This window comes from Janthinobacterium amylolyticum (assembly GCF_051380655.1).
In the GTDB taxonomy this organism is placed as follows: Bacteria; Pseudomonadota; Gammaproteobacteria; order Burkholderiales; family Burkholderiaceae_D; genus Janthinobacterium.
The window spans coordinates 228478-458650 of record NZ_JBNYXL010000003.1 but is presented as its reverse complement, the minus strand read 5'-3'; the positions used below and the strand labels follow the sequence as shown (position 1 = coordinate 458650).

The 230173-nt window shown below is 62.4% G+C and carries 203 protein-coding genes, 2 tRNA genes and 2 pseudogenes (1 of these 207 cut by a window edge); 121 read left to right on the top strand and 86 right to left on the bottom strand.

Going from position 1 to position 230173, the window contains the following annotated elements; genetic code table 11:
• The 3 genes from ACQ4WR_RS08600 to ACQ4WR_RS08590 all read right to left on the bottom strand — a co-directional run.
• Positions 1-2177, bottom strand: partial view of a TonB-dependent receptor gene (locus ACQ4WR_RS08600; protein ID WP_436486626.1) — the 5' portion only. 493 nt of this gene lie to the left of the window's left edge; only the first 2177 of its 2670 coding nucleotides appear in the window; the start codon lies at positions 2175-2177; its stop codon lies off the left edge, out of view.
• A 337-nt stretch (positions 2178-2514) separates the two neighbouring features.
• Complete coding sequence (locus tag ACQ4WR_RS08595) at positions 2515-5313, bottom strand: TonB-dependent receptor (protein WP_436486624.1); 2799 nt, start codon at positions 5311-5313, stop codon at positions 2515-2517.
• Positions 5314-5440: 127 nt separating this feature from the next.
• Positions 5441-5623 (bottom strand): hypothetical protein, encoded by a 183-nt coding sequence (locus ACQ4WR_RS08590; RefSeq protein ID WP_146012374.1) that lies wholly within the window; start codon positions 5621-5623, stop codon positions 5441-5443.
• A gap of 292 nt (positions 5624-5915) precedes the next feature.
• On the opposite strand from ACQ4WR_RS08590, the gene ACQ4WR_RS08585 reads away from it, so the two are divergent.
• The 21 genes from ACQ4WR_RS08585 (at position 5916) to ACQ4WR_RS08485 (ending at position 31977) form a co-directional block, all read left to right on the top strand.
• A complete protein-coding gene (locus ACQ4WR_RS08585) occupies positions 5916-7754 on the top strand; it encodes an ABC transporter substrate-binding protein (RefSeq protein ID WP_436486622.1) in 1839 nt (612 codons plus the stop codon).
• A 28-nt stretch (positions 7755-7782) separates the two neighbouring features.
• Positions 7783-8721, top strand: a complete 939-nt coding sequence (locus ACQ4WR_RS08580; protein WP_034760169.1) for an ABC transporter permease — start codon at positions 7783-7785, stop codon at positions 8719-8721.
• Between the two features lie 9 nt (positions 8722-8730).
• Positions 8731-9840, top strand: a complete 1110-nt coding sequence (locus tag ACQ4WR_RS08575) for an ABC transporter permease (RefSeq protein ID WP_102294435.1) — start codon at positions 8731-8733, stop codon at positions 9838-9840.
• A 9-nt stretch (positions 9841-9849) separates the two neighbouring features.
• Positions 9850-11541 (top strand): ABC transporter ATP-binding protein, encoded by a 1692-nt coding sequence (locus ACQ4WR_RS08570; RefSeq protein WP_102294434.1) that lies wholly within the window; start codon positions 9850-9852, stop codon positions 11539-11541.
• A gap of 27 nt (positions 11542-11568) precedes the next feature.
• Entirely contained in the window at positions 11569-12531 is a 963-nt protein-coding gene (locus ACQ4WR_RS08565; protein WP_436486619.1) for a VTT domain-containing protein, read from the top strand.
• Positions 12532-12913: 382 nt separating this feature from the next.
• Complete coding sequence (locus tag ACQ4WR_RS08560; protein WP_436486617.1) at positions 12914-13933, top strand: glucokinase; 1020 nt, start codon at positions 12914-12916, stop codon at positions 13931-13933.
• A gap of 407 nt (positions 13934-14340) precedes the next feature.
• Entirely contained in the window at positions 14341-15129 is a 789-nt protein-coding gene (gene scpB, locus ACQ4WR_RS08555) for an SMC-Scp complex subunit ScpB (protein WP_102294431.1), read from the top strand.
• Complete coding sequence (rluB, locus tag ACQ4WR_RS08550) at positions 15122-17233, top strand: 23S rRNA pseudouridine(2605) synthase RluB (RefSeq protein WP_436486614.1); 2112 nt, start codon at positions 15122-15124, stop codon at positions 17231-17233. Before scpB ends, rluB begins: the two co-directional genes overlap by 8 nt.
• A 344-nt stretch (positions 17234-17577) precedes the next feature.
• Positions 17578-18066 carry a ribosome maturation factor RimP gene (gene rimP, locus ACQ4WR_RS08545; RefSeq protein WP_035828693.1) on the top strand — a complete coding sequence of 163 codons (489 nt, stop codon included), beginning with the start codon at positions 17578-17580 and terminating at the stop codon, positions 18064-18066.
• Positions 18063-19628: a transcription termination factor NusA gene (gene nusA, locus ACQ4WR_RS08540; protein ID WP_092798205.1), complete on the top strand. Its 1566-nt coding sequence runs from the start codon at positions 18063-18065 to the stop codon at positions 19626-19628. Before rimP ends, nusA begins: the two co-directional genes overlap by 4 nt.
• Positions 19629-19674: 46 nt before the next feature.
• Positions 19675-22533 carry a translation initiation factor IF-2 gene (infB, locus tag ACQ4WR_RS08535; protein WP_102292515.1) on the top strand — a complete coding sequence of 953 codons (2859 nt, stop codon included), beginning with the start codon at positions 19675-19677 and terminating at the stop codon, positions 22531-22533.
• Positions 22534-22649: 116 nt separating this feature from the next.
• Positions 22650-23072 (top strand): 30S ribosome-binding factor RbfA, encoded by a 423-nt coding sequence (gene rbfA / locus ACQ4WR_RS08530; RefSeq protein WP_102292516.1) that lies wholly within the window; start codon positions 22650-22652, stop codon positions 23070-23072.
• Between the two features lie 2 nt (positions 23073-23074).
• Entirely contained in the window at positions 23075-24010 is a 936-nt protein-coding gene (gene truB, locus ACQ4WR_RS08525) for a tRNA pseudouridine(55) synthase TruB (protein WP_436486611.1), read from the top strand.
• Between the two features lie 271 nt (positions 24011-24281).
• Complete coding sequence (gene typA / locus ACQ4WR_RS08520; protein WP_102292518.1) at positions 24282-26114, top strand: translational GTPase TypA; 1833 nt, start codon at positions 24282-24284, stop codon at positions 26112-26114.
• A gap of 119 nt (positions 26115-26233) precedes the next feature.
• Positions 26234-27229 carry a tRNA dihydrouridine(20/20a) synthase DusA gene (gene dusA, locus ACQ4WR_RS08515; protein WP_436486609.1) on the top strand — a complete coding sequence of 332 codons (996 nt, stop codon included), beginning with the start codon at positions 26234-26236 and terminating at the stop codon, positions 27227-27229.
• A complete protein-coding gene (locus tag ACQ4WR_RS08510) occupies positions 27229-27693 on the top strand; it encodes a hypothetical protein (protein WP_436486607.1) in 465 nt (154 codons plus the stop codon). Before dusA ends, ACQ4WR_RS08510 begins: the two co-directional genes overlap by 1 nt.
• Positions 27694-28210: 517 nt before the next feature.
• On the top strand, positions 28211-29977 hold the full coding sequence (locus tag ACQ4WR_RS08505; protein ID WP_436486605.1) for a methyl-accepting chemotaxis protein: 1767 nt from the start codon (positions 28211-28213) through the stop codon (positions 29975-29977).
• On the top strand, positions 29974-30324 hold the full coding sequence (locus ACQ4WR_RS08500; protein ID WP_258002761.1) for an energy transducer TonB: 351 nt from the start codon (positions 29974-29976) through the stop codon (positions 30322-30324). The genes ACQ4WR_RS08505 and ACQ4WR_RS08500 overlap by 4 nt, the downstream gene beginning before the upstream one ends.
• A 51-nt stretch (positions 30325-30375) precedes the next feature.
• Positions 30376-30702 carry an energy transducer TonB gene (locus tag ACQ4WR_RS08495; protein WP_102292571.1) on the top strand — a complete coding sequence of 109 codons (327 nt, stop codon included), beginning with the start codon at positions 30376-30378 and terminating at the stop codon, positions 30700-30702.
• A 166-nt stretch (positions 30703-30868) separates the two neighbouring features.
• A complete protein-coding gene (locus ACQ4WR_RS08490) occupies positions 30869-31441 on the top strand; it encodes a hypothetical protein (RefSeq protein ID WP_102292522.1) in 573 nt (190 codons plus the stop codon).
• Positions 31442-31593: 152 nt separating this feature from the next.
• Positions 31594-31977 (top strand): hypothetical protein, encoded by a 384-nt coding sequence (locus tag ACQ4WR_RS08485; RefSeq protein ID WP_102292523.1) that lies wholly within the window; start codon positions 31594-31596, stop codon positions 31975-31977.
• Positions 31978-32325: 348 nt separating this feature from the next.
• On the opposite strand, the gene ACQ4WR_RS08480 is transcribed toward ACQ4WR_RS08485, so the two are convergent.
• Complete coding sequence (locus tag ACQ4WR_RS08480) at positions 32326-32772, bottom strand: hypothetical protein (protein ID WP_102292524.1); 447 nt, start codon at positions 32770-32772, stop codon at positions 32326-32328.
• Between the two features lie 255 nt (positions 32773-33027).
• Complete coding sequence (locus ACQ4WR_RS08475; protein WP_436486602.1) at positions 33028-33687, bottom strand: FxDxF family PEP-CTERM protein; 660 nt, start codon at positions 33685-33687, stop codon at positions 33028-33030.
• A 45-nt stretch (positions 33688-33732) separates the two neighbouring features.
• On the opposite strand from ACQ4WR_RS08475, the gene ACQ4WR_RS08470 reads away from it, so the two are divergent.
• Entirely contained in the window at positions 33733-33909 is a 177-nt protein-coding gene (locus ACQ4WR_RS08470) for a hypothetical protein (RefSeq protein ID WP_180979249.1), read from the top strand.
• A 109-nt stretch (positions 33910-34018) separates the two neighbouring features.
• Here ACQ4WR_RS08470 and ACQ4WR_RS08465 read toward each other — a convergent pair whose 3' ends face one another.
• Complete coding sequence (locus tag ACQ4WR_RS08465) at positions 34019-36139, bottom strand: TonB-dependent receptor family protein (protein ID WP_436486600.1); 2121 nt, start codon at positions 36137-36139, stop codon at positions 34019-34021.
• Positions 36140-36425: 286 nt separating this feature from the next.
• On the opposite strand from ACQ4WR_RS08465, the gene ACQ4WR_RS08460 reads away from it, so the two are divergent.
• Positions 36426-36872, top strand: a complete 447-nt coding sequence (locus ACQ4WR_RS08460) for a response regulator (RefSeq protein ID WP_102292526.1) — start codon at positions 36426-36428, stop codon at positions 36870-36872.
• Here the strand turns inward: ACQ4WR_RS08460 and ACQ4WR_RS08455 are convergent, their stop codons facing one another.
• The 6 genes from ACQ4WR_RS08455 to ACQ4WR_RS08430 form a co-directional block, all read right to left on the bottom strand.
• On the bottom strand, positions 36873-37112 hold the full coding sequence (locus tag ACQ4WR_RS08455; protein ID WP_102292527.1) for a hypothetical protein: 240 nt from the start codon (positions 37110-37112) through the stop codon (positions 36873-36875).
• Positions 37113-37162: 50 nt separating this feature from the next.
• Positions 37163-38521, bottom strand: coding sequence for a family 43 glycosylhydrolase (locus ACQ4WR_RS08450; RefSeq protein ID WP_436486597.1), 1359 nt, complete (start codon positions 38519-38521; stop codon positions 37163-37165).
• A 182-nt stretch (positions 38522-38703) separates the two neighbouring features.
• Positions 38704-38779, bottom strand: a tRNA-His gene (locus ACQ4WR_RS08445).
• A gap of 142 nt (positions 38780-38921) precedes the next feature.
• Positions 38922-39770, bottom strand: a complete 849-nt coding sequence (gene murI / locus ACQ4WR_RS08440) for a glutamate racemase (protein ID WP_436486595.1) — start codon at positions 39768-39770, stop codon at positions 38922-38924.
• A gap of 66 nt (positions 39771-39836) precedes the next feature.
• Positions 39837-41378, bottom strand: a complete 1542-nt coding sequence (locus ACQ4WR_RS08435) for a fumarate hydratase (protein ID WP_092798220.1) — start codon at positions 41376-41378, stop codon at positions 39837-39839.
• An 81-nt stretch (positions 41379-41459) separates the two neighbouring features.
• The gene (locus tag ACQ4WR_RS08430; protein ID WP_436486593.1) at positions 41460-42077 is read right to left on the bottom strand and encodes a YqhA family protein; all 618 of its coding nucleotides are present in this window, start codon (positions 42075-42077) and stop codon (positions 41460-41462) included.
• 309 nt (positions 42078-42386) lie between these two features.
• Here ACQ4WR_RS08430 and acs point away from each other — a divergent pair, with 309 nt between their 5' ends.
• From acs to ACQ4WR_RS08410, 4 genes are all read left to right on the top strand, one after another.
• Positions 42387-44393, top strand: coding sequence for an acetate--CoA ligase (acs, locus tag ACQ4WR_RS08425; RefSeq protein ID WP_436486591.1), 2007 nt, complete (start codon positions 42387-42389; stop codon positions 44391-44393).
• Positions 44394-44598: 205 nt separating this feature from the next.
• Positions 44599-44689, top strand: a tRNA-Ser gene (locus tag ACQ4WR_RS08420).
• Between the two features lie 221 nt (positions 44690-44910).
• Positions 44911-46200, top strand: a complete 1290-nt coding sequence (locus tag ACQ4WR_RS08415; RefSeq protein ID WP_436486589.1) for a tyrosine-type recombinase/integrase — start codon at positions 44911-44913, stop codon at positions 46198-46200.
• A gap of 10 nt (positions 46201-46210) precedes the next feature.
• Positions 46211-46834, top strand: a complete 624-nt coding sequence (locus tag ACQ4WR_RS08410) for a DUF4102 domain-containing protein (RefSeq protein ID WP_436486587.1) — start codon at positions 46211-46213, stop codon at positions 46832-46834.
• A 38-nt stretch (positions 46835-46872) separates the two neighbouring features.
• Here ACQ4WR_RS08410 and ACQ4WR_RS08405 read toward each other — a convergent pair whose 3' ends face one another.
• Both ACQ4WR_RS08405 and ACQ4WR_RS08400 read right to left on the bottom strand, forming a co-directional pair.
• Positions 46873-47139, bottom strand: a complete 267-nt coding sequence (locus ACQ4WR_RS08405; protein ID WP_436486585.1) for a helix-turn-helix transcriptional regulator — start codon at positions 47137-47139, stop codon at positions 46873-46875.
• A 7-nt stretch (positions 47140-47146) separates the two neighbouring features.
• Complete coding sequence (locus tag ACQ4WR_RS08400; RefSeq protein WP_436486583.1) at positions 47147-47518, bottom strand: hypothetical protein; 372 nt, start codon at positions 47516-47518, stop codon at positions 47147-47149.
• A gap of 891 nt (positions 47519-48409) precedes the next feature.
• On the opposite strand from ACQ4WR_RS08400, the gene ACQ4WR_RS08395 reads away from it, so the two are divergent.
• The 4 genes from ACQ4WR_RS08395 to ACQ4WR_RS08380 all read left to right on the top strand — a co-directional run bounded on the left by ACQ4WR_RS08395 (position 48410) and on the right by ACQ4WR_RS08380 (position 52728).
• The gene (locus tag ACQ4WR_RS08395; protein ID WP_436486581.1) at positions 48410-49588 is read left to right on the top strand and encodes a hypothetical protein; all 1179 of its coding nucleotides are present in this window, start codon (positions 48410-48412) and stop codon (positions 49586-49588) included.
• A complete protein-coding gene (locus ACQ4WR_RS08390; protein WP_436486579.1) occupies positions 49578-51344 on the top strand; it encodes an ATP-binding protein in 1767 nt (588 codons plus the stop codon). The genes ACQ4WR_RS08395 and ACQ4WR_RS08390 overlap by 11 nt, the downstream gene beginning before the upstream one ends.
• A gap of 524 nt (positions 51345-51868) precedes the next feature.
• Positions 51869-52255 carry a BPSL0067 family protein gene (locus ACQ4WR_RS08385; RefSeq protein WP_436486577.1) on the top strand — a complete coding sequence of 129 codons (387 nt, stop codon included), beginning with the start codon at positions 51869-51871 and terminating at the stop codon, positions 52253-52255.
• 8 nt (positions 52256-52263) lie between these two features.
• Positions 52264-52728, top strand: a complete 465-nt coding sequence (locus ACQ4WR_RS08380) for an STY0301 family protein (RefSeq protein ID WP_436486575.1) — start codon at positions 52264-52266, stop codon at positions 52726-52728.
• 257 nt (positions 52729-52985) lie between these two features.
• Here ACQ4WR_RS08380 and ACQ4WR_RS08375 read toward each other — a convergent pair whose 3' ends face one another.
• From ACQ4WR_RS08375 to ACQ4WR_RS08350, 6 genes and pseudogenes are all read right to left on the bottom strand, one after another.
• Positions 52986-55403: a TonB-dependent siderophore receptor gene (locus ACQ4WR_RS08375; RefSeq protein WP_436486573.1), complete on the bottom strand. Its 2418-nt coding sequence runs from the start codon at positions 55401-55403 to the stop codon at positions 52986-52988.
• Between the two features lie 119 nt (positions 55404-55522).
• The gene (locus tag ACQ4WR_RS08370) at positions 55523-56500 is read right to left on the bottom strand and encodes a FecR family protein (RefSeq protein ID WP_436486571.1); all 978 of its coding nucleotides are present in this window, start codon (positions 56498-56500) and stop codon (positions 55523-55525) included.
• A gap of 12 nt (positions 56501-56512) precedes the next feature.
• Positions 56513-57013, bottom strand: coding sequence for an RNA polymerase sigma factor (locus ACQ4WR_RS08365; protein ID WP_258002762.1), 501 nt, complete (start codon positions 57011-57013; stop codon positions 56513-56515).
• A gap of 389 nt (positions 57014-57402) precedes the next feature.
• Positions 57403-59451 (bottom strand): M13 family metallopeptidase, encoded by a 2049-nt coding sequence (locus tag ACQ4WR_RS08360; protein ID WP_102292549.1) that lies wholly within the window; start codon positions 59449-59451, stop codon positions 57403-57405.
• A 199-nt stretch (positions 59452-59650) separates the two neighbouring features.
• Positions 59651-59770 (bottom strand): annotated as a pseudogene (locus ACQ4WR_RS08355) (LysE family translocator); the annotation flags it as partial.
• Positions 59771-60235: 465 nt separating this feature from the next.
• A complete protein-coding gene (locus ACQ4WR_RS08350) occupies positions 60236-61816 on the bottom strand; it encodes an isocitrate lyase (RefSeq protein WP_436486568.1) in 1581 nt (526 codons plus the stop codon).
• Positions 61817-62203: 387 nt separating this feature from the next.
• On the opposite strand from ACQ4WR_RS08350, the gene ACQ4WR_RS08345 reads away from it, so the two are divergent.
• Positions 62204-62617, top strand: coding sequence for an SMI1/KNR4 family protein (locus tag ACQ4WR_RS08345; RefSeq protein ID WP_436486567.1), 414 nt, complete (start codon positions 62204-62206; stop codon positions 62615-62617).
• Between the two features lie 57 nt (positions 62618-62674).
• Here the strand turns inward: ACQ4WR_RS08345 and ACQ4WR_RS08340 are convergent, their stop codons facing one another.
• A complete protein-coding gene (locus ACQ4WR_RS08340) occupies positions 62675-63979 on the bottom strand; it encodes an MFS transporter (protein ID WP_436486565.1) in 1305 nt (434 codons plus the stop codon).
• A 170-nt stretch (positions 63980-64149) separates the two neighbouring features.
• On the opposite strand from ACQ4WR_RS08340, the gene ACQ4WR_RS08335 reads away from it, so the two are divergent.
• A complete protein-coding gene (locus ACQ4WR_RS08335) occupies positions 64150-64866 on the top strand; it encodes an SDR family NAD(P)-dependent oxidoreductase (protein ID WP_436486563.1) in 717 nt (238 codons plus the stop codon).
• Positions 64867-64869: 3 nt separating this feature from the next.
• Here ACQ4WR_RS08335 and ACQ4WR_RS08330 read toward each other — a convergent pair whose 3' ends face one another.
• Together ACQ4WR_RS08330 and ACQ4WR_RS08325 are read right to left on the bottom strand one after the other, a co-directional pair.
• Positions 64870-65388 carry a hypothetical protein gene (locus ACQ4WR_RS08330; protein WP_436486561.1) on the bottom strand — a complete coding sequence of 173 codons (519 nt, stop codon included), beginning with the start codon at positions 65386-65388 and terminating at the stop codon, positions 64870-64872.
• A 42-nt stretch (positions 65389-65430) separates the two neighbouring features.
• Positions 65431-65952, bottom strand: coding sequence for a DUF1993 domain-containing protein (locus ACQ4WR_RS08325; protein WP_436486559.1), 522 nt, complete (start codon positions 65950-65952; stop codon positions 65431-65433).
• Positions 65953-66139: 187 nt separating this feature from the next.
• On the opposite strand from ACQ4WR_RS08325, the gene ACQ4WR_RS08320 reads away from it, so the two are divergent.
• The 8 genes from ACQ4WR_RS08320 to ACQ4WR_RS08285 all read left to right on the top strand — a co-directional run bounded on the left by ACQ4WR_RS08320 (position 66140) and on the right by ACQ4WR_RS08285 (position 74699).
• Positions 66140-66691, top strand: a complete 552-nt coding sequence (locus ACQ4WR_RS08320; protein ID WP_436486557.1) for a hypothetical protein — start codon at positions 66140-66142, stop codon at positions 66689-66691.
• Between the two features lie 114 nt (positions 66692-66805).
• Positions 66806-67234, top strand: a complete 429-nt coding sequence (locus ACQ4WR_RS08315; RefSeq protein WP_436486556.1) for a hypothetical protein — start codon at positions 66806-66808, stop codon at positions 67232-67234.
• 74 nt (positions 67235-67308) lie between these two features.
• Positions 67309-68274 carry a bifunctional helix-turn-helix transcriptional regulator/GNAT family N-acetyltransferase gene (locus ACQ4WR_RS08310; RefSeq protein ID WP_436486554.1) on the top strand — a complete coding sequence of 322 codons (966 nt, stop codon included), beginning with the start codon at positions 67309-67311 and terminating at the stop codon, positions 68272-68274.
• 86 nt (positions 68275-68360) lie between these two features.
• Positions 68361-69008, top strand: coding sequence for a TetR/AcrR family transcriptional regulator (locus ACQ4WR_RS08305; protein WP_436486552.1), 648 nt, complete (start codon positions 68361-68363; stop codon positions 69006-69008).
• Between the two features lie 107 nt (positions 69009-69115).
• Positions 69116-69910, top strand: a complete 795-nt coding sequence (locus tag ACQ4WR_RS08300) for an alpha/beta fold hydrolase (RefSeq protein WP_436486550.1) — start codon at positions 69116-69118, stop codon at positions 69908-69910.
• Positions 69911-70057: 147 nt separating this feature from the next.
• Entirely contained in the window at positions 70058-72271 is a 2214-nt protein-coding gene (locus ACQ4WR_RS08295; RefSeq protein ID WP_436486548.1) for a TonB-dependent receptor, read from the top strand.
• 125 nt (positions 72272-72396) lie between these two features.
• Entirely contained in the window at positions 72397-73392 is a 996-nt protein-coding gene (locus ACQ4WR_RS08290) for an extracellular catalytic domain type 1 short-chain-length polyhydroxyalkanoate depolymerase (protein WP_436486546.1), read from the top strand.
• A 92-nt stretch (positions 73393-73484) separates the two neighbouring features.
• Positions 73485-74699 (top strand): esterase-like activity of phytase family protein, encoded by a 1215-nt coding sequence (locus ACQ4WR_RS08285; protein WP_436486544.1) that lies wholly within the window; start codon positions 73485-73487, stop codon positions 74697-74699.
• A gap of 3 nt (positions 74700-74702) precedes the next feature.
• Here ACQ4WR_RS08285 and ACQ4WR_RS08280 read toward each other — a convergent pair whose 3' ends face one another.
• Positions 74703-75677, bottom strand: coding sequence for a nucleoside hydrolase (locus ACQ4WR_RS08280; protein WP_436486542.1), 975 nt, complete (start codon positions 75675-75677; stop codon positions 74703-74705).
• 97 nt (positions 75678-75774) lie between these two features.
• Here ACQ4WR_RS08280 and ACQ4WR_RS08275 point away from each other — a divergent pair, with 97 nt between their 5' ends.
• The 7 genes from ACQ4WR_RS08275 (at position 75775) to ACQ4WR_RS08245 (ending at position 85037) form a co-directional block, all read left to right on the top strand.
• Complete coding sequence (locus tag ACQ4WR_RS08275; RefSeq protein ID WP_436486540.1) at positions 75775-76641, top strand: hypothetical protein; 867 nt, start codon at positions 75775-75777, stop codon at positions 76639-76641.
• Between the two features lie 76 nt (positions 76642-76717).
• Positions 76718-79504, top strand: a complete 2787-nt coding sequence (locus ACQ4WR_RS08270; protein ID WP_436486538.1) for a type VI secretion system Vgr family protein — start codon at positions 76718-76720, stop codon at positions 79502-79504.
• An 18-nt stretch (positions 79505-79522) separates the two neighbouring features.
• Positions 79523-81799, top strand: a complete 2277-nt coding sequence (locus ACQ4WR_RS08265; protein ID WP_436486536.1) for a T6SS effector phospholipase Tle3 domain-containing protein — start codon at positions 79523-79525, stop codon at positions 81797-81799.
• A gap of 84 nt (positions 81800-81883) precedes the next feature.
• A complete protein-coding gene (locus ACQ4WR_RS08260) occupies positions 81884-83515 on the top strand; it encodes a type VI lipase adapter Tla3 domain-containing protein (protein ID WP_436486534.1) in 1632 nt (543 codons plus the stop codon).
• 13 nt (positions 83516-83528) lie between these two features.
• The gene (locus tag ACQ4WR_RS08255) at positions 83529-83795 is read left to right on the top strand and encodes a PAAR domain-containing protein (protein WP_436486532.1); all 267 of its coding nucleotides are present in this window, start codon (positions 83529-83531) and stop codon (positions 83793-83795) included.
• Between the two features lie 84 nt (positions 83796-83879).
• Positions 83880-84554 (top strand): hypothetical protein, encoded by a 675-nt coding sequence (locus ACQ4WR_RS08250; protein ID WP_436486530.1) that lies wholly within the window; start codon positions 83880-83882, stop codon positions 84552-84554.
• A gap of 42 nt (positions 84555-84596) precedes the next feature.
• A complete protein-coding gene (locus ACQ4WR_RS08245) occupies positions 84597-85037 on the top strand; it encodes a DUF695 domain-containing protein (protein ID WP_102292565.1) in 441 nt (146 codons plus the stop codon).
• Here the strand turns inward: ACQ4WR_RS08245 and bla are convergent, their stop codons facing one another.
• Both bla and ACQ4WR_RS08235 read right to left on the bottom strand, forming a co-directional pair.
• Positions 85038-85928: a class A beta-lactamase gene (bla, locus tag ACQ4WR_RS08240; protein WP_436486528.1), complete on the bottom strand. Its 891-nt coding sequence runs from the start codon at positions 85926-85928 to the stop codon at positions 85038-85040.
• A complete protein-coding gene (locus tag ACQ4WR_RS08235; protein WP_436486526.1) occupies positions 85921-88596 on the bottom strand; it encodes a hybrid sensor histidine kinase/response regulator in 2676 nt (891 codons plus the stop codon). Before ACQ4WR_RS08235 ends, bla begins: the two co-directional genes overlap by 8 nt.
• A gap of 534 nt (positions 88597-89130) precedes the next feature.
• Here ACQ4WR_RS08235 and ACQ4WR_RS08230 point away from each other — a divergent pair.
• Complete coding sequence (locus ACQ4WR_RS08230) at positions 89131-91362, top strand: TonB-dependent receptor (protein ID WP_436486524.1); 2232 nt, start codon at positions 89131-89133, stop codon at positions 91360-91362.
• A gap of 76 nt (positions 91363-91438) precedes the next feature.
• Here the strand turns inward: ACQ4WR_RS08230 and gluQRS are convergent, their stop codons facing one another.
• The 6 genes and pseudogenes from gluQRS to ACQ4WR_RS08200 all read right to left on the bottom strand — a co-directional run bounded on the left by gluQRS (position 91439) and on the right by ACQ4WR_RS08200 (position 98038).
• Positions 91439-92368, bottom strand: coding sequence for a tRNA glutamyl-Q(34) synthetase GluQRS (gluQRS, locus tag ACQ4WR_RS08225; protein WP_436486522.1), 930 nt, complete (start codon positions 92366-92368; stop codon positions 91439-91441).
• 375 nt (positions 92369-92743) lie between these two features.
• Positions 92744-93775 (bottom strand): RHS domain-containing protein, encoded by a 1032-nt coding sequence (locus ACQ4WR_RS08220; RefSeq protein ID WP_495542683.1) that lies wholly within the window; start codon positions 93773-93775, stop codon positions 92744-92746.
• Positions 93776-93921: 146 nt separating this feature from the next.
• A pseudogene (locus tag ACQ4WR_RS28270) lies at positions 93922-94152 on the bottom strand (contractile injection system protein, VgrG/Pvc8 family); the annotation flags it as partial.
• Positions 94153-94280: 128 nt separating this feature from the next.
• Positions 94281-95321 carry a type VI secretion system baseplate subunit TssG gene (gene tssG / locus ACQ4WR_RS08210; protein ID WP_436486516.1) on the bottom strand — a complete coding sequence of 347 codons (1041 nt, stop codon included), beginning with the start codon at positions 95319-95321 and terminating at the stop codon, positions 94281-94283.
• Positions 95285-97147 carry a type VI secretion system baseplate subunit TssF gene (gene tssF / locus ACQ4WR_RS08205; protein WP_436486514.1) on the bottom strand — a complete coding sequence of 621 codons (1863 nt, stop codon included), beginning with the start codon at positions 97145-97147 and terminating at the stop codon, positions 95285-95287. Before tssF ends, tssG begins: the two co-directional genes overlap by 37 nt.
• Positions 97148-97225: 78 nt before the next feature.
• Entirely contained in the window at positions 97226-98038 is an 813-nt protein-coding gene (locus ACQ4WR_RS08200; RefSeq protein ID WP_436486793.1) for an outer envelope protein, read from the bottom strand.
• 437 nt (positions 98039-98475) lie between these two features.
• Between ACQ4WR_RS08200 and ACQ4WR_RS08195 the strand changes: the two genes are divergently transcribed.
• The 6 genes from ACQ4WR_RS08195 (at position 98476) to ACQ4WR_RS08170 (ending at position 105942) form a co-directional block, all read left to right on the top strand.
• On the top strand, positions 98476-99990 hold the full coding sequence (locus ACQ4WR_RS08195; protein WP_436486791.1) for an ABC transporter ATP-binding protein: 1515 nt from the start codon (positions 98476-98478) through the stop codon (positions 99988-99990).
• A 108-nt stretch (positions 99991-100098) separates the two neighbouring features.
• Positions 100099-101175, top strand: coding sequence for an ABC transporter permease (locus ACQ4WR_RS08190; RefSeq protein WP_436486512.1), 1077 nt, complete (start codon positions 100099-100101; stop codon positions 101173-101175).
• Between the two features lie 4 nt (positions 101176-101179).
• On the top strand, positions 101180-102097 hold the full coding sequence (locus ACQ4WR_RS08185) for an ABC transporter permease (protein ID WP_436486789.1): 918 nt from the start codon (positions 101180-101182) through the stop codon (positions 102095-102097).
• A gap of 21 nt (positions 102098-102118) precedes the next feature.
• Positions 102119-103204, top strand: coding sequence for a BMP family ABC transporter substrate-binding protein (locus ACQ4WR_RS08180; RefSeq protein ID WP_436486510.1), 1086 nt, complete (start codon positions 102119-102121; stop codon positions 103202-103204).
• A gap of 120 nt (positions 103205-103324) precedes the next feature.
• Positions 103325-104161, top strand: a complete 837-nt coding sequence (locus ACQ4WR_RS08175) for an HDOD domain-containing protein (protein WP_102297741.1) — start codon at positions 103325-103327, stop codon at positions 104159-104161.
• A gap of 137 nt (positions 104162-104298) precedes the next feature.
• The gene (locus ACQ4WR_RS08170; protein WP_436486508.1) at positions 104299-105942 is read left to right on the top strand and encodes a M28 family peptidase; all 1644 of its coding nucleotides are present in this window, start codon (positions 104299-104301) and stop codon (positions 105940-105942) included.
• A 284-nt stretch (positions 105943-106226) separates the two neighbouring features.
• Here the strand turns inward: ACQ4WR_RS08170 and ACQ4WR_RS08165 are convergent, their stop codons facing one another.
• Both ACQ4WR_RS08165 and ACQ4WR_RS08160 read right to left on the bottom strand, forming a co-directional pair.
• Entirely contained in the window at positions 106227-107441 is a 1215-nt protein-coding gene (locus ACQ4WR_RS08165; protein ID WP_102297737.1) for an MFS transporter, read from the bottom strand.
• Between the two features lie 198 nt (positions 107442-107639).
• Positions 107640-108638 carry an LLM class flavin-dependent oxidoreductase gene (locus ACQ4WR_RS08160; RefSeq protein ID WP_436486505.1) on the bottom strand — a complete coding sequence of 333 codons (999 nt, stop codon included), beginning with the start codon at positions 108636-108638 and terminating at the stop codon, positions 107640-107642.
• A gap of 207 nt (positions 108639-108845) precedes the next feature.
• On the opposite strand from ACQ4WR_RS08160, the gene ACQ4WR_RS08155 reads away from it, so the two are divergent.
• The 7 genes from ACQ4WR_RS08155 to ACQ4WR_RS08125 all read left to right on the top strand — a co-directional run bounded on the left by ACQ4WR_RS08155 (position 108846) and on the right by ACQ4WR_RS08125 (position 119567).
• Positions 108846-110348 carry a dipeptidase gene (locus ACQ4WR_RS08155; protein WP_436486503.1) on the top strand — a complete coding sequence of 501 codons (1503 nt, stop codon included), beginning with the start codon at positions 108846-108848 and terminating at the stop codon, positions 110346-110348.
• Between the two features lie 64 nt (positions 110349-110412).
• A complete protein-coding gene (galT, locus tag ACQ4WR_RS08150; RefSeq protein WP_258003131.1) occupies positions 110413-111546 on the top strand; it encodes a galactose-1-phosphate uridylyltransferase in 1134 nt (377 codons plus the stop codon).
• The gene (locus ACQ4WR_RS08145) at positions 111543-112343 is read left to right on the top strand and encodes a hypothetical protein (protein ID WP_436486501.1); all 801 of its coding nucleotides are present in this window, start codon (positions 111543-111545) and stop codon (positions 112341-112343) included. Before galT ends, ACQ4WR_RS08145 begins: the two co-directional genes overlap by 4 nt.
• Complete coding sequence (locus ACQ4WR_RS08140) at positions 112321-112620, top strand: hypothetical protein (RefSeq protein WP_436486499.1); 300 nt, start codon at positions 112321-112323, stop codon at positions 112618-112620. The genes ACQ4WR_RS08145 and ACQ4WR_RS08140 overlap by 23 nt, the downstream gene beginning before the upstream one ends.
• Positions 112617-113684 (top strand): galactokinase, encoded by a 1068-nt coding sequence (gene galK / locus ACQ4WR_RS08135; RefSeq protein ID WP_436486497.1) that lies wholly within the window; start codon positions 112617-112619, stop codon positions 113682-113684. Before ACQ4WR_RS08140 ends, galK begins: the two co-directional genes overlap by 4 nt.
• A gap of 186 nt (positions 113685-113870) precedes the next feature.
• Positions 113871-115610 (top strand): glycoside hydrolase family 2 protein, encoded by a 1740-nt coding sequence (locus ACQ4WR_RS08130; protein ID WP_436486787.1) that lies wholly within the window; start codon positions 113871-113873, stop codon positions 115608-115610.
• Positions 115611-115730: 120 nt separating this feature from the next.
• On the top strand, positions 115731-119567 hold the full coding sequence (locus ACQ4WR_RS08125; RefSeq protein WP_436486495.1) for an NAD(P)-binding protein: 3837 nt from the start codon (positions 115731-115733) through the stop codon (positions 119565-119567).
• 1063 nt (positions 119568-120630) lie between these two features.
• On the opposite strand, the gene ACQ4WR_RS08120 is transcribed toward ACQ4WR_RS08125, so the two are convergent.
• A complete protein-coding gene (locus ACQ4WR_RS08120) occupies positions 120631-121224 on the bottom strand; it encodes a hypothetical protein (protein WP_436486493.1) in 594 nt (197 codons plus the stop codon).
• 237 nt (positions 121225-121461) lie between these two features.
• Here ACQ4WR_RS08120 and ACQ4WR_RS08115 point away from each other — a divergent pair, with 237 nt between their 5' ends.
• Positions 121462-121761 carry a hypothetical protein gene (locus tag ACQ4WR_RS08115; RefSeq protein WP_146012408.1) on the top strand — a complete coding sequence of 100 codons (300 nt, stop codon included), beginning with the start codon at positions 121462-121464 and terminating at the stop codon, positions 121759-121761.
• On the opposite strand, the gene ACQ4WR_RS08110 is transcribed toward ACQ4WR_RS08115, so the two are convergent.
• The 5 genes from ACQ4WR_RS08110 to ACQ4WR_RS08090 form a co-directional block, all read right to left on the bottom strand.
• Positions 121762-122175, bottom strand: a complete 414-nt coding sequence (locus ACQ4WR_RS08110; RefSeq protein ID WP_258003017.1) for a VanZ family protein — start codon at positions 122173-122175, stop codon at positions 121762-121764.
• Positions 122176-122718: 543 nt separating this feature from the next.
• Positions 122719-123483, bottom strand: a complete 765-nt coding sequence (locus tag ACQ4WR_RS08105; RefSeq protein WP_102295370.1) for an SDR family NAD(P)-dependent oxidoreductase — start codon at positions 123481-123483, stop codon at positions 122719-122721.
• 84 nt (positions 123484-123567) lie between these two features.
• Positions 123568-124089: a TPM domain-containing protein gene (locus ACQ4WR_RS08100; protein ID WP_102295372.1), complete on the bottom strand. Its 522-nt coding sequence runs from the start codon at positions 124087-124089 to the stop codon at positions 123568-123570.
• A complete protein-coding gene (locus ACQ4WR_RS08095) occupies positions 124089-124922 on the bottom strand; it encodes a TPM domain-containing protein (RefSeq protein ID WP_102295374.1) in 834 nt (277 codons plus the stop codon). The genes ACQ4WR_RS08100 and ACQ4WR_RS08095 overlap by 1 nt, the downstream gene beginning before the upstream one ends.
• A 1-nt stretch (position 124923) precedes the next feature.
• Positions 124924-125538, bottom strand: coding sequence for a LemA family protein (locus ACQ4WR_RS08090; protein ID WP_102295375.1), 615 nt, complete (start codon positions 125536-125538; stop codon positions 124924-124926).
• 178 nt (positions 125539-125716) lie between these two features.
• Between ACQ4WR_RS08090 and pyrF the strand changes: the two genes are divergently transcribed.
• Positions 125717-126541 (top strand): orotidine-5'-phosphate decarboxylase, encoded by an 825-nt coding sequence (gene pyrF / locus ACQ4WR_RS08085; RefSeq protein WP_102295377.1) that lies wholly within the window; start codon positions 125717-125719, stop codon positions 126539-126541.
• A 222-nt stretch (positions 126542-126763) separates the two neighbouring features.
• Here the strand turns inward: pyrF and sbcB are convergent, their stop codons facing one another.
• A complete protein-coding gene (sbcB, locus tag ACQ4WR_RS08080) occupies positions 126764-128212 on the bottom strand; it encodes an exodeoxyribonuclease I (RefSeq protein ID WP_436486490.1) in 1449 nt (482 codons plus the stop codon).
• A 157-nt stretch (positions 128213-128369) separates the two neighbouring features.
• Here sbcB and ACQ4WR_RS08075 point away from each other — a divergent pair, with 157 nt between their 5' ends.
• Complete coding sequence (locus ACQ4WR_RS08075; protein ID WP_436486488.1) at positions 128370-129002, top strand: DUF5610 domain-containing protein; 633 nt, start codon at positions 128370-128372, stop codon at positions 129000-129002.
• Between the two features lie 88 nt (positions 129003-129090).
• Here ACQ4WR_RS08075 and ACQ4WR_RS08070 read toward each other — a convergent pair whose 3' ends face one another.
• From ACQ4WR_RS08070 to ACQ4WR_RS08050, 5 genes are all read right to left on the bottom strand, one after another.
• A complete protein-coding gene (locus ACQ4WR_RS08070) occupies positions 129091-130056 on the bottom strand; it encodes a GGDEF domain-containing protein (protein WP_436486785.1) in 966 nt (321 codons plus the stop codon).
• A 269-nt stretch (positions 130057-130325) separates the two neighbouring features.
• Positions 130326-130703 carry an HPF/RaiA family ribosome-associated protein gene (locus tag ACQ4WR_RS08065; RefSeq protein ID WP_102295380.1) on the bottom strand — a complete coding sequence of 126 codons (378 nt, stop codon included), beginning with the start codon at positions 130701-130703 and terminating at the stop codon, positions 130326-130328.
• Positions 130704-130886: 183 nt separating this feature from the next.
• Positions 130887-131552 (bottom strand): DUF1345 domain-containing protein, encoded by a 666-nt coding sequence (locus ACQ4WR_RS08060; protein ID WP_436486486.1) that lies wholly within the window; start codon positions 131550-131552, stop codon positions 130887-130889.
• A gap of 38 nt (positions 131553-131590) precedes the next feature.
• On the bottom strand, positions 131591-132862 hold the full coding sequence (locus ACQ4WR_RS08055) for an MFS transporter (protein WP_436486484.1): 1272 nt from the start codon (positions 132860-132862) through the stop codon (positions 131591-131593).
• 85 nt (positions 132863-132947) lie between these two features.
• Positions 132948-133973 (bottom strand): CDP-6-deoxy-delta-3,4-glucoseen reductase, encoded by a 1026-nt coding sequence (locus ACQ4WR_RS08050; RefSeq protein WP_436486482.1) that lies wholly within the window; start codon positions 133971-133973, stop codon positions 132948-132950.
• A 12-nt stretch (positions 133974-133985) separates the two neighbouring features.
• On the opposite strand from ACQ4WR_RS08050, the gene ACQ4WR_RS08045 reads away from it, so the two are divergent.
• The 4 genes from ACQ4WR_RS08045 (at position 133986) to ACQ4WR_RS08030 (ending at position 136204) form a co-directional block, all read left to right on the top strand.
• Entirely contained in the window at positions 133986-134903 is a 918-nt protein-coding gene (locus tag ACQ4WR_RS08045; RefSeq protein WP_436486480.1) for a sugar nucleotide-binding protein, read from the top strand.
• An 83-nt stretch (positions 134904-134986) separates the two neighbouring features.
• Positions 134987-135247: a hypothetical protein gene (locus tag ACQ4WR_RS08040; RefSeq protein ID WP_436486479.1), complete on the top strand. Its 261-nt coding sequence runs from the start codon at positions 134987-134989 to the stop codon at positions 135245-135247.
• Between the two features lie 217 nt (positions 135248-135464).
• Positions 135465-135722, top strand: coding sequence for a hypothetical protein (locus tag ACQ4WR_RS08035; protein ID WP_436486478.1), 258 nt, complete (start codon positions 135465-135467; stop codon positions 135720-135722).
• A gap of 242 nt (positions 135723-135964) precedes the next feature.
• Positions 135965-136204, top strand: a complete 240-nt coding sequence (locus ACQ4WR_RS08030) for a hypothetical protein (protein WP_029496207.1) — start codon at positions 135965-135967, stop codon at positions 136202-136204.
• A gap of 86 nt (positions 136205-136290) precedes the next feature.
• Here the strand turns inward: ACQ4WR_RS08030 and ACQ4WR_RS08025 are convergent, their stop codons facing one another.
• From ACQ4WR_RS08025 to ACQ4WR_RS08015, 3 genes are all read right to left on the bottom strand, one after another.
• Positions 136291-137061 (bottom strand): glycine-rich domain-containing protein, encoded by a 771-nt coding sequence (locus ACQ4WR_RS08025; RefSeq protein ID WP_436486477.1) that lies wholly within the window; start codon positions 137059-137061, stop codon positions 136291-136293.
• A 184-nt stretch (positions 137062-137245) separates the two neighbouring features.
• Complete coding sequence (locus ACQ4WR_RS08020) at positions 137246-139093, bottom strand: sensor histidine kinase (RefSeq protein WP_436486476.1); 1848 nt, start codon at positions 139091-139093, stop codon at positions 137246-137248.
• Positions 139094-139319: 226 nt separating this feature from the next.
• On the bottom strand, positions 139320-141086 hold the full coding sequence (locus ACQ4WR_RS08015; protein ID WP_436486474.1) for a glutamine--tRNA ligase/YqeY domain fusion protein: 1767 nt from the start codon (positions 141084-141086) through the stop codon (positions 139320-139322).
• A gap of 161 nt (positions 141087-141247) precedes the next feature.
• Here ACQ4WR_RS08015 and ACQ4WR_RS08010 point away from each other — a divergent pair, with 161 nt between their 5' ends.
• The 4 genes from ACQ4WR_RS08010 to ACQ4WR_RS07995 all read left to right on the top strand — a co-directional run bounded on the left by ACQ4WR_RS08010 (position 141248) and on the right by ACQ4WR_RS07995 (position 143833).
• Entirely contained in the window at positions 141248-141541 is a 294-nt protein-coding gene (locus tag ACQ4WR_RS08010; protein WP_010395442.1) for a DnaJ domain-containing protein, read from the top strand.
• Between the two features lie 97 nt (positions 141542-141638).
• Positions 141639-142151, top strand: coding sequence for a hypothetical protein (locus ACQ4WR_RS08005; protein ID WP_436486471.1), 513 nt, complete (start codon positions 141639-141641; stop codon positions 142149-142151).
• The gene (locus tag ACQ4WR_RS08000) at positions 142141-142941 is read left to right on the top strand and encodes a hypothetical protein (RefSeq protein WP_102294833.1); all 801 of its coding nucleotides are present in this window, start codon (positions 142141-142143) and stop codon (positions 142939-142941) included. The genes ACQ4WR_RS08005 and ACQ4WR_RS08000 overlap by 11 nt, the downstream gene beginning before the upstream one ends.
• A 19-nt stretch (positions 142942-142960) precedes the next feature.
• Positions 142961-143833, top strand: a complete 873-nt coding sequence (locus ACQ4WR_RS07995) for a hypothetical protein (protein ID WP_102294836.1) — start codon at positions 142961-142963, stop codon at positions 143831-143833.
• A gap of 404 nt (positions 143834-144237) precedes the next feature.
• On the opposite strand, the gene ACQ4WR_RS07990 is transcribed toward ACQ4WR_RS07995, so the two are convergent.
• Positions 144238-145140 (bottom strand): LysR family transcriptional regulator, encoded by a 903-nt coding sequence (locus ACQ4WR_RS07990; RefSeq protein WP_436486469.1) that lies wholly within the window; start codon positions 145138-145140, stop codon positions 144238-144240.
• 108 nt (positions 145141-145248) lie between these two features.
• On the opposite strand from ACQ4WR_RS07990, the gene ACQ4WR_RS07985 reads away from it, so the two are divergent.
• Positions 145249-146517: an MFS transporter gene (locus ACQ4WR_RS07985; protein WP_436486467.1), complete on the top strand. Its 1269-nt coding sequence runs from the start codon at positions 145249-145251 to the stop codon at positions 146515-146517.
• A gap of 5 nt (positions 146518-146522) precedes the next feature.
• On the opposite strand, the gene ACQ4WR_RS07980 is transcribed toward ACQ4WR_RS07985, so the two are convergent.
• Positions 146523-147191 (bottom strand): hypothetical protein, encoded by a 669-nt coding sequence (locus tag ACQ4WR_RS07980; RefSeq protein WP_436486465.1) that lies wholly within the window; start codon positions 147189-147191, stop codon positions 146523-146525.
• A gap of 168 nt (positions 147192-147359) precedes the next feature.
• On the opposite strand from ACQ4WR_RS07980, the gene ACQ4WR_RS07975 reads away from it, so the two are divergent.
• Complete coding sequence (locus ACQ4WR_RS07975) at positions 147360-147686, top strand: hypothetical protein (RefSeq protein WP_102294872.1); 327 nt, start codon at positions 147360-147362, stop codon at positions 147684-147686.
• A 166-nt stretch (positions 147687-147852) separates the two neighbouring features.
• On the opposite strand, the gene ACQ4WR_RS07970 is transcribed toward ACQ4WR_RS07975, so the two are convergent.
• On the bottom strand, positions 147853-148746 hold the full coding sequence (locus ACQ4WR_RS07970) for a LytR/AlgR family response regulator transcription factor (RefSeq protein ID WP_436486463.1): 894 nt from the start codon (positions 148744-148746) through the stop codon (positions 147853-147855).
• A complete protein-coding gene (locus ACQ4WR_RS07965; RefSeq protein ID WP_436486461.1) occupies positions 148739-149908 on the bottom strand; it encodes a sensor histidine kinase in 1170 nt (389 codons plus the stop codon). Before ACQ4WR_RS07965 ends, ACQ4WR_RS07970 begins: the two co-directional genes overlap by 8 nt.
• A 200-nt stretch (positions 149909-150108) precedes the next feature.
• On the opposite strand from ACQ4WR_RS07965, the gene ugpQ reads away from it, so the two are divergent.
• Positions 150109-150852, top strand: coding sequence for a glycerophosphodiester phosphodiesterase (gene ugpQ / locus ACQ4WR_RS07960; RefSeq protein WP_436486459.1), 744 nt, complete (start codon positions 150109-150111; stop codon positions 150850-150852).
• Between the two features lie 510 nt (positions 150853-151362).
• Here ugpQ and ACQ4WR_RS07955 read toward each other — a convergent pair.
• On the bottom strand, positions 151363-153432 hold the full coding sequence (locus tag ACQ4WR_RS07955) for a TonB-dependent receptor domain-containing protein (protein ID WP_436486457.1): 2070 nt from the start codon (positions 153430-153432) through the stop codon (positions 151363-151365).
• A 157-nt stretch (positions 153433-153589) separates the two neighbouring features.
• Here ACQ4WR_RS07955 and ACQ4WR_RS07950 point away from each other — a divergent pair, with 157 nt between their 5' ends.
• The 6 genes from ACQ4WR_RS07950 to ACQ4WR_RS07925 all read left to right on the top strand — a co-directional run bounded on the left by ACQ4WR_RS07950 (position 153590) and on the right by ACQ4WR_RS07925 (position 161164).
• Positions 153590-154042, top strand: a complete 453-nt coding sequence (locus ACQ4WR_RS07950; RefSeq protein WP_102294849.1) for a Fur family transcriptional regulator — start codon at positions 153590-153592, stop codon at positions 154040-154042.
• 121 nt (positions 154043-154163) lie between these two features.
• Positions 154164-156776, top strand: coding sequence for an alanine--tRNA ligase (gene alaS, locus ACQ4WR_RS07945; protein ID WP_436486455.1), 2613 nt, complete (start codon positions 154164-154166; stop codon positions 156774-156776).
• A gap of 207 nt (positions 156777-156983) precedes the next feature.
• Positions 156984-157241, top strand: a complete 258-nt coding sequence (locus tag ACQ4WR_RS07940; protein ID WP_225317265.1) for a sulfurtransferase TusA family protein — start codon at positions 156984-156986, stop codon at positions 157239-157241.
• A gap of 243 nt (positions 157242-157484) precedes the next feature.
• Positions 157485-158234, top strand: coding sequence for an electron transfer flavoprotein subunit beta/FixA family protein (locus ACQ4WR_RS07935; protein WP_034759884.1), 750 nt, complete (start codon positions 157485-157487; stop codon positions 158232-158234).
• A 115-nt stretch (positions 158235-158349) separates the two neighbouring features.
• A complete protein-coding gene (locus ACQ4WR_RS07930; protein ID WP_086145064.1) occupies positions 158350-159282 on the top strand; it encodes an electron transfer flavoprotein subunit alpha/FixB family protein in 933 nt (310 codons plus the stop codon).
• Positions 159283-159373: 91 nt separating this feature from the next.
• Positions 159374-161164, top strand: coding sequence for an acyl-CoA dehydrogenase (locus ACQ4WR_RS07925; protein ID WP_436486453.1), 1791 nt, complete (start codon positions 159374-159376; stop codon positions 161162-161164).
• Between the two features lie 198 nt (positions 161165-161362).
• Here the strand turns inward: ACQ4WR_RS07925 and ACQ4WR_RS07920 are convergent, their stop codons facing one another.
• Both ACQ4WR_RS07920 and ACQ4WR_RS07915 read right to left on the bottom strand, forming a co-directional pair.
• Positions 161363-161989: a glycine zipper 2TM domain-containing protein gene (locus ACQ4WR_RS07920; RefSeq protein ID WP_102294854.1), complete on the bottom strand. Its 627-nt coding sequence runs from the start codon at positions 161987-161989 to the stop codon at positions 161363-161365.
• Between the two features lie 136 nt (positions 161990-162125).
• The gene (locus ACQ4WR_RS07915) at positions 162126-162560 is read right to left on the bottom strand and encodes an NINE protein (RefSeq protein WP_102294856.1); all 435 of its coding nucleotides are present in this window, start codon (positions 162558-162560) and stop codon (positions 162126-162128) included.
• A gap of 277 nt (positions 162561-162837) precedes the next feature.
• Here ACQ4WR_RS07915 and rpsP point away from each other — a divergent pair, with 277 nt between their 5' ends.
• The 10 genes from rpsP (at position 162838) to ACQ4WR_RS07865 (ending at position 170508) form a co-directional block, all read left to right on the top strand.
• Positions 162838-163089 (top strand): 30S ribosomal protein S16, encoded by a 252-nt coding sequence (gene rpsP, locus ACQ4WR_RS07910; protein WP_010395524.1) that lies wholly within the window; start codon positions 162838-162840, stop codon positions 163087-163089.
• A gap of 13 nt (positions 163090-163102) precedes the next feature.
• Complete coding sequence (gene rimM, locus ACQ4WR_RS07905; protein WP_102294858.1) at positions 163103-163660, top strand: ribosome maturation factor RimM; 558 nt, start codon at positions 163103-163105, stop codon at positions 163658-163660.
• A 50-nt stretch (positions 163661-163710) separates the two neighbouring features.
• Positions 163711-164457, top strand: a complete 747-nt coding sequence (gene trmD, locus ACQ4WR_RS07900; protein ID WP_436486450.1) for a tRNA (guanosine(37)-N1)-methyltransferase TrmD — start codon at positions 163711-163713, stop codon at positions 164455-164457.
• 134 nt (positions 164458-164591) lie between these two features.
• Positions 164592-164975: a 50S ribosomal protein L19 gene (rplS, locus tag ACQ4WR_RS07895; RefSeq protein WP_035825414.1), complete on the top strand. Its 384-nt coding sequence runs from the start codon at positions 164592-164594 to the stop codon at positions 164973-164975.
• Between the two features lie 198 nt (positions 164976-165173).
• Positions 165174-165833, top strand: coding sequence for a CoA pyrophosphatase (locus ACQ4WR_RS07890; RefSeq protein ID WP_102294861.1), 660 nt, complete (start codon positions 165174-165176; stop codon positions 165831-165833).
• 97 nt (positions 165834-165930) lie between these two features.
• Positions 165931-166890: a CobD/CbiB family protein gene (locus tag ACQ4WR_RS07885; RefSeq protein WP_102294863.1), complete on the top strand. Its 960-nt coding sequence runs from the start codon at positions 165931-165933 to the stop codon at positions 166888-166890.
• Positions 166891-167140: 250 nt separating this feature from the next.
• A complete protein-coding gene (locus tag ACQ4WR_RS07880) occupies positions 167141-167470 on the top strand; it encodes a DUF3579 domain-containing protein (protein WP_071324990.1) in 330 nt (109 codons plus the stop codon).
• 82 nt (positions 167471-167552) lie between these two features.
• Positions 167553-168002 (top strand): CBS domain-containing protein, encoded by a 450-nt coding sequence (locus ACQ4WR_RS07875; RefSeq protein ID WP_436486446.1) that lies wholly within the window; start codon positions 167553-167555, stop codon positions 168000-168002.
• Positions 168003-168217: 215 nt separating this feature from the next.
• The gene (locus ACQ4WR_RS07870; protein WP_102294866.1) at positions 168218-169036 is read left to right on the top strand and encodes an AraC family transcriptional regulator; all 819 of its coding nucleotides are present in this window, start codon (positions 168218-168220) and stop codon (positions 169034-169036) included.
• A complete protein-coding gene (locus ACQ4WR_RS07865) occupies positions 169033-170508 on the top strand; it encodes a nitrilase-related carbon-nitrogen hydrolase (RefSeq protein ID WP_436486442.1) in 1476 nt (491 codons plus the stop codon). Before ACQ4WR_RS07870 ends, ACQ4WR_RS07865 begins: the two co-directional genes overlap by 4 nt.
• A 183-nt stretch (positions 170509-170691) precedes the next feature.
• Here ACQ4WR_RS07865 and ACQ4WR_RS07860 read toward each other — a convergent pair whose 3' ends face one another.
• Entirely contained in the window at positions 170692-171432 is a 741-nt protein-coding gene (locus ACQ4WR_RS07860) for a GntR family transcriptional regulator (RefSeq protein ID WP_102295267.1), read from the bottom strand.
• Between the two features lie 388 nt (positions 171433-171820).
• On the opposite strand from ACQ4WR_RS07860, the gene ACQ4WR_RS07855 reads away from it, so the two are divergent.
• The 3 genes from ACQ4WR_RS07855 (at position 171821) to ACQ4WR_RS07845 (ending at position 178628) form a co-directional block, all read left to right on the top strand.
• Complete coding sequence (locus tag ACQ4WR_RS07855) at positions 171821-174481, top strand: TonB-dependent receptor (protein ID WP_102295269.1); 2661 nt, start codon at positions 171821-171823, stop codon at positions 174479-174481.
• 202 nt (positions 174482-174683) lie between these two features.
• On the top strand, positions 174684-177395 hold the full coding sequence (locus ACQ4WR_RS07850; RefSeq protein ID WP_436486440.1) for a TonB-dependent receptor: 2712 nt from the start codon (positions 174684-174686) through the stop codon (positions 177393-177395).
• A 111-nt stretch (positions 177396-177506) separates the two neighbouring features.
• Positions 177507-178628, top strand: a complete 1122-nt coding sequence (locus tag ACQ4WR_RS07845; protein WP_436486439.1) for an acyltransferase family protein — start codon at positions 177507-177509, stop codon at positions 178626-178628.
• On the opposite strand, the gene ACQ4WR_RS07840 is transcribed toward ACQ4WR_RS07845, so the two are convergent.
• The 12 genes from ACQ4WR_RS07840 to ACQ4WR_RS07785 all read right to left on the bottom strand — a co-directional run bounded on the left by ACQ4WR_RS07840 (position 178625) and on the right by ACQ4WR_RS07785 (position 191922).
• On the bottom strand, positions 178625-179833 hold the full coding sequence (locus ACQ4WR_RS07840; protein WP_436486437.1) for a DUF5009 domain-containing protein: 1209 nt from the start codon (positions 179831-179833) through the stop codon (positions 178625-178627). The two genes, ACQ4WR_RS07845 and ACQ4WR_RS07840, sit on opposite strands and share 4 nt — an antisense overlap.
• A gap of 79 nt (positions 179834-179912) precedes the next feature.
• Complete coding sequence (locus ACQ4WR_RS07835; protein WP_102295274.1) at positions 179913-181232, bottom strand: tetratricopeptide repeat protein; 1320 nt, start codon at positions 181230-181232, stop codon at positions 179913-179915.
• Between the two features lie 160 nt (positions 181233-181392).
• Positions 181393-182538 carry an ABC transporter ATP-binding protein gene (locus ACQ4WR_RS07830; RefSeq protein ID WP_436486435.1) on the bottom strand — a complete coding sequence of 382 codons (1146 nt, stop codon included), beginning with the start codon at positions 182536-182538 and terminating at the stop codon, positions 181393-181395.
• Between the two features lie 14 nt (positions 182539-182552).
• Positions 182553-183902 carry an MFS transporter gene (locus ACQ4WR_RS07825; protein ID WP_102295278.1) on the bottom strand — a complete coding sequence of 450 codons (1350 nt, stop codon included), beginning with the start codon at positions 183900-183902 and terminating at the stop codon, positions 182553-182555.
• A 70-nt stretch (positions 183903-183972) separates the two neighbouring features.
• Positions 183973-185070, bottom strand: coding sequence for a glycoside hydrolase family 3 N-terminal domain-containing protein (locus ACQ4WR_RS07820; protein ID WP_436486433.1), 1098 nt, complete (start codon positions 185068-185070; stop codon positions 183973-183975).
• On the bottom strand, positions 185067-185915 hold the full coding sequence (locus ACQ4WR_RS07815; RefSeq protein ID WP_102296305.1) for a carbohydrate ABC transporter permease: 849 nt from the start codon (positions 185913-185915) through the stop codon (positions 185067-185069). The genes ACQ4WR_RS07820 and ACQ4WR_RS07815 overlap by 4 nt, the downstream gene beginning before the upstream one ends.
• Before the next feature lie 13 nt (positions 185916-185928).
• Entirely contained in the window at positions 185929-186798 is an 870-nt protein-coding gene (locus ACQ4WR_RS07810) for a carbohydrate ABC transporter permease (RefSeq protein WP_102296292.1), read from the bottom strand.
• Between the two features lie 7 nt (positions 186799-186805).
• The gene (locus ACQ4WR_RS07805; RefSeq protein ID WP_102296294.1) at positions 186806-188065 is read right to left on the bottom strand and encodes an ABC transporter substrate-binding protein; all 1260 of its coding nucleotides are present in this window, start codon (positions 188063-188065) and stop codon (positions 186806-186808) included.
• A 135-nt stretch (positions 188066-188200) separates the two neighbouring features.
• On the bottom strand, positions 188201-189214 hold the full coding sequence (locus ACQ4WR_RS07800; RefSeq protein ID WP_102296295.1) for an SIS domain-containing protein: 1014 nt from the start codon (positions 189212-189214) through the stop codon (positions 188201-188203).
• Positions 189204-190316 carry an N-acetylglucosamine-6-phosphate deacetylase gene (gene nagA / locus ACQ4WR_RS07795; RefSeq protein WP_102296297.1) on the bottom strand — a complete coding sequence of 371 codons (1113 nt, stop codon included), beginning with the start codon at positions 190314-190316 and terminating at the stop codon, positions 189204-189206. The genes ACQ4WR_RS07800 and nagA overlap by 11 nt, the downstream gene beginning before the upstream one ends.
• The gene (locus ACQ4WR_RS07790) at positions 190313-191047 is read right to left on the bottom strand and encodes a GntR family transcriptional regulator (protein ID WP_070282815.1); all 735 of its coding nucleotides are present in this window, start codon (positions 191045-191047) and stop codon (positions 190313-190315) included. The genes nagA and ACQ4WR_RS07790 overlap by 4 nt, the downstream gene beginning before the upstream one ends.
• Positions 191041-191922 (bottom strand): glucosamine kinase nucleotide-binding domain-containing protein, encoded by an 882-nt coding sequence (locus ACQ4WR_RS07785; protein WP_436486429.1) that lies wholly within the window; start codon positions 191920-191922, stop codon positions 191041-191043. Before ACQ4WR_RS07785 ends, ACQ4WR_RS07790 begins: the two co-directional genes overlap by 7 nt.
• 352 nt (positions 191923-192274) lie before the next feature.
• Here ACQ4WR_RS07785 and ACQ4WR_RS07780 point away from each other — a divergent pair, with 352 nt between their 5' ends.
• Positions 192275-192559 (top strand): hypothetical protein, encoded by a 285-nt coding sequence (locus tag ACQ4WR_RS07780; protein ID WP_180979476.1) that lies wholly within the window; start codon positions 192275-192277, stop codon positions 192557-192559.
• Between the two features lie 48 nt (positions 192560-192607).
• Here ACQ4WR_RS07780 and ACQ4WR_RS07775 read toward each other — a convergent pair whose 3' ends face one another.
• The gene (locus ACQ4WR_RS07775) at positions 192608-192892 is read right to left on the bottom strand and encodes a hypothetical protein (RefSeq protein WP_436486427.1); all 285 of its coding nucleotides are present in this window, start codon (positions 192890-192892) and stop codon (positions 192608-192610) included.
• Between the two features lie 406 nt (positions 192893-193298).
• Between ACQ4WR_RS07775 and ACQ4WR_RS07770 the strand changes: the two genes are divergently transcribed.
• The 8 genes from ACQ4WR_RS07770 to bufB all read left to right on the top strand — a co-directional run bounded on the left by ACQ4WR_RS07770 (position 193299) and on the right by bufB (position 201110).
• Complete coding sequence (locus tag ACQ4WR_RS07770) at positions 193299-193838, top strand: hypothetical protein (RefSeq protein ID WP_436486426.1); 540 nt, start codon at positions 193299-193301, stop codon at positions 193836-193838.
• A gap of 70 nt (positions 193839-193908) precedes the next feature.
• On the top strand, positions 193909-195552 hold the full coding sequence (locus ACQ4WR_RS07765; RefSeq protein ID WP_436486425.1) for an AAA family ATPase: 1644 nt from the start codon (positions 193909-193911) through the stop codon (positions 195550-195552).
• 1 nt (position 195553) lies between these two features.
• Positions 195554-196285 (top strand): general secretion pathway protein GspB, encoded by a 732-nt coding sequence (locus tag ACQ4WR_RS07760; protein ID WP_436486423.1) that lies wholly within the window; start codon positions 195554-195556, stop codon positions 196283-196285.
• A gap of 120 nt (positions 196286-196405) precedes the next feature.
• Positions 196406-197845, top strand: a complete 1440-nt coding sequence (locus ACQ4WR_RS07755; protein ID WP_436486421.1) for a phospholipase C — start codon at positions 196406-196408, stop codon at positions 197843-197845.
• A gap of 198 nt (positions 197846-198043) precedes the next feature.
• Positions 198044-198568: a molybdopterin-guanine dinucleotide biosynthesis protein B gene (mobB, locus tag ACQ4WR_RS07750; RefSeq protein WP_436486419.1), complete on the top strand. Its 525-nt coding sequence runs from the start codon at positions 198044-198046 to the stop codon at positions 198566-198568.
• A gap of 58 nt (positions 198569-198626) precedes the next feature.
• Positions 198627-198827 carry a YjfB family protein gene (locus ACQ4WR_RS07745; RefSeq protein ID WP_102299288.1) on the top strand — a complete coding sequence of 67 codons (201 nt, stop codon included), beginning with the start codon at positions 198627-198629 and terminating at the stop codon, positions 198825-198827.
• A 286-nt stretch (positions 198828-199113) separates the two neighbouring features.
• A complete protein-coding gene (locus ACQ4WR_RS07740; RefSeq protein ID WP_102299286.1) occupies positions 199114-199419 on the top strand; it encodes a BufA1 family periplasmic bufferin-type metallophore in 306 nt (101 codons plus the stop codon).
• A gap of 20 nt (positions 199420-199439) precedes the next feature.
• The gene (gene bufB, locus ACQ4WR_RS07735) at positions 199440-201110 is read left to right on the top strand and encodes an MNIO family bufferin maturase (RefSeq protein WP_436486416.1); all 1671 of its coding nucleotides are present in this window, start codon (positions 199440-199442) and stop codon (positions 201108-201110) included.
• Here bufB and ACQ4WR_RS07730 read toward each other — a convergent pair.
• The 3 genes from ACQ4WR_RS07730 to fumC form a co-directional block, all read right to left on the bottom strand.
• Entirely contained in the window at positions 201107-201391 is a 285-nt protein-coding gene (locus tag ACQ4WR_RS07730; RefSeq protein WP_102299285.1) for a hypothetical protein, read from the bottom strand. The two genes, bufB and ACQ4WR_RS07730, sit on opposite strands and share 4 nt — an antisense overlap.
• Before the next feature lie 120 nt (positions 201392-201511).
• Positions 201512-201733: an RNA-binding S4 domain-containing protein gene (locus tag ACQ4WR_RS07725; protein WP_102299283.1), complete on the bottom strand. Its 222-nt coding sequence runs from the start codon at positions 201731-201733 to the stop codon at positions 201512-201514.
• 96 nt (positions 201734-201829) lie between these two features.
• Positions 201830-203224 (bottom strand): class II fumarate hydratase, encoded by a 1395-nt coding sequence (fumC, locus tag ACQ4WR_RS07720; protein ID WP_102299282.1) that lies wholly within the window; start codon positions 203222-203224, stop codon positions 201830-201832.
• Between the two features lie 168 nt (positions 203225-203392).
• Here fumC and ACQ4WR_RS07715 point away from each other — a divergent pair, with 168 nt between their 5' ends.
• Positions 203393-204568, top strand: a complete 1176-nt coding sequence (locus tag ACQ4WR_RS07715; RefSeq protein WP_436486413.1) for a type IV pilus assembly protein FimV — start codon at positions 203393-203395, stop codon at positions 204566-204568.
• A gap of 457 nt (positions 204569-205025) precedes the next feature.
• On the opposite strand, the gene ACQ4WR_RS07710 is transcribed toward ACQ4WR_RS07715, so the two are convergent.
• Entirely contained in the window at positions 205026-205295 is a 270-nt protein-coding gene (locus ACQ4WR_RS07710; protein WP_495542682.1) for a flagellar protein FliT, read from the bottom strand.
• Positions 205296-205517: 222 nt separating this feature from the next.
• Positions 205518-206345 (bottom strand): HDOD domain-containing protein, encoded by an 828-nt coding sequence (locus ACQ4WR_RS07705; RefSeq protein WP_102298420.1) that lies wholly within the window; start codon positions 206343-206345, stop codon positions 205518-205520.
• A gap of 154 nt (positions 206346-206499) precedes the next feature.
• Between ACQ4WR_RS07705 and ACQ4WR_RS07700 the strand changes: the two genes are divergently transcribed.
• From ACQ4WR_RS07700 to ACQ4WR_RS07690, 3 genes are all read left to right on the top strand, one after another.
• Positions 206500-208569 carry a M13 family metallopeptidase gene (locus ACQ4WR_RS07700; RefSeq protein WP_436486411.1) on the top strand — a complete coding sequence of 690 codons (2070 nt, stop codon included), beginning with the start codon at positions 206500-206502 and terminating at the stop codon, positions 208567-208569.
• 80 nt (positions 208570-208649) lie between these two features.
• Positions 208650-209300 carry a class I SAM-dependent methyltransferase gene (locus ACQ4WR_RS07695; protein ID WP_102298424.1) on the top strand — a complete coding sequence of 217 codons (651 nt, stop codon included), beginning with the start codon at positions 208650-208652 and terminating at the stop codon, positions 209298-209300.
• A gap of 174 nt (positions 209301-209474) precedes the next feature.
• Positions 209475-209660, top strand: a complete 186-nt coding sequence (locus ACQ4WR_RS07690; RefSeq protein WP_034759763.1) for a CsbD family protein — start codon at positions 209475-209477, stop codon at positions 209658-209660.
• A gap of 69 nt (positions 209661-209729) precedes the next feature.
• Here the strand turns inward: ACQ4WR_RS07690 and ACQ4WR_RS07685 are convergent, their stop codons facing one another.
• The 3 genes from ACQ4WR_RS07685 to ACQ4WR_RS07675 all read right to left on the bottom strand — a co-directional run bounded on the left by ACQ4WR_RS07685 (position 209730) and on the right by ACQ4WR_RS07675 (position 214397).
• Positions 209730-211937 carry a S9 family peptidase gene (locus ACQ4WR_RS07685; RefSeq protein ID WP_436486409.1) on the bottom strand — a complete coding sequence of 736 codons (2208 nt, stop codon included), beginning with the start codon at positions 211935-211937 and terminating at the stop codon, positions 209730-209732.
• A gap of 199 nt (positions 211938-212136) precedes the next feature.
• Positions 212137-212976: a PhzF family phenazine biosynthesis protein gene (locus ACQ4WR_RS07680; protein ID WP_436486407.1), complete on the bottom strand. Its 840-nt coding sequence runs from the start codon at positions 212974-212976 to the stop codon at positions 212137-212139.
• A 17-nt stretch (positions 212977-212993) separates the two neighbouring features.
• Positions 212994-214397 carry an MATE family efflux transporter gene (locus tag ACQ4WR_RS07675; protein ID WP_436486406.1) on the bottom strand — a complete coding sequence of 468 codons (1404 nt, stop codon included), beginning with the start codon at positions 214395-214397 and terminating at the stop codon, positions 212994-212996.
• 310 nt (positions 214398-214707) lie between these two features.
• Between ACQ4WR_RS07675 and ACQ4WR_RS07670 the strand changes: the two genes are divergently transcribed.
• The 6 genes from ACQ4WR_RS07670 to ACQ4WR_RS07645 all read left to right on the top strand — a co-directional run bounded on the left by ACQ4WR_RS07670 (position 214708) and on the right by ACQ4WR_RS07645 (position 219593).
• Complete coding sequence (locus tag ACQ4WR_RS07670; protein WP_436486404.1) at positions 214708-215274, top strand: beta/gamma crystallin-related protein; 567 nt, start codon at positions 214708-214710, stop codon at positions 215272-215274.
• Between the two features lie 177 nt (positions 215275-215451).
• The gene (locus ACQ4WR_RS07665; protein ID WP_436486402.1) at positions 215452-216405 is read left to right on the top strand and encodes a beta/gamma crystallin family protein; all 954 of its coding nucleotides are present in this window, start codon (positions 215452-215454) and stop codon (positions 216403-216405) included.
• A 50-nt stretch (positions 216406-216455) separates the two neighbouring features.
• Positions 216456-217427: a beta/gamma crystallin family protein gene (locus ACQ4WR_RS07660; protein WP_436486400.1), complete on the top strand. Its 972-nt coding sequence runs from the start codon at positions 216456-216458 to the stop codon at positions 217425-217427.
• 155 nt (positions 217428-217582) lie between these two features.
• Positions 217583-218260 carry a beta/gamma crystallin family protein gene (locus tag ACQ4WR_RS07655; RefSeq protein ID WP_102292864.1) on the top strand — a complete coding sequence of 226 codons (678 nt, stop codon included), beginning with the start codon at positions 217583-217585 and terminating at the stop codon, positions 218258-218260.
• 97 nt (positions 218261-218357) lie between these two features.
• A complete protein-coding gene (locus ACQ4WR_RS07650) occupies positions 218358-219278 on the top strand; it encodes a DnaJ C-terminal domain-containing protein (RefSeq protein ID WP_436486398.1) in 921 nt (306 codons plus the stop codon).
• A 3-nt stretch (positions 219279-219281) separates the two neighbouring features.
• Positions 219282-219593: a MerR family transcriptional regulator gene (locus ACQ4WR_RS07645; RefSeq protein WP_102292866.1), complete on the top strand. Its 312-nt coding sequence runs from the start codon at positions 219282-219284 to the stop codon at positions 219591-219593.
• Between the two features lie 3 nt (positions 219594-219596).
• Here ACQ4WR_RS07645 and ACQ4WR_RS07640 read toward each other — a convergent pair whose 3' ends face one another.
• Positions 219597-219824 (bottom strand): hypothetical protein, encoded by a 228-nt coding sequence (locus tag ACQ4WR_RS07640; protein ID WP_102292867.1) that lies wholly within the window; start codon positions 219822-219824, stop codon positions 219597-219599.
• A gap of 174 nt (positions 219825-219998) precedes the next feature.
• Complete coding sequence (locus ACQ4WR_RS07635; RefSeq protein WP_436486395.1) at positions 219999-220913, bottom strand: LysR family transcriptional regulator; 915 nt, start codon at positions 220911-220913, stop codon at positions 219999-220001.
• Positions 220914-221047: 134 nt separating this feature from the next.
• Here ACQ4WR_RS07635 and ACQ4WR_RS07630 point away from each other — a divergent pair, with 134 nt between their 5' ends.
• Positions 221048-221653, top strand: a complete 606-nt coding sequence (locus ACQ4WR_RS07630) for an FMN-dependent NADH-azoreductase (protein WP_436486393.1) — start codon at positions 221048-221050, stop codon at positions 221651-221653.
• 217 nt (positions 221654-221870) lie between these two features.
• Here the strand turns inward: ACQ4WR_RS07630 and ACQ4WR_RS07625 are convergent, their stop codons facing one another.
• Both ACQ4WR_RS07625 and ACQ4WR_RS07620 read right to left on the bottom strand, forming a co-directional pair.
• Positions 221871-222419: a DUF6714 family protein gene (locus ACQ4WR_RS07625; protein ID WP_436486392.1), complete on the bottom strand. Its 549-nt coding sequence runs from the start codon at positions 222417-222419 to the stop codon at positions 221871-221873.
• Between the two features lie 7 nt (positions 222420-222426).
• Positions 222427-222726, bottom strand: a complete 300-nt coding sequence (locus ACQ4WR_RS07620; RefSeq protein WP_436486390.1) for a YciI family protein — start codon at positions 222724-222726, stop codon at positions 222427-222429.
• A 151-nt stretch (positions 222727-222877) separates the two neighbouring features.
• On the opposite strand from ACQ4WR_RS07620, the gene ACQ4WR_RS07615 reads away from it, so the two are divergent.
• On the top strand, positions 222878-223132 hold the full coding sequence (locus tag ACQ4WR_RS07615; protein ID WP_102292871.1) for a hypothetical protein: 255 nt from the start codon (positions 222878-222880) through the stop codon (positions 223130-223132).
• Here ACQ4WR_RS07615 and ACQ4WR_RS07610 read toward each other — a convergent pair.
• The gene (locus ACQ4WR_RS07610; RefSeq protein ID WP_436486388.1) at positions 223114-223362 is read right to left on the bottom strand and encodes a TIGR02450 family Trp-rich protein; all 249 of its coding nucleotides are present in this window, start codon (positions 223360-223362) and stop codon (positions 223114-223116) included. The genes ACQ4WR_RS07615 and ACQ4WR_RS07610 overlap by 19 nt on opposite strands.
• Before the next feature lie 72 nt (positions 223363-223434).
• Between ACQ4WR_RS07610 and ACQ4WR_RS07605 the strand changes: the two genes are divergently transcribed.
• Positions 223435-224298 (top strand): cysteine hydrolase family protein, encoded by an 864-nt coding sequence (locus ACQ4WR_RS07605; protein ID WP_436486387.1) that lies wholly within the window; start codon positions 223435-223437, stop codon positions 224296-224298.
• Positions 224299-224377: 79 nt separating this feature from the next.
• The gene (gene pncB / locus ACQ4WR_RS07600; RefSeq protein ID WP_436486385.1) at positions 224378-225580 is read left to right on the top strand and encodes a nicotinate phosphoribosyltransferase; all 1203 of its coding nucleotides are present in this window, start codon (positions 224378-224380) and stop codon (positions 225578-225580) included.
• 369 nt (positions 225581-225949) lie between these two features.
• Here pncB and ACQ4WR_RS07595 read toward each other — a convergent pair whose 3' ends face one another.
• The 3 genes from ACQ4WR_RS07595 to ACQ4WR_RS07585 all read right to left on the bottom strand — a co-directional run bounded on the left by ACQ4WR_RS07595 (position 225950) and on the right by ACQ4WR_RS07585 (position 227354).
• On the bottom strand, positions 225950-226249 hold the full coding sequence (locus ACQ4WR_RS07595; protein WP_436486384.1) for an antibiotic biosynthesis monooxygenase family protein: 300 nt from the start codon (positions 226247-226249) through the stop codon (positions 225950-225952).
• 84 nt (positions 226250-226333) lie between these two features.
• A complete protein-coding gene (locus ACQ4WR_RS07590; RefSeq protein ID WP_436486382.1) occupies positions 226334-226807 on the bottom strand; it encodes a host attachment protein in 474 nt (157 codons plus the stop codon).
• 103 nt (positions 226808-226910) lie between these two features.
• Entirely contained in the window at positions 226911-227354 is a 444-nt protein-coding gene (locus tag ACQ4WR_RS07585) for a hypothetical protein (RefSeq protein WP_436486380.1), read from the bottom strand.
• Between the two features lie 195 nt (positions 227355-227549).
• On the opposite strand from ACQ4WR_RS07585, the gene ACQ4WR_RS07580 reads away from it, so the two are divergent.
• From ACQ4WR_RS07580 to ACQ4WR_RS07570, 3 genes are all read left to right on the top strand, one after another.
• Positions 227550-228131 (top strand): DJ-1/PfpI family protein, encoded by a 582-nt coding sequence (locus tag ACQ4WR_RS07580; protein ID WP_436486378.1) that lies wholly within the window; start codon positions 227550-227552, stop codon positions 228129-228131.
• A 65-nt stretch (positions 228132-228196) separates the two neighbouring features.
• The gene (locus ACQ4WR_RS07575) at positions 228197-229426 is read left to right on the top strand and encodes a GAF domain-containing sensor histidine kinase (protein WP_102292878.1); all 1230 of its coding nucleotides are present in this window, start codon (positions 228197-228199) and stop codon (positions 229424-229426) included.
• Between the two features lie 3 nt (positions 229427-229429).
• Positions 229430-230113: a response regulator gene (locus tag ACQ4WR_RS07570; protein ID WP_180979277.1), complete on the top strand. Its 684-nt coding sequence runs from the start codon at positions 229430-229432 to the stop codon at positions 230111-230113.
• Positions 230114-230173 lie beyond the last annotated feature (60 nt).

Genomic DNA, 230173 nt, shown 5'->3' with positions numbered 1-230173 from the left:
TCGCCGAGATTGTCGTTCAGGTCGAGAATCGCGTACGGCGAACCATCGGGATTGCGCAGGAACAAGTCCTTGTATTTCTCGTAGTTGCCGTAGATCGATTGTTCTGGCAGCGAGGAAATCTTGTCCTTCAGGTGGATGTTCCAGTAATCGATGGCGACCGTGAGTTCCTTGACCGGTTCGAGCACGACGCCAAAGGCGAACGTTTTGGATTTTTCCGGCTTCAGCTTCTCGTTGCCGCCTTGCAGCTTGAATTGCTGCAAGTCGCAGTCGCGCAGCGGATTGGCGCCGGGCTGGGGCACGCCGCCAGGGCACAGGATCGGGTCGTCATACGAATCGTTGGTATCGTTCTTCGATGGCGGCGCGTTCTTCTCGAACAAGGTCGGCGCGCGGAAACCCGTACTGGCCGAGCCGCGCAGCACCACCGCGCTGCTGGCCTGGTAGCGCAGGGCCAGCTTCGGATTGGTGGTGCTGCCCACATCGCTGTAGTGGTCGAAGCGGGCCGCCAGCTGCACTTCCAGGTCCTTGACCACCGGCAAGTTGACTTCGCCGAAGACGGCCTGGATCGTGCGCGCACCGTCCTTCGACAGCGAGCCCGACAGGCCGGAACTGGTGGCCTGGCTGGCGATCTCGCGGTTCACGTTGAATTGCGCCTTTTCACGCCGCAATTCGCCACCGATCGCCACCGCCAGCGGGCCGCCGGCCAGTTGCATCAGCTCGCGGCTGCCCTTGATGTCGAAGCCGGTGGTGGTGACCTTGGCGCTTTGCACTTCGCCGCGCAGGGCCGTGCTGTCCAGGTAGGCCTTGCCTGCCGCATCCTGCATGCCGAAGGGGTTCAGGATGCCATTGAGCACGCCTGCGGCGAACGACGCATCCTGCACATAGCCGCCCGTGAATTTTTCCGCCGATTTGCTGATCGCGTGGCTCAGGCCCGTCTTGTAATCCCAGCCCGCCAGTTCGCCTTCGACGGCTACCACCAGGCGGTCCGCCTTGCCGTCCGAATCGATCTGCCGCTGGCCCGCTTCCACGGGGCGCCAGTTGACGCTCAGCGGCTGGCCGGACAGGCCAGGCTGGGCCGGTACGCCGCCCGCATTGCCCGGATAATATTTGCTGGTGTTGGGCAATATCAAGCCCGTTTGCGGCGGTGGCGCCGTGCGTGCCTTGACCTTGTTTTCCGAATGCAGATATTCCACGGTGGCCAGGTGGCCGCCGCCCAGCTTGAAGGCGCCCTTGCCGAAGAAGGCCACTTGCTCCTGTTCCGGCAAGTTGTCGATCTGACGCGTGTAATCCTGGCGGCAAGTGCCATTCGCGGCGGCGACCGACAGCGGCGGGCTGCAGCCCGTGGCCGCATACGGATTGCCGGCCAGGCCGTCGCCACCGTTGGCGGCCGCATCAAAGTAATTGCCGGGGAAGGTCGTGCCGCTGGTCAGCGACAGGCCGCGCGAGGGAATGATGCCGGTCTTGGAGAAGTCGCGGTCCTGCGAGGTCAGCACCTTTTGCTTGTGGTAGTCGACGACGCCGAAAATATTGTAGCCGTCGGTGTCGAGCTTGCCGAAGCCCGTCGACAAATTGATACGGTGTTCGCCGCCGCCCTTGTGTTCGGGCGAGACGACTTCGGCCGTGATGTTGGTGACATTGACCGAGCGCTTGGTGATGAAGTTGATGACGCCACCGATGGCGTCCGTGCCGTAGATGGCCGAGGCGCCGTCGCGCAACACTTCGACACGTTCCAGGGCGGCAATCGGGATGATGTTCAGGTCGACGCTGGCGCCGTCATACGGATGGTTGGCGATGCGCCGGCCATTGAGCAGCACCAGCGTCTTGTCGCCGCCCAGGCCGCGCAAGTCGGCGCTGGCCTGGCCGCCCGTGGGCAGGCCGCTGGTGTTGCCGCCCACGGCATTGCCGCTGCCCATGCTGGACGAATTCGAGGGAATCTTGCTGAGGACTTCCTGCGCCGTGGTCAGGCCCTGCTTGGCGAAATCCTCGGCCTTGAAGATGGAAAGGGGCGTGGCGGTTTCCGAGACGAGGCGCTTGATGGAAGAACCGGTGACTTCAACGCGTTGCATGCCAGCGGTGTCGCCGCTGTCTTGTGCCAGTGCGGGCTGGCCGAGAAAACCGGCGGCAAGCCCGCTAGCGCAGATCAAACGGATGGAGCGGGACAGGCGTATTTCTCTAATCATGTTCGAGACTCCTGATAAAGCGGTTGGCTAAACGGGCAAGAACGGCCGCGCTGGTTGGCGCACCGAGAGCATTGAAAAGTATTTATATCTTTTCAAGCGATCCACTGTAATGAGCTGCAAAAGTGCTTGTCAACATGGCAAACAGCTTTGTGTGCCTAAACAACGCAGTGCCTCATCGGTACTGATTTAAAACAAAGAAGACGCATTTTGTGCTGCATTTTTAACAAAATTGGTATTGCCCCTGCGCGCAATCAAAAACGCCCGCTGCGGGGCAGCGGGCGTTGGCATGGATGGCATGACGATAGTGACTGCGCCGTGCCGGAGGCTCAGGCTGTCGTTAGAAAAACTTGTAGCTGGCACCCAGTTTGAAGTAGCGGCCGATGGCGCCGCTGGCATCCATCGGGTTGTAGCTCATGCCGCCATAGGTCAGCGGGTCGAGCGGGGCGATCTTGTCGGTCACGTTGTTGATCGAGGCAAACAATTGCAATTGCTTGCTGTAATTCCAGCGTGTCGACATGTCGAGCGTGGTGAACGAGGCCAGCTTGCAACCGTTTGGCGCCGGCGTGCCATTGGCCAGCTTGGAAGCGCACGGGTCGCCTTCAAACTTGATATTTTTCATGTCCGCACGGTAGTTCAGCACGCCGCTGAGATTCCAGTTGCCCAGGTCCCATGAGCCGGTGACATTGACCTTGTCCTTCGGCGTGCCGGCGCAGTTGGAGGTGTCGCAATTGCCATGCGTGCCGGCAAACTGGTAGCGCACTGTGGCGGACTCGGCGCGTACCCACGAAGCGATATGCGTCCACGTCAGGCCGAAGGTGGCGCGGCCATAGTCGCCCAGGCGCACGCGCTGCTTGACGTCCAGGTCGATCCCTTTGATCTCCGTGAAGCTGGAGTTGCGGTAGGGAGCCTTGGTGATCAGCAAGGTGCCCGTGTTCGGCGTGACGACGCCATTGATGGTCAGATTGTTGTCGGCGCGGATGGCCGTCGGCAGGGCCGCCGCTTCGTTGTAGGGCAGGGGATTGATTTCGTTTTCACGCCGGATCTTCCAGCCGTCCAGCGACAGGCTGGTATCGTTGAACGGATCCCACACCAGGCCCAGGGTGTAGCCCTTGGATTTTTCAGGCTTGAGGTTGGGGTCGCCGATCTTGACGGCCGCCACTTGCAGTTCGCAGTCGCTGGCATTGGCACCCGGTAATTGCTTGCCGCCGGGGCAGCGCACGGGATCGCTCACGGTCGAGGTGCCGGTTGACTGCGAGTTGGCATTGCTTTCGGCCGGCCCCGGCGCGCGGAAGCCTTCCGAGTACGTGCCGCGCAAGGCGAAGGTTTTCAGCGGCGTCCACTTGGCGCCCAGCTTCGGCGTGGTTGACGAGAAGCGGTCGTATTTGTCGTAGCGCAAGGCCGCGGACAATTCCACCGTCTTGATCACGGGCGCCAGCACCTCCAGGAACACGGCAGACACTTTGCTGTCGCCCTTGGCCGCCACATAGCTGGTGTTGATGGCACCGTTTTCCGTGCCCGACAGCGATGGATTGTCGAGCTTGTCGCGGCGGTGTTCCGCCCCCACGGCCAGGCCCATGGCGCCGCCCGGCAGTTGCATCAGTTCGCGCGAGGCCTTGAAGTCGATGATGTCGAGCTTGGTGGTTGAATCGGAGGTGGCGTTCGTCACCATGGCGGCGTACAGCGAGGCGGGATTCTTGCCCGCCTGGGCGCCGATGTAGTACGGGAAGTAGGGGCTGTTCGGATTGCCCAGCGCATCCTTGACGACAGCCATGTTGAGCATGCTGCTGTAATCGAGGTGCAGCTTCGATTCCGAATGCGTGTAGCCGGCATCGTAATCCCAGCCCATGGCGTTGCCCTTGACGCCCAGCACGATGCGGTTGAACTCATTGTTGGCCTTGCGCGTGCTGGCGCCCGCATCGAAGGCCTGGTAGCGCACGCGCACCGGCACGCCATACGGATTTTGCGGATGATTGGCGGCCAGCACGATGGTGCTGCCCGCACCGGAACCGTAGTTGATGACGCCGGTCGGATTGCCGGCATTCGGCGGGAAGGCGATGGTCGGCGTGATCGATGGCGGGATCACGGTAAATGCCGTGTCGCGCTTCGAGTAGCCAGCTTCCGCATACACTTGCGTATCGGCATTGACTTGCCAGGTGCCGCGCGTATACAGGTTGATCGATTCGATCTTTGGCTGCATCGAACGGAACTGGTCGTGATGCCACACGCAGCCGCCCTTTGGATCTTGTGGCGAAGAAACAGACAAGGCCGCGCAGCCGGGCAGGGCGACATAATTGTTGGTGACGGGGTCGCGGATCAGGCCCACTGGCGACGCGTTCGCATCGTTGGTGCCGTTGATGTAGCCGCCGGCGAACTGGGTGTTGATCGCATAGCCGTACGGCCGCAGGTCGCCCTTGCCTATCCATTTGCGGCCGGCGCGGTCCTTGTTCATCAGCATGTCCGATTTGGCGTATTCGGCATTGACGACAATGTTGTATTTGTCCGTATCCAGGTTGCCCTTGCCAAAGGTCAGCGAGGCGCGGTGCTGCTTGGCATCGCTGTCGCCGGAGATGCCTGTATCGCCTTTCAGGGTCAGGCCTTCGAAGTCCTTGCGCAAAATGATGTTGACCACGCCGGCGATGGCATCCGCGCCGTAGGTGGACGATGCGCCATCCTTGAGAATCTCGATGCGCTCGACGATCTGCATCGGCACGGTGGACAGGTCGGTGAAGCTTTTCTGGCCGTCGTCGGCGCGCGCGAATGGCGCCATGCGGCGGCCGTTGAGCAGGACCAGGGTCGAGGTGGCGCCCAGGCCGCGTAGCGAGATGGCCGTGGAGCCGGCGGCAAAACCGTTGCCAAAGCCCGTCGGCAGCGAACCGGCGCCGTCGGCGGTCAGGGTTTGCAGGTATTCGGCGACGCTGGCCTTGCCCGATTTCATCAAGTCGTCACGCGTAATCACTTGTACCGGCGATGCCGTTTCGGCCGTGGCCCGCTTGATGCTTGAGCCTGTAATTTCCACACGTTGCACATTGCTGTCTTGCGCCATTGCCGGCGCAGCCATCATGCCAAGGCTGACCGCTGCCACGCTGCCCGAAAAGATCAGGCGTATGGAGCGGGATATCACTGTTTCCATCATCATTCTCAGAACTCCGAAAGTAAGCTCGGCCGGCCGTGGTACGGCATAGCCGCGCTGGGTGATAAAGATTGCTGCGTCGGCAATCGCTGGGATAAAGCGGCATTCTTTTGCAGTGCCGCCATTGATATGATCATTTGCCGAGAAACCTTGTCAACGAGGACACAAACACTTTCATCAATAAAGCAACAGTGTTTTTTAAAAATTTAATCTGTTTTAATGTTTGCAAATATTCCAATGTTGCAGTGCGATGCGTGCTTTGCGTACGGCCATGGAAACGCTTGCCATTCGCGGCAGTAGCGGTTTCTGCCAGCACGCTTTCCCGGGGTATCCGCTAACGCATGTTGCACTGCGGGATTTTTTCGCCGCGCAGCTGGCGCTGGTGCCAGCGTGCCACGGGCGTGCTCAGCTTTTCGCCCGGCGGACAAAATATGCGTTATCGTTACGCCTTTTTCCAGCGCACCAAGGCAGCGGCGCCGCTGGTGGCAAACAAGGCATAGATCTTGCGAGGATGGACTGGTTTTGGCGGTGGCTTCCTGTATCCCAGGGGGTAACCTGTACAAGCGCACCAATACGGTGCGACAGATAATCGAGATGAAGGGTATTACATGAAGTCACCATGGATGCGGCGCGTGGCGCTGCTCGCCTGCTTGGCCACCCTGCCGCTGGCGGCCATTGCCGATGCCGCCCCTGCCTCCGCAGCGGCGCCGGTCAAAACCTTGCGCTATATCCTGCCGGCCGCCGAGACGGGGTTTGATCCGGCCACCGCGCGCGACCTGTATTCGAACCACATCACGCAGGCCATCTTCGATACCCTGTACACCTACGACTACCTGGCGCGCCCCGTCAAGGTGGTGCCCGGCGCGGCGGCCGCCATGCCGGAAGTGTCCGCCGACGGCAAGACCTATACCATCCGCCTGAAGAAAGGCATCCTGTTCACGCCGGACGCCGCGTTCGGCGGCAAGCGCCGCGAACTGACCATGGCCGATTACGTGTATTCGTGGAAACGCCTGTTCGATCCGCGCCTGGCCTCGCCGCACAGCTGGCTGTTCGAAGGCAAAGTGGTGGGCCTGGACGACCTGGCGAAGGAAGCGGCCAAGTCGAACAAGTTTGACTACAACAAGAAAGTCGCCGGCCTGGAAATCCTCGACCCCTACACCCTGCGCGTGACCCTGACCAAGACGGATTTCAATTTCCCCATGATCCTGGCCTACGTGCCGACAGCGGCGCTGGCGCGCGAAGTGGTGGACAAGTATGGCGACGTGAAGGGCGAAGTGGGTTCCAACCCCGTCGGCACCGGCTACTACACCCTCGGTGAATGGACGCGCGGCAACCGCATCGTCCTGAACCGCAATACGCAGCACTTGCCCGAGACGTGGAACTTCATGGCCGGCGATGATCCGGACGACCAGCGCATCGTGCGCCAGATGCAGGGCAAGCGCATTCCCGCCATCGACCGCATTGAAATTTCCGTGATGATCGAAGACCAGTCGCGCTGGCTGTCGTTCCAGAGCGGCGGCACGGACGTGTTCTGGCTCGACGGCCCGCTGGCGCCGAAAGCGCTGCTCAACGGCAAGCTGCGGCCCGAGCTGGCGGAGAAGGGCGTGCAACTGTCGCGCCTGCTAGATCCCGAGATCAGCTATTACTACTGGAACATGGAAGATCCGACCCTGGGCGGCTTCAGCAAGGAAAAGATCGCGCTGCGCCGCGCCATTGCCATGGCGCACAATATCGATGAAGAAATCCGCATCATCTGGAATGGCCAGGCCAAGCGCCTTGATTATCCGATTCCGCCGGGCGTGGTCGGCTACGACCCGCACTACAAATCCTTGCTGCAATACGATCCTGTGCTGGCCAACAAATTGCTGGACAAGTTCGGCTACAAGAAGGGCGCCGATGGCTGGCGCACTTTGCCCGATGGCAAGCCGCTGCTGATCCGCTACGCCTCGCGCAATGAAGCCAATGGCGTGCTGCAGGCGGAAATGTGGCGCAAGACCTACAACTCGCTGGGCATCCGCATGGAAAACGACCGCATGATCTTTTCCGATATTTTGAAAACGGAAAAGCAGTGCAAGATGCAGACGCGCACGGCGCCATGGCTGGCCGACTATCCGGACGGAGACAACTTCATGCAGCTGTTCTACGGCCCGAACACGCACCAGAACAACAATGGCTGCTACCAGGACCCGGAATACGACAAGTGGTACGCGGCCAGCCAGCACATGCCTGCCAGCCCCGAGCGTGACGAGCTGTACCACAAGATGGCGCGCCGCCTGGAAGTCAACGCGGGCGCCCTGATCGGCTACGCGCGCTACCGCAACATGCTGGCGCAAAAGACGGTGCAAGGCTACAAGAAGCACCCGATTCTGTTCCAGGAATGGGCGTACATGGATATCGACAGCACAGGCGCGCCAGTGGCGCCTGTTGCCGACCCGGCTAAAAAATAAGCGCAGCTTATAAAGACAAGGAATCATTATGTTCGCTTATATCCTGCGCCGTCTGTGGCAGATGCTGCCGACCATGCTGGGCGTCGTCCTGCTGGTCTTCATCCTGTTTAACTGGGTGGGCGGCGACCCCGCCTACATTTTGGCAGGCAAGATGTCGAGTGCCGAAAGCATCGCCAACATCCGCCGCCAGCTCGGCGTCGACCAGCCGTACTACGTGCAGTTGTGGATCTTCATCAAGCAGATCGTCACGTTCGACTTCGGCCAGAGCTGGGCGACGGGGGAATCCGTGTCGCACATCATCACCTCGCGCCTGGGGCCGTCGATGATGGTCCTGATCCCGTTGACCGTGCTGGAAACCTTTTTTGGCGTGGCGCTGGCGCTGGCCATCGCCTTCGTGCGCGGTTCGCTGACGGACCGCGCCGTCATGATCGCCTGTACCGTGGGCATGTCGATTTCCATCCTCGTCTACATCATCGTCTTCCAGTACGGTTTTGCCTACAAGCTTGGCCTGTTCCCCGTGCAGGGCTGGGGCGACAGTTTCTGGGAAAACCTGTTGCGCTATTCGACCCTGCCGATCCTGATCGGCCTGGCCGTGTCCATCGCGCCCACCCTGCGCCTGTTCCGCACCTTCGTGCTGGACGAGGCGAACCAGGATTACGTGCGCACGGCGCGGGCCAAGGGCCTCAAGGAAGGCCGCATCATGTGGGTGCACGTGCTGCGCAATGCCGCCATTCCCATCATTACCTATGTGATGTCGAACCTGCCGGCGCTGCTGATCGGGGCCTTTTTGCTGGAGCGTTTCTTCGGCATCCCCGGCATCGGGCGTGAAGTGATCCTGGCCGTCGAGCGCAGCGACTTTCCCGTGATCAAGGCGATCACCGTGTACGTTGCCGCCGCCACCATGCTCTTCAACCTGCTCACCGACCTGCTGTACCAGGCGGTCGATCCTCGCGTACAACTGAAGTAGAAAGAGACGATGTCGAAACCTCATACATCGCCCGGCCTGTGGGCCCTGGCGTGGCGCCGTTTGCGCGGCGACAAGATTGCAATGGTATCGCTGGCCGTGGTCGGCGCGTTTTTCCTGCTGGTGCTGGCGTCGGCCAGCGGCCTGGTGGCGTCGAACTGGGAAGATGAAGTGGCCGTCAGCTATGCGCCGCCCACTTTCCTTGGCGCCGACAAGGACGCGCCAGTCGACGGCGCCATTCCCCTGGCCGACGAGCGCAGCGCGCCGACACCCGTCAACGTGCTCGATCCGCTGGCCGACGACATCGCCGAACTGCGCGCGCAGATGGGCAGCAACCCATCGGCTGGCGTCGAGATGTACGGCGTGGCGGACCCGCTGGCCGACGACTTGACGGCCTTGCGCGCCGGCATGGGCAAGGCGAAAAAGCTCGTTACCCACAAGGCGGCGACGTTGCCGTTCGGCGCCGACAAATGGGGCCACGATATCTTGCAGAAAACCATCAAGGGCGGCGAAACGTCGATCGTCGTGGGCCTGGTGGCAGCCTTGCTGGCCGTCGTGCTGGGCACCTTGTTTGGCGCCGTGTCCGGCTACTTTGGCGGCATCGTCGATGATTTCTTCAACTGGTTCTACAGCATCTTCACCTCGATTCCATCCATCCTGATGATCTTGACGGTGGCGGCCGTGCTGCAGCAGAAGGGCGTGCTGACCATCGTGCTGATCCTGGGCTTGACGGGCTGGACGGGGCCGTACCGTTTGATCCGCGCCGAATACATCAAGCACAAGGCGCGCGAATACGTGATGGCGGCCGACGCCATCGGCGCCTCGCACTGGCGCAAGATGTTCTCGCACATTTTCCCCAATGTGAGCCATGTGGCGCTGGTGCAGATGTCGATCCTGGTGGTGGGCTTCATCAAGGCCGAAGTGATTTTGAGCTTCCTTGGCTTTGGCGTGCCGGTGGGTACCGTCTCGTGGGGCAGCATGCTCAACGAGGCACAAAATGAACTGATCCTGGGCAAATGGTGGCAGCTGACCGCCGCCGCCACGGCGATGGCCGTGCTGGTGACGGCGTTCTCGCTGTTTACCGATGCCTTGCGCGATGCGCTCGACCCCAAAGTGAAATAGGAGTTGCTCATGGACCAGAATAACCTGTTGGAAGTGCGCGACCTGCGCGTCACTTTCCGCCTGGACAAGAAGACCACGTTCGAAGCCGTCAAGGGCATCTCGTTCAACGTGCCGCGCAACAGCACCGTGGCCCTGGTGGGCGAATCGGGCAGCGGCAAGTCCGTCAGCTCGCTGGCCGTGATGGGCCTGCTGCCGCCGGACAGCACCATCATCGATCCGCAATCGCGCATCCATTTTGGCGGGCGCGACCTGCTGCAGCTGTCGATCGGCGAGCGCCGCAATATGTGCGGCAAGGATATCTCGATGATCTTCCAGGAGCCGATGTCGTCCTTGAATCCCGTGTTTACCGTCGGTTTCCAGATCGCCGAAGTGTTGCGCCAGCACATGGGCATGAATGGCAAGCAGGCGCGCGCCCGCACCCTGGAATTGCTCGACGAAGTGGGCATCCCCGACCCGGCCACGAAGATCGACGCTTACCCGAGCCAGATGTCGGGCGGCCAGCAGCAGCGCGTGATGATCGCCATGGCCATTGCCTGCGAACCGAAACTGCTGATCGCCGATGAACCGACGACGGCGCTCGACGTGACGATCCAGAAGCAGATCATGGACCTGATCGCCGCGCTGCAAAAGAAGCACCAGATGTCCGTGCTGTTCATTACCCACGACCTGGGCCTGGTGGGTGAAATCGCCGACCAGGTGATCGTCATGCGCCACGGCGAAGTGCGCGAAACGGGCGAGGTGCGCCAGGTATTCGAAGCGCCGCAAGACAGTTATACGAAAGCCCTGCTGCATTGCCGCCCTTCGCTGGACGAGCGCCCGTGGCGCCTGCCCGTGATTGCCGACTATATGGAGGGCAAGGCCGGTCCCGGCGTTGAGGTGAAGCAGCGCACGCGCGGCTATACCCCGGGCGACGAACCCGTGCTGGTGGTGAATAATCTCAGTAAAAGTTTTTACACGCGTGAAGGACTGTTCGGCAAGCGCGAGTTCCAGGCCGTCAAGGATGTGTCCTTCACCTTGCCGCGCGGGAAAACCCTGGGCGTGGTGGGCGAGTCCGGCTCCGGCAAGACGACGGTGGGATTGACCCTGCTGCGCCTGCACCAGGCCACGGGCGGCACGGCCATGTTCCACGGCAAGGATCTGATCTCCATGCCGAACAAGGAATACCTGCCGTATAAGCGCCGCATCCAGATCATTTTCCAGAATCCGTATGCCTCGCTGAACCCCCGTTTCACGGTGGGACAGATCCTGCTGGAGCCGATGCGTATCCACAGTATCGGCGCGAATGACAAGGAACGCATCGCCAAGGCCTACTGGTTGCTGGACAAGGTGGGCTTGCCGGAGCAGGCCTTTCACCGTTATCCGCACGAGTTCTCGGGCGGCCAACGCCAGCGCATTGCGATTGCCCGCTGCCTGACCATGCAGCCGGAAATTCTCGTCTGCGACGAATCCGTGTCGGCGCTGGACGTGTCGGTGCAGGCACAGGTGCTGAACTTGCTGCAGGACTTGCAGGATGAGTTCGGCCTGTCCTACATCTTCATCTCGCACGATCTGTCGGTGGTGAAATATATCGCCGACCAGGTGATGGTCATGCACAAGGGGCAGGTGGTGGAGCTGGCCGATTCGGATGAGCTGTACCGCAATCCCGTGCATCCGTACACGCGCACCCTGCTCAGCGCCATACCGAAGGGCGTGCAAATCTAAACAGGCTTTTACGGTAAGATAGCGGCCATGCCCAACCTCATTTATCTGCTCGAACATTACGGTGTCCTGATTGTCTTTGGCATCGTGCTGGTGGAGCAGCTCGGCCTGCCGATTCCCGCCTTTCCCATCCTCGTGGTGGCGGGCGCGCTGGCCGTCGATGGCGACATGAATGGGGCTCTGGTGCTGGCCGCCGCCCTGGGCGCCTGCCTGATCAGCGATTTCACGTGGTTCCGCGCGGGCCGGCATTTCGGCAAGCGCATCCTGCGTCTGCTGTGCCGCATCTCGCTGTCGCCCGATTACTGCGTCAGCCAGACGGAAGATAAATTCAAGCGCTGGGGCCCGAAAGCCCTGATTGTCTCGAAGTTCGTGCCGGGTTTCAATACCGTGGCCGCGCCCATGTCCGGTGCGCTGGGCACGCCGCCGGGCCTGTTCTTCCTGTACGCGGGCCTGGGCGCGCTGCTGTGGAGCGGCACGGGCATTGTCGTTGGCGTGATTTTCCATGCCAGCGTGCAGCAGGTGCTCGACTTGCTCAGCACCATGGGCAGCACGGCCTTGCTGATGCTCGCCACCTTGCTAGGCTTGTTCCTGCTGTACAAATTCCTCGAACGCCGGCGTTTCCGCCAGGCCTTGCAAATCGAGCGCATCGGCATCGATGAATTGCTCGAACTCATAGCGCAGGGCGAGGAGCCGCTGATGGTCGACGCGCGCAGCGCCACGGCGCAGGCGCTGGAGCCGGCCGTGCCCGGCGCCTTGTTCTTCAATGGCAAGGAACCCGTGCCGGCCATGATCGCCATGGACAAGGACCGCCACATCATCGTGTATTGCAGCTGCCCCAATGACGTGACGGCCGCGCAGGTGGCCAAGCTGCTGCACCAGCACGGCTTCCACCGGGCCAAGCCCCTGCATGGCGGCCTGGACGCATGGAACGCCGCCTACCGCTCGGACCAGCCGGCGCCTGCCAGCCTGCTGGGCGAAGGTTTGCCTTCCTGATCCGCCTGATTGCTGGCCGATAGCTGTTGCTTGGTAGCACGCAAGTCGGTAGTAATAATACGAAAACACCGTTGCAGCGCCGCCAGGACGGCAGTGTCATACCTGCGCCGTTCCATACAAAGCGGCTTTGCGCAAACTCCGGCATACTGTGCTTTCAAGGCGATTCCTGCTGCTATGCAACATGCTTTTCGTGTGTCTGCCGAGTGCGAGCACTTACTATAAATCATTGTTTTCAAGTAATTTTTGTGCTGCCTGTTGCATTTGGAGTGGAACTACCAATAAAGGCTTATTTTGATGTACTTAAACTACAAACTTTGCTTGCCCGGGGCGCATACATCCTTTAAGCTTGGCGTCCCATGCGTCCCACTTCATACTTAAAATCATGAGCGCTTCGTCTTCTCCCGTACTGCCGACTTCCGCCTTCGCCGATGGGCCGCGCCTGCTGGCCGACGTGGGCGGCACCAATGCCCGTTTCGCCCTGGAAGTGGCCGCCGGCCACATCGTTCTGGTGGAAGTGCTGCCCTGTGCCGACTACCCGAGCCTGTCCGCCGCCCTGCAAGCCTATCTGGCCTTGCCGCATGTGGCTGCCGCAGGCGGGCAAGCCGTGCGCCATGCCGTGATCGCCATCGCCAACCCGGTCGACGGCGATTTCCTCAGCATGACCAACCACCACTGGTCGTTCTCGATCCGCGCCATGCGCGAAGAGTGCGGGTTCACGACCCTGGACGTGGTCAATGATTTCACGGCCCTGGCGCGCGCCTTGCCGCTGCTGTCGAGCGAGCAAAAACACCAGGTGGGCGCGGGCACGGCCCGTCCGAACACGGCCATCGGCCTGATCGGCGCCGGCACGGGACTGGGCGTGTCGGGCCTGATTCCTTCGCACGGCGGCTGGATCGCGCTGCAAAGCGAAGGCGGCCATGTTAGCTTTGCGCCGTTCAATGAAACGGAAGTGAGCATCCTGCAATTTGCCTGGCGCGAATTCGAGCACGTCTCGGCCGAGCGTCTGATTTCCGGCGACGGCCTGGAACTGATCTACCGCGCCCTGGCCGATCGCGCCGGCGTGCCGGCCGAAGACCTGCCGGCGGCGGAAATCACGCGCCGCGCGCTGGCCGGCGAATCGCAGCTGTGCGACGACGTCATCGAAGCGTTCTGCTGCATGCTGGGCACGGTGGCGGGCAATGTGGCCGTCACCCTGGGCGCGCTGGGTGGCATCTATATCGGCGGCGGCATCGTGCCACGCCTGGGTGCGCGTTTCGACCGTTCCGGTTTCCGCGCCCGTTTCGAGCGCAAGGGCCGCTTCGCCAATTACGTGTCGCAAGTGCCGACCTTCGTGATCACGGCGCAATATCCTGCCTTCCTCGGCGCATCGGCGATTCTCTCGGAGAAACTCTCCTCCCAGTGAGACGGGCGCTTGCCACGGGCATTGCCAATTTGTAACGCCTGAGCCGGGTAAACCATGTGTTTTGCCCGGTTTTGCGCTTTTCCGCTTTTTATCAGGTACAATTGGCAGCGTTGGATGAAACGACGACTGTCGCTTACTTGCCGGGCTGAATGATCGCCACAAGGAAAGCAGCAGCTCCGGAACTCGTTTCATTGCTGGTTATTTAAGGCCAGCGCCATGGATCGCAGAACTTTCACTGCATCCGCACTACTCCCGCTTTGCGCGCATCGGCCAAGGCGTCGGAAACAGCCTCAACTTGTAACCCAGCACGGCGTCGTCATCGATGTCTGCCATCTGTTACGTTGAAATGAACGTTTTGATTTCTTTCTCCGCATACGAATTGCAACACACATCCGCACAGAATTGCTATGAATACAATTGAGGCTAAAAAAGTCCTCGAAACCGCGTTGCTGTGCGCTCGTGAATCGCTGTCGATCCACAGCCTGAAAAAGCTGTTCGTCGATGCGGACGAGAATGGCCGCGTGCGCGGTGTCGGCGTTGGCGCCGATACGATCAAGCAGTTGCTGGAAGAGTTGCGGCAGGAGTGGGAAGGGCGTGGCATCGAGATCGTCAGCCTCGCCTCGGGCTGGCGCTTTCAAAGCCGCCCGGAAATGAAGATGTATCTGGACCGTTTGACGCCCGAGCGGCCGCCCAAGTATTCGCGGGCGACCCTGGAAACCCTGGCCATCATCGCCTACCGCCAGCCGGTGACGCGCGGCGACATCGAAGAGATTCGCGGCGTTGCCGTCAATTCGCAGACGATCAAGATGCTGGAAGACCGTGGCTGGGTCGATGCCATCGGCTACCGTGACGTGGTGGGCCGGCCGGCCTTGCTGGCCACCACCAAGCAATTTTTGGATGACCTGGGTTTGCATTCGCTGTCCCAGCTGCCGCCTTTGCAGCAAATCAGCGAGATGCAGGGCAACGGGCTTGAAGCCCTGGAAGCGGCCCTGCAAGAGAATTTTGACAAGGCAAGCAATGAGCTTGCCCCCCAGCTTGGTGCAGGTAGCAATACGGCTGTGACAGATGTGACAGCAAGCCTTGATGCCGGCCCCGATGCTTCGCCCACGGACGAAGCCTACACTCACGACCCTGCGCCAGAACTAACGGTTGACGCTGCGCCAGGTCAGCACAGCCAAGAAACGAAGAATGAATAATCCGAACACACCCGAGACAGTTACCGCCAGCGACGAAGCCATCGTTGCCAAGCCCAAGCGCCGCACCAAGGCTCAAATCGAAGCCGATGCCGCAGCCGCCGCAACCACCGCCGGCGACGCCGTTGTCGCCAAGCCGAAGCGCCGTACGAAAGCCGACGTGGCCGCCGCTGCGCCAGCCGCCGTTGCTGCCGTCGATACCGCCGCCGCGGCAGAAGCTGTCCCGGCCGTCAAGAAAACCCGCGCCAAGCCGGCCCTGAAGGCCGTGGCCGAAGCGGCGGAAGCCGCCGCCGAGGCAGTCGCTGAAGTTGTCAGCGCACCGGCACCGCGTCCACCGCGCGCGCGCGCCGCCGCCAAGGCTGCCGCCGCCGAAGCGGAAGCCGCGCCGGAAGCGGCCGCTGAAAAGCCGGCCGAAGCACGCCCGACGCGCGGTCCGCGCCAGATGCGCGGCGTGCAAGCTGAACGCGCGCTGCGCCAGCCGCCGCGCGCTGAAGCGCCGCAGGCCGCCGAAGTCGTACCGGTCGCAGAGCAGGCCGCCGCGCCTGTCGCCGACGTGTTCGATGCCGAAGGCAACCTCGTTTCCGGCCCGCGCCTGCCGCGCGGTCCGCGCAACGACGTGCCGGGTGCCGGCAAGAATGCGGGCAAGAGCCGCAAAAAGGGCAAGGGCCGCCAGGCTGCGCCAGGCAAGGTCAGCGACGCTGATGCTGTCTTCTCGTTCGTCACCTCCGACGCTTTCGACAGCGAAGAAGGCGGCACGGGCCGCGTGCAAAAAGCCGCCGTGCGCCGCGACCTGACCTCCGAGGACGATGCGCCGAAGCTGCACAAGGTGCTGGCCGAAGCCGGTCTCGGTTCGCGCCGCGACATGGAAGATCTGATCATTTCGGGCCGCGTGTCCGTGAATGGCGAGCCGGCCCACATCGGCCAGCGCATCTTGCCGAGCGACCATGTGCGCATCAACGGCAAGTTGATCCAGCGCCGCGTCAGCAAGAAGCCGCCGCGCGTATTGGTCTACCACAAGCCGGCCGGCGAAATCGTCAGCCACAACGACCCGGACGGCCGTCCATCCGTATTCGACCGCCTGCCGACCATGAAGGCGGGCAAATGGCTGGCCGTTGGCCGCCTTGACTTCAACACCGAAGGCTTGCTGCTGTTTACCACCTCCGGTGACCTGGCCAACCGCCTGATGCACCCGCGCTACGGCATCGACCGCGAGTACGCCGTGCGTACCCTGGGCGAGCTGGAAGAGGGCATGCGCCAGAAGCTGCTGGCCGGCGTCGAGCTGGAAGACGGCCTGGCGCAGTTCTCGAAGATCGCCGATGGCGGCGGCGAAGGCATCAACAAGTGGTACCGCGTGGTGATCGGCGAAGGCCGTAACCGCGAAGTGCGCCGCATGTTCGAAGCCATCGGCCTGACCGTTTCGCGCCTGATCCGTACCCGCTACGGCGCCATGACCCTGCCGAGCGGCCTGAAACGCGGCCGCTGGGAAGAGATGGATGAAAACACCGTGCGCGATCTGCTGACCGCCTACGGCATCGAAAAGAAAATGCCGCCTTCGGGCGATCCACGTGCCGCCGGCGCCGCCAAGGGCCGCGAAGCACGCAAGGTCGAACGCAAGGACCGCGATGACGAGCCGAATGGCAACCGCATCGATGTGAGCAACCGCAACGCCGATCCATTCCCGGTCGCGCCGCGCCGTGGCCAGCCGCAAGGCCAGTTTGCCCGTCCGCAAGGCCAGGGCCGCCCAGGCGGCGCCGGTCGTCCTGGCGAAGCGCGTGGTCCGGGCCGTGGCCAGCCGCAAGGTCCGTTCCAGGGCGGTCAGCCCCGTTCGTCGGCATCGTTCGAAGGTGCGCCGCAAGGCCAGGGCCGTCCGCCGCGCGCGGCAGGCCAGGGCCAGGGTCGTCCGGCCGGTGGTGGCGAAGGCCGCGCACCGCAGCGCGGTCCGCGCCAGCCAGATCCGTTGCAAACGGCATTTGGTTTCGCCAATACCGGTCCGCGCCGTAATGCGGGCGGTGGTGCCGGCGGCCAGGCGCGTTCCGGTGGCCAGCCGCGTGGCGGCATGGATCGTGGCGGCATGGATGGCATGCCGCGCCGCCGCAGCAAAGGTTAATTCGGGAGAGTTTCTTCTCGCGCGCCCGCCGATCTGCCGCGGGTGCGCGCTCTTGTAACTGTTGTAAGCCGGGCCGCTCCTCGTGTGCGGCATTGCGGCGAAGTTAATAAGAGGTTATAATCTGCAGCCTAATAAAAGTTCTCCGCAGGGTTGTTTGGTGGGGAGTGCTTTCATCTGGTTGGGGAAATACAAGAAGATGGGCAGATGCCCATTTTTTTTTTGTTGAACCGTTTGTAATGGCTCCGCAAGGGGCCATATATGACTTGAATGCGTGTTTTTTGCATGCCGCCGGTGCTGTTTCAGTGCCGCGATGCTGAAAGCGGGCCTTATTTCTGGAGAATTTCTTGCAGCAGTTGGGATTAATTGAAAAGACAGTCACTGGTCTGGGCTATGAGCTCGTTGATGTCGAACGTGCCGAGCGCGGACTGCTGCGCGTCTTTATTGATTTCAGCGCCGCCGATGCCGCTGAAAAAGGTCCGATCACGGTCGAAGACTGTGCCACGGTCAGTCACCAGTTATCGCATGTGTTGACGGTAGAGAACGTTCCTTACGAACGTCTCGAGATTTCTTCCCCGGGTCTGGATCGTCCGGTGCGCAAGCTGGAAGACTTTGTCCGTTTCGCAGGCCAGGAAATCATCGTCAAGCTGATGGTGGCGATGCCGGGTACGAACAACCGGAAATCGTTCCAGGGGATTCTGCAAGAACCCGTGGGCGATAAATTGTCGTTGGAATTTGAAGGTAAGGATGGTCCGGCGATGTTGGAGTTTACGCTCGCCGACGTGGATAAGGCACGCTTGGTGCCGCAGGTGGTTTTTAAGGGACGCAAAGCATGAGCCGCGAAGTTTTATTATTGGTTGACGCGCTGGCGCGCGAAAAAAACGTCGATAAAGATGTCGTCTTCGGCGCCCTCGAATTCGCGTTGGCGCAAGCCACGAAGAAACGGTATGAGGGTGAGGTAGACATCCGCGTTTCGATCGACCGCGAAACGGGCGAATTTGAATCGTTCCGCCGCTGGCACGTGGTGCCCGATGAAGCAGGTCTGCAACTGCCGGATCAGGAGATCCTGCATTTCGAGGCCAAAGAACAGATTCCCGATATCGAAGTCGATGACCACATCGAAGAGCCGATTGAATCCGTCGAATTCGGCCGCCGCTTTGCGCAAGACACCAAACAGGTTGTCCTGCAGCGCGTGCGTGACGCCGAGCGTGAACAGATCCTGGTGGACTTCCTGGAACGCGGCGATTCGCTCGTCACCGGCACCATCAAGCGCATGGAACGCGGCGACGCCATCGTCGAGTCGGGCAAGATCGAAGCACGTCTGCCACGCGACCAGATGATCCCGAAAGAGAATCTGCGTATCGGCGACCGTGTGCGTGCCTACATCTTGCGCATCGACCGCAACATGCGCGGCCCGCAAGTGATTCTGTCGCGCACCGCGCCGGAATTCATCATGAAGCTGTTCGAGCTGGAAGTGCCGGAAATCGAGCAAGGCATGCTGGAAATCAAATCCGCAGCCCGCGATGCCGGCGTGCGCGCCAAGATCGCCGTCTATACGGCCGACAAGCGCATCGACCCGATCGGTACTTGCGTCGGCATGCGCGGTTCGCGCGTGCAGGCTGTGACCGGCGAGCTGGGCGGCGAACGTGTCGACATCGTGCTGTGGTCGGAAGATCCGGCGCAGTTCGTCATCGGCGCCCTGGCGCCGGCGAACGTGTCGTCGATCATGGTCGACGAAGAGAAGCACGCCATGGATGTCGTGGTCGATGAAGAAAACCTGGCAATCGCGATCGGCCGCTCCGGCCAGAACGTGCGCCTGGCTTCGGAACTGACCGGCTGGAAGATCAACATCATGACGGCTGAAGAATCGGCTGACAAAGCTGCCCAGGAAACGGCTGCCGTGCGCATCCTGTTCATGGAAAAGCTCGATGTCGACCAGGAAGTGGCTGATATTCTGGTGGAAGAAGGTTTCGCCAGTCTGGAAGAAATCGCTTACGTGCCAATTTCCGAAATGCTGGAAATCGAATCGTTTGACGAAGATACCGTCAATGAACTCCGTACCCGTGCGCGTGATGCGCTCGTGACCGAAGCGATCGCTTCGGAAGAGGGTCTGGAAGGCATGGACGAGGCGTTGGTGAATCTGGAAGGCATGGACCGCATCACCGCCGGCAAGCTGGGTCTGGCTGGTATCAAGACCGTAGAAGCATTTGCAGCACTGGCATACGACGAATTTGGCGCAATCCTGGCCTTGTCTGCGGACCGTGCGCGTGAACTGATTACAAGTGAATTTAAAGATGTGACCGACGATGAGATGAAGTTGGTTGACTCGAAATATGACGATCGTGCCAAGGCGTTGCAAGCCAAGGCATGGAGTCTGGCCGAATCCGCAAAGGCTTAATTTGAGTATCTTTATCATCTCCGCGACACATAGAAAAGAGGACTGAATGGCGAGTAACAACGTAGCCCAATTTGCCACCGAACTGAAGATGCCTGCAGATTTGCTGCTGACGCAGCTGCGTTCTGCCGGCGTCGAGAAAAGTTCGACGTCAGATCCATTGTCGAAAGATGATAAGGACAAGCTTTTGGATCATCTGCGCCGCACACACGGCGCAGCGGCTGACACAGAAAAGAAAAAAATCACCGTGACCCGCAAGGAAACGACTGAAATCAAGCAAGCTGACGCCACCGGCAAGTCGCGCACCATCCAGGTGGAAGTGCGCAAGAAACGCACCTTCGTCCAGCGTGACGAAGCTGCGCCGGTCGCAGCTGAACCGGCCGCGCCTGCCGCGCCGGTGATCGATCCCGCCGAAGTGGCGCGCCGTGAAGAAGATGCCCGTAAACAGGCAGAACTGATCGCCCGTCAGGAAGCCGATCTGCGCGAAAAGCAAGAACGTCTGGCCAAACTCGACGCGGAAAAAGAAGCCCAGGCGAAAGCCACGCAACAGGCTGAACTGGCCGCGAAGAAAGAAGCTGAAGCGGAAGCGAAGAAAGCCGCCGCCAAGGCTGCCGCCGCGCCTGCCGCCAGCGCCGCCGCGCCTGTCGTTGACGACGCCGCCGCGGAAGCGAAAAAAGCTGCCGCCGCTGAAGAAGCGAAGAAAAAAGCCGCCGCCGCTGCTGTTGCCGCCAAGGAAGCCGCTGACAAAGCGGAAGCCACCGAGCGCGCACGCAAGGCTGTTGCCGATGAAGTGGCCCAGATCAAGGCCATGATGAACGCGCCACGCCGCGCCATCAAGGCCCCTGAGCCAGTACCGGTTGCCGTCAAGCCGAAGGCGCCGGAAGGCACCCTGCACAAGCCTGCTGACAAGAAACCAGGCGACAAGCCGGGTGACAAGAAGCCTGCTGTTGCAGATAAGAAATCCATCAAGTCGGCGAATGTGTCGTCCACCTGGTCCGATGACGCGAAAAAACGCGGCACCACCGGTGGTCCAAAGCCACGCGGCAATAGCGGCCCAGGCGGCCGTGACAGCTGGCGCGGTGGCGCGAAGGGCCGTCGCCCGACGCACCATGACGACCGTGAATCGAACTTCCAGGCGCCGACGGAAGCCGTCGTCAAGGACGTGCACGTACCTGAAACGATCACCGTGGCCGAACTGGCGCACAAGATGTCCGTCAAGGCATCCGAAGTCATCAAGCATTTGATGAAATTGGGCCAGATGTGCACGATCAACCAGGTGCTGGACCAGGAAACCGCCATGATTCTGGTGGAAGAAATGGGCCACAAGGCGTTCGCCGCCGAACTGGACGATCCGGAAGCGCTGCTGGCCGACGTGGGCGAACACGCGCACTTCGAAACCAAGCCACGCGCACCGGTGGTGACCGTCATGGGTCACGTCGACCATGGTAAAACCTCGTTGCTCGATTACATCCGCCGCGCCAAAGTGGCGTCGGGCGAAGCGGGCGGCATTACGCAGCATATCGGCGCATACCACGTCGATACGCCACGCGGCATGATCACCTTCCTCGACACCCCGGGCCACGAGGCGTTTACCGCCATGCGTGCCCGTGGCGCCAAGGCAACCGACATCGTCATTCTGGTGGTTGCCGCCGACGATGGCGTGATGCCGCAAACGAAAGAAGCGATTGCCCATGCGAAAGCAGCTGGCGTACCGCTGGTGGTGGCGATCAACAAGGTCGACAAACCAGGCGGCAACGTTGACCGCGTGACGCAGGAACTGGTCGCCGAACAAGTCGTGCCGGAAGAATACGGTGGCGAATCGCCATTCGTGCCGGTATCGGCTAAAACGGGCCAGGGTATCGACGATCTGCTGGAACAAGTGCTGTTGCAAGCCGAAGTATTGGAACTGACGGCGCCGGTGGAAGCACCTGCGCGCGGCCTGGTGGTCGAGGCGCGTCTGGACAAGGGCCGTGGTCCTGTCGCGACGATCCTGGTGCAGTCCGGTACCTTGCGCCGCGGCGACGTGATCTTGGCGGGCTCTTCGTATGGCCGCGTGCGCGCCATGCTGGACGAGAACGGCAAAGCCATCGCTGAAGCGGGTCCTTCGATCCCGGTCGAAATCCAGGGTCTGACGGAAGTGCCGGTTGCCGGTGAAGAAGTCGTCGTCATGGCTGACGAGCGCAAGGCGCGTGAAATCGGTCTGTTCCGTCAAGGTAAGTTCCGTGACGTGAAACTGGCGAAGCAGCAAGCCGCGAAGCTGGAAAACATGTTCGACCAGATGGCCGAAGGCGAAGTGAAAAACTTGCCATTGATCATCAAGACCGACGTGCAAGGTTCGCAAGAAGCGCTGGTGGGTTCCTTGCAGAAACTCTCGACTTCCGAAGTGCGCGTACAAGTGGTTCACGCTGCCGTCGGTGGTATCACGGAATCGGACGTCAACCTGGCAGTCGCCTCGAAAGCGGTCATCATCGGCTTTAACGCCCGTGCTGATGCCCAGGCACGCAAGCTGGCCGAGTCGAATGGCGTGGACATTCGCTACTACAACATCATTTACGATGCGATCGACGAGATCAAATCGGCGTTGTCGGGCATGTTGGCACCAGAGAAACGCGAAACCGTCATCGGCCAGGTCGAGATCCGCCAGGTTATCCTGGTCTCGAAAGTGGGCGCGATTGCCGGTTGCCTGGTCACCGATGGCGTGGTCAAGCGTGCTTCCTCCGTCCGCCTGTTGCGCAACAACATCGTGGTGTGGAGCGGCGAGATCGACTCCCTGAAACGCTTCAAGGACGATGCGAAAGAAGTTCGCGCCGGTCTGGAGTGCGGCCTGTCGCTGAAGAACTACAACGACATTCAGGTTGGCGACACCCTGGAAGTGTTCGAAGTTCAGGAAATCGCTCGTACCCTGTAATCACAGAAGTAATGGCGCGGACATATCGTTGTCCGCGCAAACACGTGGGGCGCATTGGTCAACGGGCAACCGTTTGACCCATGCGCCCTGCGGCACTTAGGACAGCACTTACTATCATGGCTAAACATAGCAAAACCATGCCAGCGCGCGGCTTGCGCGTGGCGGACCAGATCCAGCGCGATCTGGCTGAAATCATCGCCTACGAATTGAAAGACCCGCGCGTCGGCACGATGATCACCATCACCGAAGTACAGATTACCCCCGACTACGCGCACGCCAAGGTGTTTTTCACGATGTTGAAAGACAGCAAGGAAGCCATCAAGAACACCACCGAAGGCCTGATGGCCGCCGCCGGCTTCATCCGTGGCCTGCTGGGCAAGCGCCTGCACATCCACACCCTGCCGATGCTGCATTTCGTGCATGACAGCTCGACCTCGCGCGGCATGGAAATGTCGCTCCTGATCGACAAGGCCAACGCCACGCGCGCGGCCGATGCCGAGCCGGACGAAAAGCCTGCAGACAAAGCGGACGAGCAATAACAGTGGCCGGTCCGAAGAAACCGCCCGGCATCAAGCGGGTGCGCGACCTGGTGGACGGCGTTCTGCTGCTGGACAAGCCCGTGGGCTGGTCCAGCAACGATGCGCTGATCAAGGCCAAGCGCGTGCTGAACGCCAAGAAAGCGGGCCACACGGGCACCCTGGACCCGTTCGCCACGGGCTTGCTGCCGCTGTGCTTTGGCGAGGCCACCAAATTTTCCCAGGATTTGCTGGAAGCGGACAAAACCTACGAAACCCTGGTACATCTGGGGCAGACGACGGATACGGGCGATACCGAGGGCGAAGTGCTGGAAACGCGCGACGTCAACGTCACGCAAGAGCAGATCGACGCCGTGCTGGCGCGGTTCCGCGGGCCGATCCTGCAGACGCCGCCCATGTACTCGGCCTTGAAAAGAGACGGCAAGCCCTTATATGAGTATGCAAGGGCGGGCATCACCCTGGAGCGCGAAGCGCGCCCGGTGACCATCCACAAGCTGGAGTTCTTGAGCTACGAAGCCCCGTTCCTGAAATTGTCCGTGATGTGCAGCAAGGGCACGTATATCCGCGTGCTGGGCGAAGACATCGGCCACGCCCTCGGCTGTGGCGCGCACCTGAACGCCTTGCGCCGCACGCAAGTGGGCAGCCTGACGCTGGATGGCGTCGTCACCCTCGATGAGCTGACGGCGCATGCCGAACCGTTGAGCTTGCTCGCCCCCGTCGATGCCTTGCTGTCGAGTTTCCCTGCCGTGCAGCTGACGGAAGAATTGGCCAAGCGTTTCCTGCATGGCCAGCGCATCGCGCTGGGCAAGGAAGACGTCGCCGTGCCAGCCGAGCCGGGCAGGGTGCGCGTGTATCACGACGCCAAGCTGCTGGGCACGGGCCAGTTGCAGGAATACAGCATCCTGGCGCCGGAAAGGCTGATTGCCACGGCACATCAATAAGCCCGCAGCGAATACCGGGGTCGGACCCTCAGGGTCCGTCCCCAGCTTTGGCCAGGGTTGCCATAAGTCATCTTAATGTCATCACTCAGCGATACTCTTCAAACAGTGTCGCTTTTTTAAACAATCCGTCCCCGACTGCGGGAGCCGCCAGCATTTTTAGATAGCGTTGCAACGCAACATGCTATACTACGCGGTTCCGGAAATAGATTAGCATTCGGGTATCTCGTACATCTTGTACGCACACCGCAGTTTCTCAGTAACTACTACGACCATGTCAAATACAAAACGCGCAATTCGTAATATCGCCATTATCGCCCACGTTGACCACGGCAAAACCACGCTGGTGGATCAGCTGCTGCGCCAGTCCGGCACCTTCCGTGAAAACCAAGCGGTCGACACCCGAGTCATGGACTCGAACGACCTGGAAAAGGAGCGCGGCATTACGATTTTGTCGAAGAACTGCGCTGTTGAGTACGAAGGCACCCACATCAACATCGTCGACACCCCAGGCCACGCCGACTTCGGCGGCGAAGTGGAACGTGTTCTGTCGATGGTTGACTCCGTCCTGCTGCTGATCGATGCACAGGAAGGCCCGATGCCGCAAACCCGTTTCGTCACGCGCAAAGCGCTGGCACTGGGTCTGAAGCCTATCGTCATCGTCAACAAGATCGACCGTCCAGGCGCGCGCCCGGACTGGGCCATCAACCAGACGTTCGAACTGTTCGACAAGCTGGGCGCTACCGACGAGCAACTGGACTTCCCTATCGTTTACGCTTCGGGCCTGAACGGCTATGCCGGCCTGACCGAAGACGTGCGCGGCGGCGACATGAAGCCGATGTTTGACGCCATCCTGGAACACGTTCCAGTGCGCGACGACAATCCGGAAGGCCCGCTGCAAATGCAAATCACCTCGCTCGACTACTCGTCGTACGTGGGCAAGATCGGCATTGGCCGCGTCAACCGCGGTACCGTCAAAGTCGGTCAGGACGTGCTGGTCATCAATGGCCCAGGCGCTACCCCAACCAAGGCCCGCATCAACCAGGTGCTGAACTTCAAGGGCCTGGAGCGCGTGCTGGTGGACGAAGCCGTCGCCGGCGACATCTGCCTGATCAACGGTATCGATGAAATCGGCATCGGTTCGACCCTGTGCGCACTGGACACGCCTGAAGCGCTGCCGATGCTGACCGTCGACGAGCCTACCCTGACCATGAACTTCATGGTCAACAACTCGCCACTGGCTGGCCGCGAAGGCAAGTTCGTGACCTCGCGTCAACTGCGCGACCGTCTGGAAAAAGAATTGAAAGCCAACGTTGCTCTGCGCGTGGCACCAACCGACGACGACACGATCTTTGAAGTATCGGGCCGCGGCGAGCTGCACCTGACGATTCTGATCGAAAACATGCGCCGCGAAGGCTTCGAGCTGGCCGTATCGCGTCCACGCGTGGTGTTCAAGATGGTCGATGGCGTGCGCCACGAGCCGTTTGAAAACCTGTCGGTTGACGTTGAAGAAGCCAACCAGGGCGGCGTCATGGAAGAACTGGGCCGTCGTCGCGGCGACCTGCAAAACATGGAATCGGATGGCAAGGGCCGCGTGCGTCTCGAGTACCTGATCCCGGCGCGTGGCCTGATCGGCTTCCAGGGCGAATTCATGACCCTGACCCGTGGTACCGGCCTGATGAGCCACGTATTCCACGAATACGCACCAGTCGACAACACCCGTGGCGAAATGGCTGGCCGTCGTAACGGCGTGCTGATTTCGCAAGATGACGGCGCCGCTGTTGCTTACGCTATCTGGAAACTGCAAGATCGCGGCCGCATGTTCGTGTCGCACAACGATCCAGTGTACGAAGGCATGGTCATCGGTATCCACTCGCGCGACAACGACCTGGTCGTCAACCCGATCAAGGGCAAGCAGCTGACCAACGTGCGTTCGTCGGGTACCGACGAAGCGGTGCGCCTGGTACCACCTATCCAGATGTCCCTGGAATACGCGGTCGAGTTCATCGAGGACGACGAACTGGTGGAAATCACGCCAAAATCGATCCGTCTGCGCAAGCGTTTCCTGAAAGAGCACGAGCGTAAAAAAGCGTCGCGTGATTCTTAATATGTTGTAGCGCATGGCCTGCGGGCCATGTTGCCTCCGGCCCGCTGCGCCGCGTCACCGTCACTGGTGGGGCGCGCAGCGGGTTTGTCATTTGCAGCCCCTGTTTTTTTGTAGACACCATGACTTCCTCTTCCTTGCCTTCCCGCCGCCTCTCCGTCGCTCCCATGATGGACTGGACCGACCGCCATTGCCGCAAGTTCCACCGCGAGATCACGCGCCACACCTGGCTCTATACCGAGATGGTCACGACGGGCGCGCTGGTGTACGGCGACGTGGAGCGCCATTTGCGCTTCAACGAGGAAGAGCACCCGGTCGCCCTGCAACTGGGCGGCAGCGATCCGAAGGACCTGGCCACCAGCGCCAGGCTGGGCCAGCAGTGGGGCTATGACGAAGTCAACCTGAACTGCGGCTGCCCGTCCGAGCGCGTGCAGAAGGGCGCATTCGGCGCCTGCCTGATGGCTGAGCCGCAGCTGGTGGCCGACTGCGTGAAAGCCATGCGCGACGTGGTCGACATCGATGTCACGGTAAAACACCGCATCGGCATCGATGACAGCGAGTCGTATGACTTCGTGCGCGATTTCGTCGGCACCGTGGCCGACGCCGGCTGCAAGACCTTTATCGTGCATGCGCGCAATGCCATCCTGAAAGGCCTGAGCCCGAAGGAAAACCGCGAAGTGCCGCCGCTGAAATACGATTACGCGTATCGGTTGAAGCGCGACTTTCCCCAGTTCGAGTTCATCATCAATGGCGGCATCAAGACGCTCGATGAAATCGACCTGCATCTGCAGCACCTCGATGGCGTGATGCTGGGCCGCGAGGCTTACCACAATCCGTATATGATGGCGCAGTTCGACCAGCGCTACTACGGCGACGACGCGCCGGTCAAAACGCGTGAACAGGTGCTCGAAGCGATGATTCCCTACATCAGCGCACAGCTGGAAAAAGAAGCGGGCAGATTAAAACTGAACAGCGTCACGCGCCACATGCTGGGCCTGATGCAAAACCTGCCCGGCGCGCGCGGCTTCCGCCAGACCTTGTCCGATTCCAAGAAGCTGGCCTCGGGCGACCCCCGTTTGCTGCTGGAAGCGGCGGCGCGCCTGTCGCTGCCGGTCTGATGCGCGGCGACGTGCACGCCCATGCGCAGCAGCTGCATGGCTACCTGCAAGCCGTCACGGCACTGAAGGATGATGGCAGCCTGTTTCTGTGCGAGTATCTGGGGCCCGTCGCGCCGCAGGCCGCGCTCGACACGCTGTGCCGCGCGCTGACGCTGGCACCGGACGGCATGCGTTTGGAGCCGGTCGAGAACGTGGCATGCAGCGGCGCCTTGTGCACGCCGCGCCAGTGGCTGCTCGAGCGCCTGCTGCCGATGAGCGAGGCGGACCGCGCGCCGCTCGACGCGCGTTTATATGACGGTTTCGAGGCTGAACTGGCCGAACTGTTCGGTAGCGAGCCGCGCTGGTATCAACTGGTATCATCGGGTCAGGGCAGCCTGGCCAGCCGATTGGGTGCCATCTGGAGCATCTTTGTCTTCGGCGCAGACGACCACGCCTATGTGCTGCGTTGCAGCTGGGACCGCTAATCCAACTTGTCTATACTGGTGCCCTTGCGCACTGGTATTGTCGCACTTCCCCTTCCTCTGAGCACCTCTCCCAAAACGATGTCATATGGCTATGCCATGTGTTGTAAATGCGCTGTTTCGGCGCACGCCTGCACTGCCATGGGGCATTTCTAGAAGGCAAGAAACGGCTTTGTTGCCATTTCCCCGAAGAAAGTTAATATGCAATTTATTCAGGCACTTATTGCTTGCTTTGAGGCAAAATTTACACCTATAATTGATTATAGACAAATATTTCTCATATGAATGTTTGATGTTGATCTAGCCATCAATGGTGTGAAAACTTCAGCGTGTGGAACAAATTTGCATTCGCAGTCACGGATGTTTTCGGGGCTGCGTAGACCAGGAAGTACCTCGGGCTGCGTGCGGCCGGATACCACCAGCTGACCAGTCAGCAGCGGCGGATACCGGCGTCACGCAGCCTTCGTCTTGTCGTGCCGGGCAAAATTCTTATCAATAGTTTCATTTACGAAGAGCCGAAATGAATTTAGCAAAAATGAAGGTTGGTACCCGCCTGGGCCTGGGATTCGCCCTGGTGCTGGTTCTGCTGGTGGCCGTGACCGTCCTCGGCATCGCGCGCATGGCGCAAATCCAGGAACGTCTCGATCATGTGATCAACGTCAACAACGTCGTCACCCGCCTGGTGATCGATATGCGTGGCAACGTCAGCGACCGCATCACCTCGCTGCGCATCCTGACCCTGATGACGGACGCGAGCGATATGGAGCCGGAAATGGCACGTATCAAGACGCAGACGGCCACTTACCAGGACACGCAGAAAAAGCTCGAAGAGAAATTCGCCATCGAGTCGACGCCTGAAGAAAAGGCCTTGCTGGCCTCGATCAAGGAATACGAAGCCGCCGCCATGCCGGCCATCGCCAAGGCATCCGCCCTGTGGATGGCCAACGATGCGGAAGGCGCCACGCGCGTGATGATCAAGGAAATCCGCCCGGTACAGAAAAAATGGATGGAAGCACTGGAGCAGCTGGCCACGCTGGAAGACAAGCTGAACGAGCAGATGCAGTCGGATGCCCGCAAGGCCTTCGACAGCGCGCGCCTGTTCATGATCATCCTCGGCGCACTGGCCGTGGCGATGGGCGTGGCGGCGGCACTGGTGATCACCCGTGGCTTGCTGAAGCAGCTGGGCGGCGAGCCTGACTACACGGCATCGATCGCCGGCAGCATCGCCAATGGCGATCTGTCGATCGGCATCCACACGCAGCCTTCGGACAATTCCAGCCTGCTGGCGGAAATGAAGGAAATGCGCAACAGCCTGGTGGGCATCGTCGGCCAGGTGCGCGTCGGTACGGAAACCATCGGCACGGCGTCGCGTGAAATTGCCGACGGCAATATCGACCTGTCGTCGCGTACGGAAATGCAGGCCAGCGCGCTGGAAAAAACCGCGTCGGCCATGGAAGAACTGACCTCGACCGTGAAACAGAATGCGGACAATGCGCGGGAAGCCAACAAGCTGGCCGCCACCGCGTCGGACGTGGCCCTGAAGGGCGGCTCCGTGGTCTCGCAAGTGGTCGATACCATGAGCTCGATCAACGAGTCGGCGAAGAAGATTGTCGACATCATCGGCGTGATCGATGGCATCGCTTTCCAGACCAACATCCTGGCGCTGAACGCGGCCGTGGAAGCGGCACGCGCCGGCGAACAGGGCCGCGGCTTTGCCGTGGTGGCGTCGGAAGTGCGCAACCTGGCGCAGCGCTCGGCTGGCGCCGCGAAAGAAATCAAGATCCTCATCGACGATTCGGCCGAGAAGACGGAACGCGGCACGCGCCTGGTCGGCCAGGCCGGCGTGACGATGGGCGAAGTGGTCGACAGCGTACGCCGCGTGACCGACATCATGAGCGAGATCGCCAGTGCGAGTCAGGAACAAAGCGCCGGCATCGAGCAAGTCAATCTGTCGATCATCGAGATGGATGGCATGACGCAGCAAAATGCGGCGCTGGTGGAGCAAGCGGCCGCCGCGGCGCAAAGCCTGCAGGACCAGGCGGCCGAACTGGCCCACGTGGTCAGCATCTTCAAGCTGGTTGAAGGCGAAGAAAAACCGGCGGCGTATGTCCCGGCGCCTGTGGCCGCCGCACCTGTCGCCGTGCGCAAGCCGGCCGCGGCATTGCGCCCGGTGAAGTCGCTGACGCGCAAGACCGAAGCGGCCGCGCCTGCCGCTCCGGCAGCCCCGGCGCCACGCAAGGCGGCAGCTGCCAGCAGCACCAGCAATGACGAGTGGGAAGAGTTTTGAGCGTCCGGCATTGCTGTCGCCAGGCCATCGTAGCCGCCGCACTGCTGGGCTGCGCGAGCGGCGCCGTGCTGGCGGCGGAGGTGCCGGCCGTATTTGACGTCGAACAATGCAAGGCTGACTATCCGGAGCGTTCCCGCCTGAACCAGGAAGAGGGCGACATTCGCTTGTCCGTGCTGGTGACGGCGGAAGGCAAGGTAGTCGATGTCAAAATCGAAAAAAGTACCGGCTTTCGCGATCTGGACAAGGCGGCCGTGATTGCGGCGGCCCGCTGCCAGGTGGTAGCGGGAAGCAAAGATGGCAGCGCAGTGGAAAGCTGGACCACGGTCCACTATTCCTGGAAATTGTAATTACCGTATCTGATAATCATGGGGAAGCACATGTTTGAGAATAAGCGTTTTATGAGTGTTGCAGCAGCCTTGCTGGTGTCCGTTTCGTCCGCTGCCTTTGCGGCGGAAGTGCCGGCGTCGTTCGATTCCAAGAACTGCAAGGCCGACTATCCTAAAGCCTCGCTGATGAACGAAGAGCAGGGCACCGTGTCGATGTCCTTCCTGGTCAATGCGGACGGCAGTGTTGCCGATTCGAAAGTCGAGAAGAGCAGCGGCTTCAAGAATCTGGACAAGGCCGCCATCAAGGCGCTGTCCGCATGCAAGTTCAAGCCGGGCACCAAGGATGGCGCTGCCGCGCAAACCTGGACCAAGGTCGATTACGCCTGGAAGCTGGACTGATCCAGGTACCGTCGGGAGCGTGACTCCCGGCATGCTTGACCCGCGACGGGCAGCGCTTGCAAGGGCGCTGCCCGTCTTCTTATGTGCGCCAGTCAACGGCGCCACCGCTCCCGATTCTGTTACCCTCGGGGCATACCACTGCGGATTCCGCCAGAAGAGGTTTATTATGCAACGCATCCTGATACTGTCCACGTTCGCCGCCAGCACCCTGCTGTTGTCCGCCTGTGCTGGCCTGGGTACGCCGGCAGGCTTGCAGCCGGGACAGACCGTCGCCGTCGTCAATAGCCTGAGCTGGGACAATCCCCTCAGCGGCAAGCGCGATGGCGTGCGCACCAGCTGGCCCATCAAGGATGGCAAGGTCGCTGCGGAATATTTTCCGCTGGCGCAACTGAAGCAATGCGAAGCCGGCGGCAATGCCTGCGCCTGGGGCGTGATGCGGGCCAAGCGCAGCGCGCCCACGCTGGCGTATGCCGAAGGCGGCGTTGACGTGGCGCTGAGCGTGTCCATGGAGGTGGCGCGGCGCCAGGATGCGCGCCAGGGCGAGACCCAGACGGCCATGGCCATCCCGCAGGATGTGGCGGCCCTGAGCGGCAAGCGGCAGGTGCAGCCCAGCTGGAAATTAAAGTACGGCAAGGTCGAGCAGGTGGAGCTCGATTACGGCGTGCGTTACCAGATGTGCGTGCAGCGTTACGATGCGGCCGGCAAGGCCATCGATACTTGCGACATTCCCTTTATTTGAGGCAATGTGCTGGGCAGGCCGCATGTGGCGGCCGTGCGACATGTCATGTTGCGGCGTGCGTAGGGGTGTAACAATCGGTAAAAGCACAGCAAAGTGCCGCATTATTTCTTATAGTACTTAATTAAGTAGTGGTACATATCAGGAGAATTGCGATGAAAACCCTGTTGGCAGTAATTTCACTGGCCGCCCTCGGTGGCTGCGCCGTGGCCCCGCCCGGCCCCGCGTATTACGGCACGCGTGCGCCACAGGCCGCCTACAACCCATATGAATGGCACACGGTGTCGTCCGAACCCGTGCAGTCGTCGCGCGTGGTGAGCCAGCCGCGCGTGGAATACACGAATGAACCCGTGTACGTGCAGCAGCAGCCTGTCTACATACAGCAGCCCGTGTATGTGCCGGCGCCCGTGTACGCGCCGCAACCGTATTATTACAATCCGCCCGTGTCGATCGGGCTGGACTTCGTGTTTGGCTTTGGCCGCTATGGTGGACACCGCGGCGGCTGGGGCGGGCATGGCCGTTATCACGGCCGCCGCTGATTGACGGTTGATCGGATTCGGATGCATGCGGGACAAAGCCAGGCAAGCGGCGCTTGCCTGGCTTTGTCATGTGCATTAGTGGAAATACACGGATGTCTGGTGCAGCACGTCCGCCGAGCACAGGATGTACACCGCCGCCGCTGCCAGACCTATTTGCAAGGCGCCAAAGCTGATCGGAATGAGGCGGGACATGTCGTACTCCTGAGTAGGTGATGTGGTAGACCCGTTGGATGCGGTGGGTATGCTGTCATCATAGGATGAGTTAATGCCCAGGGGCATCAGATGACTGTCCGCTATCGTGTAGGACAACACCTTGTCACGGGCGCCCAAGCCCCATGCCTGGCTCTTCTAGCGGTTCTTCCAGCGCAGCACCGGTTCTTCCGGCGCCGTGTCTGGCACGTTCGAGATCGCCAGCCAGTGCGTCAGCCGTTCCGGATGCTTGAGGTTGATGCCCATGCCGTCGATGATGCCCACCTGTTCCAGCATGCGCGCATCGATCTTCGCCTTCGACACCGTCGGCGCGCCCATCACCATGCGGTCATAGGCCTTGCGCGCCTTGTGCTCCCACTTGTGCAGATTGCTTTCATCGAAGCGGTTGGCTTCGAAATACACGGTCAGGGTGCCATCCAGATTGCCGAAGCCGACAATGCCGGCGCCCTTGCGGATGGTGGTGCTGTTGATGTCGAATGCCGCGGTAGGCACGAAAATGCCCGCGCGGCCATCGACGTCGGGACGGCCGACAGGGGTGTCCTTGCCGTAGGAACTGGTTTCGGTAATGGTTTTTTCTTCAGACATAGTACGTGCTTGGTGGCGCTGCCAGGGGCGCAAGCGTGCCCGGGGTCGCCGGCCATCCTGTTCAAAAAATGCGTGCTGATGATCAAGGCGGGGTAGCGGCCTTGGCGGAGCGATGCTTGGCATTGCTTGATACCCTGCTATTGTAGTCCCAATTTAATTCTTTTGGGCAACATTTATTGGGTCTGCACTATCTCTTCAGGCGTAAAAAAGCCGCCCGGCTTTGCAGCGGGGCGGCCTGGCTGGCATGCGGCTGGATCAGGCGGCAGGCTTGCGGCGTGCCATGAAGCCCAGCAAGCCCAGGCCCAGCAGCATCATGGCGTAGGTTTCCGGTTCCGGCACGGCGGCCATCACCGATACATTGTCCAGGTAAGAGCCGTAGGTGGGTGCGGAGACTGGGCCGATCGACTCGAAGCGCAGCACGGTGGACGCGCCCAGCGCCGTCAGGTTCTGGCTGTAGGTCTGCCAGGTGCCGCCCGTGTTGCCGACCAGTGCAGTCGGTGTCAGCAGGGTCGAACCCCAGTAGACATTCATCAGGCTGCTGGCGCCGCCCGGGGTATCGGGACGGCCCGAGTAGGCGAACGACAGCGCGTAGGTGCCGCCGGCCGTGGTGGCGATCGTCTGGTAGGTGGACGACAGGCTTTCCGTGTTCAATTCCAGGTACTGCATGCCATCGGCGGCGGCAGGGTTGAAGCCGCTCAGGCCGCCTTGCGTGGCACCCTTCTGGATTTCAAAGGCCGTGTTGCCGCTGACGGACGAGGTCCATCCCGTGACTGCGCTCAGCTGCGCGTAAGGCGAGGAGATGGCATTGCTTTCAAAACTGCCGTTGACCACCAGTTCGGTCGCGGCGTTGGCGGCGCCGGCGGTGACCAGGGTGGCCAGTGCGGCAATCTTCAGCAAGGTGGCAGGCGTATTCATGTGAGCTCTCGTTTTAGTTGATTAAAAGATCATTTAATTTCTTAAATGACATTTAAAGAATATCACCAAAAATCACCAAAAGAACACGCGCTCGCTGAAAATATTTGTAATTGTGAAATCATTTATGGCTGTGGTGCAATTGATTTCCATGGTGAACTAATTGCAATTCCGCTCCAGAGCGAACGCGGCCTTGAGCGTGCTTGCAGTAGAGAATTTTTGTGACATCGTGGGCGAAAAAAAACCTGCACCATTACAACAATGGCGCAGGTTTTTGCCTGCCGCAAGCGTGCGCGTCCGCCTATCGATGCGATAGACGGTGCGACGTTTCAGTTCAGAACGCCAGGCGGCCTTGCAGGTACACCATGCGCGGCGCGCCCACCATCTTGCCCAGGTTGCCGTCCGACGTGCGCGTGAAATAGCGCTTGTCCGTCAGGTTGTTGACGCCGGCCACCAGCTCCAGGCCGTTCTGGCCCGGCACTTTCCATTTCGCCTGCGTGTTCCAGGTACGGTAGCCGGGAATGACGCCCAGGTTGCCTGCCGCATTTTCCGCCACGGTATTGGCTTCGTCGGCAAACTGGCGGCTCTGGTGGCTGCTCGACAAATCGAAGCCCCACGCGCCCAGTTGGTAGTGCGCGCCGATGGTGTCCGTATTGCGCGAATAGAAGGGGACGTCGTTGCCGGCGTTCACGCCATCCTGCAAGGTTGCCTTGGTGTAGCTGTAGGTGGCGTAGGCGTTCAGGCCGGCCAGCGGGCCGGACTTGTCGAAGTGGTAGTCGACGGCCGATTCCAGGCCCCGGTGATGCGTGGCGCCCACGTTGTAAAAGACGGCGTTTTCGCCGCTGCCGACGGACTGGATCTGGTTGTCGAACTTGATGTTGAACAGGGTTGCCTCGGCCGACAATTGGCCGCTCTTCCAGCGCGCGCCCAGTTCGGCCGTTTTCGCCAGTTCCGGCTGCAGCGGATTCTTGCTTGATTGCGAGTTCAGCTGCGTGTTTTGCACGGCGCCAAACGAGCTGTTGTAGTTGCTGAACAGGGTCACATTGTTGTTGAGCAAGTAGGCCACGTTCAGCGACGGCAGGGCCTTGTTGTTGAGCAGTTCGATTTTCTGGTCGACCGGCAAGTGGTTGAAGCGTTCCGTCTTGATGTGCTCGTAGCGCACGCCCGGCGTGATGCGCCAAGCATCGATGGCGATCTTGTCGTCGATATACACGGCTTGCGCATCGGTCGAGTTATCGGCGAAGCGCGTCGGCGCCTGCTGCACGCCTGTGGCGATGACGACGTTGTAGATGGTTTCATCGGCGCGCTCGGCCAGGTAGCGGTAGCCGACGGTGACGTCCTGCGAGACCTTGCCCGTGATGAAACGTTGCGTATAGCGCGGTTCGATGGCCGTGGTTTCATAGTTGCGCGGCTGGTGGCCCAGGCCCGTGCGGCCGTTATTGATCAGGGTGCTTTCGCGCGAGCTCTTGTTGTAGTAGCCGCGCACTTCGAATTCCTGCGTGCTGGAAATGGCATTCAGGTAGCCGATGTCGAAGGCCTTGCGTTCGCCGCTCCAGTAGTCGGTCGGGCGCGTGTTCTGGAACGGGTCCTGCTTGTATTGCGCCGCGGTCAGGCCGCCCGGCGTACGCGACGTCACGTCGTAGTAGGACAGCTTGCCGTACACCTCGGCGGTAGGGCTCAGGTCGTAGCGGAATTTCAGGGCGAAGTCGTTGACCTTTTCATCGCTGCCCACGCGCCAGTCGCTGCCGCGGATGCCCGAGTACAGCACGGCCAGGCCCAGGCCATTGTCGAGCTGGGTGCCGGCAAAGACACTGGCCTGCGTGTTGTGGCCCACTTCGCTGTACGAGTTGTAGCGCACCGTGGCGTCGCCCGTGACGCCGGGCGTGGTGGGCACGCGGCGCGTCTTGAAGTTGATGATGCCGCCCACGTTTTGCGGGCCGAAGCGCACGGCGCCGCCGCCGCGCACCACGTCGACCGTCTCGACATTGGCCAGGCTGACGGGCGCGAACGACAGTTGCGGCTGGCCATAGGGCGCCACCGCCATCGGGATACCGTCGAGCAAGATCGTGCTGCGCGGCGAATAGCGTCCGGCCAGGCCGCGCACGCCGATATTGAGCGATACGGCGCTGCCGGCGCTGCCCGAATTGTCGCTGATCTGCACGCCGGGAATGCGGCGCATCACGTCGCTGAGGCTGGCCGCGCCCGAGTTCTCGATCTCATCCTTTTGCACCACCGTGCGGGCGCCTGCGAAGTTCTTCGTGCTGGCGGCCATGCTGGTGCCCAGCAAGTTGCCGCTGACCTTGATCGATTCAAGGATGGGGCCGGCCTCATTGGCTGTGCTGGCGGTATTGGCGTCCTGCGCCTGGGCTGCCAGGGGTGCGCCCAGGCAGGCCAGGGCGATGGCCAGCGCGCACGGGCGCAGCGAGAAAGGAAGTGGGGAAAAAGTGGCAGCCATGCATGAATCTCCGTAATGACGATGGTTGCGCGGGCAGTCAGGCGGCGCGACAGCATCGTGGCGTAGGCATCCGGCGCAAGGGGATAAGAATGATAATGATTCTCATTTTATCCGTCAATTGCGCAAACTGCGTAGGCCCGGCTTTACCTGCTGGAGCGGGGAGAAGTGTTGCTGGCGCGGTACAGTGGCGTTTGCATTGCCGTTTGGCTACAGTGCTCGGGTGCGGCGGCATTCTGCGCGCTTCTTGTATACTGCCGCTTTTGCAGCCGCCAGACGTGAACGTACAATGAGCCAGATAACTGAACCGATACCAGGCAGTTCCAGCGTGGAACGCCGCCAGGGCGAGCAGCCTGCCGCCGCCGCGCGCAAGCTCAATTTGCTGGTGGTCGATGACAACCAGGAAGTGGGCGAATCGCTGGCCATGCTGCTCGAAGCGCTGGGCCACCACGTGGTGGTGGTGCGCAACTGGCAGATGGCCGTCGAGCAAGTCAAGCTGTGCGTGCCCGACGCCGTCTACCTCGACATCGAGATGCCCGGCATCAGCGGCATCGAGATCGGCCGCCGCCTGCACAACAATCCTGACACGGCAAATGCCGCGCTGATTGCCGTTACCGGCCACAGCTTGCCCATGTATATGGATGACGCGCTGGCCGTGGGCTTCCGCCACTTCCTCGTCAAGCCCGTGCGCATGGAAGACCTGGCGACGACGGTGCAGTCCGTGCTGGCGGGCTGATCAGCCTGCCGCCTGGCCGTCCCGTATTGCCGCTTCGGCCCGCGCCGTCAGGGCGTCGAGTTCCTCCTGCGTCGGCTGCAGGCTGCCGTCCACCATGCGCGCGAGCAGCGCCGCCAGCTCTGCCTGCACGGCCCGCACGCTGGCCGGCAGCGCGGCGGGAGCCGTCTCAAGCAGTACCTCCAGCCGCACGCTGGCATGGACGAAGCGTCCCATGGTGCTAAAGTAGGCAGTATCGTGCATAGTGTCTTTCAGTTAATTTCTTCCAGTATGCACGCCTTTTATCGCCACCGCTACGGCCGGCTCAAGGACCATTGCTGGTTGTTCGCATTGGTCAGGTTCCACTGGATGATCTGCGCGTTTTCCGCCGTGCTCAAATTTAATACGTCCAGGGTCAGGTTGCTGTAGCGGTTGCTGATCGTCTGGTAGCCGGAGGCGGGACTGGCGAAGCGCCATTGCTGGCCCAGTCCGCCCCAGTAGCTCCATTGCGCGATGTTCGTGCCGGCCGTGGTCGAGTTGTTGTAGTCGTCCAGTCCCAGCAGGCTGTTTGCGTTGATCAGGCTGTAATACCCGTCGCCATGTCCCACCACATACCATTGCTGGTGTTTGGCCCCCGTATACGTTTGCTGCTGCACCAGCGCGCCATTGACCGTGCTGGCGCCCGCCACTGCCATGGCCTTGCCGCTCAGCCGCGAGCGCAGTACGGTCAGTCCGTCGGAAATGCCGCCGCAGCTGGCCACCGTGAAATTGCGCGTCAGGCTGGGCCAGCCGCCGCCGTAGCTCATTTTCAATATGTCGAGCTTGGCCGCGCCATTGTCGTTGACGTCGTAGTAGTGGATGGACGTGTAGTTGCAGCCATCCTGCTTGAGCACGCCGATATGCCCCGGCCCCTTGTACTTGCCATCGAGATTGGGCAGCACCGTGCGCGTGCCGCTGTACGGCCCCGTCACGCTGCTGGCGCGCTGCACTTCCACGTAATAGGTGCTGGCGGCGCCCTGGCAGCATTTACCGCGGTTGACGAACAGATAGTAATACTCGCCATCGCGCGTGATGTAGGGCGCTTCGATATCCTTGCCGCCGCCCCCGAGAATGGTGGTGACGTTGCCCGTGGTCTTGCCCGTGGCCTGGTTGATTTCCGTCACGCCGATGCCGCCGAAGAACGAGCCATACGACATGTATACCTTGCCGTCGTAATCGCGGAACAGGGCAGGGTCGATGGCATTGATTTCCGCGCCGCCGCCATACGATTGCACGACGATGCCCAGGTCCGTCCAGCTGGGGTTTTTCAGCGAGGCCGAGCGGGCCACGCCGATGGCCGACACGGAAGTGCCGAAGGTCGATACCGAGTAATACAGATAATAGTAGCCGTTCATGTGGATCACGTCCGGCGCCCAGTACGAGCCGCCGAAGTTGGGAATTTTATTCGCGATCCAGGCCGGCGGCGTGCTGAAGACGGGCGCCGGGCCGGCCGACCAGTTCAGCATGTCGGTCGAGCTGGAATACCAGATGCCGTTGCCGGTGGTGAAGTTGAAATACGTATCGCCGTCGCGCGTCAGGGTGCCGGGGTCGTGCGCGTTCGGTACGCCCGTCAGGTTGACCGCCTGCGCGTGGGCGCAGAACATCAGGCAGAGTGCTGCCAGCAATTGTTTCATCGTTGTCTCCATGCTGTTTTTATGATGCGGTCGATGCCGCACCCCAGAGTAGGGCGATGGTCAAATTTGCACTAATGAATTTTTTGCAGGAAGCGATACCGGGGCCGGTATCGGAGAGGGATAAAAAACGGACGCCGGAATAGAAAAAGCCCGGTTCGAAAACCGGGCTCTTCATTATTCTGTGGGGTGGCTGATGGGGCTCGAACCCACGACAACAGGAATCACAATCCTGGACTCTACCAACTGAGCTACAGCCACCACTGTCTTACTTACCTGTTTAGCTGTTTTGCTGAACAGGTGCCGAATTATACAAAGAACTCGGCAAAGTGGCAAATCTAAATGCAGTCTTTTTTAAAGAATCGAAAGATTGCATGAAAACGGTCGCTTTGGCTTGCACCGCTCACACGGCGACGTGGGCGACGGGCGGCTGCAAGTCCAGCAAACCGGCGAAAGCTGTCGCCAGCGATTCGACGCTTGCCGTTGTGTAGCCCTGCAGCCGGGGCGCATCGCTGCTGCTGCTACGGCGCAAGCCGGCCGCGTCGAGCAGCCGGGCCAGCTGGCGCGCCACGGCCTCGCCCGTGTCGACCAGGGTGATGGTTTCCTGCGTGTGCGCGCGCACCGTGCGCTCGATGGCGTCCTGCACGAACGGGTAGTGAGTGCAGCCCAGCACCAGGGTATCGACGCCTTGTGCCAGCACGGGCGCGATGTAGCGTTCCAGCATGGCGCTGGTGGCGTCCAGCGGGTCGTTGCCCAGCGCGCATTGCTCAATGCGGTCGGCCAGGCCGATGCACGGCTGCAAGACGAAGGTGGCGCCCGTCGCGTTGCTCACCTGTTCGCGCAGGGCCAGCAGCTTGTCGCCGCGCAAGGTGCGCTCGGTGGCCAGCACCCCGATCTTGCCGTTGCGGCTGATGGCGGCCGCTGGTTTGAGGCCCGGCTCGACGCCGACGATGGGCAACTCCGGGTAGCGCGCGCGCAAGGCCTTGATGGCGGAGATGGTGGCCGTGTTGCAGGCCACCACCAGCGCCTTGGCGCCTTGCTCTAATAAATACGCGGCGATCGCCAGCGAGCGGTCGATCACTTGCTGTTCCGTCTTGTCTCCATACGGCGCGTAGGCCGAATCGGCAAAGTAAATCAGGTCTTCCTGCGGCAGCTGCGCACGGATATGGCGCAGCACCGACAGGCCGCCCACGCCGGAGTCGAAGACGCCGATGGGCGCGTCAGGGTGAGCATTGCTTGCAATAGAAGTCATGGGGAACCGGAGTAGATAAAAAAACGCCGCGCTAGGTTGCCGCGCGGCGTTAATGGTAGAGCTTGTTTAAGCAACCGTCACGGGAATCTTGCTGACGCTATTGAGTTGCTCGATCTTCGCCTGCCATTCTTTCGGGCCCGTGTTGTGCACCGACGTGCCCTTCGAGTCCACGGCCACCGTCACCGGCATGTCGACCACGTCGAATTCGTAGATGGCTTCCATGCCCATGTCGGCAAAGCCCAGCACTTTCGCGCCCTTGATGGCTTTCGACACCAGGTAGGCGGAACCGCCCACGGCCATCAGGTAGGCCGACTGGTGCTTCTGGATCGACTCGATGGCGACCGGGCCGCGCTCGGCCTTGCCGATCATGGCGATCAGGCCGGTTTTTTCCAGCATCATGTCGGTGAACTTGTCCATGCGCGTGGCCGTCGTCGGGCCGGCCGGGCCCACCACTTCGTCGCGCACCGGATCGACCGGGCCGACGTAGTAGATCACGCGGTTTTTAAAGTCCACCGGCAATTCCTCGCCCTTGGCCAGCATGTCCTGGATGCGCTTGTGTGCGGCATCGCGGCCCGTCAGCATCTTGCCGTTCAACAGCAAGGTCTGGCCCGGCGTCCAAGAAGCGACTTCTTCTTTCGTCAGGGTATTCAGGTCGACGCGCTTGGACTTTTCCGTGTCCGGCGCCCAGCTTACGTTTGGCCAGGTCGACAGTGGTGGCGGCGTCATGTAGGCAGGGCCGGAGCCGTCCAGCACGAAGTGGCCGTGGCGCGTGGCGGCGCAGTTCGGGATCATGGCGACCGGCTTCGACGCGGCGTGCGTCGGGTGCATCATGATCTTGACGTCCAGCACGGTGGTCAGGCCGCCCAGGCCTTGCGCGCCGATGCCCAGCGAGTTGATCTTGTCGCACAGTTCGATGCGCAGCTCTTCCAGCTTGTTCTGCGGGCCGCGCTGTTTCAGCTCGTACATGTCGATGTCTTCCATCAACACTTCTTTTGCCATCAGCATGGCTTTTTCGGCCGTGCCGCCGATGCCGATGCCCAGCATGCCAGGCGGGCACCAGCCGGCGCCCATGGTAGGCACCGTTTTCATGACCCAGTCGACCAGCGAGTCGGACGGGTTCATCATGATCATCTTCGACTTGTTTTCCGAACCGCCGCCCTTGGCAGCGACCTTCACGTCGACGGTATTGCCTTCGACCAGTTCCATGTGCACCACGGCTGGCGTGTTGTCCTTGGTGTTCTTGCGGTCGAAGTGCGGGTCGGCCACGATGGAAGCGCGCAGCTTGTTGTCGTCGAAGTTGTACGCGCGGCGCACGCCTTCGTTGACGGCGTCGGTGACGGTGCCGGAGAAGCCTTCGAAACGCACGCCCATGCCGATTTTCAGGAAGACGTTGACGATACCCGTATCCTGGCAAATCGGACGCTTGCCTTCCGCGCACATGCGCGAGTTGGTCAGGATTTGCGCGATCGCATCTTTCGCCGCCGGGCTTTGCTCCGCCTCATAGGCGCGCGCCAGGTGCTCGATGTAATCAGCAGGGTGGTAGTAGCTAATGTACTGCAACGCTGCGGCGACGGATTCGATCAGGTCTTCTTGCTTTATGACAGTCATGGTGTTCTCGCGGTAGATAAGAAGGGTAAGATTCTTTGCTGAAAGCCCATGGCCGCCGCTGGCAGTCATGGGCTTCTTTCTTTAATGTGGTGCTCTGGCTTGGTTCTGGGTCACCGTCATGATGCGGTCCGTGTAGGCAATCGCCATCGCCGACAGGATGAAGACCATGTGGATCACCGTTTGCGCGATGATCACTTCGATCTTGTACGAGTTGGCGTTGATGAAGGTCTTAAGCAAATGGATGGACGAGATACCGATGATGGCCATCGCCAATTTCGTCTTCAGCACGGAAGCATTGACATGCGACAGCCATTCCGGCTGGTCTGGGTGGTCATCGAGGTGCATGCGCGAAACGAAGGTTTCGTAGCCGCCAATAATGACCATGATCAGCAGGTTCGAAATCATCACCACGTCGATCAGGCCTAATACCACCAGCATGATGGTCGCTTCGTTCAGCTTGGTCGGCAGGGCGCTGCCCGGCACGGCAACGGCCGTCAGCACGTGCTGCAACGCCGCGTCATTGCCGAACACGGCGCCGATCAGGTCGGACAATTCCACCCAGAAATGGAAGACATACACGCATTGTGCGAGGATCAGGCCCAGGTACAGCGGCAACTGCAGCCAGCGCGACATGAAGATGAAGGCGGACAGTGGGCGCAGCTTGGTATGTTTGGTGGATGGTGGTAGGTGGTCGATCATGTGGGGGTTTCCTGGGGGAGTAAATACCAATTTTTGGCATGCCCGACATTTTACACTTGCTGTTGATTACTGCGCATGGCCTTGCTCCTGATTATTAGCTTTGATGAAACACGAAGTGGTATTGAAGCTTCGGCGTAGCGTGCATTTCCCCAGCGAAAATACTGTACGGCGTCCCCTTGACTCCTATTGCAGAAGGCGCTTATGGTTAGCCTTGATAGGGGTAAAACGCGGCATAAACGCGACATGTAAGGCGTCCGTAAGACACGGAGCCTATCGTGTTAGCAAACAATTACTACACTGGAGACAAGCATGAGCGCTACAGAAAACCAAGGGCAGGGCACGCAGCAGCAAGGACCGGAAGAGTCGCGCGTGTTTGAACCATCGGCGGCGTTTGCCGCCCAAGCCACCATTTCCGGCATGGCCGCCTACCACGCCATGGTGAAAGAGGCGGAAACCGACTACGAAGGCTTCTGGGCCCGTCTGGCGCGTGAAAACCTGAGCTGGAAAAAGCCTTTCACCCGCACCCTGAACGAAGACAACGCGCCGTTCTACAAATGGTTCGAGGACGGCCAGCTGAACGTGTCGTACAACTGCCTCGATCGCAACATCGAAAACGGCCTGGGCGACAAGACCGCCATCATCTTCGAAGCGGACGACGGCACCGTCACCAAGGCAAGCTATAAAGAGCTGCACGAAAAAGTCTGCAAGTTCGCCAACGGCCTGAAAGCCAAGGGCATTGCCAAGGGCGACCGCGTGATCATCTATATGTCGATGTCCGTCGAAGGCGTTGCCGCAATGCAAGCCTGCGCACGCATCGGCGCCACCCACTCCGTCGTCTTCGGCGGCTTCTCGGCGAAATCCCTGCAGGAACGCATCATCGATGCGGGCGCAGTGGCAGTCATCACCGGCGACGAGCAATTGCGCGGCGGCAAAAAGCTGCCATTGAAAGCCATCGTCGACGAAGCGCTGGCGCTGGGCGGCTGCGACTGCGTGAAAAACGTCATCGTGTACAAGCGCACGGGCAGCGACCTGCCGATGGTGGCCGGCCGCGACACCTGGCTGCACGACCTGGTCGAAGGCCAGAGCGCGCAATGCGAGCCGGAATGGGTCGATGCCGAGCATCCACTGTTCATTCTGTATACGTCCGGCTCGACCGGCACGCCAAAAGGCGTGCAGCATTCGAGCGGCGGCTACCTGCTGTGGGCCGCGCTGACGATGAAGTGGAGCTTCGACATCAAGCCGGACGATGTCTTCTGGTGCACGGCCGACATCGGCTGGGTGACGGGCCACAGCTACATCGCGTATGGCCCGATGGCCGTGGGCGCCACGCAAGTGGTGTTCGAAGGCATCCCGACCTACCCGAACGCGGGCCGCTTCTGGGAAACCATCAAGAAGCACAACGTCAGCATTTTCTACACGGCGCCAACGGCCATCCGTTCGCTGATCAAGGCCGCCGACGTGGACCCGAAAGTCCACCCAAGCAACTACGACCTGTCCAGCTTGCGCCTGCTGGGTTCCGTCGGCGAGCCGATCAATCCTGAAGCGTGGATGTGGTACTACAAGAACATCGGCGGCGAGAAGTGCCCGATCGTCGACACCTTCTGGCAAACGGAAACGGGCGGCCACATGATCACCCCATTGCCGGGCGCGACGCCGATGGTGCCAGGTTCCTGCACCCTGCCATTGCCGGGCATCATGGCTGCCATCGTCGATGAAGCAGGCCAGGACGTGCCGAACGGCCAGGGCGGTATCCTGGTGGTGAAGCGCCCGTGGCCATCGATGATCCGCACGATCTGGAACAACCCGGAGCGCTTCAAGTCCAGCTACTTCCCGGAAGAGCTGGGCGGCAAGATGTACCTGGCAGGCGACGGTGCCATCCGTAACAAGGACACCGGCTACTTCACCATCACGGGCCGCATCGATGACGTCTTGAACGTATCGGGCCACCGCATGGGCACGATGGAAATCGAATCGGCGCTGGTCGCCAACCCGCTGGTGGCCGAAGCGGCCGTGGTGGGCCGTCCGGACGACACGACAGGCGAATCGATCTGCGCCTTTGTGGTGCTGAAGCAAGCGCGTCCGACGGGCGAGGAAGCCAAGAAGCTGGCCCTGGAGCTGCGCAACTGGGTCGGCAAGGAAATCGGCCCGATCGCGAAACCGAAGGAAATCCGTTTCGGCGACAACCTGCCGAAAACCCGCTCCGGCAAAATCATGCGCCGCCTGCTGCGCGTGCTGGCCAAGGGCGAGACGATCACGCAGGATGTGTCGACGCTGGAAAATCCGGCGATTCTGGAGCAACTCAAAGAAGCGTCCTGATGTTGCTTGGGTAGCCAAAGCCCAAACCAACATCCGGGGTCGGACCCTGAGGGTCTGACCCCAGCCATTACCGGGTTACTGTAAAGAAGCAGGACTTTTACCCCACGGTAAATAACTTTGGCAGTCCGTAGAATCTTTGCTATAATCTGCGGCTTCGCGACAAGCGAGAAATAGTACGCAATGTAAGCAAGACACATTGCCTGCAGGAGAGGTGGATGAGTGGTTGAAGTCGCACGCCTGGAAAGCGTGTATAGGTTCATAGCCTATCGGGGGTTCGAATCCCCCTCTCTCCGCCAAGGATACAAATTGGCCAGTTCAAGGAAGTCCAAGAACGTCCACAAAAAACCGTTTTAGCCCGTGCTAAAGCGGTTTTTTTGTATTCTGGCGTCCAGTGCTGTCCAGCTGCAGCCAGCAAAAATCGGAGCTAGATACAGATCAGCTTACCCCAAGTCTGGCAACCAAGCCCTCATTCGCCGGTCTAAAGTGATTTCTGACGCATATGCTGAGGAGACCAGCCATGGCCAAGATTATCCCTCCCCTGACCGAGTTCCAGGTCAAAAATGCCAAGCCCAGGCAAAAGTCATACAAGCTGTTCGATGGCGGCGGCCTGTACGTTGAAGTGATGCCCAGCGGCTCGCGGATCTGGCGCATGAAATTCCGTCAATCGAACGGCAAGGAAAATACGCTGACATTCGGGCCTTATCCGGAAATTTCGATCATGGTGGCGCGTGAAAAGCGCACGGAGGCGCGCCGCTTGCAGCTGCAGGGAATCGACCCCGGCAAGTACCGAGACGACGCCAGGCGGCTCGCCGCCGAAAAAGCATCCAATACCTTCGAGAAAATCTCCCGCGAGTGGTACTCAAACAAGGTGCCGACATGGAGCGAGCGCACTGCACGGAACATGCTGCAGCGCCTGGAAGCCGATATTTTTCCAAGCATCGGCGACCGGCCGATCACGGAAATCCGGCACCGCGAACTGATTGCTACGCTGCGCAAGATCGAGGCGCGCGGCGCGACCGAGATTGCGCATCGCCTGAAAGCCGTCTGCTCGCAGATATTCAGCTACGCCATCCAGTGCGGCCTGGCTGACCGCAACCTGGTGGTGGACATGAAGGACGTCCTGAAGACCAAGCGCGCCTCGCACTATGCCGCCATCGATGCCGATGAATTGCCCGCCTTCCTGGACGCGCTGGCGCGCAACGAGGCGCGCATGTTCGAGCCGACGCGCATCGCGCTGCGCCTGATGCTGCTGATCTTCGTGCGCACCAGCGAACTGATAGAGACGCCATGGAGCGAAGTCGATTTGGAGAACGGCGAGTGGATCATTCCCTGGCAGCGCATGAAGCGCGGCAAGCTGACCGTCAACCCCGACACGACCAATCACCACGTCTGCCTTTCGCGCCAGGCGCTGGCCTTGCTGCGCCAGCTGCACACCATCACCGGCCGCGGCATGTACCTGTTTCCCAACCAGCGCGACCACGACAAGCCGCTGAGCAACAACACGCTGCTGGTGGCGCTGGCCCGCATGGGCTACAAAGGCCGCATGACCGGCCACGGCTTCCGGGCGCTGGCCATGAGCACCATCAAGGAGCGCCTGGGCTACCGCCATGAAGTGGTGGACCGCCAGCTGGCGCACGCGCCCAAGGACAAGGTGGCCAGCGCCTACGACCGCGCCCAGTTCCTGGCGGAGCGCCGCAAGATGATGCAGGAGTGGGCCGACTACCTGGAAGCCGTCGAGCGCGGCGATACGCCGAAGCCAGGCCATCATGGATCGCTGGAACTGGTGTGGCCAGCGCCGCGTCGTTAAGGAGACAGCCATGCCAAGACGAATTGAACCTCTGACAGAGCAACAGCTGATACAGGCCGAGCCTGGGGACAAACCATTCAGGTTATTCGACGGCTACGGCCTGTATGTTGAAGTCATGCCGACTGGCTCGAAGGTCTGGCGCATGAAATTTCGCCAGAAGGACGGCAAGGAAAATGCCCTGACATTCGGCCACTATCCGGAAGTCTCGTCGGCGCTTGCTCGATGCCGCCGCGCAGTCGCCCGCCAGATGCTGCATGACGGGCTGGATCCGCGCACAGAGTTCGACGCGGCCCATATGCGTCCACCGAAGCCCGTCAGGCGGCATTGCCTGCTTCCAGTTGCCATGGATGATAGAAAGGTAGAGCGCTGCGTAAGCCAGGTTGGCAGGCAAGCGCTGGAGCGGTTGCACGGCCTTGTATTCCCGGCGCTGAGCCGCGTCGTGGCCGACGAAGGCGTGAGAAGCGACGTGCAGATCATACTGGAGAAAATCCAGAAGGAGCGCAGCGTAGAGGTGATTGATTTGCTGTACGACTACTGCGCCGACATCATCTTTGGCTGCCTTGGATTGGGCATTGATGAAGATTATTTGATCGAGGCCATGAGGGATGCCAGGGTGGCACAGCGGCGGAGGTGAACGTCTCTATGCCGCAGGTATCCCGGTATCTCCCGGCTTCATTCGGCTCTGGTCCCTTTGTTGCCGATTGGCCTGGTGCTTGATGAAGTGTCGATTATTGAGCATACCGTGTTTGCAGGTCTGCTGGCCTCGATACACGCTTGCATCCAACGTAGCACCTCGCTCCTGAGCCATGCAGAGGAGCGTCCCTGCAGCTTGACGGGGGCAGGGAAGGTGCCTTCCTTGATGCTCGCATAAACGCTGCTGCGCGACTTGCCGCAGGTTGCCAGCACCTCGCCCAAGCGGATGAAGCGCTCTTCGTCCATGCGAGGTTCAACGCGGCGCTCTTTCAGGTATTCGGCTGTCGCTGCTTTCATGGCGTCCCCCTTCGTGAATCAAAAATGCCAGCGGCAGCACCGGGGCGAATGGCATCTGCCGCAGGCCTTCCCCTGCCACCGATTCGTCTTTAGCGGAAACGCGCTCGCAATCATTATTCCGAAAACACGCGTCCAGTATCGAATGCGGTAATGGCTGGCGCAACAAGAATCGGCCTGCCATGCCACTTGGATCAAGCCTGCCGCGCACTTTGTGTGAGATCAAGGCTGGACACAGGAGCGGGTTCGTGGAAGCTTTAGCAGCTAAAAATTGGGCAATCAACAGCGCATTCTTCATGCGATAGATGCGTTGCCATCGACTGGATTTCATTGGCCCCTTTGCTGTACAGCCGCCACATGCGCATGCGACTGCTTGCATCCCGCGTCATCAATACTTTCCAGCAATCGTTTCGATCCGCCCCAAGGGGGAAGTTTTTCTGTCCGTGCAGAATGGCGCAGCCATTGGAGGAGACGCGCGCTATTGCCGTGTAGTACTCGTAAAGCAGACTATGAAAATTTGTTGCTGACATTGATCAAGGGCAGCACAGATGTATGTCAAATGTTCCCACTTGGACGCTGCCTATTGCCGCTGATCAACCGTGCTACTTTCGGCATACATTCCTGCTAAATCTGCTCTCGTACCTGCAAAAAAATGGTTCGACCGAGGTATTACCCGGTGATTAAAGGGTTTCAGTCGCTGCACAGGGCGGAACTACCGTGCTAATTTCGGCATACATTCCTGCTAAATTTGCTTTCGTACCTGTAAAAAAATGGTTTGGTCGAAGTTGTGTCCGACGATTTTTGTGGCTTAGTCGCTGCGCGAAGCGGGGCAGGATAGGTGAAGTTAGCTAACCTTCGGTTAGCTAACTTCACACCTGCTTATTCGCACTTCGTGCTCAACGTAACACCCCAAATTAGACTTTCGAATGAGCATGCATCTACTGCACCTTTGGGTGAGTCCGTATCCGAATGGCAGACCTGATCCTTGCTCCCTCCAAATTCCTGATCAAGCAGTGTGGGAATTTAAAAATCTCATCGTCACTAACAATAATCTGGAAATTAGTTACGGAATGCTGCTACTCTCTACCGTGACAATTTGTGTATTTTTCAGATTTTCAAGATGTTATCCTCACAGTCAACAGTAGCTCTCTAATATTGATCTCAGCAACGATGAAATTATTTCGCTGGGAGGGATTCGTTAAATTTTTTAGAAAATAGAAAAATGGGCCGCTCAGCAGATTACACAATCCAAGGTTTTTTATATCAGTTTAATCAAACGCTTTCTGAATTATTGAAAGCTGCAGATGATGCTGTGATCACTATAGAAGGAATAGTGGAAGACATCGAGGTGGCAACATTCGCTGGAACGAAAGCGATACAATGTAAATACCACGAAACTCAAGATAAATATACGCCAAGTATTCTATATAATCCATTGCTTCAAATGATGAAGCATTTCAAATCCAATCCGACTGCAAAAATTAGCTATTACTTATTTGCACATTTTCCAAATGAAAAAGCAATTACGGTATCTTTAGATGATCTAAATAATGCGATTAAGTCAAAAAATAAGGATTTGAAAGACCTGGTGTTGGAAGTTGCTGGCGTTAATGTTGATGACTTCCTAAAGGTTTTTTCAATTTATGTTACCCCAAAGTATGACGACTTAATGGTGGAAAATGGGAAACTACTAGAAGCGCTCGGCTTTAGTAAGGTAGAGGTCGAGACGATGTTTTACCCTAATGCGATTCAAATTATCGCTGATTTGAGTATAAAACACGATGTAAAGCTTAGGAAAATAACAAAAATTCAGTTTTTAGAGGCGCTACGCCAAATTAGATCTACAGCCGTATCACAGTGGACACTTGCGCTGAATACTAGAAAAGTAGTACTTGAGACACGTCGTAAACAACTTAAAGAAAATCTCAATGAAAATGTCCGTTTGCGACATCTTGTAATATTTCCTAAGTTTATTGATAAATTTGAAGATCAAATTGTTCTTTTTATTAAGTCATTTACTGATAAATACCATTTTAAAGTATCACATACACATACTCCCCTTTTTGCGATAGATGTTAATGTAAATCTTTTCGATGAAATTGCGGAACGGCTTGTTGGGAAAGATGTAATGCCAAATCATGGCCGACCGGTTAAGACTTTTTCAGAGGCAAATTTTTTTCGCGAGCCGTTGGTCCAAAAGGATAAAAAAGAATTTGTTTTGCGACTTATTCGCTGGGAGGAATATAAAAACATTGCTATTAATACGAAGCCAGATGATCTTTTCGTAATCGGTGATGGCGAGGAAATTATGTTGAACGTAAGGGATGTAAATTTGGAATTTCTCGGAGCTGAGAAATTTAATGAAATAAAATACATGATGGGGATAATCAATGCCTATTAAGATTGGATCTGTGCTTTCCTGTGCTCCTGAGGCTATTGTTGTTATGGTCGATGGCCTTGAGATTTTCGAAAAAAACAAAGAAGGTTTGCAAGTTGGCCGTTTCTTAAAAATCGCTCAAGGCAATCTTGACTTCACGATTGCTACTATTCGAAATATTAAAGGAACTAACAACCTTGGCCTAGATGGAAGGCCAATTTGGAGTTTCCAGATCGAATGCCAGGCCATTGGGACATTGGTTGAGGACAAGACGTTTGATCGAGGCAGTTTACTTTTACCTGTACCGACTGAGCATGCATTTATCGCAGAGGCGGATACTCTCGATAAAATATTTTCTGCAGATGGGGAGCACGATTTCCCGCTAGGCAAACTCTCTATGAATAAGACGATTGATCTTATGATAGATGGAAATCGATTTTTTAGTAAACATATTGCTGTTGTCGGTTCAACTGGTTCTGGTAAGTCATGTACGGTTGCTAGCGTATTGCAAAGTGTTGTAGGTATTTCTCAGAATAAGAATAAAAACAAAAATGCGAGAAATAATTCGCATGTTTTGATATTCGATATACATGATGAATACACTGCTGCTTTTACACTTTTAAAGGAAGAGTCTTTTACTCTAAGTCGTCTGGATATTGATTCTTTACAGTTGCCATACTGGTTAATGAATTCAGAAGAGTTGGAAAGTATGTTTATCGAGAGTAATGAGGCAAACTCTCATAATCAAGTTAGTCAATTCAAACATGCTGTTGTTCTTAATAAAGAAAAACACAATCCAAAGATTACTGAAGTCACCTACGATACGCCAGCATATTTTTCGATTGATGAAGTTTATAGATATATTGAAAACTTGAATCGAGAAGTCATCGGGCGATTAGTTGGGGAAGATAAACCTAAGCTGGCTGATGGGCGATTAGTAACAGATCGAAAAATATACTTTGATAAGATTCATGACTTTGTTCCGAACTCAACTGCGAAGGAGAGTAAAGCAACCAGCGGGCCGTTTAATGGTGAATTCAACAGGTTCGTTTCTCGACTTGAGGCAAAGTTAGCCGACAAACGTCTGAGATTCCTTTTGAATGCGAAGAAGCCGGACGGGCAACCTCATGTTACCGAGGACTTTGAAGCATTGATGAAACAGTTCATCGGCTACCTTGATTTGGCGAACGTCACTATTGTAGACTTGAGTGGTGTACCTTTTGAAGTTTTGAGTATTACTGTCAGTTTGATATCGCGTCTTGTCTTTGATTTTTGTTTTCATTATTCTAAGTTGCAACATGCGCAGGGAAAGCTAAATGATATCCCTGTTATGTTGGTTTGTGAGGAAGCGCACAACTATGTTCCACGGAATGACCATGCTGCATATCGAGCATCTCGAAAATCTATCGAACGAATCGCGAAGGAAGGACGTAAATATGGCCTAAGTCTGATGGTTGTAAGTCAGCGTCCCTCAGAAGTGTCGGAGACGATCTTTGCTCAGTGCAGCAATTTCATGTCCTTGCGTCTGACAAACGATGCGGATCAAAGTTATGTGCGACGGTTATTTCCAGACAATGCTAATGCTATAACGGAAATTCTACCTAACTTGGCTCCGGGAGAGTGTGTGGTTGTCGGTGATGCAGTTTTGCTGCCTGCAGTCATCAAGATGCCTCTACCTGTTCCAGAACCCCACTCGCAAAGCGTTAAGGTTCATAAGGAGTGGAGAGAACCGTGGCGCGATGTTGTGTTTGCACAAGTCATTGAGCGCTGGCGCAAGTAGATTCAGAGCGAAATTAATGGCGCAGTAAATTAGCTACCTCGCGTATTCGATTGATCTCCTAGTTCTCCATGGATATTTTGTGGCCGAGAATTTTGTCGTTCAATGAATACTTAGGGGAATTTTCGGGGAATGGGCCTCTATCGGTTGGATCGCAACGGGAGCTCCATGCCTTTTCTAAGTATTGGTGAAAATGGCGATATCGAAAAATACTATCCATAGACAAGCACACTCAGTGAAGTTTTGCAGATTATTCATTGGCTCTTCTTGATAGCTGCATGGGTATAATTCGGCTAAAAGTAAAGACTGCCGAATATTGAATAAGTGATTGATTTTTGGGGTATGGTTGAGGGTAAATCCGAGATCGAATTCTGTCGAAAACAAAGGTTGGCGCGGCTTGCTGCGGAAGATAAAAATCCCCCTCTCGCGTGCATTTCCTATTATTTCTTTGAACCCTTGTCCCCCCTCAACTCCTCCTAGTTTCCCCCATGTATCGTAAGCCTCTCCCACAAAGCAAGGAGAGCCCCATGCCCTACACCTACCCCAAAGTCTCCGACCTGGAAAAAACCTCCATGGTCGGCAACCACCAATGCGTGGCTCTGGTCCGTCACTACGCGAGCGCCCCAGCCACATTATCCTGGAAGCAGGGAGCGGCAGTGATGGGTAATAGCTTGCTGCGCAAAGGCACCGCCATCGCCACATTTATCAGTGGTAAGTATGCGAATCAGCAACATGGCAATCATGCGGCGTTGTACATGGGACAGACGCCAAGCGGCATCCTTGTCATGGACCAGTGGAAGGGCAAGCGCCCGGGCACCGTCAGTTCGCGTACTTTGCGCGCCAAAGGCCAGCACAAGAATGGACTGTTTATCGATCCCAGCAACAACGCCGACGCATTTTTCGTTATCGAATAGGAGCGGCTATGCCATATCAATTGCAGACGTGCAGCGCAATGCTTCTCAGGCTGATGATAACGGGGGCTGCCTGCTGCATATGCCCGGTGCTCGCGCTGGCGGCCATGCCCGCCACCCATGCTTGCCCCGTAAGCGTGCCGGCAACATCGATCAGCCTGAACGCCGTGCCAACTGGCTGGACGCCGTATATCGACAGCCCCCTCTACCTGAGCGCCGCGGCACCTATCGATGGCGCACCGGAGCGCAGGGGCCAGCTGGTGCCCAGCGGCGAACACAAGAGGAAGGGCCAAACGACGCTCAGTTACCGGCTGGAAGGCAGTTATCCCGATGGCAAGTGGCTGCAATGCAGCTATGGTGCGGATGGCGAGGTGACGCTGGCGAGGAGAATGGATGACAGTGTCAGCCAGTGCGAGTTCAGTTATAAAAAGGGCAGCAAAGCCGGGCAGAACGATATCCATATCGCTTGCCGCTAAACGCATGTGCAATGTCTTGCAGGCATGCCGGTGACACATAAAAAATGCCGTCTAGCCGGGGCCGAAAGGCATTGCGCCTTTTGCTGATCGTGGTTCTGTTCAGAGTGTGGAATTCAGATACGTGAAGCGCGCGGCCACGGACGCTGTCATGTCGCGATAGCGCTTGGCCTTGACCAGACCAAGCCTTCCTGCGCCAAGAAAAAAAAGCAAAAATCGCCAAATAAGCGAGCCGCTAACCAAGCAGCCCGCCCCCCCAATCAAAACCGGTACTTGAGCGTCGCCGTCACCGTGCGCTCGGCGCCCAGGTAGCATTCGCCGTGGTAGCAGATGGTGTTGTACTGTTTGTTGAGCAGGTTGCTGGCGTTGAGCCTGAGCAGCCAGCGCCCTGTCTCGTATTTCAGCATGCCGGTGAAGATCGTATAGCCGCCTGCGCGCGAGGTGTTGGCCTCGTCGTTCTGACGCGGGCCGACGTAGTTGATGCCGCCGCCGATGCCGAAGCCCTTGGCCAGCGTCTGGTCCAGCCAGAGCGAGGCCATCTGCTGCGGTTCCGTGGCGGGCACTTTGCCGGCTTCGGTGCGGTCGGCGCTTTCCAGTACCCTCAGGTTCATCTTGGTCAGCGACGCCACCAGGTTCAGGTCGCGCGTCAGTTCTGCCTTGGCTTCCAGCTCGATGCCGCGCGAGCGCTGCTTGCCGATCTGGCGGGTATCGCCGCTGATGTTGTCATAAGTGACGACGTTGGTCTTGCGCAGGTCAAACAGGGCGGCGCCAAAGAAGAGGCGCGAATTCTCGGGCTGGTATTTGATGCCGGTCTCTACCTGCTTGCCGCGGCTGGGTTTCAGCGGATCGTTGTTGTAGTCCATGCCATTGTTGGGCAGGAAGGATTGCGTGTAGCCGGCGTAGGCCGCCCAGCCATCGGCGAACAGATAGTTCAGCCCGGCGCGGCCGCTGAAGATGCTGTCGCTCTGGACGGTGTGGCTGGCGTCGAGCCGGTCATCGGTGACGCTGCGCGCGTAATCCTGGCGGCCGCCCACGGTCACTACCCAGCGCTCGTACAGCTTGATCTGGTCTTGCGCATACAAGCCGGTCTGTTCAGCCGTCTGGGTGTAGTTCGCCCATGGCTTGGTCGGCGCGGGGATGGGCAGGTTGTAGACCGGGTTGAGCAGGTCAAGATCCCGCGTCGGGCCGATGAAGCGGTTCGCATCGCCCTTGGAGCGGTTCCAGTCGATACCAAACAGCAGGGTCTGGCTGACGTTGCCGCTGTGCAGTTTGCCCAGCAGCTGCGTATCGAGCCCCGTGTGCTGGTGCTTGTCGTCCCAGGTGCGCGCGATGCGTGTATAGGTGCGTTCGTCCGCTTGCAGTGCGTCCACCCAGATCACGCGGCGCTTGACGCGGTTATCCGTGTGGCGGAAGTGTTGGCGGACGCTCCAGTCGTCGCTGAACGCATGCTCGAAGCGGTAGCCGAGGGAATTCTGGTCCTGCCTGATGCGGCTGAATGCGGGGTCGCCCATCTTCACCCGCGTCAGGCTTTTGTCGGCGGCGATCGCGTAGTAGGGATCTTCGCCCGATTCATTGCGCAGCAACTCGGCCAGCACCGTCAGCGAAGTTGCCGAGTTTGGCGACCAGCGCAGCGAGGGCGCCAGCGCGTAGCGCTTGCGGTTGATGCGCTGGCCCGTCGGGTAGCGGTCCTGGTCGTCGCTGTCGAGCGCCACGCCAGTCAGGCGATAGCTGAAGTCACTGTCCGGGGCGAACTTGTCGCCCAGGTCGATGCCGATCTGCTTGCGCTGGAAGCTGCCGTACTGCAGCTCCACTTCGCGCACGGGATCGCCGCCTGGCAGCTTGCTGACACGGTTGATGATGCCGCCCGCATCGGCCTGGCCAAACATCACCGAGGCCGGTCCGCGCAGCACTTCCACGCGCTCTAGCAGGTAGGGTTCGGTCATGCGGTAGACGATGCCGAAGGGCGTTTGCGCCAGGCCGTCGCGGAAATTGCCGCTGTTGCCGCTGAAGCCGCGCAGGGAAATATATTCCCAGCCGCGGTTGTCCGGACCATAGGTATTGACGGAAATGCCGGGCGTCTGGGCCACGATGGCCATTACGTCCTGTGCGCCGCGCGCCTCGATTTCCGTACGCCCGATCACCGAGACCGATTGCGGGATTTCGCGCATGGGCGTGCCGGTCTTGGTGGCCGTGTCGGCGCGGCGGGCAACATAGCCGAAGACGGGGTCGCTGGCCGTGTCTTGCTCGGCCTGGACGGTGATGCCGGGCAGCGTCTGCGCCGCGGCGTGGCCGGCGGGCACGACCACCATGGCCGAGCCGTTCCTGGCCGCCGCCAGGCCGCTGCCCGCCAGAGCCGTGTCGAGCGCCTGTTGCAAAGTCATCGTACCCTGGATGGCGGGCGCGTTTTTTCCTTCCACCAATGCGGCGTTGACGGAGATCGCCGTGCCTGCCTGCTGTGCCAGCGCATTGATGGCCTGGCCCAACGACCCGGCCGGGATGGCGTATGGCCTTTCCACCGCCACCGAGGCGGCCGGCAAGGCGCCTTGGGCATGGGCGAACATGGGATGGCCGAAGAGGGCGCATGCCGCCAGCAGCGCTGCCGACAGGGCGCACTGGCGCTGCGCCGCAGTGCCGGCGTGGCGTTTGATGGAGGTGACGCGGAGGTGCTGCACAGGCATGGTATGTCCTTTAGGTAAGTTGTCTTGCTGAAGACGCAGAACTCCCCGCATACCGGACAATTATTTTTCCATGCGCAGCAAAGCATTGGCGGCGCAGGATTGCAGCCAGGGGGGCTTGCTTACCGGGGCTGGATGATGGCTTGCCCGTTTTCCTGCCGCGCCAGCCTGACCGGCAGGATGGTTGGCAGCACCCGCAGGAAAACGTCGGGCTCGGCGAGACGGAAGCTGCCCGTCAGCCGCAGGTTGGCAAGCGAGCTGTCCGTGCCCAGCAGCAACGGTTGCGCCAGGTAGTCGTTCCAGCGCAGCACGGCTTCGCCGAGCGGCGTGCCGTTAAATACCATCCAGCCATCTTTCCAGGCGCCGATGCTGGCAAGCGCCACGTTGTGCACATCGCCCGCGCCATCGGCGCCGGTGCGTACCGCCTGGCCAGCGCGCAGGCTGGCGTCCGGTATGCGTTCGGGCAACTGGCTGTTTTCGCCGCTGCCCTGGCCGCTCCACACCGCCACATGGCCTTCCGCGACTTCGACGTACATGGCGCTGTCGCGCACGGCTACCGTGAAGGTGGTACCCAGCACCGCCAGCTTGCCCCATGGGGTGTGCACGCTGAACGGCCGCGCGGCATCGCGGCGGACGCGCAGGTGAATTTCACCGGTCTGCAGCGTGACCTCGCGCCGGTCGCGGTAATACGCGACAGCGGCACGGGTGCGTGCGGCCAGATGCAGTTCGCTGCCGTCGCCCATGCGCTGCAGCAGTAACTGCGACTTGCCGGTGTTCAGTGCGGCCAGTTCCACCGGCTGCAACCAGTGCCAGCGCGCGGCAGCCCCGCTCAGGGAGGCCATCCCCAGCAGGCCCAGCGCCGCGACGACCTTGCGGCGTTGCATGCTTGCCGGTAGCGGGCGCGCGATATGCTCCTGCAACCCGTCAGGACTGGAGGCATGCCAGGCGTTCAGCGCCAGGCGATAGATGGCATCGTTGTCGCCGCTGTGTGCACGCCAGCTGTTCAGTTCCTGCTCGGCCGCCTGCGCCACCGCCGCACCACCGCCGTGGCAGCGGGCGATCAGCAGGAGGGCGTGCTCAAAGGACTGGCGTGGAGACATGGCGCTGAAGAATCAATGCTGTGCGTCAGCGAACAGGCGGCGCAAATCGATGCAGTCGATGACGCCGCGCACGATGTGTTTTTCGATGGCAGCTTCCGTGCATGCCATCTGCCGGGCCGCTTCCGCATGCGTCAAGCCATACAGGCGCACCAGGATGAAGGCCTCGCGGCGCTTGCGCGGCATCGCTTCCAGGCGCGACAACAGGCGCCCGAGCTGCTGGCGCGCGCACGCTTCGCGTTCCAGCGAAGGGGCGGCATCGGCGGCGATCAGGGTCAGGGTTTCCAGCATGCGCGACTCGGCCAGCTTGCGCCGGGCGCCGTCGGTGACGATGTTCTTGCCGATGTGATACAGCAGCGCGCGTGGATTATGCGGTGCCGTGCGGGCTTCCATGGCGATCAGCCGCGCATAGCACTCCTGGACGATGTCGGTCGCCGTGTGGCGGTCCGCCACGGAGCGGGTGAAGTAGCCAAGCAATTCGTTGTAGTAATGCAGGGTCACGCGTGCTGCTCCCATGGCGGCTGCCATGCCCGGCGATGCTGTCCCTCGCGGCGCGCACGACTGGCTGGATGGCGTGTGCGCAGAGAGGGGCGCTGGGCAGGATGCTACTATAAATAAGAATCATTCCTATTTGATTATACTGGACTTGATTACTTTTGGTAATGAACTTGATGATGCTCATCGCCTTGCCTTGCCTTGCCTTGCCTTGCCTTGCCTTGCCTTGCCATGCCGGCCCGGCAGGCGAGGCGCCGGAAAGCCTGCGCGTAAATGCATGGCGCATAAAAAATGCCGTTCAGTCTGGACTGAACGGCATGGTACCTTGCGGTGGCTGTGCAGCTTGGGCTGCGGATCAGGTCCGGATGGCGGACGCTATGACCGCGCCCGGCGCATCAACCCGCGCACCCTTACCACATGATCACGCGCTGCTCCGGCGCCAGATACATCGGATCGCCCGGCTTGATGTCAAACGCCTCATAGAAGCCAGGCTGGTTCTTCACGGTACCTTTCGCGCGGAACTCGCCGGGCGAATGCGGATCGCTCTTGATTTGCGCAATGGCCGCTTCCGGGCGCAGCTTGGCGCGCCATTTCTGCGCGAAGCCGATGTACAGGCGCTGTTCGCCCGTCAGGCCGTCGAGCACGGGCGATGGCTTGCCGTGCAGCGAACGCTGATACGCCTTGTAGGTGATCGACAGGCCGGAGTTGTCGCCGATGTTTTCACCCAGGGTCAGTTCGCCATTGATGTGGTAGCCGGGCACGGGGCTGTAGGCGCCGTATTGCTTGACCAATCCGGCGGCCAGGGCCTTGAAGGCGGCACGGTCTTGCGCCGTCCACCAGTTGCGCAAACGGCCCTTGGCGTCGTACTGGCTGCCCGAATCGTCGAAGGCGTGGCTGATTTCATGGCCGAAGGTGATGCCCAGCAAGCCGTAGTTGACGGCGTCTTCCGCCTTCACGTTGAAGAACGGCGGCTGCAGGATGGCGGCCGGAATGGTGATCGCGTTAAGCGCCGGGCTGTAGCTGGCGTTGACGGTTTGCGGCGTCATCGACCATTCGTCGCGGTCGACCGGTTTGCCCAGCTTGGCCAAGTTTTGCTGGCGGCTCCATTCGCGCGACGCGCGCACGTTGGCGACCAGGTCATGCGGCTGGGTTTTCATGCTGCTGTAGTCGCGCCATTTGTCCGGGTAGGCGATCTTCGGCTTCAGGGCGGCCAGCTTGAGCTGGGCTTCCTTCTTGGTTTCCGGGCCCATCCAGTCCAGCTGCTCGATGCCATCCTTGAACGAGGCGACGAAGTTGTCGAACATGGCCATCACGCGCGGCCTGGTTTCTGGCGGCAAATACATTTCCACGTAGCGCTTGCCGACGGCATCGGCCAGCGCGCTGTCTGTAAAGCGCAGGGCCAGCTGCCACTGCGGTTCGCTTTGCGGCACGCCGCGCAGCACCGTGCCTTCGAAGGCGAAGCGTTCCTTGACGGTGGCGCTGTCCAGGTAGGAGGCATAGCTTTCGATGACGCGCCAGTTCAGGTAGCTCTTCCACGATTCCAGCGGCACGGCGGCCACGGTGTCGGAGAAGCCGGTGAGGAAGCTGGGCTGGCGTACCACGGCCGAGCTTTCCTTTTTCGCCATGCCGGCGGCGGCGAAATAGGCTTTCCAGTCAAACGCCGGCGCCATGGCGGCGAACTGGTCGAAAGCGACGCGGTTGTACGATTTGACGGGGTCGCGCATCTGCACGCGCGTCCATTGCACGCCTGCCAGGCGCGTCTCGATGTCGAGGATCTGCGCCGCGTGGTCGGCGGCCTGCTTGTCGCCGCTCATGGCCAGCATGGTCTCGATATGTTTCAGGTACTTGGCGCGCACGGCTTGCAGCTTGGCGTCGTCCTGCTTCAGGTAATAGTCGCGGTCAGGCAAGCCCAGGCCGGACTGGCTGATGTTGATCGTGTATTGCTCGGGGTCTTGCGCATCGGGCGCGATATAAGCGGAAAACGGCGTGGCGATGCCATTGCCTTGCAGGTAGGCGAACAGGGCCGGCAAGTCCTTCTTGTCCTTCAGCGCGGCGATGCGGGCCAGGTCCGCTTTGACGGGCTTGAAGCCGGCCGCGTTGCGCGCCTTCTCGTCCATGAAGCTGGTGTACAGGTCGGCGATCTTGTGCGCATCGCTGCCGGGCTTGCCGGGATTTTTCAGGGTCGCGTCGATCAGGCCGCGCAGCTGGCCCTGGGCGATTTCGCGCAATTCGATGTAAGTGCCCCAGACGGATTTGTCGGCCGGGATTTCCGTGTTGCGCGTCCAGACGCCGTTGACGTAGCCGTAGAAATCATCCTTCGGGCTGACGGCCGGGTCCAGGGTTTTCAAGTCGATGCCGGAGACGGGCGCGGCAGGACTGGCGGCTTGCTGGGCGTACAGCGAAGGGGAGGAGAGGGCGAACAAGGCGCAGCAGGCGGCGCTGATCAGGGAACGGTGCACGAAGATTCCTTTAATTTTAATCTGACTTCATGGTGGAAAGCATGCTGTGTCCAGGCATGTGGCGAAAGATTATACTCGCAGGAATTGCACGTGACGGTGCTGCAATGCAACATGCCATGGGCGTGCCCGCCATCCGGTAGCACGGCAGGGAATGCTGCCTTTTGCCTTCCCACGCCATCTTCGCGGCCATGCCCGATGGCACGCTGCCATGGCCGGGCGTGATGAATTGCGGCAGCAGTAACAAGTACATGACGGCGCTCCCGGGATTGGCAAGGCTTGTGGTCAAGCCCATCAGAAACAGCTTGCGCGGGCCGTCGGCGAGAGGGCCGGGGTCAGTTTGACCCTGGCACCCCAAAGCAAAAAAGCCCGTGATTCCACGAGCTCCTTTGTGATTTTCATACTGAAGCGGCCAACTTCCGCCACGGCAAGCCGCGAAGCTACCCTAATCAGCCAAAACCGCCGAAACAATCGAGCGGCGAAGCACAGTCTTCCCGGCATCGATGCCACGCTGTGAAAACGCCGGCGGCAAGGGGCGGCAATGCAGCGGTGAAGTAACACGGTCGAGCTGGATGCACGACAGTATTCATTCATTTTTACGAAGTTAATGACAGGAATGCCAGCACGACCGGATAGAACAATATCGATATCGATTGCCCTTAGCATCGGCGCTATCGATTCGCGAATGCTTATGAAGCATGAACGTCCCTAAGCAAGCTGGATTGCCGTTCGGTTAACGAAAAAAGCCCGCCGAAGCGGGCTTTTCATTCTGAGACAGGGCTGAAAATCAGAACTGGTTCATGGTGTTGTCTTTACCGGCCGCTTTCAGCGCCGCTTCGCCGCTGAAGTAATCCTTGTGGTCGTCGCCGATGTCCGAGCCGGACATGTTTTGATGTTTCACGCAGGCGATGCCCTGGCGGATTTCCTTGCGCTGCACGCCGGCCACGTAGCCCAGCATGCCCTGGTCGCCGAAGTATTCCTTGGCCAGGTTGTCCGTCGACAAGGCTGCCGTGTGGTAGGTCGGCAGGGTGATCAGGTGGTGGAAGATGCCGGCTTCGCGGGCCGAGTCGGCCTGGAAGGTGCGGATCTTCTCGTCGGCGGCCAGCGCCAGTTCCGTCTGGTCGTATTCCACGCTCATCAGCTGGGCGCGTTCGTAAGCGGACACGTCTTTGCCTGCCGCTTTCATCGCATCGTAGACCTGCTGGCGGAAGTTCAGGGTCCAGTTGAACGACGGGCTGTTGTTGTACACCAGCTTGGCGTTCGGGATGACCTTGCGGATTTCGCTGACCATGCCGCCGATTTGCGCGATATGCGGTTTTTCCGTTTCGATCCACAGCAGGTCGGCGCCGTTTTGCAAGGAGGTGATGCAGTCGAGCACGCAACGATCTTCGCCGGAACCGGCGCGGAACTGGAACAGGTTGCTTGGCAGGCGTTTAGGACGCAGCAGCTTGCCTTCGCGCTTGATGATGACGTCGCCATTGCCCAACGCGTCGGCCGACACTTCTTCGCAGTCGAGGAAGGAATTGTACTGGTCGCCCAGGTCGCCTGGTTCATTGGTGACGGCGATCTGCTTGGTCAGGCCGGCGCCCAGCGAGTCGGTACGGGCGACGATGATGCCGTCGTCCACGCCCAGTTCCAGGAAGGCGTAGCGGATGGCGCGGATCTTGGCCAGGAAGTCTTCATGTGGCACCGTGACTTTGCCGTCCTGGTGGCCGCACTGTTTTTCGTCGGACACCTGGTTCTCGATCTGGATGCAGCAGGCGCCCGCTTCGATGAACTGTTTGGCCAGCAGATAGGTTGCTTCGGCATTGCCGAAACCGGCGTCGATGTCGGCGATGATGGGCACGACGTGGGTCACGTGGCCGTCGATCTTGGCCTGGATGGCTTGCTTGTCAGCACCTTGGGCAGCGTCCAGCTGGCGGAACAGGCCGCCCAGTTCGCGGGCATCGGCCTGGCGCAGGAAGGTGTACAGCTCGCGGATCAAGCTGGTGACGGCGGTTTTTTCATGCATGGACTGGTCTGGCAGCGGACCGAACTCGGATCGCAGGGCGGCCACCATCCAGCCCGACAGGTAGAGGTAGCGGCGGTCGGTGCTGTTGAAGTGCTTCTTGATCGAGATCATCTTCTGTTGACCGATGAAACCATGCCAGCAGCCCAGCGACTGGGTGTATTTGGATGGGTCGGCATCGTAGGCGGCCATGTCGTTGCGCATGATCTTCGCCGTGTAGCGGGCGATGTCGAGGCCGGTCTTGAATTTGTTCTGAGCGCGCATGCGGGCGGCGGACTCGGGATTGATGGCGTTCCAGGCGCTGCCTTGTTGCTCTTTCAAACCAGCAACAGCCTTGATGTCGTCTTGATATTGGGACATGTGAATCTCCTAAAAAGAAAAGCAATGTTTGAGAAAATCGCCGAGTGCGCCACAACGTCTTGTCGAAGCAAACTGCATGACTAAATAGTAGGCCGATTCAGGTATCTGTTCAAGTCTTATATAAGACATATAACTTAAATTAAGTCTTTGTTTTTAAACATGTTAATTATTATTTTTCATGATATGAAATGAATTTTCAAAAAGTGAGAACGCTGAGGCAGGCGGTTCAAGCGCTGAATTCCGCGATGTGAAACGCCTTTTCAGAATTTGGTGCAGCGCGACAAATCGGGGCGAAAAAAAAGCCACCCGAAGGTGGCGTAGCGGTACATTTGTTTTAATATCATGATCCGCTTGTGAAAGGTAACGTCAGCGATGCAGATTAACGGTATGGATTTACCCGTCGAGTATATTGCTTTTGCGGCAAGATATCGGTACGCGGCAGGATTCTGCAATTTGAGGTTGAAGGAGGAGCTCGATTCTTTCGGTCGCGTTCTGCAGACGGAATTGGCGCACATCTATACGGATGTCGTCGAATTGACTGCCCGGACAGCGCAGCTTGGGGCGTATTTCGTCTGCGATGGCTGCTATGGAGAGCCTGGAAGTGGCAGTGCCGGCCCGGGAGCCATGCCGGACATCGTTGATTTTACAGGAATCATTTGTTTCGGCATGGCCGGTGACGGGAGTCCATTCTGTCTCGATTTCAGGGGTGCCCGGGGGGCACCATCCGTCATCTTGTGGGACGATGATTACTGGCGAAAGATTTCAAACTCCTTTGACGACTTCCTGTTGCTATTTTCCTGATAGCTTGCCGGGGTAATTGTTGCAGCGCACGAGGCAAGCCCCGCGCGCTGCGTGTATTTAGCGTCCTACTGTCTGCCGTTGATCCTTGATAAACAGCGCCGTCAGCATGCCGACCATGCACACGCCGATTACGTAATAGGCAGGGCCCAGCACGTTGTTCTTCAGCATCAGGGTCACGACCACGGGCGTCAGGCCGCCGAAAATCGCGTACGACAAGTTGTAGGAAAACGACAGCCCGGAAAAGCGCACCTGCGCCGGGAACGCTTGCACCAGCACGTAGGGCACGGCGCCGACGACACCGACGAACAGGCCCGTCATGGCGTACAGGGGCAGCAGCAGGTCGGGGCGGCTGCCGACGGTGGTGTAGAAGATGTAGGTGGAAATGGCCAGCAGCACGGAACCGGTGAAAATCACGCGCTTGCCGCCCAGGCGGTCGGCCAGCATGCCGGCGATGATGCAGCCGAAGGCCAGGCACAGTGTTGCCACGGTATTGGCCACCAGGGTGGTGCGGGGCGCGATGTGGTGGATTTTTTGCAGCAGGGCAGGGGTCATCAAAATCACGACGACGATGCCGGCCGACAGCATCCACGTCAGCAGCATCGAGACAACAACGGCGCCGCGGTGGCTGCGCAGCACGGATTTCAGCGGCATTTCCGTCGCCAGGGCCTTGCGCTGCTGCATTTCCGCAAACACCGGGGTTTCATGCAGCCAGCGGCGCAGATACATGGCGCCAAAGCCGAAGATGCCGCCCAGCAGGAACGGGTAGCGCCAGGCGCCGTCGGCGATTTCCGCCGGCGTGTAGACCGTGTTCAGGCCCGTCGCCACCAGCGAACCGAGCAGAATTCCCACCGTCAGGCCCGCCGTCAGCACGCCGCAGGCAAAGCCCGTGAAACGGCTGGGCACGTGTTCGGAGACAAACACCCAGGCGCCCGGCACCTCGCCGCCCACGGCCGCGCCCTGGAAGATGCGCATCAACAGCAGCAGCAGGGGAGCGGCCAGGCCGATGGTGGCATACGTGGGCAGCAGGCCGATCAGCAGGGTGGGCACGGCCATCATCAGGATGGAAAGAGTAAACATGCGCTTGCGGCCCAGCAAGTCGCCGAAGTGGGCCATGACGATGCCGCCCAGCGGGCGCACCACGTAGCCGGCGGCGAAGATGCCGAAGGTTTGCAGCAAACGCAGCCATTCCGGCATTTCCGGCGGGAAGAACAACTGGCCTATGGCGTTGGCGAAGAAGACGAAGATGATGAAGTCGTAGAACTCCAGCGCGCCACCGAGGGCGGCCAGCGACAGGGTCTTGTAGTCTTGTTGGGTGAGGGGACGGCTTGCGGCGTTCGTTGCGGCGGTATTGGAATTAGGCATGTGTCTCGTTCTTGTATGTTATCGGAGATTGCCAGACCTAGCATACGCATTTCCGCCGAATCCGTAAACGCCGCGGCGGGGCATCCGTGCGGTGGTTTCCTCAGCTACATTTAATAAAACGCAACTATCATCGCCCTTCCGTTTCAGCACAATACAGAAGGGAATACCGCATGAAGATCATGATCGTGGGTGCCAGCCGTGGCCTGGGCCGGGCGCTGACCGATGGCCTGTTGCATGACGGGCATGCCGTGATCGGCGTTTCGCGCCAGCGGCCTGCCGACCTGGACATTGCCGACGGCACGCAGCTGCAGTGGATCGCGGCGGACATGGCCGACCCTGCAGAGGCCGTCGCCCGCATCGCCCGCGCAGCGCCCGATGACCTCGATGCCGTCATCTATAACCTCGGTGTGTGGGAAGAGAAAGCCTTCAGCGACGACTACGCTTTTCTGGACGATAGCGACGAGGCCATCGTCGACATGGTCAATATCAACATCACGGCGACGATCTTGCTGCTCAAGCGCCTGGTGCCCAGGCTGCTCAACAGTCGCAAGCCGCAGCTGATACTCACGGGGTCCACTTCGGGCCTGCGCCAGAGCGGGCGCCCGGAAGTGACCTTCAGCGCGTCGAAATTCGCCCTGAATGGCATTGCCGATGCCTTGCGTGAAAGTTTCCGCGCGCAGGACCTGGCCGTGACGGCGCTGCAGCTGGGCTATCTGAATACCTATGATGGCTTGTCGGTGCCGCTGGCGCAGGCGGCCGAACGGGGCGAAGGCGAGCTGATTCCCGTGCACGATGTCGTTGCCGTCGTGCGCATGCTGCTGAGCTTGTCGAACGTGTGCTTCGTGCGCGAGCTGGTGATGCCGGCGATCCGCGACGAACGCTTTTAAGCGCTACACGCCATCCCGATAAAGTTCGCTCCGGCCCAGGCGCTCTTCCAGCCAGTCGTCCACTTCCGAGGAGTCCATCTGCAGCAGCATCGCGCCCAGCCGCAAATTGCCCCTGCCCATGGCCAGCACGGCAAAGATGGCATCGAGCATGACAGGGTCAGGCTGGCCTTGCAGGTCGCGCGCCGCGATGGCAGGCAATTGCGCCCATGCATCGCGATAGCTGTCGGCCAGCCAGTCCGGCAGCGGCGGATTATGTTTACGGTGGCGCTCCAGCTCGATCAAGGCGATGAGCGCGTAGAAATCTTCCTCGCGTGCGGGCGCGCTGCCAAGGATGTGGACGAGCTGGGGCACGGCCGCATACGAGGCGACACCCACGTCGCCCTGGTGGTGCAAGTCTTCCCACAGTTCATGCCACACGTCTTCTCCCGCCTGCATGGCCTTGAGCGCTGCGCTGGCGTCATGCGCGATGCGGTAGCCGCCTTCCAGGGTGGGCCAGATGGGGTCGTCGAGTGATAACAGCATGGTGCTTTCCAGTGTGATTGAGAGGGGCGTCCACCCGCGCCGTCAGGCCTGGCGCGCGTAGGCAAACATGTGCTGTACGTATTCTGCCTTGCCGAGCGGCACGCCGTTGTGGCGCAGGATGTTGTACGCCGTCACCAGGTGAAAATAGAACTGCGGCGTGGCCCAGTTCACGGCGTACTCGTGGCCCGTCATGTCGAAGGTCAGGCCATCGGCCAGCGTGACCGGCACGGGCTGCTGCGCGCTGGCGTCGATCACGGCGCGGTCGGCGGCGGCCAGCACTGCCAGCGTCTGCGCGATCAGCGCCCTGGCGGCAGCCATGTCCGTGGGCGTGGCGAGCCTGGGCAGCGCTTGCCCGCTCAGCCGGCAGACGGCTTCCTGCGCCTGCGTGCAGATGAATTCCACCTGCCTGGCCAGGGTGTGCATGTCCGGCGCCAGCCGCGCGTCGAGCAGGTTTTGCGCATCGAAGCCCAGTGCCTGAGCATGCTCTTCGCCCTTGTTTAACAGCGTGTTCAGGGAGCGCAGCATTTGTGCGAAGCAGGGGATGGTGATGGCGTAGACCGACATGGATAGTCCTCGATTGAGCGGAGATGCAGGGGGCTGGCGCCAGGTGGGGCCTGGGCGGGCCAGATATTAGCATATTGAAATTTGTAATGATTTGCTAAAGGACTGCCGTTCCCGCTACCATGGCAGCCTCGGATGGCCGTCCTCGCTGGCTGCCCGGGTTTGCATATTTTCTCTCGATAGGAATGCCATGAAATCACTCGTTACCAGCGCCGTCTTCGCTTCTTTGCTGGGCTTGCTGCCGGCCGCTGCGCAAGCGCAAGCACAAGATGCACGCGATCAATTCTTCGCGACCCTGAAAAGCCTGTGCGGCCAGCAATTTGACGGCGTGCTGGTCTACCCCAAGGATCCCCAGCATGATTTCGCGGGCAAACGCCTGCATGCGGACTTTGCCGCCTGCAGCGAGCGGCAAATCAAGGTGCCGTTCCAGGTGGGCGAGGACAAGTCGCGCACCTGGATCATCAGCCGCACGCCGACTGGCCTGGCCTTGCAGCACGACCATCGCCACGCGGACGGCACGCCCGACGCCGTGACCATGTACGGCGGCATGGCCAGTACAACAGGCTCGGCCTTGTCGCAATCGTTCCTGGCCGACGACTACACGGCAAAACTGGTCAAGGGCGCGGCCACGAATGTGTGGACCATCAGCGTCAGCGCCGACGGCACGACCCTCACGTACCACCTGGAGCGCGACGCCCAGCCGCGCGCCACGGTGGTGTTCAAGCGCAGCGGCGCCGGTTAAGTTCCGTTCGGTCCCGTTGCCGGGTGCTTGCCGGAGGAGCTGCCGGGTCGTGTTTCAGCGTGCCCATCGGACATGCTACAGTCCGCCTTCGCCGCCTTCCCTGGATCAATATCGATGTCAACCTGGACTTCCCCGCCGCAGCTCGTCGCCCTTGCCGCCTTTTATGAAAGGGCGCAAGCGCAGCCGGACGCCATCAGCGATGCGGCCTTCCTGGCGGCTGTGAAAAGCGCCCATTGGCCCACCAATTGCTGGAGCTACGTGGAAGCGTCGTTCGCCATCATCGCGCCCGCCTGCCTGCTGCGGCCGCACCTGACACGCGAGCTGATCGTATTCCCCATCGATGCGATGATCGCGGGCGGCCTGGACGATGCAGGGCGAGTCGTCGCCATCGGCCTGGCTTGCGCCACGCGGGGCGATGCGTATGTGGAGCCCAGTGTCGAGGGCAAGCGCTGGCTGACGCAGGTGTGGCCAGGGCTGGGTGAGGTGGCCGATGCCGTGTTTCAAGCCAGGCTGCAAGCGGCGCTGGCGGACGATGAAGACTAGGCAAGCCTGCGCTTGACGTGGCAAGCCGGTTTACGTTACGGTATACGTAACTACTTACATATATCTTGGCTGACATGTCTTCCACCCTGCAAACCTATGGCTCCCTGATGCTGGCCAGCCGCCTGCGTCGTCTTTCCGATCAACTGTACGCGGGTGTCGATGCCAGCTACCTGGCGGCCGGCGTCGAGTTGACGTCGCGCTGTTTCCCCTTGTTGCTGCTGCTGCGCGACAATGGCCCCACGGCGATCACGGCGCTGGCCGCGCAGATCGGGCAGACGCACCCGGTGGTGGTGCAGCTGGGGCGCAAGCTGCTCGATGCCGGCGTGGTGGTGGAAATGCCGGACGCCAAGGATGAGCGGCGGCGTCTGCTGGCGCTGTCCGACGCCGGGCTGGCCTTGCTGCGCGACATGACACCGCTGTGGGACGATGTGCGCGCCGCCGTCGATGCCGTGTTCGAACAGGGCACGCCGCAATTCATGGCCCTGCTGGAGCGGGCCGAGGCGCGGCTGCACACGCAGGGTTTTGGCGAGACGATCGCCGCCTGCCGGCGCCAGCGCGAACGGGCGGCCGTCGACATCATCGATTACGAGGCCAGGTATGCGGCGGATTTCAAGCGCCTGAACATTGAATGGCTGGAACGCTATTTTTATGTCGAAGCGCTTGATGACAAGGTGCTGTCCGATCCGCAAAGCTCGATTCTCGACGCTGGCGGGCAGATTTTCCTCGCCCGCCTCGACGGCCGCATCGTCGGCACCTGCGCCTTGATCCGCGCGGGCGGCGATGCGTTTGAATTGTCGAAGATGGCTGTCACGCCCGCATGCCAGGGCCTGGGTATTGCACGGCGCCTGATCGAGCGCGCCTTCGACGCCTTCGAGGCCAGCGGTGCAACATTGCTGTTCCTGGAGTCGAACAGCAAGCTGCAGCCGGCCATCGCCCTGTATGAAAGCAGCGGTTTTGTCCATGTGGCGCGGCCTGCGGGCGAGGCGCATTACCAGCGCGCCGACGTCTACATGGAATGGCAGGGCAGGTCGCGCGGCTGAACGCACCCCATCGGCCGTCTCTCGCGTTACAATACGCGCACCCATAACGGAACCCTGGTTCCACTATTGAGAGACGCCGACGCCGCATGCCTTCCTTCCCGATGCCCTTCCCGCAAATGATCGTTCCCCCGGAGCCTACCCAGGCGCGCAGCAAGCAGGCATTCGAGCGCCTGCTGCAGGTGGGCGAGCAGTTACTGGCGGAAAACCGTTTCGATGAAATCGGCGTGGCCGACCTGGCCAAACTGGCGGAAACCTCGGTGGGCACGTTTTACCGCCTGCTGGGCGACAAGGACACCCTGAGCCGCTTGCTGCTGCAGCGCTTTTTCTCCGACATGGTGGAAAAAGTCGAGGCACTGACGGAACTGCGCCAGTGGGAAGGGCGCAGCCTGGAAGAATTCATTCGCGCCATGGTGGCCATGTTCGTGGCCGTGAATGGCGGGCGCAGCGGCGTGTTGCGCGCGCTCATCACGCGCGCTTCGCAGGATGCGCAATTCCGCGACCGGGTGCACCAGATCAACCACCTGATCTCGCAGCGCACGGTGGCCGTGCTGGCCAGCAAGTCGTCCAGCATCCGCCACCCGAACCCCACGCAGGCGATGATGGTGGTGCCGCCCGTGCTGCTGGGCATCCTGAACCAGCACACCCTGACGGGTTCGCTATCCTTTTTGTCGGGCGCGGCGCTCGAGGATGAACTGGTGCGTGTTGCTTTAAATTACCTAACCTCAGATATTTAGCGATTTAACTTGAAATCGGAATTCGGATTCCGTATTATGTTTTCCAACAGCAGGAAAACATATTCCTGCACCTGAACACAAAGCATGTTCAACAGCAAGGAGACAGAATGCGGCGTCACACGACATCCGATGTTCCATTGCATTACCTCGACCTCGGCACGGGGCACGGCGAGCCGGTATTTCTGCTGCACGGCCTCGGTTCCTGCGCCGAAGACTGGCGCCCGCAAATCGTCGCACTGGGCAGTGCGCACCGCCTGCTCGTGCCCGACATGCGCGGCCACGGCCGCAGTCCCGCTCCCCCCGGCGACTGGCAGATCGGCGACTTCGCCAACGACCTCTTCAACTTGATGGACCAGCTCGACATAGCGCGCGCGCATATTGTCGGCTTTTCCCTGGGCGGCATGGTGGGCCTGGAAATGGCCAACCGCGCGCCGGGCCGCGTGGTGAGCTTGTGCCTGATCAATTCGCAACCGTTCCAGGGCAGCAAGCCTGCCGCGCTGTTGTTTGCCTACTGGCTGCGTCGCACGGTGATCGCCACCTTCGGCCTGAAAGCCATGGGCAAGATCATCGGCAGGAAACTGTTTCCCGATGCGTCCCAGCAGGCACTGGTCGAGCGCTTCGCCACGCAGATGGCGGGCATGGACAAGCGTGCCTATCTGGCTGCGCTCGATGCCATCTTTCACTGGGATATCGATCCGCATTTTCAGGCCCTGGTCATGCCCGTCCTCATCATGGCGGCCGACCAGGATTACACGCCCGTCGAGAGCAAGCGGGGCTTTGCCGCACAGTTTCAGCATTGCGAATTCGCGGTCATTGCGAATTCGCGCCACGCCACGCCCCTGGACCAGGCGCAGCGTGTGAACACCTTGTTGCAGTCCTTCCTTACCATCAATTCAAAATAAACAGGCCACTCGCCGCACGGGCCGAGGACCGGACTTCGTCATCGCAGGGCAGGTGCTCGCTCCACGCGCGCGGGTACCTCCACGTCTTGTGATCCTCGCATCCGGCCATCTTTCCTGGCGGTGGGCAAGCCTGACATTGGAGACGCTATGAAACTTGCTTTGACATTATTGCCCGCCGCACTCGCCGTCGCCGGTGCCTTTTCCACCCATGCGCTGGCGCAAGAGGTGGTCGCCCCCGCCCCCGCTGCCGGCCTGAGCGCTAGTGAGGCCAGCGACGCGAAAGAACGCATGGAAACCGTGACGGTCTCCGCCCGCCGCCGCGAAGAACGCCTGCAGGACGTGCCGCTGGCCGTCACGGCATTTTCCGCCAAGGCGCTGGAACGGGCGAATATCCAGAACCTGGCCGACTTGCAGGAACGCGTGCCGAACCTCACCGTGTACGCCTCGCGCGGAACGAACACCACCCTGACCGCCTTTATCCGCGGCGTGGGGCAGGCCGACCCCGTCTGGGGCGTGGACCCGGGCGTGGGCATTTATTTCGACGACGTCTACATGGCCAGGCCGCAAGGCGCGCTGCTCGACGTGTTCGACGTGCAGCGCATCGAAGTGCTGCGCGGCCCGCAGGGCACCTTGTATGGCAAGAACACCATCGGCGGCGCCATCAAGTACATTTCGCGTCCGCTGGCAAAGGAAAACGGCGGCTCGGCGGAAGTGGGTCTGGGCAACTATAACCAGCGCAACTTCAAGGCCGCCTTCAATGTGGCAAATGAAAACGGCACCTGGCGCGCGCGCCTGGCTGCCGCCAAGCTGGACCGTGACGGTTTCGGCCGCAACACTTATAACGGCGAGCAGGTCAGCGACCAGGACAGCACGGCCGCGCGCCTGTCCGTCGGCTACTTCCCGCAAGACATCCCGCTTACCGTCGTGCTGAGCCTGGACGCCACGGACGACAAATCGGGCGTGCGCGGTTTCCAGCGCATGGGCGTGAGCGCCTTCGATCCGCTCAAGCGTCCGCCGAGCACGGATGCGTATGATATCCAGAGCGGCATGCCGGGCAATAACTTCACGCATAACCGGGGCGGCTCGCTGGTGGCCAACTACACCGTCTCGAACGACTGGTCGGTGAAAGTCATCGGTGCCAAGCGGCGCAGCACGTCCGAGCAAACCATCGACTTCGACGGCTTGCCGCAGCCCATCGCCGACGTCTTTGGCGACTCGCGCGACGAACAGAAAAGCCTGGAATTGCAAGCGTCGTACAGCGGCGACTATGGCGCCGGCGTGATCGGCCTGTACCGTTTCGAAGGCACGGCCGGCGGCGGCATCTACAACAATTTTCTGGGGCGCCAGTTCCAGGCCGCCGTCAGCACGGTGGAAACGGACAGCACGGCCCTGTACACGGACTGGACCTGGCCGATAGGCAAGGTGTGGAGCATCAACGCGGGCTTGCGCCACACGCGCGAGGAAAAGCGCGCCATCGTGCTCAACCGCGCCTTTGCCGATCCTGGTTTTACGCGCCCGATCCAGACGGCGGCCGACTTCGACAAGTCGCTTTCCGTCAGCAATACCTCGCCGAAATTGTCCGTGCGCTACGAAGCGTCGAAGACGACGAATTTCTACAGCAACCTGTCGCGCGGCTTCAAGTCGGGTGGCTACAACGTGCGCGCCAACAACCTGGTGGTGCCGGACTCGGCGCGGCCGTACAAGGATGAAAAACTCGACGCGCTGGAAGTGGGCATGAAATACGCGGCGCCGGACGATACCTTTGACGCCAACGTGGCCCTGTTCTACAACCGCTACAAGGACATTCAATTGTCCGTCTTCACCAGCTACGTGCAGCCGGGCGGCTTGCCCGGCTTCTATGGCGACTTCACGAATGCGGGCAAGGCCACCGTCAAAGGGGCCGAGTTCGAGTTTTCATGGCGGCCCAACCGCCAGTGGGAGGTCAACGGTTTCCTCGCCTTGCTCAATGCCAGCTACGACGAGTTCATGAGCGGCGGCAAGAATATCGCGGACACGCAAAAGTTCAGCAATACGCCGCGCCGGCAAGTGGGCCTGAACCTGACGCGCACGGACCGCGATGTCTTCGGCGGTGCGCTGCGCAGCATGGTCGGCTATGGCTACCGCAGCAAGGTCTATCCGACCACGGACTTGAGCGAAACGCTGGCGCAGGGCGGCTACAGCATGTGGACGGCTGGCGTCGTGTGGGAAGCGCCGAAGAACTGGACCCTGAGCCTGCATGGCAGCAACCTGGGCAATAAACGCTACCGCACGGATGGCTACAACATCCCCGCGCTCTTCATCCTCGACGGTTTCTATGGCCCGCCGCGCCAGATCATCGCCAAGGCAAGCTACAAGTTTTAAGGTTCTGCGCTGGCGCGGCGGGCCCCCTGGGTGCCGCTTCGCCGGTCGGGAGTACCGGCCTGGCTAACGTCCGGGCCGGTTGGTGGTCGCTGTTTTCGTCGTCAATAACAATCATGGAGACTGGCATGGCACATCTGCATCAACAACTGCGTCATTTAGTTACTGCCTGCATTGCCGCCTGCGGCTTGCTGGCCGCGCTGCCGGCGTCCGCCGGACAGTGGGACTTCGGCCTGTACACGAGCCTGTGGGGATCGCGCGAGTACCAGGTCTGGCTGCCTAGCAATTACAATCCCAACACGCCGCTGCCCGTGGTGCTGATGCTGCATGGCTGCGGTTCCGAGCCGAACAGCATGGCGGCCGTCAGCCGCTACAACGCCTTGGCCGACAGCGAGAACTTCATCGTCGTCTATCCGCGCCAGAACGCCACGGCCAACCCCATGCGCTGCTGGAATTTCATGCTGCCCTTGAACCAGGAGCGGGGCACGGGGGAGCCGGCCGTGCTGATGGGCATCTTGAACAAGGTCAAGAACAAATACGCGGTGCAGGACAGCCGCGTGTATGTGACTGGCATCTCGGCCGGCGGCGCCATGGCGTCCATCATGGCCGCCTGTTACTCGGATGTGTTCGCCGCCGTGATGGTGCATTCGGGCGGCATGTACAAGGGCGCCACGGGCCTGGTCACGGCCGCCGATTCGCTGTTCAACGGCAGCTCGTTCGATCCGAAAGTGCGCGGCAAGGATGCCTGGCGCTGCTCCGGTTCGCCACGCCGCTTGATGCCGACGATGGTTTTCCACGGCACCTCCGACATCGTCGTCAACCCCGTCAATGGCGAGCAAACCATCGAGCAATTCCTGCAGACCAGCGACTACGGCGACGATGGCCTGGACAATGACAGCGTGCGCTACCGTGCCGACAGCATCGTGCGCCAGACGGTGCCGTATGGCCGCAGTTACTCCATCGACACGTATCTGCACAATGGCGCCGTCATCGCGCAGAAATACACAGTCGAGGGCATGAACCACGCGTGGAGCGGCGGCCCGCCGGGCTGGCCTTTCAGCGATGAACTGGGTCCGGATGCCACCGTGATCAGCTGGAATTTCTTCAAGAATTACCAGCGGTAAAACGCAGCGGGCAGGGAGGGTGCTTGACCGGCCCCTTCCTGCGCCGCAGAATGTCGACGCATCGCGCGGCGACATGGTGTCCCGGCGCAGCATTGCGCATCACTGACGAGGAAACCATGGCCGCCACCTTGCGCCGTATCATTGCCCCGCTGGCCATCGCCAGCCTGCTGGCCGCCTGCGCCCAGGCACCCGTGCGCGGCTTGCCCGCCACTTCTTCCGCCGTGGCGGAAAGCAGCCTGCGCCTGCGCCTGATCGGCGAGCAGCGCATCGACTGGAAACACGATTACCAGGGCACGGCAGTGGGCGGCTTGTCCGGCATCGATTACGATGCAAAAAATGCGCGCTGGATCATGACCAGCGACGACCGTTCGGCCATCAACCCGGCGCGCTTCTATACGGCAAAGCTGCGCTATGACGCACAGCACGTCTCGCCAGTCGAACTCACGGGCGTGCATTTCTACCAGCAAGCGGACGGCAGCACCTATCCCGATATCAGGGCATGGCGGACGAAGGGCGGCGAAGTGCCCGACATCGAAAGCATCCGCCTCGATCCGCGCGATGGCAGCGTCTGGTACACGAGCGAAGGCGACCGCAAGCTGGGTGCGCAACCGTTCATCCGCCATGCGCGCGCCGATGGCAGCCTGATCGCCACCTTGCCGCTGCCGGCCATGTTTGCCATGCCGTCGCCGGGTGCTGCGGCGCAGGCAACGCCATCGGGCGTGCGCGACAACCTGGGCTTTGAAGGCTTGAGTTTCGCGGCCGATGGGCAGTCGCTGTGGGCGGCCATCGAGGCGCCGCTGCTGCAGGATGGGCCGGTGGCCGATTTCATTTCCGGCGCGCACAACCGCATCACGCGCTTTGGCCGCGATGGCCGGGTGCTGGCGCAATATGTGTATCCGCTGGACAAGGTGGCGTCCATCGCCGGCCCCACGCGCTTTGCCGAAAACGGCATCTCGGAAATCCTCGCCATCGACGAGCACCGCCTGCTGGTGATCGAGCGGGCCGGCGTGCAGGATGCGCAGGGTGTATTCCACGAATTCGTGCGCGTGTATGAAATGGATGTGCGCGGCGCAACGGACGTCAAGGCGATGCCGGCGCTGGCCGGTGCCAGTTATACGGCGGCCAGCAAGCGCCTGGTGCTGGACATGAATGCATTGAACTTGCCGCGCCTGGACAATATCGAAGGCATCAGCTGGGGGCCAACCCTGGCGAATGGCCACGCCAGCCTGGTGATGGTGTCGGACGACAATTTCCACGACAAGATCCAGGTGACGCAGTTCCTCGTCTTTGAAGTTTTGCCGCGTTGATGTTCAGCGTGCCAGCAGGCGCTGCATGAAGAGGTTGAAGAAGCGCGGCTGGTCCGACGCCAGGCACACCTGGGCGTTGGCCTGGCCCGCCACTTCGCGCGTATAACCATCGTCCGTGACGGCGATGCGCAGCGGTGTCGTGGGGCAGCTGGCCGGGTCGATCAGCCACGTGACGGGCACCACGTCGAACAGCGACGGCATGTTGCTGGACCAGGGCTGATAGGTGTCGATCCACTGGTGGTAGAGCAGGGTGACGGCATCCGTCAGCGGCGAACCGTGGCCGAAGATGGCGTTGCGCTCGACTTCGTCGAGGCGTATCTGCGTCGAGTCGAGCGGCATCATGACGATGGGAACGCCGGAGCCGAACAGCGCCTGCGCACCCCTGACCTCGGACGCGATGTTGTATTCCTTGTCGGCCGGGCGCACGGGCACATACTGCGACTTGCGGTAGCCGGCACGCACGGAGCCGCCCATCATGACCACTTGCTTTACCTGCTTGAAAGTAGCGGCGTCGCGCGCGATGGCCGCGCCGATATTCGTCAGCGGTCCCAATGCGAGGATCGTGATCTGGCCAGGCTGGCGCTTGATCTCGCGCAACAGAAAATCGATGGCGTCCTGCGGCGGCTGCGTGGGTGCGGCTCCCCGCTGCGCATAGCGGGCCTGTGTAAACGGCGTGGGGTTGGGCGTGGCAATGCCTTGCGCGACGGGAATGTGGGCGTGGCCCGTTTCGCGCAGCAGGCGTTCGAGCAGGCGGCCGCGCAAGGCCGTGTCGCCCCAGTCGGTGGTGATGCCGACGATCTCGATGTCGGGGCTTTGCAGCAGCAGGGCCAGGGCGAAGGCGTCGTCGATGTCGTCGCCGATATCCATGTCGACAATGACCTTGTGGGCAGGCGCGGCGGCGAAACTGGCGGGCAGGGCGGCAAGCAGCAGGATGGACGAGAGCGCGGCGCGGCGCAGCAGGGAACGGCAGAGTGACATGGCAGGCCTGTAGGGAAAAAGAAGGGCGCGGCGATTTTAGCAGGCGCACGCATTGCATCAGTACAATGCTGCCACTGCCCTCTTGATGAAAGCCGCCATGTTGTCTTGCCGCCGTTTGCCCTTTGTCCTGTCCGCCTTGTTGCTGGGAGGCTGCGCCCATGTCGGCATGGACAGTCCATCGGCCGCTGGCACGCAGGCGTTCGAGCGTGCTGCGCAGCAAGACAGCATGCGCAGCGAGTGCGACTGGCGCGTGCGCTACGCGCCGGTGGCCCCCGCGGACGCCAGCGTGGCGCAATTGCAGGCGGTCGCCACGGCCCGCCTGGCGGCCCTGCAGCTGGCACCGGCCTGGAGCCTGGACATGTCCGGCAGCGAGGCGCAAACATTTACGGATTCGTCCGAAGACCGGGCCGGCTTGCAATTGTTGCTCAGCATCGTCTTGCCGGCCATGGAGCGCTATCCGGCCGGGGTCTTCGCGCGGACGGGCTTGCGTCATGTGGTGCTGGTCAAGAACCTGAGCGTGGAAGGCCAGCGCCGCCTGGCCATGCCGGCGCCGGAAATCGACAGCGTCGTGTATGCCGACAACCTGCTAGCCGCCATGTGTCCGTCCGGCATGGAACTGCGCGTGCACCACGAGTATTACCACTTCATCGAATACCGGCTGTTCAACGACTTCTACTACCGCGACCCCGCCTGGCTGGCCCTGAACCCGCCCGCCGCCGTCTACGGCCAGGGCGGCGCCACGGCCTACGGCAAAGGCTTCCAGAACCTGGGCCACCCGCAACCTGGCCTCGTCAGCCTGTACGCGGCCTACGGCCCCGAGGAAGACAAGGCGGAAGTGTTCGGCTGGATGATGACCCCCGCCTACGCCCCGCGCCTGCAGCAATGGACCGCATTCGACCCCGCCTTGCTGGCCAAGCGGCAAGCGTTGATGGAAGTATTGGCTACCTTGGCGGGTTCTTACTAAATATCAAGTATTTCCTTGTCGTCTCATGGCATTGTCGTTTCTCCAGCCCGATTGTGCAGCATGACCGGAGAAAGCCATGGAAGGCGATGAGTCGATATCTGGTGCCCAGCGGCCATTGCGCCTGCGCTTGGGAGCATCCCGCAGGATACCGCCAGGCGTGCTGATACCGCAGCGTATCGCTGGTAGCGAGGCCATCTGTGGCGGCATCGAGTATCGCCTGCTGTGCGTCTCCACGCATGCTGATTTGCGATTGAACAGCTTGATCGCCCTGCCTGCCGCAATCGATATCATGACGGACCAAGGCCATGTGCGCAGTGTCTGCGGCATCGTCACACAGGCGAGCGCTGGCGACAGCGACGGTGCGCTGGCCAGCTACCAGCTGGTGTTGACGGATGCATTTTCCATCCTGGAAAAACGCATCAATACGCGCATTTTTCGGCGCCAGTCGGATATCGATATCGTCAAGCTCATGCTTGATGAATGGATACGTAGCAATACTGTGCTGGCACATGCATTTCAGTATGCGTTTGCCGATTTCTTCGAAGCGCAAACGTATCCTCAGCGTGAGTTTGTGATGCAGTACAACGAATCGGACGCGGCTTTTATTCGACGTCTGCTCAAGCGCAGCGGCGTGGCCTGGTTTTTTCGAGCCGATGGAGAGCAGCAGGCAGATCCGCACGCCGAACCTGCACATACGCTGGTAATGTTCAATCACAGCGATGCCTTGCGAAAAAACAAGGCTGACACAGTGCGCTATCACGCGGACCGCGCGACCGAAGAACGCGATACGCTGACGTCGTGGAATGAGTTGCGCAAGTTACAGGCCGGTAAAGTTACACGCCATAGCTGGAACGAGGAGCAGTCACGCGGGCGGCCATTCATGAGTGCCGATGCAGCGGGCCAGAGCCGGCAGGGTCTGGAAGCGAGTCTCGATGATTACCTCGTGCTGCCGCCGAGGGCGTGCAAGGATCACGACGCGTTGTGTCAATTGGGCATGCTGGCCATGCAGCATCACGATTACGAGAGTAACTGTTTTCATGCCGCCGGCAGCGTACGCGATTTGTGTCCAGGCGAATATTTCACTCTTGCCGAGCATCCTGATATCGACGCCCTGCCACTGGTCGAGCGGGACTTTGTCGTTACTGCTTTGCAAGTCGTGGCGCAAAATAATTTACCCAAGGAACTTGCCGTCAGGGTGGCACGCTTGTTCGTGCGCAACCGGTGGCTGGCCGAGGGCGATGTAATGCTGCAGCGTGAACTGGCGACGGCAGTCGATGATGCTTCCTTGCGCATGCATATCGAATTGAGCGCCGTGCGGCGTGGCGTGCCCATCGTACCTGCCTTTGATCTCCGTACTGATTTGCCGGCGATTGCCATGCAGAGCGCGATAGTGGTAGGGCCTGCCAATGAAGAGGTGCATTGCGACGCCATGGGGCGGGTGAAGGTGCGCTTTCCCGCCACGCGCGTGCAGGATCATCAGCATGCCGGTGGTACGGGTGCGTCGGATACGGACGCCGACTCTGCCTGGGTGCGTGTTGCTTCCAGTTGGGCGGGAAATGGTCCCGGCAGTGCGCAGCAGTGCGGCTATCTGGGGCTGCCGCGCGTGGGCAGTGAAGTCTTGTTGGCCTTCCTGGGGGGCGACCCGGACAGGCCCATCATCGTTGGCCAGCTGTACAACCAGAGCGCGCAGCCTATCGCCTTGAGCACGGCGGGAGACTTGCCAGGCAACCGCTATCTATCCGGTATCAAGAGCCGCGAAATCAAGGGCACACGCGCCAATCAGTTGCGCTTCGACGATGTGCACGGGCAAATCAATGCCCAGCTTTCCAGCGATCATGGGGCTACGCAGCTGAACCTGGGCTGGCTGACGCAGGACCGGCGCAATGGCCAGGGCATGGCGCGCGGCGAGGGTGCCGAGTTACGCACCGACGAACAGTTGGCCATGCGTGCAGGCAAGGGGATGCTGATTTCGGCGTGGAAGCGTCTGGATGGCGATGGTGGCCAAATGGCGCGCGAGGAATATTTGGGCTTGATGGAAAATTGCCTGGAATTGTTCCGCTCTCTGGGGGCGTATGCGGCCAGCCATCAGGCGCTGGAGAGTGCGGACGAGGCACAGCAGGCGTTGCAGAAAAGCTTGAAAAGCTGGGAGGGCGCCAGCAATACCGAACCGCGCGCCGAGCCAGGCGGCGCTGCGGCGATTGCCGTTACGGCACCTGCCGGCATCAGTTTTGCCAGTTCAAAAGCCATTGTCAGCTACGCCGCCAGCAACATCGATACGGTGGCGCAGCAGCATTTGCAGGCGGTGGCAGGCCAGCGCTACAGCGTGAATGCTGGCAAGGGGATCTCGCTGTTCTCCCATGCGGACGGCATCCGTGCCATCGCGCACCACGGCAAGTTTCTGCTGCAGAGCCAGCATGATGATACGGAAATCAATGCGGGGAAAAGCCTGAAGCTCACGGCCAGCGAAGGCAAGCTGACTGGCATGGCCGACGAGATTGTGCTCATCTCCAAGCACGGCGCCTTCATCCGCATCGCCGATGGCATCACCTTCGGCAGCAAGTCGCCGCTGAACTTCAATGCGCCCAACTTTGTGTTCAATGATCCGCAAAGCATGGAGGTGCAATTGCCTAGCTTTGCCGAAGGCAAGGCTGACCAGCAATTCATCTTTCAGTACGAAGGCAGCGAGGGCTCTATCGATGGCATACCGCAGGAACCGCAACTGGCGCCACAAGCCCATTTTGCCGTGAAACTGGGTGATGGCTCCTCGGCCGAAGGGCGCAGCGACGACGGCGGCAAGTCGGATCTGCTGGAGCGCGCGGCAATGCTCCTGGCCGCCATTGAAGTATCCAATAACAAGGATTGAAGACGCCGGGAGAGTGCGATGGGCAGCTATCCGAAAATACCGTACGTCGTGGGAGAGGATCTGGCGCTTCTGCATTGCGAACGCAGCGTGTGCAAGAAGGTGAAAATACGCCGCAATTTGCCGGGCAATATCATCGTCATCCATGGCGTCAATGATGTGGGCGTCAGCTACAAGGCGGTGGAGCACGGCTTGTGCGAGGGATTGACGCAAAGGCTGGGGCGCGGCTTTACGCCCGCCGCGTACCGCATGCCCGTGGCGGCGGACCGGGACAAGCTGGAAGACGATCCCGACGCCGTGTTCTTCAAGCGCACGGTCACCACGGAGACGAATAGCCCCGTGATTCCGTTTTACTGGGGCTACCGTGAAGTGGCCGAGAAATGCCGTACTGTCAACGGCCAGTTCGTCGACCGCCATGGCAACCGCCTGGACAAGGATTTGTCCAAGGAAGGCGGGCCGTTTGGCAATGCCACCAGCAATTTGCCCGACATGTGGCGTCCGGGTATCTATGCCCCAGTCGACCCGATGGGTGACGCCTTGCGGCCATTGAGGACGGCGCCCGGGCGCATGTACATGGTGCTGGCAGCCCAGCGCCTGGCCGCGCTCATTTCCATGATCCGCGATTACGATGCGGATGATACCGTCAGCATCGTCGCGCACAGCCAGGGCTGTTTGCTGTCGCTGCTGGCGCAAGCAATGCTGATGGAAAAGGGCCTGGCGCCAGCCGATAATCTGATCCTTACGCATCCGCCTTACAGTCTGGTCGACAGCCTTCCATTATTGATGCGAGGGGCGGCATGGTTCGATGGCGGCGAAGATGCGGCGATGAAGCCCTACTACCATTTGCTCGGCGGCGCACAAACGCTGGGCGCGCGCCTGAAGACCTTGGTGAATATCGTGGCCGGGGTGGCCAAGGGTAGCGGGAAGGCATGTACGCCGCCGTTTGCCGACCTGAAAAAAGATGAGCATCGCGGCATGGTCGGTAGCAAATGGCAGAGCGCCGAGGACCGCGATAACCGCCGCAAGATTTATCTGTATTTTTGTCCCGAAGACATGACCGTGGCGCTGGATAATATCCAGGGCATAGGCTGGGATGGCGTGCCGGATCATGTATCGGGAAGTGAGCTGGTGGAAGAGGAGGAAACCTCCAGTGTTGACGGGTATAGCGTTTCTACCGGGCACACGACTATGGTGGAGCGCCAGCAGGTACGCAATGCGCTGACAGAACTGGGCGGCAGGTTTTATCAGCGGGTATTCAGCAACAAGACCAGGCTGGATACGGCCACTGGAAAGACCACGGTGTCATTGGTAGGCAAGCCGCCACCTTTTGATTTTCCACTAAGACTCACGACAGAAAGCGAACAGTCGCATGTGGAGGTTTCCTTGCGCAGTCATCGTGCGCAACACAAGGCGGTGGCGTGGCCTGTCAATACCAAGTTGAGCAAAACGGAACAGCGCAACGGCATACGCACCATCACTGGCGAAGCATTGAAGCAGCCCGTGGCCGCCGACTTGCGCGGTACGTCGCAGATTGATCCTGCGAATATTCCGGCAACGTCCATGATGAGAAATCGTACGGTGGCAGATCAGGGTCCCGTGGAGGAGGTGGATCAATGCGATGCGCCAGTGGCGCTTACCAGCGGCAATGGTCTGAACACAACTGTCGAGGATCGTCCAGATCCGGCCGGCTATCGACGCTTCCCGGAGCGTGATGAAGCAATACGCGGTGCCGAGTTGGCCGCGATGAGCAATGCTTATAACAAGGACAAGATGCTAGATGGCAAGGGGGCGCTCGATCAACGCAAGATCGTTGCCGCGACGCGCTACAAGGAAGGCAATGTATTGGCGACCGTTCAGGAAAGCCCGAATGAGGCGCGCTTGCGCTGGCAGCGGGAAGTCAGTGCAAAGTCCTTCCATAGTTCCATTATCGGTAGCGCGAAGAATCATAGCCAAGTAACGGCATATGACGTGGCGATTGGCAGTGGCAAGGCTAGTTCTGATCCGTTGTTCTATGCGTATTTATGTGCGGTGGCGGACTGGCGGGTGAAGATAGCGTACGAAAGCGGTAAACGACGGCCAGGAATCCTTTTATGGCCGGAGTTTCTTGCGAGTTTTCGTATGTATTTTGATGCGGAGAGCAATTGGAGAAAAAACGTCATTAAAGGAAACGTATCTTATTACAACTCGGGTGTTTTACCTGTTGACCTACCGTTGCTGACAGGACCATTGTGGAAAATCGTTATGTCAGAGACCAAAAACGGTAAGAAGACTTCTGACATCAAGAAGTCGAAAAATTGAATGACTTGGGATCTTACAGTTTGCACTTCGCTCCGTGATTAACTTAGGCACGACACCATTCAATAGTTAGAACAGGAGGTCATCATGACCGTCGTACGTTGGATTGCTATTCCATTACTTGTACTGTTTCTTGTCCTATTCGTCAGGTGGCTCAGTGTCTCGGTACAAGCAAATGAACGAGAGCCAGCATTGAAAGAAAAAGTTTTGCAGCCCCAAAAAGTGAGCATGGATAGTAGCGCATCACGAAATGAATATGTTTTGGAAGTAATAGGTTTTGGGGTTACTTTTGATAAGTATCGACAAGCCAAGCTATGGAATGCTTTACAAAAAGGAAGTGCGTTCACATCTATCCGCGAACCAGACAAGCGTAAGTACGCTTGGAGCGCATTGGATAAGAATGGGGTCAGCGGAGGGCGTGCATACGATTCGATGGAAAACGGAATTAACCTTACCCCACTTTATTGGGGCGTGCCGTCATTTTATGGTGGTCCACCTATTCGCGATTCTCAGCAGCAGCTTGAAGCAGGAGTTCCGGTAGCTGGAGTGATTGCCGGCGCTGGGACTTCTGGAATGGCATGGCATTTGTTTTCAATAGCTCCCTGGAGCCTGGCTGAACGGCCAGATAGGTTATTGCTCGATATTTTCGACTTTTTTGATAAACATCAGGACGTGCCCTATGTGATTGTAATGTCCGACGATAGTGCGGGCACCAGAGATGGTATTCGCGCGAAAGGGGATGTCAAGATGTTGAAGGATGGATATTACATCCCCGACATGCCAGATGCCACCGTGGCATTTGTACTGGCTCGGCGCGAGCGCGTTGATTTTCTGCGATCTGCGATATGGGACGACCCTGAGAATAATTTTGTCCAGGAGCAATTTAGAGCGATGTATTATCAGTTGATGCAATCTCTGGCGAAGCCAGATAAGGAATTAGGGACGGACTTTCCTTCCGTGCCTCGTCAACCCACCGTCGCCGAATGGCTCACCGCCGCCGCCGCTTTCGCCCAGCGGCCCGATATCCGTGGCGTGGGATTGCAGTCCTTCGGCCAGCTCAATCCCTGGGAAAATCACCCCCCGCGTGACTGGAAGCCGACGCCGTGGTTTCCCATTCCGTGGAACCGGGAACAGATGGAAACCTTTGACCGCTTGCCCTCGTTCGGCTTCGTACACCGGCCTGTCTTTGTCAAATTTACGGATGAAGAAGGCAAGCCGGTGACGCGGCGCGATGCGCGTCAGAAGATTTTTGATACAGGCTGGCAGCAGGCACTGCAGACCTTGCCGGAAGCGGAGCGCGGTAAAGGTCCAGTGCGCGTCGTGGCAGGAACGGGAAATCAGCCGGAACAGTTGCTGATGCTCGAAGGCATGCTGCACGAGTATGCGGCGCAGGGCGGGCCGGAAATTGACAGTAGCAAAACTGCACAGTTCATCAACACCGATCATCGCCTGGGTAACACGGGCGCCGCGACTTTCTTCATGCAAATGGCCATCGGCGTGATGGGCAGTTACCATGACGGCGGCGCCAGCGCGGCGATCAACCTGCGCGACAGCAACGAGGCGAGCATTATCTTCATCACGCCGCCATCGGACGAGAAGCGCCGGCAGCAAGATGCCAACGGCGATATCTTCCGCAGCCGCGTGACGCCTGCCGTCGATCCTGCAAATTATGCAGCGCCGTCGGTGGAAGCCATCATGGAAAGCCAGGCGGGAAAATAATTCGGGAGGCAGCATGCGCAAAGTCATCCGTTTGGGCGATGCCACTTCGCATGGCGGCAAGGTACTATCCTGTGCCGCCACGCATTTCACGGTCGATGGCATTGCCGTCGCCTGTGTCGGCGACCTGTGCAGCTGTCCCATCAAGGGGCACCAGGGCTGCAAGATCAGCAGCGGGTCGTCCCGACACACCATCAATGGTGTCGCCGTCGCCTTTGAGGGCGACACCACCTCCTGCGGTGCCAAACTGATTGCTGGTGGCGTCCATTTCCGCACCAGCTGACACCGCATCCTCCTCGTCTTTCCTGGGAACTATATAATCGGCGCTTGGGCGATGTCCGCCCTGCAATCCCACTGAAGGAATGACATGCCAGGAACCATGCCAGGATATTTTTTGCGCCCCTTGGCGCTGTGTGTCGTGTCGGCCGTGTGCCTCTCTGCCGGTGCTGCCGGGCAGGTGGCGGTGGATGCGCAGCAGCGCGCTTCCCTGCTGGCCTTTTATGCACAGCAATACCCGGGCGAGCCGGCCGTGCGCACCGTGTTCGAGAGCGTGCCCGTGGTGGGTGGCCGTGGCAGCGAAGTGGTGGGTAGCGTGGAAGCGCCGCCGTATCGTGGCCATGGCGCGCTGTGCCGCACGCAGCGCACCAAGTTCGTGCTGCAAGGCGCCGGCAAGCAGGCGCGCTGGCAGGAAGCGGGCATGGAATATTTCGCCTGGCTGGACCGGGGCACCTGCCGTCCCGTGGCCGAGCCTGTCCGCATGCTGCAACGCGTACCCGATACGGAACTGGAAGGCGTCTTGCTGTACCAGAAATCGCTGCTGGAGCGGGCGCGGTTATTGATGGCGGGCAATACGGCATGCGCGCCGCTGCGCGCGTTGAAATTCTCGCTGGCGGCCGTCGATGTGGGGGCTGCCGCGCCGCGCGCCGAGGAGCGCTATGCGCTGGTCTTCAAGAGCGACCGCGACAGCTACGCGCGCATCTGGCTGCGCAAGAGCGGCGCCCAATATGACGCGTGGAATGTGACTTGCCCGCCGGTGCTGTAAACTGTTCGCCCTTTGCCTGATCCTTTTTTGACTGCCGCAACCATGAACCAGAATTCCACTTCCGCCCGCAGCTGGGGCACCATCGTCACGCACAGCGACGAGATGGCCATCATCTACCGCTACGTCGACACCTTCCATGACGACTGGGACCTGTCGTCGCAGCCGGACCGTATCATCATTGCCTGGCGCTACGAGGACGAGACGGGCATGCCCGCGCCGAACGAGCGCGAGCACATGGAAGAACTGGAAGCGGCGCTGGCGCCCGTGGTGGAAGAGGATGGTTTTGCCACCCTGGCCCTGGTGTCCACCGGTGAAAACTTGCGCGAGTGGATTTATTACACGCAGTCGGGCGAGGAATTCTTCAATCGCCTGAACACGGCGCTGGCGCCGCGTCCGAAATTCCCGATTGAAATCCGCAGCGCGGCCGACCCTGCCTGGTCGACTTATGCCGGTTTCATGGCGGCACTGCCGCCAACGGCCTGATCAAGCCAGCGCGGCGGCCACGATGCGCGTGGCGGCCGAGATGATGTCCTGGTTCGTCGGCGCGTTTTTCTGCTCGCGCGTGTAGTACACGGCGATCACCAGCGGCGCGCCGCTGGCCGGGTAGGCGACGCCGATATCGTTGACGCTGCCATAGGCGCCCGAGCCCGTTTTGTCGGCCACGGCCCAGCCGGCGGGCAAGCCGCCACGGATGCGTTTGTCACCCGTCGTGTTGCCGCGCATCCAGCTGTCAAGCAGCTGGCGCTGCGGCGCCGGCAAACTCGTTCCCAACAATAATTGCTGCAAGCTGTGCGCCATCGACGCGGGGCTGGCCGTGTCGCGCACTTCGCCCGGAATGGCGCTGTTCAATTCCGTTTCCCAGCGTTCCAGCTGGAATACCGTATTGCCGATGCTGCGCGCATACGCCGTCACGGCTTGCGGGCCGCCCAATATGACCATCAGGAAGTTTGCCGCACTGTTGTCGCTGTACTGCAAGGTGGCGGCGCACAGGTCGGCGACGCTCATGCCGTCGTCCAGATGCTTTTCCGTGATGGGCGAATACGTCACCAGTTCTTTTTTCTCGTAGCGCACGTGCTGATCCAGCAAGCCCGGCTGGCTGGCGCTGCGGGCCAGCACGGCGGCGGCCAGCATGGCCTTGAAGGTGCTGCACAGGGGAAAGCGTTCGTCGGCGCGGTGGCTGACACGGGCGCTGTTGTCCGTGCGCCAGGCAGCAACGCCAAGGCGCCCGCCTGCGGCCTGTTCCAGTGCCGCCAGTTGCGCCTCGGCAGTGCCAGCGGCGGCAGGCGCGGCAAACAGCAGCGGGGAGGGCAGCAGCAAGGCGGCGCCGGTGGCCAGCAGGGTGCGTCGGCGCGGGGAATGGGTGAAATTAGTCATGTTCGTGGCTCGTATTGGAGTGGGAAAGGCTGGCCAGCAAGTCGCCGATGGCGAGCAGGTTGGCCGGCTTGGTCAGGTGGTGGTCGAAACCGGCCGCGCTCGACTGGCTGCGGTCATTTTCCGCGCCCCAGCCCGTCAATGCGACGAGCACGACCTTGCTGCCGGCATCCGTCTGGCGCAGGGTGCGGGCCACGTCGTAGCCGTTCATGCCGGGCAGGCCGATATCGAGGAAGATGACGTCGGGCAAAAAATGCGGCGCCACGGCCAGTGCCTGCGCGCCATCGTGGGCCACTTGCGTGGCGTGGCCCATCATGTCGAGCACGGCTGCCAGGGTATCGGCCGCATCGACGTTGTCATCGACTACCAGTACGCGGAAATGGCGCGCGGCAACGGCGCTGGCAACGGGCACCGCCCCGGCTGGTGCCGCTGGCACCGTTACCAGCAGTGGCAGGCGCACGCTAAATGTGCTGCCCAGGCCGGCGCCGGGGCTGGCCGCCGTGGCGCTGCCGCCATGCAGTTCGGCCAGGCGCCGCACCAGCGACAGGCCGATGCCCAGGCCGCCTTGCGCGCGGCCCATGTTCTGCCCCACCTGGGTGAACATGTCGAAGACCGTCGCGATCGAATCGGCTGGAATGCCCACGCCGCTGTCCTGCACCGAGATCAGCACGTCGTTGCCGTCGCGCACGGCGCGCAAGGTGATGAGGCCGCCCGCAGGCGTGTACTTGGCCGCGTTGTTGAGCAGATTGCCCAGCACTTGCGCCAGGCGCGTGGGATCGGCATTCAGCGGCAGCGGGTGGTCATCGAGTAGCACTTGCAACTGGTGGCGGCTGGCCTCGATCAGCGGCATGCTTGTTTCCACGGCCCCGGCAATGATGGCCTTCAAATCCGTGCGTTCCAGCTTGAGTTCGATCTGGCCCCGCGTGATGCGGGCCACGTCCAGCAAATCATTGACCAGGTGCACCATCTGATTGACTTGCCGCTCCATCACGTCGCGCACGCGCGCCACGGTGGCGGGCTTGTCGGCGGCCAGGCGCATGATTTGCAGGCCGTTGCGGATGGGTGCGAGCGGGTTGCGCAGCTCATGTGCCAGGGTGGCCAGGAACTCCGTCTTGCGCCGGTCCATCTCGGACAGGTTGTCGGCCAGCTGGCGCAGCTGCTGCTCTGAACGCTTGCGTTCGCTGATATCGCTGAACAGCACTTGCAGCTTGCGGCTGCCGGGGCCGCCCAGGCGCGCGGCAAACACTTCGAACCAGCGCTCCATGGCCACGGCTTCGTTTTCATAGCGCACGGGGTCGCCGCTTTTGACGACCTGGTCGTACAGGTCGAACCAGTGCTGGTCATGGTTCGGCACGAGGCTGCGGATGGTCTTGCCGATGGCGTTTTCCAGTCCCGATTGCTTGACGAAGGCGGGGTTGCCTTCCAGGTAGCGGAAGTCGACGGGATTGCCTTGCTCGTCGTAGAGCATTTCGATCACGCAGAAGGCTTGATCCATCAAGTCGATCAGGCTGCTGTAGCGCTCCTCGCTGCTGCGCAGCGCGTCTTCCACCTGTTTCTGGCGCGTCACGTCGAGTATGACGCCCGGCAAGTGCAAGGGCGTGCCGTCGGCGCCATACTCCACGCGGCCGCGCGCGATGACGGAGCGGTACTGGCCATCACTGGCGCAGACGCGGTAGCTGGCCTCGAACGGCAGGCGTTCGTCCAGCGCCTGGCGGATGTGTTCGTGCACCAGGGCGCGGTCGTCCGGGTGGATGATTTCCATGTAGCGCGCCAGCGGCGCCGGTGCCGCCTCGCTGGTATCGACGGGAAACAGCCGCGCCATATTGCTGTCGACCGTGACCCTGTCGGCGGCGATGTCCCAGTTCCATGTCGCCACTTCGCCGGCGGCCAGGGTCAGGCGCAGGGTTTCTTCGTTGTGCTTGCTGGTGGTCAGATCGAGCGAAATGCCGGACAGGCCGACGACATTGCCTGCGCCATCGCTGGCGCAGGTGCCGCGCATGTGCGCCCAGTGCAGCGAGCCATCGGGCCAGCGTACGCGGATTTCGATCTCGAAATCGCTGGCGCTGGCGATCGCCGCATGCACGACGGCCTGCCAGCGCTGCAGGTCGCCGTCGAACATGGCGTTTGTCAGCTGCGCATAATTGATGTTGCCAGCTGGCGGGAAACCGATATTCGCCTTGAACGCATCGGAGCCGCTCATGCTGCCACTGCCCAGGTCGATTTCCCAGGTGCCCATGCGGCCACCCTGCATGGCCAGGCGCAGGCGCTGCTCCGTCTGGCGCTGCTGCGTCACATCGCTGTGTGAACCCAGCCATTCAAGAATACTGCCGTCGGGCGCCAGCACCGGCAGCATGCGCACGATCATGTTGCGATACGCGCCGCTGACGTGACGCAGCCGGTATTCCGCTTCGAACACGGTGGTCAGGTGCGACGGCACGACATAGGGCAAATTGCGATCGTCCGGATGCAGCGCATTGATCCAGCCGCGTCCCATCAGTTCCTCTTCGCTCTGGCCGGTGAATGCGCGCCAGGAAGGCTGGTCGGTGTCGAACTGGCCGAAGGTTTTCGTGCGCCAGACAATGTCGCAATGCGCACCCAGCAGCATGTGCGCCGCCTGGGAGGTACTTGGGGAAGAAGGTTCGTCGTGGCTGTGCTGGCTTGGTTCTGGCATGGGTCGCGTACGTAGTGGTGCAATGTGGTGCAGTGGGCTGGCGCCGCACCGGGATGGAGCGGCGGGCGGCACGCAGGTACGCCGATATTACAGGCAATTGCCGGCGCGGGGCCGTCCTCCAGGCGGACGCAAGCGTAATTTTCGTGCCTATCGGCAATAGCGGCGCCAGCGTCCGGAACGTGCCAAAACAGCGCGGTGGGTACCCTAGTGTGGCTGAATAACCACTAGTCAGCCGTTTATGTTGATGAATAAATATTTTACAGAACAATATTCTTGCAGCGCATCAGCCGCGTGAAATAAAGTGGCGCCTTACTGAAAAGTTGGTGTTCATCAGACATCCCAGAGATGCGGCCGGAACCACTGTTGACGTACGAGACAGTCAGGGCAGAGCCAGTGACGCCGAGAGCGGGGGGACATCCGCTCGCGCTGTTGCACCGTGATGGTGCAAACGATCGTCCAGCGCCGTACATTCCGGAGACAAGTTGCAAGAAAGACAGATTTCGCAATTCTTTTTTTAAACTTCTGGGAAACCACATGATCAAGATGTCCAAGATGCACAAGCGTTTGTGCGCCAAAAGCGCAGCGATGCTGGCACTGTCCGCTGCCTTGCCGATCGGCTCGGCTTACGCCGATGAAGCCGCTGCTGACACGGCCCCTGCCGCCAGCCAGCTGGAAACCGTGACCGTCACGGCACAGCGCCGCAAGGAAAATATCCGCGACGTGCCCGTCTCCGTTTCGCTGCTGCGCGACGAGAAGCTCGACGTGCTGGTATCGGGCGGTCAAGACATCCGCGTGCTGGCCGGCAAAGTGCCGAGCCTGAATGTGGAATCGTCGAACGGCCGCACCTTCCCCCGCTTCTACATCCGCGGCTACGGCAATACCGACTTCAACATCTTCGCATCGCAACCGGTTTCCCTGATTTACGACGACGTCGTCCAGGAAAATCCTATCCTCAAGGGTTATCCGATCTTCGACGTGGCCGGCGTGGAAGTGCTGCGCGGCCCGCAAGGCACCTTGTTCGGCCGTAATACGCCTGCCGGCGTGGTCAAGTTCGAATCCGTCAAGCCGAGCCTGGACAAGATCGAAGGCTATTACAGCGGTTCGGTCGCCACGCACAACACCATCAATGCCGAAGGCGCCGTCAACGTGCCGCTGAGCAAGGAATGGGCGATGCGCGTCTCGACCCTGCGCCAGCACCGGGACGACTATGTCGACAACACGTTTACGGGCCAGAAAAATGCGCTGGACGGCTACAACGAACACGCCGAGCGCGTGCAGCTGCTGTACGCGCCGAACACCACGTTCAACGCCCTGTTCAACGTGCATCAGCGCAGCACCACGGGCAGCGCGCGCGTCTTCTACGCCAACATGATCAAGCAAGGCACGAACGATATCGTCGACGGTTTCGACCCGAACAAGTCGTTCACCAATGCACCGAACTTCCAGCAATTGCGCACCAACGGCGCCAGCGCCCGTCTGAGCTGGGACCTGGACGGCGTCAAGCTGTATTCGATCACCGGTTTCGAGCGCGTGGGCAGCTATGTGTCGCACGGCGACATCGACGGCGGCGCGCCGACGGGCCCAGGCTTCATTCCTTTCCAGGTTGAAACGGCCGGCGGCATCACGAGCGTGAAGCAATACTCGCAAGAATTCCGCGCCGAATCGAAAAACGCCGGCCCGGTCAACTGGCAGGCAGGCGTGTACTATTTCAACGAAGATGCCAACGGTTTCTCCGACACCTTTGACACCAGCACGCATGTGCTGGCCTCGCACCTGGCCAGCCGCCAGAAGAACACGGCCTGGGCCACGTTCGGTTCCGTCAACTACGCCGTGAACGACGACTTCATGCTGCGCGCCGGTTTGCGCTACACCAAGGACAAGAAGGATTTCGATACGGTTGCGGCGAACAACGTCGTGCAGATCAATCCGACCAGCGCCGATGTCAGCAAGGCCAAGGTCAACTGGGACTTGAGCGGTACCTATAAGTACAACAAGGACGTGAACTTCTACGGCCGTATCGCCACCGGTTTCCGCGCGCCAAGTATCGCCCCGGCCAGCACCAGCGTGCCGGTCACCGTGGCTGATGCGGAAACCATCACCTCGTACGAAGCCGGCATCAAGGCCGACCTGTTCAACCGCCGCGCGCGCGTCGCCTTCAGCGTGTATGACTACCAGGTGAAGAACCAGCAGCTGACGGTAGTGGGCGGCACGTCGAACGTCACGCGCCTGATCAATGCAGCCAAGACGAATGGCCGCGGCGCGGAACTGGAACTGGAAGGTTTCGTCACGCCTAGCCTTAAAATGTCCCTGGGCGGCAGCTACAACTTCACGGAAATCAAGGACCCGAGCCTGTCGATCGCCACCTGCAATCCATTGCGTTGCAGCGTGACCGATCCGAAAAACGCGGCTGGCAACGCCATCATCGATGGCAACCCGCTGCCGCAAGCACCGAAGTGGACGGTAACGGCCACGGGCCGCTACTCGATCCCGATGGAAAACGGCGAATTCTTCGTCTTCACGGACTGGGCTTACCGCAGCAAGGTCAACTTCTTCCTGTATGAAGCGACCGAGTTCGCCGGCAAGGCCATGCTGGAAGGTGGCTTGCGCGTCGGTTACACCTGGGATGCCGGCAAGTATGAAGTGGCAGCTTTCGGCCGCAACATCACCGACACCAAACGTATCACGGGCGCCATCGACTTCAACAACCGCACGGGCTTCATCAACGAGCCGCGCCAGTTTGGCGTGCAGTTCAAAGGCAACTTCTAATTGCCTGATACCAGGCGCCAGCCATGTGCTGGCGCCTGCATTGCTACCCGCCGACGGTTCGCCGCGGCGGGTTTTTTTATGCTTGTTCGGGAAGCCGCGCCAGCCGCTGTGCCCAGGCGGGAATCGCCTGCCGCCAGAAATCCTCGACCGATGCCGCATGCACCGCTATGTCCAGAAACCGGGCGGCCGGCAGCAGGGCTGAGCGCAGCAGGTCGGCGGCGTTGCCGGCTGTATCGAAGGCGAGGGCGCCCGTCTGCTTGGACAGCTTTTCGCCGCTGTCGTTCGTGACAACCGGTACATGTAAAAAGCCCGGATGCGGCAGGTGCAAGACGTCTTGCAGATACAATTGGCGCGGCGTGGAGTCGAGCAAATCGGCGCCGCGCACCACCTGCGTGATGCCCTGCGCGCCATCGTCGACCACCACGGCCAGCTGATACGCCCAGTAGCCATCGCCACGCAGCACGATGAAGTCACCCACTTCGCTGGCCAGGTCCTGCCGCTGCGGCCCATGCCAGCGGTCGGTAAAACCGTACACGGCGTCCGCCCCTTGCGGCACGCGCAAGCGCAAGGCCCGTGCCGCCTTGCCCGGCGCCAAGCCATGGCGGCAAGTGCCCGGATACACGGCCGCGCCATGTTTCGCCGCCCCCGCCTGCAGGACAGAATCCTGAATCTCCTTGCGCGAGCAGCCGCAGGCATACACCAGCCCCTCGTCCTGCAGTTGCTTCAGCGCCGCCTCGTACAGCGGCAGCCGCCGGCTCTGCCACGTCACCTCGCCGTCCCAGTGCATGCCGCAGCGCTGCAAGCTGGCCAGGATGCCCATATCGGCACCCTCGACATTGCGGTCATAGTCCAGATCCTCGATGCGCAGCAGCCAGGTGCCGTGATGCACCTTGGCATCAAGATAGCTGGCCATGGCGGCAACGAGCGAGCCCATGTGCAGCGGGCCGGAGGGGGAGGGGGCGAAGCGGCCGGTGTAGGGGGCGGTGGGGAAGTTCGGAGACGGCATACTGTGAGTGTCGGCGGTGGTGACAGGTGCTTACGGTTTATTGCTCAAGGTTAGGAGCTTTGGCGACAGCGGCAAGTATCGTGCAGGGCGATCGGCAAGTCAAATCCTGAACTGTTCCTTTTGTTGTATTATTTATAATAAAATGTGCAGTATTATCTTTCGCATATAAAATTTCTTCTTTGTAAGAATGGGGGCATTCAGCTCTCTAAAATTTTATTTATGAAATCGTTTGCTAGAGTTTTTTTCGATAATGAAATTTCTCCATTGACGAGAAGTAATCCATCGATAGAATAAAAAGTATAGCTTGGAATTTAAAATTTTCATGATGTTATGCGAAATTTTAATTTGGCATATCGTATAAATTATTGCAGTGATTCAGCACGGTTCGTAGAGGAAAATATTGTTCCCCATCGGATCTTCAACGTTTAGAAAACTTGCATAGGGAGCCTCTACGTAATTGACGAAAAAAGCAGTTTTTTCCAGTCGTTCCTTGATCGAGTCAATTTTTTTCGTTGGTAAAGTGAATAAATTGATCGTGCCACCTTTGCAACCAACGCGATGTGCTTGCGCTTTGTAGCGTCCGCTCCAGACGACGTTCCCCTGCGCATCCGTCATTTCGCGCGGCGTGCCCAAGTGGTCGCAGTGGTAGTGGGCGATGCGGTCTTGCGCGGCGGTGCTGTCGGCTGCTGCTTGAAGACGCTGCCATGCCGATGCGTGCTGTGCCTGGATTTCTGCTTGTTCCTGCGCAATGACGACCTGCAGTTCTGTGTCCTGCCGCGTGGCGGGCAAGTCCCATTGCATGACGCGTGGCAAATACACTGCGCCAGCTTGCTGCCAGCCATCCGAACTGATCCTGGCCAGCGGCACGAAGCTGTCCGGTTCATAGAGATATGTGACCGTTTCACCTGTTCCAAGTTCCTGGGCCAGCGCATAGCCGTCCCATACAAAGAAGGTGGTGCTGCTTGCCACATGAGCGGGCTGGTCCCTGGTGATGTCCTGCCGATTGCTCCAGCGTGTTTCCTCGACGCGCTTGGCGATGCGGCGGCTGAAGGCGTCGTAGAAGTAGCGGGCGCGCTGGCGCGATTGGCGTTCCGTCCGGCAGGCCAGACTGAGGCGGTTTTCGGCGTCGTAGCGCAGTTCCAGATCGCTCCAGCTTGATTCCCTGCCCGTTGGATGAAAGCGCTTGCTGGTGGTGTTGCCTAGCCCATCGTAGGTATAGTCGATATCGCCATATCGTTGCATGACGTTGCCGTTGGCGGGAACGGCGTCGAGCAGATTGCCTGCCGGGTCGAAGGCGAAATGCTCGGCCAGGCCTGGCTGAATGGCGGACAGCAGTTGCCCGACCGGGTCATACGCGTAGCGCAGATTGCCCAGCGGGCCGGCTGCGGTGGTGCCCGTTTGGAAGATGGTATGGAGGTTGTCCTGCGCATCGTAGTCGAATCGGCGTTCGCGCAGCCCTGGCTGCTGTAGCGGAAATGCTTGCTGCCACCCCTGGCGTCGATCAGTTCGGCGAGCTGGCCGCGTTGGTCGTCGCGGTAGCGCAACTCGAACATATAGCCATTGAAGTAGCGCAAGGTGCCGTCTTCGCGCACCAGTTCGACGGTGACCATCTTGCCCATCACCTTGTCGAGTGCGATGGCCGCATCGTCGGACAGCACCTCCACCACGCAGGAGAAATCGCGCGACAGGCTTTCGCTGGCGTCGAGGCTGTTAGCGAGGAACTGGATGTGGGCGGGGCCGTCGCCGTGAGGAAAGTGCAGCCGCAGCAGGCGGTCGCACTGCATGTCGCCCACCAGCGTCGCCAATGCTGCCGTCGTATCCGGGAACAGACTCATCGCTTATCGCTTCATGGTAGGGATCGTTGGCCGACTGTAGCAATAGCGAACACAAGCGTTTTGCGCGGACGCAAGGATCAGGCATTGAGTGAGGGCATCAAATGCATGTCGTAATGCATGTCGTCGCGATGGCGCGGTGGAGCGCCAGCGCCGAGGAAGCTGTTGCAGCCCAACCCTCGCTGGTCGCCGGCCGCCAGCGCCAGGCCCTGCACGTTGCTGGCACGCAGCACCAGCACGATGTCGTAGTGCAGCAATGGGTGGCCGAACAGCATCAGCATCTGCCGCAGCTTGACGCTGGCAGGCGCGCGCGGCAGGAAGCTGGCGTGCTGCTGCGCCGTGAGCGGGCCAAGGCGCAACTGTACGGCCAGGTCGGGGCGGTGGCAGCGCTCGCCCATGACGGCGCGCTGGCCGAGTATCGCATTCATGCCACCGAGTGCCGTCTGCTCGCGCAGTGCCAGTGGACTCATGGCGCCTGTGGCTTCGCGCACCTGAAACGGCACGCCGAAGTGATCGCCGAGAATGCGCGCCATGACGATAGAGGAGACGTTGCGTGCCTGCAGCAAACCGCTGTACAGGCCAATGGCTTCGTCGTTGGCGCCGGGACGGCAAGCCGCCAGGGCCAGCAGGCTGGGCAGGAATGCGTGGCGCAAGGGAGCATGTTCGATCCGGTACTTGCGCCACGCCTGGTAGAACTGGGCCACGGCGCGGCTGGAAAACAGGTTGAGAAAGGCGAGCGCGCTGCTGTCTCGGGTGCTGTACTGGTGGGCCGCGATGCGCTCCGAATAGTGGCTGGGCAAGACGCCATGGCTACCCAGGAAACCCATGAAGGTGGGTGTCAGGTGCAGCCGCGGCACTTTTCCCGACAGCAGCGCGGGCAGTAAGGCATCGGCATCGCTGATGCCGCCCGTCGCCAGCGCTTCGATCTGGCTGGCTGGAAAACGCAGCGAGACGCTGTTATCGAAGCGCATGATGCGCGCCAGCGCATCGTTTTCATCGATGCCGTGTTCGGCCAGCCAGGCCAGCAGCAGGCACAGCGCCTGGCAGCATTCGAAGCGCTGCGGCGCATCGAGCAGTTGCTGGATTACGCTGGCGTGGTGTCGGCGCTGCGCTCTGGGCATCGTATGAGTTCCTCGCCGCTGCGCCGGGAGGCAAGCGTCAGCTGGGTAAAGCAGTTGAGCTGGCTGTTCAGTGCGAAATAGCGCTGCAGCACCTGGGCAAACAGATACGTGCTGTTGCCGACGAACGCCTGCTCGTCGATCCCCAGGCGGATGGCGATGCCGGGCATCAGGGTGGGGAATGGAATGGTGGCCATCCAGGCGCGGGTACTGCCGTGCTCAAGCGTGACGATGCCCTGGATCAGGCGTTGCGTGGCCGGCGAGCGGGGCAGGTCATACAGGCTCAGCATCTTCTGGAATTCACCCAGCCCCGCTTGCGTCAGGCCCGAGTAATTGAGCGACAGGTGCGAAATCAAGCGCCAGTGCGCGCCGCTGTCCGCGTCGAAACGGTAGCTGGGCGAGGGCTTGCGCAGGAAGCGCACGGGAATGCCGTCGGGCACATCCTCGGCCAGTAAGTCGCCGCCGGGCAAGCCGTATTGCAGTTGCGTGGGCAGGTCGCGGTTGCTGCACAGCAGCTGTGTCGAAACCGTGGCGCGCGCCGCGCTGCCGGGCGAAAACTGCGGATCAATCAGACTGAGCCGCATCTCATGGCCGGGACTGATGGCCGCCACGGCCTCGTCGCGGCGTGCCAGCCAGTATTGCCCCTGCTCCTGGCCACGCTTCTGGCCATATCTGGCCTGGGCCTCGTGCAGCGCGGTATATAGCGGTGAGAAGCTGCTCTGGCGCTCGCCGGCCTCGTCCTTGCGCACCAGGGTAACGGTCTCGATGCTGTGGACGTCGTAGGCGAACGCATGCGTAGTGTCGGCCACCAGCGCATAGTCGGGCTCCGTGTGCGTGAGGCGGATCGGCACGCCGGATTTGCCGAACAGGTTGACGACGGGCGTACAGCCAAGCAACAGATTGTCGCGGCTGACGGCGGACAATAGCCGCGCTTCATGGCTGTCGCTGCGCAAGCCGCTGAGGGGCAAGTGCAGGGTGAACTGGCGGCACTGTTGCGGCAGCAAGGCGGCCAGCCTGGACCAGGCGATATCGATAAAGTGGAATTTGTCGGGAAACGCAAAATACTCGGTAAGCAGGCGCAGCGCCGGGTGTGAACGGGCCGAAAATGGAATCAGCGCCTCCTCCTCCGCATAGCCGGCGGGCGCAAGTGGCTGGCCATCGACGGCTTGCCAGGGGCCATGTTCATCCAGCGCCACGTACGCGCCTGCGCCGCGCAGGAACAGCGCGTCGAGCAGGGCCGCGCGCACCGACGCTTCGCCATCGGCAAACAGGCGCAGGCTGGAAAAGCCGGCCTGCTCCAGGTGGTAATTGTCGCTGCCGCTGGCAAAGCTGATGCTCAGCAAGGCGCTGCAGCCGTCCGGCAGGCGCAGGCCGGGCGGAGCGTCGATGAGCGGAGAGAAATGCAGGCGGGAAATGGTCAGCGGCGCCAGGCTCACGTCATACGTGCTGGTGAATTTACAGGCCACGCCTTGCACCGGCTGCGAGCGCAGCACCGTGCCGCGCGCGATGCGGTACAGCTGGCCCCCGCCTGGCGCTTCATCGGCGGCGATGCGCACGATCGAACACGAGGGGAATGGCCGCAGATAGTGAGGGTACAGGGTTTCCAGCAGCGCATCGGTGAACTGCGGATAGTCATCGTCGAGGCGCTTGGCGACTCGCGCCGTGAGCAGGGCGACGGACTGGATCAGGCGCTCGATGTGCGGATCTTCACACGTCTCGCCGGCAATCAGCAGGCGCCCGGCCGCTTTCGGATAGCGGCTGGAGAACTCGCGCGTGTACTGGCGGAACAGGCCCAGTTCGCGCTCGTAATAGGGTAGTAGTTGTTCCACGATCGCGCTCTCCGCCAGCTGGAAAGCTTCATGCTGGCATCAGGCGTGACCGTGGGTGTTGATACTTAGCAATGAATACTAGAAATGGTATTCGGCACGTATCATCGGCGTCTTCGCCGTTTGCCCCACGTTGCCCGTGGTGGCGGCCGAGTTGCCGAACTTGTTCTTCCAGTACTGGTATTCCAGGCCTACGCGGAAGGTGTTTTTCGGGCTGCCCAGGGCCGCGCCCACGTCGAACATGACTTGCATGTCGATATTGGTTTCCACTGCCGTGTCACGTCCCACTTCATCCTTGCCCTTGGAGTCGATGAGGTTGAAAAAACCCTCGAACGAGAACAGCGGCGACAGGGGGATGGCCCAGGCACCCGTCAGCATGGCGTGCGTCTTGTACGTGTAGCGGCCCGTCACTTGCGAGATGGGCGGGAAGGCGCCGCTGGGGGCGTTGCTTTCACGCAGCAACAGCAGGCTGGTGTTGAAGAAGCCGGGCACGTCCCACATCAGGGTGGGGCCGGCCACCAGCATGCGCTTGCGCGAGTTGTAGCCGACGTCGTTCTTGGTGTTGACGTCGAAACCCAGGGTGACGCCGACGCCGCGCACGGGGCCGAACTTGATGTCGCTGCCGCGCACCTTGCCGATGTCGATGGTGTTGCGGTACACCAGGTAGGCCTCCTGTGCACCGGAAGTCTTGCCCAGCGCGCCGGGGTCCTTGCTGTCGGACATCAGGAAATCGAGGTTGACGAAATTGCTGCCGTATTTGTAGCCGCTGGCGTGCGTGATGGCGAAGATGTTTTTCTTGATGTCGTCCGGATTGAACGGTTCGCGATAGTCATTGCCGGCGCGCCAGCTCAGCGCGGTGTCGCTCCATTCGGCAGCCTGCGCGGTCGTACCCACGCCGAGAGCGGTGGTGAGGCAGAGCAACAGACAAGGTAGGTTTTTTGGCACTTTCGGCTCCTGGTGGCGGTGTTGGGAAACGGGAAATAAGGATGGCAGGGGGCGCCCGCACGATGCGCTGCGATAGGGCCAGTTGCGCGCCGTTCAATCCATGATGCGAGAAGCGCCGCGTTGGGCGATATGTCTTATCTGCATACTTACTATCAGTTCTTGCATATAATCATCGCACCTTCCCGCCCTTGCGGGGCAAGGCGGCCGCTGTAAAGCTGATAATTTTTTCAAAATTGTATACAGGTGTTGTTTTTTTGCGGAAATAGAAATGCACGCCGCCACGCCGTGTCCCCAAGCGCTGCGGATGCCGATACGATAGAGACAACAGCTTGATTTTTTCCACCGGCGACGATGCCGGCTATCCCGCAGCGAGGCATGAAAAAACCATGACGGCACGCCTGGAATTACTCGATATCAGCAAGCGTTATCCGGCCGTGGTGGCCAATGACGGCATCCACCTGAACGTGGCGCCCGGACAGATCCATGCCGTGCTGGGCGAGAACGGCGCCGGTAAATCGACCTTGATGAAAATCATCTATGGCGCCGTGCAACCGGATGGCGGCCGCATCCTGTGGAATGGCCGCGAGGTGCAAATCGCCAACCCTGCGGCTGCGCGCGCGCTCGGCATCGCCATGGTGTTCCAGCACTTTTCCCTGTTCGATACCTTGACCGTGACGGAAAACATCGCGCTTGGTCTGCCTGCAGGCACCAACATGGCGGAGCTGGCGCAGCGCATCGAAGACACGGCGCGCCAGTACGGCCTGGACCTGGAACCGCAGCGCCATGTGCACACACTTTCCGTGGGCGAATGCCAGCGCGTGGAAATCGTGCGCGCCTTGCTGGCCAGGCCGCAACTCTTGATACTCGATGAACCGACGTCCGTGCTGACACCGGGCGCCGTGGAAAAACTGTTTACAACGTTGCGTCAGCTGGCGGCCGAAGGCTGCAGCATCCTCTACATCAGCCACAAGCTCGACGAGATCCGCGCCCTGTGCCATACGTGCACGGTGGTGCGCGCTGGCAAGAACGCAGGCGTGTGCGACCCTGCGCAAGAGTCGGCGGCCAGCCTGTCGCGCATGATGATCGGCGCCGAGCCGCCGGCCGTCACGCGCGTGGCGCGCACGCCGGGCGCGGCCATGCTCAGCGTCAAGGGCCTCGATCTGCCGAAGAGCCACCCGTTCGCCACGCAGTTGACGGACATTCATTTCGACGTGCGCGCGGGAGAAATCGTCGGCATCGCCGGTGTTTCCGGCAATGGCCAGCAGGAATTGCTGGCCGCCCTGTCGGGCGAGGATACGCGCGCGCCCGCCGCCAGCATCGTGCTGAACGGCACGCCAGTGGGGCGTTTGCCGCCGGGCCGCCGGCGCGCGCTGGGCTTCGGTTTCGTGCCGGAGGAAAGGCTGGGACGCGGCGCCGTGCCCGACATGGCGCTGGCCGACAACGTTTTATTGAGCTTGCAGACTCCCGCCACCATCCGCCACGGCTTCGTGCGGCACAAGGTGATCGCGCAGCGGGCGGCCGCCATCATCGCCCGTTTCCAGGTCAAGGCGGGCGGGCCGCAGGCGCTGGCGCGCAGCCTGTCGGGGGGCAACTTGCAGAAATACATAGTCGGGCGCGAAGTCATGCGCGAACCCACCGTGCTGGTGGTGGCGCAGCCGACCTGGGGCGTGGACGTGGGCGCCGCCGCGCAGATCCGCGCCGAATTGCTGGCCTTGCGCGACGCCGGTTGCGCACTGCTGGTGGTGTCGGAAGAGCTCGATGAATTGTTCGATCTCAGCGACCGTTTGCTGGTGATGGCGAAGGGGAAAATCTCGCCGTCCCTGGACGTGGGCGAGGCCAGCGTGGCGCAGGTGGGTCAATGGATGAGCGGGCTGTGGCCGCAGGAGGTTGCCCATGGCTAAGTTCGTCTTGCGGCTGGAAAAGCGTCAGGTGTACCCGAAGGGGACGGCCCATGGATAAGTTCGTTTTGCGGCTGGAAAAGCGTCAGGTGTACCCGAAGGGGACGGCCCATGGCTAAGTTCGCCTTGCGCCTGGAAGCCCGTCCGTCCCCGTCGCGCCTGATGTCGTGGCTGTCGCCCCTGCTGGCCGTGCTGCTCACGGTGCTGTGCGGCGCGCTATTGTTCATGGCGCTGGGCCACGATCCGCTGGCGGGACTGGCCGTCTTTTTCGTCGAACCCTTGCGCGATGCGCACGGCTGGTCCGAGCTGGGCCTCAAGGTGGCACCGCTGCTCTTGATCGCCGTGGGCCTGGCCATCTGCTTTCGCGCCAACATCTACAACATCGGCGCGGAAGGGCAGCTGACCCTGGGCGCCATCTGCGGCGGCGCGGCGGCCCTGTACCTCGACGACGGCGTGGGTAGCGCGGCCATCATCGGCGTGTCCTTGCTGGCCGGCATGGCGGGCGGCATGCTGTGGGCGGGACTGGTGGCCTGGCTGCGCGACCGCTACAACGCCAGCGAAATCCTCGTTTCGCTGATGCTCGTCTACATCGCGCAATTGCTGCTCAGCTATCTGGTGTACGGCGTGCTGCGCGATCCGGAAGGGTTCAATTTTCCCCAGTCGAAACTGCTGTCGGACGGCTTGCTGCTGCCGATGGTCATCAGCGATACGCGCTTGCACGTGGGCATCGTCTTCGCCGTGCTGGCCTCGCTGGGCGGCTGGCTGTATTTATCCCGCAGCATTGCCGGCTTCCGCCTGCGTGTGGGCGGCATGGCGCCGGCCGCCGCCCGCTATGCGGGGTTTTCCTCGCGCAAGACCTTGTGGTCGTCCTTGCTGATTTGCGGCGCCCTGTCGGGCCTGGCGGGCGCATGCGAAGTGCTGGGACCGATGGGGCAGCTGACGCCCACCGTCTCGCCTGGCTATGGCTTTGCCGCCATCATCGTTGCCTTTGTCGGACGGCTGCATCCGGTGGGCGTGATTTTTTCCAGCTTCGTCATGGCCCTGTTTTATATCGGCGGCGAACTGGCGCAATCGCGCCTGGGCTTGCCCAGTGCCATCACCGGCGTGTTCCAGGGCATCTTGCTGTTCGCCTTGCTCGCCTGCGACGTGCTGATCCAATACAAACTGCGCTGGAGAAAACATGGATAACCTGCTGCTGACCATCGCGCCCCTGCTCGCCGCCAGCATCAATGCGGGCACGCCGTTGATGCTCGCTGCCCTCGGTTTATTGGTAAATGAAAAGGCGGGCGTGGTCAACCTGGGCGCGGAAGGCATGATGCTGGTCTCGGCCATCACGGGCTTTGCCGTGGCCGTCAATACGGGCAGTGCTACCCTGGGCTTTCTGGCGGGCGCCGGTGCCAGCATGCTGCTGTCCGGCTTCTTTGCCTGGCTGACCGTGTGGCTGGGCACGAACCAGTATGCGACGGGCCTGGCCCTGTCGCTGTTCGGCGCCGGTGCCTCGACGTATATCGGTTTGAAGTACGTGGGCAACAGCTTGCAGAACGGCCGCTTCGGCATTCCCTTGCTGGAAGACATACCCGTGCTGGGGCCGGCCCTGTTCCGCCAGCATCCGATGGTGTACCTGTCCTTGCTGCTGTGCGCGGCCATCGCCTGGTTTTTATACCGCACGCGGGCGGGACTGGTGCTGCGCGCCGTGGGCGAATCGCCCGCGTCCGCCCATGCGCTCGGCTACCCCGTGCGCCGCATCCGCCTGGCGGCCGTGCTGTTCGGCGGCGCCTGCTGCGGCCTGGCCGGCGCGTTTTTATCGCTGGTGTACACGCCGCTGTGGGTCGAGGGCATGGTGGCCGGGCGCGGCTGGATCGCGCTGGCGCTGACCACCTTTGCCACCTGGCGCCCGGCGCGCGTGGTGGGCGGCGCCTACCTGTTTGGCGGCATCACGATTTTGACGTTCCACGCGCAGGCGCTGGGCGTGCCGATCGCCTCGCAGCTGCTGTCGATGCTGCCGTATCTGGCGGCCATCGTCGTGCTCGTGCTTATTTCCAGCAATGCCAATTACATCAAGCTCAACATGCCCGCCTCGCTGGGGAAAAATTTCAATCCCGGAAGTTAATCACTCACCACAAGGAAAACCATGAGCAAGAAACTGTTGTGTGCAGCCGTCTGCAGTGCCGCATTGATGTCCGCCATGCCCGCCATGGCTGCCGCGCCCGCCGCCGCGCCGCTGAATGTCGGTTTCGTGTATATCAGCCCCATCGGTGACGCGGGCTGGACCACGCAGCACGATATCGCCCGCAAGGAAATGGAAAAGGCGCTGGGCAGCAAGATCACGACCAAATATGTGGAAAACGTGCCGGAAAGCGCGGATGCGGAACGGGTGATCCGCGACCTGGCGCAAACGGGCAGCAAGCTGGTCATCACGACGTCGTTCGGCTACATGAACCCTACCTTGAAAGTGGCAAAGCAATTTCCGAATGTGAAGTTCATCCATTTGACGGGCTATAAAACGGCGCCCAACGTGGCCAACACGAATGCGCGTTTCTACGAAGGCCGCTACCTGGCCGGCGTGCTGGCGGCCAAGATGAGCAAGACGCATGTGGCCGGCTATGTGGCGGCGTTTCCCATCCCGGAAGTGTTGCAGGGCGTGAACGCTTTTACGCGCGGCATGCGCAGTGTCGACCCCAAGGCGGAAGTCAAGGTGGTGTGGGTCAACAGCTGGTTCGACCCGGGCAAGGAGCGCGACGCGGCCATCACCCTGATCGGCCAGGGCGCCGACGTGGTCACCCATCACACGGACTCGACCGCCGTGGTGCAGGCGGCCGAAGAGAAGGGCAAGTATGCGATCGCCTACCATTCCGACATGAAAAAGTATGGACCGAAGGCGCAGCTGGCCGCCGTCACCCACCACTGGGGCGACTATTACACGAAGCAGGCGCAAGCCGTGCTGGACGGTACTTGGAAAAGCAGCAGCACCTGGGGCGGCATCAAGGATGGCATGGTCAAGCTGGAAGGCATCAATGCCGCCGTGCCGGCCGACGTGAAACAGTTTGTATTGGCACGCGAGAAAGACTTGGTAGCTGGCAAGCTCAATCCCTTCAGCGCACCGATCAAGGATAACGACGGCAAGGTGCGCCTGGACAAAGGCGTGCTGGACGATGCGGCGCTGACGAAGATGGATTATTTTGTCGAAGGGGTGGTCGGGAAAGTTTCCGGAAAGTAATAGGTTTGAGTATAAACTTGCTGTAATATTGCCGGAAACGGGAGCAGGGCCGGGAACCATGCGCATTCCCGGCCCGTCCACACAGCAGAGCCTGCATAGGCCCGTACCGGAGATTGAGCCATGGACAGACTGGAAGTATTCAAGATTATCGCGCTGCAAGCGAGCAAGGGGGAACTGACGTTCCCCGCCAACGTCAAGGCCACCTTGAAGCTGCAGGAAGCGCTGGACGACCCCGATTGCCATATCGAGGCGGCCGCGCGCATGGTCATGGCCGAGCCGCTGTTGTCGGCGCGCGTCGTGGCGCTGGCCAACTCGGCTGCCTACAACCGTTCCGGCAATGAAATCGCCAATGTACGCGCGGCCGTCTCGCGCCTGGGCTTTGCCACCCTGAAATCGATGGTGGCCTCCGTCATCGTGCGCCAGCTGGGCAGCCAGATTACCGATCCGCAATTGCGCGCCAAGGCGGCCAAGCTGTGGGAGCATACGGCCCACGTGGCAGCGCTGAGCCAGGTCATCGCCAAGAAGGTCACGCACGTGGATGTGGAAACGGCCATGTTTGCCGCCATCGTGCATGAAGTGGGCGGCTTTTATCTGCTGTCGCGCGCCGAGGAATATCCGGGTTTGCTGGACGACAATACCGAAGACTGGATCGAATACGGCGAAAAGCTGATCGGCCGCGGCGTGCTGCGCCAGCTGGAAGTGCCGGACCTGGTGCTGCAGGCCGTGGAAGGCATGTGGCATGGCGGCAGCCCCTTCCCGCCGCGCACCCTGGGCGCGACCCTGGTGCTGGCGAACGACCTGGCGCCCGTCGGCTCGCCCCTGCACCCGCCGGAAAGCGCCGCGCGGCGCCAGGCGGCGGCAATGATCGACTTCGGCATCGGCGGCAGCACCCTGCACACCATACTCGAGGAATCGGCCGAGGAAATCGAATCCCTGGCGGCCGCGCTGCTGGTCTGAAGCTTTTTCCTGACGCATCCCCGCCCTTGCCGCGGGGATTTTTTTCGTCCGCATTTTGATCCATCTTTCCCCATGGCATACAATCGCCGGCGCGGCTATCCGCCGCACTGTCTTCCTCCTCTTATCAAAAGGATCTTATGCAGAAGCTGTTCTCTTCCCTGGCCGTCACGGCGCTCGCTTCCAGCCTGGCGCTGGCGTTTTCCGCGCACGCCGCCGCGCCTGCCGCCAATGGCTTGCCGCAGGTACAGGAGGCGCCCCTGCGCGCGCACCTGGCTTTCCTGTCGAACGATTTGCTGGAAGGCCGGGGCACGGGCCAGCGCGGCGCCGACCTGACGGTGGCCTATCTGGAAACGCAGGCGCAGATGGCCGGCCTGAAGCCTGTGCGCGGCAATAGCTTCCGCCAGAGCGTGCAGATCGCCGGCGTGAAATCCTTGCCTGCCGAGAGCAGCCTGCAGGCGCTGGCGGACGGCAAGGCCGTGCCGCTGGCGTTCGGCCCGGACTGGGTCTGGGCCACGGGCGACTCCGTTGCCGCGCATACCTTTGATGCGCCGCTCGTCTTCGTCGGCTACGGCATCACGGCGCCGGAAGAGGGCTGGAACGATTTCAAGGGAACCGATGTCAAAGGCAAGATCGTCGTGATGATGGTCAACGATCCGCAGCCGACCGCCCTTGATCCGAACCGCTTTGCCGGCAAGGCGCTGACGTATTACGGCCGCTGGACGTACAAATTCGAGGAAGCCAAGCGCCAGGGCGCCGCTGGCGCGCTGCTGATCCACACGAAGCCATCGGCCTCGTATGACTGGAGCGTGGTGCAGAACAGCTGGAGCGGCAGCGAGCGCTTCCAGCTGGCGGACCGCACTGCCGGCACGCCACTGCAGGGCTGGATCGCGGAAGACGCGGCGCGGCGCCTGTTTGCGGCCGGCGGGCAAGACCTGGATGCCTTGCGCGCGCAGGCGGAAAGCAAGGATTTCAAGGCTGTCGCATTGAACGCCAAATTGTCGGGCGAAATGAAGTCCACGGTGCGCAAGGTGGAGCAGTTCAATATCGCCGGCATGGTGCCGGGCACGGATCCGGCACTGAAAGAGGAAGCCGTCATCTACAGCGGCCACTGGGACCACCTGGGCAAGCAAGGTGACAAGGGCGATACGATCTATAACGGCGCCGTCGACAATGCCTCGGGCACGGCAGGCCTGCTGGCCATGGCGCAGGAAGCCGTCAAGCGACCAGCCAAGCGCACGCAGATATTCCTGTGGGTGGCGGCCGAGGAACAAGGCTTGCTGGGCAGCGCCGCGTATGCGGCCGATCCCTTGTGGCCGCTGAACAAGACGGCGGCCGCGTTGAACCTGGACAGCCTGAACTTTGTCGGCGCCACGCGCGACATCGGCGCGCAGGGCAGCGAGCGCACGGAGCTGGGCGCCATCGCCGCCACGGTGGCCAAAGCCATGGGCATGCATATCGCGGCCGCCCGTCCGGATCTGGCCGGCGGCTATTTCCGCAGCGACCATTTCAGCTTCGCCAAGGCTGGCGTGCCCGCGTTTTCCATCAATGGCGGACGCGAGTACATCAAGGACGTGGAAGCGTCGAAAGCCAAGGCGGCCGCGTATGGCCCGCGCTACCATCAGGTGACCGACGAGTACGACGCCAGCTGGGATTTGTCGGGCATGACGCAGCAGGCGCAGTTCACCCTGAACCTGGGACAAGCCGTGGCGAACGGCGCGAGGATGCCGGCCTGGAAGGCGGGCGACGCGTTTGGCAAGGCGCGCGAGCAAGCGGCAAAGTAAGGCGAGGTTCGTGGCGCGGCAGTGTCGGCTTACGCGCTGGCGCGCTAACCCGACCTACGTGATTTATTCCACCAGCAGCAGGCGTCGGTCGGATTAGCACGAAGAGCGTAATCTGACAACGCCATGGTCTATGCCAACAATGTTGTCGGCTTACGCGCTGGCGCGCTAAGCCGACCTACGTGATTTGTTCCGCCAGCAGCAGGGGTAGGTCGGATTAGCGCGGCAAAGCCGTGCGTAATCCGACAATACTGTTAGTGCCACAGTATTGGCAATGCTGCGTCGGCTCAGGCGGCCCGCTCGAGCCGCCGCTGCGTATGCCGGTACTTGCTCCACACCAGCAGCATCAAGAGCGGCATGGCGCCGCCGACCATGCACAGGGCCGGCCAGCCGCCGGCCGCATAGCTGGCGCTGGCCAGTGCCGAACCTGCCGAAGCGCCGATAAAGCCGCCCGCGATAAAGACTGTCGTCACGCGCGCCCGCGCATGCGGCGCCAGTTTATAGATGATGGACTGGTGCGTCACTTGCAGTCCCATCACGCCCATGTCCAGCAGCACGATCCCGATCAACAGCAGCACCAGCGAATGCGCGCCAAAGCCGATCAGGGCCCAGCCCGCGATCGACGCCACGGCCAGCAGCCAGGTGGCCTGGCGTGCGTAGCCGCGGTCGGCCATGCGGCCCGCCGTGTTGGCGGCAAACGCGCCCGTCGCACCGGCCAGTCCGAACAGGCCGATCTGCATTTCCGAATAGTGGTAGGGCGCGCCGCTGAGCAGGAAAGTCAGGCCCGTCCAGAAGACGCTGAAGGTGCCCAGGCCCAGGCCCGAGAACAGGGCGCGCTGGCGCAGCAGCGGTTCCTGGCGGATGATCTCGGCCAGGGAGGCCATCAGCTTGGCGTATTGTAGCTTGCCGCGTGGCGCCTCGTTCGGCAGGATGCGCCGCAGCATGACGAGCAGGGCCGCGACAACGATGGCGGCCAGCACATACACGCTGCGCCAGCCGCCGCTGATCTGCGACACCGTGCCGGAGACGGTGCGCGCCAGCAAGATGCCCAGCAATAAACCCGTCATGACGGTGCCCACCATGCGGCCCCGGCTGTGATCGGGCGCATACGAGGCCACCATGGCCGTGACGACCATCAGGGCGCTCGACGTGATGCCCATCAAGACACTGGCGATGGCAAAGACAATAATGTTCTGGCTGGTGGCGGCCAGCAGCAGGGCGCCGATCTTGGCGATCAGCATCCACGTCAGCAGTTGGCGGCGGTTCAGCACGTCGCTCAGCGGTACCAGGAAGACGATGCCCAGCACATAGCCGATCTGCGTGGCGGTGACCAGGTAGCCCGCTTGCGGCACGCTGACGCCAAACGCGGCGGCCAGCATGGAGGTGAGTGGCTGCACATAATAGAGGCTGGCGACGAGCACGCCAGCGGACAGGGCGAACAGCAGGATGCGGGTCGAGGTCAGCAGGGTGCCGGCATCGACGGTAATTGGTGCGGATTTCATGCGAGACAACTTTCCTGGAATGACGCTTTTGGATGAGCATGATAGCGGGGCTGCGCATTTCTTGCCGGGCGCGGCCGATTTTGCGGGGTGTCGATAGACAAGACAGCAGGCAAAACCGCAGGCAAAAAAATCCCGGCGATCGTTGCCGACGGCCGGGAAAAGGGTATATGGGGGATATACCGAGGGAGGAAAGCTCAGTTACTGTTGTCGCGCCAGCTCCGCATGCACCTGCGCCGTGATTTCATACGAGCGCAGGCGGTGGTGGTGCTCAAAAATCTGCGAGGTGATCATCAGTTCGTCGGCGCCCGTCTCGGCAATAAAGGCGGCCATTTTTGCCTTGACGGTGTCCGGCGCGCCGATGGCGGTGCACGACAGCACGGAATCGAGCATGGCGCGTTCCTGCGGTCCCAGCTGCTCCAGGTAGCCTGGCACGGGCGGTTGCAGACGCGACGGGCGGCCCGTGCGCAGGTTGACGAACGCTTGCTGCATCGAGGTGGCGCGCAGGTGCGCTTCGGCATCCGTGTCGGCGGCGAATACATTGAAGCCCAGCATCACGTAGGGCTTGGCCAGCTGCTTCGATGGCTTGAAGTGTTCGCGGTAATACGCGACAGCTTGCAGCATCATCTGCGGCGCGAAGTGCGAAGCGAACGCATACGGCAAGCCCAGGTGGGCAGCCAGCTGCGCGCCGAACAGGCTCGATCCGAGGATCCACACGGGTACTTTCGCGCCCTTGCCGGGCACGGCCAGCACGCGCTGGCGCGGCTCGTCGGACATGTAGTCGATCAGTTCGAGCACGTCTTGTGGGAACTGCTCGGCGTCGGATTGCAGGTCGCGGCGCAGCGCGCGCGCCGTGGTCTGGTCGGAGCCGGGCGCGCGGCCCAGGCCCAGGTCGATACGGCCCGGATGCAGCGCTTCCAGGGTGCCGAACTGTTCCGCGATGACCAGCGGCGAGTGGTTCGGCAGCATGACGCCGCCCGCGCCCACGCGGATGCTGGTCGTGCCGGCCGCCACGTGGGCGATCACCACCGCCGTGGCGGCGCTGGCGATGCCGGGCATGCCATGGTGTTCGGCCAGCCAGTAGCGGTTGTAGCCCCAGCGTTCGCCGTGCTGTGCCAGGTCGAGGGTGTTCTTGAACGACTGGCTGGCGTCGCTGCCTTCGGCGATGGGGGCCAGGTCGAGTATGGAAAATGGAATCATGATAGCGATATCGGGACGTGGTGGAAAATCACAATGGACGATTTGTCTATCCCCTGATGGCAGCAGGGTCAGCCATGGCAGGGAAGACAGCTGGACACATGATAATGCGAATCGGGATTTTGCGTACTGATCGGTAAAAAACTCGCGTTGATTGGAAAGCAGGCTGTGGAATGCTAGAGTGGCTTCCCCAACTTTATGTCACCTGCCATGTTCAAGAAACCCATCCTGCTGACTGTGCTGAGTCTGCTGTTGCCATCCGCCCATGCCGCGCCGGTCAGCCTGCAGGCACAGGAAACGGCCCGCTACGCGCTGGCCACCTATCCCGAGCCGCTGATCGCCAGCCTGGCAAAAATGGTCAGCTACAACACGGTGGCCGACCCGGCCGTGCCATTTGCCGACAATCCCCAGCACACGGGCTTCAAGCGCTACCTGGCACAAGAGGCGCAGCGCCTGGGCTTTGATTTTCAGGATCATGGCCATGTGGTGATCATCGGCATGGGCAGCGGCAGCGAGCGCGTGGGCGTCATCACGCACGGCGACGTGCAGCCCGTCAATCCCGCCAAGTGGGCCCGCTCGCCATTCGAACTGGACCGCACCAGCGAGCCGGGCAAACTGCTGGGACGCGGCACGGAAGACGACAAGGGTCCCATCGCCACGGCCCTGTACGCGATGAAGGCCATCCAGGACCAGCGCGTGCCGCTGAGCAAGCGCATCGAGCTGTATGTCTACATGGCCGAGGAATCGGACTGGGAACCATTGAAGCAATTCCTCAAGACGCATACCCCGCCGCAAGTAAACATCACCATCGATGCGGAATATCCGGTGGTGACGGCCGAGAAGGGCTACGGCTCCATCAAGCTGGCCCTGCCGCCGCGCACGGCCATGCCGGCAGGGAACGGCCCTGTGCTGGCGAGCCTGACGGGCGGCTTCTTCGCCAGCCAGATCCCGGAAGACGCCACGGCCGTCATCACCCACGCGCCAGCCGCGCTGGAAACGGCCATCCGCGCCCGCGCGCAAGGTCAGCAGGGCATGCGCTACAGCTATGCGCGCGAAGGCGACACCTTGACGGTGACGGCGCTGGGCGTGTCGGCGCACTCGTCGAAACCGGAAGACGGCGTCAACGCCATCAGCATGCTGGCCGACGCGCTGGCCGTGCAGCCGTGGCAGGGCACGCAGGCGGCCGACATGCTGTCGTTCCTGAATGAACTGGTGGGTAGCGGCATTTACGGTGAACGCTTCGGCCAGATCGCCTACCGCGACGGCTTCATGGGGCCGATGACGGTGGCGCCCACCGTGCTCAGGCAGAACGGCGGCGCGCTGGAGCTGAACATCAACCTGCGCCGTCCACAGGGCAAGACGGCGGCCCTGCTGCGGCAGCAAGTGACGGCCGCCTTTGACGGCTGGAAGGGGCGCCGCCAGGTGCCGGCCACCTTGCAGGCGCAGATCGGCGAACCGTGGCTGCAGACGGCGGCGCCGCAGATTCCCACCCTGCTGTCCGTCTTCGCGCATTACACGGGCGTCGCCCATCCGCAGCCGGTGGCCATCGGCGGCGGCACCAATTCGCGCCTGTTCCCGAACGCCGTCAGCTTCGGCCCGGCCATGCCGCACGCGGTCTACACGGGGCATTCCGAGCATGAGTTCATCACGGAAAAACAGTTGCTGCTGAACTTGCAGATGTACACGGCCGTATTGATCGAATTGGCCAAATAGGCTGGAACTTTGCCGGTGGCGGGCTGTCTTAGAGTCTTGGTGTCTCTTGAGATGGTGAAACGCGATGAATCGCCCGCAACCGTATTGCCAGCCACTGTATTGCCAGGAACTCGTCAAGCCGGACGGGCGGCGCATGACCCTGTACAGCCGCCATGCCTTCGCGGCGCCAGCGGCGGCGCCCAGTCCGTTTCCCCAGCCGCAGGAAGCTAATCCGCATTTGCGCTGGCATCCCTTGCGCGGCGAATGGGTGGCGTATGCGGCCTACCGACAGGGCCGCACCTTCTTGCCGCCGCCCCAGTACAACCCGCTGGCGCCCACGCGCGATCCGGCGCACCCTACCGAATTGCCAGCAGGCGACTACGATGTCGCCGTCTTCGACAACCGTTTCCCCAGCCTGGCGCTGGACGCCCATGATCCGCCCGCCGTGACGGTGGCCACGGCGCCCGCCGCCGGCCACTGTGAAGTGGTGGTGTTTGCCCAGGATGCCAGCGCCTCGCTGGCAACCTTGCAGGTCAGCCATATCGCCTTGCTGCTGCAAGTGTGGGCGGCCCGCACGCAGGCGCTGGCCAGCCGGCCCGGTATCGCCTACGTGCTGCCGTTCGAGAACCGTGGCGCCGAGGTGGGCGTGACCCTGCATCATCCGCATGGCCAGATCTATGCCTATCCCTTCATCCCGCCCGTGCCGGCGCGCATGCTGGCGCAGGAGCAGGCGTATTTCGCCCGTCATGGACAGGCATTGCTGGTGGACATGGCGCGCCAGGAGGCGGACGCCGGCGAACGTCTGCTGTACCTTGGACCGCATGCCGTGGCGTTCGTTCCCGCCTGCGCCCGCTATCCCTATGAAGTGTGGCTGATGCCGCGGCGGCAGGCGGACAGTTTTGCCGCGCTCTCGGCGGAGCAGCGCGGCGACCTGGCGCGGGCCCTGAAAACGGTGCTGCTGAAATACGATGGCCTGTGGCAGCGCGAGATGCCCTACCTGATGGCCTGGTACCAGGCACCGACCGACGGCCGCGCGCATCCGCACACGCAGCTGCACGCACAGTTTTATCCGCCGTACCGCACGCGCGAACGGCTCAAATACCTGGCCGGCACGGAGCTGGCCGCTGGCATGTACGCCATGGATGCCTTGCCGGAAGAATCAGCGCGGCAGTTGCAGGACGTGCGCGTGGCATGGGAAATGGCAGGGGATATCGCATGAACTGGAATATTGAACTGGAAATTGCTCATAAAGTAGCGCAGATGCGCGGCTGGCTGGAACGGGAACGGGCCGGCGCGCTGCGCCTGCGTGGCGTGGACTGGTTTGCCTGGGCCACGGCGGGCGCGTCGGGCAGCCCCAGCCAGGCGGCCGAGTTTGGCTGTGCTGAAGTGCTGGTCACGCGCGACGCCGCCTACATCCTCACCGACGAGGCCGAGGCGCAGCGTCTGCGCCATGAAGAAGTGCGCGGCAGCTGGACCTGGCAAGTGTCGCCCTGGATGCAGCCCCGGCTGGCCGAGCTGCGCGAACATTTCGTGCAGCATGCGGCGGGCGGCTGGCCCGTGCTAAGCGACCGGCCGGGCCTGCATGAACGCAGCCTGCCCGCCGTCCTGCGCGAAGAGCGCCTGCCCCTGCTGGCCGCGGAACAGGCACGCTACCGTGAAGTGGGCCGTTTGGCGGCCGCTGCCGCCAGCGAGGCGCTGCGCGCCGCCCGGCCCGAGTGGAGTGAACAGGACCTGGCAGGCGCCTGCGCGCGCGCCTTGTGGGCCCGCGGCTTGCAGAGCGTGTATGTGCTGGCGGCGCGCGCCGCCCGCCCTGTTGCCGCTGGGCGAGCGCGCCTTGCTGGCCCTGTGCGCACGGCGCTATGGCCTGTGCGCCAGCCTCAGCCGTCAACGCCGCTTCGCCACGGCGCGGGCCGGTGTCAGCGATGCCGACGCCGCCATCCTGGCGCTGGAAGCGGTGGCGCTCGACGCCTGCGAGGTGGGCCATGCGCTGAGCATGGTGTATCACGCGCTCGATAGCGCCTATGCGTATGCGGGCCAGCCCGACACGGTGCGCGACCACCGCCAGGGCGGCATCGCCGGCTACCAGTCACCCGAAGTGGCGGCCGGCGCCCACACGGAAATCGCCCTGAAGGAGGGCATGGCGCTGGCCTTCCACCCCAGCCTGCCTGGCAGCATGGTGGAAGATACTTTCCTGCTCAGTGGCGGACACCTGCACAACCTCACCTGCGACCCGGACTGGCCGGCCACGTCCGTGCAGGGGCGGCTGCGCCCGCTCACCCTGGAGCTGCAATGATGACCCCCGAAGCGTATTTCGGCACCGGCCCCGTGGTGATGGCATCGGCGCCCGGGCGCGTCAACCTGCTGGGCGAGCATACGGACTACAACGATGGCTACATGCTGCCCTGCGCCACGCCGCAGCGCACGCAGGTGATGCTGGCGCTGGCCGACGACGGGCATCACGCGTTTTATTCCGCCAGCCTCGACGAGCAGGTGCGCTTCGAGGCGGACCAGGCCGCGCCACCGGGCTTCGGTCGCTACCTGGAAGGCTGCATCCGCCTGGTCGAGGAGCAGGGTGCGGACGTGCCGGCCGTGCGCGCTTACGTGTGCTCGGACCTGCCCCTGGGGGCGGGCCTGTCGAGCAGCGCGGCGCTGGAAATCGCCACCCTGCGTGCGCTGCGCCTGCTGCTGCATCTGCCGCTGGACGACGTGGCGCTGGCGCTGATGGGACAGCAGGCGGAAATCCGCTATGCGCAGGTCAACTGCGGCGTGATGGACCAGATGGCCGCCAGCCTGGCCGACGAGCAGCATATGCTGCTGCTCGATGCGCGCACCTTGCAGCATGCATTGCTCGACTTGCCGAATGACAGCGAAGTGCTGGTGATCGACAGCGGCGTGGCGCGCACCCTGGCCGGCAGCAAGTACAACGAGCGGCGCGCCGAGTGCGAACAGGCGGCGCGCCTGCTGGGCGTGGCCTCGCTGCGCGACGTGCTCGAACCTTCCGTGGTGGAAGGCTTGCCGGAACCGTACCGCCGCCGCGCGCGCCATGTGGTCAGCGAAAACCTGCGCGTGCTGCAGGCATGCGCGCAGCATGGGCCGGCGCTGTTCGGCCAGCTGATGGCACAGTCGCACGCCAGCCTGCGCGACGATTACGAGGTATCGATTCCCGCCCTCGATGCGCTGGTGGCGCTGCTGTCGGCCCACAGCGCCGTGTATGGCGCGCGCCTGACGGGTGCCGGTTTTGGCGGCGCCTGCGTGGCCTTGTGCCGCAAGCACTGCGCCGCCAAGGCAGGACAGGACGTGGTCCCCCGTTTCAATGCCAGTGGACACAAGGCGCGCATGGTGGTTCCGTTAGCGTGACGTTGTCTTGATGCTGATCATGGCTTGGCATAAGCGCGTTTTTCTCCGGAACCGTCAAGGCATGGTCAGTCTCCAACAGCCATGCTCAATGACATTCTCTCTCCCTCCGTCGCTCCCGCCAGCGGTGCGAACCAGGCGGAAAACAGCCTGGCCGCACCCGGCGAATTCGCTTATCCGCGGCCGCAGATGGTGCGCGAAAACTGGCAATCGCTGAATGGCACGTGGCGCTTTACCTTCGACAACGAGCGGCGCTACCGCGTGCCCGATGGCGGCATCGGCTGGACGCACGACATCACCGTGCCGTATCCGCCCGAATCGCAGGCCAGCGGCGTGGGCGACCGCGGCTTTCACCGGGTCTGCTGGTACCAGCGCGAATTCCAGCTGCAACCGGGCGGGCCATGCGTGCTGCTGCATTTCGGCGCCGTCGACTACCACGCCAAGGTGTGGCTCAACGGACACGTGGTGGCCAGCCACGAAGGCGGCCACACGCCCTTTGTCGCCAGCATCGGCCACGCGCTGCTGCCGGACGGGCCGCAGGTGCTGACGGTGCGCGTCGAGGACGATCCGCACGACCTGGCCAAGCCGCGCGGCAAGCAGGACTGGCAGCTGCACCCGCATTCCATCTGGTATCCGCGCACTACGGGCATCTGGCAAAGCGTGTGGATCGAGCGCGTGGCGGCCACCTACATCGGCAAGCTGCGCTGGACGCCCGTGTTCGAGGGCTACGAGATCGGCTGCGAAGTCTTTGCCATGGGCGACCTGCAGGAGGACCTTACCGTGGCCGTGCGCATCTGGCATGGCAACAACCTGCTGGCGGACGACCAGTACAAGCTGATCGAGAACGAAGCGAGCCGCAAGATCGCGCTGTCCGATCCCGGCATCGACGATTCGCGCAATGAACTGCTGTGGAGCCCAGAGCGGCCCATCCTGCTCGATGCCGAAGTGACCTTGTGGCACAACGGCGAGCTGCTCGATACGGTCAAGTCGTACACGGCGCTGCGCTCGGTGGCGATCAACCGCGACCGTTTCATGCTCAATGGCCGGCCATATCCGCTGCGCCTGGTGCTCGACCAGGGCTACTGGCCCGATACCCTGCTGGCGGCGCCTTCCGACGACGCCTTGCGGCACGATGTGGAACTGGCCAAGGCCCTGGGGTTCAACGGCGTGCGCAAGCACCAGAAAATCGAAGACCCGCGCTACCTGTACTGGGCCGACCGCCTGGGCCTGCTGGTATGGGAAGAAATGCCATCCACTTACCGGTTTTCCAGCAAGGCCATCACGCGCATGGTGCGTGAATGGACGGACGTGATCGAACGCGACTACAGCCATCCCTGCATCCTCGTCTGGGTGCCGTTCAATGAATCGTGGGGTGTGCCCAACCTGACGGCCATCCAGGCGCACCGCAATGCCGTCGAGGCGCTGTACCACCTGACGCGCACGCTCGACCCGACGCGGCCCGTGATCGGCAACGACGGCTGGGAGGCGTCGGCCACCGACATCCTTGGCATCCACGACTACGACTGCGATCCTGAGCGGCTGCAGGCGCGCTATGCGATCAGCGACTCGGCCCGCACGACCCTGTTCGACCAGCGCCGCCCGGGCGGTCGCATCCTCACGCTCGACGGCTTTCCGCACCGTGGCCAGCCCATCGTCCTGACGGAGTTTGGCGGCATCGCCTTTGACCGTGGGCAGAGCGAACCGGCGGACACCTGGGGCTATGCGCGGGTCGGCAACGAGGCCGCCTTCCTCGATATTTACCGGCGCCTGATGGCGGTCGTGAATACGGCGCAGATGTTCAGCGGCTTTTGCTATACCCAGTTCGCCGACACCTTCCAGGAGGCAAACGGCTTGCTGACGGCGGACCGAACGCCGAAGGCCGCGCTGGAATTGCTCAGCGCGGCCACCCGTAACGTAGCGCTCAGTTGAGGCCAGCCAAAGTCAACTGGGTTACATCGGACCACGCCTTACGGTGCTTGCACGCTGGAAGCGGCGCGCAGGCCCGGCATGGCCAGCTCCACCTGAATCACTCACGATCAAGAGGCAAGCATGGCGGATTTCGATGGCGCGGCCGCGCCATTCCTCTCGTACTGGCAGGCCGGCTACGAAGGCGCCGACCACGTCACGCATGGCGGCCAGGCGCTGGACATGAACCGTGCCACGGGGCACCTGGACAGGGTGCGCGAAGACTATCTGCTGCTGCGCCAGTTCGGCATCCGCAGCGTGCGTGAAAGCATCGGCTGGCGCCTGGCCGAACGCGATGGCCATTTCGACTTTTCCTGCATCGAGGAGCGCGCCGCCGTGGCACAGGAGCTGGGACTGCAGGTCAACTGGACGTTTTGCCACTATGGCTGGCCAGCCGAGCTCGATCTTTTTTCACCTGAATTCGTGCCGCGCTTTGCGCGCTATTGCCGGGCGGCGGCGCAGTTTCTGGCGCCCTACGCGGGGGCCGCGCCCGTGTATTCACCCATCAATGAAATTTCGTTTACCAGCTGGGGACTGTCGGTGCACATGTTCCAGTGCCTGAACATGTACCGGCCGGACGCGGGCTACGAAGGCAAGCGCCAGCTGGTGCGCGCCAGCATCGCCGGCAGCGATGCCATCCGCGCCGTCAGTCCGCAGGCGCGCCTGCTGCAGTGCGACCCGCTGATCCATGTCATCGCGCCGGCGGGGCGCACGGACTGGACCGCGCAGGCGGCCGCCTGGCGTGCCTCGCAGTTCGAGGCTTGGGACATGCTGTGCGGCAGGCAGGCGCCGGAACTGGGCGGCGCGCCGCGCTACCTGGACCTGGTCGGCCTGAACTATTACCACAGCAACCAGTGGGAATGCGGCAGCAACCTGCGCCTGTGGTGGCACCTGGGCGAGCCGCGCCGCATGCCGCTGCACCAGCTGCTGCTCGAAGTGCAGGCGCGCTACCGGCGGCCCTTGCTGCTGGCGGAAACCAGCCATGTGGGCAGCGGGCGCGGCGCCTGGATACGCGAGATGGCGGCCGAGGCGGCGCTGGCCGTGCAGCATGGCGCGTCGCTGCGCGGTATCTGCATCTACCCCGTCATCGACCGGCCCGACTGGGATGATCCCGGCCACTGGCACCGCAGCGGCCTTTGGGATGTCAGCCTGGAAGGCGAGGGCAAGGAGCGGCTGCGGCGCATCCTGTCGCCGCCGTATGCGATGGCGCTGCGCCAGGCGCAGTCGCTGACGGAGCACCTTTGTTCAACGCTTGCCCCATCGGGGCGGAAAGGAACTGGTATGCGCACCATCATCGTCTTTTCCCATTTGCGCTGGAATTTCGTCTATCAGCGTCCCCAGCAACTGCTGTCGCGCCTGGCGCAGTTCTACCATGTGGTCTTTGTCGAGGAGCCCGTCTGGCACGATGGGCCGGGCCGGCTGGATCTGTCCACGCCGGCGCCGAATGTCACCGTATGCCAGCCGCGTACGCCCGTGCAGGCAGCCGGCTTTCATGATGACCAGCTGGCGGCGCTGCAGCCCTTGCTGAGCGAGATCACGCCGGTGGACGACCCCATCGTCTGGTTCTACACGCCGATGGCGCTGCCTTTGCTGCCGGCGCTGCACGCGGGCCTGGTGGTGTACGACTGCATGGACGAACTGGCCGCATTCATGAACGCGCCCAGGCAGCTGCTGCAGCGCGAAACGGCCTTGCTGGCACGGGCCGACCTGGTGTTTGCGGGCGGCCCCAGCCTGTTCGAGGCCAAGCGTGCGCGCCATGCCAACGCCCACTGCTTCGCCAGCAGCGTCGACACCGTGCACTTCGAGCAGGCGCTGGACCGCCACAACGGCCATCCGGCGCAAGCGGAGATCGGCCGGCCCAGGCTGGGCTACTACGGCGTGATCGACGAGCGCTTCGATCCATCGCTGGTGGCCGCGCTGGCCGACGCCCATCCCGAATGGCAAATCGTGCTGGTCGGCCCCATCCTGAAAATCGAGCCGGCCAGCCTGCCGCAGCGGCAGAACATCCATTACCTGGGCCAGCAGCCATACCAGGCCCTGCCGCACTTCCTGGCCGGCTGGGACGTGTGCCTGCTGCCGTTCGCGCGCAACGAGGCCACGCGCTTCATCAGCCCGACCAAGGTACTCGAATACATGGCGGCGCAGCTGCCCATCGTCAGCACCTCGATCGCCGATGTGGCCGTGCCGTACGGCGATATCGTGGCCATCGCCGATACGCCCGGGGAATTTGTCGCCGCCTGCGAGGCGGCACTGGCGGCAAGCCCGGAGCAGCGCGCCGCCATGGCCGCCAGCATGCACGCGGTCGTCTCGGCCACTTCCTGGGATGCGACGGTGGAGAAAATGCATGCGCTGCTGGAAGCGACGCCACCGGCGCAGGGCACGCGCCAGCCGCTGCCTGCCCATGCCGTGCCCGCGGCTGCCGGCGCCAGCATCAATCCGCTGCGCGCCCCAGGTTCGCCGCAGGCCGTGGCTTGCGCCATTATCGGTGCCGGGCCGACCGGCCTGAGCGCCGCCTATCACCTGGGCGCCGATTCCTTGCTGCTCGATAAAAATGCCAGCGTGGGCGGCTGGTGCCGCTCCATCCGCGACCACGGCTTCACGTTCGACCACGCGGGCCACATCATGTTTTCCAATGACAGCTACGTGCTCGACATGTACCGCATCTTGCTGGGCACGAACCTGCACTGGCAAAACCGCGAAGCATGGGTGTACAGCAAGCAGGTGTATACCCGCTACCCGTTCCAGGGGGCGCTGTATGGCTTGCCGCCCGCCGTCATCAAGGAGTGCATCGTCGGCGCCATCGAGGCGCGCCATGGCAAGGCCGTGGCCGCGAACGGCAGTGATGCCGTGCCGCCCGTGGCCGCCTGCGTCGCGCCAGACTGCTGCGCCGATGGCGGTGCCGGCCTGGAGCATGCGCTCGAAGGCGCGGCAGCTGCGGCCGCAGCAAAAGCTGCCGCCGCGCCGCCAAATTTCGAGCAGTTCATCCACCAGGTGTGGGGTGCGGGCATAGCCCGGCATTTTGCCATTCCCTACAACAAGAAACTCTGGACCGTGCCATTGAGCGAGATGGAAACCTCGTGGCTGGGCGGAAGAGTGCCCTTGCCAAACCTGGAGGAAATCATCGAGGGCGCGCTGGAACCTGTCGCCAAGCCCATGGGGCCGAATGCACGCTTCGGCTACCCCTTGCGCGGCGGCTTCCAGGCCTTGATGTCGGGTTTCCTGCCGCACCTGAAAGGCCAGCTGGAACTCAATGCCGAGGTGGCGCAAGTCTTGCCGCGGCAGCATCTCATTGCGCTGGCGGACGGCCGCCGCTTCCGCTACCAGCATCTGCTGAGCACCATGCCCTTGCCGGAACTGGTGCGCCTGATCGGTGACCAGGCGCCGCCGACAGTGCAAGCGGCGGCGCGCGCCTTGCGCCACGTCTCCGTACGCTGTGTCAACCTGGGCGTGGCGCGCGAGCGGATCAGCGACAAGCACTGGATTTACTATCCCGAAGAAACGATTTTCCATCGTATCTTTTTGCAGGGAAATGCGAGCCCCCATTGCAATGCGCCGGGCGGTTTCGGGCTGACCTGTGAAATCACATATTCGCCCTGGAAACCGTTGCCGCTCGATGGGCAAGCCCTGATCGACCGCTGCGTGCGCGACTGCATCGCCGTGGGCCTGTTGCGTGAAGACGATCAGTTGCTGGCTGCCAATCAGGTGGACATGCCATGCGCCTATGTCGTCTACGACCATGCACGTGCCGCCAACGTGGCGCTGGTCAAGCAGTGGCTGGCGGAGCAGGACATCGTGCTGGCAGGCCGCTACAGCGAATGGGAATACTACAATTCCGACCACGCCTTCCTTGCCGGCAAAAAAGCGGCGGAAGCCATCACGCAGTTGTCGGGGCTGCAGCGCAAGATCGCCAGCGTGGAGTAGCGAACGTGGCGCAGGTGATATTAAGCCTGCGACCATGCCGCACTGGACCATGCCCTCTCGCTGCCCTCTTGTTGCACTCCTGTTGCGCTGTCGCTGGCGCGGCAAGAGGGCCGCAGTGAGCGCAGACGCGGGCCGGAGCGCAGACGGCGCGGCAGGCGACATCGTGGCCAGCAGCGTGGGTCTGTAGCGTGAGTCAGCAGTCCAGGCCAGCAGTCCAAGTCAGCAACACAAGCCAGCAACACAAGCCAGCAACACAAGCCAGCAGCCCAAGTCAGCTGCCCAAGTCAGCAGCCCGAGCCAGCTTCGTAAGGCTTCGTAAGTCAGCCTCGTTAGTCAGCCTCGTGGGCCCGCTTCGCAAGGCGGCTGAAAAGACGCGCCAGGATGAAAGGATCGAGCAGCACGATGGGCGAGAAACAGGATTGACAGGATTGCCTGGTGTCAAAGAAAGGAAGATGCCGGCGCACATGCACAGGCAGCCCACCGGACGGCAGCAACCGACAGCAACGTGGCCGGGCAGGAGAGGGGGGGGGAGGGGGGCAGCTGAGGGGACACAGAGGGTGCACAGCGGGGGAACCAGGGCGCAGGCCGCAAGGCATGCCGCAAAGACACAGCTTGCAGCGGCACAGGCGGCAGAGGGGGGAACCAGGAGGTGGGCCGCAAAGCATGCAGCAGGGGCATAGAAATAGGCAGCAGAGGAACGGACAGCAGCAGAACGGACAGCAGAGGAACGGCAGAAGCGGAGCTGGCAGCAGAGGAACGGGCAGCAGCGGAGCCCACAGCAGAGGAACGGGCAGCAGCGGAGTCCGCAGCAGAGGAACGGCCAGATGCGGAGCCGGCAATACAAGGAGCCGGCAATACAATGAGCCGGCAATACAACGACAGGCACAAGGTAGCAGCGGGGGATAGGCGCGGCATGCCGCGCCGCCTCTCCTTACCCTCCGCCGCGTCCGCGCCCGCATCCCTGCTCCTGACCCTCTCGATGCGGGGCGCTTGAAATGCGTCTGGTCTTTATTGCGCGACAGCTGCGCCGCGCAGTGCCCGGCTGCTCCCTTGACGCTTGCGCTCAATAGCGCTGCAACAAGCCGTTGACCACTTTGACGCGGTCGCCGATCTGGTACGTGGGCTGGGAATTTTGCATGATGGCGCGCGTCGTGCCATCGTCCAGGCGCAGGGTGACGCGGTACATCATGCTGCCCGAGGTGCTGCCCGCCGTGCCCGAGCTGCCGGCCTGTGTTTCGCCACTGCCCTGGTCCATGCCGCGCGGCACGGTATCGATGGACTGCACGGTGGCCGATGCAATCGATACGCCCGACTGGCTGCCATCCATGCTCATGGCATTGTTGGCCGTGGCGGTGCGCGCGTCGGCGCTGCCGCTCGTGTCGCCGCTGTTTGTGCTGTTGCTCATGGTGCTGCTGGTCGTGGTGGCGGTGCTGCCGGTGCGGTCCATGCTGCCGGTGCTACCCATTCTATTCGTGCCGGCGGTGCTGCCCGAGCTGCCGCTGTTGCTGGTCGCGCTGCCGCTCTGGCCGGTGCCTGCCGTATTGCTGTAGCTTTCGCCACTGCGCGAGGCGGTGGTGCCGTTCGGGTTGGTTGAGTTGCAAGCACCCAATAACATGCACAGCAAGCCTGCCAGGATCGTGGTTCCTTTTGCTTTCATCTTGTTCTCCTCTGAATGTGACGATAGGTGGAGGTCCGCAGGCATGCCGGACGTGGCCGTGATTACTGCTAGTAAGAGGGTGGTAATGGAGGGATGTTCGCGGCTTGTTATTTCCCATTGAGCTACATCAAGCGTATAAATTGTCGAGCTTGGTATAAAAGACACTCTTGCATAAAACGTTTTGAGCCCCGGCGCTTCCGTGCCGTTGTTTCCTTGCTGTTTATCCCAGGAGAAAAAATGTCTTCAGTTTCCGCAAGCGCCCGTCTGATCGACGAATTGGTCAGCGCCGTGTATGGCGCCCCCGAGGCGGCGCACGATGCGCGTGCCCGGCATGGCCTGAAACATGCGTTGCATGCGCTGGCCAGGCTTTCCCGTTCAGAACAATTGCTGGAGATGAAACGCGATGCGGCACGCGCTGCGGGCGTGGACAGTCGCCGCGAGATGCGTGCGGTGTTGCGGCGCATCGCCGCGCATGCCGCCGCAGGACAAGGACAGCTGAGCCTTGAGCTGAGCGGCGGTGACGGCGCTGGCCAGTGATCAGGACGGCATGAACTTGAGGGTGGCGGCAACCATCTTCGGCCACAGGAAGGTCAGCAGCAGTGACACGACCATCGCCGCCGCGATATCGACAAGCCAGTCGTGCACGGAGCCATGGCGGTACGAGAGAAAACTCTGGATGAATTCGTCCAGCGCGCCCATGGCGACCACCATCAGTACGGACAGCAGCGCGCGGCGCGCCACGCCGCCGCTGATGCCGCTGAACAGCATCAGGGCCAGCACGCCATAGCCGAACGAGTGCAGCACGCCGCCCGACGCATATTGCCCGACGTCGGCGCGGATGCCCGGAATATCGCCAATCAGGATCACCAGCAGGTACAGCACCAGTGCCGTGCGGAAGCGCAGGCGTTCGTAACGGTCGGCAAAACACAGGGCAAGCAGCGTGGCGGGCATGGTACGTGAGCGGGATGGGAAAGGCGATAACAATACCATGGGCGTGGCAGCGGCCTGTGTTATTGCGCAAGAGGCTGGCTCATAGGCAAAAAAAAGGCCCGCGGGGGCGCGGGCCAAAAACCCAAATGAAATGGGTCAAGAGTTGAGCGTTGCGGGCCATGGCGTGCGCCTTGCCGGCGCGCGCCACAGTCATGAAAGGGGAGTGGTGTGCCATGGCGGCACACCTGTCTGTAGTCAGGCATATCGGTTACCTGTACAGCAGATGAAGCAAGTATAGGGGGCGAACATGACGGGTTCATGACACACCGCAATATTTTTTTCGTGGTGCGGACAATGCGGGGAAAAATCACCCGGCATGGCAAGAATGGCCATGTTTCAGCTGTGACAGCAAAAAAAAAGCCCGCTGGTGAAAGCGGGCTTAAAACTATTTTCTTGGAGGAGAATAGTGGAGACAGGTGCATTATGCTGCGTCGCACGATATGTGTCTAATGGTCTTTTCAGATATCCATTATCGTTTTTTTATATAACTGCCTTCTTCTGCCTCTATTCCTGCACGGCCACCGTGTAGTTCAGCGCCATGCGTCCGCCATCGACATAGATGGTCTGGCCCGTCATGTAGGTGGCGTCGTCGCTGGCCAGGAAGGCGGCGATACCGGCCACTTCTTCCGGCTCGCCGCAGCGGCCCAGCGGTGTGCGCGACAGGATGGTATGGCGCGCTTGCGGACTCGACAAGACCGCCTGCTTGGCCAGTTCCGTCAGGATGGTGCCCGGACCGATGCCGTTCACGCGCACGCCGTGCGGCGCCAGGTTCAGGGCCATGACCTTGGTCAGCTGGTTGATGGCGCCTTTCGACACCACATACGGCACCTGGTTCGGGATGGCCAGCTCCGCATTGACGCTGGACATGTTGATGATGCAGCCGCTGTTGCGCTTGACCATGTCGCGCGCCACGGCCTGGCCGCACAGGAACATCGATTTCAGGTTGATGCGCATGACGCGGTCGAAATCGTCTTCGCAGACGTCGAGGAAATCGGCCGCGTGCGTGACGCCCGCGTTGTTGACGAGGATATCGACGTGGCCGAACTGCGCCAGGGTTTCCTTCAGCATGGCATCGACGTCCGCTTTCTGGCTGACGTCGGCGCAAAAGAAGCGCGCCTGCGGGCCCAGCGCGGCGGCCGCCTGCGCGCCTTCTTCCTTGATGTCGACCAGCATCACCTGCGCGCCTTCGGCGATCAGGCGGCTGGCGCAGGCCAGGCCGATGCCTTGCGTGGCGCCAGTGACGATGGCGGTTTTGTTGATCAGTTTCATGTGTTCTCCTCGGCGGTAATAGGGGCCGCGCTGCCCACCCACCAGCCTGCGCGGCAATGGCAGATTTTAATCCCTGGGCGGACTTCAGAGGAGGATAGGTTCATTCGGCAACTGGTTGCCGCGCGTGCCATCGGCGGGGAAGTGGCTTTGCAGCAAGGTATTGAGCTGCGCCAGCGCTTCCAGGGTGCTGTCATGGTAATTGCCTTCCTTGAACCCCTTGGTCATGGTACGGCAGACGGCTTGCCATTGCTCCGGCGTCACGCGCCGGCCCACGTGGCGGTCGGCCACGATATCGACCTGGTGTTCGGCCAGGTTGATGTAGATGAGCACGCCAACATTGTCTTCCGTATCCCACACGCCGTACTGGGCAAACAGTTCGCGCGCCCGCTCGCGGTTGCTCACGCCCTGGTACGCCATGCCCGGCGTCAGTGCCGCTTCGACGATCAGGCGCACTTCCGCCTGGTGCATCTTTTCACCGTCGGCAATGGTTGCCTCGATGGCTTTCAGGGTGCGTTCCGGAAAGGCCTGGCGCGCCGTCGCCGGCGTGCCGCGCAAATGTTTCAAGGCCCGTCCGCAGCGTTGTCCGAATGTCAGTTGTTTCGTCATTACCAATCTCCCGAGGCGCCGCCGCCGTCAAAACCGCCGCCGCCGCCACCGAAACCACCGCCGCCACCGCCGCCAAAACCACCTCCACCACCGAAGCCGCCACCGCCGCCCCGGTTGTTCAGCGCCTGGCTGAGAATGCTGCCCAGCACCACGCCCGTGGCGCCGCTGGACCAGTTGCTGCCGCGCTGCAGCCGCGTCGGTCCGCCACGCGAACGGAACAGGGTCAGCACGACGAGAAAGCCGAAGAACAGCAGCGGCAGCCAGAAGGTCATGCCGCCTGCTTGCACGCTGGCTGGCACTTGCTGCTGGGCAGGGGCGGGGAATTGCTCCTGGTTCAGGAGGGTGGCGATCGCCCCCACGCCAGCGACCAGGCCGCCATAGAAATCATTCTGCTTGAAATGCGGGGCGATCACGTCTTGCAGGATGCGTTTCGATTGCGCATCCGTCAGCACGCCCTGCACGCCACGGCCCGCCTCGATGCGCAGGCGGCGCAGGGCAGGCGGGTTGTCTTTTGCTACCATCAGCAGCACGCCGTCATCGACGCCCTTGCGGCCCAGCTTCCAGGCATCCGTCACGCGGATGCTGTACTGCTCGATGGCTTCCGGTTCCGTGCTCTTGACCAGCAGCACGGCGATCTGGCTGCCCGTCTTGGCTTCGTAGTCGGCCAGCACGCCTTCCAGCGCCGCCTTTTGCTTGGCGTCCAGCATGCCGGCATCGTCCGTCACGCGCGCCGCCAGCGGCGGCACGGGCTGCAAGCCCTGTGCGCCTGCCGGCGGCATCGTCCACAGCAGCAGCGCCGTCGCCAGCGCCGCCAGATAAGACCAGGCTTTCATCTTATTTGCCAAAGTCGACGGTTGGTGCGGTCGAGATGGCTTTTTCATTTTCCACCGTGAACGATGGCTTGACCTTGTAGCCGAAAATCATGGCCGTCAGGTTGTTCGGGAAGCTGCGCGCATGCACGTTGTAGTCCTGCACGGCGGCAATGTAACGCTGGCGCGCCACGGTGATGCGGTTTTCCGTGCCTTCCAGCTGCGACTGCAGGTCGCGGAAACTGGTGTCGGCTTTCAGGTCAGGGTATTTCTCGGACACCACCATCAGGCGCGACAGGGCCGACGACAGCTGCCCCTGCACTTGCTGGAATTTCTCGAAGGCGGCCGGGTCGTTCAGCACTTCGGGCGTGATCTGGAAACTGGTGGCGGCGGCGCGCGCCTTGGTCACCGCTTCCAGGGTTTCGCGTTCATGCGTGGCATAGCCCTTGACGGTATTGACCAGGTTGGGGATCAGGTCGGCACGGCGCTGGTACTGGTTGACCACTTCGCCCCAGGCGGCCTTGGTTGCCTCGTCCTTGCTCTGGAAGTCGTTGTAGCCGCAGCCAGTGAGGATGCCGGCCAGGACAGTAACGCTCAGCGCCAGGCGCAGCCATTTGGTGAATTGATTGGTGATTTGCATGATGGGTTCCGTGCAGAGTAAGGGAGGTGAGGCAAATATACCTGAAACGGCCCGCAATGTCGGTTTAATAAGCGCACGCGGCCGCCCCTGGCGCGGTGCCGGCTGCCGGGGCACGCCGTGGCAACCCGGCGCCGCGTTACAATACGGGGTTTGCAACTGAATATAGAGAAGGTGTGCCGTGAATTTCATCAATAAATTATCCGCCGCATGGACGGCCAATAATTCCCTGCTGTGCGTGGGACTGGACCCGGACCTGGCGAAACTGCCGGCCGAACTGCGCGACTTGCCTGATGGAATCACCACCTTTTGCACGCGCATCATCGATGCCACGGCCGACCTGGCCTGCGCCTTCAAGCCGCAGATCGCCTATTTTGCCGCGCTGGGCGCGGAAAAGCAGCTGGAAGACATCTGCCGCTACGTGCGCGAGAACTACCCGCACATCCCGCTGATCCTCGACGCCAAGCGCGGCGACATCGGCGCCACTGCCACGCAGTACGCGCGCGAAGCGTTCGAGCGCTACGGCGCCGACGCCGTCACCGTGAACCCCTACATGGGCGAGGATTCGCTCGATCCCTACCTGGCGTGGACGGATCGCGGCGTGATCATCCTGTGCCGCACGTCGAACCCGGGCGGCTCGGACCTGCAATTCCTGAATACGGACGGCGAGCCGTTGTACCAGCGCGTGGCGCGCCTGGTGGCCGAGAAATGGAACAAGAATGGCCAGTGCGCGCTCGTCGTCGGCGCCACCTTCCCTGAGGAACTGGCGCAAGTGCGCGCCATCGTCGGCGACATGCCGCTGCTGGTGCCCGGCATCGGCGCCCAGGGCGGCGACATTGCCGCCACCGTCGGCGCGGGCCAGACGGCGAACGGCATGGGCATGATGATCAGCTCTTCGCGCGCCATCATCTACGCCACGCCGCAGGACGGCGAAGACTGGGCCGACGCGGCGCGCCGCGTGGCGATTGAAACGCGCGATGCCATCAATCAGCATCGTTCTGTATAAACATCACCCATAAAAAATGTAGGTCGGGTTAGGCCAGCGGCCGTAACCCGACAACACCGGTAACGTCAACAATGTTGTCGGATTACGCGGGGCTTTGCCCCGCTAATCCGACCTACGGCTGCAAATTGAGCGCGCGATGCGATCAAAGTGCACCGCGCGGGCTGAAAAATTACATTCAGCAGGCCGCCTATACCGACGCGCAGCAGGTTTGGTCAGGTGCGACTAATCGCGCATGGGCGCCACCATCTCCGCGTAATCGTACAGCTCTCCCAGAATCTCCTCCCCCCGCTCATCCACCGATTCCGACAATGTGTCGATTTCCGTAAACAGCATTTCGATGGTGCGGGCGCCGCCGTCGCCGTCGAACAGGCGGGCGGCGCGGTGCTGTTCCCAGCGCAGGCTTTCCGCTTCGCTCAGGGTGTGCGGGAAATTGCGGGCGCGGTAGCGGAACAGCAGCTCCTGCAGGCGTTCGTCGGCAAACGAGGGGCGGGCCGTGGCCAGCTTGGCCGGCGTTTCGCGGCGCAGGGATTCGAGCAGGCGGCGGTCGTCGTTGCTGACGAAACCATTGTACAAATCCTCATCGACGTCCAGCGCGACATTCGCGCCAGGGCGCTGGAACACGTCGGCCCAGATGGCGTCCATGTTCGGCGCCGTGGCGGCGAATTGCGCGTTGGCCTTCGCCGCGTCCACGTCGATGCCCCATTGCGCGGCCATGGCCGGCGACAGGGTTTTCAGATTGCCGACCAGCATGGGCGACTTGTTCAGGTGCACGCTTTTCACGGGCAGGCGCGTCATGCCTTCGGGCATGGCTTCCTTGCGGGTAAACAGGCGCGTGCGGATGGTGTCGGCATCGAGCTGGAACAGTTCGCGCGGGTCGTAGGCGCAATCCCAGACGAGGATCTCGTTCTTGTTGCTCGGGTGCGTGGCCAGCGGCCAGACGACGCCCAGGCAGCCCCGTTCGGCGGGGAACATGCCGGAGACGTGCAGGAATGGCTGGCGCTCGCCGGCGGCCAGGTGCATGCCCATTTCGCTGGCGACCCTGTCCTTCTTGTGCAGGGCCAGGCAAAACTCGAACAGCTTCGGCTGCTTTTCCTTGATCAGGCGCGCCAGGGCGATGGTGGCGCGCACGTCGGACAGCGCATCGTGCGCCGCTTCGTGCACCAGGCCGTTGGCCTTGCTCAGGTGTTCCAGCCTGAAGCTGGTCTGGCCGTCGTCGCGCTTCGGCCATTGAATGCCTTCCGGGCGCAGGGCGTGCGTCATGCGCACCACGTCGAGGATATCCCAGCGGCCGCAATGGTTCTTCCATTCGCGCGCATATGGGTCGATCAGGTTGCGCCAGAACAGGAAACGCGTGACTTCATCGTCGAAACGGATGGTGTTGTAGCCCACGCCGATGGTGCCCGGTTCCGAAAAGGCCGCTTCGATGGTGGCGGCGAACTGGTGCTCGGGCACGCCCAGCTGCAGACACTGCTGCGGCGTGATGCCGGTGATCAGGCACGATTGCGGATCAGGCAGGAAATCATTGGCAGGCTGGCAATACAGCATGATCGGCTCGCCGATCTCGTTGAGGTCCGCATCCGTGCGGATGGCGGCGAACTGGGCCGGGCGGTCGCGGCGCGGCTGGGCGCCAAAGGTTTCGTAGTCGTGCCAAAGGAAAGTCTGGGTAGTCATTGATGGTCGTTGCTTGCTTAATTGTGATCTTGGTTGGGCCGGCTGCTGCAAAGCCGCCGCTTCAGTTTTCTGAAAACCTGCCGATACTACACGAGAGGAGCGTCACCGTTGCGGTATTCGCATGGTGGCATACATTGCCCGTTCAAGGAGGCCTATCATGTCAATTCCCATCGCCGCAGGCGGCAATTCCGCCGCTTCCCTGAGTTCCGTCAGTAATAATGCTGCCGGCAAGGAAGAGAAAGTCCAGCAAAAGGACGCCAGCAACACTGAAATGAGCGTGAACGACCGTACCAAGCTGCAATTGAACGCCTCCATCATGCAGGCGTCGCTGAATGTGTCGATCGGTTCGGAAAACGAACCGCTGGCGCTGCTGTACAAGACCGCCATCACGAATATCAACGAGGCGCTGAAAGGCCAGTACGGTGACGATGCGATCGAGAACGCCGCGTCGCAGGACAACAGCGCCGAAGCGACGGCGAACCGCATCGTGTCGCTGTCGACGGGATTTTTCGACGCCTTCAAGAAACAGAATCCGGACCTGGACGACGATGCCGCGCTGAGCAAGTTCATGGATACCATCAGTGGCGGCATGGAAAAAGGCTTCAAGGAAGCGCGCGACATCCTGGACGGCTTGAAAGTGCTGGGCGGCGACATCGCCAGCAATATCGACAAGACCTACGCGCTGGTGCAGAAGGGCTATGCGGATTTCGTTGCCGCGCACAGCAGCAAGAAGGATGAGGCTGCCACACCAGGCGCTCCTGCCAAGCCGGCCGACAGCAAGGCGGCCTGATCATCATTGCATCTTGCGCCGGAGAAAATATGCAGGGCGAAGCGCGCTGCTGACGATCAGGCAGCGCAACGACGCCATGGGCTTGGTTTCAGGTGCTGATCCGGTTGCGCCCGCCTGCCTTGGCGCGATACAGCGCCGCATCGGCCGCCGCGATCAAGCCATGGTCGTCCTGCCCGGGCGCCAGGCTGGCCACGCCGAACGAGCCCGTGATGTGTGGCAGCGCGCTGCGCATGTCGGCGAAGATGACGGCTTGCTGCATGCGCTCGCACAGCCGTTCTGCGACCATCAGGGCCACGTGTTCGTTGGTATCGGGCAAGATCACCATCATTTCCTCGCCACCGTAACGCACGGCAAAATCCGTCGGCCGCAGGGCCGCGCCCAGCACTTGCGCGGCGATGCGCAGGGCCTGGTCGCCCGCCTGGTGGCCGTGCGTATCGTTGAAGCGCTTGAAATGGTCGAGGTCGATCATCAGCAGCGACAGGGGCGCGCCGCTGCCATGCGCCGTGACGATCATGTTTGGCAGCAAGTCCGTCAGCCAGGCGCGGTTGTACAAGCCCGTCAGGCTGTCGACCATCGATAGCTGGCGGTAGAATTCGCCCAGTTTCTGGCGCCGGCGCAACAGGGCGTTGGCGGCGCGGATGCGGAAGGACAGCAAGCGCAGCAGGTTGCGCGCCAGGCCGTTCGACTGGTCGATCAGTTCCCAGACGATGGCCGCATCGACGACCAGCAAATCAGTTTCTTCCAGTGCGGAAATAGCGGCCAGGTTGCTGGCCTCGTCGAGCACCGATTGTTCGCCCACGCTTTCGCCGGGCAAGACCTTGCTGACAGTGCCGTCGTCCATGCCCGTATGGGTGTCGGCGGCCACGGCCAGGGCGCCGCGCAGGACGATGTACAGGCTGGCGCCGCGCGTGTCGGTGAGGGCTTCGCCCGCTTCCAGGCGCATGACGGGGCAGGGCGCCAGCATGGCGGCCGTCCGGCTATCCGCGCCATCGCGAAATAGCTGTAAATCGCCGATGTTGCAGCCTGAAGCGCCAAAGTTGCCGATCTGTTCCACAGTCATACTTTCATAAAGCCCGTGCCGCGCGTGCAGCGCGCCGGTCTCTTCATGATAGCCTAAAGCTGACTCTGCCGTAACGGCAAAACCTTGCTTCTAGTAACTTTCTGTGAAAAATACGACAATTATTTCATTGTCGCGTCAAGCATTGTCAATGCTGGTGGTGTTGTTACGGATATCGGCGCGCAGGACAGGCGCAGAGGCAGGCCAGATGTGCAAAGGCAGCCTTGAACGGCTGCCTCGTCTCTGGCAAATAGTGCAGATGGGAATTACTCGGCGGTTTCTTCCGCTTCGGCTGCATCGATCACGGCATTCTTGCCGGTGGCGTGGCGCTTGCTGTCTTGCAGGCGGCCCAGGGCGCTATCGATGGCGCGTTTCAGCTTGTCGGTGGCGCCGGCAACGGCTTGGTGCACGGTAGCGTTCTGCTCGGTGACGGCAATCGGCTGGTAGCCGGCGACACGGGCTTCCATGACGCAGCGGATATCGTCTGCGCCGCCTTTCGGGCCATTCGTATCGCTGAGGTGGACTTCGATGCGGGTCAGGTTGTCGCGGAAGCGGCTCAGTGCGCTTTCAAGTACGGATTGCACATGTTCGTTCAGTCCAGCGGTGTTGGCGATGGTGCTGTCGGTATGAATATTGATTTGCATATGCTTACTCCTGTCAATTCAAAAAAAACCCATCTCAGGCGTGCTGCGGCCTGGTTGCTGCCTTATGCACATTGCCTCGTGCATGTGACTTATCTTACTCCTCTTTCCAGTATTTCAAGAGGGTGCGCACGATTAAGATGAGCTTAACCCTACACCCAGGTCAAGTTTCCTCATTGAAACTTTTCAGCCATTGATCAGGCCCGCCGCGATATTGATCGACAGTCCCAGCACGACCAGGTTGAAGAAAAAGCTCAGCACGGATTGCCCCAGCACGATTTGCCGCATCAGCCGCGTCTGCACGGAAACGTCCGACGTTTGCACGGCCACGGCGATGGTGAAGGCGAAGTACAGGAAATCCCAGTAGTCGGGATTTTGTTCGTCGTCGGGAAATTTCAGGGGGCGCCTGGCCGGGTCGGCCAGGTAATACAGGTGGGCGTAATGAAAGCAGAACAGGGTGCCGACGAGAAACCAGGAGCCGACCAGGGTGAAGATCGTCAGCGCGTAGTGCAGGGCCCGCTCATCGTCGGCCATGCCCTTCATGGACGACAGTTGCGAGACGATGGCCAGCAAGCTCATCACCGACGCCACGGACAGGGCCAGCAAGACCATCGCCGCCCGTTCATCTTGCCGCGTGGCCATGGTTTTGACCGTGTGATGGTTGGCGCGCATCATCATCCAGGCCATCGTCGCCAGGTAAAACCAGACGGCCACGTTCCAGGCCGTCAGCAGCCGCGTCATCAGCAGCCATTCGGAGGGCAGCAGCAGGCCGGCCGCCACGCCGATGGCCGTGGCCAGGCTCAGGTGGGGGCGGCTGCGAATGAAGCTGTGAAACGGAAGGGGAATTTTCATGGCGCCAGGTCGTCAGTATCGATAGCGCATCTTAGCGCCTAAGCGCCTGCCGTGGCGGCTGTCCTGGCCGCTGCTTCCTTCTCGTGGTGGGGGAAACGGTCCATGCGCGACAGCACGGGGAACAGCACGGCCCACGCGCCAGTCACGGCCAGGGTGGCGGCGCCGCCGAAGAGCACGGCGCGCACCAGGCCGAACCAGCCCGCCGTGATGCCCGATTCAAATTCGCCCAGCTCGTTCGAGGCGCCGATGAAGACGGCGTTGACGGCGCTGACCCGGCCGCGGATGTCGTCCGGCGTCTCGAATTGCACCAGCAAATGGCGGATATACACGCTGACCATGTCGCCGGCGCCCATCAGGAACAGCGCCGCCAGGGCCAGCGGGAAATAGCTGGTGCTGCCCAGCACCAGGGTGCCAAGGCCGAACACGGCCACGCCGCCGAACATCCAGGCACCAACCTTGCGTGTGATGGGGAAGATGGCCAGCAGGATCGAGCACAGGGCCGCCCCGGCGCCCGGCGCCGTGCGCAACAGGCCCAGGCCGCTGGGGCCGACATGCAGCACGTCGTGCGCCAGCGCCGGCAGCAGGGCCGTGGCGCCGCCGAACAGCACGGCGAACAGGTCCAGCGAGATGGCGCCCAGCACGATGGGCCTGGACCAGACGAAACGCAAGCCTTCGAGCAGGCTGTGCCAGCTGACGGGTTCTCGCCTGACCACTTGCGGCGCCGGCGTGGTGGCGCACATCAGCAGCACCGACAGCACCAGCAGCGCCGACGAGACCAGGTACACCATCTTGGGGCCGAAGTAATACAGCAAGCCGCCCAGGGTCGGCCCCACGATGATGGCCACGTGCGAGCTGGACGAACTGAGTGCCACCGCGCGGCTGAATTGCTGCGTCGGCACCATGTTGACCAGCACGGCCTGCGTGGCCGGCATCATGAGGGCGCGCGCGCTGCCGAACAGCACCAGCACGGCAAACACGGGCCAGACGATGGACAGGCCGTTCAAGGTGAAGGCCAGCAGGGCCAGCGCGCAAGCGAGCTGCGCCGCCAGGCAGCAGGCGATGATGTTGCGGCGGTTGTAGCGGTCGGCCACGTGGCCGGCCGGCAGGATCAGCAGGAGGAAGGGCGCGAACTGGGCCAGGCCGATCAGGCCCAGATCGAACAGGCTGCCCGTCAGCTGATACACCTGCACGCCGATGGCCACGCTTTGCATCTGCACGGCCACCGTGCCCAGCACGCGGGCGGACAGGTAACAGGCGAAGTTGCGTTGGCGCAGGATACTGAAGCCGTTGCCGGCGGAAGCGAGAGACATGATATTTCCAGGAAACAGCGGAGTGGCAGGGGCAAACGCGGCGGCGGGCGCCGCCCCGGCAGCCCCGCCGTCTGGACGGTGCTGCTTACTTGGCCAGGTCGGCTTCGGTGGTGAAGGCGTCGGCGTAGAACTCGTCGTCAGGCAAGCCGCATTGCTGCACGAAATCGCGGTGGGCCGAGTCGACCATCACGGGCGCGCCGCACGCATATACCTGGTGGCCGGACAGGTCGGGCAAGTCGGCGATGACAGCCTGGTGCACGAAACCCGTGCGGCCGCTCCAGGCGTCTTCCGGCAGGGCTTCCGAGACGACAGGCACGTAGGTGAACTGCGGCAAGTCGGCGGCCCACTGGCGGCACAGCGCGTCCATGTACAGGTCATGCGGACGGCGCCCGCCCCAGTACAGCGTGATCGGACGCGTGGATTGTGCGCTGATCATCTGCTCGACAATGGCTTTCAGCGGGGCAAAGCCCGTGCCCGAGGCCAGCAGCACGACGGGCTTGTCGCTGTCTTCGCGCAGGAAGAAGGTGCCCATCGGGCCTTCGAAGCGCAGGATGTCGCGCTCTTTCATGGTGCCAAACACCTGGTCGGTGAAAAGGCCGCCGGGAAGGTGGCGGATATGCAGGCTCACGGGGCCGCCGTCGGCGGGCGCGCTGGCCATGCTGTAGCTGCGGCGCTTATTGTCGCGCAGCATGATTTCGATATACTGTCCGGCGCGGTACTGCAGGCGCTCGCTGGCTGGCAGCTGCAAGGTCAGCACGATGACGTCGGGGGCGACTTTTTCCATCGTCGTCACGCGCGAGGGCATTTTCTTGATCGGGTAGTCGCTGCTGCCAGCCACTTCGCGCGCTTCGATGACGAGGTCGGCATCCGTGGTGGCGCAGCAGAACAGCGAGTAGCCGGCCGCTTCTTCTTCCGGCGTCAGGGCGCGTTGCTGGTGCGCCTTGTGCTGGACGGTGCCGGCAACAACCTTGCCCTTGCAGGAGCCGCAGGCGCCATTTTTGCAGCCATATGGCAAGCCCACGCCGGCGCGGATCGCCGCCGCCAGCACGGTTTCGTCCGCTTCGCAGCTGAATTGGTGGCCGCTGGGCTGAACAGTAACTTGAAAAGTCATACAATCCTTGAGATGAAAAATATGTTAATGCACTCTTTGCGCCAGCCTGTAGGCCTGCCGCGCCTGCTGATTCTCGGTTGCGGCGACGTCGGCATGCGTTTGCTGCCCTTGCTGCGCGGGCGCTTTCGCGTCTTTGCCGTCACCAGTCAGCCAGCGCGCTGCGCAGAGCTGCGGGCGGCCGGTGCCGTGCCCATCGTGGCCAACCTGGACGACCGCGCCAGCCTGAAGCGGCTGGCCGGCCTGGCACCGAGCATCGTGCACCTGGCGCCGCCCATGTCGTCCGGCTTGCTGGACCGGCGCACGCGCAATCTGGCCGCCATTTTACCCGAGCATGCCCGCCTGGTGTATGTCAGCACCAGCGGCGTGTATGGCGATTGCGGCGGCGCCAGCGTGGCGGAAACGCGGCCCGTGGCGCCCGCCAATGCGCGCGCCAGGCGGCGCGTGGATGCGGAGCAGGTGCTGCGGGCCTGGGGCGCGCGCCGCGCCAGCCGCGCAGCCATCCTGCGCGTGCCCGGCATTTATGCGGATGACCGCCTGCCGCTGAAACGCTTGCGCGAAGGCACGCCGGCGCTGGCCGCCGCGGACGATGTGTATACCAACCATATCCATGCCGAGGACCTGGCGCGCATCATCGAGCGTGCCCTGTGGCGTGGCAAGCCTGGGCGCGTGTACCACGCCAGCGATGACAGCGAACTCAGGATGGCCGAGTATTTCGACGCCGTGGCCGATACCTTCGGCTTGCCGCGCCCGCCGCGCCTGCCGCGTGCCGCGCTACAGCAAGTGGTCACGCCGATGCTGCTGTCGTTCATGTCCGAGTCGCGCCGCCTGGACAATGCGCGCCTGAAGCGCGAGCTGGGCGTGCGCCTGCGTTACCCGCGCGTGGCCGATGCCTTGCAAATGCTGGCAGCCAGCGGCGCCCGCATCGGGTAAAATGGCCGGTTATCTCCGCACTTTTTACGGCGCGGCGCGGCGCGCGCCGTTCCTGCCGGGCACCACTATTAAAGGAATACAGCATGACCACCCTGACTTACGAAGAATACCTGGACGAGGTCACGACCGTCCTGACGGAACTGTATGACCTGGACGACGAAGCGGCCATCAAGCTGGTCGTGGCTGCTCAGGACGCGGAATTTTTCGTGCCGCACGATGCGCATGAAGCCATGCGGACCGTCGAGCAAGCCAAGAAGGACGCCGTGACCCTGTTCGAGCGCAAGCAGAACCGCCAGCAGACCCAGGAAAAGCAGCAGCAGCGCGTGCGCCAGCAAAAGAAGTAAGGCAGTCAGGCAGCGAAGCAGTAAGGTAATACAAGCCGCGCCCGCAGGGCCGGCAGGGTGGGTCGCCGCGGTGCAACGCCGCGGCGCCGCACTTGATCTGGCGCAAACGCGCGGTGGCGGCGTGGCGATATGGTGAGCAAGGTCGTCACGCATTTCGCCTATTTTTGGCGGGCTGGGCAGTTAGCGTGACGATGTGTCCGGTCCGCAGGAGCGTCCGATGCGTCCCATCAGCCATCCCAGCAAGGAACAGGTGCGCGCGTACATGCGTCGCCGCGAACATGCCGTGCTGCCACCGCCGCCGCCCGAAGAAATCCGCCGTCAACTGTGCTGGAGCCGCAACGAGCCGCCAGTGGCCAGTGTCGCGGCGCAAAGCTGGCACCAAAGCTGGCGCCTGTCAGCGGAAATAGCCCGCCTGGGTGCCTTGATGACGATAGCTTGGCTCATGCACAGCGGTGTTGCTCATCGTAAAAATTGATGACTTGCAGCAAATTTTTCCATTTTGAGTTATCCTCTAGCACATTCCAAGTGCGTCAATTCTCTTCAATTATCACAATTTTGCTTTAAGTTACGCAAAAATCAACAATAGCGTGTATTATATTGTTTGCGGGATAGAAACCGCATAAGTGATGGCGCTTTTTAGTGTGTTTACCCTGAATTATTGCAAAAGCGACATTCGGTCTCTTCGAGCATTAATACAACAAGTACGGATTTTCAATCATGTCTCTCAAACAAATTACCTCTTTGCCTACCTACAACCCGAATCGCGTCCTCGATGCGATCATCGACAAGCTGCAGCTGAAAAATGATGCCGCCCTGTCGCGCGCACTGGAAGTGGCACCTCCCGTCATCAGCAAGATTCGTCACAATACCTTGCCGATCGGCGCCACGATCCTGATTCGCATGCACGAAATCAGCGATTTCAGCATCCGCGAACTGCGCGAGTTGATGGCTGCCTAAGAGCGCCTGACAGACGGCAAACTGAGAGGTGCCGTCTTGCATATCAGGCTTGCCGCGTGCGGCAGCCATACCTGTTTCCCGTTTTTCTATTGTGTGTCCGGGCCCAGCGCCGGACGATCGAAATAGAAACGCCCCATTTCCAGGCCAGTCGAGGACGACTTGACCACCGCCGCGGCCAAGCTGCCGGGCGCGCTGGAAAATGCGGTATTGGCAGCAACGGTAGCGCGGCCCGAATAGGCCGTTGCCTGCACGGCAGCACTGGAAAACGCGGTTTGTACGGCCCGGCCCGAGTACGCGGTCGCCTGTACCGCGGCACTGGAGAACGCCGTTTGCACGGCTCTGCCCGAATACGCTGTCGCCTGCACCGCCGCACTGGAAAACGCCGTTTGCACGGCACGACCCGAATACGCTGTTTGCACGGCCCGTCCCGAATACGCCGCCTGGACGGCGCGTCCCGAATACGCCGTTTCTGCGCGGATATAATCTTCCCCGAATGTCTGTTCGTAGAGCTCTTTCATGCGCTCGCCCACGCGCACGTGCGCCGCTTCGTCATCTTCGCCGCGCAGGCCGATGTAGGGGAAGTGGTGCAGGAAGTAGCCGAACACCTGCTCGCAATCGGCCGCGTATTTCAGGGTGTCGAGAATGTGATAGTGCCAGAAGGTATCGACATCCATCAGCGGCGCCGTCTCTTCCTGGGGAAACTGCTTCATCAGGATGAGGAAGCGGCGATACTCGAACTCCACCGCATTGGCCTTTTCCAGGCTCCATCCCTCGCCGGATTCCCGGTGCATCAGCTTGACCTTGATCGCGTCCAAATTCAAATCGGCAATAGCCTTGAAACTGTCGTTCGTATCCATGAGTGTCCTTGTGAGTAAGCGCATAGTGGAAAGAAGGGTGCGGCAAGAGAAGGTGGTGGTGTGAGCTCCTGGCTAGATGCAAAGGAAAACCTGCCCATGGCGGGCAGGCGCGTGATGTTGTTTTACATCAATATTGCATCTAATTACAAAATACGCAAGCTCAGCTTGCTTGAAACGCTGCTGATCAGGCGCTGGCGCGGGTGTCGTCCTGGTAGGGGAAGCGGGTGGCGTCGGCACCCAGCGGCACGCTGACGTGCACGCACATGCCGGCGCCGGGGCTGCTGTCGATGTAGAAGGTGCCGCCCAGCAGTTTGATGCGCTCCTCGATGCCCACCAGGCCGAACGAACCCAGCTTGTTGCGCCCGTCGATGGCCGCGCCCACGCCGTTGTCGCGGATGCTCATCGACACCGTATCGCGGCACTTTTCCAGCTTGACCTGCACCCGGCTGGCATTGGCATGCTGAGAAATATTGCTCAGCGACTCTTGCAGGATGCGGAACAGGGCCGTCGCGCACTGGTCGCTCAGGCAGATATCGTCATGGTTTTCAGTCACTTCACAGGCGATGCCCGTGCGCAGGCGGAACTGCGCCACCTGCCATTCGACGGCCGCATTCACGCCCAGGTCGAGCACGGTGGGGCGCAAGTCGTTGATGATCTGGCGCACGCTCTTGATGGTGGCGTCGATCTGGTCCAGGGTGGAGCGGGCGCGGGCGTTCAGGCGCGGATGGCGGCGCTGCGTGCGCGAGGCCAGCATGTCGGCGTCGATGCGCAGCACCAGCAGGTTCTGGCCCAGGTCATCGTGAATCTCGCGCGCGATGCGTTTGCGTTCCTCTTCCTTGATCTGGTCGGCGTGCGCCGCCAGCCGGCGCAGTTTCTGGTGCGACAGCTGCAGGCGGATCTGGCTGGCACGCAATTCCTGCGTCATGCCCGTGGCCATCTGGATGGCGCGCCGGCGCGACGACGACAGCGTGTGGAACAGCATATATAACAGCATGGCGCTGCAAAAGCCCACCAGCATGGCCAGCCACGGCAGGTAGGCATCGAAGCGCGTGTACAGGTCGCTCTTGCGCACGCTGAACAGGGCTTGCCAGACGCGGCCGTTGTAATCGATCAGCATGGTGCTGCTCAGGTATTTGCCGGAATTGGCAGGCTGCCACCATGGCGCGTGCAGGCCCGCCGTGGTGCTGTCGAAGATGGGGCGCATGCTGTGCGGCAAGTCCAGCGGCGCGCGCGCCTGCGGGCCGATGTCGAACAGGGTCAGGCGCACATTGCGTACCGGCATGTCGGCCAGCGCGCTGCGTACCATGGTCACCAGGTCGTAGCCGACGCCGACGGAACCCTGGTAGGCGGCGCGCCGTTGCTCGACGGTGTCTGTCGGCATGCCGAGGCGGTACACGGGCAGGCGCATGGCCATGCCCGTCAATTGCGGCCGGCCTTCCATCGGTACGGGCGTGCCGGAGTTGCTGATGCGCCCCGAGTCGCGCGACGCGGCCAGGGTTTCCGCGATCAGGGGGCGTGCCGCGATGTCATAGCCATATTTGTCTTCCGCGCTGGCGAGCGGTTCCAGGTAGACGAGCACGGAATAACTGTCGCGCACACCGGGCGGGTGGATGGCGAAGGCGGGATAGCCGTCGCTGCCGGGTGGATAGTCGCGCCGCATGGCAGCCTCGAAGGCGGGCCGCCGTGCCTCGCTCAGTTCCTCGGCGTAATTGAGGTTCATCACGCCCGGATAGTTTTGCGGCAAGTCCATGTTTTCCACGTAGCGGTGAAACTGCTCGCGGCTCACATGCTCGCTGGCACGGAACAGGCTGGCCGCGCCGCGCAGCAGGTTGCCATAGGCCTGGACACGGGTTTCGATGCTTTGCCGGGCGCTGCGCGCCAGATTGTTGAACAGGTCGCTGGCATCGTTCTCGATCGACAGCGAGGCGGCCATGTAGAACAGCATGCCCACCATTGTCGACAGGACCACGCCAAGCAGCCACAGCGGTCTTCTTTCCAGCGCTAATTGTTGCTCACCAGCATTAGGAGACATCGCCATCCGCATCAGGAAGAGGAATCGGGTGCCGCCTGGGGAGGTGGCGTTACTGGGTTGCGCAACTGCTATTGAAATTGTAAATTGCTCAATAGCTGCATAATATACAAAACTATGGCCGATGTAGTCAACTGGCAATATTTTTCGGCGTACAGGATCTTGTTGAAACGAAAAAAACCGCCGCAGCGGTTTTTTTCGTGTGTTGCCTGGTGCCTTGCCTGTTGCCTTACTTGGCCGGCTGCCAGCTGTCTTTCAGGGTGACGATGCGGTTGAAGACAGGTTTGCCTGGCTGGCTGTCGACCCGGTCGGCCGCAAAATAACCGTGACGCTCGAACTGGAAGCGCTCTTCCGGCTGGGCCAGTTCCGCGCCCGGCTCCAGCCACGCCTGCACCACGTCCTTGGCCAGCGGATTCAAGGCCAGCTTGAAGTCCTTGCCGCCCGCGTCCGGCTGCGGGTCGGTAAACAGGCGGTCGTACAGGCGCACTTCGGCGGCGATCGCCGTCGCTGCGCTGACCCAGTGCATATTGCCCTTGACCTTGTAGTTGGCGCTGCCTTCCGTACCCGACTTGCTGTCCGGGAAGTAGGTGCAGTGTACGGCGATGACCTTGCCGTTTTCATCCTTGTCAAAGCCCGTGCACTCGATCACGTAGCCGTAGCGCAGGCGTACCTTGCTGCCCGGTTTGTCGTCGATGGGCGGATACAAGCGGAAATAGCCCTTGTTCGGCACTTCCATGAAGTCGTCTTCCTCGATCCACAGCTCGCGCGAAATCGGGAAGGTGCGCAGGCCGCGCTCGGGGAAGTGCGGGTGCACGGGGGCCGTGCATTCCACGCCTTCGCCTTCGGGGAAATTGTCGATGATCAGTTTCAACGGACGCAGCACGGCCACCGTACGGGGCGCCTTCGGGTCCAGGTCTTCGCGCAAACAGCCTTCCAGCACGCTGTAGTCGATCCAGCCGTCGGATTTCGTCACGCCCGTGCGTTCGCACATCAGCTGGATCGCTTCCGGCGTATAGCCGCGGCGGCGCATGCCCACCAGGGTCGGCATGCGCGGGTCGTCCCAGCCGTCGACGATGTTTTCTTCCACCAGCTGGCGCAGCTTGCGCTTGCTGGTGACGATGTAGGTCAGGTTCAGGCGCGAGAACTCGAACTGGTGCGGCACCGGCTGCTTGAAGAAGCCGCCGGCCGACAGGGTTTCCAGCAGCCAGTCGTAGAACGGGCGGTGATCCTGGAATTCCAGGGTGCAGATCGAATGCGTGATGTTTTCCAGCGCGTCGGAGATCGGATGCGTGTAGTCGTACATCGGATAGATGCACCAGGCGTCGCCCGTGCGGTGGTGATGCGCGTGGCGGATGCGGTAGATGGCCGGGTCGCGCAAGTTCATGTTCGGCGAACTCATGGCATCTTCGCTCATCTTCGCGCGCAGGATGTGTTCGCCATCCTTGAATTGGCCCGCCTTCATGGCGCGGAACAGGGCCAGCGATTCATCGCGCGGACGGTCGCGGAACGGCGAATTCTTGCCGGCCTGGCCGAAATTGCCGCGGTTGGCGGCCATGTCTTCGGCGCTCTGGCTGTCCACGTAGGCAAAGCCGGCCGTGATCAGGTACTCGGCCATCGCGTACAGCTGGTCGAAATAGTCGCTCGCGTAGTGCAGGTGGCTCTGGCCATCGGCTTGCTGCGGTTCCCAGTCAAAGCCCAGCCATTTGACGCTGTCCATGATGGTGTCGACGTATTCCTGCTCTTCCTTGGCAGGGTTGGTGTCATCGAAGCGCAGGTTGCACTGGCCGGCGTAGTCGCGCGCCAGGCCGAAGTTGACGCAGATCGACTTGGCATGGCCCACGTGCAGGTAGCCGTTCGGCTCCGGCGGGAAACGCGTGATCACCTGGGGCAGGCCGGGACGCACGTGGGTGCCGGCAGCCAGGTCGGCTTCGATGATGTTACGCAAGAAATTGGGCGCCAGCGCTGGCGCGGCGGTATTCGGTTTATCGTTGCTCATTGATCAATGCGAAAGAGTGACAGTAAAAGGCATTTTACCGTACCGCAAGCGCTTTATATGCACGTATTTGGCCCCATTTCCCGGCATGCAAGGGACGCCGATGCCGTTCTATAGGATAATTCGCCTTTAATTAGTAGAAATTCGCGCCTCCGGAGCCTCATATGGAAAATTTATATAACGTCCTCGGTGTCGCGCCCAATGCCAGCGACGATGAAATCAAGAAGGTTTACCGTTCGCTGGCCATGCGCTTCCACCCCGACCGCAACCAGGCCCCCGGTGCCGAGGCCCGCTTCAAGAGCGTGACCAAGGCGTATGAAATCCTGGCCGACCCGGCCAAGCGCGCCGAATACGACCAGAGCGTGAACCACCGCATCATCATCGACCCGGAAGCGGAAGCGTATGCACTGTGGTGCGGCGTGTTCCGCCTGCACGGCACGGTACTGCCAGCAGACTAAGCCTGCTGGCTGCCTCCCGGCCAGCCCGAATGATTTGAAAAACAACAACAACGGCGCTTTTGATAACAGCGCCGCGCATCACATTGGAAAGCACAGCATGAGAAGAGTACACCCTGAATTCGCGTATCAGTCGCGCGAGCTGGAAGGCCAGATCGAAGGCATCCTCGGCGATCCGCCGAACCGCAAGAACTACAAAAGCATGGTTGACGCGCTGGTGGGCGAGTATGCCAGCGGCGGCGGCATCGAAGATGTGAACATGCTGGCCTTCGCGCTGGTCGACCACATCAGCTTCAGCGACCCGAAAGGCTTGCTGGCCGAAAGCGAAGACTACGAGTTCGGCGACCCGGCCCGCGTGTTTTCCATGGCGAGCTGCGCCGATCCGGAAGCGGCCAAGATGTACGCCGCCATCGAAGACAGCTTCCCCGACCTGGCGCGCCAGGCCATCATCACGGCCTTTTTGCACAAGAATCCGCGCCTGTGGGACGACGACGACCATTCGCTCGACCAGCTGGCCGCCAATGACGATGGCGACGACGATCACGACGACGACCAGGCCACCGACGATTTCGCCCAGATGTTTGACCAGGATGGAGATGACCATGGCAGATAATGACAAGCAAAATGCGGAGCAAAAGAGCAATCTTCCCGCGCTGACGAAGCAGGTCACGGAACTGGTGCTGTCCGGTTCCCTTGGCCACGCCGAGCAGGCGTTTGCCGACGCGGCCGACCAGTACGGCGACCTGGCCGTGGTGGAAGTGCTGAGCGCCATTCCGCCGCAGGTGACGGCCCTGCACCTGGCCGGCTTCGACGGCGGCAAGATGTCGCTGGCCACCCTGCTGGTACCGCCCAAGGCCTGGGCCGACAGCCTGGCCTTCATCGCCGCCACCTGGAGCGACGACCAGATCGAGGATGATCCTGAGCGCATCGCCGAGGCGCTGTTCGCGCACATCCACGGTGTGGTGTTTTCCACCGACGACGCCGAGCGCCGCCGCGAGCTGCTGCTCGAAGCGTCCGCCACCGACTGGGGCGCCACGGCGTTCGCCATCCTGTTCTCGATGGCGCCGAAGGAAATTCTGGAAGTGGCGGGCGAGATCGTCATCAAGGGACCGTACGTGACGGGCGTGACCTCGTCCGACAACGACGTCGTGCCGCTGGCCATCGAACTGGCGCAAGCGAATGAAGACGGCTGGGACCGCTCGCTGTTCGAACTGTTCCCCGACTTCCGCCACAGCGCCGACCTGGCCGACGCGGAATATTCGGACGACCCGGACGAAGAGCCGACCATGTTGCAGCGGAGCACCAAGGAATTGCTGTACCGCCTGCGCAAGCAAGTGCCGAGCACGCGCAGCGCGCCGCGCTCCAGCACGCGCCGCAGCCTGGGCACCGGTATCTTCTCGTGATGAAAGCAGGGAATCGCTAATGCTGCCAGCAATTGTTGTAGAGAATCTGCCGCGCCTGGTGCGCGCCATCAAACTGTTGCCGAACGACCCGCGCGAAGACGCGGCGCTGAACCTGGCCGACGAGTTGACGGGCATCACGGCCATGGTGGCCGAGAAGTTCACGAATGAACGCACGGCCGACGGCATCCAGAAAGCGCTGTACCTGACGGTGGGCGGCGTGTCCTTGGGCCTGGAACAGGCCGTCACGCATGAAGGCGACCAGGCCGCGCTCGACTTCCTCGTCGAGCACGGCGCCGAGCACGCGTTCCAGGTGGGTTTTCGCCTGATCAAGGACTTGTCGCAGCTGCCCGAAGACGCGTTGGTGGGCGAGTACGACCAGGACCCCGTCTACCTGCAGCGCCGCTTGCGCGAACTGTTCATCGATATTTGCCAGGCCGACCCGAACCAGAACTGGGCCGGCTATGAAAAGTATGCGGTGCAGTTGCAGCAGCGCAAGGAAGTGCAAGCCGTGGTGCGCCTGGCCAGCTGGCTGCGTCGCCACCACGACAACGGACCCGTCAGCGACAGCGACTTGAATGCCGAGGGCGTCATCGCCCTGGCCATCATCTTCGCCATCGAAGGCGGCGGGCGCATCATCGCGCGCACGGGCCAGAAGGAGTTCGAGCGCTTTGTGCGTTCCGTGCGCAAGAACAAGCCCGACTTCGAGGAAGGCTGGGCCGCCCTCGTGGCCAAGGTGCCGGTGCAGCACCATCCAGTCTTGCTCGACCGCATAGATTCCTACCGCCGCAGCTGCACCGTGGTGCATAAAATCCTCACGCGGGCCAGCATGAAGAGCCTGTTCGAGGACCTGGAAAATTATGCGGGTTCGGAGCTGGATGCGGATTATTCGTGACAGCCAGTGTCGGATTACGGCCTGCGGCCTAATCCGACCTACGCCGACGCCCGTCCTGTAAGTCGGCTTGGCTGCGGCGCAGCCGCAGCGTAAGCCGACATTGCCGGCGTTGTCTTGGTGCATGCGATTGTCGGATGAGGCGCAAGCGCTCATCCGAGTTACGCCTGGAAAACTACGCGGGTTCGGCGCTGGATGCGGATTCGTGATCCCGCGCCCGCCGACCGATCGGTTGGCGTGGCTATGGCATGGCCTCGTAGGTCGGCTTAGCTGCGGCGCAGCCGCAGCGTAAGCCGACATTGCCGGCGTTGTGTTGATGCATGCGATTGTCGGCTTACGGCCTGCGGGCTAAGCCGACCTACGCCGACCTGCGCCGACCTGCGCCGATCCACGCCGACCTCATCGGCCTATTCTTTCTCTTCCATGGCCGCCTCTTCGGCCAGTTTCACGAACGCCGCCACCAGCGGCGACGTTTCATTTTCCCTTTGTGCCAGTAACAGACTGGTGGTCGCCTGCGGGTCGGCGATGGGGCGGTAGCATACGCCGTCCATGCGGATGCGGTCGAACGAGGCGGGCAGCACGGAAATGCCGCAGCCGGCCGCCACCAGGCCGATGATGGTCGACGCTTCGCCCGCTTCCTGCGCCACCTGGGGCACGAAGCCGGCTGCCTTGCACAGGCGGAAGATCTGCGGATAAATCCCCGTGCCGGCATCTTTCGGGTACATGACAAATCCTTCGCCCGCCATGTCGGCAATCCCAATGGCCGTCTTGGCCGCCAGTGCGTGGGCCACGGGCAGGACGAGGAACAGCGGATCCTGGCGCAGTTGCGTCAGCTTGATATCAGATGGATACGTGGTTTCCGGCGGGCGCACGAAGCCCAGGTCCATGGTCCGGCCGCTGATCGCTTCCAGTTGATGCAATGTCGCCATTTCGTGCAGGGTCAAGGTGACGTGTGGAAACTGCTGGCGGTAGCGGTTGATGACGGTGGCGAAATACGGCGTGAACGGCGTGGAAAACGTAAAGCCGATGCGCAATTCACCCGCTTCGCCCCGCTGCGCCCGGCGCGCCGTGACGGCGGCCTGTTCCGACAGGGCCAGGATGCGCCGCGCATCGTCGAGGAACAGCTTGCCCGCCTGCGTCAGCCGCACGGAGCGCTTGTTGCGCTCGAACAACTGCGCGCCCAATTCCGCTTCCAGCGCCTGGATCTGCTGGCTCAGCGGCGGCTGGCCGATGTGCAGGCGCTCGGCCGCGCGCGTAAAGTGCAGCTCCTCGGCGACGGCGACAAAGTAACGCAGGTGGCGCAGTTCCATATTTGTCCAGTAATCGTTTTAAAGTATGAGTTGGGCCTTGAATATATATTGGACGATATGAGTTGGCAATCCTAAGATGAAACCTCGCCTTCTATTTGAAACACGGCCATGTCTGATTCAACGCTCGCTTACGCCTCCGCCGCCGCCCCGGCGATTTCTCCTGCCGCTCCCCGTTCTGCCATCGCCAAGGGCACGGCCGAATTCAAGCGCAGCAACCGCGCGCTGTTCTTTGGCGGGTTTTCCACTTTCAGCTTGCTGTACTGCATACAGCCGCTGTTCCCGCTGCTGTCGCAGCAGTTTCATCTGACGCCGGCGCAAAGCAGCTGGTCCTTGTCCGTGTCGAGCGGCTTGCTGGCCATTTCGCTGGTGCTGCTGAGCGCCGTTTCCGACCGGGTGGGCCGCAAGCCGCTGATGGTGGCTTCCATGTTTTCCGCCGCCTTGCTGACCATCCTGTCCGCGTTTGCCCAGGATTATGCCCAGCTGCTGGCCATCCGCGCCGCGCTGGGCGTGGCCCTAGGTGGCATGCCGGCCGTGGCCATGGCCTATCTGGGCGAGGAAATCGAAGGACCGTCGCTGGGGCTGTCGATGGGTTTGTATATTGCCGGCAGCGCGTTTGGCGGCATGTCGGGCCGGCTGATCGCGTCCATGCTCAGCGATTTCCTCTCGTGGCGCTGGGCCCTGGGCGTGCTGGGCGTGGCCGGCCTGCTGGCCGCCATGGAATTCTGGCGCAGCCTGCCGGCGTCGAAAAATTTCGTGCCCAGTACAAAGGGCTGGAATGCCTTGCCGCACGCAATCAAACAGCATTTTTCCGACCGCGGCTTGCCATGGCTGTTCTGCCTGGCGTTCTTGCTGATGGGCTGTTTTGTCAGCGTGTATAACTACATCGGCTATCGCCTGCTGGCTGCGCCATTTGGCTTGCGCCAGAGCACGGTCGGCCTGCTGGCCTTTTTGTACCTGATCGGCATCTTCAGTTCCGTCTGGGCGGGCCGGCTGGTGGACCGGCTGGGGCGCCGGGGCGTGCTGTGGATCATGCTGTCGGTGATGCTGTCCGGCATTTTACTGACCCTTTTCGATTCCCTGCCGCTGATCGTCATCGGCATGGCGCTGGCCACCTTCGGCTTCTTTGCCTCGCACTCGATCGCCAGCAGCTGGGTCAGCCGCCGCGCCCGCGCGCCGCAGGCGCTGGCCTCGGCCTTCTATCTGCTGTTCTATTACCTGGGATCGAGCCTGATCGGTTCCGCCTCGGGCATGATGTGGGGCTTCGATGGCTGGACGGGCGTGGTCATCATGCTGGGCCTGTGCCTCGGTGGCGGCGTGCTGATCGCCTTGCGCCTGCGCCATTTGCAGCCGCTGGGGGCGCGCGAAGCGGTGGGCTGAGCCGGCTATTTGGGACACATGCCGAGCATCGTTTCCCCCTGCTTGCCGGCGCGCGTGGTCACGCACAAGGTGCCCAGCGCGCTGGTGATTTTATAGGTGCGGCTGCCCCTGGCCTCATTGGCGCCGATTTCCTCGATCTTTGACGCCTCGTACCATTTCGGCGGCACGGCCGCGTAGGCTTCGGCAAAGCCCTGCTGCATGCGCTTGAAGGCCGTGTCTTCGAACTTCGGTTCACCGCGCTGCGGAAATTCCTTGCGCAACGCCTTGTCGATCTTGCCCACGTCGCGCCTGGCTTGCGCCAGGATGTCGGCCACGCTGGGTGGCGTGATGGCCGTGGTCGTTTCCGGCATTGCTGGCGTTGGCGTCTGTTCGGCGGCGGGTGGCGGCAAGGGGCGGCTGATGGGCGCCGGCACTGGCTGGCGCGGCGCTTTTGCAGTGGCTGGTTTGGTGCTGGGCAATGGTGTGAGGGCTGGCTTGGGAGGTGCTGGCGGGCTGTAGCGCAGCCAGGTGATGACCGGCCCCTGCGGCAGATTCTCGTCCGTGACAACGCGGGGCCGCGACTGCAGGAGAATAGTGGCCAGGCCCAGGTGCAGCAGGACGATCAGCAGCAGGACGATCAGCAGCAGACCGGAGGCGCGGCGCGGCAGGGTGGACGACGGAATCATGCGCGGCATGGTTGTTCAGGTACGCCAATGTATCTGAAGTATTTGACAATTATCGAGAATGTCACAAGCGCTTACAAAGAAGTGCCACATGGAAATTTCAGTCAAATGGCGCTTGCCGGGGAACCGTGCGGCGGGCCGATGATCCAACTGCAGATACCACGCGAACAGGAGTTCACCATGTTGCAGGCAAACGAAGTGGCACGGCGCTTTGGCGCCATCGAACAGGCGATCGGCCAGGCGGCGCAGCTGTGCGGCAAGCAGCAGGGCATGCCCATGGATTTGAAGGATTGCCTCGACCAGCTGGACCAGCAAAAGAACGCCGTGCGGCAAGCCATCGACATGCAGGACGATGCGCGCATCCGCCAGGCCGTCGACCAGATGGAATCCCTGGGCGACCGTGCCAAGCAAGCCTGCGGCACGGCATCGAGCCTGACGCCGGAAATGAAGAGCGCCGTGCTCAAGGTGCACGATGAATTATCGGACCTGAAGCACCAGTTGCATTAAGCGCTGCATTAAGAACACTGATCAAAAACTGCTGGGCGTCGAGGAGGGCGGCCTGCGATGCCCGCTGACTGGGCGTCCCGTGCATAAGCACAGCGCCCTTTCTCTGGCCAACGGCGGGCCGGGCCTCGCTACCCTCACTAAGGTTGTGTCAGGTGGTGTGATGGTGTTACATCTGCCGGAACAAATGCGCATATAAGGGGCTGACGCGCAGCTGCGCCGGGTGCTGGCGCAAGGTCAGCGTCAGCTTGCCCGCCTCGTCGCGCACGGCGCTGGCGATGGCGCTGGCGTTGACGATGGTGCCCCGGTGGATTTGCCAGAACTGCTGCGGGTCCAGCTGCGGCAGGAGTTCCTTCAGGCTGGTGCGGATCAGCGCTTCGCTGTCGCGGCAGACCACGTTGATGTATTTGTCCAGCGCTTCGAAGTACACGACGTCGGCCAGCGCGATCATGCGCACGCTGTTGCCGACGGCCGCGCGTATCATTTGCAGGCGGGGCGCGGGCGGTACCATCGCTTGCAGCTGGGCCAGCAAGCGCACCAGGTTGTCGTCACTGGCGACGGATCTTCCCGCCAGTGACTGCACTTGGCCTGCCTTCGCGATGGGTGCCGCGATGGGTGGCTGTGCCTGCGCTGGCGCTGATGCTGGTGCTGGTGCTGCTTGCAGCCGCTGCTGCAAACGCTCCACCGTCTTGCCCAGGCGCGCATCGTTGACAGGTTTTAAGACGTAATCGGCGGCTGCGTGCTCGAAGGCAGCCAGCGCGTACTCGTCATACGCGGTGACGAAGACGATTTGCGGGAAGGGCTGGGCATCGGGCCACTGCTCGGCCAGTTCCTCGGCCGCTTCCAGGCCCGTCTTGCCCGGCATTTTGATGTCGAGAAAGAGGATGTCGGGACGCAGCGCCAGGCCTTGCTGCAGTGCTTCCACGCCATTCGCGCAAGTGGCCACGATGTCGAGCGCGGGCCACAGGCGGCGCAGGGCGTGGGCGAGGGCGGCGGCCAGGATCGGCTCATCTTCGGCGATCAGGGCGCGCACGGGGGTGGTGGTGGGCAGGGTATCAGTCATGGGCTGGCAAAGTTGGCTTGTGGGAAGGCGTCAGGTGATGGTGCGATGGATTGGCGCGCGGGTCGCCGGCTGGATCCGCCATTGGCATGCCCAGCGGCAGGGTCAGGCGCGCCGTCACGCCGGCGTGCGGGTTGGCGCATAGCGACAGGCTGGCGGCGTCGCCGTGCATGACGTGCAGGCGTTCGCGGATATTCGTCACGCCCAGTTGCGTGCCCTTGGTCTGGCCCGGATGGTCGAGGCCCAGGCCATCGTCGGCCACCGTCAGGGTCAGCACGCCGCCCTCACTGGTCGCGCGCACGTGGATATGGCCACCTTCGATCTTCGGTTCCAGGCCGTGCTGGATGGCGTTTTCCACCAGCGGCTGCAGCAGCATCGGCGGCACGGTGGCCTGGCGCAAGTGGTCGGGCAAGTCCAGCGTGTAGGCCAGGCGCGCGCCCATGCGGATGGCCATCAGGCCCAGGTAAGCTTGCATCAGCTTGAATTCCTGTTCCAGCGTGGTCGAGCCGGCGCGCGAGGACGTCAGGGTGGCGCGCAGATACTGTATCAATTGGTCGAGCAGCAGCTGGGCGCGGTCCGGGTCAAAGCTGATCAGTCCCTGCAAATTGGCCAGGGTGTTGAACAGCATGTGCGGTTCGATCTGCGCCTGCAGCAACTGCAGCTGCGCTTGCATGCCCTGGCGCGCGACGGATTCGGCACGGGCTTTTTCCTGCGCCGCCTCCATTTGCAGGCGCGCGATCTTTTCCCTGCTGCTGAAGAACAGGATGGCCGCACTGGCCGCCGCCAGGGTGAACACCGTCATGCCGACATTGCGTGGCGACATGGCGATGGGCGCGGGAACGTCGATATTTGCCAGCCAGCCGAACAGCATGGTGCCAGCCACCTGCGCCACGGCGGCGCTGACGATGACGAGGCCCATGAAGGGCAGCAATGGCGCCCGCCGCGCGCCCCACCACGCCAGGCGGATGCCGTCGATGAGCAAAAAAGCGATGCCGCCGATGCACATGGATGCCAGCAAGTTAAGCCAGAAACTTTGTCCACCGCTCAGCACGTAGGTGATGAAGAGCGCGCACAGCACGTTGAGCAGCAGCGCATAGCGCGCATCGGCCAGCAGGCGCCGGTAGGGAAAGCCTGTCTTGCGGGGAACAGTATCATTGGTGTGCATGCGGAACGGCTTTCAGGTGGGACTCGGCATTGGTAATGCTGCAATCTTCGGCGCAGCTGCGGCCGCGCGCAATGGCGCTGCGACGAAACGTGGCGCACGTGGCGCCAATCGCCTGACCGCGTCCTTGACACCGTGGCTGCTGCACCAGATAGTATGGCAACCTGTCTTGATCGACAACTATTTGCAATAAAGGAAAACCCATGTGGCCCTATCCACGCACCCTGGCGCACCGCGGCGGCGGTACCCTGGCGCCTGAAAACACCCTGGCCGCCCTGCGCTGCGGCCTCGCCTACGGCTACCGCGCCGTCGAATTCGACGTCATGCTGGCCAGTGACGGCGTGCCCGTCGTCGTGCATGACCCGGAACTGGGGCGCACGGTGGCTGGCAGCGGCTTCATCAGCGACTACACGGCCGAGGAGCTGGGCCGGATGGACGCGGGCGCGTGGTTCGGCCCGCAGTTCGCGGGCGAGGGTGTGCCCACTTTCGAGGCCGTGGTGGCGTACTGCAAGGCACAGCGCATCTGGATGAATATCGAGATCAAGCCAGCCCCCGGTTTTGAGGTGCCCACTGGCCTAGCAGTGGCGCGCGCCACGCGCAGCCATTTTGCGCAGGAAATCGCCGCCGGGGAACTCTTGCCGCTGCTCTCGTCGTTCAGCATCGCCGCCCTGCAGGCGGCGCGCCAGGCGGCGCCGGAACTGGCACGTGGCTGGCTGGTCGAAGCGGTGCCCGCTGGCTGGATGCAAACAGCGAAGGAACTGGGCGTGGTGGCGATCCATTGCGACCACAAACAGCTGACGCCGGAATTGGCACGGCAGGTAAAGGAGGCGGGATACGGTCTGTTCTGCTACACCGTCAACACGCGGGAACGGGCCAGCGAATTGCTGGCCTGGGGCGTGGACGGGTATTGCACGGACAGGATCGATGTGATCCCGTCCATGGCGTAGATCGGATCAGGTCCGCAGGATCGTAATCCGACAACAGTGTTGGCAGGCGCTGTTGCGTGGCCAGATGCCGTGGGGATGTCGGCTTACGCGCTTTGCGCTAAGCCGACCTACGGTACAGGACAGGCGCAGGTCGGATCAGGTCCGCAGGATCGTAATCCGACAACGGTTTGGCATGCGCTGTTGCGTGGCCAGATGCCGTGGTGATGTCGGCTTACGCGCTTTGCGCTAAGCCGACCTACGTTATACAACAGCCGTAGATCGGATCAGGTCCGCAGGACCGTAATCCGACAACGGTGTTGGCATGCGTTGCTGCGTGGCCAGATGCCGTGGGGATGTCGGCTTACGCGCTTTGCGCTAAGCCGACCTACGGTATAGGACAGCCGTAGGTCGGATCAGGTCCGCAGGATCATAATCCGACAACAGTGTTGGCATGCGTTGTTGCGTGGCCAGGTGCCGTGCTGATGTCGGCTTACGCGCTTTGCGCTAAGCCGACCTACGGTGTGAAACAGTTTAGAACGTCACGCGCACGCCTGCCGCGATATTGCGTCCCGTCAAGGGCGCCGCGTTCTTGATGAACGAGGTGTGGCTGTACGCCAGTTCGTTCGTCAGGTTGCTGGCCTTGATGTAGAACTGGGCTGGCGTCGTGCCGATGCGCGTGTCGTAGTTGGCGGACAGGTTGAGCATGTTGTAGCCCGGCGTTTCCGTTTCGAACGCGGCAACCTTGTCTTGCTTGCCCACGCGGTAGAACTCGGCCACGCCGCTCCATGCTTGCCAGTTGGCGTCGAATTTCACGCCCAGGCGCTGGGCCGGGATACGCGGCAGGTTATTGTTGTCACCCGCGCCGCCGTCGGCCAGCTTGGCCCGCACATAGTCGCCGAATACGCTGGCGCCGAACATGGGGTTCAGTTGCTGGCGGATCTGGCCTTCCACGCCCGTAAAGGTGGCGTCGCGCTGGCCGTACTGGATCAGCTGGAAGCCTTCGTGGCTGTCCAGGGTGGAACCGAAGATGTAATTGTCCACCTTGTTGCGGTAGGCGCTGGCCGAGAAGGTCGTGGCGCCCGCATACTTGCGCAAGGTCACATCGATATTGTTCGACGTTTCCTTGCCCAGGTTTTCATTGCCCAGTTCGTAGGTGGCCGTGGCCATGTGCACGCCGTGCGCATACAGTTCTTCGGCGCTGGGCAGGCGATGCGTGCGGGAAATCGTCGAGCCGAGCGAATACTGCGGCGCGAATTTCCAGACGGCGCCCAGCGAGATCGACGTGCCCTTGGCGCTGCGGTCCTGCAAGGTGGCGCTGTCGACCGTGATATCTTGCCATTCGTGGCGCAAGCCCGCCTCGAAACGCCATTGGTCGAGCTTGTATTCCTCGACCAGGAAGGCCGCGTGTTTCTTCGTCACCGTCGGCGCCACGTAGGCTTCTTCGCCCAGGGCGGAGAAATCGCGCTTCGACGTCTGCAGGCCGACGACGCCGCGCCAGCCGGCGACCGGCTGGTGTTCCATTTCCAGGCGCGCGTCGTGGCCCTTGTTCTTGAAGGTGGTGGCGATTTCCGTGCCTTCGATTTCGTCGTGCTTGTAATCGGTAAATGAGGCGCGCAGGCGCAGCTTGGTGAAGCCGGGCACGGGATCGCGCAATTCGCCGCGCACATCCCAGCGCTCGCTCTTCAGTTTCACGTAGGGCACGGCACCGTCTTCATGCTCGTGGTCATGCTCTTCACCTTCCTCGTGGCCGTGGCCTTCATGGCCGCCGCAATGCAGATGCGTGCCGTGCGGGTGGCAGCTTTCAAATTCATGGTTGTGACCAGGCAAGCCATATTCGGCGTTCTGGCTGGTGAAGGCCAGGCCCAGGAAGCCGCGTTGACCCACCCACGACACGCCCACGCTGCCCGTGTCCGTCTTGTTGTAGCTGCCGGCCACTGTCGAGCCGCCTTCCCAGCCGCTGCCGACCTTGTATTCTTTCGCGTCGCGCTTGACGCCTTCCGCATGGACGGCGATGTTGCCGGAACCGCCAGTCACCTCGAAGGCGCCGGCCTTTTCGCGCGCAGCCGAGTTGGCGCGTACTTCCGCGCTGCCTTCAATGCCCTTGGCTGGTATGCGCGTGGGAATTTTCTTGTCGATCACATTGACCACGCCGCCGACGGCGCCGCCGCCATATGCGAGCGCGGACGGGCCGCGCAGCACTTCAATCTGTTCCGACAGCATCGGCTCGGCCGCCACGGCATGGTCGGGGCTGATGGTCGAGGCATCCTGTACTTCGGCGCCATCGGAGAGGATCTTCACGCGCGGGCCATCCATGCCGCGGATGATGGGGCGGCTGGCGCCGGCGCCGAAATGGCTGGACGTGATGCCGGGCTGGCCGGCCAGGGTTTCACCCAGGGTCGCTTCGCGCGCGCGCACCAGTTCCTCGCCTTCCAGTACGGTGACGGGCGTGCTCATGTCGTCGCTGCCCACGGCCAGCGCGCTGGCCGAGACGGTGACGGCAGGCAAGGTTGTCGCCTGCTGCGCCAGTGCGCTGGCGGGAGCGGCAAAGGCCAGCATGATGGCCAGCGCCAGGGGAGTGGGTTGGTGAGGACGGACGGACATGGGCAAGAGTTCCTTATCGGCTATCGGTGTTGGCAGGGTTTGGGCAGCGCGTGATGAGTAAAAGCCTGCCCTAAGTTGATAATGATAACCCATTATCATTACTGTGTGACAGTTTTTGCGGGCAGGTGAGGCGGGCGGATGGTGTATTCTGTCGGCTATGGAACGCACAACACGTCAAAAAACCGCTATTCAAGCCGCCATCGAGTCGGCCCAGCGCCCATTATCGGCGCAGGAAATCCTCGAACAGGCCAGCTTGCAGGTGACGCAGCTGGGTATTGCCACCGTTTACCGCAACTTGAAGTCGCTGGTGCTGGAAGAAAAAGTGCATGTGGTGACCTTGCCGGGTGAAAACCCGCGCTATGAGTCGAATGCCGTCGCCAATCACCACCACCACCATTTCCAGTGCACCACCTGCCAGCGCGTGTTCGACGTGCATGATTGCCCGGGTGACTTGAAGCGCATGGCGCCGCAAGGCTTTGTTGTCGAGCGCCACGAACTGACCCTGTACGGCCGCTGCGCCGACTGCAATGCGGCCGCCGGCACCACGGGGGCCGCCGCCAAGGCCAAGCCCGCGCCACACGCCTGCGCCAGCCACCACGACCCGGCCTGAGCGGGCAGTCCGGTATGCGTGGGCAGGCTTGCAACAATGCTGCCTGTCCGGCGCCAATTCCCGTACCCAGATCACGTATAATCTTCCCTTTAAAGCTGCCGCCACTTTTTGCCAAAAAAACATGAAATCATCTGAAATCCGCGACAAGTTCCTCAAATTTTTCGAGTCCAAGGGCCATTCCATCGTCCGTTCCAGCTCCCTGGTGCCAGGCAATGATCCGACCTTGCTGTTGACGAACAGCGGCATGGTGCAGTTCAAGGACGTGTTTACGGGCACGGACAGCCGCCCGTACACGCGTGCCACCTCCGTGCAGCGCTGCGTGCGCGCCGGCGGCAAGCACAACGACCTGGAAAACGTCGGCTACACGGCGCGCCACCATACTTTCTTTGAAATGCTGGGCAATTTCAGCTTCGGCGACTATTTCAAGCGCGACGCGATTCAATACGCGTGGGAACTGCTGACCAAGGTATATGGCTTGCCGGCGGAAAAGCTGACGGTCACCGTGTACATCGAAGATGACGAAGCCTACGATATCTGGGCAAAAGAAATCGGCGTGCCTGTCGAGCGCATCATCCGCATCGGCGACAACAAGGGTGCGCGCTACGCATCGGACAATTTCTGGCAGATGGCCGATACGGGCCCATGCGGCCCATGCACGGAAATCTTCTACGACCACGGCGCCGACATTCCTGGCGGCCCACCGGGCTCGCCTGACGAAGACGGCGACCGCTTCATTGAAATCTGGAACCTGGTGTTCATGCAGTTCAACCGCGACGAAGCCGGTGTCATGCACAAGCTGCCGAAGCCTTGCGTCGACACGGGCATGGGCATGGAGCGCCTGGCCGCCGTGCTGCAGCACGTGCATTCGAACTATGAAATCGACCTGTTCCAGCATTTGATCAAGGCTGCCGCGCGCGAAACGGGTGCCACCGACCTGGAAAACAAGTCGCTGCGCGTGATCGCCGACCACATCCGCGCCGCCGCCTTCATGATCGTCGACGGCATCATTCCGGGCAGCGAAGGCCGCGCCTATGTGCTGCGCCGCATCATCCGCCGCGCCTTGCGCCATGGCCACAAGCTGGGCCAGACGAAACCGTTCTTCTACAAGCTGGTGGCCGACCTGGCCATCGAGATGGGCGGCGCCTATCCTGAGCTGGAAGAAGCGAAAGACAACGTCGCCAACATGCTCAAAGCCGAGGAAGAGCGTTTCGGCGAGACCCTGGAAACGGGCATGAAAGTGCTGGAAGCGCAGCTGGCCAAGGATGCGACGGGCATCGACGGCGCCACCGCTTTTACCTTGTACGAAACCTATGGCTTCCCGCCTGACCTGACGGCCGACATCTGCCGCGAACGCGACATCACCTTCGACCAGGCCGGCTACGACGCGGCCCTGAAGGAAAGCCAGGAACTGTCGCGCAAGGGCGGCAAGACGCACAAGGACAGCAAGGTCGAGTACACGGGCGAGAAAAACACCTTCGTCGGCTACGATCAACTGACCTTCAGCAGCAAGGTCGTGGCGCTGTACGCGGCCGGCACGCCAGTGCAGGAACTGACAGCGGGCCAGGACGGCATCGTCGTGCTCGACACCACGCCGTTCTACGCGGAATCGGGCGGCCAGGTGGGCGACCAGGGCGTGATTTCCTCGGGCGCCGGCAGCTTTGCCGTCAGCGATACCCTGAAAATCCAGGCTGACGTGTTCGGCCACCACGGCGTGCTGGAGTCGGGCGTGCTGAAGGTGGGCGACGCCGTCTCGGCGCAAGTCGACACGGCCAAGCGCGCGCGCACCATCCGCAACCACTCGGCCACGCACTTGATGCACAAGGCCTTGCGCGAAGTGCTGGGCAGCCACGTGGCGCAAAAGGGTTCGCTGGTCGATCCGGACAAGACCCGTTTCGACTTCAGCCACAATGCGCCGATGACTGCCGAGCAGATCGCCGCCGTGGAAACCATCGTCAACAAAGAGATCCTGGAAAACCGCGCCACGCAAGCGCACCTGATGTCGTTTGACGATGCCGTCAAGCATGGCGCGATGGCCTTGTTCGGCGAGAAATACGGCGACGAAGTGCGCGTGCTCGACATCGGCAGCTCGAAAGAGCTGTGCGGCGGCGTCCACGTGCAGCGCACGGGCGACATCGGCCTGTTCAAGATCATCGGCGAAAGCGGCGTTGCCGCCGGTATCCGCCGCGTCGAAGCCGTGACGGGCGAAGGCGCGCTGGCGCTGGTGCAAAGCATCAACCGCCGCCTGCTGGAAGCGGCGCAAGCGCTGAAGGCGCAGCCGGAAGAATTGACGGCCCGCATCGTCCAGGTGCAGGACCACGTGAAGGCGCTGGAGAAGGAACTGGCCGCGCTGAAATCGAAACTGGCGTCCGGCCAGGGCGATGAGCTGGCCACGCAAGCTGTCGATGTCAACGGCATCAAGGTGCTGGCTGCCGTGCTGGACGGCGCCGACGTGGCCCGTTTGCGCGAAACCATGGACAAGCTGAAGGACAAGCTGAAAACGGCCGCCATCGTGCTGGCCAGCGTGGCGGACGGCAAGGTCAGCCTGATCGCCGGCGTGACGGCCGACGCCACGTCGAAGGTCAAGGCGGGCGAGCTGGTGAACTTCGTTGCACAGCAAGTGGGCGGAAAAGGCGGCGGACGCCCCGATATGGCGCAGGCCGGCGGTACCGATCCGAGCGGTCTGGCGAACGCCCTGGCTGGCGTGCCGGCCTGGGTCGGCGAACGCGCGAAATAAAGCGTAAGCTAGCAGGCATGCGGGGTTTTCGCCCCACAGCCTCTTGAAAACGGCCCGCAGACGGTGTTTGCGGGCCGTTTTGCCGTATGGAATCTCGTTGTGACACCACAACAGCCGATGAACTATTTTGGTGCAGCGCGTCAATGCCCCTGATTTAGAGTAGTATGTCGAAAATCAGTACAACAAAACAATGGTGGGATATTGATGATGAGCGACACACTACTTGATACCGAGATTATGGAATTTCACAAAGAACTCGACGCGCGGGGCTTGAATTGCCCGTTGCCGATTCTGAAGGCGAAAAAGGCTTTGTCAGAGCTGCAGAGCGGGGAAGTGCTGCGCATCATGGCAACCGATCCCGGTTCCGTGCGCGACTTCCAGGCCTTCGCCAAGCAAACGGGCAATGCCCTGCTGTCGCATGTGCAGACGGGCACCGAGTTCGTCTTTTTGATGCAACGCAAGTAATTCTACCGACCTGGGCCGCCGTGGCGCGGCCTGGTTTTCCTTCCCTTGCCGGCTTTTTTGCTGCCCTGCAGCGTGGCGGCCGACTCCCCTGAAAGCAGCGAAGCCAGCCAGTTTAGATGGATTGCTCTAACAAAAAATCGCACGATCGTGCTTAAATTCGGTTCAAGATTCAAATTTCTCTTATAATCGAACGCACAATCAGCACTTGATCCGTCATTTTTATAATTTCCCAAAGGCATAGCTATGAAAGTCTTGGTACCCGTCAAACGCGTGGTCGACTATAACGTCAAAGTCCGCGTCAAGAGTGACGGCACTGGCGTCGATACCGCCAACGTCAAAATGTCGATGAACCCTTTCGATGAGATCGCACTGGAAGAAGCGATGCGCCTGAAAGAAGCCGGCAAGGTCACCGAAGTGGTCGCCATCTCCTGCGGCGTGACGCAGTGCCAGGAAACCCTGCGCACCGCCATGGCCATCGGCGCCGACCGCGGCATCCTGGTGGAAACGACGACCGAACTGGAACCGCTGGCCGTGGCCAAGCTGGTGAAATCCCTGGCCGAGAAAGAACAGCCGCAACTGATCATCCTGGGCAAGCAGGCGATCGATGACGACAGCAACCAGACCGGCCAGATGCTGGCAGCCCTGCTGGGTTGGCCGCAAGCCACGTTCGCCTCGAAAGTCGTGCTGGAAGACGGCAAAGTCACCGTCACCCGCGAAGTCGACGGCGGCCTGGAAACCCTGGCATTGACCTTGCCAGCGATCATTACCACCGACCTGCGTTTGAACGAGCCACGCTATGTGACCCTGCCGAACATCATGAAGGCAAAGAAAAAGCCGCTGGAAACCGTCAAGCCGGAAGACCTGGGCGTCGATGTCGCGCCACGCCTGAAGACCCTGAAAGTCGTCGAGCCAGCAAAGCGCTCGGCCGGCATCAAGGTGCCGGACGTGGCCACGCTGGTCGCCAAGCTGCGTACCGAAGCCAAGGTTATTTAAACCACACCCCAAGACAAAAACGGGGGGCAGACCCGACGGGGGTGTCAGTTCCAATGGAACTGATACCGATCTCGAAGAGACTGACCCCGGCACTTGCAAACTATTAGGAATAATCATGGTCGCATTAGTTATTGCTGAACACGACAACGCTACCTTAAAGGGCAGCACCCACCACACCGTGACCGCGGCTGCCCAGTGCGGCGGCGACGTGCACGTACTGGTCGCAGGTTCGAACGCATCGGCAGCTGCCGCTGCCGCCGCGCAAATCGCCGGTGTGACGAAAGTCATCGTGGCCGACGCGCCGTATTTTGCCGACGGCCTGGCCGAAAACGTGGCCGAGCAAGTGCTGGCCATCGCCGGCAACTACAGCCACATCCTGGCGCCAGCCACGGCTTACGGCAAGAACATCCTGCCACGCGTGGCCGCCAAGCTGGACGTGGCGCAAATCTCGGAAATCACCAAGGTCGATTCCCCTGACACCTTCGAGCGCCCGATCTATGCCGGTAACGCGATTGCCACCGTGCAATCTGGCGACAAGGTCAAGGTCATCACCGTGCGCACCACCGGTTTCGACGCCGCTGCCGCCACCGGCGGTTCGGCTGCCACGGAAACCGTTGCCGCCGTTGCCGACAATGGCAAGTCCGCCTTCGTCGGCCGCGAGCTGGCCAAGTCCGACCGTCCTGAACTGACCGCCGCGAAAATCATCGTCTCGGGCGGCCGTGGCATGGGTTCGGCTGAAAACTTCCACATCCTGGAGCCGCTGGCCGACAAGCTGGGCGCCGCCATGGGTGCTTCGCGCGCCGCCGTCGACGCCGGCTTCGTGCCGAACGACTGGCAAGTGGGCCAGACGGGCAAGATTGTCGCGCCATCGCTGTACATCGCCGTCGGTATCTCGGGCGCGATCCAGCATCTGGCCGGCATGAAGGACTCGAAAACCATCGTCGCCATCAACAAGGATCCGGAAGCGCCGATCTTTGCCGTGGCCGACTACGGCATCGTGGGCGATCTGTTCGAGATCGTGCCGCAACTGGTGAAAGAACTGGGCTAATTTAAACCCATCAGGTTTTGTATATTACGAAGCCACGCCGGCCCGCCCCACACGGCGCGCCGCGCGTGGCTTTTTTCTTGGAGAGAAGAAGATGAGCTATCAAGCCCCGCTGAAAGACATGTTGTTCGTCATGAACGAGCTGGCCGGCCTGGCCGAAATCCATACCTTGCCTGGCTGCGAAGACGCGACGCCCGACACGGCCGAAGCCGTGCTGGAAGAGAACGCCAAGTTTTGCGGCGGCGTGGTGGCCCCCTTGAACGGCCCCAGCGACAAGGAGCCGAGCTTCTGGCACGACGGCCAAGTGACCACCTCGAAAGGCTTCAAGGAAGCGTTCAAGGCGTATGGCGAAGCGGGCTGGCAGGGCGTGCAGCACCCGACCGAGTTTGGCGGCCAGGGCTTGCCGAAACTGCTGGCCACGCCTTGCATTGAAATGCTCAACTCGGCCAGCATCTCGTTCGCCCTGGTGGCGCTGCTGTCGGACGGCGCCATCGAAGCGCTGCTGACGGCCGGCAGTGACGAACAGAAAGCCGTCTACCTGGAAAACCTGGTGTCGGGCAAGTGGACGGGCACCATGAATCTGACGGAGCCGCAAGCAGGTTCCGACCTGGCCGCCGTGCGCACGCGCGCCGTGCCGCAGGACGACGGCACCTATAAAGTCTTCGGCACGAAGATTTTCATCACCTATGGCGAGCACGACATGGCGGAGAACATCGTCCACCTGGTGCTGGCCCGCACGCCGGACGCGCCCGCTGGCGTGAAAGGCATTTCCCTGTTCATCGTGCCGAAATTCCTCGTCAACGCCGACGGCAGCCTGGGCACGCGCAACGACGCGCACTGCGTCTCCATCGAACACAAGCTGGGCATCAAGGCCAGCCCGACGGCGGTATTGCAATTCGGCGACCACGGCGACGCCATCGGTACGCTGGTGGGCGAGGAAAACCGCGGCCTCGAATACATGTTCATCATGATGAACGCGGCCCGCTTCGGCGTCGGCCTGCAAGGCATCGGCCTGGCCGAGCGCGCCTACCAGCAGGCCGTGGCGTTCGCCAAGGACCGCGTGCAGTCGCGCGACCTGGCAGGATCCAGCGGCCCCGTTTCCATCATCCACCATCCGGACGTGCGCCGCATGCTGATGTCCATGCGCTCGCAAACGGAGGCGGCGCGCGCGCTGGCCTACGTGGGCGCGGCCATCAGCGACGTGGCGCACCACCATCCGGACGCGGAAGTGCGCGCGGAAAGCCTGGCCACGTATGAATACCTGGTGCCCGTCATCAAGGGCTGGTCGACGGAAATGTCGCAGGACGTCACGCGCGACGGCGTGCAAGTGCATGGCGGCATGGGTTTTATTGAAGAGACGGGTGCTGCCCAGCATTACCGCGACGCCAAGATTCTCACCATCTACGAAGGCACGACGGCCATCCAGGCGAATGACCTGGTGGGCCGCAAGACGGTGCGCGACGGCGGTGCCGTGGCGAAAGCCATCATCGCCCAGGTGCGCGCCACGGAAGCCCAGCTGGGCGAGCTGACCGGCGCCGACTTCCAGGCCATGCAGCGCCACCTGGCCGAAGGCAGCGCCGCGCTCGAAGCCGTGGTCGAGTATGTGGTGGCGAACATGAAGTCGGATATCAAGGCCGTCTTCGCGGGCAGCGTGCCGTACCTGAAGCTGGCCGGCATCGTGCTGGGCGGCTGGCAGATGGCGCGCGCAGCCGTGGCGGCGCAGCAAAAGCTGGGCGAGGGCAGCGGCGATGCGTCGTTCTACAACGCCAAAATCGCCACCGCGCGCTTCTTTGCCGACCACATCCTGTCGCAGGCACCAGGCTTGCGCGCCACCATCATCGACGGCAGCGCCGGCGTGATGGCGCTGTCGGAAGAGCAGTTTTAACCGGGTCAGTCCCCCTCGTCCGCTAACGCCGAGCTTCGATGTTAGCGTTGGCGAGGGCCTGACCCCAGTAGTTTGCTGAAGGCAGCTTGAATGCAAAAAAGCGCTGGAGATTGCTCTCCAGCGCTTTTTTTAACCCCCAACGTAAGTGCTGGGGTCGGACCCTGAGGTCCGACCCCAGTCCTTGCTATGGGGTTCGGCTTACCTTCTGGCAATACCATTACCGGAATTGCGCACCAGGTCGCCCGCAGCCAGTCCAGGATCCTGGTCAAACGCGAAGTCGGCCTTGGCGCCTGTTTCGTATTGCACGGTGACGGTCCACACTTTGGCATTCTTCATGTGGCCTTCGACCTGCTTGCCCGCGTAGGCGCCGCCTGCGGCGCCGGCCAGGGTGGCCAGGTCCTTGCCGCGTCCGCCGCCTACCTGGCGGCCCAGCAGGGCGCCGGCCACGCCGCCGCCGATCATGCCCAGGGCGCCGCCTTCGCCGGCTTTTTCAGTGACGTTGACTGCCAGCACCTTGCCGCAATCGGCGCAGATCTGATGCTGGGCCGGCTTGCTGTTCTGGCCGGCGTACGAGTTGCCGGCCTTTTGCGCGGCCTTGGCGTTGATGATGGCCTGGTCGTATTCGCCCTTGGCGTCGCGCAGGCATTGCATGCGGGCTTTCGAGCTGGTTTCTTCTGCGCACAATTTCTTGTCGTCCGCATAGCGCGTGTTGGCTTGTTTGGTGTCGTAGGCGTATTGCGCCTTCGGTGACAGGTTCTGCGCGTAGGCGGAGGTGCTGAACAGGGCGGCAATGGCCACTGCGATGAGGTATGGGCGACGAATCATGATCTTCTCCTGTGGGGTGTTGAATGAGCCAGTAATGGTCGCATTGTGAATGCAGTATAGAGGAAAATCATGATTGCTTACCAACACTTACATGTGCGTGCGGCACCCCTCGCACGACGCCCTTTCCATGTGGAAATTAACCGTAGGCGCCGCCTGTATACAGCAAGTCGAACAGGCGGGCCATGGTCGCGATCAGCACGCCTGCCCCTAGCATCAAGGTAGCGACCAGCACCACGGCCAGCGGCCAGCCCGTGTCGGACTGGCGGCCGCTGGCGGCGTTGTAGCGCGCATCCCACTTGTCATCCGGCATCAGGCCCAGCACCAGCGCCTCCAGGAAACCGGCCAGCGCGGACAGGGTCAGCGGCAGGATCTGGTAAAACCAGTCCGCCTCGGGAACGATCTGGCGCAGCAGCAAGGTGGCGGGCACGGCGGCCAGGTGCAGCCAGCCCCAGGCGTCCTTGGCGCCGTGCAGATAAAAGCGGTGGGCGCCCAGGCTGCCCAGCAAAAAGGCCAGCAGGGTGGTAAATGCCTTGTTCTTGTGCGGCGGCTGCGAAATCGTGGTGGCGGTCATGGGACTCCAGGGTTGCTCATCGATAAAGATTGCCAGTATCGGCCATAGTCTGGCGCAACGATAGCACTTTCCTGTGGCGTTTATGCAATGATTTCGCGCGATTTACCGTCATGGCCGGCACGATAGGCGCAGACGCCTATTGCGTCTTGGCCGATGTCTGGTCATAATGTTTGATTAGCCCAAATTACACGCCCGTCATCATAACGCTTGCTGCCTGGCGGTAAAGCGCGCTATAATTTGCGGCTTTTTCCGCCTCAGCACACTTTTTGGAAATATTATGGTCGTTATTCGTTTAGCTCGTGGAGGCGCCAAGAAGCGCCCGTTCTTCAACATCGTCGCTACTGATTCGCGCAATCGCCGCGATGGTCGCTTCATTGAGCGTATCGGTTTTTACAACCCGATGGCGCAAGGTGGCGAAGTTCCACTGCGTATCACCGCAGACCGTCTGGCCTACTGGCAAGGCGTTGGCGCACAATTGTCGCCAACCGTTGCTCGCCTGGTAGCTAGCAACAACAAAGCAGCAGCTTAATTAGATCACTGGTTTGACGGTCAAGACTGCATCCGGGGTGAAAGTCCCCGATGACCTGGTACAGGTAGGCTATGTCTCCGGTGCTTATGGCATTGCTGGCGGAGTCAGGATCACTCCTTTCTCCGACGATGCGGATGCATTATTAAGCGTCAAAACCTGGTGGTTTAATAAACCGACCTTGCATGATGTTCAAGTCAGGCAGGCAAAGTTACACGGCGGCGACGTCGTGGCCCAGCTGGTGGGTGTGGTCGGGCGGGATGCCGCAGAAGCGCTGAAGGGCGCCTCTGTGCAAATTCCGCGTAGCCATTTCCCGACGCTGACGGCCGATGAATTTTATTGGTCCGATCTGATCGGACTGACAGTTGAGAATTTGCAAGGCGAGTGCCTCGGCACAGTGCACGACATGATGAGCAATGGCCCGCAATCCATTTTGCGCATTACTCCGGTCGCCACTGCCGATGACGCCGCTGAAAAGGCGCCTGAGCGCCTGATCCCGTTTGTCGGCCAGTTTGTCATTAACGTTGACAAGGCCGCCAGCAAGATCACGGTCGACTGGGGCCTCGATTATTAAACCGCCTGCGCTTAACAATGCGCCGGGCAAACGTTGCGGGATGGCGAGCGATGCAATTTGATGTCGTGACCCTGTTTCCGGAAATGTTTGCCGCGCTGACGCAGTCGGGTGTGACCCGGCGTGCCTTCGAGCAAAACAAATGTGGCCTGTCCTTGTGGAATCCCCGTGATTTCACGACGGACAATCACCGTACCGTGGATGACCGCCCCTATGGCGGTGGCCCCGGCATGGTGATGATGGCCCGCCCGCTCGAAGCGACGATCACTGCCGCCAAGCAGCGCCAGACCGAACTGGGACTGGCGCCGCCGCGCGTGGTATTCATGTCGCCGCAAGGCCGGCCGCTGACGCACGAGCGCGTCACGCAGTTGAAAGCCGAGCCTGGCTTGGTGATCCTGTGTGGCCGCTATGAAGCCGTGGACCAGCGCCTGCTGGACCGTTGTGTCGACGAGGAAATCAGCGTCGGCGACTTCGTCCTGTCGGGCGGTGAATTGCCTGCCATGGCGCTGATGGATGCGGTGATCCGCTTGTTGCCGGGTGTCTTGAACACCGAGGCATCGGCCATCGAGGACAGCTTTGTCAATGGCTTGCTCGATTCGCCGCACTATACGCGGCCGGAAACATACGAAGGCATGGCCGTGCCGCCCGTCCTGATGGGTGGCAATCATGCCGAGATCGGCAAGTGGCGCCGCCAGCGCATGCTGGAAGCGACCGCGAAGAAGCGTCCTGATCTGTTGACCAGCGCGCGCGCCGCCGGCTTGCTCAGCAAGGCCGACGAAAAATTTCTGGCCAGCCTGTAAGCCGTCTTCTGACGGCGGGCAGGGTGGCCTTGCAGTGCCGGGCATGTTGCCCAAATTGGTAATACCCATCCTCTACCGGGCGGATAGCACGCTATCCACAGTGCGCCGGCATGATGGTTTTCGGAGTGTTAAAAATGGACTTGATTCAACAATTAGAGCAAGAAGAGATCGCCCGTCTGGGTAAATCGATTCCTGACTTCGCACCAGGCGATACCGTTATCGTCAGCGTCAACGTAGTCGAAGGCACGCGCAAGCGCGCCCAGGCTTACGAAGGCGTCGTTATCTCCCGTCGTAACCGTGGCCTGAACTCGAACTTCATCGTTCGCAAGATCTCGTCCGGCGAAGGCGTTGAGCGTACGTTCCAACTGTACTCGCCGCTGATCGCTTCGATCGAAGTGAAACGCCGTGGTGACGTTCGCCGCGCCAAGCTGTACTATCTGCGTGAGCGTTCGGGTAAATCGGCGCGTATCAAAGAAAAATTGCCAAACCGCCGCGTTGTGGCGAAAGCAAGCGCGTAATATCAGCGTCTGCGTTGGGAAAAGGGGTGCCGTATTGGTGCCCCTTTTTTTTATGCTGACACCTGGCCAAACCTGCTGCGCGTCGGTATGGGCAGCCTGCGATGCTTACCGTGCTGGAGCACGGTTGCGCGTCTCGGCTACCTCTTCCTTCCGCTCGCGACGGTTTTGCCAAGTGCTTTTAATCATGAGGGAGGGGCAATGGCCACCATCGCATTTGATCCCAAACAACTTGCCATCGATTCGATCGCCGGCGAGGCGGCGCTGGACGCCGAGCGCCTGACACCGGACTGGCTGCGCCAGCGCCTTGCCGCGCCGCCCGACTGGCGGCCCGAGATCACCCAGGATTTCCTGTCCGCCCGCGCCGAACCGGTGCCGGCCGCCGTGCTCATTCCCCTCGTGCAGCGGCCGCAGGGTCTGACCATCCTGCTGACCATGCGCACCGACCACCTGAGCAGCCATGCGGGGCAGGTCAGCTTTCCCGGCGGGCGCAGCGAGCCGTACGATGGCTCGGCCATCGCCACGGCCCTGCGCGAAACGGAGGAGGAGGTCGGCCTGTCACGCGAACATATCGAAGTGCTGGGCTGCCTGCCTGACTACCTGACGGGCACCGGCTACCAGGTCACGCCCGTGGTGGGCCTGGTGACGCCGCCATTCGAGCTGCGCGCCGACCCGTCGGAAGTGGCGGAAATCTTTGAAGTGCCGCTGGCCTTCCTCATGGATGGCGTCAATCACCAGCGCCTGTCGGTGGAATTGCCCGGTGGGCGGCGCTCCTTCTACGCCATGCCCTACGAGCGCTTTTACATCTGGGGCGCGACGGCCGGCATGCTGCGCAACCTGTTTCACCTCTTGCGCGCGTAAAATGGCGCCCCGCACGTAATAAGTTTGATTCCAGCACTGCACTGCGCTATCGTAGCGGGCATTGCGGTATTGCTGAAAAAGACAAAAAGGACGTTTGATGACATTTCTCTCCATACTTTGCGCATTGCTGATCGAGCAGCTCAAACCCTTGCGCGCGGATAATCCTATCTACGCCGAGATCAAGAGCCTGGCGATGCGCATGGAGACCTGGTTCAATGCCGGCCACGCCCATCACGGCCGCATGGGCTGGTTCCTCATGATCGGCGTGCTGATGGTGCCCACGGCCGGCGTGTACTGGCTGTTGCAGCATTATCAGCTGTCCCTGCTGGCCTTTGCCTGGAACGTGCTCATCGTCTACCTGACCCTGGGTTTCCGCCATTACAGCCATTACTTCACGTCGATCCAGCTGGCCCTGAGCGCCGGCGACGAGGCCACCGCGCGCACCTTGCTGGCCGACTGGACCAAGCTCGACACGGTGGGCATGGAAGCGAGCGAAATTGCCCGCATTGCCGTGGAAAAAGCCCTGATCACCACGCACCGCAATGTCTTTGGCGTGTTCTTCTGGTTCCTCATGCCGCTGGGTCCCGCCTGCGCCGTGATGTACCGCGTGGCCGAATACCTGGCGCGCGCCTGGAACGAACCCGAGCACATGCGCAATGAAGCGTTCGGCCAGTTCGCCGCGCGCGCGTTTTACTGGATCGACTGGATCCCCGTGCGCCTGACGGCCGTGGCCTTTGCCGTGGTCGGCAATTTCGAGGATGCCATCTATGCCTGGCGCAATTTCGCCCAGCGCTGGCAGGACGAGGCCATCGGCATCATCCTGACGGCGGGCGGCGGCGCCATGGGCGTGCGCCTGGGCACGCCAGCGGAAACGGCGGCCCGCGTGCTCGTCACGCCCGACATGGCCGTCGATGACAGCGACAGCGAGTCCGATATCCTGCCCGGCGAAGAGCCCGGCGCGCGTGCATTGCAGAGCACGGTGGGCCTGGTCTGGCGCGCCTTGCTGCTGTGGATGCTCTTGCTGCTGCTGATGTCGGGCGCTGTCTGGCTCGGCTGATGCGGGCGGCGGCACGGGCGCACGGCGCCTGTGCATGCGCCTTGCGCGCGGAACGGGGTTAAAATAGGGGGCTGGCGCGGAAACCGCGACAGCCCCTGTTTGCATCCGCAGGCAGATCAAGGTAGAAGCCAAGTCTTCTATAAGATATAATACTGGCTTACCGCAGTACACGCAGTGCAGTGACGCAACTGAACTACCAGCCCGGCTTACCCGCCGGGGCCATTCACGCAATCCAGTCCCGACAAGCCACATGGCCGAGTTATCTCAAAACGAGCTCTCAGATGAGTTCTTCATCCTTGGTCTCACCAGCAATGGCAAGCAATTCCGACCCAGCGATTGGGCCGAGCGCCTTTGCGGAGTGATGTCCTGTTTCAATCCCGAAGGCGGCGGGCGCAACGCGCACCTCCAGTATTCGCCCTACGTACGCCCGACCGTGGTCAATGGCGTCAAATCGGTGGTCGTCAACACCAAGCTGCGCGAGATCGAGCCGATGGCTTTCCACTTCGTGCGCGAGTTTGCCAAGGACAACGACCTGCAGATCGTCGAAGCCTGCTTCCTGCCCCCGCCGGAAGAAAAGTAAGTCCGTTTTCTTTTGATCTGGCGCAAGCCCGCCCCGGCGGGACGGCGTAGCGTGGACACTCTGGAAACAGCGGAGTGGCGACATGCGTATCGGTGACATCTGCACCTTGCAAACTATTCATTGCCAGCGCGACATGAGCGTGCAGGAGGCGGCGCTGATGATGCGCCAGCACCATGTGGGCGACCTCGTCGTTGCCGAGCAGCCGAATGGCGAGCGCGTCCCCATCGGCATCCTGACCGACCGCGACATCGTTATCTCCGTCATCGCCCTGGGGCTCGATCCCGCCAGCCTGCTGGTGGGCGACATCATGAGCGCCCAGCTGCTCACGGCCAGCGAAGAGGAGGACGCCTTTGATGTCATCGAACGCATGCGCATCAATGGCATCCGCCGCTTGCCCGTCGTCAATAGCCTGGCCGGCCTTGCCGGCATCGTCAGCATCGACGACTTGCTGGCCTACCTGGCCCAGGAAATGAGCGATCTGGCGCGCATCAGCGGCGGCCAGCTGGTGCACGAAAAGCGCACGCGCAAATAGAACACTTTTCAACACCTCGCGCGGCGCGCTGTGCGGCTGGCCGTGCTCACCGGCCCGGCCGCTCTGCACTGGCCTACGGCCGCGCTTGTCGGCCACAATCACTGCCGCTCGCTACGCTTTTGCCCAGGTGTTCGCTTCCCGGCATTGCGCAATTCCGGTCAAATCCTCCCCGCCTGAAAATGCTACAGTCGCTGCTCGTTCAACGGGAAACGTTCATGAGCTATCTGGCCAAGGCACTCTGGTATATCGAATCGCATTACGCGGACCCTCTCTCGCTCGACGATATCGCCCGCGTGGGCGGCGCTTCGCCGTGCCATCTGACGCGCGCGTTTGGCCTGGCGACGGGCCACTCCGTGATGCGCTATGTGCGGGCGCGCCGGCTCAGCGAGGCGGCCCGCGCGCTGGCGCAGGGCGCGCAGGATATTCTGTCGGTCGCGCTGGAGGCTGGCTACAGTTCCCATGAGGCATTTACGCGGGCCTTCCGCGAACAGTTCCAGCTCACGCCGGAAATGGTGCGGGCCCAGTCCCACGTCGCCAATCTGGCCCTGGTCGACGCCATCAAAATGGATGCGGCGCCGGGCGTGCCGCTGGAGCCGCCCCGTTTCGAGCAGGGACCGGCCATGCTGCTGGCCGGCCTGGTCGAACGCTATCGGGCCGAAACCAGCGCCGGCATCCCCGCCCTGTGGCAACGTTTCCTGCCCCATGTGGCACCTGGCCAGCTGGTGTATGGCGTGTGCTGCAACAACGATGACGCGGGCAATTTTGATTACCTGTGCGCCATGCCGGTGGCCGACTTTTCCCGGGCGCCGGACGGCTGGATGCGGCTGCGCATCGCGCCGCAGCGCTATGCCGTCTTCCGTCACCGCGGACATATTTCCACGATACGCGCCACCTGGCATACCGTGTGGAACACGTGGCTGCCCGAGTCCGGCCTGGAAGTGGCTGACGCGCCCGATTTTGAACGCTATGACCACCATTTCGATCCCGTCAGCGGCACTGGCGGCGTGGAAATCTGGCTCCCCTTGAAAGCATGAACATGTCCACTGTCCTGTCTGCGCCGACCGTGTTTGCCGGCAATACCGCGCTGCGCCAGCGCCTGCTGCAATGCGCCGCCGCGCTGGCGGCCGGCCTGCCCCTGTACTGGGTGCTGGGACCGCAGCCGCTGGGATGGCTGGCCTGGTGCGCGCCGCTGCCCGTGCTGTGGCTGGCCCTGCGCTCGTCCCGCCGCGATGCCGCCTGGATGACCTTCATCGCCGCCGCGCTGGGACTGTCTTCCAACGTTGCCTATTTCCGCTTGCTCATGCCGGTGCCGGCCATGCTGGCCGTGCTGCTCGTCAAAGCCCTGCTGTGGCTGCTGGTGGTGCTGGCCACGCGGCGCATCGTGCTGCGCTACCGGGCCGGCTGGACGGTGCTGGCCTATCCCGTGCTGTGGGTGGCCATCGATACCCTGATGGCGGCCTTGCTGCCCGACGGTAACTGGGGCAGCCTCGCGTATTCGCAGGCCGATAACGTGGCCATGCTGCAGGTGGCGGCCCTGGCGGGCGTGCCGGGCCTGCTGTTTTTGCTGTGCCTGGCGCCAGCCGCGCTGGCCTTGCTGCTGGCCGGCGGGCGCGCCCATGCGCCGGCGGCGCTGGCCAGCCTGCTGCTGGTGGCGGCTGCCTGGGCAGGTGGCGCCTGGCGTTTGCAGCAGGCGCCAGCACCCATGTCGGCGGGGCCGCTGGCGGGCCTGGTGGCCATCGATGATTTTATCGGTCCGGCCACGCCGCCGGCACGCGCGCAAGCCATCTGGGACCAGTACGCGCGCCATGTCGAGCAATTGGCGGGGCAGGGCGCGCAACTGCTGCTGTTGCCCGAAAAGATAGCCGTGCTGTCGCCCGTGCAGGCCGCTGCCGTGCAGCAGCGCTTCCGCGCGCTGGCCCGCCGCACGGGCACATGGATCACGCTGGGCATTGGCGTGCAGGACAGCGATGGCCGCCGCAACCTGGCCTGGCTGTTCCCCCCCGATGGCACGGCGCCCGCCAGCTACCAGAAGCACCATCTGGCGCCGCCCGAGCGCGACTTCCTGGCGGGCGGCGCCTATGCCGTGCAGCCGGTGGCGGGACGCGCCATGGGCCTGGCCATTTGCAAGGACATGCATTTCGCCGCCCTGGGCCATGCGTATGGGGCGACCGGGGCGGGCGTGATGCTGGTGCCGGCCTGGGATTTCCAGCTGGACGCCTGGATGGGCGCGCGCATGACCGTCGTGCGCGGCGTTGAAAATGGCTATGCCGTGCTGCGCGCGGCGCGCGAAGGCGTGCTGACGGTCAGCGATGCGTATGGGAGAGTGCTGGCGGAACGGGCCAGCAGCGCCATGCCGGGCAGCACCTTGCTGGCGCCGCTGCCGGCGACCGCGCCCGTGGCAAGCTGGTCCGGATGGCTGGCGCCGCTGCTGGGCTGGCTGTGTGTCGTGCTGGGCATGCTTCTGCTGTGCGCGGGCCGCCGCAGCCAGCCGGTGGCGGGCGATTAACAGCCGGCGTGCTGCAATGCGCCATGCACGGCGCGCCGTCTAGTCATATTATGTCCCGCCCGGCGACATAATCGTCCATTTCGCATCTTTATTGCGCTAAAGATACTGGCGCATTCCGGCCCTGTATATTGCAGTGCAATACAAGTGGTTTCAGCTGGTATTGCCAAAATGGTGGAAGCGGTATTAATTGGTACTTAATTCGGCCACGAAGTCGTACATATCGCCGCGGAAGTAGGAACGGCAGAATTCCACGGCGCGCCCATCGCGCAAAAATCCCAGCCTTTCGACCGACAAGCCCGCGTCGCCTTCCTCCGCCTGCAGCAAGCTCGCCTGTTCCCCCGTCAGCAATAGCGCGCTCAGGCGCTGCAAGGCGCGCACGGGGCGGTTGCCTGCCTGTTCCAGCGCGTCATACATGGAGACGTCGACGGCGTCGAGCGCCGGCAGGCAGCTGGCCACGATGGTGGCGTACTCGAGGCACATCGGCACCTCGTCCGCATAGCGGATGCGGTGGAAACGGTACACGGGCGCGCCTGGCGACAGCCGCAGGCGCAAGGCCTCTTCCGGCGTGACGGTCCCCTCTGAACGCTTGAGCCAGACGCTGCGCGGCGTGCGCCCGCGCGCGCGCATGTCCTCGGAAAACGAAGTCAGCTTGGCGAAGTTTTTCTCGATGCGCGTATTGATGAAATTGCCCGAGCCGGGGCGGCGCACCAGCAAGCCCTCATTGACGAGGCCATCGATGGCCTTGCGCACGGTGATGCGCGACACGGCCAGGTCGCTGGCCAGCTGGCGCTCGGCCGGCAGGGCTTCGTCGGGGCCGAGGATGCGCTTGTCGATCGCTTCGCGCAGCGCGCGCTGCAGTTGCTGGTACAGGGGCAGGCTACTCGTCTGCCCCAGGCCTTGCATGATGTGAGCCAGGGTTGTCATACGCTGAGGGTCTCCGTTACGGCGCGTTGCAGACGCGCTCTGTATCTGTTTTTGTGTCGCTGGATAATACCAAAAAAGACCGTAATAAAACCAATTTGAATTATCAGGCGAACAATTTTCAACCTTTCTTCCCGGTATTTAAGTGCCGCATACGGGCTACAGAATGAATTGCCTGAAGTGGTCTGTGTGATTCAAGCAACGTTATAAAAAAAAAGTTGCAACTGGTAGTGTTCTGGTATTGGATAGTAGTATATTGGCGTTGAATTGGTTTTGTAAGTGGTTGTACCGAAGGGTCTGCAGCATGCTGGTGGGAATGGCGGGCTGTACAGAAGATCTACGTTAAAAATGAAAAGGGTCCAATCCTGGAGCCTAAATCAAGGGGGAGTACATGAAACGCAATTTGACACCTGCAGCTGCCGTAGTGAAATCCGGGTCGCGTAGCCGTACGCCGATCGCCGCGGCCGTTGCCGTGATGGTCGCTGGTCTGGCATTTTCGGCGCAGGCGCAAGAAGCACCCGCCGAAGACGTGACGGTTGTCACCGTGACCGGCGTGCGCGCATCGCTGGAAAAATCGCTGAAGCAAAAACGCAATGCGGATTCCGTGGTGGAAGTGGTGACCGCCGAAGACATCGGCAAGATGCCTGACCGTAACGTGGCTGACGCGATCCAGCGCCTGCCAGGTGTGAATACCCAATCGTCGGCCGGTGGCGAAGGCGGCTTCGGCGAAAACGACCGCGTCAGCTTGCGCGGCACCAGCCCGAGCTTCCAGCAAACCCTGTTCAACGGCCACGCCATCAGCACCGGCGACTGGTTCGTGCTGAACCAGTTCGGCGGCAATGTCGGCCGCAGCAGCAGCTTCTCCCTGCTGCCATCGGAACTGGTCAGCTCGGTTGTGGTGCACAAGAGCGCCACCGCCGACCTGCCTGAAGGCGGCGTCTCGGGCGTGATCGACGTGATCACCCGCCGTCCGCTGGAATTCAAGAACCAGATCACGGCCGAAGGTTCGATCCAGGGCTTCTACAATGACCTGGCCGGCAAGACCGACCCGCAGTTCTCCGGCCTGGTGAACTGGAAAAATGACACGAATACCCTGGGCATCATGGTGCAGGGCTTCTCGCAAAAATCGACCGTGCGCCGCGATGGCCAGGAAATCCTCGGCTACACGCCGATCCTGGCCAACAGCGCGGCAGCCCTTGCCCATCCTGAACTGGCCGGCGTGAAAGTGCCGACCTTCATCGGCGCCAGCCTGTTCGAGCAAAAGAAAACCCGCGAAGGCGGCGCGTTCGACATCGAATTCAAGCCCAGCAAGGACCTGACCCTGGATGTGAACGGCTTCTATTCGCAGCTGAAGGCCCCGCATCAGAATACCAACTGGCTGGCCGCACCGGCGAACTCGATCAACTCCGCCAACCAGGTGCCGACCAACTACACGGTCAAGAATGGCACGCTGACGGGCGCCACGTTCGCCACCAACTCGGGCGAGGTCGACAATATCTACCGTCCTGACGCAGGCGGCGAATCGTACTACCTCGATTTCAACTTCAAGTACCGCGCCACCAAGGACCTGACCCTCACCGGCAAGCTGGGCAAGACCCACGGCGTCGGCTACGACCGCGACGATGTCTACTACCAGAATAACGTCGACGGCGGCATGGTCTATCAGTTGAACGGCATGAGCCCGGCCAGCGTGTCCTATCCAGGCGGCACCACCACCAAGCCAGGTTCGACGGCATGGGCGGGCGGCGGCGAATCGCGTTCCGTCGACCAGGAAAAATATGCACAGATCGACGCCGAACTGCGCCTCTCGTCGGGCATCTGGGATTCGATCAAGTTTGGTGGCCGTCTGACCGACCACAAGCGCGTTGCCGAGCATCCGTTTGAAACCCGTCCGGGCGCACTGGGCTTCTCGAATCCGGGTCCGGTCTGGAATGGCACCATGTACCCGAGCGACTTCGCCAACAACCTGGGCGGCAACCTGTCGAGCAATTACTTCAAGTACGACGGCGCGGCACTCGGTGCCTGGGGCGCGGCGCCTGGCAACCGCCTGTTCGACTACGTGCGTCGCCACAACTGGACGGACGAATTCAAGCTGCAGGAAAAAACCTCGGCCGCCTACGCCATGGCCAACCTGACGGGCGACAACTGGAGCGGTAACTTCGGCCTGCGCGCCGTGCATACCAAGCAGTCGACCCTGGTCAACCAGGCCGGCGGCAACATCACCGGTTCCGACTGGGGCCCGTACTCGCAGAACCTGTACGAGCGCAGCTACAATGACTTCCTGCCTAGCGCCAACATCAAGTTCGATGTCCGCAATGACCTGGTCGTCCGTGGCGCGATTGCCCGCACCATCGCCCGTCCTGACTACAGCGCCCTGGGCGGCTCCGTATCGCTGAACGACGATGCATTGAGCGGTGCAGGCGGCAACGTCAAGCTGGACCCGGTCAAGTCGGATAACGCCGAAGTCAGCGCCGAATGGTATTTCGCACCGCGCTCGGCCTTCTCGGTGGGCCTGTTCTACATGGACCTGAAATCGGTCGTGTCGAACGGTACCACCAGCGCCACTTACTTCAACAGCAAGCGCAACGCCAATGCCGTGTACCTGATCACGTCGCCATTCAACACCAGCGGCAAGAACAAGGGCGCGGAATTCAGCTACCAGCAACCGCTGTTCGGCGACTTCGGCATCCTGGCGAACTACACCTATGCTGACGGCAAGCTGGACAACGGTGACGAGCTGGTAAACGCATCGCGCAACACCTACAACCTGACGGCCTTCTACGAAGCCAATGCCCTCAGCGCACGCCTGGCCTACAACTACCGTTCGTCCTACAAGGCGGGCGTGGACCGTGGCGCCAGCCAGCACGTTGAAGGCGCCGGCGGCCTGGCCGGTTCGCTCAACTACAAGATCAACGAACACTTCACGATCACGTTCGATGCGCTTAACTTGACGAACACGACCATCAAGATGTACGCGGAAAACAAGGATCAGCCACGCGCTTTCTATAGCAACGGCCGTACCTTCTACCTGGGCCTGCGCGCCAAGCTGTAAGCAAGATGACCGCCCTGGCGCACGCGCGCCGGGCCGGTCTTCCTCGGTCTTTTCAAGGCAAGTCCCTGCACCAGGGGGCTTGCCTTTTTTTTTCGGCGCCCACCGGCTTGCCGTCGTTTGTCCCACCCGTCGTTTTGCCGTCTGTACTCATCCATAAAACCTTCCCGCCTGCGTGGCGGGCATCTACATGATCGAGGAGTCTATGAACAGTCGTTTGCATCCCGTACTACACCCCATCGCCGCCGCTGCCGCCTTGCTGTCGCTCTGCGCGGCGGCCCAGGCGCAGCAGGCCGCGCCGCCTGAAGCCATGCAGGAAGTGGTGGTCACCGGCATCCGCGCCTCGCTGGAACAGTCGCTGAGCCAGAAGCGCAACAGCGATTCCGTGATCGATGTCGTCAGCGCGGAAGACATCGGCAAGCTGCCCGACAAGAACGTGGCCGATGCCGTGCAGCGCGTGCCGGGCGTGAATATTTCCTCGTCGGCCGGCGGCGAGGGCGGCTTTTCCGAGAATGACCGGGTCAGCATCCGCGGCACCAGCCCCAGCCTGACGCAAACCCTGATCAACGGCCACGCCGTCGGCACGGGCGACTGGTTCGTCACCGACCAGGTGGGCACGGTGGGACGCAGCGTCAGCTTTGCCTTGCTGCCATCGGAAATCGTCAGCAGGGTCACCGTGCAAAAGAGTAGCCAGGCCGACCTGGTGGAGGGCGGCGTGGCCGGCTCCATCAATATCGAGACGCGCAAGCCGCTCAGCTTCAAGAAGCCGTTCACGGCCGAGCTGGCCGTGCAGGCGATCCATGCGGACTTGCCGGGCAAGACCGACCCGCAGATGAATGCCCTGTTCAACTGGAAGAACGAGGCCAAGACCATGGGCGTGCTGTTCCAGGTGTTTTCCGAGAAGCGCCACGAGCGCCGCGACGGCCAGGAATTTTTCGGCTACGGCGCAATCGACCCGAACAGCCCGGCCGCGCAGAAATACCCGGAGCTGGCCGGCGTGCTGGCGCCGCTGGGCATCAACTCGGCCCTGTTCGAGCAGGTGCGCAAGCGCCAGGGCGGCAGCATCGACCTGCAGTTCAAGCCGACGCCGGACCTGATGCTGGACGTGAACGGTTTTTATTCCAAGCTGGACGCGGCCAATTACAACCGCAGCTTTTATAACCAGCCCGGCGCCAACCTGAACGCCGTTGACAATGACGGCAAGCATGTCGGCGTCATTCCCAGCACGTTTACGGTGAAGAACAACACCCTGGTGGCAGCCGACTTTCCCGCGTCGCAATTTCCTGCCGCGAATGCCACCACGCCCTACAACGGCCAGCTGTATCCGGCCCTGGTCGACCAGATCTACCGCCCCGGCTCGAATTCCTCGACCGCCTACATCGACTTCAACGGCAGTTACCGCGCCAGCGAGCGCCTGCGCATCACGGGCAGCCTGGGCTATACGCGCGGCATTGGCGAAACGCCTGTCGACCTCGGCTATGAGGCGGGACTGACGGGCGTGGGCGTGTCCTACCAGTTGAACGGCCTGTCGCCCGCCAAGCTGAATTTCCCCGGCCTGGATATTTCCAAGTTCACCAACGTGGTGACGGCATCGGCCTGGGGTTCGCACGTGGAAACCCTGGATACGGAAAAATACGGCCAGGCTGACGGCGAACTGAGCATGGATTACGGCGTGCTGGAATCGCTGAAGTTCGGCGCCCGCTATGCGGAACATCACCGCAACGTGGCGTGGCCGGAAAACCGCAGCTGCGCCGTGTGCGATGGCACGACCAACGCGCCCTTGCCGAAGTGGAATGGCGGCACCTACCCGAGCGACTATGGCAAGGGACTGGGCGGCAGCGCGCAGGGCCGCTACTGGCAGCTCGACCCGGCCGACCTGGTGGCGTGGGCAAACAAGTACGACAACTCCGGCGGCCCCAATTCGCGCAACTGGCCGGCCGAGCTGGACGTGAAGGAAAAGGATAGCGCGGCTTATCTCATGGCCAATCTGGCCGGCAACAAGTGGCGCGGCAACGTGGGCGTGCGCGTCGTGCGCACGCAGCAAACGACGGTGACGAACGTGCCGGGCGGCGAAAACCCGATCGGCCAGGAAAACATCTTCGGCACCTATACGCCCACCATCGTCAAGCACAGCTATACGGACGTGCTGCCCAGCGCGAATATCAAGTTTGACCTGAGCAAGGACCTGGTGGCCCGCGCGGCCGTGGCAAAAACCATGGCGCGCGCCGACTACAGCGCGCTGGTCGGCGCCGTCAACCTGAACGACCAGCTGTTGACGGGTACGGGCGGCAACCCGGACTTGAAACCGATCCGCTCGACCAATTACGACGCCACCCTGGAATGGTATTTCGCGCCGAAAGCCATGCTCTCGGTGGGGGCGTTTTTCATGGACATGAAATCGTACGTGACGTTCGGCACGGCGCCCGTGACCTATTACAATAATACCTTCAAGAAATTCAACACCTATGTGATCCAGTCGCCGACGAATATCGGCGCCAGGAACAAGGGTGTGGAGCTCAGTTACCAGCAGGGTTTGTGGGGCGGCTTCGGCGTGGTGGGCAACTACACCTATACCAATGGCAAGGCCGACGATGGCGCCGCCGTGGTCGGCAGTTCGCGCGGCACCTACAACCTGGAAGGCTATTACGAGGATGAGCGCCTGAGCGCGCGCCTGGCCTACACCTACCGCTCCAGCTTCCTGGCCGGCCTGTTCAGCAGCTCGCCCCAGTATGTGCATGGCGTGGGCAACCTGGCCGCATCGATCAACTACAAGATCGACGAGCGCTATTCGCTGACCTTCGACGTACTGAACCTGAATAATCCGGTGCTCAAGTATTACGGTGCCAACCAGGACCAGCCGACGGCCCTGTATTCGAATGGCCGCCAGTATTATTTTGGCCTGCGCGCCAAGCTGTAGTGGATGAGGCCTGACGAAATTGCCGAGTGCCGGTGTCGTCAGGCGTCGTCATTTTTCAGGCTTTCCGCCACAAGCGGTGGGCCTGCTTTTTTCATTTGGAACTGTTTGACCATGACTATTGCTTCCCAACGCTACCTCGCCCTTGACGTGCTGCGCGGCCTGACCGTCGCCCTGATGATCGTCGTCAATACGCCCGGCGACTGGGGCAGCGTGTACGCCCCTTTCCTGCATGCCGAATGGCATGGCTTTACCCTCACGGATCTGGTATTTCCCAGCTTCCTGTTTGTCGTCGGCAACGCGCTGGCGTTCGCGCTGGGCAAGTATGAACACCTGGGACACGGCGCCGTGCTGGCCAAGCTGTGCAAGCGCAGCGCGCTGATCTTTTTACTTGGCTTCCTGCTGTACTGGTTCCCGTTCTTCAAGATCGATGACGCGGGCCAGTTCGCCTGGTCGCCGCTGTCGCACACGCGCATACCGGGCGTGCTGCAGCGCATCGCCGTATGCTACCTGGCCGCCGCCCTGATCCTGCATTACTGGAAGACGCGCGGCGCGCTCGTCTTCAGCGCCTGCGCGCTGCTCGGCTATTGGGCCATCCTGGCAAACTGGGGCGACTACAGCCTGCACGGCAATGCGCCGGCCAAGCTGGATTTGCTGCTGCTGGGCGACAGCCATGTGTACCACGGCGAAGGCATCGCCTTCGATCCGGAAGGGATACTCGGCACCTTGCCCTCGGTGGTCAACGTCATCGCAGGCTATCTGGCGGGCAGCTTCCTGCGCCGCACGGCGCCGGCGCAGCTGCGTTCCGCGCTGTATCGGCTGGTGGTGGCCGGCGTCATCTGCGTGGCCGTGGCCCTATGCTGGAACGCGGTGTTTCCGATTAATAAAAAGCTGTGGACCAGCTCATACGTGATGCTCGGCATCGGCCTGGACTTGCTGCTGCTGGCGCTGCTGATGTTCCTCATCGACGTGCGCAAGATCACGGGCTGGACCTACTTTTTTGAAGTGTTCGGCAAGAACACCTTGTTCATCTATTTGCTGTCGGAAGTGCTGGTGATCATCGCCTTTACCGTGCGTATCGGCGGCGTCAACCTGTACCAGTGGCTGTACCAGCAGTGGTTTACGGGCTGGGCGCCGGCACGCGTGGGCTCCTTGCTGTTTGCCGTCAGCTTCATGCTGCTGTGCTGGCTGATCGCCTACGCCATGGACAAGCGAAAAATCTACATCAAGGTCTAGAACTTCAGCTTCAGGCCGTAACGGGTCGCCAGTGCGGTCAACAGCAGCATCAGGGCGGTGACGGCGGCGGCATTCCACAGGCCGGCCGCGCCGCCCGTTTCCCAGCAGGGCCACCAGAAGCGCGGCAGGTGCAGCATGTCCGCCAGTTGCTGCCACAGGTCGGGCACGATGTAGGCGAACAGGGCATTGGTACCGGCCGGCAGCAGCGGCACCGCCCAGGCGCGCCAGCGCCATACATCGATGACGACGTAAAACACGAGGAACAGGGCCAGGATGATGGCGCTGCAGACCAGCGTATACGATTCCGTCGCCGCGATCTTGTTGATGTGGTGATACGGCCGCAGCAGCATGCCGGCGGCAAACAGTCCCAGCGCAAACCAGGCCATGAAACGTAGCCTCTGGCCATGTGTCAAGGCGGCGCCGCGCAGGAACAGCTGGCCCACCAGAGTGCCGGCCAGCACATTGGCGGCCGTCGAGCCGAGCACTTGCGGCACGTTGACGAAGGCGTTGATGCGTGCCGGCAGGAAGTCCAGGCTGCCCGCCGTGCCGCCCATGTACAGCACGATCAGCAGGGCCAGCACGCCCATCAGCGCCGTGCTGCTGCCCCGGCATGCCAGGTACAGCAGGCTGCACAGCAGGTAGGCCCAGCCGATCATGCCGAGGATGCCCCACCACGACGGTTGCAGCCAGGGGCTGGAAAACTCGGCATTCAGTTCTCCCCGAAAAGCCGCCAGCAGGAACAGCATCAGCACGCCGCCCGCAGCCAGTTCCCGCTTGCCCGCGCCCTGGCGCCACAGCAGGATCATGGCCACATAAAACAGCAGGAAATACGCGGCGCGCGGCAGCAGCGCGGCTTGCGCATCGTAGCGGTAGGCATTGGCCAGCACGACGCCAGCGAGCATCAGGCTGCCTGAACGCCACAGCAAGCGCCCCAGCAAGGCGGGCGTGACCTGGCCGCAGTGGCGCTGCAGGGCCAGGGGGATGGCCATGCCGAGCATGAACAGGAAGCCGGGGAAGACCAGGTCGGGCACGCTGATGCCGTCGGCGCCGGGGCCTGCGTGTTCGAGCCAGTAGGGGATGGCGGGCATGCCGGCCAGGTAGTTGACCCAGATCATGGCGACGATCACGCAGCCGCGGAAGGCATCCAGGCTGGTCAGGCGTTCGGCGGCGGTGCTGGTGGCGGTGGAGGCGGCGGCTGGCGGCATGGGCGGCTGAAAAAGGTCGAAAAAAAAGCGGCCCCGGCGTTGACCGGGTACCGCTTTGCTAGGCTGTTGCAGGCAAGGCTTACTGTGCCGCTGCCGCCGGTGCCGCCGCTGCCGTGGCAGGACGGTTCAGCCAGAAGATCCAGTAGCGGGCCAGGTCGCCGACGCCGTCGCCGCCCTTGACGGTTTCCAGGATCTTGATGGCTTCATCTTTCTTGCCAGCCATGGCGTAGGAATAGCCGAGGCGCAGCTTGGCATCTTCAGGACGCTTCAGGCCGCCCTTGGCGATGCCTTTTTCGATCAGGTCGATGCCTTTGTCGAACTGGTCCATGGTGACGTAGGCGTAGCCCAGGTTGATCAAGCCCGTGCCGTCCTTGCTCTTCATGGCCGATGCTTCACCGCTGGCGATGCTCTTCGCATCATCGGCGGCGCCCTTGTTGGCCTGGTCGCGCAGGCGCTTGTGCTTGGCGGCATTCGCGCCCGTGCCCAGCACGCCCTTGGCGTAGCCGGCGTCCAGCACTTTTTTCGCTTCCGTCGGGAAGGCATTTTGCAGGGCGATTTCAGCCATGTCGCTGTAATCCTGCGGCGGCATGGTGCCGACGGCCTTGAATTGCAGGCGCAGCACGTCCAGCGCGAAGCGGTCGGAATAGCCGGCCTTGCTTTGCACGCGGCCCAGCAGGTCGCTCCAGTAGTCGTCCGACGGGTAGTAGCGCACCAGGTTTTCCATGGCGATCAGGTAGGTGGCCGGATCCTTGCTTTTCGAACCCGTGTTGGCCAGCAATTGCAGTTCTTCGATGGTCGGCGTCTTGCCGGCCGCTTGCTTGGCCGTCAGGTCGCTCATCAGTTCCTGCTTGGCGCGCGCGAAATCATTGTTGAAGTAGTAGGCGCGGATGATGTACGGACGCACGCTGGCCACGTCGCCAGTATCCGTTTGGTAACGGGTGAACCACTTGATGGCGTTCGTGTAATCCTTGGCGTTGTAGTGGTAGTTGGCCAGCGCCTGGATGAAATCGCCTTGCGATTTCTTGTCCAGCTTGCCCGATTCAATCACCGCTTCGAGTGCCGTCATGGCCATGGGCGCATTGTTGGTGGTCGAGGCCAGCGCCACGCGCAGGCGGTTGATCACGAACAATTCGTAGGGCGTCAGCGCCGGCGTGGCGGCGGCCTGGTCGATGCGGCTTTGCACGTCGGCGTAGTTCTTGGCATCCATCGACGCCTTGACGGCGGCCGGATCGAGCAGCTTGAAGATTTCAGGGCGCACCGTATCGGCTGGGGCAGCGGCAGGCGCACCGGCAGCCGGGGCGGCAGGCTTGGCATCCTGGGCGTGCGACAGGGCTGGCAGGACGTTCAGGCCGATGGCGGCCAGGAGCAGGCTAAGACGTGCAAGACGGAATTGGGACATGGGTTATCCTTCAATCAATAACAAAAATACGCCCCCGGTACTGGTTGCCGCAACAGCGCGCGGCGGCATTTGCCGGGGGCAGGGAATCTTAAAAAACACGTATTCTGCCATCCTGACCGCACAAGTCAAAGGGCGGCAGCATGGTAAACAACGGCTATTGTCACATAAACGGCTGGGCTGGAGCGCCAAACGTGCGCGCCAGCGCCTGGCCCGCCGCATCGAACAGCAGGCAATGCGCGGGCGGCAAGTGCAGGCGCAGGGCGTCGCCCGCCTGGCGCAGGCCGTCGCCGGCCGGCAGCTTGACGGCCAGCATCTCGGTCAGCATCCCGGCCACGCCCGGCATGCTGGCGTAGACGATGGCCACGTCGCCCAGGTATTCCACATGGCTGACGGCCGCCTCGACCACGTTATTGTCCGCTGTGCCGCCGCCGTGCAGGCTGACATGCTCGGCGCGCACGCCCAGTGTCAGCCGGTCGCCCGGCGCCACCTTGGCGCCCTGCGCGTCGACATCGAGCACGCTGCCGCCCGGCAGGCGCACGGACACCGAACCAGGCCCGCAGGCGACAGCCTCGCAGGCGATGAAATTCATCTTCGGCGCGCCGAGGAAGCCGGCGACGAACAGGTTGCCGGGGTTGTTGTACAGCGCGTGCGGCGTGCCCACCTGCTCGATGCGCCCGCCATTGAAGACGACGATGCGCTCGCCCAGGGTCATGGCTTCGACCTGGTCGTGCGTGACATAGATCATGGTGGTCTTGAGTTCCTGGTGCAGGCGCGAGATTTCCACGCGCATCTGCACGCGCAGGGACGCGTCCAGGTTCGACAGCGGCTCGTCGAACAGGAAGACCTGCGGCTTGCGCACGATGGCGCGGCCGATGGCCACGCGCTGGCGCTGGCCGCCCGACAGGTCCTTGGGCTTGCGCTGCAACAGGGGCGTGATCTGCAAAATCTCGGCCGCGCGTTCGACGGCGGCGCGCACCTCGGCTTTTTTATGTCCTGCCAGGGAGAGGGCGAAGGCCATGTTCTCGAACACCGTCATGTGCGGATACAGGGCGTAGCTCTGGAAGACCATGGCCAGGCCCCGCTCGGCCGGCGCGATGTCGTTGGCCAGCTGGCCGCCGATATGCAGCTCGCCGTCCGTGATGTCTTCCAGGCCGGCGATCATGCGCAGCAGGGTCGACTTGCCGCAGCCGGACGGGCCGACGAAGACGACGAATTCGCCGTCGCGGATATCGAGATCGATGCCGTGAATGACAGGGTGCTTGTCGTCGTACAGCTTGACGATATTCTTTAAGACGATATGGGCCATGTGGTGTTTCTATCCTAGCTGGCGCTGGCTGGCGCCTGTGGCGACCCGGTCTTGGCTTCGGCCTTGCCCAGGTCAGGTTGGTCGGCATCCTCCTTCGGCCCGACGCGGATGAAGCGCGACAGCACCAGCACGGGGATGGCCGACACCAGCACCCACAGGAAGAAATTCTTGTAGCCTAGCGCCATCTGCACGTCGCCGCTGATCATCTTGAACAGCACGGAACCGAGCTGCATCACGCCGGTGGCGAACGCATAGTGGGCCGTCTGGTATTTGCCGACGGAGACCACCTGCATCATGTACAGGATCAGGCCGACGAAGCCGAAACCATAGCCGAACATTTCCACGCTGAGCGCGGCCGTGATCAGGGCCAGGTCGGTTGGCATGCTGTGGCTCAGGTAATAGAACACCAGGTTCGGCAAGTTCATGGCCAGGATCAGGAAGAACATGGCGCGCTTGAGGCCCAGCCAGGAGGTGAAGTAGCCGCCGCCGATGCTGCCCAGCAGGAACGCGACGGTGCCAGCCGTGCCGTAGACGGCGCCCACTTCCGTCGTCGACAGGCCCAGGCCGCCCAGTTCGCGCGCTTCGCGCAGGAACAGCGGGCCGATGGTCTGCACTTGCGCCTCGCCGGCGCGGAACAGGATGATGAAGGCGATCATGCCCCAGATGCCGGGTTTTTTCAGGAAGTCGACCAGCACGTCCCACAGCGTGCGGCTGATGCCGGCCACGCTCTTGTCGGCCACGGCGGCGTTGCGCACCTGCGGCAAGGCCCACAGGTGATACGCGGCCAGCGACAGCATGATGGCGCCGATGATCAGGAAGATCACCGACCATGCCTGCTGCTTGCCGATATGGTCTTCCAGGTAGCCTGCCAGGATCACCAGGCCGCCCAGCGAGATGAACTTGCCGGCATTGAAGAAGGCGCCCTGCCAGCCCGCATAGGCCGCCTGCTGCTTGGCGGACAGGCTGGCGATATACAGGCCGTCGCAGACGATGTCGTGTGTCGACGACGCCAGCGCGGCGACAAACAGCACGGCGATGCAGGCGGCGAACCACAGCGGGGTGTGCAGGGCCAGCGCGATCAGGCCCAGGCTCAGGCCACCGAGGAACTGGAACAGCACCACCATGGTCTTCTTGCTTGACGCCAGCTCCAGGAAGGGACTCCACAGCGACTTGAAGACCCAGGCAAAGCCGATCAGTCCCGTCCAGCGGGCGATCTGGTCGTTCGGCACGCCCAGGCTCTTGAACATCAGGCCGGCCACCAGGGCCACCGCGTAAAACGGCAGGCCCTGGGCGAAGTACAGCGTGGGCACCCAGGTGATCGGGCTGCGGGCGCGCTGGCTGTTATTGCTGCTCTTGTCGTTCATGAACACTTCCTCGGGTGATGGCGCCATCTGGCGATGGCGAAGGTACGGCTGTTATGCATGCGATTGTTCGTCAAGGTTGCCGCGCCAGCGCCGCCCTGCAGCGGCGCCAGCCTTCGGCCAGGATGATGCGGTCGGCCGCCTCCTGCACGTAATGCTGGGCGTGGGGCTCGGCCTTGGCCGGGTAGCGCCGCGCGTGTGCGGCCAGGCGCGCCAGCCGCGTGCCCGCCGCCTGCAGTGGCAGGTCGCCGGAAGCCAGCGCGCCGGCCAGGGCGTCGAGCGCGGCCACGGCGGCGGGGCGCTCGAGCACCATGGCCATGTCGCTGCCGGCGGTCACGCTGCGCAGGGCGATCTGGCCCGCCATGTGGCGTTCCCGCACGGATGCCGTGTCCAGGCCATCGCTGATGAGGATGCCGTCGAAGCGCCACTGCTCGCGCACCAGTCCCTGCATCACGCGCGGCGACAGGCTGGCGGGCAGCTCGGCATCCAGGGCCGGGTACACCACGTGCGCGCTCATCATCGATGCCGCTTGCGCGGTGGCCTGGCGGAACGGCACGAAATCATATTCTTCCAGCTGCGCACGGCTCTTGGCGACGGTGGGCAAGGCCGCTTCCGGCAGGGCCGCGGCATCGCCGGGCATGAACAGGCGCGCGCAGCAGGCCACGCCTTCGGACTGGCTGCCGGCCATCCAGGCCATCGCCATCGCCGCCGCATGCGTCGGGTCGCCGCCGAACGCATGTTGCGCGCCCGCTGCGGCGGCAGCGCCGCCGGACGGCGCCAGGTTCAGCAGCGGCGCCAGGTGCCAGTTGATGCCCAGCGAGCGCAGCGCGCGCGCCACGCAGGCGCCCGTGCCGTAGGCCAGGCTGGCGTCGCCTTCGGCGCACAGGGCCATGGCCGTGGGCGGCTTGGCCAGCCAGGCCGGGCAGTTCGATGGCGCGCCGGCCGTGTCGATGGCGATCAGCGCCTGCGCGCCCAGCACGCGCTGCAGCGCGGAGGTAAGGCGCAGCAGCTGCGCCTTGTCGGCGATGTTGTCTGCGCGCAGGCACACGGCGCGGATGCCGCTCTCGTGCAGCCACTGCGCCGTGGCCGCATCGAGCTCGGTGCCGGCGACGCCCGTCATCAGCAGCTGGCCGGCCAGCAGGCGCAGGTCGGTGGCGATGGCGGCGCTCATTTGACGGCGCCGTCCATGCCGCGCATGAAGAAGCGCTGGGTGAACAGGAACGCCAGCAGGGTCGGCACGATGGTGATCAGGGTGCCGGCGGCGATCACGCGGGTGCTGCTGCCGAAGGTGCCGCGCAAATACAGCACGCCCACCGAGAGGGGAAATTCATCGGGCTTGCTCATGACGATGGAGGGCCAGATGTATTCATTCCACGATTCGACGGCCGTCAGGATGCCGACGGTGGCCAGCCACGGCGTGATCAGCGGCAGCATGATGCGGCTGAAGATGATCCACTCGGACGCGCCATCGACGCGCGCCGCATCGATCAGGTCTTGCGGCACTTCCTCGAACGCCTGCTTGAGCAGCAAAATGGCCACGGCCGTCACCACGTTGGGCAGGATCACGCCCGTGTAGGTATCGACCAGGCTCATTTGCGTGATGGTGATGAAGTTGACGAGGAAGTTCACTTCCGACGGCAGCACCAGGGTGGCGAGGATCAGGCCGAACACGAGTTTGCGGCCGCGAAATTTCAGGCGCGCCAGCGGATACGCTGCCAGTGAGCACAGCAGCAGTTTCCAGAAGACGGTGAACACGGCGATCAGCACGGAGTTCTTGAAGAACGACCAGATGGGAATCGCGTTGAATACTTCGATGAAGTTTTCAAACGAAGGGGCCTTGGGCCAGAAGGTGGGCGGGAAGGCGAAGATATTGCCTTCCGTGGAAATGGCCGTCACCAGCGTCCACCAGAACGGGAAGACGCAGACGACGGCGATGGCGCACAGCACGGCGTAGTGGCCGGCATGCTGGCCGATGCGCCGCAGGCGGCTCTTGAACGGGCGGGAACGGGTGGTCATGGTCATTCCCTTATCAGCGGTGCTTGGGTTTCAGGTAGCGCAGGCACAGCAGGGCGATGCCGATGCAGAACAGCGAGACGACGAAGCTGGCCGCCAGCGCGCGCGGCAGTTTCAAGTGTTTGAGACCCTGGTCATAGGCGTAGTACAGCGCCGTGAAGGTGGAGTTCATCGGACCGCCCTGGGTCAGCACGTCGACTTCCTGGTAGGCCTTCAAGGCCGCCAGCACGGACAGGATGGAGCACAGCATGATGGTCGGGCGCAGCATCGGCACGGTGATTTTCCAGAAACGCTGCCAGCGGCTGGCGCCATCGAGCATGGCCGCTTCCTGCATGTCCGACGGGATCGATTGCAGCGCCGCCAGGTACATCACCATGTACCAGCCCAGGCCGCGCCACAGGGTGACGAACATCACGGCAAACAGGGCCAGGCTGTCGTTCGACAGCCAGCCGACGGGCGCATTCACCAGCTTCAACGTCATCATCACGTAGTTCAGCGCGCCCTGCTCGTGGAACATGAAGCCCCACATGATGCCGACCACGGACACGGTGGTCACCACCGGCACGTAGAAGGCGGCGCGGAACAAGCGGATGCCGGGCAGGCGGTTGTTGACCAGCACGGCCAGGGTGATGGCGCCGATCTGCACGAAGGGCACCATCAGCAAAAACATCAGCGAGTTTTTCAGGCCCGAGACGAACATCTCGTTATTGAAGATGTAGCGGAAATTATCCAGGCCGACGAAGCGCGTCTCGCGTATCAGGCTGTAGTCGGTAAAGGCCAGCACGGAACCATAGCCGACGGGCCAGAAGGAAAAGGCGGCCAGCAGCAGCAGGGCCGGGGTCAGGAACAGCCAGGCTTGCAGGCTGTGGCGGTGAGCAAGTTTCATGGTGTCCTCAGTGGCGCGGCAGGGTGGCCAGCTTCTTGTTCCAGATGGCGACGGCCTGGTCCAGCGCCTGCCTGACATCCTGCTTGCCCGTGACGCCTGCCTCGACGGCTTTTACCAGCGAGCGGCGCAGTTCGTCGTAATCGTCGATGCCGGCCACGTACAGGGTGCGCGAGTGGTTCATCGACATGGCGCCGGCGGCCACGGCTTTTTCGGCCGCGCCCGCGTGCTTCGGCGTGGACAGGAAGAACGGGTCGGCGGCCGCCTTGATGGTGGTCGGGAAGACGCTGGCCTGGCGCGCGAACGCCAGCTGGTTTTCATCGCCCGTCAGGAAGCGCGCGAACTTGCCCACCGAGGGCAGCAGGCGCATCGACACGCCTTTCGGAATGGCGAAGTGCACCAGCCAGCCGCCGTCGGCGATGCCGGTGGGGCCCAGTGGCGCGGGCGCCACGTCGGTGATGGCGTAGATGTCCTTCGCGTCGCTGCGGATGCGCTGCATGGCCGTCGGCGGCGCCAGCAGCATGCCCAGGCGCCCGCCCTTGTAGGCGTCGATCACGGCGGGGAAGTTATCTTCGGCGAACAGGCTTTCCTTCAGCAGGCCGCCAACCTTGTAGGTATCGGCGAGTTTCTGCACCAGCGCCACGTGCTGCGGCGAATTGAAGACGGCCCGGTTGTTGGCGATCACGGCCAGGCCCTGCTGCATGAACAGGCCATCGATCTTGGAGAGGGCGGGGGCGATGCCGGCCTTGCCCGTCCGCTGTGCGATCTGGCGCGCGAAGGCCAGCTGTTCATCCAGGCTGGTGGGGCCGCGCGACAGGCCCGCCTGCTTGAAAATGGCGGTATTGAAGGCGATCACCGCGACATTGCTGTACATGGGGAAGCCATACGTGCGGCCCTTGAAGCGCAAGTCTTCCAGGGCGCTGGGTAGGTAGCTGGCGCGCGCTTCGCCAAGCAAGGCGTCGACGGGCGTGAGCAGGCCGTCGCGCGCATATTCGTCGGCCCAGGGCACGTTCAGGCTGACCAGCGCGGGCGGCGTGCCGGCCACGATGCGCGTGACCAGCTTGGTCTGGATGACGTCCCAGGGGAAGTCGATCCACTCGATCTTGACGTCGGGATTCTGCGCCTCATAGCGCGCCACCACCGCATTGAAATACGGCGTGAACTTGGGCTTCATGCTGAAGGTCCAGAATTCGATTTTTTCGACAGCGCATGCCTGTGGCGCGAACAGGCTCGCGCAGGCAAACACCGCCAACAGTCTCTTGATCGTCATTTTTATCCTGGAGCGTAGCGCCCCAATGTCCATGAGTCCGCGGCGCGGGTACATGCCCTTGCCGTCGCTTATATTCGTATTTGCTATCGGCAGCCCCGTCCCGTGCCGGGGCCGGGGCTGCCAGGTGCTGCTTGCCTAGTTGGTCTTCGTGACCTTGCTCAGGTGGCGTGGCGCATCCGGATCCATGCCGCGCGCGGCCGACAGTTTTGCCGCCATCACGTAGAAGGACTGGATGGCAACGATCGGATCGAGATCCGGCGTGGCCGCCACGGGCAGGGTCAGGTCGCGCTCGGCCACGTCGGCTGGCGCGGCCAGCAGGACCTTGGCGCCGCGGCCGCGCATTTCCGTGGCCAGCTGCAGCAGGCCGGCCTGGGTCGGGCCGCGCGTGGCGAAGATCAGCAGCGGATAGCCGTCTTCGATCAGCGCCATCGGGCCGTGCTTGATTTCCGCGCCGCTGAAGGCCTCTGCCTGCAGGGCCGAGGTTTCCTTGAATTTCAATGCCGATTCCAGCGCCACGGGGAAGCTGATGCCACGGCCGACGACCATGATATTGCGGGCCGGGGCCAGCACGTCGATGGCGGGCGACCAGTCGACGCGGGTCGCTTCGAGCAGCGCTTCGGGCAGCGCTTCCAGGCCGGCCTGCAGCTCGGGATCGTTCTGCCACTGGGCCACCATGCGCGCGCCGGCGACCAGGCTGGTGATGAAGCTTTTCGTCGCGGCGACGCTTTGTTCCTTGCCGGCGCGCAGGGGCATGGCCCACTCGGCGGCGTGCGCCAGCGGCGAATCGATATCGTTGACCAGGGCCACGGTGGTGGCGCCGCCGTCGCGGAAGTAGCGGATCGGTTCGACCACGTCCGGGCTCTGGCCCGATTGCGAGATCGAGATGGCCAGGGTATCGCGCGTCACCAGCGGCGACTTGTTCAGGGTCACCAGCGACATCGGCAAGGACGCGACGACGCGGCCCAGGCGCGCCATGATCAGGTAGGCGACGTAGTTGCAGGCGTGGTCCGAGCTGCCGCGCGCGATGGTCAGCGCGGTCGAGAACGAGGTGCTCCTCAATTTGCGGCCCAGTTCCGCGTAGCGTTCCGTGTCGCTGGCCAGTTGCAGGGCGACGCATTCGGCGGCGGAAATGGCTTCTTTAAGCATCATTGAGGTCACAGATTTCTCCTTCTATATACACAGCTTTGAGTTTGAGATCGCGGTCGAGTACAACCAGATCGGCGTAAGTACCGGGGGCCAGCCGGCCACGTTCTTCCAGGCCCAGGTAATCGGCGGCGTTGGTCGACACGCGCTTGGACGCGTCGGCCAGGTCCAGTCCCAGTCCCACCAGGTTGCGCAGCGCCTGGTCCAGGGTCAGGGTGCTGCCGGCCAGTGTGCCGTCGGGCAGGCGCACGCCGCCCATGCATTTCTGCACGGCGTGGCGGCCCAGCATGTATTCGCCGTCCGGCATGCCGGTGGCGGCGGTCGAATCGGTGACGCAGTACAGGCGCGGGATGGCGCGCAGCGCTACCTTGATGGCGCCCGGGTGCACGTGCAGCAGGTCGGGGATCAGTTCGGCATATTCGGCGTGCGCCAGGGCGGCGCCGACCATGCCGGGTTCGCGGTGGTGCAGGCCGCTCATGGCGTTGAACAGATGCGTGAAGCCCATGGCGCCGTGTTCCAGCGCGGCCACGCCGTCTTCATAGGAACCGAGCGTGTGGCCGATCTGCACGCGCACGCCGGCGTCGGCCAGGGCGCGCACCAGGTCCAGGTGGCCGGCGATTTCCGGCGCCACGGTGATGACGCGCAGCTTGGCCAGGGTTTGCAGGCGCTCGATCTCGGCCAGGGTGGCGGCGCGCGCATAGTTGGGCTGCGCACCGAGCTTGCCGGAGTTGATGTACGGGCCTTCCAGGTGGGCGCCCAGCACGCGCGCCGTGTTCGGGCGGCGGTCCTTGGCGGCGGCGCCGATGGCCGTCAATGCCATGTCGATGTCTTCCGGTGGCGCCGTCATGGTGGTGGCCAGCAGGCTGGTGGTGCCGTGGCGCGCGTGGATGGCGGCGATGGCGTAGACGGCTTCGCCGCCTTCCATGATGTCCTTGCCGGCACCGCCATGCACGTGCAGGTCGATGAAGCCGGGCAAAATATAGTCGTCGCTGTTGTTCGACGGATGGAGGGATGCGCCCTCGATGCTGTCGACGCGCTCGCCGAAGGCGATGGCGCCGTGGATCCAGCCGCCAGGGGTAAGGATATTGCCTTTGATAGTGCTGCTCATCTGCGCGACTCCGCTACGAATTCATAATAATCACTGCGGCAATACGAGTGGGTCAGTTCCACCGCCGCGCCGTTGTCGAGATAACTGACACGGGTGATGTGCAGCATGGCTTCACCCGTCTTGATGTTGGCCAGCTTGGCCTGTTCCGCCGTGGCGTTGACGGCGCGGATATGCTGCAGCGCGCGCATCGGGATGGTGCCGCGCGACTCCAGGTAGCCGTACAGCGAATCGGTGACTTGCTGCGGGTCCGGCATGTACAGCGCGGGTATGGTGGTGGTCTCGATCGCCATCACCACTTCGTCGGCCGTGCGCAGGCGGCGCAGGCGCGCCACCGGCATGTGCGGCGACAGTCCCAGCGACAGCAGTTCCAGCGGCGCCGCGGCGCCGATGTCGCGCTGCAGCCAGCGTGAGCCGGCCGTGAATCCGCGCTGGCGCAGTTCTTCCGAAAAGCTGGTCAGGCGCGACAGCGGCTGTTCCAGTTTCGGCGTGATGTAGGTGCCCGAGCCGCGCTTGCGCGTCAGCATGCCCCGGTCGCACAGCATATCGATGGCCTTGCGCGCCGTGACGCGCGAAATTTCCAGGATATCCGACAGCACGCGCTCCGAGGGCAGGGCCTGGTTGGCGCGCCAGTCGCCGCTGGCGATGCCGTCCGACAGCATGTTCGCCAGCTGCATGTAGAGCGGCGTGTCGCTGGCGGGATTGGGCTTGAAGGCGGACAGTTTGGCTAGCATGGCGATGGCTCCCTTAAATGGTTGCGTATCAGGCGCAGGCCGCCTGCCGCCGAGTCGCCCTGTGCCGGCACGACCAGTTGCAGCAGTTCGGCCGGCAGGTAGGCCGACAAGGGTGCGGCCAGGCCGCCGCACAGGGCTACCGGCAAGGTGCCGGCCGGGTCGAGCGCCCTGGCGATCAGGGCGATCTGCTGCCCTGCCTCGGCCAGGATGGCGCGTGCCACCGTATTGCTGGCCGCGTGTTCCAGCACCAGGCGCGCCAGCTGCGCATAGGTGGTCTGGCTGGCGGCGGCCAGCCACACCTGCATGGCGTCGCGGTGGCCGCCGCAGGCGTGGATGATGGCCGTGGCGAAGGCGCTGCCGGGCACGCGGCCGTCGACCACTTGCTGCGTATGGTTGATGGCGCGCATGCCGATCCAGGCGCCGCCCGCTTCGTCGCCGGAAGGGAAGCCCCAGCCGCCCACTTCATGGCGGCTGCCGTCGGCGTGCAGCACTTCGCCCACGCTGCCCGTGCCGATGGCCACGATGGCGCCCGGCTTGCCGCAATGGGCGCCCAGCAGGGTGGTCAGCGCATCCGATTCGAGCGCCACGTGGGCATAGCCGGGATTGTGTTCGATGAAGCTGGCGGCCCACTGCTTGTTGTGCACGCCGGCCAGGCCCAGGCCGATGGCCATGCGCTGCAGGGCGGGCTGTTCCAGGTCGGCCGCGCGGAAGGCCAGGGTGACGGCATGCGCCACGGAAGTCCAGGCGCGTTCGATGCCGTGCGCCAGGCCGGAAGGGCCGCTTTGTCCCTGCGCCAGTTCCTGGCCGTCAGGGCGTGCCACGCGGACGCGGGTGCCGCTGCCCCCGCCGTCGACGCCGATTATGTATTCGATCATGGTTATGCAGTCCGGCTTATGGTTGATTGCGCCTGTCTCGGTTTTTTTATTTGTCGGGCGGCGAAAAAGCTGAAGGCACTATATTGTTGCCTCGATGGCTTGTCAACAGGTATTTAAGTGGTATTAATAATTGGACTTGGGAATGCTACGGCATACCCGAGGGCATATTGCCAAGTGTTTGTTATTAAAGGAAATTTTGTGTGTCGCGAATGGTATTGAAATTGGCCTTGTTTAATGCCAATTTTTCGCCACTGGTACGCGGCTGGCCATGCGATGTTGCTTCTGCGCATGCTTGGCAAGGCCAGCCATCAAGAGTACAGTCCGCCTTTTACACCAGAGTTGGAAGAGCATCATGAACGACAAGGCAGCAAAGAGCGCGTACTGGGACGACTGGCAGCAAGAGGCGCTGGCCGCCGGCGTGTCGGCGCCGCTGGCCGCGCTGGGCATGGAACTGATGCGCACGCACCGCAAGAACCGCTGGCCGAAGGATTTCCTGGGCCGCGAAAGCGACGGCCCGGTCATGATTGAGATGTGCCTGGAAGATGAGGCGGAAACGGAATTGTTCTTTATCGAGAACCTGTACCCGTATGATGCGGCGCTGATCGAAAAGACCCGCCGCCGCCTGTGCCTGCATTGATCTGGCACTGACGTAAGACTGGAACGGCCGCCTTGCGCGGCCGTTTTCTTATTGGGGCGTGAATTTTTCGCTGTGGACGCGGGTGCGCATGCGCAGGCTCAGCAATCCCATTGCCACCAGCAGCAGGGAATAGGTGCTCGGTTCGTGCGGCAGGCGCGTGCGCAGGCTGCTGCGGGGCGGGCGAAAACTTGCCTGGCGAAAACCGGAGCCGGCAGGCGCCGCGTAGGCTGGCGGCGCGGCGGCCGCGTGCGTACCCGTACCCGTTGACGCTACGGCATGCCCGGTGGTGCAGATCGCCAGGGCCGCGCCCAGCAGGATCATTGTTCTCATCATGTAATCATTGTCCAGGGCTACATTTGAATACGCATGGCGCGGCGCATGCCGGTCCACGTCCTGTCCCCAGTCGTTTGGCAGTTTCAGCGCGGCAAGCCGCCACTGAAAAGATATGTTTTTATAAATTGCGTGTATTAAAACACAATCAATTGAAAATGCAAACGTCTTTTTACAGATAAGCACATGCGCGGCATGATCGGCCGGGTCCGCTTCATTGCACCAGGGAAATGACGTGGCATTTTCATGGGGCGGTGTCATAATGGTTGCGGCATTCCCGCCCAGGCATGGAGTCGACAATGAGCAAGGCACAGGACAGCAAGAAAGAAGCCAAGAAGGAACCGGCCAAGACCATGAAGGAAAAGAAGGAAGCGAAAAAGGTCAAGAAAGAAGAGCGCAAGCGCTGATCATGCTGGCCCGCCGCCCCTTGCTGCCGCCGCGCTCGCCGCATGCATGGCGCGCGCCGGTCCTGCTGGCCGCCGTCGCCAGCCTGGCCTTTGTCGCGCCCGTGTCCGGCGTGCTGGCGCAGCAAAAGCCGCCGCCGTCCACGTTTGGCCAGGTGGTGGGCAATGCCGTGCTGTGCGTCGACCAGATCGACAACAAGGCGTTCTATGCCTATCTGCTGACGGCCTTCGGTCCCGCCTACAAGCACGAAGGGGGCGCCTACTGGTTCCGCACGGATGCCAGCCTGTGGGGTGCGCCCATTACCGATGTGATCGTCAGCGACGACACCAGTCCCCTCGTCTTCATGGGCGTGGTGGCGGACACGACGCCGGAAAAGCTGGAGCCGGCCATCCGCAGCGCGTCAGGCCTGCGGTTCAACAAACTCGATAATTCCGCCTTTCCTGTCCGTGGTTCGCTGCCTGGCAGTAAAATCGTCTACTTCCGCAGCAAGGCTAAAGTCTATTGCGCCAAATACAAGCCGTTGCCGCCCGCGCAAACCCGCTGAGCCGCTGATCCGCTGGCTTGCCGAAGCAGTTTGCCGCAGCGCATTTTGATCGTTTCACCGCAGGGTCTCCATGTACACGCATTATTTTCAGCTCAAGCAATCGCCGTTTTCGATCGCCCCCGATCCCCGTTATCTGTACATGAGCGAACGCCACCGGGAGGCGCTTGCACACCTGCTGTATGGCGTGGGTAGCGGCGGCGGCTTCGTGCTGCTGACGGGCGAGATCGGCGCCGGCAAGACCACCGTGTGCCGCTGCTTCATGGAGCAGATTCCTGCGAATTGCCAGCTGGCCTATATTTTCAATCCGAAACTTTCCGTCGAAGAATTGCTGCATTCGATCTGCGAGGAATTCCGCATCGCCCTGGCGCCCGGCGTGGCCAGCGTGAAAGGCTATGTCGACGCCATCAACGCCTACCTGCTGGCCAGCCATGCGCAGGGCAAGAACAACGTGCTGATCATCGACGAGGCGCAGAACCTGTCGGCCGCCGTGCTGGAGCAGCTGCGCCTGCTGACCAACCTGGAAACAAGCGAGCGCAAGCTGCTGCAGATCATCCTCATCGGCCAGCCGGAACTGCGCGCCATGCTGGCCCGCCCCGAGCTGGAGCAGCTGGCGCAGCGGGTGATCGCCCGCTACCACCTGGGTTCGCTGACGGCTGCGGAGACGGCCAGCTACATCCACCACCGCCTGGCCGTGGCGGGCAGCACGGCGCAAACGCCGTTCGCGCCGCGCCTGATGGCGCAGATCCACGCCTTGAGCAAGGGCGTGCCGCGCCGCATCAACCTGCTGTGCGACCGTGCGCTGCTGGGTGCCTACGTGGAAAACCAGCCGCAGGTGACGCGCCAGATCCTGCGCCGCGCCGCCGAGGAAGTATTTGCCGAAGAGGGATCTGCGGCGCCTGCGCGCGCCATGCGCTGGCCGCAGGTGGCCGGCGGCGTGCTGGCCGGCGCCGTTGTCACGGCCGCGCTGGCCTGGCATTTCATGCCGCATGCGCCTGCCGTGGCCCACGTGGCCGCCGTGGCGCCCGGGGCAAAGGCGCCTGCCTCGACGGTGGCGCCGCAGTCCGCAGCGGCGGCCGCGCCTGCCGTTGCCAAGATGCCGGACCGCAACGCCGTGCTGCGCCAGCTGGCCGCCCTGTGGGGCGAACATTTACCTGAGGGCGACGCCTGCCAGGCGGCTGCTCGGGCGGGCTTGCGCTGCCTCGCCAGCCGGGGCGGCGTCGCCGAATTGCGCGTGCTCGACCGGCCAGCCATGCTGGCGCTGCGCGATGCGGCCGGCGTGGAGCAGCTGGCGCTGCTGACCCGGGTGCGCGGCGAGACGGCCACCGTGGATATCGGCGGCCAGGCGCAACAGCTGCCGCTGGCGCAGGTGGCGCAGCGCAGCGACGGCGGTTTCACCACGTTCTGGCGCGCCCCGCGCAGCTGGCGCGACGAGGTACCGGTGGGCGCCCGGGGCGCCGACGTCGACTGGCTGGGGCAGCGCCTGGCGCAACTGCACGGCGTGCCCGCGCCGCAACCGAACCAGCCGCTCGATGCCGAGATGCAAAAGCTGTTGCGCGACTTCCAGCACAGCCAGAACCTGAAGGCCGATGGCCTGGCGGGACCGAAAACGTTCATGCGCCTGATGCAACTGGGCGACAACTCGGAGCCGCGCCTGTCCGGCGCCGCTCCAGCCGTGGCAGCGCCTGCCGCGACGGCGATGGTGGCAGGGAAATAAGATGTCCTACATACTGGAAGCACTGAAAAAATCGCAGGCCGAGCGCCAGCTGGGCGAATTGCCCTCGATCCATGCGCCGCAGGTGCAGCTGCAGGCCGCCGCAACGGCCGGCGGGACAGGGCGCTTGCCCGCCTGGCTGGCGCTGGCCGGCGTGAGCGTGGCCGTGGCCGCGGTACTGCTGTGGTGGCAGCCGTGGCAGGCGCCGGCTGTGGCTGTGGCCGTGCCTGCGCCGGCCTCCGCGCCGGTGGTGGCCGCCGCCACCTTGCCGTCCCCGCCGCCCGTTCCGGTGCCGCAGCCGCTGGCGCAGCCTGCCGCCGCGCCTGCCGTGGCGCCACCGGCAGCGGCGCCAGCGCCCCGGCCTGAAGCGAAACCTGCGCCGAAACGCGAAGCGCCGCCGGCGCCAGCGGCCGTGGCCGCTGTGCTCAAGCCAGACCCAGCGCCTGCTGCTGCTGCTGCTGCTGCTGCCGCTGCCGCTGCGGTGCCACCCGTGCCGGCGGCAGATGAGGCCGTACCGGGCATGCGCGACTTGCCTGAACCGATACAGCGGCAGATTCCGCCCATCGCCATCGGCGGCTATATCTATTCAAAGAACCCGGCCGACCGGCTCTTGCTGATCGACAAAGTCCTGCGCCACGAGGGCGAGGAACTGGCGCCGGGACTGGTGCTGGAAAAGCTGCAGCCGAAGGCGGCGATTTTCAGTTTCAAGGGCTACCGCTATCGCGTGCCTTATTGATGTGCTTGCAAGCTGCTTGAGTTGTCGCGCATCAAAGCCAGGTTTCGCTAGCTGAACCATAGTGGCGGAACCTGGTCGAACCAGGGTTGCCGCGCCCGTGTGCGCGGCCCGGGAGCTTCGATGACTGCTGCTGAATCTGTCTCTGCTGGCCATTTGCTGGGAAACCTCGCGCATATCGAGCACATCGTCGTGCTGATGATGGAAAACCGTTCCTTCGACCATATGCTGGGCTACCTGAGCCTGGAGGGCGGGCGTGCCGACATCGATGGCTTGCGCGCCAGTCATGCCAACGTGCATGCGGGCATCAGTTATCCCGTGCACCACCTGCAGCGCGCGGCCCTTGATACGCGCCAGGACCCGTCGCACACGGGCGAATCGGTGGCGCGGCAATTGCAGGACGGTAATGGCGGCTTCGTTGCCGACTATGCGCATACCCATCCCGACGATCCCGACATCGGCGTGGTGATGGGTTACTACAATGGCGCCGATCTGCCCATGCATGATTTCCTGGCGCGGCAGTTTTGCGTCTGCGACCGCTGCTACAGCTCGGTGCCTGGCGCGACCTGGCCGAACCGCCTGTATGCCATCAGCGGCAGGGCGGCAGGCAGCAAGGACAGCAAGCGCGTGCCCTTGTATGCAAACAAATCCTTCGTGCGCCACCTGGAGCGGGCCATGGTCAGCTGGAAGTTCTATTCCGCCTGGAAACCGTGGAGCCTGGCCCTGAGCGACGACCACTACCGTTCATCCGAATTCTACGAGCCGCTCGGTTCCAGCCAGCGCCGCTACGGTTTCATCGGCGATGCGCTGGCCGGTACCTTGCCCTCGGTCAGCTGGATCGATCCGCATTTCTTTGCCAATGACGACCATCCGCCCGCCGATATCCGGGGCGGGCAGGCGCTGGTGGCGCAGGTGTACCAGGCGCTGGCGCGCGGTCCTGCCTGGCAGCGTACCTTGCTGATCCTCAGTTATGACGAGCACGGCGGCTTTTTCGACCATGTGCCGCCGCCCGCCGCCATCGATGACGACCCCGCGTGTCGCCAGTACGGCGTGCGCGTGCCCATGCTGCTGGTGTCGCCGTGGATCGCCGCCGGCAGCGTCAGCCATGAAGTCTACGATCACACCTCCATCATCAAGACCATCCTGCAGCGCTTCTGCCGCGCCGACGATGGCAGCTTGCCCGACATGGGCGCGCGCGTGGCGGCCGCCAGCGGCCTGGGCGGCGTGCTGACCCTGGCGCGGCCCCGCGCCGCGCCGGCCGTGCCCGCCGCTGTGGAGGCGCAGCGCGCGCAATGGGAAGCGGATGTGCGCGCCATGGACTTTGCCGCCCCGGCCGGCAGTCCCGCCGCGCCCGCGCTGTCGGACGAAGAGGCGGGCGCGCTGGCGGCGCACCGGCAACTGGCCCGCACGGCCAGGAATGCCCTGGCGGCCAATGGCAAGACGGCGGCAAAGGGCGCCAGGCGGCGCCGGCGCGGCAAGGGCGATGCGCACGCCGCGCCCCCCGTTCCCGCGGCGGCCAGTCGCCAGGACAAGGCGCTGCCCGATGGCGAGGCCGGCAGCTGAGGGCGTGGCTGGCACTGCCGTCGGCCGCATCACCGCCGGCGTCGTGGCCCAGGTGTGGCCGATGGGGCACCGCGCGATGTCAAGGCGTGATGCAAAAGCTTGATATGGGCAAGCCCATGTAAAAGCGGGCGCTGGCGTGACGCCGGCGCCGGGGGAGGGCTGCGTATAATGCGCCATACTCATTAAAGGAATTCCCCCATGCACGATGCAATGCCCGCGCACCCGGTACTGGGTGTGATCGGCCGTTCCGGCAGCGGCAAGACGACCCTGCTGGAATTTGTTGTCAAGGAAATGGCGGCGCGCGGCTTGCGCGTCAACCTCGTCAAGCACAGCCACCACGACCTGGCGCTGGAACCGCCGCAAAAGGACAGCGCGCGCCTGCGGCTGGCGGGCGCGGCGGAAGTGCTGGTGGCCTCGCCTTACCGCTTTGCCATCGTGCATGAGCTGCGCGGGGCGCCCGAGCCCAGCCTGGCCCAGCAATTGGCCCGCATGGGGCCGGCGGACCTGACCCTGGTGGAAGGCTTCAAGACGGACCCGATCGCCAAGCTGGAAGTGTTTCGCCCGGAAGTGGGGCAGGCGCCCCTGTATCCGCACGATCCGCACGTGGTTGCCGTGGCGTCCGACAGCCCGGCGCCGGCGGACTTGCGCGCAGGCGTCGAGTGGCTGGATTTGAACGCGCGCGAGCGGGTGCTGGAGTGGCTGCTGCGCAGGCTGGAAAAATAAGGCTAAAGGTTTGCCGGCGGCATCCGTTAACAGGGGTAGAACCTCATTGGAGAAACGTATGGACGTCGGAAGCATTGCTCAACTGTCAACCACGATGGCAGAGACGGGTACGCGCCAGGCCGTAGGCTTGACCGTCCTGAAAAAAGCCCAGGACATTCAAAGTTCGACCGCGAATGCCTTGCTGCAAGCCTTGCCGCCGGTACAGTCGGCACCAAGTTTGCCAGCGCACCTGGGCAACCGCATCAACACGACCGCCTGAGCGCCGTCACGGGGCGCCATCCTGGCGCTTGCCATGCCCGCACCACCGTTTGCAACGGTGGCGAGCGGGCTTTTGTTTTTTGACGCCCGCCACGCTGCATTCTTTTCGCTGTTCTTCCCGCTATCCCGGGCACCTGCTTCGCTCCGCCAACAAATTCCACGCGCAATGTTCGCCACGGCGCGGCCGATTCAGTAGAATGGCATCGATTGCCTCCGCGTTGCCAGCAGCGCAGCCTGAGGCGAGCCATGACTTTCCGATGACTTCGTCCATGCAAGAGGATTACCCCATGAATAAACGCCAAGCTCTCGTCGCCGCCGCCCTGGCCGGTATCTGCGCCGCCTCCACCGGCAGCGTCGCCGCGCATGATGCGTCAGCCGCCACGGGCGACAAGGAAAAATGCTACGGCGTGGCCAAGGCGGGGCAAAACGATTGCGCCTCGTCCGATGGTGCGCATTCCTGCGCCGGCCAGGCCGCCGCCGATAACTTGCCCACCGAATGGGCGTATGTTGCCAAGGGTACGTGCACGCAGGCCGGCGGTTCGCTCAAGCCCGTCAAGGCCGCCAAGGGCACGAAGCCAGCCACGCAGCCATAAGCATTCCGCACAGCCGCGCCATGCCGCGTCCGGAACACGCGCTTGCCGGCGTGGGCGTCGGCTTGCGCGCCGCCCACTACCGCGATTTTCTCGCGAGCCGGCCCAGGGTGGGCTGGCTGGAAGTGCATACCGAAAATTATTTGCAGCCATCGGGCTGGGACTGGCATGTGCTGCAAGCCCTGCGCAGCGATTACGCGCTCAGCCTGCATGGCGTGGGACTGGGGCTGGGCTCGGCGCACGGTTTTTCCGAAGCGCATCTGGAGCGCGTGCGCGCGCTGGCCGAGCGCATCGAGCCGGCCCTCGTCTCTGAACACCTGAGCTGGGGTGCTGTAGCGCAGCGGCAACTCCACGACCTGCTGCCGCTGGCCTTGAATGGCGCCGCCCTGGACTTGCTGTGCGCGCGGGTCGGCAGGGTGCAGGATGTGCTGAAAAGGCCGATCTTGCTGGAGAATGTCTCCACTTACCTGCGCTTTTGCGACGATGCCATGAGCGAGGCGCAATTTCTGGCCGAACTGGCGCGGCGCAGCGGCTGCGGTTTGCTGCTCGATATCAATAACCTGTATGTGAACCAGTGCAACCACGGCGAAGATGCCCTGATTGCCATCCAATCGATCGCTCCCGGCAGCGTGGGCGAGCTGCACCTGGGCGGCCACCTGGTGACGCCGCAGGCCGTCATCGACCACCATGGCGCCACTGTCGCCGAGCCCGTCTGGGCATTGTACGCGGCGGCTTTGCAGCGCTTCGGCGCCATTCCCACCCTGATTGAATGGGACACGGACGTTCCGGAACTCGATGTCCTGCTGGGCGAGGCGGACAAGGCGCAGGCGCTGCTGGCGCGCCATGCGGCGCATGCCCCGTGGCAGGGAGCGCCAGTGGCGGCGCCATCGCCATCGCCATCGCCATCGCGCGTGTCCGCCGCTGGCCTGGCCGCCGGCCAGCAGGCCTTTGCCAGCGCCATGTTCGATCCCGCGCACGCCGCTGGCGCCTTGCCGCTCTGCCAGGGGCCGGCGGCGGCCGGACGGCTCGGCCTGTACCGGGGCGGCATGCATGCCATCTGGCGGCGCACCCTGGGCCACGTGTACCCCGTCGTGCTGGCGCTGGTGGGAGACGAGTTTTTCAGCGGCCTGGCCCGCGAGTACGGGCGGGAAATGCCGTCCGATAGCCCCGATTTGAACCAGTTTGGCGCCCGTTTCGGCGATTTTCTCGCCACTTTCCCGCACGTGGCCGAGCTGCCCTACCTGCCGGACATGGCGCGTCTCGAGTGGGCGCTGCACCTGGCCCACTACGCGCCCGATGCGCAGGGCGTGGCGCCCGAGGCGCTGGCCGCCATGCCTGCGGATGTACTGGAAGCGAGCCGGTGGCGCTTGCATCCGGCCTGCACCTTGCTGGCATCAGACTGGCAAGTGCCGGCCCTGTGGCAGGCGCATCAGGAGGGGGAGTGGTGGGGGAAATTCCCGCAAGCAATGCTGGTGGCCAGCCATGCGCTGGTGTGCCGGCCGCGCTGGAAAGCGCAATTATTGCCGTTGGATGGGGCCGCGCATGCGGCGCTGGCGCAGCTGCAGCAGGGGCAGACCTTCGGCGCCGCGCTCGACGCGGCATTCGAGCGCGATGAAGGGTTTGACCTGGCCGGGCAGCTCAGGCTGTGGCTGGCGCATGCGGTACTGATTCAAGTGCTGCCCGCGCCCGACTAGTCGAAGGCGCGCAGCAGGCGCGCTTCACCCGTCTGGTCGCAGTACAGGGCGTTGGCGGCCAGGGTGGCGTCCATCATGCGCGTTACTTGTTCTTCTTCAAAGCGGGCGAGCTCGGCGGTGGCCGCGACGAGGGCCAGTTCCAGCCTGGCGCGCGCGCTCTGGTACAGGCTGCTTGTGTATTTGTCCGTGTTACGCAGCAGCTCTTCCGCGTTTTCTATGACCTGGCGCAAGTCGCCGATCAGGCGCTCCTGGCTGCGCGTACCTTGTTCGGGCTGGTCCATGGCGCTCCCCTTCCACAATCGATAGTTATCTTTAGCAATAACGACGTGTTGCAGCTTGACCGGGCAGCCGGGCGGATGCTGGCGCGATGCATGGGGCCGCTCGCGCGCCCCACGCGGGGATCATGCCTGGCCGACGACCGTGATGCGGATATCGCCCACACTGACGACCTGGCCGGCGCGGATCTTGGCGGTCTTGCGCAATTCCTTCTTGCCATCGACCTTCACCACGCCGCTATCGACCATGACCTTGCCTGCGCCACCGCTGTCGCACAGGCCGACCAGCTTGAGCAGCTGATTCAGCTCGACGAACTCGGATGTTAAATCAAAGCTTACTTTTTGCATTGTATCCCTTATTGCAATGATGTGTTTTAAACACTTGATGACGACTTCAACTAAATCATAGTTTACCTGAAGCCGCCAGCAATGCAGGGTACAGCCTCAGCTTTTGTTGGGGCGCGTCATTTCCAGGGGCACGATCCAGGCACTGAATTGCTCTTCAGTAACGAAGCCCAAGGCCAGCGCCGCTTCCTTCAAGGTCGTGCCTTCGTGCTGGGCCTGCTTGGCGATTTGCGCCGCCTTGTCGTAGCCGATGTGCGGCGCCAGGGCCGTCACCAGCATCAATGAACGCTCCATCAGCTCGGCGATGCGTACGCGGTTCGGTGCGATGCCGTGTGCGCAATGCTCGTCGAAGCTGCGCATGCCATCGCCCAGCAGGCGCGCGCTTTGCAGGAAATTGTGCGCGATCAAAGGTTTGAAAACGTTCAGTTCAAAGTTGCCCGAGGCGCCGCCCACCGTGATGGCGACATCGTTGCCGAAGACCTGGCAGCACAGCATGGTCAGCGCTTCACACTGGGTGGGATTGACCTTGCCCGGCATGATGGAGCTGCCCGGCTCGTTTTCGGGTATCGTGATTTCGCCGAGGCCCGAGCGGGGGCCGGAGGCCATCCAGCGCACGTCGTTGGCGATCTTCATCAGCGCCGTGGCCAGGGTTTTCAGCGCGCCATGGGCTGCCACCAGCGCATCGTGCGCAGCCAGCGCGGCAAATTTGTTGCTGGCCGTTTCAAACGGCTGGCCCGTCAGGCGTGCCAGTTCGGCGGCGATGCGGCCGGCAAATTCCACGTGGGCATTCAAGCCCGTGCCCACGGCCGTGCCGCCGGCGGCCAGCTGCAGCAGCGGCGGCAGGGATGCGGTAATGATGTGTTCGGCAAAGTCCAGCTGCGCCGCGTAGCCGGAGAACTCCTGGCCCAGGGTCAGCGGCGTCGCGTCTTGCAGATGCGTGCGGCCGATCTTGACGATGTCGGCAAACTCCGCGGCTTTCGCGTCCAGGGTGGCGCGCAGCTGGCGCAGCGGCGGCAGGACGGTGTGGGCGACAGCCAATGCCGCCGCCACGTGGATGGCGGTGGGGAAGATATCGTTCGAGGACTGGCCCAGGTTGACGTCGTCGTTCGGGTGCAGCAGGCGTTCGGCGCCGCGCAAGCCGCCGATCAGCTCGGAACCCCGGTTGGCCAGCACTTCATTCATGTTCATATTGCTTTGCGTACCCGACCCCGTCTGCCAGACGGCCAGCGGGAATTCTGCGTCATGCTTGCCGGCCAGCACTTCGTCGGCAGCCTGCGTGATGGCGACCGCCTTTTTGCCATCCAATAAACCCAGGTCCAGATTGACGTGGGCGGCCGCGCGCTTGACGGTGGCCAGGGCGGCGATCAGTTCAGGCGGCATCTTTTCCGTGGAGATATGGAAATGTTCGAGTGAGCGCTGGGTTTGCGCTCCCCACAGCCGGTCGGCGGGTACGTCGATCGGGCCGAAACTGTCGCGTTCGATTCTGCTACTCATGGCATCCCTTTCATCGATGGAGGTGGATCGAGTGTACTCCAGACGCCAAAAAGGCACAGGATGATGCTGTATTGCATCATTTCTGCGGTGCTGCCTCTACATTTCCCCGATTTCCTGCCGTTATAGGTGGGCGAGTCCCCTTTATTTCATTGTCAAAGCGATCAGTCCATGCCGAGTAGCATCCTTCCCCGTTGGTCCCTGATCGCGTGCGCCGCCGCTTGTCTGGCCCTGCCACCTGCCATGGCGGCCGAGCTGGGCGACATGACGGTGCTGTCGCACGTGGGCCAGCCCTTGCTGGCCGAGATCGAACTGACGGCCCTGCTGCCCGAGGATGCCCGAGGCGTGGCCGTGCGCCTGGCCTCGCCTGATGTGTACCGGGGCGGCGGCATCAGCATGGATCCGGCCCTGCAGGGGCTGGCCATCACGCCGCTGGAGCGGGGCGGGCGCCGCTATGTGCGCGTGACAACCCAGCAGGCGATCCGCGCCGGCCACGTGCACCTGTATCTGTTGCTGGACAATGGCAGCGGTGCCATCGTGCGCCTGGGAACACTGTGGCTGACCCCGGCGCCGCCCGCTGCCATGCCTGCTAAGCCACTCGTTGCTGCCGCTGTGCCAGCACCAGTGTCAACGCTGCCAGAGGCACCGCTGCCGCTGCCCGTCCCAGCCCCCCGCGCCGCGCTGGCTACGCCAGCTACGCCAGCCGCGCCGCCGCCCGATGCCGCCGCGCTGGCGGCCCGCGCCCGTGCCGAAGGCATGCTGCGTCCGGTCACCGTGTTTGTTGCGCCGCCCGCCGCGCCCGCTGCCGCTGCCGCTCCCGCCACCCGCCCCGCCGCGGCCGTGCGTCCGCCGCCGCTGCGCCGTCCTGTGGCAGCCGTGGCCGCTTGCGCGCCGCAAGCGGATGCGGGGCAGGCCGAGGCTTGCGTGGCGCTGGACCAGAAAAACGCGGCCCTCAACGACAAATTGACGGAGCTGGAAGGCAAACTCGGCTCCCTTCAAAAGGCGCTGGCGCAACCCGGCGCTGCCGTACCGCCCGCCGCCGCGCCTGCCGAGGCGGTGGTGCCGCACGCCAAACCCAAGCCGCTGGCGGCGCCAGCTGTCAAGCAGCAGTCGGGCGGCAATGGCTTGCTGTGGCTGGGCATCGCTACGCTCGTGTTCCTGCTGCTGACGGCGGTGATCGTGTATGTCTTGCGCAAGCGCAAGCAAGCGTCGGGGCCGGGCGCGCCATCGAAATACTGGGTGCTGCTGCGCAAGCCGTTTGGGCGCAAGAAGGCCGTGCCGGTATTGACGGAAGCGGTCGACGGGGAGGCAGCGCCGGAAGCGGAAGCGGAGCCGTTTTCGCGCTGACGCGGTGCGCGGCACCGCTGAAACTTGATATAAAAAAAGATAATCAAAAAATACAGGGAAAACAGCGGATAGCGGTGTTGCCTGTTTTTCAAAGATGGTGATATGATTAATTCAGTGGACTTGCTCTACGACAAAACAGCCCCAGCCTGGCGCAGTCACCAACGATAGTGTGGCGCGGCAAACAGGTGTAGCGTTGCATAAACGCCTGGGCCTGGAAGCGGTTCGCGATGCCGACGATGTGCTCGCGAACGCCGGATGCAACCGGCAGCGAGGCGACGCCAGGAGATACCTGGGGTTCGCCTTCCACATTCCCCGCCATGCCTGCACGCCGCGAATTGATGACAAGCAGTCACCAGCCCGCGCGGCATGGCCATGCCGGCAGGCGTAAAAAAAGCACCCTCGGGTGCTTTTTTCATTCCGCGGCCACAGCCGCAATAGCACTGCGCTGCAAGCATGCTTACATGCTGGCGCGCGACGCGGGCATGACGCTGGCCATTTGCGCCATCCACGGTTCCGTGATGGTGCGGATTTCGCGGTCGTTCGCCAGGATCTGTTTCAATAAGTCGATCTTGCGCATGCGCGAGGCACCGGCCAGGGCAGGGACGCCCGCGATGGTGGCGCTGGCGGCGCTGGCGCACTGGTTTTCCAGGGTGTTCAAGCCATCCCAGTCACTCGCTCGTGCGGCGACGACCATTTTGTTGGTCATTCCTGCAATATTTTCGTACATCGAGAGAACGTCGTTGGAGGTCATGAGCACACCCGTAACTAGTGAATGGATTACCGCTTGTCCAGATTAACGGCAGGTCCAGCAGGAACTTGAGGGTGTTTTTGAAAATAAATGAATATAATTGGACTATTTTTTTGGGCTGCCCGCCGGAATCGCCCGCCAGCCCGCCAGCCCGCATGACTGCGCGATGCCTGGGCAGGGGCGATACCGGCGCCGCCCGCCTTAATTGACCAGTTCTTCCAGCCCCGCGCTCAATTCGGCGGGCGGCGGCATCTTGTCGACCAGCACCGAGGGCGGCAAGCCCAGCGCTTCCGCCACGTCGCCCGGGTAGCAGGCGATGATTTCTTCATTGCTGAACTGGTTTTCATCAATGCGCGCGCGCCAGGCGGCCAGGTGGATGATGGCGGCCAGCCGGTTGAATGGCGTGCTGGCCAGCGGATCGGGAAAGGCGGCGATGGTGTCGGCAAAGGCGGCGGGGAATTTCCAGCGGCGCGCCAGCTCCGCGCCAACGTCCGCATAGCTGTAGCCCAGCGACACCCGTTCCGCATCGAGCCGGCGGGCGTCGAAGGGCGGGGCGATCTTGTCGAGCTGCATGGCTTGCTCGGGCATGGCGGCGTGGATCACCAGTTGCCCGATCGCATGCATCATGCCGATGGTGAACGCCAGCTCCTGGTTGTCGCCCGTCTGTCTGGCGATCCAGCGGGCCGACACGGCGCTGTGCAGACTGTAGCGCCAGAACTGCTGCAGATTGAGGCCGGGCACGGCCTTGTAGCCGCTGACCAGGCCCGAGCTGATGACCAGGGTGCGCACGGTAACAAAGCCGAGCATCAGCACGGCGTCTTCCACCGTGCCGATGCTGCGCGAGACGTGATAGTAGGCCGAGTTGGCCAGGCGCAGCAGCTTGGCGCTCAGGGCCGGGTCCGCGCCCAGCTTGCGGGCGATGTCTTCCGTGGCAATGGCGGGATTGTCGAAACTGCGTACCAGCTCATCGACGATCTTCGGGGCGGCAGGCAGGGCATGGGGATGCTGGAACAGCGCTTCAAGTTGCATGGCAATCTCCTGGGCGTTCGCGCGGCACGGTGCGGGGTCGTCAAACTATATGCCGATTTTTTGCGGGCATGCAAAAAAGTTCACGGCCGCTTTTTTCGCTGGGAGCACGCTGAAAACAGGCTATGATTTTGGCTATTTCATTGAAAGGATCGCCATGCACGGTTTGCGTTTTTCCTGGCGCCGGACGCCAGTCCAGGCTGCCATTCTCCTCGTCCTTGCTGGCGCCGCCCTGGCCAGCCTGCCGGCCCACGCGCACGGCCAGCAGGCGGCCACCGCCGCTCCCGCCGCCGCCCCGGCGAAAGTCTTGCCCGGCGACGACTTCTACGACTACGTGAATGGCGACTGGATGCGCGCCACCGAGATCCCCGCCGACCGCAGCAGCTGGGGTTCGTTCGCCATGCTGGCCAATGCCACCAACGAACGCATCATCGGCTTGATCGAGGGCTTGTCGGCCACGCAACAGGCCGACGCCGGCGCGCGCCAGGTCAGCGATTTTTACCGCACTTACATGGATGAATCGGCTATCGAAGCGAAAGGCTGGGCGCCCGTCAAGCCGCTATTGAAGAAAATTGACGCCGTGCGCGATCAGGCTGGCCTGGCCCGCGCGCTGGGCGAAAGCTTGCGCGCCGATGTCGACCCCCTCAATTCCACCAATTTTTATACGGAAAACTTGTTCGGCCTGTGGGTGGCGCAAGACTTGAACGACACCACGCGCAACGTCGCCTATCTGCTGCAAGGCGGGCTGGGCTTGCCTGATCGCGCCTTTTACCAGGGCGACAGCGCGCGCATGCAGGGCTTGCGCACGGGCTACCAGGCGCATATCGCCGCCATGCTTGCCCTGGCCGGCTACCGCGATGCGCCGGCCCGCGCCGCGCGCGTATTTGCGCTGGAGCAGCAAATTGCCGCCAGCCACGCCAGCCGCGAGGATTCGGCCGATGTCGCCAAGGGCAACAACGCCTGGCGCGCGCAGGACTTCGCCAGCAAGGCGCCGGGCCTGGACTGGAAAACCTTCTTCCAGGCGGCCGGCCTGGGCGCGCAGCAAGACTTCATCGTCTGGCATCCGACAGCCATGACGGGCAGCGCGGCACTGGTGGCCAGCGTGCCGCTGGCTACCTGGAAAGATTTCCTCGCCTTTCACACGATCAACCATTTCAGCACCACCTTGCCGAAAGCGGCCGCCGCCCAGCGCTTCGCCTTCTATGGCCAGACCCTGAGCGGCACGCCGCAGCAGTCGCCGCGCAGCAAGCGGGCGCTGGCGGCAACCAATGCGGCCCTGAGCGACGCCGTCGGCAAGCTGTACGTGGAGCGCTATTTCCCGCCTGAATCGAAGGCGCGGGTGCAGGACATGGTGACGAACATCGTGGCAGCTTTCTCGCGCCGCATCGACAAGCTGGACTGGATGGCGCCGCAAACCAAGGCGCAGGCGCAGGAAAAGCTCAAGACCCTGTACGTGGGCGTCGGCTATCCGGAACGCTGGGAAGACTATGCGGGTTTGCGCGTGGTGCGCGGCGATGCGCTGGGCAATGCGCAGCGGGCGGAAGCGTTCCATTACCGGCAGGAACTGGCCAAGCTGGGCCAAGCGCCTGACCGCAAGGCCTGGGCCATGCCGGCGCAGCTGGTCAATGCCGTCAACTTGCCGCTGCAAAATGCCTTGAATTTCCCCGCCGCCATCCTGCAGCCGCCGTTCTTCGACCCGCAGGCGTCGGATGCGGCCAACTATGGCGGCATCGGCGCCACCATCGGCCACGAAATCAGCCACAGCTTTGACGACCAGGGCGCGCAGTTCGACGCCCAGGGCAAGCTGCGCGACTGGTGGACGCCGGCCGACCTGGCGCATTTCCAGGCCGCCTCAAAACAACTGGTGGCGCAGTTTGCCGCGTATCAGCCATTCCCCGACCTGGCCGTGAATGGCCAGCTGACCTTGAGCGAAAACCTGGCCGACCTGGCCGGCGTGGCGGCCGCGCATGACGCGTTCACCTTGTCGCAGCAAGGCAAGCCGGTGCAGGCGGAGGCGGACAGGGCCTTCTTCACCGGCTATGGCATCAGCTGGCGCAGCAAGGCGCGCGAAGCGGCAGCGCGCCAGCAGATCCTCACGGATGGCCATGCGCCCGCGCAATACCGCGCCGCCACCGTGCGCAACCTCGACGCCTGGTACCCGGCCTTCGGCGTGCAGCCGGGCCAGCAGTTGTATCTGGCACCGGAGCAGCGCGTGCGCGTCTGGTAGCGGGCGGCTGATCGCTGGACGGTGCCGCACGCCGAAAGCGCCGGCACCGTAAAATGGCGGAACATACCGACAGGACCGCCATGAAGCCGACCACGCCAGACCAGCAAGCTCAGCAAGATCCCATCCACGCCATCACCAATCGCACCCTGGCCCATTACGACGCCAGTGCCGAGCAGTTTTTCGAGGGTACGCGCGACCACGACGTCAGCCAGAACATCCGCGCGCTGCTGGACGCCATCGGCAAACCGGCGCCGCTGGCCATCCTCGACCTGGGCTGCGGCCCGGGCCGCGACCTGAAGGCGTTCACGGCCATGGGCCACCATGCCACCGGTGTCGACGGCTGTCCCCGTTTCGTCGAGATGGCGCGCGCCTACAGCGGCTGCAAGGTGTGGCAGCAGGATTTTGTCGACCTCGACTTGCCCGCCGCGCAGTTCGACGGCGTGTTCGCCAATGCCGTGCTGTTTCACGTGCCCAGCGCCGCCTTGCCTGGCGTGCTGCGCGCCTTGCATGCGTGTTTGAAGCCGGGCGGCGTGCTGTTCAGTTCGAATCCGCGCGGGCAGAACCAGGAAGGCTGGAACGGCGCCCGCTATGGCAGCTACCACGACGAGGCGCGCTGGGCTGCGTATGTGCAGGACGCCGGTTTTACCCTGGTCGAGCAGTATTACCGTCCGCCAGGCTTGCCGCGCGAACAGCAGCCGTGGCTGGCCACGGTTTGGCGCAAACCTGCGTGAGGACGGAAATTAGTGCACTTTGGCTATGTGTTAGGAACCGTACATAGTTTTTGCGACCTCGGGCGTAGTATGGACACATCGACACGCAGCAAGCAGTTTGCAACAGCGTGTGAGCCGCAGTACCAGCCCTTCTGGGCAGGACAACAGATGTACCAACTACAGTGAGGATTTATCATGAACAAAGATCAAGTCGAAGGTAAACTGAAGGAAGTCGGCGGTAAAATCCAGGAAGCCGCTGGCAAGGTCGTCGGCAGCGAAGAACAGCAAGCCAAGGGCTTGGCAAACCAGGTCGAAGGCAAAGTACAGAAGAAGGTTGGCGATGTGAAGGACGCAGTTGAGACTGTGACCCGCAAGCCATAATCTGCTGCACGCATAAAAAAACCGCCGCCTGTCGCGAGACAGGCGGCGGTTTTTCGTTGGGCGCCCCGCTTACTTGGCCACGCCCAGGTTCTGCTTGAAGAACATTTCAATTTTCTTGTACACGTGGCGCTGGCCCGCGCGCGACGAGATGCCATGCTTGGCGCCCGGATACGTCATCAGGTCGAACTGCACGCCACGGTTCACCAGCGCGTCGATCAGGCGCGTGCTGTTGCTGAACAAGACGTTATCGTCGGCCATGCCGTGCACCAGCAGCAGCGGCGACTTCAGACCGTCGAGGTGGGCGAACACGGTGCTGTCCCTGTAGCCATCCACGTTTTCCTTCGGCATGCCGAGGAATTGCTCCGTGTAGTGGGTGTCATACAGCGACCAGTCGGTCACGGGTGCCACGGACACGCCCATGGCGATTTTGTCCGATGCTGCCGACAGCAAGCGCAAGGTCATGAAGCCGCCGTAGCTCCAGCCGAAGACGCCGATGCGTTTCGCATCGACGAAGCGTTGCTTGCCCAGCCAGTCGATGCCGACCAGTTGATCGGCCACTTCGGCCGCGCCCAGGTTGTGATAGATGGCGTCCGTGAACGCGCGCTCGCGGCGCGACGAGCCGCGGTTATCGAGGCGGAAGACGACAAAGCCCTGCTGCGCCATGTACTGGTCGAAGTTGTTGCCCCAGCGTCGCGCCACGTGCTGCGAGTGCGGGCCGCCGTACGTCGACAGGTAGACGGGATAGCGTTTGCCCGCGTCGAAGTTCGACGGCTTGACGATGGAGTAATACAGGGTCTGGCCATCGTTGGCCTTCAGGGTGCCATATTCCGTCGGCAGGTGGTCGGCCTTGTACTTGGCGTACGGGTGGCTCGCGTTCAGCGCATTTTCTTCCAGCCAGCCCACCATCGAACCATCAGGGCGGCGGATGCTCACCTGCGGCGGCGTGGCCGGGTCGGAATAGGTGTCGACGAAGACGGCGCCATTGCTGGCAAACGTCGTGTCGTGCCAGCCGTCCGCTTGCGTCACGCGCTGCGGCTTGTCGGCCGTGCTGCCATCGATGGCCAGGGCGTAGGTCTGCTTGTCGATCACGGCGTCGCGGTTCGAGGCGACGAAAACCTTGCCGCTTTTCTGGTTCACGGCCAGCACGCTGTCGATGCCCCATTCGCCGGAAGTGACCGGGTGCAGCAGCTTGCCGCTCATGTCGTACAAATACAGGTGGTTGCGGCCCGTGCGCTCGGACGACCAGAGGAAGGTGCCGTTCGACAGGAAGCGCAGGTCGTCATGGATGCTGACCCAGGTTTTGGACGTTTCCGTCAGCAGGGTGCGCTGCGCCAGCGTGCCGGCATCGACGGCGACCAGGTCGAGGGTCTTCTGGTCGCGCGACTGGCGCTGGTAGACCAGCGATTTGCTGTCCGCGCTCCAGTCGGCACGCACCAGGTAAATGTCCGGGTTCGCACCCAGTTCCACCTGGCGCTGCACGCCCGTTTCCGGCGAAACGATCAGCAGCTGCACCAGCACGTTCGGGTCGCCGGCGGCAGGGTAGCGCTGTTCCACCACGTCCGTGCGGTCGGCGAAAATTTCAAAGCGGCGCACGACGGGCACCGGTGCTTCGTCATAGCGTTTGTAGGCGATGGCGGAATCGTCGGGCGCCCAGTAGTAGCCGGTGCGCTGGCCCATTTCTTCCTGCGCCACGAATTCGGCTTCGCCGTTGTGGATCGTGCCCTTGCCATCGCTGGTCAGCTGGCGTTCCTGGCCCGACTTCAGGTCGATGACATGGATGTTTTGATCGCGCACGAACGACACATAGCGGCCTTTCGGCGAGATTTTCGGATCCAGCACATTGCCCTTGGCGACCAGGCGCGCCTTGTCCGGGTGGGCCACGTCGACCAGGTACAGATTGCCGGCCAGCGGCACCAGCAGCTGCTTGCCGTCCGGCGACCAGCTGTAGCTGAGAATGCCGTTCAGGCTGGCCGTGCGCTCGCGTTCGCGGCGCGCCTGCTCTTGCGGCGAGATGGTTTCATTCGGCACCAGCGCCTTCGAGTCGACCAGGCGGTGCGTGCTCTTGTCCTTCAGCTTGAATTCCCACAGGTCGAGCTGGAACTGGTTGTCGGCGCGGCCGCGCAGGAACGTCACGCGCTCGCCGTCGGGCGACACCTTCAGGTAGCGCACGCCGGGGCCGGCCAGCGCCGGATCGGCGTGGATGCGTTCCAGGGTCAGCTTTTCAGCCGATGCGGGAACGCTGGCCATCGCGGCCAGAAAACAAAGAATAAAACGCATGGATGTCTCGGTAGTTGGAAGAATGAAGGGCGCTGCCTGCCTTGCCGGGAAGCCGGGCTTGAGCCTTGCCCAAGCGTAAGACGATACCAGAGCGTGCGCGTTTATGCGATAGCGCCAGCCACGGAATAAGGCCTTGCTGGCCGTATTTCCTTCGTGAAAATTGTCCAGGCGCCGCGTATTTCATGGCGCTTTGCCCGGTTCAGGCTAATATCGACCCATCGACCACTGTCAGGCATGCACCGCCTATCCAGGCATGGCCAGCGCGAAAGCTGACGGCCACGCGGCCATCGCGCTGCAGGCATGTGCCCTGGCGCACGCGGTAGTCGGCACCCGCCAGCAAGTGGGCGATGCAGGCGTTGGCGCTGCCCGTGACGGGGTCTTCCACCAGCGCGCCGTGTTCGCTGAGCAGCGCGCGCACTTCGTAGTCGGCCGGTCCGCCCGCCGCGTGGGCGCCATACAGCGCCAGGCCGTCCGCTCGGCAGGCGGCCAGCAAGGCCGTCAGCGCCGCGATGTCGGCGCGCACGGCCAGGCAGGCGGCGGCGTCCGTCAGCGGCACGCACAGCCAGCGGATGCCCATCTCGACGATCACGCCGCCGGTGGCCGGCATGCCGTCCAGCGCCGCTTGCAGCAGCGGCAGCAGCGCCGGGTCGAGCGCGCGCGCGGTGCAGGGCGGCGCCTGGAACGCCAGCACGCCGCCGGCCTGCCGTTCAATGTGCACCAGGCCGACGCCGCACTCCTGCACGATGCGCGCGCCTTTCGGCTGCATGCCCGCGTCGAGCAGCGCGTGCGCCGTGCCCAGGGTCGGATGGCCGGCGAACGGGAATTCCATCTCGGGTGAAAAAATGCGCACGCGGTAGTCGGCTGCCGGGTCGCGCGGCGCCAGCACGAAGGTGGTTTCCGACAGGCCCGTCCAGCGCGCGATCGCCTGCATCTGCGCGCCGTCGAGGCCATCGGCGCCGAGCACCACCGCCAGCGGATTGCCCATGAACGGCACCTGGCTGAAGACATCGACCTGCTTGAAGGGGCGCGGCTGCGGCATGGGAACTCCTGGTTGACTTAGCAAACTTGGTGCGCTGCGCGCAGGCGCTGCAGCGACAGCCGGTTCAAATACCAGGTCAGCAGCACGGCGGCCACCGTCAAGCCCGTGACCAGGCCGATCCAGAAACCGGCGGCGGCCATCGGCTCGGCCGGCGACCAGAGGAAGCCGGCCGGCGCCAGGCCCAGCACATAGCCGATGGGCAGCGAGAAGCCCCAGAACGCCAGCAGCTGGATCAGCATCGGCTGGCGCGTCACCTTGTAGCCGCGGATGGCGCACGAGGTGGCCACCTGCGTGGCGTCGGACAGCTGGAACAGGGCGGCGAACAGCAGCAGCTGCGCGCACAGGGCCTGCACTTGCGGATCGGACGTGTAGGCCTGCGCGATCTGGTGGCGGAAGACGGTGATCAGGGTGGCCGAGACGATGGCCGCCGTCAGCGACATGCCCACGCCGACCCATGAAATGAAGCGCGCGCGGCGCAGATTGGCCTCGCCCACGGCGTGGCCCACGCGCGTGACCAGCGCGATGCCGAAGGTGAGCGGCACCATGAACACGACGGACGAAAAATTCAGGGCGATCTGGTGCGCCGACACCTGGATCACGCCGAAGCGCGCCACCAGCAGGCTGATGACGCCGAACGCGCTTACCTCGGCAAAATAAGTCACGCCGATGGGCAGGCCCAGGCGCAGCATGGGGCCGATGGACGACATCTGCGGACCTTCCCAGTGCGTAAACGGGTAGGTGGCGCGGTAGGCAGGAGCGATGCGGATCCAGACCAGCATGGCCAGCAGCATCATCCACACGCAGCAGGTGGTGGCCACGGCGCAGCCCACGCCGCCCAGTTTCGGCATGCCCCAGTGGCCGTAGATCAGCAGGTAGTTGACCAGGATGTTCAGCGCCAGCGCGGCCAGCGCGATGACCATCACGGGCTTGGTCTGGTTGATGCTGGTGCTGTAGCCATACAGCGCGCGGTAGGCGGCGAACGGCGGCAGGGCGCAGCTGATGATGTGCACGAACAGCTTGGCCTTGGCGGCCACCGCCGGTTCCAGCATCAGGTGGTCGAACACCAGTGCCGCCATGTTCGTCAGCAGGCACGCCACCAGGCCGACCAGCAGCGCCTTCCACAGCGACTGGCGCACGATGTGCGGCACCTTGTCGTGGCGCGCGGCGCCGATTTCATGCGCCACCAGGGTATTGATCGCCATCATGATGCCGCTCACGGTGACCAGCACGATGGACCAGATGGCCGCGCCCAGGGACACGGCCGCCAGCTCCTCGGGATTCGTATGCCCGGTCATGGCCACGTCGGCCGCGCCCATGCCGACGGTGGCCAGCTGGCCGATCAGGATGGGCCAGGCCAGCTTCCAGAGCGACGAGACTTCATTGCGGACGGCGGGCAGGGTGAACGAGGTAGTGTGGGGCATGGGGACGCGGGCTGGACTAAACACGGGATTCTACTGATTTTCAGCGCGCTTGTCCGCCGCCGCGCCCCGGCGTGCCGGCGCGGTAATCATTTGTTACAGCTAAGAAGGGCGGCCGCGGCTAGACTGCGTGTTCTATTTGGCAAGATGACCAAATAGTCACACCGCAGTACCCTGACTATGGAGTATGACCATGTTGAAGAAAGCCTTGAACTGCGCCCTGCTGCTGGGCGCCGCCATGACGGCCGAACTGGCCGGCGCCGGCGAACTGACCCTGTATTCGCGCGACGATTATCACGGCCGCTCGTAGACCGTGCGCGACGCCGTCGCCGACCTCGAAGATGTGCGTTTCAACGATACGACGCAAAGCATCCGCGTGCGTTCGGGCAGGTGGGAGGCGTGCGAGGAAGCGGATTTTCGCGGCGCCTGCTTCCTGCTCGAGGCGGGCGAATATCCGTCGCTGGATGGCCATGCCAACAAAATCACTTCGCTGCGCGAAGTGCGCGGCGGCTGGGGCGGCGGCTATCCGGGGCGTGAGCGCGAGCATGACCGGGGCCGTGACCGGGATGGCGAGCGCGAGCAGGACGGCGACTGGGACCGTGGGCGCGGCCACCGTCCGGGGCGCTCGCTGGGGGGCGAACTGACCTTGTACACGCGCGACGATTTTACCGGCCGCCAGCTGACCGTGCGCAATCGGGCGGGCGACTTGCGCGAACGCGATTTCAATGACACGGCACAGAGCGTGCGCGTGCGCGCCGGCTATTGGGAAGTGTGCGAGGACACGGACTTCCGCGGCCGCTGCCGCACGCTGGGACCGGGCGAATACGCGAGCCTGGAGCGCATGAGCAACCGTATTTCCTCGGTGCGCGAAGTGCGCTGACGCGGGCCGCAGCCTTGGAAACGCGCAATGGCCGGCCCCTGTCAGGGCTGGCCATTGCTTTTGGTAACAATTTGTTGTCCTTTTCCCATACTTTGTTACACCGTTTTTTCTATGGATGGCTACACTGGCATCAGTTGTCAGCTTAATCACGCACTTATCCACACTGGAGCTCGCCCCATGTATCGTCCGCTGCGCCTTGCACTGCTGTGCGCCAGTTCGCTGTTGCTCCATTTCCCGGCGCATGCCGCCGAAATCAGTTTGTATACCGATGATAATTTCAAGGGCCGGGTGGTGGTGCTGCGCGACACGACGGACGATTTGTCGCGCATGAATTTCAATGACACGGTGTCGAGCATCAAGGTCGCTTCGGGCAGCTGGGAGGTGTGCGCGCATGCCAACTTCAAGGGTGACTGCAAGACCTTCGAGCGTGGCGATTACCGCTCCATGCCGGGCATGAATGACAAGATCTCCTCGGTACGTCTGGCGGACGGCAGGGGCGGCGGCCGGCCCGGAACGCCATCCTCGCCATCCTCGCCGGAACCATCGCCGTCGCCAGAACCGTCGCCGTCGCCAGAGCCGTCGCGGCCACCGCCGGAGCGCGAGCGCGGCGGGGCGCTGCAAGTGTTTGACAAGGCGGCGCAGGGCGGTGCCTCGGTCGACATCAACAGCGACCGCGACGACTTTGTCGATATCGGCTTCAATGACCGTTCCGCCAGCATCCGCGTGCGCCACGGCTACTGGCAACTGTGCAGCGACTCCAATTTCCACGGCAGCTGCCGCGTGTATTCTCCGGGCAGCTATGAATTGCCGCGCAACCTGCAAGGCAAGACTTCATCGGCGCGCCTGGTTGACCCGCGCGAGGAAAACCAGCCGGCCAGCGACGACCCGATGCTGCTGCTGTATCCGCGCTCCCACATGGGCGGACGGGGCCTGCCGGTGAATCGCGACATGAGCGATCTGGTACGCATGAATTTTAACGACCAGACCAACTCCATTGTCATCAATACTGGCGACTGGGAAGTGTGCGCCGATGCGCATTACGGCGGCCGCTGCGAGGTGCTCGAGCCGGGTATCTACAATACGCTCGATGCACTCGACGGCCGCATTTCGTCGCTGCGCCGCCTGCGTTGACACGGCACCGCAATACATGAAGAATGACGATAGATTAACCGGAGCTGAAAATGATATCCCCTAGCCTGAAACTGGCGCTGTTTTCCAGCGCCATCCTGTTCACCCACCTGGGCGCCCATGCGAGCGAAATCACCCTGTTCGAGGATGATAACTTCCGCGGCCGCGCGGTGACCCTGCGCGAAACGACGGACGATCTGTCGCGCATGGGCTTCAACGACAAGGCGTCCAGCATCATGGTGCGTTCGGGTTCCTGGGACGTGTGCACCGATGCCGGCTTCCGTGGCAATTGCCGCACCCTGGGACCGGGTGAATACCGTTCGCTGCCGGGCATGAATGACGCCATCACCTCGGTGCGCGAATCGGGACGCGGCGATGGCCCGGGCCGCCCCGGACGCGATCCGGACCGTGGCAACGGCGGCTATGGCCGTGGTTCGACCCTGGAAGTGTATTCGGGCGCCGGCCAGAATGGCGGTTCGGCGCGCCTGAACCGCGACACGGACGATTTCGTCAATATCGGTTTCAACGACCGCACCAGCAGCATCGTCATCTACAACGGCTACTGGCAGCTGTGCAGCGATTCGAACTACAACGGCACCTGCCGCGTGTTTGGCCCAGGCCGCCATGACGACCTGGGGCGCGGCCTCGATGGGCGCGTCTCGTCGGCGCGCATGGTCGATGAACGCGAAGCGCGGCGCCAGCAGCAATACGAGAACCAGTACCAGCGGCCGCACGAGCAGCAATATCCGCAGTACCAGCAGCCGCAGTACCAGCAGCGCGGCGCCATCCTGCTGTTCCCCGATGCGGGCATGCGCGGCGAGCCGCTGGCGCTGGAGCGCAGCGCGGACGACCTGGTGCGCTTCAATTTCAACGACCGCGCTTCGTCCATCGTCGTCAATGAGGGCCAGTGGGAAGTGTGCAGCGATTCGAATTTCCAGGGCCGCTGCGAAGTGATCGGGCCGGGCGAGTATGGCCGCCTGAATGGCCTGGAAAACCAGATTTCCTCGCTGCGCCGCGTGCGCTGATGGCGCCACCGTGCTGACTGGCCGCCTGCCGGGTGCATCCCGCCGTGCGGCTTTTACATTCCCTGCCGTGTGCTGACATTTGCTTGCCCTTTGTTACACTCGCCGCCTGCCGCCTGGTCTACACTGGCGAAAATGTAATCTGTATTGGAGTTGTCATGGTTCGATCTTTCCGTCCCGCGCTGTTATGCGTGGCTACCTTCCTTGCCCCGGCCTGCGCGTTCGCGGGCGAAATTACCCTGTTCGAGGATGCCGGTTTCCGTGGCCGTCCCGTCACCCTGCGCTCCGACGCGGGCGACCTGTCGCGCATGGGCTTTAACGACAAGACCTCCAGCATCATCGTGCGTTCCGGTACCTGGGAAGTGTGCAAGGACGCCAACTACCGCGGCAACTGCCGCACCCTCGGTCCGGGCCGCTACAGCAGCATGCCGGGCATGAACGACGCCATCTCCTCGGTGCGCGAAGCGGGCCGTCCCGGCCACGGCGGCGATCACCGCCCGTATCCGCCGCGCCCGCCGCGTCCGGAACCCGAGCGTCCGCATCCCGGCTATCCCGGCCATGGCGGCGGCCACCGTCCCGACGCCAACGGCGCCGTGCTGATGTTCCCCGATGCGGGCATGCGTGGCCGGCCCGTGCGCCTGGACCGCGAGGTGCGCGACTTGAGCCGCTACGGCTTCAATGACCGCGCCGAATCGATCGTCGTCAACTACGGCCGCTGGGAATTCTGCGTCGATGCCGACTTCCGCGGCCGCTGCGTGGTCATGGGCCCGGGCAGCTACGGCCGCCTGCACAATGGCCTGGACCGCCGCATCTCCTCGGTGCGCCGCCTGCGCTGATACGCCCGCGCGGGCGCCGTTGTATTGTGCGCACGCTGTGCTTCGGGCAATTCGTGTACTCTTCCCACAGGCGGTTCAACCATGGGGAGCAAGCACGGTGGAATACAAGGACTACTACAAGGAACTCGGCGTCGAGAAAACGGCGACCGAGGCCGAGATCAAGAAGGCGTACCGCAAGCTGGTACGCAAATACCATCCCGACGTCAGCAAGGAACCGGACGCCGACAAGCGCACCAAGGCCCTGAATGAAGCCTACGGCGTGCTGGGCGACCCTGAAAAGCGCGCCGCCTACGATGAACTGGGCCGCAACCAGGGCGCGCAGGGCCAGCCTTTCCGTCCGCCGCCGGACTGGGGATCGGGCTACGAATCGTCGGGCGTCGACGACAGCGATTTCTTTGCCGACCTGTTCGCCCACGTGGGCGGACGGCGCCGCGCCAACAGCACCTTCCAGATGCAGGGCGAAGACAGCCACGCCGCCGTCACCATCGATTTGCAGGACAGCTACCAGGGCGCCAAGCGCCACATCGTCATGCGCGTGCCGGAAGCGGATGCGCAAGGCCATGTCGTCACGCGCGAACGCACGCTGGAAGTGACGATCCCGAAAGGCGTCACGGAAGGCCAGCAGCTGCGCATGAAAGGCCAGGGCCATCCTGGCAGCGGCGGCGCGCCGGCCGGCGACTTGTATCTGGAAATCCGCTTCCAGCCCGATGCGCGCTACAAGGTGGAAGGGCGCGACGTCTTCGAGACCGTGCCCGTCACGCCATGGGAAGCGGCGCTGGGCGGCGAAATCGCCGTGCCCACGCCATCGGGCACCGTGGCCGTCACCGTGCCGCCCAATTCGCAGACGGGACGCAAGCTGCGCCTGAAAGGGCGCGGCATTCCCGCCGCCCAGCCGGGCGACCTGTATCTGCTGCTGGAAGTGGTGCTGCCGCCGGCGAACGACGACAAGGCGCGCGAACTGTATGCAACCATGGCGCGCGAGATGGCTTTCAATCCGCGTCAGAAGCTGGGAGGGTAAATCATGGCAAACAACGTAATTGGCGAATTGCTCGAAGACCGCGCCCTGAGCCTGGAAGAGCTGGCGCGCGCCTGCGCCGTGGAGCCGGACTGGGTGGTGCAGCATGTGCAGACGGGCGTGCTGCTGCAGGATGGCCCGCCGCCGGGGCAGCTGACTGCCTGGCGCTTCACCAGCCTGGACCTGGTGCGCGCGCGCCGCCTGCACGAGATCGAATCCGTGTTCGACGCCAACGCGGATCTGGCCGCGCTGGTGGTCGACCTGTCGGAAGAAGTGGCGCGTTTGCGGCGCCGCCTGCACGTGCTGGGCGTGGAGTAGTTTTTATTCAGGTTCGCCGTGGCGTGACACGGTGAGCCTGGCAATATAAAACTGCCCGTCGACGACGACCCGGTGCGGGATGCCGGCCACGTCGAAGCCGGGGCCGCCGTCCTCCATCCATTCCTGCGCCAGGGAGTCGAACTGCTGCGGCGTCATGCGCAGCATTTGCGCCGTGATGACGAAGCGCGCGCCAGGTTTTTGCTTGTTGACGAAGTCGTCGATGCCGGCCATGGTGTTTCCTTGTGAAAGTGTTACCCGCATCATACCTGTCTCCATTGCCAGCTCACAACGCCTAACAAAACCGTCGCGAGCGGCAGTGATTTGTGGCTAAGAAGCGCAACCGTACTCTAGTACGGTGAGCATCGCAGCCGCAAAGCGCGACGCGCAGCAGGTTTTGTTCGGCGTTTAAAACCCCTGCACCAGCAACGGCAACTGCTGTGCAAACCGCTCCGCCAGCCATTTGCCCGCCTGGCCCGGCGGCGTGTCGGCGCGCTGGATCAGGTAGATCGGATAATTCTCGCCATTGTCGACGGCCAGCGGCAGGTGCACCAGGCGGCCATCGGCCAGGTCGTCGCGCACCATCGCCTCGGGCATGTTGCCCCAGCCCAGGCCCGCGCGCAGCAGGGCGTGCTTGGAACCGAGGTCGCCCAGGCGCCAGTTGCGCAGGCCCAGCACGCCGAAATCCTGGCCTTCCGTCAGCACGCTGCGGTCGCTCAGCACCAGCTGTACATGCTCGCGGGCCAGGCTGGAAGGAATCGGTCCTTCCAGCTGCGCCAGCGCGTGGCTGGGCGCGGCCACGGGAATCAGGCGCACATGGCCGACGGCCAGGCGTTCGAAGACGCTGGCAGTGGCCGTCATCCAGCCGCCCAGGCCCAGGTGGCAGCTGCCATCCATCACCAGCTGCGCCACGGCGCCCATGGCTTCGATGCGCAGGCGCAGGGCGACGGTGGGAAACTGCGCCTGGAACGCTTCCAGTATGCGCACCAGCACGCAGGTGGGGAACATCACGTCGACCACCACCGACACTTCCGCTTCCAGCCCGCCCGCCAGCGCTTTCGCGCGGGCCCGCATGCCGTCCACTTTCAGGGCCACGGCGCGCGCGTCGGCCAGCAGGGCGCGTCCCGCATCCGTCAGGGTGGGCTTGCGCTTGCCCCGGTCCAGCAGCATGACATTGAGCTGGTCTTCCAGGTTGGCGATGGTGTAGCTGATGACCGATTGCGTGCGGTGCAGCTGGCGCGCCGCATGGGCGAAACCGCCGGCGTCGATGACGGCGACAAACACGCGCAACTGGTCGAGCGAAGGTTGACCCGGTTCTCTCATGGTGCGTCCATATCTAAAAATTCGATGCTATTCATTTATATTTACACGGTTTCATCGATATTAGACCCGAACTATGATGTGTGCAAGTGCAGCAAACGCCGCACCCCCATCTATCGTCTCTGAAGGAGTGCAGCATGGCCAAGGTACTACACATCAATAGCAGCGTCCGCAACAACGGTTCCCTGTCGCGTCAATTGTCTGGCGAGTTCGTCGCCAAACTGGCCGCGCAAGGCGCCAGCGTCGTCGAGCGCGACCTGGCGCAGAACCCCGTGCCCCACCTGACGGAAGAAGTGATGGGCGCGTTCTTCACGCCGGCCGACCAGCGCAGCGCGCAGGCGGCAGCGGCGGTGCAGCTGTCCGATACCCTGGTCGATGAATTGCTGGCCGCCGACGTGCTGGTACTGGCCGCGCCCATGTACAATTTTTCCGTGCCATCGACCCTGAAGGCGTGGATCGACCACGTGGCGCGCGCGGGCCGCACCTTCCAGTACACGGCCACGGGCCCCGTCGGCCTGGCGACCGGCAAGAAAGCGGTGATCTTCACGGCCAGCGGCGGCGTCTACAGCGAAGGCCCGGGCGCCGCGTATGACTACCTGAGCACCTATCTGCGCACGGCGCTGGGCTTCATCGGCATCACCGACATCGAGTTCGTGCAAGCCGAAGGCGTGGCCATGGGCGAGGAAGCCGTGGCCGGTGCCATCGCCAAGGGGCGCGCCTCGATCGAAGCCCTGGCCGCCTGATCCCGCCGGCACCGGAATCGCCAGCCCGGCGCGGCTGGCATCGGCTTGCCGGCGGCACGCCCGTGCCAGCCCGGCGGGCGACATGCCTGTCCAGTCAAGCCCGCTCATGCCGGGCACCGGGGCTGGCCATCCCGCCAGCGCATTGCTCTTCGCCCGCCGCATGCCGGCGCGGCAGCAAAAAATCCACCACATCAGCAGCACCGGGCAGCGCCATGCGCTACGCCTGCCGCAGGCCGCGGGTATCCGCCGCAGGCGCGGCCTGGCGCCAGTAACTGTCCAGCGCCTGCGACGCTTCGGGCGCGACATTGGCCTGCGTATCGCTTTCGGCGAGAAAGACGAGGACCTGTGCGATGGCCATGCGCTGGCCTTCGTCCAGTGCGGCAAACCGGGCCAGCTTGTCATTGCGCGAGGATCCCGCGCGCGCCGGTGGCGTCAGGGCGGCAAGCGTCATGCCCGCCACGTCGCACTGCCAGAACGGCACGTGCAAATGGCTGAGCACATGGCGCAGGTAGGCGGGCAGGAAGTAGCGGAAATCGTCAGCCGGCATATGTGCCAGCACAACCTGGCCGGCTTCCAGTTCGGCATCGGCGATGTCTTGCCAGGCGGCGTCCGTGCGCTGCCGGCCCGCCGCGCTCCATTCCCGTTCGGGGAAGTCGTCGTCCATGCCGTGCAGGTCGGTCAGCTGGAACTGGCGCAGCGACGTGTCGGTGCGCGGCACGCCGTCAAAGGCCCGTTCGATGGCGGTAATCAGTGCTTCGGTGTGCATCGGCGGCTTAATCCTGTGGCAATTCGCGAATTTCCAGCGTACCACCTGCGTTCAGTACGGGGTTTCCTATTAACAATCTTTTAGCATCGTCTATACTTTCAGCTTGCACGCGGATATAGCCAGACAAGTGTGGCGTCACCTCCCTGGCCTGGCCGGAGCGGTGCACGCAGACACCGGCGCCGATGGAACTGCCGCCGCAGAAGCGGCCGCTGGCACGCAGCATGGCAAAGTAGCTGTCCCATGCGGGCGTGGCGACATCCACCGGTGTCTCCGTATCATCGTGCATGAAGATGATGTAGTCATTCATCTGTTTTCTCCTGTGTCGCATGATAAAAATAAAGAGCTCAATGAGTATCTTGAGCAAGCGTTGAGCAAGCGCGCGCACATGGTTTTTACTTTTTACCGCGTCAGTCCGTAGAGACAAGCTGTCCGGCCATGCCAATTTTGGAGCAAACATCGTGCCGATAAAGTATGTTGATTTTTATGAGGTGAATTACACGGCGGAGCCCTTGCGGGGCTGCAAGCTGTGGGGAGCCTACGTCGCCATCTATGCGCCGTCGCCCAACCCCATGCACCGCATGAATCTGGTGAAAAAGCGCCGCGTCTCGGCCGACCAGCCATTTGCGACGGAAGCGGACGCCGTCGCCGAAGCGGGCGACGTGGCGGTCAAGCTGGTCGAGCGGCGCCGGCGCCGCTATGTCTTCCACCCCTGATGCCATAACGCACCATCCTGCAGGGCGCGCCAGGGCAGGATCTGCACGCGCCCGGAATGCACGGCTTCCAGCGCCACGTGCGTGACGGGAGCATCCGGCGACTCCGCTGAATCCGGCGCGCAGACCTTGACGACCAGGAAATGTTTTTCCTTGTTGACGGGCGTGACAGCCGTCCACTTGCTGTTCAATAACTTGTTTGGACGCAATTCGTTGCGATTTGGAAGGTTCATGGCGGACACTGGCATGGCGAGATGGCGAAGTTGCCATTATCATGCAAGTTCCCGCCACGCACGAGGATCACCATGAAACGCCAGCTGCACCTGCTCGTCATCGACCCGCAAAACGATTTCTGCGACTTGCCGCCCGACTGGCTGCCCACGGGGGACGCGCCCGCGCTGCCCGTGGCCGGCGCGCACCAGGACATGCTGCGCGTGGCGCAGCTGATCCGTGAAGGCGGCGCCGGCCTGACGCAGATCAGCATCACCCTCGACGCCCATCACCGCTATGACATCGCCCACCCGACGTTCTGGCGCACGGGCGATGGCGGCGCCGTGGCGCCATTTACGCAGATCAGCGCGCAGCAGGTGCGCGACCGCCTGTATCTGCCGGCCGCCGCTGATGCCTTGCCGCGCGCGCTGGCCTATCTCGATGCGCTGGAGCAGGCCGGGCGCTACCGCCTGATGGTGTGGCCCGTGCACTGCGAGATCGGTTCCTGGGGACAGAATATCCATGCGGCCGTGCGCGCCGCCTACAACGGCTGGGAAGTGGCAAAGCTGCAAGTAGCTGCCAAACTGAGCAAGGGTTCGAATCCCTGGACCGAGCATTACTCGGCCGTCATGGCGGAAGTGCCCGATGCGCAGGACGCCGCCACCCAGCTCAACCGTCCCTTCCTCGACACGCTGCTGCCGGCGCAGCAGATCTATATCGGCGGCGAGGCGGGCAGCCATTGCGTGAAGGCCAGCACGGAACATATCGCCGACTACCTGCAGGACCAGCAGGGGCCGCAGGCCGTGGCGCGCCTGGTGCTGCTGACGGACTGCATGAGCCCGGTGACAGGTTTTGAAACGCAGCAGCGCGACTTCCTTTCAGCCATGCAAGCGCGTGGCGCACGGCTGGCCACGGCGGCTCAGGTTTTGCCTGAATGGCTGGCCAATGCGGACGCTTGAGGGGATTTCTTCAGCAGGCCCAGCCGAAACGCCGGCGGTGGCGTACTATTCTGGCTTCAGGAAGTTGGAGAAAACACACATGACCCCGATAGTGCGCAGTTTGCTGGAAACCGATCTGTATAAATTTACAATGTGGCAAGCCTTGCTGCACGGTCATCCGAACACCCATACCGAATACGAATTTGTCTGCCGCAACAAAACCGCCTTCCCGCTGGCCGAACTGAAGGCCGAGCTGGAAGAGCAGCTCGACCACCTGTGCGCGATGTCGTTTGCCGACGACGAACTGGCCTATCTGCGCACCCTGCGTTTCATGAAGAGCGATTTCGTTGATTTCCTGACGGTGTTCCGCTTCCAGCGCAAGTTCATCGACGTGAGCACGGATGGCGACACCTTGCTGGTACACGCGGCCGGGCCGCAGGTGCATGTGATGGGCTTCGAGATTTTCGTGCTGTACATCATCAACGAACTGTATTTCCGCCGTTTCGACCTGGACGCGGCCATGCGCGAAGGGCGCCATCGCCTGGGCTTGAAAGTGGCGGCCGTCAAGGAGTTCGGCAAACTGCCGCGCCGCAAGCACCCGTTCGAGTTTTCCGATTTCGGCGTGCGCCGGCGCTTCTCCGGCGCCTGGCACGACGAGGTTGTACAGCGCCTGGCGCGCGAAGTGCCCGAGTATTTCAAGGGCACGTCGAATGTCTACCTGGCGAAAAAGCTCGGTATCGTGCCGATCGGCACCATGGCGCATGAGTACATGCAGTCGTTCCAGTCGTTTGGCGTGCGCCTGCGCGATTTCCAGAAGGCGGCGCTGGAAGACTGGGTGCAGGAGTACCGGGGCGACCTGGGCATCGCCCTGACGGACGTGGTCGGCATGGATGCGTTTCTGGCCGACTTCGACCTGTATTTCGCCAAGCTGTTTGACGGCTTGCGCCACGATTCGGGCGACCCCGTCGAGTGGGGCGAAAAGGCGCTGGCGCACTACGCGGCCCTGCGCATCGACGCCAACACCAAGCGCCTGGTGTTTTCGGACGGCCTGGACCTGGACAAGGCCTTTGCCCTGTACCAGCACTTCGCCGACCGCATCATGACGGGCTTTGGCATCGGCACCAATCTGACCAACGATGTCGGCCTGACGCCGCTCAACATCGTCATGAAACTGGTGCGCTGCAATGGCCAGTCGGTGGCAAAACTCTCCGATTCGCCCGGCAAGACCCTGTGCAAGGATGAAACCTTCCTCGCGTACCTGCGGCAAGTGTTTCACCATCCTGCCATCCAGGCGCCTGTCTAGTAGGGTAGCTCGGATTAGCGGGGCCGCCGAGGTGCGGCAAAGCCGCGCGTAAGCCGACAAGCCCGCCAAGCCCGCCAAGCCTGGCAAGCCGGGCGCCACGCAGTGTGCCCAGCGTAGTTGACCCGGCCCGCGATGGTGATGCGTGCCGGCCCGCCGTTCGCCTGTCTAGTAGGGTAGCTCGGATTAGCGGGGCCGCCGAGGTGCGGCAAAGCCGCGCGTAAGCCGACAAGCCCGACAAGCTCGCCAGCCCGCCAAGCCCGCTAAGCCCGCTAAGGCGGGCGCCACGCAGTGTGCCCAGCGTAGTTGATCCGGCCCGCGACGGTGGTGCGTGCCGGCCCGCCGTTCACGCTCCCGGGCTAAAAAGCCGACTCAAAACCCTGTCACCACCGTATTCATGTGCTCCACCTGCGGCGGCGCGGCAAAGAACTCGCCCACAAGGCCGCGCCATGCCTGGAAATCGTCGCTGCCGCGGAAATGCACAGTATGGTCTTCCAGTGTCGTCCAGCCCACCACCAGGCGGTAGGCATCGCCATTTTCGATCGAGCGCTCCAGGCGCATCGACTCGCAGCCGCGTGCGCGCTGGAACAGGGGCACGGCTTGCGTCACGGCCGCCTCGAAGGCAGCGTGCGTGGCGGGCTTGATCTGGATATGGGCAATTTCAAAAATCATGGCAAGTTCCGGTTCTGAAAGAAAGAACGCTGATCTTGCCACAGATTGTGCCCGCTTGCGGACGGGCGATGGCGCCCATGCCGCTCAGTTGGCGGCGGCCGGCTTGTCCAGGGTCTGCCGCAGGTACGTTTCCAGTTGCGGCACGTTCATGCTGGCCACGTCGCGGGCCAGCGCATGGCGCACGTGTTTTTCCACCTGGGTGTCCAGGCTGTGGCGCAGTTGTCCCAGGAACTTGGGCGCGGCCACCAGGCACAGCTTGCTGTAGCGCTGCTGCTGCAAGCCCTGTAGCAGCAGCTGTGCGATATGCCGGGCAAACCGTTCGTTTTCGTGCTCGACCGGCGTGACCCGGGGCTCGGTCGTGTGTGCCTGCGTACCTGCTTGCGTGCCCGAGCGCATGCCGCCGCCGAAGCGCCCGCTTTCATCGCTGTTGAGTGCGTTGTCGTTGGCGTGGCCGGCGGGGTTGACCAGGTCCTGCAGTTCGCCCAGCTGGTTCTGCTGTCCCAGCACAAAGAACCGCGCCCTGCTGCTGTCGGCCACCACTACCCAGGTTGCGTCCATGCCCGTCCTCCTTGCCTTGTCTTTGCGATGTCCATGTGATGTCCATGCCGGTTCCTGTTGCACGCGCCTGCCTTCGCTGATTTTGCTGATTTCGCTGATTTCTCTAATGGCGTAAAGACGCTGCGCCGCCATGCCCATTCTGGTTGCCCAGGCCGCTGCCCGCCGCATGGCATTGGGCCGTGCGCTGCTCGATATCGCTGCCGCCGCAGGCGTGCAGGATGGCTTGCGCGCGCGCCTGTTCCTCGGCGTGGCGCGTGGCCACGATCAGGCGCGACATGCCGCGAAACGCCGTCTTGCCATCGTTGCGCTGGTACGCATGGTTGTCGCCCCCGAACACGGCATGGACGGCCCGCCCGAGCCAGCTGGTGATGGTGTCGTAGTTGCCGACCGTGAAATTGCCCTGCACCGGCCCCGCCTCGTCGTCAGCCGTATGCAGCTGCACGGCATGCGCCGCAAAACCGTCGGCCAGCAAGGCCGTACGGGCACGTTCGGCATCGGCGAAATGGTCGAAGATGCGTATCAGGGTGACGCTATGGCTGCTGTTCATGGCCCGGCTTTCAAAGGTGGTCGTTTGAATTTGACCGGCGAGCCTTGAAATAATTCTGCCTCAGCCTCTAAATTCCTGCATTAAGGCGCAAAAGTTTGATAAATATCCAGTATGGCTGCCAAGTCGCGCTAAGATACGCCTTGCGGTGCGTCCGGCAGGCCAGGATGCGGGATCAAACTTTCATAGGAGAACCAAATGGCAGCGAAGAAAATTCTGTTTTTGACCGGCGATTTTGCAGAAGATTATGAAACGATGGTGCCATTCCAGGCCCTGCTGATGCTGGGTCATACCGTGCATGCCGTCTGCCCCGGCAAGAAAAGCGGCGAGACGATCAAGACGGCCATCCACGATTTCGAGGGCGACCAGACCTACACGGAAAAACCGGGCCATCTGTTCACCCTGAACGCCAGCTTCGACGAGATCGACCCTGCCGGCTATGACGCCGTGATGATCGCCGGCGGCCGCGCCCCCGAATACCTGCGCCTGAACGAGAAAGTCATCGCCGCCGTGCGCCATTTCGCCGAGGCGGGCAAGCCTGTCGCCGCCGTCTGCCACGGCGCGCAATTGCTGGCCGCCGCCGATGTCATCCGTGGCAAGCGCATTTCCGCCTATCCCGCCTGCGCGCCGGAAGTCAAACTGGCAGGCGGCACGTATGCCGACATCGCCGTCACGGACGCCGTCACGGATGGCCAGTTCGTCACGGCGCCCGCCTGGCCCGCGCATCCGGCCTGGCTGGCGCAGTTCGTCAAGCTGCTGGGTACCGAGATTCATTTATAACGTTTTTGCCCGGCGAGCCGCAGTCGCGCCGGCCGGGCGTTTCACTTTTCAGATTCGAGCTTTTCATGCATGCGCCGCGCAGTCAACCTTCCCGCAAACAACTTCCCGCTTCGCGCTGGCGCCAGCGCCGCCTGGCGCAATCGTCGGGCCTGAGCGCCGCGCAGGAGCGCCAGCTGGCCACCCTGCACGACATTTCCACCTTGCTGGCAGGCCAGCATGCCATCGATGACCTGTGCCGCGGCTTCCTGCGCCACGTGATGCAGTTCGCGCAGGCCGAAGGCGGCACCGTGCGCATCCTCGATCCGCAGCAGGACACGGTGCACATGATCGTGCACGAAGGCATTTCCGATGCCATGGTGGAAGAGGAACACTGCATCCGCAACAACGATTGCCTGTGCGGCGCGGCCGTGGCGCAGGGTGTGATCCAGATCCGCGATTTCCGCCAGGCCGGTGCGCTGCAGCGCTTCCGTTGCCAGGATGAAGGTTTCATCGCCATCGCCGTCTTCCCCATCCTCGCGCGCGAGCAAGTGGTGGGCAGTTTTTCGCTGCACTTTGCGCGCCCGCAAACCGCGCAGGCGCAGCAGCAGGGCTGGCTGGAAACCCTGGGCCAGAGCCTGGGCATCGCGATTGAAAACCAGCGCCTGATTGCGCGCGAAAAGGAATTCGCCGTGGCGCGCGAACGCAGCCTGCTGGCCGAAGGCTTGCATGACAGCATCGCGCAAAGCCTCAATTTCATCAGCCTGCAAGTGCAGATGCTCGACGATTCCGTGCGCCGGGGCCAGCTCGACGAAGCGGCCGAAGTGCTGCCGCTGATGCGCATGGGCGTCGAGCAAAGCTACCAGGATGTGCGCGAATTGCTGGTCAATTTCCGCACGCGCTGGCATGGCAGCGACCTGGAAAGCAAGCTTGCGGAAGTGCTGGCCAAGTTCGAGTTGCAGACGGGCGTCGTCGGCACCCTGGACATGAGCGGCAATGGCGCGCCGCTGGCGCCCGAGCAGCAGCTGCAGATCCTCTTCATCGTGCAGGAAGCGCTGTCGAATATCCGCAAGCATGCGCAAGCGGGCACGGTAGCCCTGCGCGTGGAAAACGGACGCGATTTTTCGCTGCAGGTGCGTGACGATGGCGAAGGCTTCGCGGCCAACCTGCGCGACAAGAAAACGGAATTGCAGATCGGCTTGCGTATCATGCAGGAGCGGGCCGAGCGGCTCGGTGCGCAATTTGCCATCGACAGCACGCCCGGCGGCGGCACGACGATCTCGCTGGCCTTGCCGGCGGCCCGGCGCCAGGCCGCGTAACAGATGACTCAAACTTATCAAGCAGAAGAACTCAACATAGTGAACGCACCAATCAAAATCCTGCTGGTCGACGACCACACCTTGCTGCGCAGCGGCGTCAAGCTGCTGCTGCAGCGCAATCCTTTGTTCCAGGTGGTGGGCGAGGCATCGAACGGACTCGACGGCGTGCGCCTGACGGCCGAGCTGCAGCCTGACGTGGTGCTGATGGACTTGAACATGCCTGGCGTGTCCGGCGTGGAAGCGCTGCAGCTGATTCTGCAAGACCTGCCGCAGATGGTGGTGCTGATGCTGACCGTGTCGGAAAACGCGGCCGACCTGGGCGCGGCCCTGCGCGCGGGCGCACGCGGCTACTTGCTGAAAAATATCGAAGCCGAGCAGCTGGGCCAGGCCATCCTGCGCGCCGCCGCCGGTGAATCCGTGATTGCCGACGCCATGACGGCCAAGCTGGTGTCGCAGTTCCGCGCCGGCCAGAGCGCGCCCGAAGCGGACTACGATAAACTCACGCCGCGCGAGCGCGAAGCCATGGCCTGCCTGGCGCGCGGCCAGAGCAACAAGGAAATCGCACGCCAGCTGGACGTGGCCGAAAGCACGGTGAAAATCCACGTGCAAAACATCCTCAAGAAGCTTAAGCTCAGCAGCCGCGTGCAGATCGCCGTCTACGCCGTCGAGCGTGAGCTGGGCAAGTAAATGTCAAACAATGCGCAAATATTTCGCAGAGAATGCGCGATTATTTGACCTGCATGGCGT

Coding starts and splice junctions, on each gene's coding strand:
- ACQ4WR_RS07860 (WP_102295267.1), bottom strand. CDS start 171,432: ATGACAACCCTGGCTCACATCATGCAAGGCCTGGGGCAGACGAGTAGC.
- rpsP (WP_010395524.1), top strand. CDS start 162,838: ATGGTCGTTATTCGTTTAGCTCGTGGAGGCGCCAAGAAGCGCCCGTTC.
- ACQ4WR_RS08045 (WP_436486480.1), top strand. CDS start 133,986: ATGAAAAATATGTTAATGCACTCTTTGCGCCAGCCTGTAGGCCTGCCG.
- ACQ4WR_RS08310 (WP_436486554.1), top strand. CDS start 67,309: ATGTCTTCCACCCTGCAAACCTATGGCTCCCTGATGCTGGCCAGCCGC.
- ACQ4WR_RS08485 (WP_102292523.1), top strand. CDS start 31,594: ATGAAAACCCTGTTGGCAGTAATTTCACTGGCCGCCCTCGGTGGCTGC.
- rbfA (WP_102292516.1), top strand. CDS start 22,650: ATGGCTAAACATAGCAAAACCATGCCAGCGCGCGGCTTGCGCGTGGCG.
- ACQ4WR_RS08275 (WP_436486540.1), top strand. CDS start 75,775: ATGTTGTCTTGCCGCCGTTTGCCCTTTGTCCTGTCCGCCTTGTTGCTG.
- ACQ4WR_RS08465 (WP_436486600.1), bottom strand. CDS start 36,139: ATGGCTGCCACTTTTTCCCCACTTCCTTTCTCGCTGCGCCCGTGCGCG.
- ACQ4WR_RS08120 (WP_436486493.1), bottom strand. CDS start 121,224: ATGAAAGCAAAAGGAACCACGATCCTGGCAGGCTTGCTGTGCATGTTA.
- scpB (WP_102294431.1), top strand. CDS start 14,341: ATGAATACAATTGAGGCTAAAAAAGTCCTCGAAACCGCGTTGCTGTGC.
- ACQ4WR_RS08130 (WP_436486787.1), top strand. CDS start 113,871: ATGGTGCGCGAAAACTGGCAATCGCTGAATGGCACGTGGCGCTTTACC.
- ACQ4WR_RS08000 (WP_102294833.1), top strand. CDS start 142,141: ATGGCAGATAATGACAAGCAAAATGCGGAGCAAAAGAGCAATCTTCCC.
- ACQ4WR_RS08475 (WP_436486602.1), bottom strand. CDS start 33,687: ATGAATACGCCTGCCACCTTGCTGAAGATTGCCGCACTGGCCACCCTG.
- ACQ4WR_RS08195 (WP_436486791.1), top strand. CDS start 98,476: ATGACGGCACGCCTGGAATTACTCGATATCAGCAAGCGTTATCCGGCC.
- ACQ4WR_RS07660 (WP_436486400.1), top strand. CDS start 216,456: ATGATATCCCCTAGCCTGAAACTGGCGCTGTTTTCCAGCGCCATCCTG.
- ACQ4WR_RS08580 (WP_034760169.1), top strand. CDS start 7,783: ATGTTCGCTTATATCCTGCGCCGTCTGTGGCAGATGCTGCCGACCATG.
- sbcB (WP_436486490.1), bottom strand. CDS start 128,212: ATGACTACCCAGACTTTCCTTTGGCACGACTACGAAACCTTTGGCGCC.
- ACQ4WR_RS07980 (WP_436486465.1), bottom strand. CDS start 147,191: ATGCCGCGCATGATTCCGTCGTCCACCCTGCCGCGCCGCGCCTCCGGT.
- ACQ4WR_RS07940 (WP_225317265.1), top strand. CDS start 156,984: ATGAGCGACACACTACTTGATACCGAGATTATGGAATTTCACAAAGAA.
- ACQ4WR_RS08375 (WP_436486573.1), bottom strand. CDS start 55,403: ATGCCTGTGCAGCACCTCCGCGTCACCTCCATCAAACGCCACGCCGGC.
- ACQ4WR_RS07920 (WP_102294854.1), bottom strand. CDS start 161,989: ATGATTCGTCGCCCATACCTCATCGCAGTGGCCATTGCCGCCCTGTTC.
- ACQ4WR_RS08340 (WP_436486565.1), bottom strand. CDS start 63,979: ATGCCTAATTCCAATACCGCCGCAACGAACGCCGCAAGCCGTCCCCTC.
- galK (WP_436486497.1), top strand. CDS start 112,617: ATGATGACCCCCGAAGCGTATTTCGGCACCGGCCCCGTGGTGATGGCA.
- ACQ4WR_RS07810 (WP_102296292.1), bottom strand. CDS start 186,798: ATGAAACTTGCTCACCGCCACAGCCTGCAAGCCTGGCTGTTCCTGACC.
- ugpQ (WP_436486459.1), top strand. CDS start 150,109: ATGTGGCCCTATCCACGCACCCTGGCGCACCGCGGCGGCGGTACCCTG.
- ACQ4WR_RS08595 (WP_436486624.1), bottom strand. CDS start 5,313: ATGATGATGGAAACAGTGATATCCCGCTCCATACGCCTGATCTTTTCG.
- ACQ4WR_RS08190 (WP_436486512.1), top strand. CDS start 100,099: ATGGCTAAGTTCGCCTTGCGCCTGGAAGCCCGTCCGTCCCCGTCGCGC.
- ACQ4WR_RS07730 (WP_102299285.1), bottom strand. CDS start 201,391: ATGGACCAGCCCGAACAAGGTACGCGCAGCCAGGAGCGCCTGATCGGC.
- ACQ4WR_RS07715 (WP_436486413.1), top strand. CDS start 203,393: ATGCCGAGTAGCATCCTTCCCCGTTGGTCCCTGATCGCGTGCGCCGCC.
- ACQ4WR_RS08415 (WP_436486589.1), top strand. CDS start 44,911: ATGGCCAAGATTATCCCTCCCCTGACCGAGTTCCAGGTCAAAAATGCC.
- ACQ4WR_RS08510 (WP_436486607.1), top strand. CDS start 27,229: ATGCGCGGCGACGTGCACGCCCATGCGCAGCAGCTGCATGGCTACCTG.
- ACQ4WR_RS07595 (WP_436486384.1), bottom strand. CDS start 226,249: ATGATTTTTGAAATTGCCCATATCCAGATCAAGCCCGCCACGCACGCT.
- ACQ4WR_RS07765 (WP_436486425.1), top strand. CDS start 193,909: ATGTACACGCATTATTTTCAGCTCAAGCAATCGCCGTTTTCGATCGCC.
- ACQ4WR_RS08370 (WP_436486571.1), bottom strand. CDS start 56,500: ATGTCTCCACGCCAGTCCTTTGAGCACGCCCTCCTGCTGATCGCCCGC.
- ACQ4WR_RS08565 (WP_436486619.1), top strand. CDS start 11,569: ATGCCCAACCTCATTTATCTGCTCGAACATTACGGTGTCCTGATTGTC.
- ACQ4WR_RS08295 (WP_436486548.1), top strand. CDS start 70,058: ATGAAACTTGCTTTGACATTATTGCCCGCCGCACTCGCCGTCGCCGGT.
- ACQ4WR_RS07690 (WP_034759763.1), top strand. CDS start 209,475: ATGAACAAAGATCAAGTCGAAGGTAAACTGAAGGAAGTCGGCGGTAAA.
- ACQ4WR_RS07880 (WP_071324990.1), top strand. CDS start 167,141: ATGGCCGAGTTATCTCAAAACGAGCTCTCAGATGAGTTCTTCATCCTT.
- ACQ4WR_RS07790 (WP_070282815.1), bottom strand. CDS start 191,047: ATGCTAGCCAAACTGTCCGCCTTCAAGCCCAATCCCGCCAGCGACACG.
- ACQ4WR_RS08380 (WP_436486575.1), top strand. CDS start 52,264: ATGCCATATCAATTGCAGACGTGCAGCGCAATGCTTCTCAGGCTGATG.
- ACQ4WR_RS07635 (WP_436486395.1), bottom strand. CDS start 220,913: ATGAGAGAACCGGGTCAACCTTCGCTCGACCAGTTGCGCGTGTTTGTC.
- ACQ4WR_RS07710 (WP_495542682.1), bottom strand. CDS start 205,295: ATGTACGAAAATATTGCAGGAATGACCAACAAAATGGTCGTCGCCGCA.
- ACQ4WR_RS07915 (WP_102294856.1), bottom strand. CDS start 162,560: ATGACCGCCACCACGATTTCGCAGCCGCCGCACAAGAACAAGGCATTT.
- ACQ4WR_RS08575 (WP_102294435.1), top strand. CDS start 8,731: ATGTCGAAACCTCATACATCGCCCGGCCTGTGGGCCCTGGCGTGGCGC.
- ACQ4WR_RS08390 (WP_436486579.1), top strand. CDS start 49,578: ATGCCTATTAAGATTGGATCTGTGCTTTCCTGTGCTCCTGAGGCTATT.
- ACQ4WR_RS07870 (WP_102294866.1), top strand. CDS start 168,218: ATGAGCTATCTGGCCAAGGCACTCTGGTATATCGAATCGCATTACGCG.
- ACQ4WR_RS08395 (WP_436486581.1), top strand. CDS start 48,410: ATGGGCCGCTCAGCAGATTACACAATCCAAGGTTTTTTATATCAGTTT.
- ACQ4WR_RS08410 (WP_436486587.1), top strand. CDS start 46,211: ATGCCAAGACGAATTGAACCTCTGACAGAGCAACAGCTGATACAGGCC.
- nusA (WP_092798205.1), top strand. CDS start 18,063: ATGAGCCGCGAAGTTTTATTATTGGTTGACGCGCTGGCGCGCGAAAAA.
- ACQ4WR_RS07820 (WP_436486433.1), bottom strand. CDS start 185,070: ATGAGCGCCGCCATCGCCACCGACCTGCGCCTGCTGGCCGGCCAGCTG.
- ACQ4WR_RS08385 (WP_436486577.1), top strand. CDS start 51,869: ATGCCCTACACCTACCCCAAAGTCTCCGACCTGGAAAAAACCTCCATG.
- ACQ4WR_RS07620 (WP_436486390.1), bottom strand. CDS start 222,726: ATGAATGACTACATCATCTTCATGCACGATGATACGGAGACACCGGTG.
- ACQ4WR_RS07805 (WP_102296294.1), bottom strand. CDS start 188,065: ATGACGATCAAGAGACTGTTGGCGGTGTTTGCCTGCGCGAGCCTGTTC.
- ACQ4WR_RS07665 (WP_436486402.1), top strand. CDS start 215,452: ATGTATCGTCCGCTGCGCCTTGCACTGCTGTGCGCCAGTTCGCTGTTG.
- ACQ4WR_RS07990 (WP_436486469.1), bottom strand. CDS start 145,140: ATGGAACTGCGCCACCTGCGTTACTTTGTCGCCGTCGCCGAGGAGCTG.
- ACQ4WR_RS07830 (WP_436486435.1), bottom strand. CDS start 182,538: ATGGCCCATATCGTCTTAAAGAATATCGTCAAGCTGTACGACGACAAG.
- ACQ4WR_RS07995 (WP_102294836.1), top strand. CDS start 142,961: ATGCTGCCAGCAATTGTTGTAGAGAATCTGCCGCGCCTGGTGCGCGCC.
- ACQ4WR_RS07675 (WP_436486406.1), bottom strand. CDS start 214,397: ATGCCCCACACTACCTCGTTCACCCTGCCCGCCGTCCGCAATGAAGTC.
- ACQ4WR_RS08175 (WP_102297741.1), top strand. CDS start 103,325: ATGGACAGACTGGAAGTATTCAAGATTATCGCGCTGCAAGCGAGCAAG.
- ACQ4WR_RS08315 (WP_436486556.1), top strand. CDS start 66,806: ATGTCAACCTGGACTTCCCCGCCGCAGCTCGTCGCCCTTGCCGCCTTT.
- ACQ4WR_RS07755 (WP_436486421.1), top strand. CDS start 196,406: ATGACTGCTGCTGAATCTGTCTCTGCTGGCCATTTGCTGGGAAACCTC.
- trmD (WP_436486450.1), top strand. CDS start 163,711: ATGCAATTTGATGTCGTGACCCTGTTTCCGGAAATGTTTGCCGCGCTG.
- ACQ4WR_RS08145 (WP_436486501.1), top strand. CDS start 111,543: ATGAACTGGAATATTGAACTGGAAATTGCTCATAAAGTAGCGCAGATG.
- alaS (WP_436486455.1), top strand. CDS start 154,164: ATGAAATCATCTGAAATCCGCGACAAGTTCCTCAAATTTTTCGAGTCC.
- ACQ4WR_RS07785 (WP_436486429.1), bottom strand. CDS start 191,922: ATGATCGAATACATAATCGGCGTCGACGGCGGGGGCAGCGGCACCCGC.
- ACQ4WR_RS07585 (WP_436486380.1), bottom strand. CDS start 227,354: ATGAACAGCAGCCATAGCGTCACCCTGATACGCATCTTCGACCATTTC.
- ACQ4WR_RS08165 (WP_102297737.1), bottom strand. CDS start 107,441: ATGAAATCCGCACCAATTACCGTCGATGCCGGCACCCTGCTGACCTCG.
- ACQ4WR_RS08365 (WP_258002762.1), bottom strand. CDS start 57,013: ATGGGAGCAGCACGCGTGACCCTGCATTACTACAACGAATTGCTTGGC.
- ACQ4WR_RS08125 (WP_436486495.1), top strand. CDS start 115,731: ATGGCGGATTTCGATGGCGCGGCCGCGCCATTCCTCTCGTACTGGCAG.
- ACQ4WR_RS08095 (WP_102295374.1), bottom strand. CDS start 124,922: ATGAAAGCCTGGTCTTATCTGGCGGCGCTGGCGACGGCGCTGCTGCTG.
- ACQ4WR_RS08460 (WP_102292526.1), top strand. CDS start 36,426: ATGAGCCAGATAACTGAACCGATACCAGGCAGTTCCAGCGTGGAACGC.
- mobB (WP_436486419.1), top strand. CDS start 198,044: ATGCACGATGCAATGCCCGCGCACCCGGTACTGGGTGTGATCGGCCGT.
- ACQ4WR_RS07835 (WP_102295274.1), bottom strand. CDS start 181,232: ATGTCCCAATTCCGTCTTGCACGTCTTAGCCTGCTCCTGGCCGCCATC.
- ACQ4WR_RS08020 (WP_436486476.1), bottom strand. CDS start 139,093: ATGTCTCCTAATGCTGGTGAGCAACAATTAGCGCTGGAAAGAAGACCG.
- ACQ4WR_RS07840 (WP_436486437.1), bottom strand. CDS start 179,833: ATGCCGCCAGCCGCCGCCTCCACCGCCACCAGCACCGCCGCCGAACGC.
- ACQ4WR_RS08030 (WP_029496207.1), top strand. CDS start 135,965: ATGTCTCTCAAACAAATTACCTCTTTGCCTACCTACAACCCGAATCGC.
- infB (WP_102292515.1), top strand. CDS start 19,675: ATGGCGAGTAACAACGTAGCCCAATTTGCCACCGAACTGAAGATGCCT.
- ACQ4WR_RS07930 (WP_086145064.1), top strand. CDS start 158,350: ATGGTCGCATTAGTTATTGCTGAACACGACAACGCTACCTTAAAGGGC.
- ACQ4WR_RS08050 (WP_436486482.1), bottom strand. CDS start 133,973: ATGACTTTTCAAGTTACTGTTCAGCCCAGCGGCCACCAATTCAGCTGC.
- ACQ4WR_RS07825 (WP_102295278.1), bottom strand. CDS start 183,902: ATGAACGACAAGAGCAGCAATAACAGCCAGCGCGCCCGCAGCCCGATC.
- ACQ4WR_RS08115 (WP_146012408.1), top strand. CDS start 121,462: ATGTCTTCAGTTTCCGCAAGCGCCCGTCTGATCGACGAATTGGTCAGC.
- ACQ4WR_RS08110 (WP_258003017.1), bottom strand. CDS start 122,175: ATGCCCGCCACGCTGCTTGCCCTGTGTTTTGCCGACCGTTACGAACGC.
- ACQ4WR_RS07590 (WP_436486382.1), bottom strand. CDS start 226,807: ATGGACGCAACCTGGGTAGTGGTGGCCGACAGCAGCAGGGCGCGGTTC.
- ACQ4WR_RS07875 (WP_436486446.1), top strand. CDS start 167,553: ATGCGTATCGGTGACATCTGCACCTTGCAAACTATTCATTGCCAGCGC.
- ACQ4WR_RS08290 (WP_436486546.1), top strand. CDS start 72,397: ATGGCACATCTGCATCAACAACTGCGTCATTTAGTTACTGCCTGCATT.
- rplS (WP_035825414.1), top strand. CDS start 164,592: ATGGACTTGATTCAACAATTAGAGCAAGAAGAGATCGCCCGTCTGGGT.
- ACQ4WR_RS08255 (WP_436486532.1), top strand. CDS start 83,529: ATGCGCAAAGTCATCCGTTTGGGCGATGCCACTTCGCATGGCGGCAAG.
- bla (WP_436486528.1), bottom strand. CDS start 85,928: ATGACTAATTTCACCCATTCCCCGCGCCGACGCACCCTGCTGGCCACC.
- ACQ4WR_RS08305 (WP_436486552.1), top strand. CDS start 68,361: ATGCCTTCCTTCCCGATGCCCTTCCCGCAAATGATCGTTCCCCCGGAG.
- galT (WP_258003131.1), top strand. CDS start 110,413: ATGAATCGCCCGCAACCGTATTGCCAGCCACTGTATTGCCAGGAACTC.
- ACQ4WR_RS08585 (WP_436486622.1), top strand. CDS start 5,916: ATGAAGTCACCATGGATGCGGCGCGTGGCGCTGCTCGCCTGCTTGGCC.
- ACQ4WR_RS07605 (WP_436486387.1), top strand. CDS start 223,435: ATGAAACGCCAGCTGCACCTGCTCGTCATCGACCCGCAAAACGATTTC.
- ACQ4WR_RS08560 (WP_436486617.1), top strand. CDS start 12,914: ATGAGCGCTTCGTCTTCTCCCGTACTGCCGACTTCCGCCTTCGCCGAT.
- ACQ4WR_RS08105 (WP_102295370.1), bottom strand. CDS start 123,483: ATGAAACTGATCAACAAAACCGCCATCGTCACTGGCGCCACGCAAGGC.
- ACQ4WR_RS08075 (WP_436486488.1), top strand. CDS start 128,370: ATGTCAATTCCCATCGCCGCAGGCGGCAATTCCGCCGCTTCCCTGAGT.
- ACQ4WR_RS08010 (WP_010395442.1), top strand. CDS start 141,248: ATGGAAAATTTATATAACGTCCTCGGTGTCGCGCCCAATGCCAGCGAC.
- ACQ4WR_RS07640 (WP_102292867.1), bottom strand. CDS start 219,824: ATGGCCGGCATCGACGACTTCGTCAACAAGCAAAAACCTGGCGCGCGC.
- ACQ4WR_RS08015 (WP_436486474.1), bottom strand. CDS start 141,086: ATGAGCAACGATAAACCGAATACCGCCGCGCCAGCGCTGGCGCCCAAT.
- ACQ4WR_RS07725 (WP_102299283.1), bottom strand. CDS start 201,733: ATGCAAAAAGTAAGCTTTGATTTAACATCCGAGTTCGTCGAGCTGAAT.
- ACQ4WR_RS08140 (WP_436486499.1), top strand. CDS start 112,321: ATGGTGTATCACGCGCTCGATAGCGCCTATGCGTATGCGGGCCAGCCC.
- tssG (WP_436486516.1), bottom strand. CDS start 95,321: ATGCCCAGAGCGCAGCGCCGACACCACGCCAGCGTAATCCAGCAACTG.
- ACQ4WR_RS08505 (WP_436486605.1), top strand. CDS start 28,211: ATGAATTTAGCAAAAATGAAGGTTGGTACCCGCCTGGGCCTGGGATTC.
- ACQ4WR_RS08450 (WP_436486597.1), bottom strand. CDS start 38,521: ATGAAACAATTGCTGGCAGCACTCTGCCTGATGTTCTGCGCCCACGCG.
- ACQ4WR_RS07630 (WP_436486393.1), top strand. CDS start 221,048: ATGGCCAAGGTACTACACATCAATAGCAGCGTCCGCAACAACGGTTCC.
- ACQ4WR_RS08040 (WP_436486479.1), top strand. CDS start 134,987: ATGACCACCCTGACTTACGAAGAATACCTGGACGAGGTCACGACCGTC.
- ACQ4WR_RS08490 (WP_102292522.1), top strand. CDS start 30,869: ATGCAACGCATCCTGATACTGTCCACGTTCGCCGCCAGCACCCTGCTG.
- ACQ4WR_RS07890 (WP_102294861.1), top strand. CDS start 165,174: ATGGCCACCATCGCATTTGATCCCAAACAACTTGCCATCGATTCGATC.
- ACQ4WR_RS07570 (WP_180979277.1), top strand. CDS start 229,430: ATGACTCAAACTTATCAAGCAGAAGAACTCAACATAGTGAACGCACCA.
- ACQ4WR_RS08035 (WP_436486478.1), top strand. CDS start 135,465: ATGCGTCCCATCAGCCATCCCAGCAAGGAACAGGTGCGCGCGTACATG.
- ACQ4WR_RS07845 (WP_436486439.1), top strand. CDS start 177,507: ATGACTATTGCTTCCCAACGCTACCTCGCCCTTGACGTGCTGCGCGGC.
- ACQ4WR_RS08235 (WP_436486526.1), bottom strand. CDS start 88,596: ATGCCAGAACCAAGCCAGCACAGCCACGACGAACCTTCTTCCCCAAGT.
- ACQ4WR_RS07780 (WP_180979476.1), top strand. CDS start 192,275: ATGAACGACAAGGCAGCAAAGAGCGCGTACTGGGACGACTGGCAGCAA.
- ACQ4WR_RS07970 (WP_436486463.1), bottom strand. CDS start 148,746: ATGACTGATACCCTGCCCACCACCACCCCCGTGCGCGCCCTGATCGCC.
- ACQ4WR_RS08005 (WP_436486471.1), top strand. CDS start 141,639: ATGAGAAGAGTACACCCTGAATTCGCGTATCAGTCGCGCGAGCTGGAA.
- ACQ4WR_RS08330 (WP_436486561.1), bottom strand. CDS start 65,388: ATGCTGTTATCACTCGACGACCCCATCTGGCCCACCCTGGAAGGCGGC.
- ACQ4WR_RS07865 (WP_436486442.1), top strand. CDS start 169,033: ATGAACATGTCCACTGTCCTGTCTGCGCCGACCGTGTTTGCCGGCAAT.
- ACQ4WR_RS08570 (WP_102294434.1), top strand. CDS start 9,850: ATGGACCAGAATAACCTGTTGGAAGTGCGCGACCTGCGCGTCACTTTC.
- ACQ4WR_RS08335 (WP_436486563.1), top strand. CDS start 64,150: ATGAAGATCATGATCGTGGGTGCCAGCCGTGGCCTGGGCCGGGCGCTG.
- ACQ4WR_RS07815 (WP_102296305.1), bottom strand. CDS start 185,915: ATGACCACCCGTTCCCGCCCGTTCAAGAGCCGCCTGCGGCGCATCGGC.
- ACQ4WR_RS08180 (WP_436486510.1), top strand. CDS start 102,119: ATGAGCAAGAAACTGTTGTGTGCAGCCGTCTGCAGTGCCGCATTGATG.
- ACQ4WR_RS07965 (WP_436486461.1), bottom strand. CDS start 149,908: ATGCACACCAATGATACTGTTCCCCGCAAGACAGGCTTTCCCTACCGG.
- ACQ4WR_RS08260 (WP_436486534.1), top strand. CDS start 81,884: ATGACCGTCGTACGTTGGATTGCTATTCCATTACTTGTACTGTTTCTT.
- ACQ4WR_RS07800 (WP_102296295.1), bottom strand. CDS start 189,214: ATGATGCTTAAAGAAGCCATTTCCGCCGCCGAATGCGTCGCCCTGCAA.
- ACQ4WR_RS08495 (WP_102292571.1), top strand. CDS start 30,376: ATGAGTGTTGCAGCAGCCTTGCTGGTGTCCGTTTCGTCCGCTGCCTTT.
- ACQ4WR_RS08325 (WP_436486559.1), bottom strand. CDS start 65,952: ATGTCGGTCTACGCCATCACCATCCCCTGCTTCGCACAAATGCTGCGC.
- ACQ4WR_RS07700 (WP_436486411.1), top strand. CDS start 206,500: ATGCACGGTTTGCGTTTTTCCTGGCGCCGGACGCCAGTCCAGGCTGCC.
- ACQ4WR_RS08470 (WP_180979249.1), top strand. CDS start 33,733: ATGACATTTAAAGAATATCACCAAAAATCACCAAAAGAACACGCGCTC.
- ACQ4WR_RS07580 (WP_436486378.1), top strand. CDS start 227,550: ATGGCAGCGAAGAAAATTCTGTTTTTGACCGGCGATTTTGCAGAAGAT.
- ACQ4WR_RS08480 (WP_102292524.1), bottom strand. CDS start 32,772: ATGTCTGAAGAAAAAACCATTACCGAAACCAGTTCCTACGGCAAGGAC.
- ACQ4WR_RS07975 (WP_102294872.1), top strand. CDS start 147,360: ATGTTGCAGGCAAACGAAGTGGCACGGCGCTTTGGCGCCATCGAACAG.
- ACQ4WR_RS07685 (WP_436486409.1), bottom strand. CDS start 211,937: ATGCGTTTTATTCTTTGTTTTCTGGCCGCGATGGCCAGCGTTCCCGCA.
- ACQ4WR_RS07855 (WP_102295269.1), top strand. CDS start 171,821: ATGAAACGCAATTTGACACCTGCAGCTGCCGTAGTGAAATCCGGGTCG.
- ACQ4WR_RS07575 (WP_102292878.1), top strand. CDS start 228,197: ATGCATGCGCCGCGCAGTCAACCTTCCCGCAAACAACTTCCCGCTTCG.
- ACQ4WR_RS08160 (WP_436486505.1), bottom strand. CDS start 108,638: ATGATTCCATTTTCCATACTCGACCTGGCCCCCATCGCCGAAGGCAGC.
- ACQ4WR_RS08435 (WP_092798220.1), bottom strand. CDS start 41,378: ATGACTGTCATAAAGCAAGAAGACCTGATCGAATCCGTCGCCGCAGCG.
- ACQ4WR_RS08090 (WP_102295375.1), bottom strand. CDS start 125,538: ATGCAAATCACCAATCAATTCACCAAATGGCTGCGCCTGGCGCTGAGC.
- ACQ4WR_RS07760 (WP_436486423.1), top strand. CDS start 195,554: ATGTCCTACATACTGGAAGCACTGAAAAAATCGCAGGCCGAGCGCCAG.
- ACQ4WR_RS08430 (WP_436486593.1), bottom strand. CDS start 42,077: ATGATCGACCACCTACCACCATCCACCAAACATACCAAGCTGCGCCCA.
- ACQ4WR_RS07935 (WP_034759884.1), top strand. CDS start 157,485: ATGAAAGTCTTGGTACCCGTCAAACGCGTGGTCGACTATAACGTCAAA.
- ACQ4WR_RS07885 (WP_102294863.1), top strand. CDS start 165,931: ATGACATTTCTCTCCATACTTTGCGCATTGCTGATCGAGCAGCTCAAA.
- ACQ4WR_RS07705 (WP_102298420.1), bottom strand. CDS start 206,345: ATGCAACTTGAAGCGCTGTTCCAGCATCCCCATGCCCTGCCTGCCGCC.
- ACQ4WR_RS08270 (WP_436486538.1), top strand. CDS start 76,718: ATGGAAGGCGATGAGTCGATATCTGGTGCCCAGCGGCCATTGCGCCTG.
- gluQRS (WP_436486522.1), bottom strand. CDS start 92,368: ATGCCGTCTCCGAACTTCCCCACCGCCCCCTACACCGGCCGCTTCGCC.
- ACQ4WR_RS08345 (WP_436486567.1), top strand. CDS start 62,204: ATGGATTTACCCGTCGAGTATATTGCTTTTGCGGCAAGATATCGGTAC.
- nagA (WP_102296297.1), bottom strand. CDS start 190,316: ATGAGCAGCACTATCAAAGGCAATATCCTTACCCCTGGCGGCTGGATC.
- ACQ4WR_RS08245 (WP_102292565.1), top strand. CDS start 84,597: ATGAACCAGAATTCCACTTCCGCCCGCAGCTGGGGCACCATCGTCACG.
- ACQ4WR_RS08265 (WP_436486536.1), top strand. CDS start 79,523: ATGGGCAGCTATCCGAAAATACCGTACGTCGTGGGAGAGGATCTGGCG.
- ACQ4WR_RS07740 (WP_102299286.1), top strand. CDS start 199,114: ATGAATAAACGCCAAGCTCTCGTCGCCGCCGCCCTGGCCGGTATCTGC.
- pncB (WP_436486385.1), top strand. CDS start 224,378: ATGACCCCGATAGTGCGCAGTTTGCTGGAAACCGATCTGTATAAATTT.
- ACQ4WR_RS08055 (WP_436486484.1), bottom strand. CDS start 132,862: ATGTCTCTCGCTTCCGCCGGCAACGGCTTCAGTATCCTGCGCCAACGC.
- ACQ4WR_RS07985 (WP_436486467.1), top strand. CDS start 145,249: ATGTCTGATTCAACGCTCGCTTACGCCTCCGCCGCCGCCCCGGCGATT.
- ACQ4WR_RS08320 (WP_436486557.1), top strand. CDS start 66,140: ATGAAATCACTCGTTACCAGCGCCGTCTTCGCTTCTTTGCTGGGCTTG.
- ACQ4WR_RS08025 (WP_436486477.1), bottom strand. CDS start 137,061: ATGGATACGAACGACAGTTTCAAGGCTATTGCCGATTTGAATTTGGAC.
- ACQ4WR_RS07925 (WP_436486453.1), top strand. CDS start 159,374: ATGAGCTATCAAGCCCCGCTGAAAGACATGTTGTTCGTCATGAACGAG.
- ACQ4WR_RS07775 (WP_436486427.1), bottom strand. CDS start 192,892: ATGATGAGAACAATGATCCTGCTGGGCGCGGCCCTGGCGATCTGCACC.
- ACQ4WR_RS08250 (WP_436486530.1), top strand. CDS start 83,880: ATGCCAGGAACCATGCCAGGATATTTTTTGCGCCCCTTGGCGCTGTGT.
- ACQ4WR_RS08155 (WP_436486503.1), top strand. CDS start 108,846: ATGTTCAAGAAACCCATCCTGCTGACTGTGCTGAGTCTGCTGTTGCCA.
- ACQ4WR_RS08300 (WP_436486550.1), top strand. CDS start 69,116: ATGCGGCGTCACACGACATCCGATGTTCCATTGCATTACCTCGACCTC.
- rluB (WP_436486614.1), top strand. CDS start 15,122: ATGAATAATCCGAACACACCCGAGACAGTTACCGCCAGCGACGAAGCC.
- ACQ4WR_RS07625 (WP_436486392.1), bottom strand. CDS start 222,419: ATGCACACCGAAGCACTGATTACCGCCATCGAACGGGCCTTTGACGGC.
- murI (WP_436486595.1), bottom strand. CDS start 39,770: ATGACTTCTATTGCAAGCAATGCTCACCCTGACGCGCCCATCGGCGTC.
- ACQ4WR_RS08170 (WP_436486508.1), top strand. CDS start 104,299: ATGCAGAAGCTGTTCTCTTCCCTGGCCGTCACGGCGCTCGCTTCCAGC.
- ACQ4WR_RS08060 (WP_436486486.1), bottom strand. CDS start 131,552: ATGAAAATTCCCCTTCCGTTTCACAGCTTCATTCGCAGCCGCCCCCAC.
- ACQ4WR_RS08405 (WP_436486585.1), bottom strand. CDS start 47,139: ATGGACGAAGAGCGCTTCATCCGCTTGGGCGAGGTGCTGGCAACCTGC.
- ACQ4WR_RS07955 (WP_436486457.1), bottom strand. CDS start 153,432: ATGTCCGTCCGTCCTCACCAACCCACTCCCCTGGCGCTGGCCATCATG.
- ACQ4WR_RS07950 (WP_102294849.1), top strand. CDS start 153,590: ATGGAACGCACAACACGTCAAAAAACCGCTATTCAAGCCGCCATCGAG.
- ACQ4WR_RS07850 (WP_436486440.1), top strand. CDS start 174,684: ATGAACAGTCGTTTGCATCCCGTACTACACCCCATCGCCGCCGCTGCC.
- bufB (WP_436486416.1), top strand. CDS start 199,440: ATGCCGCGTCCGGAACACGCGCTTGCCGGCGTGGGCGTCGGCTTGCGC.
- acs (WP_436486591.1), top strand. CDS start 42,387: ATGAGCGCTACAGAAAACCAAGGGCAGGGCACGCAGCAGCAAGGACCG.
- typA (WP_102292518.1), top strand. CDS start 24,282: ATGTCAAATACAAAACGCGCAATTCGTAATATCGCCATTATCGCCCAC.
- ACQ4WR_RS08100 (WP_102295372.1), bottom strand. CDS start 124,089: ATGACGAAACAACTGACATTCGGACAACGCTGCGGACGGGCCTTGAAA.
- ACQ4WR_RS07655 (WP_102292864.1), top strand. CDS start 217,583: ATGGTTCGATCTTTCCGTCCCGCGCTGTTATGCGTGGCTACCTTCCTT.
- ACQ4WR_RS08350 (WP_436486568.1), bottom strand. CDS start 61,816: ATGTCCCAATATCAAGACGACATCAAGGCTGTTGCTGGTTTGAAAGAG.
- ACQ4WR_RS08400 (WP_436486583.1), bottom strand. CDS start 47,518: ATGAAATCCAGTCGATGGCAACGCATCTATCGCATGAAGAATGCGCTG.
- ACQ4WR_RS07745 (WP_102299288.1), top strand. CDS start 198,627: ATGGACGTCGGAAGCATTGCTCAACTGTCAACCACGATGGCAGAGACG.
- ACQ4WR_RS07680 (WP_436486407.1), bottom strand. CDS start 212,976: ATGCCGCAGCCGCGCCCCTTCAAGCAGGTCGATGTCTTCAGCCAGGTG.
- dusA (WP_436486609.1), top strand. CDS start 26,234: ATGACTTCCTCTTCCTTGCCTTCCCGCCGCCTCTCCGTCGCTCCCATG.
- ACQ4WR_RS07695 (WP_102298424.1), top strand. CDS start 208,650: ATGAAGCCGACCACGCCAGACCAGCAAGCTCAGCAAGATCCCATCCAC.
- ACQ4WR_RS08280 (WP_436486542.1), bottom strand. CDS start 75,677: ATGTCACTCTGCCGTTCCCTGCTGCGCCGCGCCGCGCTCTCGTCCATC.
- ACQ4WR_RS08455 (WP_102292527.1), bottom strand. CDS start 37,112: ATGCACGATACTGCCTACTTTAGCACCATGGGACGCTTCGTCCATGCC.
- ACQ4WR_RS07770 (WP_436486426.1), top strand. CDS start 193,299: ATGCTGGCCCGCCGCCCCTTGCTGCCGCCGCGCTCGCCGCATGCATGG.
- ACQ4WR_RS07610 (WP_436486388.1), bottom strand. CDS start 223,362: ATGAACCTTCCAAATCGCAACGAATTGCGTCCAAACAAGTTATTGAAC.
- ACQ4WR_RS08065 (WP_102295380.1), bottom strand. CDS start 130,703: ATGCAAATCAATATTCATACCGACAGCACCATCGCCAACACCGCTGGA.
- ACQ4WR_RS07645 (WP_102292866.1), top strand. CDS start 219,282: ATGGCAAACAACGTAATTGGCGAATTGCTCGAAGACCGCGCCCTGAGC.
- fumC (WP_102299282.1), bottom strand. CDS start 203,224: ATGAGTAGCAGAATCGAACGCGACAGTTTCGGCCCGATCGACGTACCC.
- ACQ4WR_RS08230 (WP_436486524.1), top strand. CDS start 89,131: ATGATCAAGATGTCCAAGATGCACAAGCGTTTGTGCGCCAAAAGCGCA.